Genomic DNA, 227,999 nt, shown 5'->3' on the forward strand with positions numbered 1-227,999 from the left:
CCGCAACATCGCCTCACGCGGTGTGGCGGACTGGGCAGTGAGTCACGCTGCCTGACGCGGACCTCGCCGCCGAAGCCAGCGACGGTGAGGAGCTGCAAGCTCGGTCGTTTACGGCCGAGAAGCTGACTGATCTCCTGTTGGTCGTTGGCACGTTCTACGCTCGAGAAGCGGCTGCCAGGTTCACCGCGCGTACTCCGCCGTGAGGCGGGATGAGGTCTCTGCGGGTTGCGCGGGGCCTGGGTCAACTGAGTTGGTTGCGCACCCCGTTGGCGGCCATCGCCCGCCGCCGGTCGACGGCATCCAGATGGAAGAAGGCGCCCAGTTGGGCGATGTCGGGGACAACGGCGCGCATCCAGCAGATGCGGGTTTCGGCCTCTCAGCGGAGAAAGGCGTATCCGGGTCAGGGAGTGCTGCCCCAGCCCACCCACGAAGAGGCTGGGGCTTGTGATCATCTCGGTGGACTGCGTGCGGGCGATCTGCTACCGGCAGGTCGTCGCCGGCGGTGAGCAGAAGGCGACCTCGGGGTAGCGCGGAGAGGGTTTGTCGAGCAGGGTCGCGATCACGCTCGCTCCACAGCGGCCGCCGTCCGTGACCGTAGCCGAACCTCGGCTCGTCATCGCCCATGATCCCCACCGTAGACGCCTCGCGACTGCCGTCCAGGCCATGAGACCTGGGCGGATCGGTGGCAGGTGCTGACCTGCGACTTCCGCTCCACCCCACAAGAACTTGCTACACAAGTCTTCCGAATCACAATGAAAGTGTGGCATTTTGAGGAGCGTGTACACGGAGAAGCGAGAAGCACCTCCTGAGAGTTCCGCACTCCCAGGGCTGGCAGGCGTGGTGGGCGGCGGCCGCATGGGCGCCGGCATCGCCCACGCCCTGCTGCTGGCCGGAAGCGCGGTCACCCTGGTCGAACGCGACGAGCAGGCCGCGGCCGGCGCCCGTGACCGGGTGGCCCGAGCGGTGGCCGACAGCGCACGGCGCGGCCTGGTCACGAACACCGACGAGATACTCACCCGGCTGGCCACCGTCACCAGTCCCGCCGAACTGCGGGACGTGGGGCTGGTCATCGAGGCGGTGCCCGAGGACCTCGAACTCAAGCTTGTGACGCTGCGAGCCGTCGAGGAGGCGATCGCTCCGGAAACGGTCATCGCCTCGAACACCAGCAGCATCTCCCTCGACACGCTGGCCGAGGCCCTGGCCAGGCCCGAACGCCTTCTCGGGCTGCACTTCTTCAACCCCGTTCCCGCGAGCAAACTTGTCGAGGTGGTCATCGCGACCGTCTCCGCACCGGACCTCCAGAAGCACGCCGTCGCCTGGGTCGAGGCGCTCGGCAAGACGGCCGTGGTCGTCAGGAACGCTCCCGGCTTCGCCAGCAGCAGGCTCGGTGTCCTGCTCGGTCTGGAGGCGATCCGCATGGTCGAGTCCGGGGTGGCCTCGCCCGCCGACATCGACGCCGCCATGACTCTCGGCTACGGCCACCCGACCGGCCCGCTGCGCCTGACCGACCTTGTCGGCCTGGACGTGCGACTGGGGATCGCCCGCTATCTCGAAAGCGAGCTCGGTCCTCGTTTCAGCCCACCGGACCTGCTGGTCCGGCTCGTTGAGCAGGGCCACCTGGGACGCAAGACCGGCAAGGGCTTCTACGACTGGAGCGAATGATGGACACGTTGCAGAGCTACCTGGAAGGGTCCTGGCGAGCCGGCCGCGACGAAGGCGTCCCCGTCGCCGACGCGGTGACCGGGCAGCTGGTGGCCCGGGTCAGCAGCGAAGGGCTCGACCTCGCCGCCGCCGTGGCCTACGCCCGCCACACCGGCTTGGCCGCGCTCGGCGAGCTGACCTTCCCGCAGCGGGCCGCCGCGCTCAAGGCAGTCGCCCAGACGTTGCAGGAACGCAGGCAGGAGCTGTACGACCTGTCGGCGCGGGCGGGCGCCACCAGGAGAGACGCCGCCGTGGACGTGGACGGCGGCATCGGCACCGCCCTCGTCTATGCGAGCCTGGCCCGCAAGAACCTGCCCGACCACACGCTCATCGTTGAGGACGACCCGATCCCGCTCGGCAAGGGCGGCACGTTCGCCGGCCGTCACCTCCTCACCACGCCCCGCGGGATCGCCCTGGAGATCAACGCGTTCAACTTCCCCGTCTGGGGCATGCTGGAGAAGCTCGCGCCCGCGCTCCTGGCCGGGGTGCCCACCATCGTCAAACCGGCCACCCCGACCGCGTACATCGCCGCGCACGCCGTGCGGATCATCGCCGATGCGCTCCCGCCGGGTGCGATCCAGCTCGTCGCGGGGCGCATCCCCGGCCTGTTCGACCTGCTCGGCGGGCAGGACCACATCGGGTTCACCGGCTCGGCCGCCACGGCCGCGCGGCTGCGCTCCGACCCGGCGGTCACGCGCCGCTCGGCGCGCTTCAACGCCGAGGCCGACTCGCTGAACTGTTCCGTGCTCGGGCCGGACGCCATCCCCGGGCAGCCGGAGTTCGACTTGTTCGCCGATGCCCTGGTCACCGAGATGACCGTCAAAGCCGGACAGAAGTGCACCGCCATCCGGCGCGCGTTCGTCCCGGTGCAGCTCATCGACGCGGTGTCAGAGGCGGTCGAGGCCAGGCTCGCCCGGGTCGTCGTGGGCGCGCCCGGCGTCCCAGGCGTGACGATGGGTGCGCTCGTCGGGCTCGCCCAGCGTGACGACGTGCGCGCCGCGGTCGCCCGGCTGGCCGCGGCCGGGTCGATCGTGTGGGGCGACCCGGCCAAGGTCGAGGTGGTCGGAGCCGACGCCGAGCGCGGCGCGTTCCTGTCGCCGCTGCTGCTGCGCGCCGACGACACCGGCCGCACGGAACCCCACGAAGTGGAGGCGTTCGGCCCGGTCAGCACGCTGCTGCCCTATCGCGACCTTGAACAGCTTCACGAGCTGATCGCACGCGGAGAGGGCTCCCTGGCGGGCTCGGTCGTCTCACACGACCGTGACTTCGTGCGGCAGGTGGTGCTGGGCGCGGCCGCCTACCACGGCCGCATCCTGGTGCTCGACCGCGACAGCGCGGGCGAGTCCACCGGCCACGGCACGCCCATGCCCCAGCTCGTTCACGGAGGGCCCGGCCGTGCGGGCGGCGGCGAGGAGGAGGCCGGACTGCGCGCCGTCTACGCCCACCTGCAACGCACCGCCATCCAGGGCCATCCGGCAACGCTCGACACCATTATCAGCAAGGAGTAGCCATGACCACCGACTCCCGTACCGGCGCCGCTCCCGCGCCCTCCGGCCCGCTCAACCGCGTGGACTACAGCGAGCGCATCCCCAACAATGTCGACCTGGCGAGCGACCGCCGCCTGCAGCGTGCGCTGGAGAGCTGGCAGCCCAAGTTCCTGGACTGGTGGAAGCAGCTCGGTCCTGCCCTGCCGACCAAGGACGTCTACCTGCGCACCGCGGTCGCCGTGGGCCGCGACGGGTGGGCGCACTTCGAGCACGTCCCCATGGAGGAGTACCGCTGGGGGATCTTCCTGGCCGAGCGCGACCCCGACCGTACGGTCAACTTCGGCAAGCACAAGGGCGAGCTCGCCTGGCAGGAGGTGCCCGGCGAGCACCGCGCCGACCTGATGCGGCTCATCGTCGTGCAGGGTGACACCGAGCCGGCCTCGGTCGAGCAGCAGCGTGTCCTCGGCAACACCGCGCCCAGCATCTACGACCTGCGCAATCTCTTCCAGGTCAACGTGGAGGAGGGCCGTCATCTGTGGGCCATGGTCTACCTGCTGCACGCCTACTTCGGCAGGGAGGGCCGTGAGGAGGCCGAGCAGCTGCTCAAGCGCAACTCCGGCGACCTCGACGCGCCGCGCATCCTGGGCGCGTTCAACGAGGCGACCACCGACTGGCTGCAGTTCTTCATGTTCACCTACTTCACCGACCGCGACGGCAAGTACCAGCTCGGCACGCTCAAGGAGTCGGCGTTCGACCCGCTGGCGCGTACGTGTGAGTTCATGCTCAAGGAGGAGGCCCACCACATGTTCGTGGGCACCACCGGCGTGCAGCGGATCCTGGAGCGTACCGCCGAGCTCATGAAGGAGCACGGCACGGCCGAGATCCTCCCGCACGGCGGTATCCCGTTGGATGTCATCCAGAAGTACCTGAACTTCCAGTTCTCGGTCTCGATGGATCTGTTCGGCTCCGAGCAGTCGACCAACGCCGGCAACTACTTCACCTCCGGGCTCAAGGGCCGTTGGATGGAGACCCGGCGCAAGGACGACCACGTGCTCCTCGACGCGACCCGCGAGGTGCGCTACATCGAGGACGGCCGGATCGCGACCAAGACCGTGCCGATGCTCAGCGCGCTCAACCTCGACCTGCGCGACGAGTACGTCGCCGACTGTTCCAACGGCGTGCGCCGCTGGAACCAGGCGCTGGAGGACGCCGGGCTGGAGGAGCGGCTGTACCTGCCGCACGAGGGCTTCAACCGCAAGGTCGGCGTGTACGCGGGGCACCACGTCACACCGCAGGGCGACGTCGTCGACGAGGCCGCCTGGCAGGCCCGCGCCGCCGAGTGGCTGCCCACGCCCGAGGACCGCGAGCAGGTCGCGGCGCTCATGGTGCCCGAGTACGAGTACGGCAAGTTCGCCGGCTGGATCGCCCCGCCGAAGACCGGCATCAACGACCAGCCGGTCGAGTTCGACTATGTGCACCTCGCCGACGAAGGACTCGTCTAATGCCGCGTGGCGGCGCCGGAGTCCATGAGGTCCCACTCGGCCTGGGCGCGCCTGCGCCACCGGTCGCGCAGGTCGTGGAAGACGGTCGCCGCCCGGGGCCCCGGCCAGTCGTGGTCGAGCAGCTCGGCGGGCAGGTCGGGGTCGAGGAACGGGAAGCGCCGCCATTCCTGGATGAGCAGCACCTGATGGACGAACGCCTCCCGGTCGGTGGAGACCACGCGGCCCTCGAAGCGTTCGATGAAGCCCAGGTAGCGCTTCTCCACGTCGTCGAGGTCCCACGCGGCGTTGATGAGCTTGGTGATGTCGCCGATGTCGCTCGCCGGGCCGATCCAGGCGTGGGCCCGGTCGCCGAGGTCCAGCTCGCGGACGACGTCACGGACCGCGGCCTCCTTGGAGGCGTCGGGAATGACCCAGAGCGTGGGGGAGGGCGACCCAAGGCCGAGCCAGGTGAGCTTGGTGCGCAGCCGGTGACGGAGCCGGCGCTGGGTCTCCGGCACGCCGGCGGTGAGCACGAGCCAACGGCCGTCCCACGCGTGCGGCCTGCGCATGAAGCCGTAGATCCGCTCGGTGCCCTCGCGCAGCAGCCGCTCGCCGGCCTCGGTGAGGTTCCAGCGCACCTTGCGGCCGTGCCGCACCGAGGCCAGCAAGCCTTCGGCGCAGGTGCGCGACAGGGCCTGGCGCGCGGACTTCTCCTCGATGCCGAAGGCGCCGAGCGCGTCGATCAACGTGCCCGTCCAGACCTCGCCCCGGCGCGGCAGGACGAACTCACCGAGAACCGTCAGCAGCAGCGAGCGGGCGCTGGCCGAGGTCTTCTCGGGCTCGTGCCCGGCGGGCTCCGCCGCCTGACCGATGTCCGTGCGCGGTTCGCGCGGGGTCACGTGGCTCTCCCGTCATTCGACGCGTCGATGACGCGCATTCTGCCAGGTCGGGCATGCCTACGCGGGAACGCCCGCGCGCCGGGCCCGTGGGAACCCCGGACAACCCAGCAAAAACTACAAACTCTTGACGACACGTTTTAAAAACGTGGAGTATTGAGGGTATCCTCTCGTTCAACGGAGCACACATTGACCGTCACCGCTGAAACCGCGCATCCGGCTCCGCCGGTGGTCCGCTTCGCCACCTCCCCGGATCGCTACCGCCACTGGAAGCTCGAGGTGGACGGGGCGGTGGCCACCGTCACGCTGTGCGTCGACGAGCACGGGGGCCTCGTCCCGGGCTACGAGCTGAAGATGAACTCCTACGACCTCGGTGTCGACATCGAGTTGTACGACCTCGTCCAGCGGCTCCGCTTCGAGCACCCGGAGGTCAAGGCTGTCGTCATGACCGGCGGCCTGGACCGGATGTTCTGCGCCGGGGCCAACATCCGCATGCTCGCCCAGTCCACGCACGCCTGGAAGGTGAACTTCTGCAAGTTCACCAACGAGACCCGCAACGGCATCGAGGACGCCACCGAGCACTCCGGCCAGACCTGGATCGCCGCGCTCAACGGCACCGCCGCCGGCGGTGGCTACGAGCTCGCGCTCGCCTGCGACCAGATCGTCCTCATCGACGACGGGTCCTCGGCCGTCTCCCTGCCCGAGGTGCCGCTGCTCGGCGTGCTCCCCGGCACCGGTGGCCTGACCCGCGTCGTGGACAAGCGGCACGTGCGCAAGGACCGCGCAGACCTGTTCGCCACCAAGTCCGAGGGCTACCGCGGCCGCACCGCGGTCGAGTGGGGCCTGGTCGACGCCGCCGTGCCGCGCAACGCCCTGAACGGTGAGGTGGCCAGACGCGCTCAGGAGGCCGCGGCGACGTCCAAGCGGCCGTCGGACGCCACGGGCGTGAGCCTGACGCCGCTCGAGCGCAAGGATGACGGCGACGCCATCACCTATCCCTACGTGTCCGCGAGGATCGACCGGGCGAACCACCGCGTCGAGATCACCGTCTCCGGCCCTCACGACGCACCACCCGCCGAGCCCGCCGCCCAGGGCTGCGACTACTGGCCGCTCGCCGTGACCCGCGCGCTGGACGACCTCATCCTGCACCTGCGCACCAACGAGCTGGATCTCGGCATCTGGGTGCTGCGCGCCGCGGGGGACCCCGAGCGTGTCCTGGCCTACGACGCGCAGCTCCGTACGGTGGACGACTGGTTCGTCAACGAGGTCCGCCACTACTACAAGCGCACGCTCAAGCGCCTCGACGTCACCAGCCGCAGCCTCATCGCCGTCATGGAGCCGGGCACCGCCTTCGCCGGGTTGCTGGCCGAGCTGGCGCTGGCCGCCGACCGGCAGTACATGCTGGCGGGCGTCTACGAGGACCGCGACGACGACGCGGAGCCGGCCACCGTCGTCCTCACCCCGTCCAACGACGGCGACTACCCGATGGGCAACGGCCTGTCCCGGCTGGAGTCCCGCTTCTGGGGCCACGACGAGGACCTCACCGCCGTCCGCGCCAGGCTCGGCGAACCCCTGGACGCCGCCGCCGCGCAGGAGCTCGGCCTGGTCACGATGGCCCTGGACGACATCGACTTCGAGGAAGAGCTGCGCATCGTCCTGGAGGAGCGCGCCTCGCTGTCACCCGACGCGCTGACCGGCATGGAGGCCAACCACCGCTTCGTCGGCCCGGAGACCCTGGAAACCAAGATCTTCGGACGGCTCACCGCCTGGCAGAACTGGATCTTCATCCGCCCGAACGCCTCCGGCCCCGACGGCGCCCTGCGCCGCTACGGCACCGGCCGCAAGGGCGACTACGACCTCGGACGGGTGTGAGCATGACCATGTTCAACGCCGGTACGTGGCTCGTCCACCGCCACGTGCGGGAGGGCCGCGGGGAGCGGGTGGCGGTGCGACGTGGCGGGGCCACGCTCACCTACACCGAACTGTCGGACCTGGTCGGAGCCGTCACCGCGGCCCTGCGCGGACTCGGGCTGCGCCGCGACGACCGGGTCGTGTTCGTCGCCAACGACGACGTGCCCATGTTCGCCGGCATTCTCGCGGCCTTCTGCGGCGGGTTCGTCGCCGTTCCGGTCTCCACCATGCTGAGCGCCAAGGAACTCGGCACGATCATCACCGACTCCGGCGCGAGCGTGGTGGTGGCGAGCGCCGAGTACGGACCCCAGGTCAGTGACGCCCTCACCATGGCGCCCGAGGTGCGCCATCTGGTGTGTGACGGCGACGCGGCGCTGCCGGCCCCCGCCGGAATCACTTCACTGACCTGGGCAGAGCTGCTCAAGGCAGGCACCGGTGAGTCGCGTGACCCAGCCACCACCGTGGAGGACTCCTGGGCGCTGTGGCTCTACACCTCCGGCACCACCGGCGCCCCCAAGGGCGCGATGCACCGCCACGCCAACATCCGGCACGTCTGCGAGACCTACGGCGACCAGGTGCTCGGCATCGAACCGGACGACGTCTGCTTCTCCGTCGCCAAGCTCTTCTTCGCCTACGGCATCGGCAACTCCATGTTCTTCCCCCTCTCCGCCGGGGCTGCGACGGTGCTGGAGCCCCGCCGTCCCGCCCCCGCTGTGGTCGCCGAGCGCATGGCCGCCGACCGGCCGACGTTGTTCTTCGGCGTCCCGACCTTCTACGCCACGCTGCTCGCCGCCGACCTGCCGGAGGACACCTTCACGTCGGTACGGCGGGGCGCTTCGGCGGGGGAGGCCCTGCCCGCTCCGCTCCAGGAGAGATTCACCGGCCGCTTCGGCGTGGAGATCATCGACGGCATCGGCTCCACCGAGGCGCTGCACATCTTCCTGTCCAACCGGCCCGGCGACATCCGCCCCGGCACCACGGGCCGCCCGGTACCCGGCTACGACATCGAGATTCGCGACGTGGACGGGTCGCCGATGCCCGACGGGCAGCCCGGTTCCCTGCACGTGAAGGGCGAGTCCATCGCCCTGGGCTACTGGCGGCGGACCGGGGCCAGCCGCGCCGTGTTCGCGGGGGAGTGGCTCAACACCGGCGATACCTACGTACGCTCGCCGGACGGCTACTACACGTGCCTGGGCCGCAGCAACGACCAGCTCAAGGCGGGCGGCATCTGGGTCTCGCCCGTGGAGGTCGAGAGCCGCCTGCTGGAGCACCCTCGGGTGGAGGAGGCCGCCGTGGTCGGTCTGGCCGACGAGCACGGGCTGGACAAACCGGTCGCCTGCGTCGTCGCCCAGGGTGAGGTCACCGCCGAGGAGCTCATCCAGTGGTGCCGCGATGGTCTGGCCGCGTTCAAACGCCCCAGGCAGGTGGTCTTCCTCGACCGGCTGCCCAAGACCGCGACCGGCAAGATCCAGCGCTTCAAGATCCGCGAGCTCCTCGCCGAGGGGGCAGCCCATGAGTGATCTCGACGTCGACATGCTGGTCGTCGGAGCGGGGCCCGTCGGCCTCTTCGGCGCCTACTACGCCGGGGCGCGCGGCCTGCGCACCGCGGTCGTCGACTCGCTGAGCCAGGTCGGCGGACAGGTCACCGCCATGTATCCGGAGAAACAGATCTACGACATCGCCGGGTTCCCCTCCGTCTCCGGCCGGCAACTCATCGCCAACCTGGTCGAGCAGGCGGCGCCGTACGAGCCGACATACCTGCTCGGCCAGGAGGCGCAACGGCTCGAACGCTCCCCCCAAGGCCGGCTCCAGGTGAAGACCAGCACCGGAACCGACATCAGCGCCGGGGCCGTCATCGTGACCGGGGGCATCGGCACCTTCACGCCCCGGCCGCTCCCGGCCGGGGAGGAGTTCCTCGGCAGGGGCCTGGCCTATTTCGTCCCCGACAGTGCGGAGTACGCGGGCCGGGACGTGGTCGTCGTCGGCGGTGGCGACAGCGCCGTGGACTGGGCCCTGATGCTCCACCCCATCGCGCGCAGCGTCACGCTCGTCCACCGCCGCGCCGCGTTCCGCGCTCATCACGCCTCGGTGGAGCAGCTCAAGGCCTCGTCCGTGGAGATCGTCGTCAACGCCCAGGTCATCGCCGCCCTCGGTGGTGACCTTCTGGAACACGTCGAGCTCAGCACGGGACGCACACTCCCGTGCCAGCGGCTGGTGGCGGCCCTCGGTTTCACCGCCAACCTCGGCCCGCTCCGCGAATGGGGCCTGGACCTGCACGACAACCGCCACCTCGTCGTCGACTCGGCGATGCGCACCAACGTGCCCGGTATCTTCGCCGCCGGCGACATCGCCGACTACGACGGAAAGGTCCGCCTGGTCGCGACCGGCTTCGGCGAGGTGGCCACGGCCGTCAACAACGCCGCCGTGTACCTCGATCCCGGCGCCCAGCTCTTCCCAGGGCACTCCACCGACCAACCCGTCCCGGCCTGACCAGGAGTCTTTCAGCATGCCGTACGTCATCGCCGCACCCTGCATCGACGTCATGGACAAGTCGTGCGTCGAGGAGTGTCCGGTCGACTGCATCTATGAGGGGGACCGCAAGCTCTACATCAACCCCAAGGAGTGCATCGACTGCGGCGCCTGCGAGCCCGTCTGTCCCGTCGAGGCGATCAGCCAGGACCGGCGCGTCCCCGACGAGCACGCCGAGTTCGTCGAGGACAACCGCCGCTTCTTCGCCGAAATCCTACCGGGACGCGACGCGCCGCTCGGCGCGCCCGGGGGCTCGCACAAGACGGGTCGCATCGGCACGGACACCTCCATGGTCACGGACCAGCCGTGATCGACGGAATCCCGCTCATCGACGCGCACGTCCACGTGCCGCTGCTCGGCACCCTCAAACCGGCCTGGCGGCGGTGGGCCGACGACTTCGGCGCGGACGGCGTCATGGAGGACGCCTGGGACAGTGAGGGCAGGCCGCGTCCGGCCCGCCTGGACGAGATCTTCGCGGCCCAGGGCGTGGACGTCGCGCTGCTGTTCTGCGAGTACAGCCCCAAAGCCACCGGCACGCAGGCGTTCGAGGACCTGCTGCCCATCGTCGAGCACAACCCCGACAGGTTCCGCCCCGTCGCCAACGTCAACCCGCACCTGCACTTCCCGATCGCCGCCGAGGTGCGGCGGCAACTCGACCTCGGAGCCGCCGCGCTCAAGCTGCATCCCGTGCACGGCGGGTTCCGCTGCGACGACGCGGCCCTGTACCCGGCGTACCACGTGCTGGAAGAACGCGGCGTCCCGCTCGTCGTCCACTGCGGCACCAGTTCCTTCCCCGGTGCCGCCAACGAGAACGCCGACCCACGCTTCCTCATCCCGGTCGTCCGGGATTTCCCCAGGCTCAACGTCGTGCTCGCGCACGGCGGACGCGGCTGGTGGTACGACGCCGCCGCCTTCCTCGCCCTGTCCCACGACACCGTGTGGCTGGAACTGTCCGGCCTGCCACCCAAACGGCTGCCCGAGTACTACGCCAGATTCGACCTTGTCCGCCTCGCCCGAAAATGGATCTTCGGCACCGACTGGCCGGGCGTGCCCGGCATCGCCGCCAACGCGCGCGCCGTCGCCGGACTGGTGACGGACGAGGTGGCCGCGGCCATCCTCGCGGGGAACGCCAGGAACGTGTACGCCGGCCTGCCTCCGATCCAGAAGCAGGAGTGACCCATGCCCATCTACGCTCTCGGCGACCAAGAGCCCCGGATCCACCCGGACGCCTACATCCATCCCGACGCCGTCGTCATCGGCAGCGTCGTCATCGGCGCCGAATCGTCAGTCTGGCCGGCCGCCGTCCTGCGGGCCGACTTCGGCCGCATCGAGATCGGCGACCGCACCTCCATCCAGGACGGCACCATCGTGCACACCACCGAGCAGTGGCCGACCATGATCGGCAGCGACTGCGTGGTCGGGCACAACGCCCACCTCGAAGGCTGCACCATCGAGGACCGCTGCCTCATCGGCTCGGGCTCGGTCGTTCTGAACCGCGCGGTCGTCCGCATCGGGTCGGTGGTCGGCGCCCAGGCGCTCGTACCCGAAGGCCTGGAGATCCCGGTGGGCCACCTGGCCCTTGGTGTGCCGGCTCGGCCCCGACCGATGCGGGACGACGTACAGAGCGCATGGATCGACTACGGCGTGAACGAGTACCTCGCCAACTCCAAGCGCTACCGGCACGAACTACGCAGGCTCGACGGTTGAGGAAAGAGGCCATAGCGGACCTGGCAGGGATCGGGCGGCGCCGGAGGGGACCGTACGGTGACGGCCGATGCCTGGCGCGAGACGGTGCTCGGCATCATCGAGCAGCTCACCATGATGCTGGAGCAGCCCGACCCGCGCCATGATGGCCCCCGGGACACAGCCGACCCGGTGCGGGCATTCCTGCGGCGCATCGCCGACGGCGGCGGCCGCCTGCACAAGCTCGAGGCCCACCAGGCCGCTCGCGAGGTCGGGCTGGACCGCACATCGGTGGCCGACCTCTACAAGGCCCATCCGCCTCTGATCAGCACCGAAGGACACGACAGGGTGCTGACGGAGGCCGGTCGCGCCCACCTCACCGCGGACCTCGCCTGACCGCAGGCAGAGCGGGCATCAGCGGCGCCACTCCAGAAAGGCCGTCATACGCTCCTTTCCTCTCCTTATGTTCTACATATTTCACACGATTCGACTATATATTGTCGACTAAATCTGACCTGGGTGTCTTGTGCGGCAGTCGTCACTGCCCGGCCCGATTCCACGGCCAGGAGATCACCGTCCAGCACAACAGCAGCAAGGCCATCGGACGCCGGAGGACGGTCAACAGGCAGGTCGCACTGCGGATGCCCCTGGACGTGATCAAAGCCAAAGCCGCATCGTCGCGACCTACGGAGACGTCTTCCGGCTTCATCAGCGTCATGGAGATCTCGATTCAAGACCCTGGCAGGCAAGCAACGTGCGTAAGCGTGTGATTTAACCTCTGATCTTCGCATTTGCCCTGGTTGGTGCCGATGGTGATCTATCGCGCATAGCGGGCTGTGGCGGCGAGGCCACGTCGATTCGGGAGACGAGAGGCGGCCACCGACTCTGACCGGTGACACCCCACGATCTGGCGACAGTGGCAGCACTGGCGCGCTGGCTGTCCTGGCAGATTTCCGCGCCGAGTGGTTCGCCTGCCTGACGGGTCGCGGCGAGGAGTTGTTCGAGCTGACCGACGCGGTGCTGTGCGCGGATGGGCCACATCATCGACCGGCCCCTACGGCATCGCTGAACAGCCCGCAGTGCCAATCGCGCCTCATCCAGCTCCATGGAGCTATTCATGGAGCTATGTAGAGGCGAAATATGGAGCCATACTGCTACGGTGGCGGCATGTCGAGCGAGTCCGGACCGCGGCGGCGGGCACGCGGTGAGGTCGAGACCCTCCCGAGTGGATCGCTACGGGTAAGGGTGTACGCCGGAGTCGATCCGGTTTCGAAGAAGCGCGAATACCTCGTGCGGACGGTGCCCGCCGGCCCGCAGGCGGGCCAGGAGGCCGAGGAGGTTCGTGCCCGCCTGCTGCAGGAGGTGGCGGAACGCCGGGCGGGCGCTCAACGAGTTGACGGACGACGCCCGGTTCCCGATATCGATGCCGACACTGGCGTCGCGGGCGGTAAGGGCCACCGGCGCCCGGGCGGCGCGTTGACGGTCGCGGCGGTCGCGCGGTTGGCAGGGGTGTCGCCGCCTACCGTGTCGAAGGTTCTCAACGGGCGTTCGGGGGTGGCGCCGCGGACCCGCCGGCGGGTGGAGGAACTGCTTCGCGAGCAGGGCTACCGGCGCCCTGAGAAGGTCGCGCGGGCCGCCTGCGTCGAGGTGGCCTTCTATGGCATGCAGAGCTACATGACTGTAGAGATCATGCGTGGCGTGAAGCAGGTCGCCGTCCAGCACGGCCTGGCTGTCGGCTTCACGGACGTGTTGCGGGAGGCATCGACGGGGCGCAGCTGGGTCCAGGATCTCCTGGCGCGGCGCCCCACGGGGATGATCGCCGTACACGCGGGCGCCATGCCCGAACACGGCCTGCTCGATGCCGTCGCGATCCCGGTCGTTGCGGTGGACCCCGCCACCGAGCCGCTGCACCCTGTTCCTTCAGTGGCGGCGGACAACCGGCGCGGCGCCTTCGCCGCGGCCCAACACCTGCTCGATCTCGGCCATCGACGGATCGCGGTGATAACCGGGCCGCTCGAACGCGTGTGTGCCCGGGCCCGCCTGGACGGCGTGCGAGCGGCGCTGCAGGCGGCCGGCGTGCCGCTGGACGAGCGCCTGCTACGCGCGGGCCTGTGGTTCTCGTTCGACGACGGCTTCAGTCACGCCCGGGAGCTGCTGCGCCTGCCCGACCCGCCGACGGCGGTGTTGTGTGGCAACGACCTGCAGGCGTTCGGCGTCTACGAGGCGGCCCGGCAGTACGGCGTCTGCATCCCGCGTGACCTCAGCGTCGTCGGCTTCGACGACATCTCCTACGCCCGCTGGTGCGGGCCACCCATGACCACCGTGCGGCAGCCGTTCGCCGAAATGGGCGCCACCGCGGCCGAGCTGGTCCTGACCCTGGCCGCCGGTGAAAGTTTCACGCAATCCCACATCGAGCTGGCGACCGCTCTGATCGTGCGTGACAGCACCGCACCACCGCCCGGACACTGAGCCTGAGGCCCCCGTCGGCGAAACGATCCTTGCCTCTACCGATCGTTTCTGTCATCCTCCCTCACGGCAGCCGAGCAGGCCGGCCGAAGGGAGTGGCCATGCCACGCAGATACCGCCGGATCACGCGGGCATTGGTAGCGCTGGCGGCGCTGCTGGGCGTCGGCGCAGTGATCGACTCGCGCCTCCCGACCGCGTATGCCGCCTCGGCGGCGACCATCAACGGCTCGAGTGTGCAGCAGCCGATCGACGGGTTCGGCATCTCGGAGTTCTTCGGCCGGTCCGCCATCATGCGCGGGTCGCAAGGACTGTCCGCGCAGCGCCAACGAGAGATCCTCGACCTGCTCTTCGACCGCACCAGCGGAGCCGGGCTGAGCATGCTGCGACTAGGCATCAGCTCCACGTCCAGCTCGATCCAACCGGCCGATCCAGGCGGTCCGGACGCCACCCCGCGCTACGTCTGGAACGGTGATGACGACGGCCAGGTGTGGCTGGCCAAGGAGGCCAAGGCGTATGGAGTGAACCGCTTCTACGCCGACGCCTGGAGCGCGCCCGGCTATATGAAGACCAACGGAGACGAGGCCAATGGAGGAAGCCTGTGCGGCCTGTCCGGCGCTTCGTGCGCCGGCGGCGACTGGCGCCGTGCGTACGCCGGCTATCTCGTGCAGTACGCCAGGTTCTACGCCCAGGAGGGCATCACCATCAACGACCTCGGGTTCACCAACGAACCCAACTGGACCACGGCCTACTCGTCGATGCGGTTCACCCCGGCGCAGGCAGTGGAGTTCGCGAAGATCCTGGGCCCGATCGCCGGCGCCGCCGGGCTGAACATGACCTGCTGCGACGTGGTGGGCTGGAGCGGCCAGCGCGACTACACCACCGCGATCGCGGCAGACCCCGAAGCGCATCGGTGGGTCACCACCCACACCGGGCACTCCTACGGCAGCGCCCCGACCACGCCGCTGCCGGTCAGCGGCCGGCACACCTGGATGTCGGAGTGGAGCCCGGACGGCACCACCTGGAACGAGAACTGGGACGACGGCAGCGGCTACGACGGCTTCACCGTCGCCCAGGCCATCCACACCGCGCTGACCGGCGGCAACGTCAACGGCTACATCTACTGGTACGGCGCGTCCACCGGCGCCACCCGCGCCGCGGATTCATCCAGATGAACGGCGACGCCTACCGCGTCTCCAAGCGGTTGTGGGCGATGGCCGCCTATAGCCGGTTCATCCGGCCGGGCGCGAACCGGATCGCGGCGACCACCTCCGACGGCAACCTGCGGTTGTCCGCCTACCGCAACGGCGACGGCTCAATCGTGGTCGTGGCGCTCAACGCGGCCGGCAGCGCCACCGAGGTGTCCTACGCCCTGCAGAACACCGGGATCACCACCGGCACGGCGACGCCGTACCTGACCAACGGATCCAACAGCATGACCGCGCAGCCCGCGATCGCGGTGGGAGGCGGCGCGTTCACCGCCACCGTGCCGGCCCGCTCGCTGACGACCTACGTGCTCCGCCCCGGCGGCACCGTCACCACGCCACCAGCTACACCGCAGCCCGGCGCGGGCTGCCAGGTGACCTACACCACCAACGCGTGGAACACCGGCCTGACGGCCAGCGTCACCATCGCCAACACGAGCAGCAACCCGATCAACGGCTGGTCGCTGACGTTCACCCTGCCCGCGGGGCAGAGCATCACGTCCGGCTGGAACGCCGCCTACAGCCCGACGAGCGGTCAGATCACCGCCCGCAACGTCAGCTACAACGCGGCGATCCCGGCCAACGGCCCGGTGAACATCGGCTTCCAGGCCACCCACACCGGCAACACCGGCAAACCACCCCAGTTCAGCCTCAACGGCACTACCTGCGCCGAGACATAGCACGACCGCCCCATCAACGATGGAGACGCACCATGCGCATGAAACCCCTCATCGCATCCGCAAGCCTGCTGACCGGCCTCCTCGTCGCGCTGCCGGACACCGCCGCCTACGCCGCACCGGCACGCTACGAGGCGGAGACCTCTCCCGCGGTCTGCACCGGCACCATCGACTCCAACTGGACCGGCTACTCCGGCAGCGGATTCTGCAACGGCAACGGCGCGGTCGGCGCCTACGGCCAGTTCACCGTCAACGTCTCCGCCGCCGGCACGGCGACCCTGGGAATCCGGTTCGCCAACGGCACCACCACGGCCCGGCCGGCCAACCTGATCGTCAACGGCTCCACCGTGCAGACTCCGTCCTTCGAAGGAACGGGTGCGTGGTCCACCTGGATCACCAAGACCGTGACCGTCACGCTCAACGCCGGCGCCAACACCATCCGCCTGGACCCCACGACCTCCGGCGGTTTGCCCAACATCGACTACCTCGACGTCGAAGCCACCGACCCGCCTACGGGCAACCTGCCCAGCAGCTTCCGGTGGAGCTCCAGCGGTGCGCTGATCGCGCCGAAGTCCGACGCCACCCACGACATCCGCGCCGTCAAGGACCCGTCGGTGGTGTACCACGACGGCCGATGGCATGTGTTCGCCAGCACCACGAACGCCAACGGCTCCTACAGCATGGTGTACCTGAACTTCACCGACTGGGCGCAGGCGGGGGCCGCGCAGCACCACTACCTGGACCAGACGGCGATCGGCACCGGTTACAAGGCGGCACCGCAGGTGTTCTACTTCGCGCCCCAGCAACGCTGGTACCTCGTGTATCAGGTCGGGGACAACGCGGCGTACTCCACCACCACCGATATCAGCAACCCTGGCTCCTGGAGCGCCCCGCAGCGCTTCTACGCAGGCGGCATGCCGCAGATCATCCGGGACAACATCGGCAACGGCTACTGGGTGGACTTCTGGGTGATCTGTGACAGCGCCACGTGCTACCTGTTCTCCTCCGACGACAACGGCCACCTGTACCGGTCGGAGACGACCGTGGCGAACTTCCCGAACGGCTTCACCAACACCGTCATCGCCATGCAGGACGCCGCCAGGTACCCGCTCTGGGAAGCGGCCAACGTGTACAAGGTCTCCGGCAGCACCAGCTACCTGCTGGTGATCGAGGCGATCGGCTCGGGCGGCACCCGCTACTTCCGTTCCTGGACCGCACCGGCGATCACCGGCCCCTGGCAGGCACTCGCGAACACCGAGGCCACCCCCTTCGCCGGCGCCGGCAACGTCACCTTCAGCGGCACGGCCTGGACCCGGGACATCAGCCACGGCGAGATGATCCGCAGCGGCATCGACCAGACGCTGACCATCAGCCCGTGCAACATCCGCTACCTCTACCAGGGCAAGGATCCAGCCGCCACCGACCCCTACAACCTCCTGCCCTGGCGGCTCGGCCTGCTCACCCAGACCAACTCCACCTGCTAGCGCCTGCTCCCAGGGCGGCGCGGAGCCCCGGACCGCAGCGCCGCCCTCACGCCCTCGGAGGACCCCGTGTCATTCACACGCGCTCGAGTCTGGCTCACGACCGCGGTGGTCGCCGCCGTCGGCATCATCGCCGCCGTGCCGGCACAGGCCACCGCCGGCGCCATCCCGGCCACCTCGTCTCTGTCCGCCGCCTCCACCACGACGGCGTGGCAGGCAGGCCGGTTCGTCGTGGACACGCCCAACGTCGTACGCCGGTCGAACCTCGTGCTCAACCGGCCGAACACCAACGCCACCGAGTTCGTACCGCTCGGCAACGGCACCCTCGGCGCGGCGGCGTGGTCCGCCAACGGCTTCACCGCCCAACTGAACCGCAACGACACCTTCCCCGCCCGCAAATCTCCTGGCCAGATCGTCATCCCCGGCCTGAACCGGCTCACCGCGGCCGCCGACTACCGCGCCGACCTCGACCTGTACGACGGCACGCTGCGCGCCTCCGGCGGCGGCATGACCATGACCGCGTACGTACGAGCCGAGGCCGCCCAGCTCGTGGTGGACGTGACCGGCGCCGACCCCAGCAGCAGCCAGACCGCGCAGGTGCGGCTGTGGGACGGCCGCAACCCCAGCGCCCAGGCGTCCGGATCGGTGGCCACGCTGTCGGAGACCTGGACCGACACCGGCACCTTAGGCGGCTCCGGCCAGACCTTCGGCACCATGACCGGCATCAGCGCGAGCGGGCGCAACGTCCGCGCCTCCACTGCCGACTCCCGGACCGGCCAGGTCAGCTTCCAGCCCAACACCGACGGCTCGTTCCGGGTCATAGCGGTGTCTCCCCGCTGGACCGGCGGCAACGCCCTCACCACTGCGGCGGGCCTGCTCGGCAGCGACCTCACCCGCCCCGCCGCCGACCTGGCCGCAGGCCACCAAGCCTGGTGGCACACCTACTGGGGCTCGGTCGACCTCATCAAGATCAGCTCCGCGGACGGGTCCGGCGAGTACTTCGAGAACCTGCGCACGCTGTATCTGTACAACTTCGCGGCCAGCAACCGCGACACCATCCCCGGCACCCAGGCCGGCCTGGCCAACCTGTTCAGCTTCGCCCAGGACACCCAGCCCTGGTACCCGGCCGGCTACTGGTTCTGGAACCTGCGCATGTTCGTCCAGGCCAACCTGTCGGCCGGCGCCTTCGCGCTCAACACACCCGTGTTCAACCTGTATCGCACCAACCACAGCACCATCGCCGCCTGGACCACGACCCACTACCCGGGCCACGAGGGCATCTGCGTACCGGAGACCATGCGGTTCAACGGAAACGGGTACTACGCACCCGGCTGGGAGCAGGGCAACGCCTCCTGCGACTCGCGCATCACCCCGTCGTACAACTCCCAGGTCGTCACCACCGGCCCCGAGATCGGCCTGTGGATCTGGCAGACCTACCTGATGATCGACGACCGATCGTTCCTGTCCGCGCACTACCCGCTGATGCGGGACTCGGCGCGGTTCCTGTTGTCGCACGCCACGACCGGCTCGGACGGGCTGTTGCACACCAGAGGAAACGCGCACGAGACTCAGTGGGCCGTCGACGACCCGACCACCGATGTGACGGCCATGCAGGCGTTGTTCCCGGTGGTGGTATCGGCGGCGCAGACCCTCGGCGTCGACGCCGACCTGGTCAGCCGGCTCAACGCCGCGATCCCGAAGATCCGGCCACTGCCCAGGACGGACGCCGCAACCCAGACCCAGGTGCTCGGCCCGTCCTCCGACGCCGCCGGCAACAACGTGATCGCCGTTTCCGGCCAGCCGACCGCCGCCAAGCACAACGTCGAGAACATCGGGCTCGAGTCGGTCTGGCCGTACAACCTCATCGGCGACACCGGCACCCAGTCCGACCTGGCCAAGCGCACCTACAACCGCCGCCCCTACGTCACCGCGAACGACTGGAGCAACGACGCGCTGCAAGCCGCCCGGCTCGGCCTACGCGACGAAGTACGCAACGCGATGACCGCCAACATCAACAAGTACCAGATCTACCCCAGCGGCCTGGCCGCCCTCAACGGCACCGGACAGTCGCCGTACCTCGAGCAGCAGGGCGTCAACGCAGCCGCGGTCAGCGAAGCCCTCGTGCAGCACTACGACGGCACGCTGCGGATCGCCCCCGGCTGGCCCAGTTCCTGGAGCGTCGACGGCACCGTGCACATCCGGCACAAGGGCAAGGCCCACATCCAGATCCGCGACGGGAACCTGGTCACCGTGGCCGTCGAGGCCGGAGCCACCGGCAACATCACCGTCCGCAACCCGTGGGCAGGCCAGAACGTGACAGTCATCGATGGCGCCGGCAACGCCGTGCTCACCGGCCAGACCGCCGCCACGTTCACGATCCCCGCGCAGGCCGGCACGTCGTGCCTGATCCAACGAGCCTCCGCACCCACCACCTCCCTGCCCTTCGAGGCCATCAGCGGCAGCCCCGCCACCGCCCCGAAACGCCTCGGCAGTCGCACGGTCGGCTTGTTCCGCTAACCCAGGGACGAGCGGTTCGTCGGCGCGGTCCGAGGCCGTTCGCCCCCACTTGGCGCGCGTTGCGCACTGCACGCCAGCCAGCCGCGGATCCGGCATACATCGGATTACTGGGGCCATCGCGAAGCGAGCGCATCCCGAGATGAAGTCGTAGTGCTTCCCAACGGTCCCGGCAGATCACACTCCCGCCGCCCTTGCTGCGTCCTGGTTTCGGTGCTATCTCCTTATACGATCGCTCATTGATCGGAGGAATCCGTGCTCCAGCCCCAACGCAGGCATCCCGGCATCGGCCTGCTCGCCGCGTTCTCGCTCACCTTAGGGCTCGGCGCATTGCCGGTACAGGTGCACGCCGAGCTCGACGCCTCGACGAACGCCGGGCGAGCCCCCGATGACCTAACGCTGTGGTACGACAAACCGGCCACGGACTGGGAAACCCAAGCCTTGCCCATCGGCAATGGCCCCCTCGGCGCCATGGTGTTCGGTGGCGTGGCCACGGAGCAGATCCAATTCAACGACAAGACCCTGTGGACCGGCGGCCCCGGTCACAGCGGTTACGACTTCGGCAACTGGACGACTCCACGGCCGAACGCGATGGCGGAGGTCCAGCAGCAGATCGACCGCGACGGCAAGATGTCGACCAATGCCGTGGCGGCCAAGCTCGGCCAGCCCAAGACCGGTTTCGGCGCCTACCAGACCTTCGGCGACCTGTACCTGGACATTCCCGGCGCACCCCAGAACCCCACCGGCTATCGCCGCGAACTGAGCCTGCGCGAGGCCGTGGCCCGCGTCGGTTACACCGCCGACGGTGTCACCTACTCGCGCGAGTACTTCGCCAGCAACCCGGGCAACGTGATCGTCGGCCGCCTCTCGGCCGACCAGGGCGGCAAGGTCTCGTTCACGCTCCGCCACGCCTCCCCCCGCGACGACAAGACCGTCACCGCTGCCGGCGGCCGGCTCACCATCCGCGGCGCGCTGTCCAGCAACAAGATGACGTTCGAAGCCCAGGTGCAGGTGATCACCCAGGGCGGCACCCGTACTGACGCGGGCGACAAGATCACTGTCACCGGCGCCGACAGCGCGTTGTTCGTACTGTCGGCCGGCACCGACTATGGCGACGCTTACCCGGCCTATCGCGGCAACGACCCACACGCCAGGGTCACCAAGGCGGTGGACGAGGCCGCGGCGAAGGGCTACGACGAGCTCAAGGCCGCGCACATCGCCGACTACCGCAAGCTGTTCGACCGGGTGAGGCTGGACCTCGGCCAGTCCACGCCCAAGATCCCCACCGACGAGCTGCGCAGGAACTATACAGGCGGGATCTCGGCCGACGATCGGGCACTGGAGGCGCTGTTCTTCGCCTATGGCCGCTATCTGCTGATCTCCTCCTCTCGCGAGAACGACATCCTGCCGGCGAACTTGCAGGGCGTGTGGAACAACTCCACCAGCCCGCCTTGGTCGGCCGACTACCACGTCAACATCAACCTGCAGATGAACTACTGGCTGGCCGAGCAGACCAACCTGCACGAGAGCACCAAGCCCTATGACCGTTACATCGCCTCCCTGATCGCCCCGGGCCGCAAGACGGCGCAGGAGATCTACGGCGCCCGCGGCTGGGTGGTGAACAACGAGACCAATCCGTTCGGCTTCACCGGCCTGCACAACTACGGCAGCTCGTTCTGGTTCCCCGAGGCTGCGGCCTGGACCACCCAGCACCTCTATGACACCTACCGCTTCACGGGCGATGAGGACTATCTGCGCGCGACCGCGTACCCGGCGATCAAGGGAGCGGCGGAGTTCTGGCTGGACTTCCTGCACACCGACCCGCGTGACGGCAAGCTCGTCGTATCCCCCAGCTATTCCCCCGAGCACGGCGACTTCTCCGCAGGCGCGTCGATGTCTCAGCAGATCGTGCGCGAGGTCTTCACCAACGGGCTGGCCGCGGCGCAGAAGCTCGGCGTGGACGAGGCGTTCCAGGCCGAGGTGAGCGCGGCGCTGGCCAAGCTCGACCCGGGTCTGCGCATCGGCTCCTGGGGCCAGCTCCAGGAATGGAAACAGGACTGGGACTCCAAGACCGACGACCATCGGCACGCCTCCCACCTGTACGCCCTGCACCCAGGCAACCAGATCACGCCTGGCACTCCCGAGGCGGAGGCGGCGAAGGTCTCGCTGACCGCGCGCGGCGACGGCGGCACCGGCTGGTCGAAGGCATGGAAGATCAACTTCTGGGCGCGGTTGCTGGACGGGGACCACGCCCACAAGATGCTCGGCGAGCAGCTCAAGGCCTCCACGCTGGACAACCTGTGGGACACCCACCCGCCGTTCCAGATCGACGGCAACTTCGGCGCCACCGCCGGCATCGCCGAGATGCTGGTGCAGAGCCAGCACGACGTGGTCCACGTGCTGCCCGCCCTGCCCAGCACGTGGAAGAACGGCTCGGTGTCCGGACTGCGCGCCCGCGGCAACGTCACCGTCGACGCCACCTGGAAGAACGGCGCCCCCGACACGATCACCGTACGTCCCGGCAAGACCGGGGCGATCAAGGTCAGGTCCTCCTTCATCGCCGGCCGCTACCGGGTCTACGACGAGCAGGGCCACGAGGTCGGCCCGCACCGCGACGGCGACGTCCTCAGCTGGAACGCGCGCGCGGGCAAGACGTACACGATCCACAACGAGGCCGCCGTGGCCCTGAAGGTTCCCTCCGCCGTCCTGCCGAGCACGCCGTTCACGGCCGAGGTCACCGTGACGGCCACGCGCAAGCGCGCGGTGCCCGCCTCCGAGGTCACGCTCACTCTCCCCAAGGGGTGGGCAGCCGATCCGAAGTCGGTCCTGCTGCCCGCCTCGTCTCCCGGTGGGTCCCGGACCGCGACGTTCACCGTCACCCCAGCGGCGGCGGACGGATCGCGGTACGCCCAGATCGTCGCGACGGCCGTCGGGAATTCCTGGAAAGGCTCAGCCACGGCCGCGCTCACCCTGACCCCATGCGCCTCTCCCGAGCCAGGCTCGGTCCTGGTCGCCTGGAACCCCGAGCAGGGCGGCACGGTCACCGACTCCTCGGGCAACGGACTCGACGCCACCGTCACCGGCGGGAGCGCCACCTACGACTCCACCGCGCCCACCGGCAGCGGGCTGGTACTCGACGGAAAGACTTACCTGGTCACCGGGAACACCGCTCTCGGTTTCCTGCCCGAGGCCACCTTCGCCGCCGAGGTAAAGATCGCTGGAAGCGGCTACCGCCGGCTGTTCGACTCACAGCCATCCGGCAATCCTGGCACCGACGGCGTGCTCGTCGACGTGACCCCGTCGAACACCTTGCGCTTCATCGGTGCCGGCGCGAACGTCGGCCTGAACACCACCCTGCCCACCGGGCGCTGGATCGACCTGGTGGTCACCCTGGACCGCAGCGGGGCCATCACCGTCTACGTGGACGGCGAGCAGAAGGCCAGCGGCCAGGCGACCCCCGACGGTATCACCGGCTGCGCCTCAAGGTCTCTGCGCTTCGCCGCCGATCAGGGCGGCGGCCAGCGGCTGACCGGCGCGGTGGACCGCGCGGCGATCTTCGCCAAGAAGCTGGCAGCCGACGAGGTCAAGAACTGGAGGCAGTTGGCCTTCGCCTGAGGCCCATGGCGCGTGGGCGGCCTGGGCGGGCGTTGGCCGCCGGCGAACTGAGGTCTATCCCGACGGTCTGCTGATGCGTTCCCACTCGCGCATCGCTTCCGGCTCCCACCTCGCATGTTGCCGATGGAAGAGCTTCGCGGCGCGAGCGCCGGTCCACCCGGACGGCAGCAGTTCGGCAGGCAGCGCGGGATCGATCAGCGCAAGACGGCGCCAGGAGTGCACGAGTTGTGTGTGCCTGACCAACAGATCGCTGGAAGGCGGCCGCCTGAACTCAGCGAGGAACACCTCATACTGCCGCGCAACATCGTCAAGGTCCCAAGCTTGGCGGACGAGGGTCGACACTTCACCGCCGGCGAGGTATTCGGACAGGAAGACCTGCGCTTCTGCGCGAACCCCGGCTTCGTCCAGTACGAACTCGGCCTCGCCGACCCGGTCGGTGTGCGTGCTGACCCACACTCCCGGCGCCGGGTTACCGAAGCCCGCCCACCGCAGTCGCGTGCGCAGCAGGTGGCGTCCGGCCCGATTCGTTTCCGCGGCTCGTGCCAGCACCACCAGCCACCGGCCGTCCCACTCCGGCTGAGCCGCGGTGAAGCCGAAGATCCGTTCAGCACCAAGGTTGAGGAACTGCGCGAACGCCGGGCTGAGGTGCCACCACGTGTATCGCCCTTCACGTTCGGGAGTGAGCCAGCCGTCCGCGGAGGCGCGCGCCAGGGCCTGCCTGCAGGCTTCCTCCTTGACGCCAAAGCGGCCCAGCGCGTCGACGAAGGCCGAGGTAGGCGCCGGTCGCCCCGCCGGACGCACATAGTCACCGAGAACCGTGATCAACAGTCCCCGAACACCGCCCGTGCCCGCGGCGTACCGGCGGGACAGGACGAACTTTTCCTCGGAGGCGTTGTCGAACGGACCTGTCGGCGTCGTTTCGTCTCGAGGCTCAGACATGCCGTTGGCGGCGACCGGCTGTGCAACTGCGGGCGAGGTCAGAGCGCATGTGCGGATTGTATTGCGGTGGCGGGCCACTCGATCACCAAGTGGCCCGCCACCGGGAAGACGCGTGTGATGCCGTTCGAACTGTTCGCCGTGGATGGCGCGCCACGCCGGCGTTCAGATGAGACGGCCGGCCGCAGACGTGGGCGAAACAGTGGAACTTTCATGACCACAGTTCCGCGATAGGGCCACCACCAGCCAAAACTTCCGCACATTTGACAGAGACATTGACCACCGTCGCGCAAATGTCTTACGGTCCTCTGCGGACGACAGTCGTCGATGGAGGCAGCGATGGCTTCGATGAAGGGCAGGCTCGCCGTTGCCCCCAGCACCGCGACCCGTCGAGCGACAGTGCCCGTTCGACCATGTAGCCGAAAGGCCCGCGCTCGCGCTGGGCCACGGCCCGGCGAATCCGTACTCCAGACATCCGGAAGGGGACTTCGTCGCCCAGACGTATCTGAATGCTCCGGCGCCGTCGCTGTGGAAGTCGACCTGTGATCGCAAGCCCACCACGGAAGAACGCAGTTGAGGGAGAAGCAATGCGCCTATCTCGGTTACGTCTCTTCGTCGCAAGCGTCGTTCTGGTAGCGGCGACCGCTGCGGTCAGCGGGGTTCTGACGACCGCGCATGCCGCGATCGGTTGCCGGGTCACCTACTCGGTGGCCTCCGAGTGGACGGGGGGTTTCACCGCAGGCGTGAGCCTGACGAACCTGGGCGATCCAGTCACCGGATGGACGCTGACCTGGTCGTTCGGTGCCGGGCAGCAGGTGACTCAGGCATGGGGTGCCACGGTTTCCCAGAGCGGTCCGCAGGTGACCGCTCGCAATGCCGCGTGGAACGGCAACCTCGCGACCGACGGCAATACGAGCTTGGGGTTCAACGGCTCGTGGAACAACAGCAGTAACCCGGTACCGTCCACCTTCGCGCTCAACGGCGTCACGTGCGCCGGCGGTACGGGCGAGCCAACGCCGACGGTCACCCCGACCGACCCTCAGCAACCGAACTCAATGGGCTTCATCGGCTGCTCGATGGCGGAGAACGTCGCCCAGGGGTATGTGGCGGTCGGCGGCAGACGCATGTGGGGTCCGTACGGAACGGGCGGCTTGGTCGTCCAGGCGTGGACCGATCCCCAGTCCAGCGCGTGGCAGAAGTTCGACCAGCAGGTGAGCAGGTTCGGCAGGCCGACGGCCGTGTGGGTGCAGATCTGCGTGTTCACCAACGGGGCGACCTATGACGAGGTGAAGCGGCTCATCGCCAACGCGCGCCTGCACGCGGCCTCCGGCGTCAAGATTTTCGTTACCGGTCAGCCGCTCTACGATCCCGGCCAGACGTGTTTCCTGGCGGGCCCCAACGGTCCGCAGCTGACCGACAGTCTTGCCAGGCAGGCGGCTGCCGACACCACGCAGAACGTGACCTACCCTGGGTCGTTCCGTCTCAGGAGCAACGAGGTCGCCGACGGCTGCCACGCCAATACGGCAGGCCAGCAGTCGCTCGGCAGGCAGGCCCAGGCATTCTGGGGCTAGCCGACGAGCCAGGCCGGCCAAGGTGGAGACTTCGGCACAGACGTCAGGGCGAGGCGCAGGTTCAGCTCGACGAGGAGCACGGCCCTTCCTCCGGACACCGGGGAGAGCAGCAGCCGGGGTCCGGAGGAGGGCTCTGCCAATGGCGAACATCTGCCGTTCGCCGCCGGGCAGTTGCGCGGCCAGGTGATCCCGGCGCTCGGCGAGCCGCGGCATCGTCTCGTAGACGCGTTCCCGCGTCCATTCGCCCCGGCCACGGTGCCCTGTCCCTCATACAGCCTGCGGCTTTGGCGAGCCGGCGGCAACCCGCGACGCCACGTCGAGCAGCAGCGGGTGGGGGAGAAGGTGTGGTGCTACAGTGCCCAGTCCTATTGGCCGTTCGGCACCGCCGCCGAATACTGCGTCGTCCCGGACGCGCTCGCCGTGCCGCTGCGCGAAACCGCCAGCAGAGCGCAGGTCGCCTACCGTTCAGCCCTGCGCGGATCCGCCTTGGCTGGCCCGGATGGTGATGGTGACGGGGGTGCGAGGCGGAAGATGGAGGACCTGCCTCCGGTCGGCGGCCGCCTGGGCGCTGCGGCACACGAGAGTGATGGACTGCTCCTGTACGGAGGTGAGAACAGCGCGGACCGTCCCGTCCCGCAGGTCCCACCTGAGCTCGTCGAGGGCCACGCCGGCGCGCGTGGCGACGCCTCGCAGGCTGCCCCTGTTCCACTCCGGAGGCAGAGCGGGGAGCAGTTCCACGATTCCCGGCCGGGAGTCCACCAGCATCTCGACGATGACGGCGGGCAGGCAGTGCGCCGCGTCCGCGTTGTAGACCTCCAGATCCGGGTTGTGCGAGGTCATCAGCGAGCGGAAGACCATGTTGCGTCCAAGGATCTTCAGCAGGTTCGCCTTGGCCGTCTCACCGTCTTTCAGCCGTGCCGCGCACAAGGCCCGGTGCAGGCTGCCGTGCGCGGAGAAGTTCTCGTCGCCGCGGCGCAGCAGGGCGCGGTGGGCCGCCGCTGCCAGGTCGGGGGTGTCGTCTGGGGTGATGTCGTGCAAGGGCCACACCGGGTAGAGGTGGCTGACGTGCCGATGGTCGCCGGAGGTCTCCAGCCCCGGCCACGCCCATTCGGCGAGCGCTCCGCCGTCGTCGACGCGGTAAGGCGGCAGCCGTTCGGCCAGTGCCCGCCAGCGGCGGGTGGCGGCGTGCTCGATGTCCAGGCGCGAGCAGGCGTCGGCGGAGGTGATCAGCGCGTGCCGGGCCGCGGCGATGTCCATGGTGGCGTTCACCCCGGCTACGCCCCGCCCGTCCCGCGGGCCTACTTCGGGGGAGTAGGACGGGACGATGACGACGTGCCCGTCGCCGTCCTCGCGGGTGAGAACGTCCTCGAAGAAGGTGGCGACCTCGATGAGCCACGGGGCGAGCGTCCCGGCGAGGAAGTCGTCGTTCCCGGTCATCTGCCAGTACTCGTACAGCGGGAACAGCAGCCAGTCGGCGCCTGCCAGCCACATCGGCCAAGGCCACTCGTCGTCGAGGTGGAACAGCAGCCCGTGTTCCCCATCGGTCCGGCTGGGCGCGAGCACCCCGCGCGCGCCGTAGATGGCGCGGGCATTGGCGCGCCAGTCGTCGATCTGACCGCCGATCAAGGCGGTGTAGCCGGCCATGAGCTCTGGCATGCCCGTGCTCACCGTCCCCGCCATCTGCAGGTTGAGGTTCGCGTCGGTGGTGTAGTCGCCGGACCAGGCGGCGCCCCACGCCCCCAGCCACAGCCCCGTCAGCCGTGGAGGGAGCACACCGCAGGAGCTGAGCAACAGGTACCGGCCGGAGTGGAACATCGCCTCGACCACTGCGATGTCCAGCTCGCCGGTAGCGGCTCGGGCGATCAGCTCGCCCGCGGAAAGGTGTCGGTCGTTCTCCGGCACGCACAGGTCGAGCTCGGCCCGGGCGTAGAGCTCGCTGTGAACGGCGGCGTGGCGCGCGAGCAGCAGGTCATAGTCGGCGGGCAGTTCGGCCAGAGCCGTCTGAAGTGCGTCGGCCCGGGGAACGATAGCCGAACGGTCCATTCTGGTCAGCAGCACCATGCGGGTCGCTCCACGGACGCAGGCCACGTCATCGTTCGCGGCCACCTGACCACCGGTGACGACGACCCTGGTCACGCCGATGAACCCCGCCGCCCCCTGGCCCAACGGATAGACGCCGACTGCGGCGAGCGATGCCTCGCCCCCCTCTATGGCCTCTGCGGACGTCGTGACGGTGACCTCCGGGGGCCGACCGGGAAGATCCCCGGAGAGCCGCACGTCCACATCCAGGCGCGGCGCGGTGATCTCGATGACCGTGACAGCGTCGGTGCGCGAGACGAAGGCACGCCGCACCCACTGCTGATCGCCGTCGGACCAGGTGACTCTCACCTCACCGTTGGTGAAGTCCGTGACGCGCCGGTAGTGCTCCACCCGGCCGGCGGTCGTCGTGTCCAGGTGCAGCACGTGCCCGGGGTGGAACGACTGGGTCCAGGCCATCGGCCTGCCGTCGGAGAACTGGCGTTGCGCCTGCTCCCGCTCTCCGGCGAGGATCAGATCGCGGACGTGCTCCAGCCGATCGGCGACGGCCGGCGGCCGCATCCCGCCGGAGGAGTTGGGGAGCACGTAGCGGTGGTGGTTGTGAACGATCCGCTCCCGGTGGGGGTGGCCGAACACCATGATCCCGTACTCGCCGTTGCCGGAGAGGAAGGCGTCCTCCCAGCGGCTGGCCGGTTGGTCGTCATGGATCCTGTGCACTGCCACTACGGGCCTCCCTTGTCGCACGCCGGACGAACTCGACGCCGACGATGGCGATCAGCTCGGGCCGGCCTCGTGGAGGCTACAGGAGTACGTCGCCGTGGCTCCGAAAGACTTTCGGCAGCGGAGACCGAGCGCGTTGCCGCAGGTGGCTCTCTCGATTACCCTGATCGGCGTACCCCAGGCGTATGCCGTGCTTGGTATGCGGGTAGGCCGGGCACTGTTTTTACGAAAGGTATCGGACCTTCACCGGCGCACTAAGGCGGTCGGGCTGGACCAGAAGCGCTCGAGCCGGAAAGCGGTCGCCGACAGGGAGGTCGACACTGAAGTGACGGGCCGCGGCAAATCGCGCCGGGATGCACAGTACGGACTTCTCACGGCTGTAGCCAATGAAGCCGACGTGTCACTGGGCACCGTCTCGAAGGTCGTTCACCGCCGCCGCGACGTGTCCGAGGCGACGCGGGCCCGGATCGAGGAGTTGCTGACCCGGCACGGTTACGTGCGAGCCTGGGAGGCCGAGGCGCGACGGCCACGGCAGATCTTGGCCGTGTTCCGCGACCTGTCCAGTCCGTACACCCTGGAAGTGACGCGCGGCATCGTCGAGTCGGCGGCCGACATGGGGGTCAACACGATCGTCGGTACGACCAGCGGGCGCTCGATCGCCCAGTGGCTGGAGGAGTGCCTGGAGCTGGGCGCACTCGGCCTCGTCATCGTCATCTCCATGCTGACCGAGCAGGATCAGCGTCGCATCCTGGGCCAGCATGTGCCCGTGGTGCTCATCGATCCTCTGCACACGCCGTCCACCAACATCCCCAGCATCGGAGCGACGAACTGGCACGGCGCCACGACGGCGGTCCAGCATCTGATCGGCCTGGGACACCGCCGGATCGGCATGCTCGCCGGCCGTTCGAGTTCCGTTGCCGGGGCGGCGCGCCTGCACGGCTACCGTGCCGCACTCGAAGAGGCCGGAATCTCCTACGATCCGGCGATCGTGCGATCAACGGACTTCGACTACGACGAGGCCTTGGTCGCCGCACGTAAGATCCTCAGTCCGCGCGACAGGCCGACGGCCCTGTTCGCCGCCAGCGACACGCAGGCCCTCGGCGTCCTGGAAGCCGCCCGGCAGCTCGGCATGACCGTGCCACAGGATCTTTCCGTCATGTCATTCGATGACACCCTGGTGGCCGCGATGGCCTCACCGCCGCTGAGCGCCGTGCGGCAACCGTTCCAGGAACTCGGTCACGAAGCCACGCGAATACTGCTGCAACTCGCCGAGGGCAAGCCCCCCGCGACCATGCGCATGGAACTCGCGACGGAACTGGTCCTGCGGATGTCCACGGCTCCACCCCGCTGATACGGCGAGCATGATCGGCGGCGCCGCCCACGTTGCGGTTCGATGCGCGCCCTTCCGAAAGTCTTTCGTAAACGGCAGCCTCTCGTTTATTGCCGGGCTCTCACCACGCGGCTTAACGTGGCGAAAGCCGGCTCACCGCAAGGGGCACGTTTCGCAAACATTGCGTAAGAAGCACCTAGCGGTCGCGGCTCTTGATCCGTATCCCTCAGCGTGATGGGGCTGCGATGGCCTGTCGGGTGAAGCACACCCCGGCGGGCACCTTGCCGAACCGAAAGGTGTCCGATGAAGAACGTAGCGTCGCGAAAGCTGACATTCGCCACACTCGTGGCGACCGCCACGCTGCTGGCCACCGTGGCCGGCTGCGGGTCGGCCGCAACCAGCAGTGGTTCCGGCGGTTCGGCAGCCGCCGCCACGGGGGACGTCCAGTTCTGGACGCTGCAGGATCCGACCAACACGGTTCAGCAGACCGCGGTGGACTCCTTCAACTCCACCGGCCAGGGCAAAATCACCATGTCGGTGATCGCAACGGACGGCTACAAGGACAAGCTCCGGACGGCGATGGGCTCGTCGAAGATGCCCGGGATGTTCTTCAGCTGGGGCGGAGGCAGTCTCAACGACTACGTCCGGGCGGGCAAGCTGGTGCAACTCGACGCGGAGCTGGAGTCGCACTTCCTCCCCTCCGCGCTTGAAGCCGGAAAGGTCGACGGCAAGCTGGTCGGGATCCCGTGCCGGGGCACGCAGCCGGTGTTCCTCTTCTACAACAAGAAGGTCTTCGCCGACGCCGGCGTGCAGCCGCCGAAGACCTGGAGCGACCTGACGAGTCTGGTGGGGGTGTTCAAGGGCAAGGGCATCACGCCCTTCGCGCTCGCGGGCGCCGGCACCGACTCCTGGACCGAGCTGATGTGGATCGAGTACCTCGTCGACCGCCTCGCCGGCCCCGAGCTGTTCAAGAAGATCGACGCCGGCGACTGGTCGCAGTGGAACGATCCCGCGGTGCTCAAGACCGCGCAGATGGTCAAGGAACTCGTGGACGGCGGGGCGTTCGGTAAGAACTTCGGCTCCGTCGGCTACGGCGCCGGCGGCACCTCGACCCTGCTGTCCAAGGGCAAGGCGGCGATGGTCCTGATGGGGTCGTGGGAGTATGCCGTCCAGCAGGGCGCGGACCCGGACTTCGCGAAGAACAATCTGGGGTACGTCCCGTTCCCCACCGTCGAGGGCGGCAAGGGCGACCCCGGCAACGTCGTCGGGAACCCCACCAACTACATCTCGGTGACCACCGCCGCACCCGCCCAGACGGCGAAGGAGTTCCTGAAGACCACCTACAGCGACAGCTACGTCCAGGGGCTGGTCGAGAAGGGCGAGGTGCCGGTCACGGTGAACGCCGGCAAGATGCTCGCCAAGGCAGCGGACCCGGCCTACGCCACGTTCCAGTACGACCTCGTGCAGAAGGCCCCCTCTTTCACCCAGTCCTGGGACCAGGCGCTCGGCCTCACGCTCGGCACGCCGCTGGTCACGGAGATCCAGAAACTGTTCAACGGGCAGAGCACGCCAGAGCAGTTCGTCACCGCGGTCTCGGCGCTGAAGAAGTAGGAAGACGATCCAAGTGGTCCCCGTAACGAGTTCGCGGCTCGTCCGGAACCGCAGGACACACGCCAGGCCCGCTCCCACCCTGGAGCGGCCCGGCGTGGTCTGGGCGGTCCCCGGACTGGTGTTCTTCCTCATCTTCGCCATCGCGCCGATGGCGGGCATCGTCTACCTGTCCTTCACCAGCTGGGACGGCCTGAACGCACCGCAGTTCACAGCGCTGGACAACTGGTCACGATTCGCCGGGGACAGCCAGATCGTGCAATCCACGATCGTCACGGCGGCCCTGCTGGTCGGCAACATCGCGGTGCAGGCGCCGATCAGCATCCTGCTGGGTGTCTGGTCGGCCGGCCGCCAGCGCAACCGCGCCGTCCTGTCGGCGATCTTCTTCCTGCCGTTGCTGCTCTCCACAGCGGCCACAGCCATCATGTGGCGGCAACTGCTGGACCCGAACTTCGGCGTCCCATCGAAGCTCGCAGTCCTCCTCGGCAGCGACACCGACCCCCTCGGCACCCAGAACGGCGCGATCGCCTGCCTGATCATCGTCACCAGCTGGCAGTTCATCCCCTTCCACACCCTGCTCTACCAGGGCGCCGCCCGCGCCATCCCGCCCACTCTGTACCAGGCGGCCTCGATCGACGGCGCCGGCCGGGTCCGGCAGTTCTTCCACATCACCCTTCCGCAACTGCGCAACACCATCATCACCTCGACCACCTTCATGGTCGTCGGCGGCCTCACGGCGTTCGACATCGTCCTGCTGCTGACCAACGGCGGGCCGGGTACGGACACCGCGATCCTTCCCTTCGCGATGTACCAGACCGCGTTCCGGACGTACGACTACGGCTACGCCAGTGCCATCGCGACCTTCCTGCTCCTGCTCGCCACCGGCACCTCGCTCGTTCTGGTGAAGGTCAGCGGATACGACAAGATGACCAGCACGCTGGAGGGGTTGTGAGGATCCGCCCGAACTACGTCGCGGGCCTCGCGGCGGTCGTCTGGCTCCTGATCATCGGCGTTCCGCTGTACGCGCTGCTGAACACCGCGCTCCAGCCGCAGTCGACCTATACCGACGGCGGGCCCGTGTCGCTTCCCTCCACGGTGACGTTCGAGAATTTCGTCACCGTCGTGCAGAGCGGCTTCCCGCTCTACCTGTGGAACACCTTCCTCGTCGCGGTGCTCACAGTCGCCATCGTGCTGATACTCGGCATACCGATCAGCTATGCGGTCGTCCGTGGGCGGGGCTGGCTGACCAGAGGGGTGTTCCGGCTGTTCCTGCTGGGGCTGGCGATCCCCTCGCAGGCGGTTATCATTCCGCTCTTCCTCGTCGTCAACGGTCTCGGCCTCTACGACAGCCTTTGGGGGATCGTGCTGCCGACCGCAGCGTTCGCGCTGCCGGTGAGCGTGCTGGTCCTCAGCGGCGGAATGCGGGATATCTCGGTCTCGCTGTATGAGGCCATGGCGCTGGACGGCGCTCACCCCGCCCGGATACTCCGGGAGCTGGTCATCCCCCTGTCGCGCTCGAGCATCGCGACCACCTGCGTCTTCACCGCTCTGCAGGCATGGAACGGGTTCTTGTTCCCGCTGATCATGACCCAGTCGGACGAGACCAAGGTCGTGACCCTGGGCCTGTACAACTTCGTCTCCGAGTACGAAGCCAACGTGCCGGCTCTGATGGCCGCGGTGCTGATGTCCGCCATCCCAATCCTCGTCGTCTACCTCTTCGCCCGTCGATCCCTCGTCATGGGGCTGATGGGAGCAGGCGGCAAATGACTCCCTGTGGCTCTGGCCACGGCGGGTTCGACGACGCCCTACCCGGCGCCCAGAAAGAAACGGATGAGACATTGACGATCAGCGACGAGCGCCCGACGACCGGGCTGTGGAACGACCCCGCCCTGCCGGCGTCCGTCCGCGCCAAGGCCCTGCTCGACGTCATGACCGAGGCCGAGAAGGTCGCGCAGCTCGGCAGCTCCTGGCCGGGCCACGACACCTCAGGGGACGTGGCCCCGATGCAGGACACCTTCCGCGACGCCCAGACCTTCCACGAGGCCATCGTCAACGGTCTTGGGCACCTGACCCGGGTGTTCGGCACGGCGCCGATCGCCGCCGAGGCCGGCCGCGATCGCCTGGCGGCCCTGCAAGCCGAGGTGGCGGCGGCGAACCGGTTCGGCATCCCCGCCATCGCGCACGAGGAGTGCCTGACCGGGTTCACCACCTGGCAGGCGACGGTTTACCCGACCCCGCTCGCCTGGGCGGCCACCTGGGACCCCGAGCTGGTCCTGTGCATGGCGACGGCCATCGGCTCGGACATGGCGGCCGTCGGAGTCCACCAAGGCCTGGCGCCCGTCCTGGATGTGGTGCGCGACTACCGGTGGGGCCGGGTGGAGGAGACTCTGGGTGAGGACCCCTACCTCGTCTCCGAACTCGGGCTGGCCTACGTGCGAGGCCTGCAGTCGGCCGGCGTCGTCGCGACGGTCAAGCACTTCGCCGGCTACTCCACTTCCCGAGCGGCACGCAACCACGCTCCGGCAGCCGTCGGTCCACGCGAACTCGCCGATGTGATCCTTCCGCCCTTCGAGAAAGCCGTGGTCGCGGGCCGTGCCGGCGCGGTGATGAACGCCTACAACGACATCGACGGCGTCCCCTGCGGCGCGGACGAGACCCTGCTCACGGGACTGCTGCGCGACACCTGGGAGTTCGAGGGCACGGTGGTGTCCGACTACTGGTCGATCGCGTTCCTCACCTCGCTGCACCAGGTGGCCGCCGACATCGTGGGCGCGGCCCAGGCCGCCCTGCATGCCGGGATCGACATCGAACTGCCCCACACCTCGGGCTACGGTGAGCCATTGACGGCGATGCTGCGGGACGGTCGCATCAGCTCCGACCTGCTCGACCGGGCGGTCCTGCGCGTTCTGACGCAGAAGATCGAATTGGGCTTGCTCGATCCCGGATGGCGCCCTGGGCGGCACACCGCCCCTGTGGACTTCGACTCGCCGGGCAACCGTGACGTCGCCCGCCGCATCGCCGAGGAATCCGTCGTGCTGCTCAGCAACGGCTCGGGCATCCTGCCGCTCACCGGCCCGCAGTCCATCGCCGTGATCGGCCCCGCCGCCGATGAGGCCCGCTGCCTGTTCGGCTGCTACTCCTTTCCCAACCACGTCCTGCCCCACCACCCCGAAATCTCCCTGGGAATCGAGGCTCCCACGGTGCTCGACGCCATCCGGAAAGAGTTCCCAAGCTCGGCCGTACGCCACGAGACCGGCTGTCCGATCAGCGTGGACGACCGCAGCGGGATCGAAGCCGCCGTCGCCATCGCCGCGGCGGCCGACCTGACGATCCTCGTCGTCGGCGACCGCTCGGGCATGTTCGGGCACGGGACCTCCGGCGAAGGCTGCGACGTCGCCGCCTTGGAGCTGCCGGGAGCGCAGGACGATCTGGTGGAGGCCATCCTCGGCGCGGCGAAGCGGGCCGTCCTCGTCGTCGTGTCGGGCCGCCCCTACGCGATCGGACGGCACACGCGGCAAGCGGACGCCACGCTGCAGGCGTTCTTCCCCGGGCAGGAAGGGGCGGCGGCGATCGCCGGTGTCCTGTCCGGGCGGATCAACCCGTCAGGACGTCTGCCGGTCCAGATCCCGGGCGACGCGGCCGGTCAGCCGGGCACCTACCTGGCAGCGCCCCTCGCGCTCAAGACCGACGGCGTGAGCAACATCGATCCCACCCCGGCGTTCCCGTTCGGGCACGGCCTGTCGTACACCACTTTCAGCCTCGATGAAGTGAACGTCGACGAGGCCGTCGTCGACGTCGATGGATCGGTCACCGTGCAGGCGAGGGTGACCAACACCGGCTCTCGGGCCGGCACCGCCGTACCCCAGCTCTACCTCACCGATCCGGTCGCCTCCGTCACCCGGCCCGTCCGGCAGCTGATCGGCTTCACCCGCGTCGACCTCGCCGCAGGGGAGACCCGCACCGTGCGATTCGAGGTACATGCGGACATGACTGCTTTCACCGGGCGGGACCTGCGCAGACGCGTCGAACCCGGTCAGATCACGCTCACCATTGCGCAGTCGGCAGGCGACCTCGGCTCCTCCGTCCAGGTGACGCTGGAAGGGGACACCCGCATCGTCGACCACACCCGGACCATGAGCACACCCGCCGCGCCCGCCGACACCGCGGCGAGGAACATGCGATAGGACATAACCGCCGCGTCGGCCACCGCAGGGATGAAGCTGCGGACGAACGGTATCAACCGTCCGACTGACACCGCCCATGCGCCGTGTTCTCGGAGCAGGTTCGTGGCCTTGTCCCAGCGTTCCGCGCCGTGTTTGCGAATGAGTCTGGTCTCGCGCAACCGTGGATCCTGGCGGCGGCCGATCTCGTTACCCATGATGGCGCTGATCGTGGCCACGGCCCACAGGGCCAGGAAGTCTGGCACCGAATCGACGGTGGCCGAGGCGATCAGAAGGGCTGCTTCGCCCGGGATGACGAGTCCGAGGCCGAGCAGGCCGGTGGCGACGAAGAAGTGCCAGTGTTCGGTGTGGAAGAGCAGCAGGAACGCGAAGGTGGCGGCCGCGACGACGGTGCCGATACACATGGGCCACTTCGGACCGAGGCGGCGGATGAGCAGTGACACCGCCGTGGACGCGATGAGGGTGCCGGAGGTCAGGGGCAGCAGGGTCAGGCCCGCGCCGAGCGCGTCGGCGTTGAAGCCGAACCGGCTCGGGGTCTGCACGAACTGGATGACCAGGATGAACGCCCCGTACATGCCGGCGCCGACGAGGAATGCGGTCAGGTTGGCGCCGAGCACGACCGGCCTGCGCATCATCGTCATGTCCAGCAGCGGTTTGCGGACGCGTCGCTCGACGAAGAAGCACGCCACCAGGAGCGCGAGCCCGCCCGCGAACAGGCTGAGCACCGTCATCGAGCTCCAGCCCCACCTCGGGCCGCGGTTGATGGCGAGCACGTGGCACGCGAGCCCGCCGCCGAGGGTCAGCATGCCCCAGACGTCGACGTGGAACTCCGCGTTGCGCCCGGCGTCGGCCCGCAAGTGCCGTCCGGCATCGGTAACCACCACGACAGGGTAACAATCGGCAGGTTACTGCCACTTATGCTACCGTCGTTTCAGGAGTAATTGTCATTCAACTGTCACTTGTGGAGGAGGTCTGATGAAGGTGAGCGTTGCCGCCGCGAAGTGCGTTGCCGCTGGTCAGTGCGTGTTGCTCGCGCCGGAGGTGTTCGACCAGCGTGATGAGGACGGCGTCGTGGTGTTGCTGGACGAGACACCCGGGCCGGAGCTGCACGACGCGGTCCGCGAGTCGGCGATGGTGTGTCCAGCCGCGGCCATCCACCTGGCCGAATCATGAGCCGAGTCGTCAACCAGATCACGATCGTCGGCGCGTCGGCCGGTGGGCTGGCCACTGCGGAGGCGTTGCGCCGGGTGGGGTACGGGGGCGCGATCACGCTTGTCGGTGATGAGCCGCAGCTCCCCTACGACCGGCCGCCACTCTCCAAGCAGTTGCTGGCCGGGCAGTGGACGCCGGGCCAGCTCGCCCTGCGCCCGGAGGCTGACATCGACGCCTTGCGACTGGAGCTGCGGCTTGGTGTTCCGGCGACCGGGCTGGACACCGCGCTACAGGTCGTGAAGCTGGCCGACGACACCTGCGTGCCCTACGACGCCCTGATCGTCGCGACCGGTGTCCGCGCCCGCTGCGTCCCTGACGCCGACGGCGTAGCCGGGGTGCACACGCTGCGCACCTTGCCGGACGCGCTGGGACTGAAGGAACGGCTGCGGCCGGGACGGCACCTGGTGATCGTCGGTGCGGGGTTCGTCGGCGCCGAGGTCGCCGCCACCGCCCGCGCCCTCGGGGTGGAGGTGACGTTGCTGGAGTCGGGTCCGGTGCCTCTGGCGCCGGCCGTCGGGGAGGAGGCCGGGCGCTTCCTGACCGGTCTCCACCATGAGCACGGCGTCCACATCCACACAGGCGCTGCGGTCACCGAGATCGTCCGCATCGGTGGCGGGGTGGCCGGGGTGCGGTTGGCCGACGGGACCGTGGTGCCGGCTGACGACGTGCTGGTGGCCATCGGCTCGGTGCCCAACACGGAATGGCTGGCCAGGAGCGGCCTTACGGTCGCAGGTGGACTGGTGTGTGACGCGTACTGCATGGCCGCGCCCGGCGTGTACGGAGTCGGGGACGTGGCCTGCTGGCACAACCCGCTGTTCGGCACCGCGATGCGCGTCGAACACCGCACCAACGCCGCCGAACAGGGTCTTGCCGTCGCCCGCAACCTGCTCGACCCGGACCACCGGCGCCCGTTCGCCCCGGTGCCGTATTTCTGGTCCGACCAGTACGACATCAAGGTGCAGGCATACGGCCATCTCCGCGACCACGATGAGGCACTCGTCCTCGACGCCGACCTGAAGGGCCGGCAGCTCCTGGTCGCCTACCGCAAGAACGACCGCCTGGTGGGCGTGCTCGCCGCCGGCCAGACGCCCAAGACCCTGCGCGCCTGGCGCGCTCTCATCGCGGTCCGCACCCCATGGGCCGCCGCCCTCACCAACACCACAGCCGCCTGACTGGAGACTTCATGAGCACCACGACCAACACCAAGGACACGACTCTTCCGATCTTCCCCGGCGAGCGTTCCGCTCGCTGCCCGTTCAACCCGCCGGCCGAGTATCAGCGGTGGCGCGAGGAGAACGGCCTGCGACAGGCGAACTGGAACGGCCACACGGTATGGGTGGTCAGCCGGTACGAGGACATCAAGACCGCCATGACCGACCCACGGATCAGCGCGGAAGCCCTGGCGCTGCAGAGCAACGGCGCGCACGACGGCCCCAACGCGCCGGACATCTTCCCGCGCATGGACGACCCTGAGCATGCCCGGCTGCGTCGCATGCTCACCAAGGACTTCACCGTCAAGCGGATCAACGCGATGCGGCCCCAGATCGAGGAGATGGCGAACGACTTCATCGACAAGATGATCGCCAAGGGGCAGCCGGCCGACCTTGTTCCCGATTACGCGCTGCCGATCCCGTCGCTGGTGATCTCCCTGCTGCTCGGCGTCCCCTACACCGACCACGACTTCTTCCAGACGATCACCGGCACCATAATGAACATGAACACCTCCCGGGAGGAGAAAGCCGCAGCCTCCAGGCAGTTCTTCGGCTACATGATGGAGTTGGTGGCCCGCAAGGAACGCGAGCCGGGCGATGACCTGATCAGCCGCATCATCCAAGAGCACGTCCAGACCGGGGAACTGCGCCGGGAGACGGCGGCGATGAACGGAATCATCCTGCTCAACGCCGGCCACGAGACCACCGCCAACATGATCGCGCTGGGCACGGTGGCCCTGCTGGAGAACCCGGACAAGGCAGCCGTGGTCCGTGACACCGACGACCCGGCCGTCGTCGCGAACGCGGTCGAGGAACTGTTGCGCTACCTGACGATCGTGCACAGTCTCGTCGCCCGCGTGGCCAAGGAGGACGTCGAGATCGGCGGGCAGCTCATCCAAGCCGGGGAGGGTCTGGTCATGAACCTGCCCGCCGGAAACTGGGACCCGGCCTTCACCGGCGAGCCCGACACACTCGACCTCGACCGCGCCGCCCGCGGTCACCTCGCCTTCGGCTACGGCGTCCACCAGTGCCTCGGCCAGACCCTCGCCCGCGCCGAACTCCAGATCGCGCTGCCCACCCTGCTGCGACGGCTCCCCGGACTCCGGCTCGCCGCGCCCCTCGAGGACATCCGGTTCCGCAACGACATGAGCATCTACGGCGTCCACGAGCTGCCCGTCACCTGGTGAACCGGCAAACACAAGGGGAAACGGCCATGACCACCGCACACCCCAGGACCTTTCCGTTCGCATCCCGGAAGCTGGGCCTCGACCCGCGCTCGCAGCCTCCCACGCCCGGCGCCGCTCGGATGGAACTGCAGGTCTCGCTGCGCACACTGCTCGACCCACTGCCGGGACTGCGGTTCGCCGAACCCGAAGAGGACGTCGTGGGGAAGACCAGGGCGTCCAGCCGCGCCCCCGAACGGATGCCGATCACCTGGGAGCAGCCATGACCGACCTCAGGTTCGACGGCAGGGTCGCGATCGTCACCGGCGCCGGCGGCGGGCTCGGCAAGCACCATGCGTTGTTGCTGTCCTCCCGCGGCGCGAAGGTGGTCGTCAACGACATCGGCGGCTCGGTGACCGGCGACGGACTGGACGCCGCCCCGGCGGTGGCCGTCGCCGAGGAGATCCGCGCACTGGGCGGCGAAGCGGTCGCCGACACCCACAGCGTCGCCACGCCCGAGGGTGGCGAGGCCATCGTCCGGACCGCACTCGCCACCTACGGACAGGTCGACATCCTCGTCAACAACGCCGGCATCCTGCGTGACACGCCATTCCACGATCTGACCGCGGAACTGCTCGATCCGGTCATCGACGTGCACCTGCGCGGCGCGTTCCACGTCACCGGACCGGCGTGGCGAGCCATGCGGCGACAGGGGTATGGCCGCGTAGTCAACACCACCTCGGCAGCCGGAATACTGGGCACCGCACGGAAGAGCAACTACGGTGCGGCGAAGACCGGCCTGATCGGCCTCACCCGGGTCCTCGCCCAGGAAGGCGCCCAGCACGGCATCAAGGTCAACGCCATCGCCCCGATCGCCGCCACCCGCATGCTCACCCACTCCATGGGAGACGACACCGGCCGGAAACTCGATCCCGCGGCTCAAGCGATGATGAACGCCGTCACCGGCAAGCTCGATCCCGCGCTCGTGTCCCCGGTGGTCGCGTTCCTCGCCCACGAGGACTGCCCCGTCACCGGTGAGATCTACACCGCGGGCGCCGGGCAGGTCGCCAGATTCTTCACCGGCCGAACTCGCGGCTTCCACCACCCCGCACTGTCCGTTGAGGACGTGCGTGACCACCTGGCTGAAATCCGCGACGAGACCGGCTACACCACGCCCGCGGATCCCGGCGAGGAAATCGCCCAGCTGTTACAGGCCATCGTGGCCAGTCCGACACGCGCGGGCGAGTAAGCCTCACCCGTCCCGGCGAGCTGGAGCCCACGCCGAAATGCCGGGAAAGTCATGCGATTCACGCCGCCGGTTCGACGTTGAGCCGGCGGCCGGCGCCTCATGTCCGGCGCACTCCGTCATGTCTCACTGTCTTCCGGGCCTGGGTGCCGTGGCATCACCGGACCCAGACCACAAAGGTGACGTTTAATGTTTGATGTCGTGGCCATTCTCCATTGGCTCGGACCATTCGTACTGTTCGGCATATTCCTCATTATCTTCGCCGAATGCGGCCTGCTGATCGGCCTCGTCCTGCCCGGCGACCCGACACTGTTCACCGCCGGCCTGCTCGCGGCCACCGGCGCCATCAGGCCCGACCTCGCACTCGTGTGCGTGGTGGTCACCGCGGCCGCCGTCCTCGGCAACATGTGCGGCTACTGGATAGGCGTGAGGGTAGGGCCACCGCTGTTCAACCGCCCCAACGCCAAGCTGCTGAGGAAGGGCCAGGTCGAGAAGGCCGAGCGGTTCTTCGAAAGGCACGGCCCCCGCGCGATCGTCCTGGCCCGATTCATTCCACTGGCCCGCACGCTCATCACTCTCATCGCCGGCATCGGCCGGATGGACCCGAGGAAATACTTCGTCTACTCGGCCATCGGCGGCGTGCTGTGGGCCATGAGCATGACCCTGCTCGGCGGCCTCCTCGGTCAGATTCCATGGGTGCGCGACAACGTCAACACCATTCTGCTCAACATGCTGGCGGTAATCGCTGCAGTCTCGATCATCCCGATCGTGATCGAGGCCCTCAAGAAACGCCGGGAGACGAAACTCGCCGCCATGACGACCGAGCCTAGCAAGGCCGTCTGAGGTAGACCGCCTTGCGGGCTGACCACCAAGGATCATCTCACTTGGCGAGATATAATCGACAGTCGACTGCCGGTTGATACTCTTGTGTGGTGGTCACCCAAACCGAGCGGCACTTGCGAGCCGACGCCGCGCGCAACGTCGAACGGATCCTGCGCACTGCGCGCGCGGTGTTCGCTGACGCGGGCCCGGACGTGCCGCTCGAGGAGATCGCTCGGCGCGCGGGGGTGGGCATCCGAACGCTCTACCGCCACTTTCCGCACAAGGGGGACCTGGTCCGGGCCATCCTGGACCAGAGTGTCGCCGAGGACCTCGCTCCCGCGATTGAACGAGCGCTCGTTGACGACAACCCGCTGCACGGCCTCACCACGCTGATAGAAACCGCCGTGGCCATGGTGTCCCGCGAGATGAACACCCTGGCCGCCGCGAAGGACGCCGGCTCTCTCACCCCCGACCTGTCCACCGCGTTCTTCGAGGCGCTTTCCCTGCTCGCCCGGCGGGCCCAGCAGGCCGGTCTGCTGCGGGCCGACATCGTCCAGGACGACCTGCCCAGGATCATGGCCATGCTTGTCAGCACCCTGTGGAGCATGGATCTCAAGACCGAGGGCTGGCGCCGCTACCTGGCACTCATCCTCGACGCCCTGTCGCCCGCCGCGGCGAGCACACTGACCCCGGCGGCAGCACTGGTGAAGTCGCCACGAGCGGGCAACTGGCTCCTCTGACCCAGTGGACAGGACTATCGCTGTCCCGACATGGTGGTGTAGACGGACTCCTGGAGTCCCGGTGTGGTCAAAGTTTCACACCGTTGAGGGCGCGGTGAGCGCTACCAGCGTCGCACCAGCAGACTCACTGGTAGTACAGGTCGATGTGGTCGGTACCCAGGCGCCTGAGCGAGCCCTCGACCGCGGTGCGGATGTTGGCCGGGCTGCTGTCGAGGTTCCAGGGGCCGTCGCCGGCATGGGAGACCAGACCGAACTTGGTGGCGATCACCACCTGGTCGCGGCGGCCCTTGAGCGCCCTGCCGAGGAGCTCTTCGTTGGTGTACGGGCCGTAGATCTCGGCGGTGTCGAGGAGGGTGACGCCCAGCTCCAGCGCGCGGTGGATGGTGCGGATGGACTCGGCGTCGTCGCTGCCGGCGCCGGTGTAGCCGTGGGACATGCCCATACAGCCCAGCCCGATGCGGGAAACGTCCAGATCGCCCAGCGTGATGTTCTTCATGATGACCTCTCGGGAACGAGTTTGATCGTCGCGGCTCGCGACTCGGGGTTGACGACGCCGCCGATGATGTCGGCGCCGTAGCGGCGGTACTTGGTGCGGTAGACCTCGTCGATCCGGTCGTGGACGGCAGAGTCGGCGGGGTCGGCGTCGGCGAAGGTCACCTCGGCTGCCACGCCGCCGGCCGTGATGCGGCCCTGGTGGCGGGTCTGCGCGCCGCGGTACCAGGCGCCGGAGCGGCCGTTCATGCAGCGCACGTACAGGTCGTCGCCGACACGGACGACCCACATCGTCACCGGGCGGCGCAGGTTGCCGTTCGCGCGGCGGGAGGCGAGGTCGAGCTCCTCGGCCTCGCCGATCGCGGTAAGTTCGTCGCTGGTCCAGGCGGCCATCGAGAGATGCTCCTTCGGGTCAGAATCGGATGAGGACCTTCAGCGCGGTCCGGTCGTGAGCCTGGGCCAATGAGCGGCGGCTTCCACATGCACCGGCACGAGATCCGTGGGGTCAGCGGTGATCTTGGTCAAGCTCGTGGAGGTCGCCGGACGACAGGCGCTTGAGGGACGCCTCGGCGACCTGCTTGATGTGGTCCGGCCGGCTGTTGAGGCCGCCGCCGCGCCCCGCTGCCCGGGTCGAGGTCGGATCCGAACTTGGTCGCTGTCACGACCTGGTCGCGGACCGGGGCGAGAGCCGTGCCGACCAGTTCCTCGTTGGTGAAGGGGCCGTAGACCTCGGCGGTGTCGAAGAAGGTGACGCCCGGCTCGACCGCGGCGCGGATCAGGGCGGTGCCCGCCTGAACGTCAACAGGCTGCCCGTAGCTCCATGCACCCCAACCCGAGGGCGGAGACCTCCAGATCGCTGTTCCCGGGTGTGCGGGACGCCCTCGTGCGCATGCCTGTGATTCCTTTCTCCAGGTCAGGCTTCGGGGATGGCCCTCCCGAAGGCCTCCAAGGTGACGTCCTCGGGTTCAGGGCCGCCGCGCACCCCGGTGTCGAGGGCGTCCAAGGCCGCGCGTTCGGCGTCGGTGAGGTCGAAGTCGAACACCGCGAAGTTCTCCGCGATGCGTTCGGGGCGCACCGACTTGGGGATGGCCGCCCGCCCCTCCTGCAGGTGCCAGCGGATCATGACCTGGGCGGGCGTCTTGCCGTACGCGGCGGCGATCCGGTTGATGACCGGGTCGTCGAACGTGCTGGTGCCGGTGCCGCGGTAACTGGTGATCCCGCCGATCGGCGACCACGCCTGGGTGATGATCTGCCGCGCGGTGTCGGCGGCCTGCACCTGCGGCTGGGTGAAGTAGGGATGCACCTCGACCTGGTTGACCGCGGGCACCACCGACGCCTCCTTCATCAGCGCCTCCAGGTGGCCGGGCATGAAGTTGCTGACGCCGATGGCCCTCACCCGCCCGTCGGCCAGCAGCGTTTCCAGAGCGCGGTAGGCCTGCAGGGTCAACTCGAACCGAGACGGAAGCGCCTGGTGGAGGACGAACAGGTCGATGGTCTCGACGCCCAGCTTGCCCGCGCTCTTGTCGAAGGCGTGCAGCGTCTCGTCGTAGCCGAAGTCGCTGATCCACACCTTGGTCTCGACGAACACCTCGTCGCGGTCCAGGCTGGAACGGCGGATCGCCTCACCGACCTGGCGTTCGTTGCCGTAGGCCGCAGCGGTGTCGATCAGCCGGTACCCGATCTTAAGAGCCGACCGCACCGCCTCGACCGTCTCCTCGGGCGGCGTCTGGAACACCCCGAATCCCAAAGCGGGCATCGAGACGCCGTTGTTCAACGTCAGGTTCATGAGCTGTGCCTCCCAGCACCATCGGTAAGAGAGCGATCCGCCTCTCGGCGCGCTACGGGCGGATGAGGACCTTGAGCGCCTGGCGGCCGTTCATCGCGCGGTACCCGTCGGGTACCTGCTCCAGGCCGACGGTGCGGTCGAACACCCGGCCGGGCTGCAAGCTGCCGTCGAGGATTTCGGGCAGCAGTTCCTCGATGTAGGCGCGGGCCGGGGCGACGCCGCCGGTCAGGGTGAGGTTGCGCATGAACTCGCCGAACCCCATCGGCACCTTCTCGTACTGGGGCGCGCCGACCCGGCTGACCGTGCCGCCGTCGCGGGCCACCGCGAACGCTGTGACGATGGCCTGCTCGGTGCCGACGCACTCCAGCACGGCGTGGGTGCCGTCGCCGCCGGTCAGCTCCCGGACCCGCTCGACGCCCTCATCGCCCCGCTCCTCGACGACGTCGGTGGCGCCGAAAGCGCGGCCCAGGTCGGTGCGTTCCGTGTGCCGGCCCATCAGGATGATCTGCTCGGCGCCGAGCCGCTTGGCCGACAGCACCGCCATCAGCCCGACCGCGCCGTCGCCGATCACCGTCACCGTCGTGCCCCGGCCGACTCCGGCGGTGACCGCGCAATGGGTGGCCGGTCGGGAAGACGTCCGACAGTGTCAGCAGGGACGGCAGCAGCTCACTGTCCTCTCCGACGGGCAGCTTGACCAGGGTGCCGGCGGCCTGCGGGACGCGGACCGCCTCACCCTGGCCGCCGTCCACGCCGTCGGCGCCCCACTGGCCGCCGTGCCGGCACGAGGTCTGCAGGCCCTCGCGGCAGAAGTCGCAGGTGTTGTCCGCCCACACGAACGGCGCCACCACCACGTCGCCCCTGCGCAGGGTGCCGGCCTCGGAGCCGGCGTCCTCCACGACACCCAGGAACTCGTGCCCGATCCGGTCGCCCTGCCCGGTGGCCGGGCGCGACTTGTAGGGCCACAGATCGCTGCCGCACACGCACGAGCGCAGCACGCGTACCAGGGCGTCGGTCGGTTCCCGCAGCACCGGGTCGGGCACGTTCTCCACGCGCACGTCACCCGCGCCGTAGATCAGGGTTGCTCGCATGAGAGCCTTCCATCGTCAATAGTCGTCGTCGGACCTACCCCTGGCCGGTCAAGGCCGGATGACCGGCATGCCGGGGCGAGGTCCGTTGTTGGTAAACCCGGTTCACCCGCCCGGCGGGAAGTCCGTGGAGGCGGCCAGGTCGGCCTGCGTTTCGAAGTCGGCGACGCGCTTGCGCAGTACGGCCAGCGTGGACTTCAGAGCCTGGGAGCCGAGCATCAGGCGCAGCGGCGCGGGCTCGTCACGTCCAGCACCTCGGCGCGGAACGTGTCCGGATACTGCCCGGCCAGGTCGGCGACCTTGCCGGTGTCGCGGACGGTGCCCACGACGCGATCGCCCCGCTGGAGCAACTGCTCGGTGAGCTCGCGGCCGAAGCCGCTGCTGACGCCGGTGATGAGCCAGGTACGCGCGGTCATAGGGTCACCTCGTCCAGGACGCGCAGGCCGTTGAGCGTGCGCGGGTAGCCGATGAAAGCGATCAGCTGGGTGAGCACCGCGAGCAGGCGGGCGCGGTCGTTGCCGACGTTGAGGTTCGCCGCCACGTGCCCCTTGGCCTGCGGCTCGCAGCCGCCGAGCGCGACCAGCATGGCGAAGGTCAGCAGCTCACGCGTCGGCAGGTCCAGGCCGGCGCGGGTGAGGTGGTCGCCGAAGCAGTTCGAGGACAAAAAGCGCTGAATGTGCTGCTCGTCCTCCGGCGCGGAAGACCTTGGCCATGCCGACGTACGGCACCGCCTGGTAGACAATCTCCTTGACCTCAACAGGCGTGACGCCGGCGGTCAGCGCCGCCCCCAGCATGACCCGGTACTTGCCTACCGCCTGGCAGGCGATCAAGGCGGAAAGCTGGACCATGAGCCGCGTCCGCACGTCCAGGTCGCCGTGGCGCAGGGCCTCGTCGAAGGCGAAGTTGTCGAAGACCTCGACCAGTTCGGGGTCGGCGCGCGCGAGCGTCGGGACGTGGCCGGGGAACAGCTCCTCGTGGGCGCGCCGGGCTGCGTCGCTGATGGCCATGTGTGCTCCTTCGCTGCTGGATGTTCGGTGTTCGGTGCTGGGTGCGGTGCGTGGTCAGGGGCGGATGAGCACCTTCAGCGCGGTTCGCTCGTCCATCGCGCGGTAGCCGTCGGGCACCTGCTCCAGACCGAGCGCCTGGTCGAACACCCGGCCCGGCTCGACCGTGCCCTCCAGCACGCCCGGCAGCAGCTCGTCGATGTAGGCGCGCACCGGAGCCGGACCACCGGTCAGCGTGATGTTCGGGCCGAACAGGCTGCCGAACCCGATCGGCGCCTCCTCGTACTGCGGCACGCCGACCCGGCTGATCACCCCGCCGGCGCGGACGATGCCGACCGCCGTCTCGTAGGCGTCTCGGTAGCCGACCGCCTCCAGCACCGCGTGGATGCCCTGTCCGCCGGTCAGCTCGCGCACCTTCTCGATGCCCTCGGCGCCGCGCTCGGGTACGACGTCGGTGGCGCCGAAGTCGATGCCGAGCTTGGTGCGGTCGTCGTGGCGTCCCATCAGGATGACCCGCTCGGCGCCGAGCCGGCGGGCCGACAGTAGCGCCATCAGCCCGACCGCGCCGTCGCCGATGACCGCGACCGTGGTGCGCGCGTTGACGTGAGCCTGCTTGGCGGCGTGGTGGCCGGTGCCGTACACGTCGGCCAGGGTCAGTAGCGACGGCAGCAGCTCGCTGTCCTCGCCGACGGGCAGCTTGACCAAGGTGCCCTGCGCCTGCGGGACGCGGATCGCCTCGGCCTGGGCCCCGCCGACGTCGCCGGCGGCCCAGAAGCCGCCGTTGGGGCAGGAGGTGTGCAGGCCCTCGCGGCATAGGTCGCAGGTGTTGTCGGCGTAGGCGAACGGCGCCACCACCAGGTCGCCGCGCTTGAGCCCGGATACCTCCGTGCCGAGGTCTTCGATCACGCCGAGGAACTCATGGCCCATCGGGATGCCCTGCTGCGAGGCCGGCAGGTCGTGGTACGGGTGCAGGTCGCTGCCGCAGATGCACGAGCGCACGATGCGCACGATCGCGTGCACCGGACAAATTCCCGCGCTCCATGCGGACGTAGTAGTCGATGGAAACCCCGGCGAGCATCGCGACCTCTTCGCGCCGCAGTCCCTGGACGCGCCGGTTGCCGCCGTAGGCGGGCAGCCCCGCGTGCTCCGGAGTGATGCGCGCCCGCCGTGAGCTGAGAAACTCGCGGACCTCGGCGCGGTGGTTGATATGGCCCATAACCCCCAGGGTAAGCACGGTGACGGTCGTGAAGGAGGTAAGGCCAGTACCCCGAACGAGCGGTCCTCCCTCACCCGCCCGGATGGTCGTTGACTGGAAACATCCCATCCGCACACGAGGGGCAGCAGTATGCGATTCAACCCCGCCGCCGGCACCGCGCAACGGTCTGCGGCACGCCCGACCGCGATCCTTGCGATCATCCTGATCGGCTACTTCATGATCCTGCTCGACAACTCGGTCATCTTCACGGGGCTGCCGAGCATCCGCGCCGATCTGGATCTGAGCCCAGCCACCCTGTCATGGGTGCAGGACGCCTAGACCCTCGTCATCGGCGGTCTGCTGCTGCTCGGCGCCCGCGCCGGTGACCTCGTCGGCCGGAGACGGCTGTGCGTCGTCGGAATGAGCGGCGGATGGAAGCGTTGGAACCGTCGCCGACTGGGAGCGACATGTCAACGAGCAACGCCCTTCCCATCGGGCAGGGCGTTACTCGAGATGGTCTGTTTCAGGATGCCTTTTGGTCGGCGGGCTTCTCGATCTCGATGGTCACCCGTGCCCCTCGGAAGAGCACCGGGAGCCACAGGAGACATGCCAGCAGAGGGACCGCGGCGTAGGTGGCCATGCCCACACTGGAGCCCAGCCCGTCCATGAGCGCGCCGAGGACGAGATAGCCGATGCCGATGAGCGCCGACTCCACGAATGCGATCATCGACAGCAGGCTCGCCCGGTGGCGCGACGGCACGGCCTCGTTGAACACGTTGTCCACGATCACGGCGGTGATCTCGGGAATCCCGACCAGGGCCAGGAACGCGGCGATGGTGACCCAGACAAGACCGAGGCCGCTCAGGCCGAGTGCCGCGGCGAGCGTCAGGAGAGACACCGGGACTATGACCCAATACCCGATGCGCCGGTCCGCGCGGTCCGACAGCAGCGGAGTGAGCCCGCCAGCGAAGAATCCCGCCGATATGACCACGCTGACCAATGCGATGCCCGCTCCCTGATCGGAGAGGGTCTTCTGCGTAAAAATGATGTACGGCGTCAAAGTCGCATGCATCAATCCGGACACCACGACAAGCGTCACGAGCGCCGGCGTGGCGACCCGAAGCATTGCCCGCCATGCTGTGGCGTCGCCGTGCTGCTCCTCGGCTCCGTCCTGCTCGTCCACCGCGTCCGCGCCGCGGATCTCGGGCACCCGTGACATCAGCACCACCACGGCTAGGGCCTGTACGGAGTTCTGATCTCTAGATGGGTTGGAGGCTTCGGATCCACAGGATGGCTCCGCGGAGATGTGACCCGCGAACGCCTCGAGACCTGGATCGCGGCCTTGCACCCCCAGGTGCCCGACCCAACCACCCGCTCCCACCAGATCAGCTCGATCTCCACCCTGCTCAAGGACATCCACCGACACGAGTGGCTGCCCGAGCTGCCCGGCAGCGCCTTCCTCTACCACGACGACGGACCACGTCCGCGAGTGAGCAAGCCGCGCTTCATCCCCGAACCCTTGATGCGCCAGCTTGAAAGACCCGAAGCGCTCGCGAAGTTCCCCTCCGACGACGGCCGGCTGCTGCTCGAACTGCTCATCGCATGCGGGCTTCGTATCAAGGACGCGAGGTGGCTGCCCTTCGACTGCATCGTGCGTGACGCCTCGGGCAACCCCTACCTGGCCTGGCTGAACCGAAAGATCCACAACCGGCCCGCGTTCTTCCCGCTCAGCACAGCCCTCGCCGACAGAATCGCCGTCCAGCAAGGCGCCGTTCACCGCCGTTTCCCGAACGGGACGCCATGGCTGTTTCCCGCCACGAACGCCAACCTCGACGGCAGCAAGCCGGTCAGCGACCGTCGTCTCCGTGACCAGCTGAAGGCTTGGCTCGACACGCTCGACCTGCGTGACGAGCACGGTCGACCCGTCAAGATCACGTTTCACCAGTTTCGGCACACGCTGGCGACCCGACTGATCAACGCCAACGTTCCCCAACATGTGGTCCAGCAACTGCTCGACCACATGTCCCCGCAGATGACGGCCGTCTACGCCCGACTGCTGGACAAGACCGTCCGCCAGCACTGGGAACGGGCGACGAAGGTCAACGCCGACGGCCAGCCCGTCCAACTCGACCCCGAGCACCCACTCGCGGACGCCGCCTGGATGAAGCTCAGCATGGTCCGCGCCAAGGTCACCCTGCCCAACGGCTACTGCGGGGCACCGATCCAGACCGACTGCGAATACGCCAACCCGTGCCTGGACTGCCGCTTCTTCATCACCACCACCGACTTCCTGGCCCAGCACCGCCGCCAGCATGAGGAGACCGAGCGGCTCATCGCCGACGCCACCGCCTCCGGCCTGGCCCGGGTCGCCGAGAAGAACACCCGCACCCTGCGCAAGCTCGACCAGATCATCGACGCCCTGGAGCAGACCACAGACGGCCAGATCGTGGCAGGGGAAAGGTGACCGACCTCGATGCCGCCGGCTGACAACGCCCGCTTCCTCATCGAGGCGTCCAAGCAGCGCCACCAGCAGGCCCGCCATCGCGCCCAGGACGCCATCACGGCCGCCGAGCGCCGCGGCGACCGCCCCACCGTGGTCGGCATCGCCGAGGCCGCCGCGGTCTCCCGGTCCTGGCTATACACCCAGCCCGACCTGATCGAGGCGATCGGCCAGCTCCGGCAGCGCACGCCAAAGACTTCAAGGTCCCGTGCCCAGGGCGCCAGCGAGGCCTCGCTGCAGAGCAGGCTGGAGACCGCGCTGGAGCGCAACCGCCAACTGCGCGCCGAGGTCGCCGACCTCACCGCCCGGCTAGAAGCGGTCCATGGCGAACTGCGCAAGCTCCGGATCCAGTCCACCAAGGCCGCGAGCCCATTGATCGGACCGTGCTGAGAGGGCGTCTCTGATCCTCTGCTGATCTTTCCCGGCGCCCCAATTGGGTCCACCCCTCGGGCCCGGCGTGGCAGGCTGAAGGGGTGCGGTATGCAGACTGGGGCGAACGTTCCCCACGGTGGGCCGGAATCCGCAGCCAGGAGATCGACGTCTCCGGCACCAAGGTCCATTACCTGAGCGCGGGGAAGGGCCAGGGCAGGCTCACCCACCTGCTGATTCACCCCCTGGCCGGTAGCGCGTCGATGTGGATGGACACCATCGCCGAGCTGAGCGCCCACGGTCCGGTGATCGCGCCCGACCTGCCGGGCTCGGTCTTCGGCCACACCGACTCGCCGCACCCGCGCGCGTCCAAGGCCGAACTGGGCGCGCGTTTCCTGCGAGCGTTCACCGGCCGCATGGGGCTCAAGGTCACCGTCACCCACGGCTGGTCCATGGGCGGCCTGGTCGCGGTGCACTTCGCGACGTCCTCGCCGGACCGGGTCGATCGTCTCGTCCTGGCCTGCCCGGCGCTGCCCGGCCCGATCCCGCCGGACGAGGTTACCTTTTGGCGCGTTCTGGGCCGCCCGCTGCTCGTGGTCGGGCCCGGGCTGCTGCGGGGCGTGCTGCGAGTGGCGGGCCAGCGCATGATCGATTTCAAGCTGCGTGCCTACGCCGATCCCGGCGCCTGGTCGGGCGGCGTGGTCGGTGATGACCTCGAACGGCTCTCGCCCGAAATGCTGGCCCTGCTGCGCGACGAGCTCCGGGCCACCGACCCGCGCCGCCTCGGTGACGCCATCGCGGCCTTCGCCTCGGTGCTGTCCAGCCTCTACGTCAACCGGGATGCGGCCCACCGGATGATCGACCAGCTCGGCATGCCCACGCTGCTGCTGGCCGGGGCGCAGGACAAGCTGGTCACCACGACCACCATCGACGACGTGGCCGCTCGCCGCCCCGACTGGACGCACCGCACCTTTCCATCGGCCGGGCACCTCCTGCCCCTGACGGAGACGCGCGAGTACGTCGCGACGGTCGCTGACTGGCTGGATTGATCTAGCAAGCGACGATGGGGCGGCGGCCTTCTTCGCTTCCTTCGGGTCGCCCGCCACGGTCCTGAGCCGGGACCTCTCAGGCGGCACGTGGTGTTGAGCAATCGGCCGCGACATGGACATGTCCATCCCGCAAACACTCTGTTCAACGCGATGATCATACGTGAAGATCGACATAACGGTGGACCAGGGCCCGTACTCGGCGGGCAGGTCCCGCCACGGACTGCCGGTCCGAAAGCGCCACATCATCGCGTTGAACTGCTGCCGCAGGTCCGGGATCGGGCCTCGCTCACCCAACGGCAGGCGAGGCTCGATCAAGAACCATTCCTCATCGGTGAGGTCTCCACGCGCCATGGCGAAGGCGTACCAGGATCGCAGACCATAGCGCAGCGAATCCCTCTGATCTCAACTCCGTACAGGCCCTAGGGCGAGGCACGCCGCCGAACCGACGTAGACGACTCCCCAGGAAATCTGCTGCAGTTGGCCGCCGAGGACGATGGCGGCTCCCGAGGTGACCGTCCCGAGCATGGTGAACCGAGACTTGATCTTGACGTAGCTGGCCGTTGCACCACGACGCACGAGCAGGTCGTACAGCAGGGCGGTGTCCGAACCGGACACACATGCCATGCCCACGCCCTGCCCGATGAACAGCGCCAGGAACACCCAGTAGTTGGAGAACGCCACCTGACCGAGCAGACATCCAGCTATCAGCATCTGGCCGATCACGATGCTGGCACGCCTGCCGATTCGGTCGGCGATGACTCCCGTCGGCAACTCCGCAAGTCCGCTGACCAGGTAGAGCAGTGTCTGCAGTAGGGCCACTTGCTCGGCGGAGAAGCCTCGCTGCTGAAGGAAGAGGATGAATACGCCGCGCTGGAATAGCGTGTTGGTAAGCACGGCGTATACGTAGAACGGGCGCGTGACACTTCGTGCTGCATTGTCGACTGCGGCCGACCCGCCAAGGGCCTCCGTGGTGCCGGTCATGCTGCAGGCTCCCTGGTGACTCCGGTGATCATTAGTGTTGGGCCTCCGCCGCCGACCGGAACCTCCAGCTCGGTGTTTCACCGCGAGTTCCAGGGCTGGTGGCTGCCCGTCACCAGCTGGAAAAGGTGACCCGCGACCTGCAATGATCCGGCTTGCCGAAGGCTGGGATCGGATGCGGGTGGGGGCACCTTTCACGTGCAGCGTAGCGAGTGGAGCCGGGGTCTGGCGATGTCCGAGGCTGCGGCAAACGCCCAACGGCGCCGGCCGCAGCCGTCGGCCTACTCGTCGTCGGTGGCGTCCTTGTCGCACAGCGGCCGCAGCCCGCCGGGCAGCTCAGGAAGCTGGAACGAGTAGCGGCCCAGCATGTTGATGTGGTGCCGCACGAACGGGGAGAGGCGGGCCACATCCTCGTCGCGGACGTTGAAGCCGTTGGCGCGCAGCTGGTTGACCGCGGCGTCCATGTAGCGGGTGTTGAACAGCACGAGCGCGTTGAGGACCAGGCCCAGGGCGCCGAGCCGGTCTTCCATGCCGTCCTGGTAGCGGTGGTAGAGCTGCCCCTGCTTGCCGTGGAAGATCTTCCGGGCGAGCGCGTGGCGGCCTTCCTGGAGGTTGGCCTGCACTTTGATCCACCTGCGGTAGCCGGGCTCGTCGGCCAGGCGCAGGATGTGCAGGGTCTTGGAGATCCGCCCGTAGTGGGCAATCGCGTCGCCCAGCGGTCGGGCGCCCGTCGCGCGACAGCATCCGGATGACGTCGTACGCGCGCACGGCGCCGGTGTGGATGGAGCCGATGACGGCTCCTTCTGCAGGTGGCCGTCTCGGCGCGCCCCGGCCACGTGCTGGTGCGCCCGCGCGATGGCGGAGTTCACACTCACCGTCCAGCCGATCTTCCCGTCGGCATCCGCACACGCCTGCAACCCCGCCAGGATCCGCGCCCCCCCGCCCGCATCACCGCTTAGTACGACCCTGCGACTCGCCGACGCAATGGCTGACCAAGGCAGGGGGCCCAGCGCCGACTTCGACCGGCGTCGCGGGTTCGGGCGAAGCACCTGGACACGCGTGCGATGCAACGTGCCTTGGGCACTGGCCAACGTGCCTTACGTTCATGACAAGATCATCTCACTCTGACCTGCGAGAAGACGTCAATAACCCCAGATAACGATCGCACCTGCTCGCCGCGGCGAATCGCCTACCTGAACACGGTGATGATCCAGCTCGTGCTACGTGACCCGGCCTGGCAGAAGAAGCTCACCCCGGCCGACAGGCGGGGCCTGTCGGCCCTGTTCTGGACCCATCTGAACCTGTACGGGCGCTTCGAGCTCGACATGAACCGTCATCTGGAGCTGGAAGCTGTCCCTTCCGGTCAGCCTGAGTGAGAGCTGACCGGTTGCATCCGGTCGGCCACGTCGGCGCCAAGGGGCCCCATGCGACGCCGGGTCAGGAAGCGGTGCGTACGGTCTCGGCGGGGGCCTGATCGCCGCTCTGATGGTCGGCCTGGCCGCCGCGGTCGATGTGGTCGGCGTGGTAGAGGCCTTCGCCGAGCAGGCGGCGTACGTGGTCGTCGGCGGCGCTGTAGTAGACGAAGGTGCCCTCGCGGCGGCCCTTGACCAGCCCGGCCAGGCGCAGCTTGGCCAGGTGCTGACTGACCGTGGTGGGGGCGGCGTCGGCGAGTTCGGCCAGGCAGGCGACGTTGGACTCGCCCTGCAGCAGCGCCCACAGGATCTTGATGCGGGTGGGGTCGGACAGCAGCCGGAACGACTCGGCGGCCAAGTGCACCTGTTCCTCGTTCGGCATGTCGAAATCGGTCAGCGAGGTGTGCATGCCGTCAGCATATCCCCGAACCTCACTATTTGCATATCTGCGTGTATACGCATATACGATGCTTCGGTGATAACAGATCTGAGCCGTTCTCCCGCTGCCCCACCCCCGGCCGCGACGTCCCGGCCGGCCACGTGGTGGCGCTCCGGCGCCGGCTCGCTGCCAGAGGTGCGCTGGGCCATCGCCGCCACCGCGCTGTTCGCCGCCGGCGGCGCCACCCAGCTGGTCGGCGCGCCACCATGGCTGTGGTGGAGCCTGTACCTGGCCTGTTATGCCGCCGGCGGCTGGGAGCCGGGCTTGGCCGGGTTGAAGGCGCTGCGCGAGCGCACGCTGGACGTCGATCTGCTGATGGTCGCCGCGGCGATCGGCGCGGCGGCGATCGGGCAGGTCTTCGACGGCGCGCTGCTGATCGTCATCTTCGCCACCTCCGGCGCGCTGGAATCCCTGGCCACCAAACGCACTGAGGACTCCGTGCGCGGCCTGCTGGACTTGGCCCCCGACCAGGCCACCCGCATCGACGACAGCGGCACCGAAAAGGTCGTGGCGGCCGCCGACCTGCACATCGGCGATGTCATCGTGGTACGGCCGGGAGAGCGCATCGGCGCCGACGGCCAGGTGGTCGCCGGGGCCAGCGACGTCGACCAGGCCTCCATCACCGGTGAGAGCCTGCCGGTGGACAAGCAGACCGGCGATGAGGTGTTCGCCGGCACGGTGAACGGCACCGGCGTGCTGCGCGTGCACGTCACCCGGCCGGCGTCGCAGACGGTGATCGCCCGCATCGTGGCGATGGTCGAGCAGGCCAGCGCCACCAAGGCGCGCACCCAGCTGTTCATCGAGAAGGTCGAGCAGCGCTACTCCGTGGTGATGGTCGCCGCCACCCTGGCCCTGTTCGCGCTGCCCCTACTGTGGGGCACGCCGGTACAAGACAGCCTGCTGCGGGCGATGACCTTCATGATCGTGGCCTCGCCGTGCGCGGTAGTGCTGGCCACCATGCCGCCGCTGCTGGCCGCCATTGCCACCGCCGGACGCAACGGCGTGCTGGTCAAATCCGCCGTGGTGATGGAACAACTGGCCGACGTCACCCAGGTCGCCTTCGACAAGACCGGCACCCTGACCGAAGGCCGCCCGCACCTGGCCCACCTGCGCGCCCTGCCCCACCCGGCGGGCGACCGAAGCAGCGAGCCCGGGGCCCAGGCCGCAACGCAGATCGACCGGCTGCTCACGCTCGCGGCCGCCGCCGAACAGGGCTCTGAACATCCGCTGGGCCGCGCCATCGTCGCCGCCGCCCACCACCAGGCACTACCGCTGCCCGCCGCTACCGGCTTCGCCGCCCTGCCCGGGCGAGGGGTGCGCGCCCACGTCGACGGACACCTGGTCGAGATCGGCAGCCCCGCCCACCTGCTGGACCCGACCGCGTCCAGTGACGCCGGTGATGCGGCGCAGGCCCGCGCGGTGGTGGCCGAACTCGAAGACGACGGGCACAGCGCCGTGCTGATGCTCCTGGACGGCCGCCCCGCCGCGGTGCTCGGCCTGGCCGACCGCCTGCGCCCCGACGCTGCGCAGGCGGTCACGCAGCTGACCAGCTTGACCGGCTCCATTCCGGTTCTCTTGACCGGCGACAACCCCCGCGCGGCGGCCCGGATGGCCGGCCAGGCCGGCATCACCGACGTACGGGCCGGCCTGCTGCCCGAGGACAAGGTGCACGCGGTACGCGAACTGCAGCAGCAGGCACGGGTGGCGCTGGTCGGCGACGGTGTCAACGACGCCCCCGCCCTGGCCACCGCCCACGCCGGCATCGCCATGGGCCGCGCCGGCGCTGACCTCACCCTCGATACCGCCGACGCGGTCATCACCCGCGACGAACTGGCCACCGTCCCCGCCGTACTCGCCCTGGCCCGGCGCGCCCGCCGCCTGGTCATCGCCAACCTGATCATCGCCGCCACCTTCATCGCCGTGCTGGTGGCCTGGGACCTGCTCGGCGACCTGCCGCTGCCGCTCGGCGTGGCCGGACACGAGGGCTCCACCGTCATCGTCGGCCTCAACGGGCTGCGCCTGCTGCGAGGCGCCGCCTGGCGGCGCGCCGCCACCCCTCCCACGACAGCAAGGACATCCCGATGACCACCACGGGCAGCCCCGGCCCCGCCCTGCCGAGCATCGTCCGCTACCCCGGCAGGACCGCCCTGGCCATCGCCGACCAACTCTGTCAGGCTTACGCCGAGGTGTTCTCCCAGCCGCCCTGGAACGAAGACCACACCCGGGTCGAGGAGTTTCGCCACCGGCTGGACACCGACGCCCACCGGCCCGGCTTTCGCGCCGTGATCGCCACCGGAACCGGCCGCTGCATCGACGGGTTCGCCACCGGCTGGATCAGGCCGTCCGCCCACACGCCCGTCGCCGCGACCTTCTGCTCGCCCTGGCCAGCGGCGCACCCCAAGGCCGGGCCTGGCTCCTGACACACCGAGACGTCACCAGCACCATCGCCTTCTACCGCAACCTCGGCTGGCGGCTCATCTCGCCCCTACCCGGCACCGACAACGACATCGCCGTGTTCCTGTCGCCATGACCTTCTTGACCCACCTGAACCTGTACGAGCGTTCGAGCTCGACATGAAATGCCGCCGTTTGTCTGCGGTTTTGAAGGCGAGATTGGTACCACTCAGCTGACTATTCGGGGCGGGCGGGACTGCTGGCAATGCCGGTGAGTCGCAGAGTGCGGTGAAGCCGTCATCGCTTCCGGGCCAGTGCTGGTGGACGGCGCTCAGACCTGCGCGGCGGACTACGCCGCGCAGGACGAACGTGACGATGATCGCGTCGTCGGCGTAGCCGAGGATGGGAATGAAGTCAGGGATCAAGTCGATGGGCACTGCCAGATAGGCCAGGAGCAGGCCGAGCCGTACGCGGATGCCAGTCGGTAGTGTGTGGTCGGCGGCCAGGCGGCGAAGCAAGCGCAGCAGGTCGGGAAGGATGCGTAGCGCCTCAGTGAGCAACGAACCCTTCGGCCGGATCAAGACCAAGGCGACGATCAGCAGCATCCAGCTGGCCGCGACCGCGATCAGGATGCCGATGAGGATGTCCCATCCCATCTCGAACTCCTCTCTTCGGTGTCAGTGCGCGAGGGCTGGCCAACTCGCTGCCGGGGGGATGGCAGGACCGATGGCGGTGTCGGCGGCCAGGGCGATCTGCTCGAAAGTGGCCGCCATCCGCACGCAGGCCGAGCAGCGCGTGCCCCTGACCTGAAGCTGTTCACGCCGGCGCCGCGGCGCTCTCGCCGTCGACGAGCACCCGGTAGACGCTGGCCACCGAGGGGTGCCGGCCCTTGTTCTTGCCCGCTGGGATGACCAGCTTGCGGGCGATGTCGGGCACGGCCACCCCACGAGCGCGGAGCGTCCGGGCGTAGGCGATCATGTCATCGTCGAACACCTTCGGCCGCCCACCATGACGGCCGCGCTCGCGAGCCGTGGCCTGACCCTCCAGCGACTTCTCCCGCACGTACTCCCGCTCGGACTCGGCCATCCCGGCGAAGAAGGCGAACAACGCCGCGCCGTGCCCGGAGGGGTTGTAGATGCCCTGCAGCGGGCCGGTCAGCAACTCCAGCTCGATGTCGTGATAGCGCAGTTCCTCGGCGATCGCCAGGAGCTCCGCGGCGCCGCGGCCGAGCCGCTTCATCTCATGCACCGTGAAGATCACCCGCTGGTGCGGCACGGCGCTCTTGATGGTGCGCGCGTACTCCATCGCCTTGACGAACTCCGGCCGCGCCTTGATCCGCGTACTGATCTTCTCCGAGAAGATCGGTTCGTCCGCGGCAAGACCGTGACCGGCCGGAACATGGTCATTCACGGTGGTCAGGTGCTGTCCACGTACACCCATGTCTCCGATCAGTGGTCGACGTACGGCACGAAGATCATCGTGCCGACGGCGCGGGAGGCGCACTTCGTCCTGGACGGTTTCCTGGGCAACGCGACCGACCTGCCGATCGCCGAGCACGCGACAGATACTCACGGCGCGACGTTGATCAACTTTGCGTTGTTCGACCTGGTGGGCAAGGCGCTGACTCCGCGGTTGCGGGACCTGACCCGGGTCACCCTGGTGCGGGACGAGACCCCGACCGAGATAGCCAAGCGTTACCCGCACGCCGGGCCGCTGCTGGGCGCGCGCTGGAATGAGGACCTGGTGCCCGGCTGCTGGCAGGACCTGCTGCGGATGGCCGGGTCGCTGAAGTACGGGCAGGCCACCGCCTCGCTGATCGTCGGCAAATGGTCGGCCGCCTCGCGGCAGAACACCCTGGCCGCCGCGCTGAAGGAATGGGGCATGCTCAGAAGGACCGTCCACCTCGCGAAGTACCTGTCGGACCCGGTCTTCAGGAGGAAGATCTCGCGGCAGCTGAACAAGGGGGAGAGCCTGCACGCGCTGCGCCGCGACCTGCACTAAGCGCAGCTGGGCACGATCACCCGGCCGCATCTGGAGCAGCAGACCGAGCAGGCGTGGTGCCTGACCGTCTTGACCAACTCGGTGGTCGCCTGAACGACCGAATATTATTCTCGGGCGGTGCTGGAGCTGCGTTCGCAGGGCCGGGAGGTGAGCAACGAGATCCTGTCGCACATCTCGCCCGGCCACAGCGACAACATCAACTTCTTTGGCGTCATCAACGTGGACGTCGAGGCGGAACTGGCCAAGCTTGACACCGGTGGCTGGCGGCCGCTGCGGCCCGCACAACTGCGTGAGCTGGGTCTGGCGCCCTGACAGGCCCGCGCCGCGCTCATGCAGGAAGACGGCGTAGGCGGTTGCTGTGGAAGCGCCCCGGCGATCGTCGAGCTGGTAGACGGCGGCACACTACCTGCTGTGCGTTCCTCTTCGTTGATCTCCCTGACCGCTCTCCTGCCGGTGGCCTTGATTGCCCTCGTCGTGCTGGGCGCGTTGGTGGCCTGGCTCGGCCAGCTCGGACATGGACGAGCGGTCCTTACCGCCTGTCTACGGGCGGCCGCCCAACTCGGCGCGGTCTCCGTGCTGATCGCCTGGGTGATCGCCTCCTTCGCGGCCACGGCGGGATTCGGGGGTCTTCTCCCGAACGTGACCCCAGCCCCAAAGTAGCTCTGGGATAGATCACGGTTGCGGTTCGTGATCGTCACGAGTCGGGCATACCGTCCGATAGCAGTGCTGCGGCCTTCGACTGTGTTCCCGACCTCGGGGATCGTTCGACGAGTGGCGGTGTGCTGATGCGTCGGGAGTGGGAACCGGAAGAGCTGATCGCAGCGTGGACGTTGCTGGATGACGACTCGAACAAGTCGGGCGCGACACGGCTGGGCTTCGGCCTGATGCTGAAGTTCTTCGAGCTGGAGGCCCGCTTCCCTCGGCATGTCGGGGAGTTCCCCAAAGCCGCGGTGGACTACGTGGCTGGACAGGTGAAGGTCGAGCCGGGCCTGCTGGCCGACTACCAGTGGACGGGCAGCACGATCGAGTACCACCGTTCCCAGATCCGCAAGGCGTTGGGGTTTCACGAGTCGACCCGGGCCGATGAGGACGCGCTGATCGAGTGGCTGGCCAGTGACATCTGCCCGATGGTGCTGACGGATGAGGGGATTCGGGCGGCGATGCTGTTGCGTTGCCGGAACCTGAAGATTGAGCCGCCCGGCCGGACCGAACGCATCGTGCGCGGCTGCCGGGCCCGGTTCGAGCGGGCGTTCTGTGAGCGGGTGACCGGGTGCCTGTCGGCCGACTCGACCGCCGCGTTGCTGGAGCTGGCCACCGGTGCGGATGGGTTCTTGGCCGAGCTGAAGGCCGACCCGGGTCGGCTGGGGCTGGAGACGCTGTTGGAGGAGATCGTCAAACTACGGCGTAGCAAGGCGCTGGGGTTGCCGGCGGACTTGTTCGGCGGGTTCTCCGACAAGCTGGTGGCTTCCTGGCGGGCGCGGGCGATGGCTTCACACCCTTCTGATTTCGCTGCCAACCCCGAGCCGGTGCGCCTGACGCTGCTGGCCGCGTTGGCCTGGTGCCGTACCGCTGAGATCACCGACGCCCTGGTGGACCTGTTGATCGGCCTGGTCTCGAAGGTCAACACGAAGGCTGAGCGCCGGGTCGAGCAGGCGCTGTACGCCGAGGTCAAGAAGGTGCACGGCAAGACCGCCAAGCTGTACTCGATCGCCGAGGCCTTCCTGGCCGCCCCTGACAAGCCGGTGCGGCAGGTGGTCTTCCCCGCGGTCGGCGAGAGCACGCTGCGAGCGCTGGTAGCCGAAGCCAAGGCCGACGCCAAGACCTATCGGGCGCGGGTGCGCACCGTGCTGACCAGCTCTTACTCCAGCTACTACCGGCGGATGCTGCCCAAGCTGCTGACCGCGATCGAGTTCAAGTGCAACAACACCGCTTACCGGCCGGTGATGGATGCCCTGGACCTGCTGGGCCGCTACGCCGACGTGCCGAGCAAGGTCCGCCACTACGACGGCGTCGAGGCGGCACCGATCACCGGCGTGGTCCCGGACGGGTGGCGGGAGGCGGTGGTCGACGGCGACGGCGTGGTCGAGCGGGTCTCTTATGAGCTGTGCGTGCTGATCGCGGTGAAGGACGCGCTGCGCCGCCGGGAGATCTACGTCGACGGCGCCGCCCGCTGGCGCAACCCCGAAGAGGACCTGCCGGCCGATTTTGAGGACAACCGCGACGTGCACTACGAGAACCTGCGCCAGCCTCTGGACGCGGGCGAGTTCATCGCCACCTTGAAGGAGGCGATGCGCACCTCGATGGCCGACAGCGCGGCCGCGATCACCAAGAAACGCTCGGGCGGCACCAAGGTCAAGACCTACCGTGGTGAGCCGATGTGGCATGTGCCCGACCTGGGCAAGCTGAAGACGCCGGAGAACCTGCGGGCGCTGCACGCCGCGGTTGCGGCCCGCTGGGGCGTCATCGACCTTCTCGACTTTCCTCAAGGAGTCCGACTTCGTCACCCAGTTCACCGACGACTTCTCCACCATCGCCACCAGGGAGAACACCCCGCGGGAGGTGATCCGCAAACGTCTGCTGCTGGTGCTGTACGCCCTGGGCACCAACATCGGGATCAAGCGGGTGGCCGACGGCGGCAAGCACGGCGAGAGCGAGGCCGCGTTGCGCTCCACCCGCTATCTGTTCGTCAACCGCGACAACCTGCGCAACGCGATCGCGACGTTGGTGAATGCCACCCTGCGGGCGCGCGATGAGGCCTGGTGGGGCACCGGCACCGCCTGCGCGAGCGACGCCAAGAAGTTCGGGTCCTGGTCCTCCAACCTGATGACGGAGTACCACGTCCGCTATGGCGGCCCCGGCGTGATGATCTACTGGCACGTCGAACGCAAGTCGGTGTGCGTGTACTCCCAGCTCAAGTCCTGTTCGGCGTCGGAGGTCTCGGCGATGATCGAGGGCGTGCTGCGGCACTGCACCGATGCCACCATCGACCGGCAGTACACCGACACCCACGGCCAGAACCTGGTCGGCTTCGCCTTCTCTCACCTGTTGGGCTTCAGACTGCTGCCGCGGATGAAGAACGTCTCCCACCAAAAGCTCGTCCGCGTCGACGCCGAGCAGGCCGTACCCGCATGCCTGACCGGCATGGTGAGCGAGCGCACCATCGACTGGGAGCTGATCGCCCAGCAGTACGACCAGATGGTCAAGTACGCCACCGCGCTGAAGCTCCGCACCGGCGAGGCCGAACAGGTACTGCGCCGCTTCATCCGCGGCGGCCCCAAGCACCCCACCTACCGCGCCATCGAAGAGGTCGGCCGGGCGGTCAAGTCGATCTTCATCGCCGACTACATGGCCTCCGAAGGACTACGCCGGGAGATCCACGAGGGCCTGCAGGTGGTGGAGAACTGGAACTCCGCCAACGCCGATCTGTTCTACGGCAAGGCCGGCACCATCGGCGGCACCGACCGGGAGAACCAGGAAGTCTCCATGCTCGCCCTGCACCTGCTGCAATCGGCCCTGGTCTTCGTCAACACCATCCTGGTGCAGTCCGCTTCTGAAGGACCCGGCCTGGGCTGAGCGGCTCACCGACGCCGACCGGCGCGCGCTCAGCCCGCTCTTCTGGTCGCACGCCAACCTCTACGGCACCATCCAGATCGACATGGACATCCACCTGGACCTGGGCCTAGCCGCCTGACACGGTGATCACGCCTTAAGCGCCTACGGCCGTCGGCTGCGTCGGCCGGCTGTCCTTGAGGTGCTGGTTGGCCCATCGCGCCAATTCCTTCAGCGCGGGTTCGAGTGCGGCACCGGACTCCGTCAGCCGGTAGGAGACGCGCAGCGGCGGCCCCTCATTGACTTCGCGGACGACCAGCCCTGCCGCGCCGAGTTCGGTGAGCCGGTCGGAAAGCATGCGTTCACTCACGCCGGGGACGGACCTGCGCAGTTCGCCGAAGTACACCGGGCCCCGCAGCAGCGCGGCCACGATCATGCCCGTCCAGCGCTTTCCCAGCAGCTGGAAGACGGGCCCAATGCCATCCTCGACGCGCCCGCACCCTGCTTCATTGTGAGTCCCTTCATCGGCCATGAACCCATGGTACTACCCTCTTCTTCGCTAGTGAGAAAAAGTAAGCTAGTGTGAAAAGAATAGTTACGCACAAAGCCCGGACGATGCTCCGGGCCCCTGATCAAGGGAGATACTCATGCCCACCCTGCTGCACCTGGACGCGTCCCTCTTCCCTCTGTCGGCATCGGCCTCACGTGCGGTGACGCAGACCTTCCACAAGGCCTGGGAAGAGCAGCACCCGGAAAACGTCGTGATCTATCGCGACCTGGCCGCGAACCCTGTTCCGCACCTCGACGGCATCGCCGCGACCGCCGGTTTCGCGGCACCTGCCGACCACAGCCGGGAGCAGGCCGCCGCCTTCGCTGAGCGCATCACGCTGGTCGAGGAATTGGAGCAGGCTGACGCCGTGCTGATCGGCGCGCCGATGTACAACTTCTCGATTCCCTCGACCCTCAAGGCATGGCTGGACCATGTGATCCTGCCGGGGCGTACCGCGGGCGAGAACTCGACCGTCAAGGGCACACCGGTCATCGTCGTCGCCAGCCGCGGCGGCTCCTACGCTCCGGGCACCCCGCGTGAGCCCTTCGAGTACGTCCAGAACTACCTGCGGGACGTTTTGACCGTGTATCTCGGCGTCGAGGTCGACTTCATCGTCCCCGAGCTGACCCTTGCCGCCACCAACCCCGCGATGGCCCAGCTCATCCCGCTCGCGGAAGCCTCGCGCGCCAAGGCTCTCCAAGACGCGGTCACCAAGGCCAAGCACCTCGCCCTGCGCCTGCGCGCGAACGCCGCGTAACAACCCGCTCCACCGCGGGTGGAGAAGCCGCGACCTTCTCCACCCGCCCGCTCAACGATTGTCGGGATCAACAAACTGGAGTGATCATGTTCATTGCCTATGCAGTCATCGCGGTCCTGCTCGCGCTAGCCCTGCTGCCGTCCGCCTGGGCCAAGCTGACTCGCCAGGAGCGCGCCGTGCAGACCTTGACCGAACAGCTTGGCGTGCCTCTGTGGCTGTATCCGTTCTTGGCGGCGTGTGAGATCGCCGGCGCGGCGGGCCTGGTCATCGGCCTGTGGTACGGCCCGCTCGGTATCGCGGCGGCCGTGGGCCTGGTGCTCTACTTCATCGGCGCCATCGGCGCCCATCTGCGCAAGAGCGACGTCAAAGGCATCGTCACTCCAGTGGTGATCCTCATCCTCGCCGTGGCGGCCCTGCTTCTGCGGGCAGCTTCCCTGTGACCAGGACCGGCCGCCCAGGTTAAGTGATCCAAGCCCTACAGCTCCCGAGCATGGCGGTAGGTGATGGGGCCGGTGTCGCGGTGTCGGCGGTCGGTCACCTGGCGGAAGGTCTCGGCCTTCGAGGAGGCTGGCGTGCGTCGCGGGTAACCGTGGGGTGCGGAGCCCAGAGGAAAGCCCAAGAGTGCCCGTTCCGTCCGGGAGCCACAGGCGAGGGGAAGGCTGGAAGGGCGAACGACCGTGAATCCTTGCTGATGCCTCGTCATGTCCACGCCACGAGACGGGATGCTGACCGTGGTGAATAGGGGCCGTGCCGCTGGAAGGCGGCGAACGGCGGCCGGGGACCGAACCCGGACCGTGTAGACACCGTTGCCCCCGGGGTACCGAGGACGCCCGATCCCAGCCGCGTCTCATGCGTGCGGAACATGGAAACCTCGTCGAGGTCCGCTCCCAGGTGACCGGGAGCGGTAGGCCGACCGCGAGGAGAGCTGAACTCCCCGGCGGGAACAGGATGCCCAAGAAGCTAAGGCCGGCAGCCGAAAGGCGGCAGGAAACCGGGACGGCAAGGCCGCTTCCTCCAGCGGTGGTCTCGGATAACTGGCCGGATACCGGGCCTGGTGCCCGGGCCCGAAAGGGCGCTGACGTGGGCAGGTGAGCCTTTGACGACGAAGCACCGGTTCCGCTGGAACCTAGGGACAAGTTGGACACCTCATGGTGAACGGACCCGAGGACCTGCTCCGCCTCGACGCCGAGCGGTGGGAGACCATCGATTGGCGTGTTCAGGAGGAGCAGGTACGGCGGCTGCGGTGCAGGATCTTCAAGGCGGTTCAGGAGGAGGATTGGCCCAAGGCCAGAAACCTTCAGAAGCTGATGCTGCGGAGCCGGGCCAACACGCTGGTAAGCGTGCGGCAGGTAACGCAGCGCAATGCTGGCCGCAAGACCGCGGGCATCGACGGGGAGGTCGCTCTGACTTCCGAGGCCAGGGCCGAGACGGCGGTGCGCGTGCATGCCACGATCGGTTCCTGGAGAGCGCACGCGGTCAAGCGGGTGCACATTCCGAAAGCCAGCAACCCCGCCAAGCTCCGCCCCCTCGGGATACCAGTGATCATGGACCGGTGCCATCAGGCACGGGTCCGCAACGCGCTGGAACCCGAGTGGGAAGCCCGGTTCGAACCTCGTTCCTATGGGTTCCGGCCGAGTCGGAGCTGCCAGGACGCGATCCAGTCCATCTTCCAGGCCACCAGCCAGAAGCTGGCGAAACGGATGTGGGTACTGGACGCGGACCTGGCGGCGGCGTTCGACCGTATCGACCACGCCCGGCTGCTGGAGTCCATCGGGTCGTTCCCCGCCAGGGACATGATCCGGGACTGGTTGAAAGCCGGGGTGTTCGAGACGGGCATGGGTTTCTCACCGACCGACGAGGGCACCCCTCAAGGCGGCGTGATCTCCCCGTGCCTGATGAACGTGGCGTTGCACGGGCTGGAGGAAGCCGCCGGGGTCCGCTACCGCACTGACGGCGATCACGCCGGGGAGACGGTGGCGGGATGCCCGATCGTGGTCCGCTACGCCGACGACATGATCGCGCTCTGCCATTCCAAGCAGCAGGCCGAGCAGGTTAAGGCACGTCTTGCCGAGTGGCTGAAGCCTAGAGGTCTGATCTTCAACGAAGACAAGACCCGCATCGTTCACCTCACCGAGGGGTTCGAGTTTCTGGGCGCCCTCATCCGCCGCTATCCCAACGGCAAGACGCTGACCACACCGAGTCCCTCGGCGGTCAAGCGGCTGAAGCTGCGGCTCGCGGCCGAGGCGCGCAGCCTGCGCGGCTCGAACGCGCTGGCGGTCATCGCCCGGCTCGATCCCATCGTGCGGGGCTGGGCCGCCTACTACCGTGGCATGGTCTCGTCCAAGGTGTTCACCGCCCTGGACAACTACGTATGGAGGCTCACTTTCAAGTGGGCCAAGTGCGGCCATCCGAACAAGCCGAGGCGCTGGATCGTCGACCGGTACTTCGGCAAGTTCAACAAGTTCAGGAACGACTGGTGGGTGTTCGGAGACCGGGAAACCGGCGCCTACCTCACCAAGTTTGCCTGGACCCCCATCGTCCGGCACACGCTCGTCCTGGGCCGAGCATCCCCCGATGACCCTGCCCTGGTGGAGTACTGGGCCAAACGGCGCACTCGGGTCAAGCCTCCGCTCGATCGCTACAGCCTCCGCCTGCTCACCAAGCAGGAAGGCTGCTGTTATCTGGGGTGCCGAGAAGGCGTCAGGCATGTGAGGCAAGTGGCTTCCATGGAACGTGCCTGACAAATTATCTGGGGTTGTCAGGCACGTTGGTCACGGCAGCCGGAATACTGGTGAGGTCGCGTATTCAACTGTCGCGGGTTGTCGATGCAGAGGGGCGCGGCAGTAACTGACCGTGGTCTCCAGCGGCAAACCGGCTTCATGCGCCTAAATCAGTCAACACGGTGGAAGGCCGCGCGGTAGTCCCTCGGGCGTCGTCCAGTGTGCTTGGCGAAGAGGGCGGCGAACGTGCTGGGGTCCCTGTATCCGACCGCGGCGGAGATGCTGCCGACGGTTCGGTTCGTGGCCTCAAGGAGGTGGCGGGCGCGACGGACACGCGACGACTGCAGGTGCTCCAGCGGGCTCTGGCCGGTCTCGTCCGCGAAGCTCCGGCTATGTGCTGAGCGTGTCCGTCTCAGCTCAGGACAGAATCCTGCCTCAGCTCAGGACAGAATCCTGCGCAGCCACCGGGCGCGTGCCTCGCGGGCGTTCTGAGACAGCACCGCCTGCGGCACCAGCAGGTCGGACCCGTGGAAGCCGCCGGGCCACACGTGCAGTTCGGCGATCCCCCCCACCTGCCAGATTCGGCTGGCGTAGGTGACGTCCTCGTCGCGGAAGGTCTCGGCAGATCCCACGTCGATGAACGCTGGCGGCAGTCCGGACAGGTCCGCCTCCCGTGCCGGCGCCGCGTAGGGGGAGACGTCGTCGGTGCCCCGGGCGTCGCCGAGTAGGGCGGTCCATCCACCCTGGTTGGACGCCTGGTCGAAGGTACCCAGCCCGGCCAGCTGGCGCGCTGAGAGGGTGTCGTTGCGGTCGTCGATCATCGGGTACATCAGCATTTGCGCGAACAGGGCCGGGCCTCCGCGGTCACGGGCCATCAGGGCCAGGGCCGCAGCCAGGCCTCCGCCGGCGCTGCCGCCGGCGACGATGATCCGCTCGGGATCGAAGCCCAGTTCCTCGGCGTGTTCGACGGTCCACGCCAAACCGGCGTAGCAGTCCTCGACCGGACCGGGATGCGGGGTCTCCGGCGCGAGCCGGTATTCCACCGATACCACGGCCGCGCCCACCTCCTGGGCCAGGTCGAGCATCTCGGGGACCTGTGACCGGTTGTCGCCCATGACCATGCCACCGCCGTGGATGTGATAGATCACCGGAACAGGCACAGCCGCCGCCGTCGGTCGGCAGATCAGCAGGGAGACGTCCGGGGCGTCCTGAGGTCCTGGCACCGTCCGCTCTTCGATGGTGAAGGCGCCACCCTTGGTGAACGCCTCGTGCGGCGCGGGTTGCATGCCGGGAGGGCCCTGGCGCAGGGTCGCGATCTCGGTGAGGTCGCTGAATGCGTCGGGCGGCAGGGCCTCATTGATCATTCGCAGGGCTGGTGCGAGCTCCGGGTCGAAAGGTGGAGGCGGGCCGATGGGAGCGTGAGATGGGTCAGAGACGAAGCGGGTCATTGTCAACTCCAAGAGTGGTGTGATCAAAATCTTCATGTTGAGTGGCCTTCGAGGTGGATCACGTCGCGTCACCGGATCGAGCTGCGGAATCCTCGCGGCCGAAGCCCCGAGGATTCGGCCGTTCGATTGGTTGAGCGCTAGGGGAATCTCGTTCAGGACCGCTCGAGCCGAGCTTGACCGGCGCCGCCATTGTCGGCCCTCGCAATCGTTCCGCCATCCGGCCCCTGCGGGATCTCGCCGACGCTGGATCGCGCTGAAGCCAAGGCATCTGTGACGTCTGACGGTGTTCCGCCCTCGGACGGCTGCGGTGGGAGGGCCTTGGACGCCGACAGCACGGTGGCCGTGAGGAGGAAGGCGGCGATGAGGAGTCCGGCCGCGACCCCGAAGGCCAGCCGGTAGCCGTAGGTGGAGGCCGCGGTGGCGCTCTCGCCGTCGGAGAGCAGGCTCTGCGCGTGTGAGCTGGCGAGGGTGGCCAGGGCCGCGACGCCGAGCGCGCCGCCGATCTGCTGGGTGGTGTTGAGCAGTCCAGATGCCAGGCCCGAATCGCTGGGCGTGGCGCCCGACATGGCGAGCCCGATGACCGCCGGGAGCGCTAGGCCCGCGCCGACTCCGAGCAGGACCACGGCCGGAAGCACGTCCACGGCGTACGTGGCGTGCAGGGGAAGGCGGGCGAGCAGCAGGAGGGCGGCCACCGTGGAAACCAGGCCGGCCAGCAGCACGGTGCGTCCGCCGAAGCGGGTCATGATCCGGGCGGACAACCCGAGTGAGATCACCGCGATCACGATGGGACCGGGCAGGTAGGCCAGGCCGGTCTCGACGGCGCTGTATCCGTTGACCGACTGCAGGTACAGGGCCAGCAGGAACTGGAACCCGAACAGAGCGGCCACGAAGAGGATCTGGACGACGTTGGCCCCCCACAACTGGCGGGAGCGGAAGAGCCGCAGCGGTAGCAGCGGGCTGCTCGCCTTGGTCTGCCGCAGGACGAACCCTGCGAGCAGGGCGATCGACACGGTGCCGAAGCCGAGGGTGTGGGCCGAGCCCCAGCCGTGTTCCTCGGCCTTGTTGATGGTGTAGACGAGCAGCATCAGTCCTGAGGTGACCAGGAACGCGCCGAGCAGGTCGGCTCCCGCGCTGGACCCGAGCCCGCGGTGGGGCTGGAACAGGCGGGCGGCCAGGGCCACGATGGCGATCCCGATGGGGACGTTGATGTAGAAGATCGAGTTCCAGCCGGCCGCCTGGGTGAGGACTCCGCCGGCGATGACGCCGATCGAGCCTCCGGCCGCAGCCACGAAGCTGAAGACGCCGATCGCCTTGGCCTGTTCGCGGTGCTCGGTGAACATGGTCACGATCATGCCGAGGGTGACGGCGCTGGCCATGGCGCCGCCGACGCCCTGGAGGAACCGTCCGGTGATCAGCAGTTCCTGGCTTCCGGACAGCCCGCACAGCAGTGAGGCTGCGGTGAAGGTCGTGACGCCGGTCAGGAACATGCGTTTGCGACCGATGAGGTCGCCGAACCGCCCGGACAGCAGGAGCAGCCCGCCGAAGGCGATCATGTAGGCGTTGACGAGCCAGGAGAGACCGGTCTGGGAGAAGTGCAGGGCCGAGGCGATGGTGGGCAGCGCCACGGTGACGATGCTCCCGTCGAGGACGATCATCAGTGTTCCCGCGCAGAGCACGTACAGCGCTGCCCAGCGCATGCGGTCTGTCTCGCTCAAGGGTCACCTTTATTCCTGAGTAGACGACTTGTTACCGGGGCCATCATTTGTGACCATGGAGGCCCAGCGGAAGAAGGCACATTCATGGTTCAGCGGAACACCGATGTAACCGCGCAGGTCCACGGCTCGCACGACTCGGCGGCCTGCACGATGCTGGAGGTGCTCGACCGGGTCAGCGGCAAGTGGGCCATCGGGATCCTGCTCGCGACCGCGCACGGCCCGGTGCGGTTCATGGAGCTGGAGCGGACGGTCAAGGGCATCAGCCGGCGCATGTTGACGCTCACCCTGCGCAATCTGGAGCGTGACGGCCTGCTCGTCAGGACCGTCTATCCGACGGTGCCGCCCAAGGTCGAGTACACCGCGACCGACATCGCGCTGGAACTGTACGAATCCCTGACCTCGCTCACCTCGTGGGCAGGGCGGCACCGCGCCGCCATCGCCGCCGCGCGTGACGCCTACGACCGCAGCGCGGAGTAAGGGGCGTAGCTAACCAGTAACGTTCCCGCCGTCAGCGCGCCCCGATCAATCTGGAGTCAGGTGGGCCTTGCCGCCGGCGCGCTGGGCGCCCCCACCGGCGTCGCCTTCGCTAACCCCGCACTCGGACTTTCGCTTGGAGTTCTGGAGGCGGTTGTCATGATGACCATCGTGTTGGCGGCACTGCTGGGCAGCGAGACCATCAGCGAACGCGCGTTTCGTCTACTGCGCTGGCTGGCCAACCGTCCAGAACCTCCCGCCCCTGGCCATGGCGCTCCCACCGCACCAGCCAAACCCTTCATAGGCGAGCGCGCTCACGGAAGATCGCAAGCTCTGGTCAACACGCAGCACTTGACAGAGAACGGCAAGCTCTCGCCGATCCATCGGCGCGGCAGCCGCAGGCAGCCTACTTGCCTGACGTGCCTGACAGACCTCCAAGCGGCTGACCAGCCGGTTCGCTTGACAACCCAAGATAACGATCGCTCGCTCTGCGGGGACCATTTGATCACCGCCGACCAGCCACCCGAGTCGCTCGAACAATGGGCGCGATGGTGGCTACACGTCGTCCGGCGCGCGATAGCAGCCGACTACCTCACACACCACGGACGACCCGGCCCAACCGGCGATGGCCAGACCCGCCTTGTTCACACCTCCTGCCATCGCGGCTACCTCGCCCGACTACGCAGGAGCCCAGCACAGCACACCTGAACCGCCCATCGCGGCTTGCTTGAGCCGTGTGCCGCGACGAGTGGCACGCACGGTTCTGAGGGGGCCCCGGTGCAGCAATGCACCGGGGCTACCCGGCGAGAAGACCCCCGATTCATTCTGCTCATGTACGGTGTGGCCGCCTTCACCGCGGGCCGGAGCCTCACGCGTGGCCGGAAGGCCTGGTGGGCGGCGGTGCCGATCGCGGCGGGCACCGCGCCGGTGCTGGCGGTGCTGGCCGTGAGCGGGACGATTTCCCTGGAGCCGATCGTGGTGATCCCGATCGCGGGGATCCTGCTGGGTGGCTGGGGTCCCGGTAGCAATGGAGCGGAATCCAACGAACCCGCCTCTTACCTGGTGTTATTTGAGTTGAGGGAACGCCTGACGATCTCTGCCGCTACGGTTCGTACTGGTTTCGGCGCGTTTGTGGAGGTTGGTGGGCGTTGGCGGTTCAGTTCTTCTCCGACGAGCAGATGGAGCGGCTTCGGTCGTATCCGGACATCGGCAGGGAGGAGTTGATTAGGTTCTTCACGTTGACACGGAAGGATCTGGGGTTCGTCGACAACTTAAGCCGGGGCGGGGGCCGGGGTTCGGCGGCGCGCTTGGGGTTGGCGGTGCAGCTGTGCACCTTGCCGTGGCTGGGGTTCGTACCGGACGACATCCGGTCGGTGCCGCAGGCGGCGGTCCAGCGGCTGGCGAACCAGCTGGCGGTGTTTCGGGGAGCCCTGGAGCAGTACGGGCGGCGGGCGCAGACCCGTAGCGATCATTTGAAGCTGGTGCTGAAGTACCTGGGCTGGAAACCGGTTCCGACCAGGGGCGAGACGTTGAAGGAGCTGGAGCAGTTCCTGCTGGACCGGGCGATGGAACATGACACGCCGTCGCTGCTGTTCCACCAGGCGGCCGAGTATCTGATCAGCTCGAAGGTGGTCCGGCCCGGTGTGGTCGTGTTGATGAAGATGGTCGGGTCGGCGCGTAACGCGGCGGGGGCGTTGACGTCGGAGAAAGTCGATCATCTGTTGACCGGGCCGATGCGGGCGGATTTAGACCGGCTGCTGGTGCACGATCCGGAGATCGGAACGACCCGGCTGGCGTGGCTGACGACGCCCGCGGTGGAGGCGACGCCGACGTCGATCAAGTTAGCGATCGACAGGCTGATGTACCTGCGCGCGATGGACGCGCATCTGCTGGATCTGTCGATGCTGCCGCGGGAGCGGCGCCGGTTCCTGGCCACGTTGGGCCGGCGCTCGACGGTGCAGGGGCTGGAGCGGCGCGGGGAGCGCCGCTATCCGATCCTGCTGGCGCTGGTCGCCCAGTCCGCGGTCGACCAGCTGGACGAGGTCATCGCGTTGTTCGACCAGGCGGTGTCGGCGCGCGAGTCCCACGCCAAGGCCAAGACTGACGCCGCCCTGGCGGAACGGGCCAAGAAGGGCGAGGCCCGGCAGTTGCTGATGGATGTGATCCTGCCGGTACTCATCGATCCCGCCATCGCCGACGAGCAGGTCGGCGGGATGCTGCGGGAGCGGATCGGGATGAACAAGCTCCGGGAGGTCGCAGCGGTGAGCTGGAAGCCGCTGCCCCGGGACCACGGCCGTCTGGCGGCGCTGGAGGCATCCCACACCTACCTGCGGAAGTTCACCCCCAGGGTGCTGGAGGCGATCGACTTCCAGGGCGGGCCCGGCACCGCGGACCTGATGGACGCGGTCGCCATCCTCAAAGACTTGAATCGGACCGGCGGCCGGAAGGTTCCCGCCGAGGCGCCGACGTCGTTCGTCCCGGCTCGGTACACCGACTACCTGGCCAAGGCCCGCAAGAGCAGAGACGACACCGCGTTCCGGCACTACTGGGAGATCTGCACCATCCTGGCGTTGCGCGACGGCCTGCGGTCGGGGGATGTGTTCGTGCCAGGCTCGCGCCGCTACGCCGACCCCGGCACCTACCTGTTCACCCCCGAGCAGTGGGAGGCCAAACGGGCAGAGTTCTGCCACCTGGTCCGCAAACCCGCCGACGCGGCCGAGGCGATCGAGCAGGTCAAGGACGAACTCCACCAAGCCCTGGAGGATCTGGAGGAGACCCTCGCAAGCAGCGCGCCAGGTGACGTCGGCGCGGTCCGCTTGGACGAGGCGGGACGGCTGGTGATCCCGCCGCTGTCGGCCGAGGACATCCCGGCCGAGGCCAAGGAGCTGCGGGACGAGCTGTCGAGCATGCTGCCGTTCGTGCCGATCGCCTCGCTGCTGATCGAGCTGGATGCCCGCACCCACTTCCTGGACTGCTTCACCCACGCTGGTGGCCGCAAGTCGAAGCTGTCAGTGGAGCAGAAGCGCAACATTCTGGCCGTCCTGATCGCCGGGGCCACCAACCTGGGGCTGACCCGCATGTCGGAGGCATGCGGGGTGTCCTACGACACGCTCGCCTGGACGCAGGAGTGGTATGTGCGGGAGGAGACACTTCGCGAGGCGAACACCATTCTGGTCAACCACCACTACTCACTGGAGCTGGCCAAGAAGTTCGGTGGCGGCACCATGTCGTCCTCGGACGGGCAGCGGTTCCCCGTCCGAGGCAAGTCGCTGACCGCCCGGGACATGACCATCCACGGTGGCCGGGTCCTGTCGACCTACACCCACGTGTCCGACCAGTGGTCGACGTACGGGACGAAGCAGATCGTGCCGACCACCCGCGAAGGCCACTACACCCTGGACGAGCTGCTGGGCAATGAGACCGATCTGCCGATCCACGAGCACGCGACCGATACTCATGGCGCCACGCTGGTCAACTTCGGGTTGTTCGACCTGGTCGGTAAGATCCTCACCCCCCGGATGCGCGATCTGGGCAGGATCACCATGCTCCGAGTCGACACTCCGGCAGCGACGAACGCGCTTTACCCGCACGCCGGGCCGCTGCTGGCCGACCGGTGGAACGAGGACCTGATCCACGAGTGTTACTCCGACCTGCTGCGAATGGGCGGATCATTGAAGTTCGGGGAGGCGACCGCCTCCCTCATCGTCGGGAAGTGGTCGGCCGCCTCCCGGCAGAACACCTTGGCAGCTGCGTTGAAGGAATGGGGGCGGATGCAGCGCACCGTCCACGCCGCCCGCTACCTGTCCGACCCCGTCTACCGGCGCAAGATCTCCCGGCAACTCAACAAAGGCGAGTCCCTGCATGCCCTGCGCCGCGATCTGCACTACGCCCAGCAGGGCACGATCGTCCGCGCCCAGCTGCAGGACCAGACCGAGCAAGCATGGTGCCTCACAATCTTGACGAACGCGGTAATCACGTGGACGACCGAGTATTACGGCATGGCGATCAAGGAACTGCGTGGCCAGGGCCGCGAAGTTCCCGACGAACTGCTGTCGTTCATCGCCCCCGGCCACCGTGAGAACATCAACTTCTTCGGGTTCATCACCGTCGACATCGAAGCCGAGCTCGCCAAGCTCATCGAAGGGTGGCGGCCCCTGCGCCCGACCAGAGTCCACGACGCGGGCCTGCCCTTTCTGCTCAACCCGTGACCCCGCTGCTTAGCGAACGATCCGATCAGGCTGTCACCCCGCCCGAACCACGTCCCCGCTGGCCGACCTCGATGGCGTGCTGAGGCCATGGCCACAGTGGCCAGTTCTCACGCGACCTCGGCGCCGTAGGACGCTGAAATCCCCATCCGCGCTCCCGCGCGGGTGGGAATGGTCAGGCCTGCAGGTAGTGCAGGACGGCGAGTACCCGGCGGTGGTCGTTGTCCGACGGAGACAGGCCGAGCTTGGTGAAGATCTGCGTCACGTGCTTCTCCACCGAGCCGTACGACAGGAACAGCGCGGCGGCGATGGAGTTGTTGGAACGCCCCTCCGCCATCATGGCCAGCACCTCGCGTTCCCTCGGGGTGAGCGTGCCCAGGGTCTCCGCGCGCCGGCTGGCGCCCATGATCTGGGTGACGACCTCGGGGTCGAGGACGGTCTGCCCGGCTGCGATCTGGTCGAGTGCGGCCAGGAAGTCCTTGACGTCGGCGACGCGCTCCTTCAGGAGGTAGCCCACGCCTTGCGCGCCGCTGGCGAGCAACTGGGTCGCGTATCGGGTCTCGATGTACTGGGAGAACACCAGCACGCCCACCTCTGGGTGATCACGGCGGATCTGGATCGCGGCTCGCAGGCCCTCGTCGGTGTGGGAAGGCGGCATGCGTACGTCGACCACGGCGATGTCGGGACGGTGTTTCGCCACGGCGGCCAGGAGCGCGTCGCCATCTCCCACGGCGGCCACCACCTCGTGGTCGCGGGAGGTGAGCAGCATGCTCAGGCCCTCCCGGAGCATCACGGCGTCCTCGGCGATCACGATGCGCATGCACTGCTCCGTTCAGATGTGCAGGGGGAGTTCGACTGTGATCACCGTAGGTCCTCCGGCCGGGCTGTGAATGTCGATCATGCCGTCCAACGTTTGGATCCGGGCGGCCAGGCCGCGTAATCCGGATCCGGTGCCGATCGCCGCGCCGCCGGTGCCGTCGTCGCGCACCCGCAGAATCAGCCGTTCATCACGTACCCGTACCTCGATGGCGGTGTGCCTGGCGCCGCTGTGCTTGACCACGTTGGCGAGCAGTTCCGTCGTGCAGAAGTAGGCGATGGCCTCGATGGCCGGAGCCGGTCGCTCGGGCAGGTCGGCTTCGAACTGGGCGGGGATCGGGCTGCGTGCGGTGAGCGTGGCCAGGGCGACCTCCAGCCCTTGGTCGAGTGCCGGCGGGTGGATGCCGCGGATCAGGTCACGCAGCTCGGCCACCGTCTCCTTGGCGCTGCGGTGCGCGCTGTCGACGAGGACGCGGGCGCGCTGGAGCCGTTCGGGCTGGTCGGCCTGCTCGAGCTCTTCCTGGGCCATGCCCAGGCTCATGGCCAGCGTCACCAGCCGTGCCGCCGTCCCGTCGTGCAGGTCCCGCTCGATCTGGCGGAGCCTGGCGATCGCGTCCTCTGCGGCCAGCGCCCGTGCCTGCTCCAGCCGGCGGATCCGGGTGTCGCCCGGCGCGGGCCCGAGCAGCGTACGGGCGAGCATGCGCTCGGGGGCCAGGGCGAGGTGGACGCCCCACGGGGCGAGGAGTAGCAGCGCCAGTCCGGCGGCGCTCACCAGCGCCGCAACCGGCCAGCCGGGGGGAGACAGGTGCGCCAGGGCGGAGAACTGCCTCCACAGGGGGCAGCCGAGGAGGAGCAGGCCGCCTCCCCACAACAGGGCGGTGGCCGCGCAGGCGACCACGGCCGCCGGCAGACGGAGCAGGCTATGGATGACGGCGCGCCATCCCGTCACGTCACCGAGCACCGCGCCGAGCCGGTTCAGCAGGCCCGGCCCAGCACGGAACGGGGCGGGATCGGGCACCCGCACCCCGGCCCACGCTCGTGCCAGCCGTCGATTGGCCGTGCCGAGCCCTCTGGCCGCCATCACGCTCAGGGCCAGCATCGGCACTCCGACGAGATTCGCCGTCAGGATGACGCTCAGCAGCACGAGAACGAGATGGACCAGGCCGGCTCCCACCATGAACGGCAACATCAGCGCGTAAGCGAGCTCACGCTGCGACCGCTCCCGCACCGGAGTAGTGATCAGCACACGCCACCTCTCTGCTTGCCTGTCCACGCTCCTCCTCGCCAGACGCCGCACGCCGTCCAGCCTGACGGACACGCTCGCGCAAGAACAGCCGGACAGCCCGTGGGGGATATCCCGAAACCAACACGGAGGACGTCCCGGTGGTGGCCATCCGGTCGGTGTCACCAGAGTGATCACCATGACGACAACCAAGCAGCGGCGCAGGCGCGGCAGGACCAGAGGGCTGGTCATCGGTGTAACGGTGGCGGCGCTGGCGGGAATGACCCCGGAGGCCTCCGCCGCTCGAGATGCGCAGCCGACCTGGCGGGACTGCGCCGGCCAGGGCATACCGGCGGGCATGCAGTGTGCTGCGATCGAGGTGCCCGTGGACTGGGCCAAGCCGGACGGGCCGAAGGTCAAACTGGACCTGGCCCGGCTGCCCGCCACCGAGCCTGCGCGCCGGATCGGCAGCGCGCTGGGGGTTCCCGGCGGTCCCGGGGCCAACGGGATCGACGACCTGAAGGGCGCCGCGAGCGACCTCACCGAACTGCGGCGCAGGTTCGACCTCGTCGCCTACAAGCCGCGCACCACCGTGTGGCGCGATCAGATGCCCCCATCCTGCATGCAGCCCGGGACGTCACTGTTCGAGCCACAGGGCCAGAAGCAGTACAAGGCATTGGCCGCGGCGATGACCAAGGCCCTCAAAGCCTGCCAGAACGCGGACAAGACCGGCCTGTTCGCCCACATGGACTCCCTGTCGGTGGCCAGAGACATGGACGCGATTCGCGAGGCTCTGAGCGAGGAACGGCTGAGCTTCATGGCCAACTCCTACGGAGGGGTGCCCGCCGCCGCCTACGCCCGGCTGTTCCCGCAGCGCATCCGGGCCATGTACCTCGACGGGACGATCAACCAGGTCGACGGCTGGCCCGACCAGACGCTGCGGACCTTGCCCGTCCTGGAACGGGTTTTCACCAGATTCACCACCTGGTGTGCGGACACTCCCGCCTGCGCGTTGCACGGACAGGACGCCGGGGCGGTCTGGCGAAAGCTCATTCGAGACGCCGATCGCAGGCCGATCCCGGTCACGTCGTCCAAGTTCGGCAAGGGCAAGCTGACCGGATGGCATCTGAGGAGCTTCGGTTTCATCGGCGACCCCGGACCGAACAACGCGCGGTGGCTGGCCTTCGCCGAGGCGGTCGACAAGGCCCGACGCGGGGACGGATCCGGTTTCGCCGACTTCGCCCTCGGCAACGCGCAGATCTGGGCCGCGCCCGGAGCGCTGGCGATGACCTGCGCGGATGACCGTGGCTACAGCAGCTACGCGCAGCTGCAGAAGTTCCGCCGTCAGGCGCAGAAGATCTCGCCGAACTTTGGAGGAGCCTCATTCGACGCGCTCGGATGCACCGGTTGGCCGCTGCAGGTCGCCAACCCGTCCCGACCACTTAAGACTCGCGGCCTGCCGCCGTTCCTGGGTGCCGGCAGCACGTGGGGCGACTACGCGTGGACCGAGAGCTTCACCGGGATGATCCCGGGATCGGTGACCGTCGCCTATGACGGGCCCGGCCACGTCTTGTACCTGTCGGGCAAGAAGTGCCCGATCCGATACGCGACCACGTACCTGACCGATCTGAGGCTGCCCAAGCCGGGTACCACCTGCCCTGCCGAATGACAGCCATATCGATTGGAATCGGCTGCCCGATCAGCACCACCGCGAGACCATGAGGAGCGCAGGTTGATCGGGTGACGCAAACAGCTCTCACAAACGAGCGATTCTGATAGAAGATCATCAATGCGTCTCAGGGGATGGCCGGAGGCCTCGAATCCTTCTCACAACTGGTTCTCACTCAAGTTCCCGAGCGAGACGGTTCTGAGAAATGTTTGTGAGAGGATTCGGGGCATGGTCGACGCCCCCCAGCCCCGAATGAGCGCCGTATCCGCCGCCGATTCCGGTATCGTCGACGACGTCACCTGCGACGCCGATGAGGTCGAACATCACCCCTGTCCGCGATGTGACGTCCAGCCCGGATCGCCCTGCCGGTCACGGTCCGGCGCCGTCGCCGGCACCTACCACACCGGCCGCTTCACCAAGGTTCCCCGGCTGGCCAAACGGCTGCGCGTCCAAACTCCCGCCGACCGCAGACCAGGCCAGCCCTGGCGGCCCGGCACCCCGCCGCCCGCCCCCATCGACCCCGACCGGCCCTCGGCCGACATCCGCATCGGCTACGCGCGCTGCTCCTCCCTCACCCAGGAACTCCAGTCACAGCTGGACGCCCTGACCGCACACGGCATCAGCCGCGACAAGATCTTCAGCGAGAAGATCTCCACCCGCCTCAAGGTCCGCCCCGCGTTCGAGAAGGCCCTGGCCACCGCCCGGCAGATCAAGGCCCATGCTCCGCACTGCCGCGTCATCCTCACCGTGTACGAGATGAAGCGGCTCGGCCGCGACGCCGGCGAGCTCACCGCCCTGGCCGACCACCTCACCGCGCACGGCCTGGTCCTGGAAATGCTCGCCGGCCCCCTCGCCGGAATCTATGACCCGGCCGGGCCCGGCCGCATGCTATTCGCGTTCTTCGCCGCCATGGCCGAGACCGAGAGAGAAGCGATCCGCGAGGCGACGCTGGAAGGACTGGACGCCGCAGCCCGCAAGGGCAACCACGGCGGCCGTCCCGCCGTCATCACCGACGACATGATCCACACCGTCCTACGGCGCCGCGCGGCCGGCGAACCCGTCGAAAAGATCCGCAAGGACCTGATCATCCCCACCGGCAAGCGCAAAGGTCACAGCCCCTCCGTCGCCAGCATCTACCGCGCCCTCGCAGAACACGAGAAGGCCCAGCGCCACCCCGACGCTGCCGAACAGGCCCGCGCCGAGTACGCCGCCTTCCACAAAGGGCTCTAACCTCGCTGACCCGCGGATCAGCCGTCAGCACCAACAACCACGACGAAGTCCTTCTACCTCGGCGCGGAACACCACGTCACTGCAGGTAAGAGGCGGGTTCGTTGGATTCCGCTCCATTGCTACCGGGACCCCTGGCTGCCTGACCGCTACCTCCCTGGCCGGACGGCGGGCCGTGGAGGAGTTGGTCCAGCGAAGGGGAGAGGTGGAGGCGGCCTTGGCGTTGGGCTTCCTGCCCAGGGAGGCGGCGCTGGAGATCTGCCGCCCAGGCGCTGGTGCCCGCGCTGGATCAGACCCGGACGGTAGGGCTGGTCACCCTTCCTAGCGCCTTCGTCGGGATGCTGCTCGGTGGGGCGAGCCTGGTCGAGGCCGGAGTGGTGCAGCTCGTTGTCCTGGTGGCTCTGCTGGCCGCCGAGGCGGTCGCGATCCTGGTGACGACCGAGATGGTCGCGCGTGGTTGCTTCACGTGAGCCGCTTGGCCTGGCGCCGAAGAATTTGCCGCGCCCGTTTGCCGAGGCCGCTCAGCAGGCCGGTCTGCCTGGGGTGTCACCGTCCTGCGCGAGCAGCTCCGCCAGGAGTCCGCCGAGGCATCCGTACCCGAAGGTCCGCAGTGCCGGTAGCCTGCCGCGACGACCGCGGGCGCAGCGCCGAACGCTCAGAACTGAGCGGGGCACCCCAGTGTCCCGGGGTGCCCGGCGCCTGGCTCAGCCGTCCTCGGGCTCGGAGGCGTCGCCCTTGCCCTCCTGCTCGTGCTGGTCACCCGCCTGGCCCTGCTTGCCCTCCTGGGCCTCGGAGCCGGCCGCCTGTCCCTTGTCGTCCTGGCCGTCTTCGGCCTCGGCCTTCTGGCCCTGCTCGTCTTCCTTGGTGCCCTCGTTGGGCTCCGCGCCTTCCTCGGGCGTAGCGGCCTCGGTCTTGGGGGCCTGCTCGGTGGGGGCGGCGGAGGACTGGGGGGAGGTGGGGGCGGGGCTCTGGACGGTGGAGGAGGCGAACGCGGCGACTCCGCCGCCCGCCACGAAGACGGCCACGGTGGCGAGTCCGGGGATGATCATAGACTTACGCATGCACATATCTCCGATGCATTGACGCCGTACTGAACGCCCTCAGTCTGCGGAAACGCGAGATAGCGGCAGGTTCGGCCAGCCATAACGCGAGGTTAATCCTTAAGCGAACCCTCGCCCCACGCGGCGCAAAGGTTAGGGCCGCGCTAACCGAGTGCTGAGCGGGCGCTGTCACGTCTCTCCATACCGTGCGTTCATGAGATCAGGCAGCGGAACGACGGTCTCGATGCCGGTCTCCGCGGCGTTCCTGGGCCTGGGGGTGGTTGTCGGCTTCGCCGCGCGCACGCCCGCGTGGACCGCGGCGGACACGAGCCTGAGCCGGGCGGTGCAGTCGCTACGCGGCCCGTGGCTGACCGTCGTGGCGCAGGTCCTGAATGTGGGCTTCGGCACCATCGTGGGCACGGTCCTGGCCGCCCTCCTCGTCGTGGGCGTCGCCGTCTCGGGACGGACACGCGCCGCCGGAGGTGTGTTGCTGGTGATCGCCGCGGGGTGGGGAGTGGGCGCGCTGGTCAAGGTCATCGTCGCCCGCCCCCGGCCCCCGGCGGTCCACGCCCTGGTGCGGGAGCTCGGCCCCGACAGCTTTCCCAGCGGTCACGTGTGCCTGACTCTGTCGATCGTGATCGCGGTGGCGCTGCTGGCCAGGAGGACCCGGATCTTCTGGCCCGTCGTGGTGGCGGGCGGCGTGCTCGTGGCCGGTCAGATGGCCGCGAGGATCTATCTCGGGGCGCACTATCCCAGCGACACCCTGGGCTCGATCATCCTGACCCCGGCCGCCGTCCATCTGGCCGTCAACACGCGAAGACTGGGAGTGTTCCTGCTGCGCGCGGACAACCGTCGCAGGGCGCGCCGGGTCGGCCCTCCCGACACCCGGCGGGTGAAGATTCTCCTGTTGCACGCGCACGGCATGGGCGGCACCATCAGGACCGCCTTCAACCTCGCCGGCACGCTGGCGGCCGATCACGACGTGGAGATCGTCAGCGTCACCAAGGCCAAGGACAAGCCTTTCTTCGAGGTGCCGCCCGGGGTTCGCGTCACGTTCCTGGACGACCGTACGGGCCACCGGGCTCGCGGCGCCCTGCTCGCGCGCCTGTTCCGCAGCAGGCTCATTCCACGGGAGGAGGCCGCGTACGGCAGGTTCGACCTGCGTACCGACCTTGCCCTGGTGCGCTTCCTGCGTGGGCTGCGCACCGGGGTGCTGATCAGCACGCGTCCCGGTCTCAATCTGGCCACCGCCCTGCTGGCCCCGCCCGGCGTGATCACGATCGGGCAGGAGCACGTCGGCTTCGGCGCACACAAGCCGCTCGTACGGGAGATGATCGTCCGCAGGTACGGCAGGCTCGACGCGCTCGTCACCCTGACCGAGGCCGACCTGGGTGCTTGCCAGGCGGCTCTGGGCCCGCGCGCGCCGCGGCACCTGCTGCGCATCCCCAACGCCACGCCGCGCCTCAGCGGTGGGCCCTCTCCCCTGAGCTCCAGGACCGTTGTCGCGATCGGCCGCCTGGCCAAGGTCAAGGGCTTCGATCTGCTGCTGTGCGCCTGGCAACGGTTCAGCCTCGTACACCCCGGGTGGAGGCTGCGCATTGTCGGCTCAGGGCCCGAGCGCGCCCGCCTTCTCAAGCTGGTCGGCGAGCTCGAGCTGGCCTGCTCTGTCGAGCTTCCCGGCCCCTCTCGCGACGTCGGCGCCGAGCTCGACGACGCCTCGATCTTCGTGCTCAGCTCCCGCCGGGAGGGATTCCCGATGACGATCCTGGAGGCGCTGAGCAAGGGTGTGCCCGTGGTCGCCTTCGACTGCCCGCACGGGCCCGGCGAGATCATCACTCACGGCCACGACGGGCTCCTTGTCTCTCCGGGGGATGTCGCCGCCCTGGCCTCGGCGATCGGTCTGCTCATCGACGACGAGCTCGAGCGCCGCGTGATGGGGGCGGCCGCGCTGACCACCTCCAAGCGGTACGATCCGCAGGCCATCGGAAAACGCTGGACCGCGCTACTGTCCGAGCTGGCGGCGAGCCGCTGACCGGTCACAGGTCACGCAGCACCGTCAATGGCGGGCGACGGGCGGCCCGTACCGTCGCCGCCCCGGCCGCCAGCAGCGCCGCGACGCCGAGGACCGCCAGGTACACCCACGGCACGGCCAGCGCGTCGGGAGGCGGGTCGAACACCCCGCTGAGCACGGCGACCAGCATCCGCGACAGCGCCCACCCGCACAGCACCCCCAGCACGGCCGCGGCCACTCCGACCAGCCCCACCTCTGCCCACACGAACGAGCCCAGCTGCCGCGGGGTCGCCCCCAGCACCCGGGCCAGCGCGTACGTGCGGCGCCGCTCGGCGAAGCCGAGCACGAGCAGCAGACCGGTGGCCAGGGCCGCCAGCGCCAGCGCGTAGCCGAGTTCGATGGCGGTCAGGCCGGCCAGGTCCACAGCAGTGAGGCTGCTGCCGACGACCTGGCGGGTGGTCTCCACGTCGGTGACCTTCGCCGTCGGCCCGAGCCTGCCGAGCAGCTTGGCGGCGACCTGGCTCGGCCGGGTCCCGTCGGTGGCGATCAGGTACGTGGTGTCGGCGGGCATGGTGCGGGCCAGGTAGGAGGCGTTGGCCACGAGGAAGCTGTCGCGGGGCGCGGTCGGGAACTCGGTGATGACGCCGGCGTAGTGGAAGGCGACGGTCCTGCCGTCCTCGGTGCGCAGCCGCACCTGGTCACCGAGGTGGAGCTGGAAGTCGTTGACGGTCTCCTGGCTGACCAGCAGCGCGTCCGGCTGGTGGGTGAGCCGGTCGAGGATCTCGCGGGCGGTGCCGCCGGAGACGTAGGTGTCGTGCAGGCGGGTGGTGGCGGGGCGGATGCCGTAGGTCCTGCAGGTCGGAGCCGACGTAGGCGAAGCGGTGCTGCAATGGCTCCACCCGCGCCACGCCGGGCACGGCCGCGAGCTGCTGCGCCGTCGCGCTGGTCTGGGAGACCGTGACGTCGGCGCCGTTGGTCAGCTCGGCGTCCACCTGGGCCTGCTGGCGGTAGGTGGTGTCGAAAACGGACGTCGAGACGGCGAACGCGACGGCCAGCGCCGCCAAAGTGGCCGTGCGGGCCAGCGGCGCACGTTGGCGCGTCAACATCGCCGACACTGTGCCCGCCAGGCCCCCGGCCAGCGGCCGCACCGCCCAGGTGACCGGCAACGTCATGGTCAGGCGCCAGATGAGCAGACCCGCGCCCGTCCACAACAGCGCCGGCCCGGCGAAGGCCCAGTAGTCGACCGATAGCTGGGGCAGGCCCTCGGGGACCAGGACGAGCTGGTAACCGTTCCGGCTGGTGATCCAGAAGACCACGGCGGATCCGGCCAGCAGCCACAGGTCCAGCCCGTATCGCAGCCAGGCGGGCGAGCGGCGCGGCCCGCCGATCGAGCGGCGGGCGGCAACGACGGTGGTGGTCTGGAGCGCGGGCAGCAGCACGGTGACGGACGCGACCAGCAGCCCCAGCAGGGCCGCCCACCATGACACGTTCGACGACCCGAACAGCGCCCGCCCGGCCACGGCGGCCAGCCCCAGGCCGGCCAGCACTCCGGTCACACCCACCAGCGCGGTCTCGGCCCATGCGAGCCGCACCAGCGTGCCCCTGGACGCACCCCTGGTACGCAGCAGCGCCTGCTCGGCCGTCCGCCGCGGCGCGCCCGCCCGCGTCACGAGAGCGGCGAGCAAGGCCGCGAGCACGACCGCCGGCGCGCCCAGGAACAGGAACAGCACCTGGGAGTACAGGGCGTCCTCGCGGGCGGCGTCGAGGGCCGCGCCGAGGTTGTCGCCGACCAGGGCGGTGCCGGCCATGCGCTCCTCCAGGTTGCGCGCCTGCCCGGTGACGGCGCTGTAGGCCGCGGCCGGGTCGGGCGGCAGCCGGTGGTCGATCCGGACGTGGAACTGGGTGCGCACCCGGTCGCGCGCGACGCCGTCGAACAGCCGGTGCCAGTCGGCCTCCGGCAGGAGCAGCACGTTGTCGGGGGGCGCCTGCGGCTGCGCGCCCGGCGGTGCGCCGACGCGTTGGAACAGCGAGTCGGCGGCGGGCAGCTCCACTACCCCCGTGACCGCCACCGCAGCGTCCGGCAGCCCCGGGCGGCGCACGGTGATATTGGCGCCGGGTTGGGCGTGCAGGTTGGCGGCGGTCTGCTGGGCCAGCAGCGGCCCGTTCGTGTTCCCCGCGAGCAGGCGCAGCTCGCCGGGGAAGGTCGCGGCGTAGCCGGCGGGCAGCCCGAGCACCTGGCCCGCGCCCGTGGTCAGCGTCTGCCCGGCCTGGCGGGACTCCAACCCGTCGATCCTGGCGAAGCTCACTTGCCTGGACGTGCCGGGCATCGGGACGGACACGCTCTGGCCGGGCTGCTGTTCCACTTGCCAGTCGACCGCCACCCGCTGGACCGAGCGGGCCGTCATGGTGGCCTTGGCGGAGGCGAGGAACGCGCCCAGCGCGGCGGGAAGCGCCACGGCGAGCGCGATGCCCGCCGCGGCCGCGGCCAGTCTGCCCGCCCGGCGGGCCAGCAGACCGCGCAGCCAGAGGAGGATCAGCATGTGAGAGCTCCGTCGCTCATGGTCCAGGTCACGGGCAGGCGCGCCGCGACCAGCGGATCGTGGGTGGCGACCACGAGGGCCGCCTCCAGCCGTGAGGCGACCCCGGTGAGCAGGTCCACCACCCTGCGAGCCAGGTCCGAGTCGAGCTGTGCCGTGGGCTCGTCTGCGATGATCAGGCGAGGCTCGGCGGCCAGCACGCGGGCGACCGCGACGCGTTGCGCCTGCCCGCCCGACAGCTCTTCCGGCAGTGACCCGGCCAGGTCGGCCAGGCCGATCGTGGTCAGCGCGATCAGCGCCCGCTCCTTGGCCTCGGCGTCTTCGACACCCGCGATGATCAGCGGCAGCGCGACGTTCTCCGCGACGTTGAGCGGAGGCAGCAGGCTCGGCCCCTGGAAGACCACGCCGACACGGCCGCGCGGGTGGTCGTCGAGGGCGGGCCAGGCGATCCGCCCCGCCGTGGGCCGGTCGAGCCCGGCCAGCAGGTGCAGCAGCGTCGTCTTGCCCGACCCCGACGGGCCGGTGATCGCGATCTGCTGCCCCGGCCGCAGCTCGCAGGTGACGCTGTGCACGGCGACCAGGGCGTTCGCTCCCTTGCCGTACGAGCGGGCCAGACCCTGGCAGGTGACCAGCGCGGTCATGCCGGCCGCCCGGTCCGTCACCTCCACGGTCATGTCGCTCGGCCGTCCTTCAACTTCAGGACGCGGTCGGCCAGCCGACGTACGGCCGGGCTGTGCGAGGCGATCACCACGGCGGTGCGCTCGCCGGCCTGTTCGCGGATCAGTCGCAGCACGGGCCCCTCCGTGTGCTGGTCGAGCTCACCGGTGGGCTCGTCGGCCAGCAGCAGCGCCGGGCGGTTGGCCAGCGCCACAGCCAGCCCCGCGCGGGCCGCCTCGCCACCGGACAGCCGGCTCGGCCACGCTCCCGCCTTGGCCGCCAGCCCCAGACCGACCAGTAGTTCGTCGCGCAGACGCCGATCGCGCCGCCCCGCCAGCCGCTGGGCCAGATCGATGTTGGCCGCGACCGTCAGGTGCTCGATCAGGTTGCCGCTCTGGAACAGCACGCCCACCAGTCGGGCGCGCAGCGCGGCCCGCTCGGCCTCCGGCCGGTGGCTGACGCGGTGGCCGTCCACCCTGACGGTGCCGCCGTCCGGGTCGTCCAGCCCGCCCAGGCAGGCCAGCAGCGTGGACTTGCCCGACCCCGACGGGCCGCTGACCAGCACGACCTCGCCCGCGGCGGCATCCAGGCTGACCCCGCGCAATGCCCTGGTCTCCTCATCGCCCGACCGGTAGAACCGGTAGAGCTCCTCGGCCTGAAGGATCACGACGCCGTCCAGTGGAAGGAGTCGGAGACCGTGCGCCACGGGTCCACGTTGTCGGCGCCGACGGGCCCGGACAGGGTCAGGATCGCCTCGCGGCCGGCGCGGTAGAAGGCATAGCGCTCGACCTCGTCCTTGACGACCTTGCCGGTGACAGGATCGGGGCTGCCGTCGGCGCGGTACACCACCCGCACCGCCTTGCCGCCCTTCCTGGTCACCGTGTCGACCTTGCGGATGTCGCCGCTGCGCACCTCGCTTTTGACCGACGCCTCGGCCGGCGGGGAGGCGGCGGACGCGGTCTCGACGCGGATGCTGTTCAGCTTGTCGGTGAAGCTCGCCCCAGTGGGCAGGTCCGTGCGCGCCCACCCCTCGGGCACCTTCACCTCATACGGTTGCCCTGGATGCCGGTAGGTCACGAACACCGTGTCGTCCGGGATGTCGCCCGGCGGATTCGACTCCGTGGGCTGCGGAGCCGGGGTGTCGTTGCCGGCTGGTGCCTGTGCCTGTGCCTGAGACTGGGTCTGGGCGGGCGCCGCTACCGCGCAGCCTGCCGCCAGCCCGGCCATGGCCAGGGCGATGACGCTCTGCCGTACCTTCATGTTTGTCACGCTACGAGCGCGCCGGAAAGCGCCCGCTGAGCAACGGGTTAGCGGGGCGTTTACCTTGGTTCTGCCAACCTGGAGGGGTGACAGCACAGGGCGTGCCGCTGCGGCGGCGGGTGCTGGTGGTGATCGTCAGCGTGACCGCCCTGGCCGTCGCGCTCTTCCTGGTGCCCCTGGCGATCGCGGTGAACATCCTCTACCACGACCAGACGGTGGCCGCTCTCCAGCGCGATGCCGCCTGGGTCGCCGCCGCCGTCCCCGACGAACCACGGGGACCGTTGAAACTGCCGACGGGCCTGCCTGGCGACCTGGCCATCGGCGGCTACACCCTGGCCGGCGCCCGCCTCTTCGGCGACGGCCCCGCCCACTCCCGCCTGGCCGTCTCCAGCAAGGACGGCCGGGTCCACGACACGGTGGAGGGCGGCTTCCTGGCCGTGTCCGCCCCCGTCCCCTCCGACGAGAGCCCCGCGCTGATCATCCGTGTGGCGACGCCGAACTCGCAGGTCGAACAGCGTATCCATCAGGCGTGGCTACTCATGGGCGGGCTTGGGCTGATCGTGATCGCGCTGGCCGCGGGCGCGGCCGTGCGCCAGTCGGCCCGGCTCGCCGCACCTCTGGAGCGGCTGACCGCCGCAGCGCAGACGCTCGGCGGCGGCGACTTCAGCGTCCGCGCCGCACCCTCCGGGCTACGGGAGGCCGACCAGGCCGCACAGGCCCTGGAGGCGACGGCGCGCCGCCTCGGCGAGGTGCTCGCCCGCGAGCGGGCCTTCAGCGCCGACGTCTCCCACCAGCTGCGCACCGGATTGACCGGCCTGCTGCTCGGCCTGGAATCGGCGCTGTCCCGGCCCGGTGCGGACCTGGCCCCGGCGGTCCAGGCCGCGCTGACCAGGGGCGAACGGCTGCAGGAGGTCCTCGACGATCTCGTACGGCTCAGCCGCGACAGCCGCGCGCCCGCCGAGCGACTCGACGTGGACGCGCTGATGGAGGAGATCCGGCAAGAATGGCACGGCCCGCTGGCCCGGCAGGGCCGCCGCCTGACCATCACCGTGGAACCCGCGCTGCCGCCGGTTACCGCCCAGCCCGCCGCCGTCCGGCAGATCCTGCGCGTCCTGCTCGACAACGCCCTGCGCCACGGCCAGGGAGAGGTCGCCGTCACCGTCTCCGACGTGGGACCCGGCATGGCCGTCGAGGTGAGCGATCACGGGCCCGGCGTGGCCCCGGACAGCGACCCGTTCATCAGATCCAGCGGCCACAGCCACGGCATCGGTCTCGCCCTGGCCCGGTCATTGGCCGAAGCGGAAGGAGGCCGGCTGGTGCTCAGCCGCGCCAGGCCCCCGCTGTTCAGCCTGCTGCTACCCGGCCACGACACCTAAACAGCCTGCCGGCGGCGGGTCATGGCTCGTAGCGGTAGCCGCGCCCCCGCACCGTAACGATCCGCTCCATCGGCTCGCCGTGCTCGGCCAGCTTGCGGCGCAGCGCGAACACGTGCACATCCAGCGTCTTGGTGGGGCCGAACCAGTTCTCGTCCCACACCTCATCCATCAACTGCTCGCGCGTCACCACCTCGCCCGCCCGGCTGACCAGCGCCGCCAGCAGGTCGAACTCCTTGGGCCGCAACACCACCTCCTCCTGCCCGACATAGGCGCGCCGCGCGGGCAGGTCGAGGCGCAGCCGCCCGGCGGTCAGTATGCGCTCTCCCGGTGCCGGGCCGCGCCGGCGCAGGTGCGCGCGGAGCCTGGCCATCAGCTCGGTCAGCCGGAACGGCTTGGTCAGATAGTCATCAGCCCCCGCGTCCAGCGCCACCACGACCTCGAACTCCTGCGTACGAGCCGTCAGCACGACGATCACCGTGTCCGGCACCCTCAAGCGCAACCGCCGGCACAGAGCCACCCCATCCACATCGGGCAGCCCCAGATCCAGCAGCACAAGATCCGGCTGGTGCCGCTCGGCCGCCTGCACCGCCTCGGCCCCGTCCGCGGCCGGCTCCGCCTCATAGCCCTGCGCGGCCAGCGCCTCGACCAGCTCGGACCGGATGACCAGATCGTCCTCCACGACCAGCACACATGCCATGCGGCCGATGGTATGAGGTGCGCTGCCAAGGTGAGGAAAACCGTCAGTGATCAGCCCGGTCGTCGCCGAGCTGATCAACCACACGCCACGCCCAGGCCGCCGGAAGTCCCCGGAACCGTTACGCGTGCGGCAACCACACGATGTGATCGCAGATCTTCCCGCACCAGGCATACAGACCACTCGATCAACGGTCTGTGCCGGTATGGACCTCCGGCGCGACGATGCCGTCTGTGCGCAGCAAGCCGAGTCCCAGCAGAATCCAGGCGGCGGAGAAGATCAAGGGAATCGGCCCTACCTCCAGGACATGTGGTCGGTGGGGCCGGGGACTGGCGTGGAGCGCAGTCCACGGCGGTCAGAGCGTCACGCCCGGCGCGGCCCTGCGGGAGGGGGCGCTGTTGGTGCTGGTGGCCGTGGTCTCCTGCAGGCCGTGGTCGATGAAGTCGATCATCCAGGTGAAGCTGTCGTCGATGTCGGTGGCGAACTGGAACCCGCCGGCTACTTCCAGGGATGCGTATCCGTGCAGGACGGTGCGCAGCATCCGCAGCGCGTGGATCTGCTGGTCGGGGTCGATCCGGTAGCCGTGCAGCATGGCCGCCCAGGAGTCGACCACCCGGTTGAGGGCGTCGATGAGGGGGTCGTCGGGTCCGGTCGGGCGGGCGGCGTTGGCTGCGGCGTATCGGCCGTGGTGGTCCTTGACGAACGTCCGCATCGCCTGTGCGCCGCGGGCCAGGGCTTCGGTGCCGGCCCGGCCCTGGATGGCGTCGCGGATGGCGTCGGCGCACTGGTTCATGGCCAGGATGGCGATCCGGTGGGCGAGGTCGGTCTGGCCGGTGACGTGCTTGTACAGCGAGGGGGTCCTGACCCCGAGTCGTTCGGCGACCAGGCCCATGCCGAGCTGGTCGAACCCGACCTCGTCGACCAGGGCGGCGGCGGCTTCGGTGACCGTCGCGGCGGTGAGTCCGGCCCTAGGCACCGGCAGCCGCCTTGGCCAGGAACGGCAGGGCCAGCGCGAGGACCTGGTCGGGGGTCTGGGCGTGCGGGTAGTGGCCGGCGCCGTCGATCACGGCCAGCTCGCCGAGGCCGGCGGGCAGGTCGGCGATGATCTTCTCCCCTTCGGCGCGGGGGTCGGCCCAGTCGGGGTCCAGGCTGCCTTCGACGATCAGGACCGGGCAGGTGACGTGGGCGAGCTGGGTGCCGGCGTCGGTGGGCTTGGACTTGCACATGTCCTGCAGGGCCTTCATCCGGCCGGGCTCACTCAGCGTGGCCTCGATGCGGGCCAGTTCGCTGTTCCAGTCGGCGGGCTTGGCCGGGTAGGCCACGTCAAGGTACTTCTTCCAGTCCGCCAGGCGTCCCCGGACGATGACCTGCGCCATCCGCGTGTACCCGATCCGGAAGCGCTTGACCCGGATCAGCCCGCCCAGGTCGACCGGCTGCGCACGAGTGAACGGAGCCAGCTCGATCACTCCGCTGATCATGTCGGGCGCAGTGGCGGCCGCGATGGTCGCGGCGCCGCCGCTGATCGACTGCCCGATGATCACGGCCGGGCCGCCGAGGTGACGCACGACGGCGACCAGATCGCCGGCGATGTCGGTGCGGCTGTAACCGTCCCAGCCGAGGCTGGACTCACCGCACCCACGGATGTCGACGTTCGCGACCCGGTAACCGGCGGCCACCAGGCCGGGAACGAGGAAGCGGTAGGAGTGCCGGCTGTCGCCGATACCGTGCGCCAGCACGACCAGGGGACCCTCCCCGGTCACGTCGAAGGCGATGGTGTTCTTGCCGATTCTCAGGTGCTCGGTCATGCCGTCCTCCACCAAATGGCTAATCTGATTAGCTATAGACTATTTACGTTAGCTACGAAGGTCAACACCACACCCAGCCGCGCTCGATCGGGGGCCGGGCATCGGGAACGAAGAGTCCCCGCCGAACGCCTTCGGGCCTGGCTCCCCTCCCCAGCCGACGTGGTGGTCGGGCCGACAGCCCTGGCTCTGCCCTCCTCGCTATGTGACACAGAACTCACATTATGTGTCACATGGGCTGCCATCGGGCTGTGTCCGCCCAGCTCGGCGTTCGCCGCCACGATGGCGACTCAGCTACATTATGTGTCACATCGCCTGCCTGGAGAACGTCCGTGTCCGTCGTGTCCTTCCCCGGCCCGCCGGCCCCGGCCGCCGGTCCCTCGCCCGCCTCGTCGATGACGGCCGCGGTCGAGCGCTTCCTGGAGTCGGTGCGGGCGGCCACCACCCGCGCCGGCTACGCCGAGACCCTCGCCCGCCTGACCGTCGTGGCCGGGCCGGAGTATCCGGTCGCCGCGCTGACGCCCGAGCAGTACGCCGCGGTGATGGACCGCTGGACGGCCGCGGCCGCCGCCACCTGGAACCGGCACCTGTCCGCGCTGGTCTCCTTCACCACCTGGGCCCAGCGCCAGGACCTGCTGGCCACCAACCCCGCCCGACGGCTGGAGCGGCGCAAGCCCGCCCGGCGCGGTGACCGCGCCATCCCGGCCGCCCGGCTGGACAAGCTGTTCAGCGACCCCGCCAACGCCCTGCGGGAACGGGTGCTGTGGAGGCTCCTGTACGACACGGCTGCCAGGGCAGAGGAAATCCTCAGCCTCAACGTCGAGGACCTCGACTTGGAGTTCCGCCGCGCCCGGGTCGTCTCCAAGGGCGGCGCCATCGAGTACGTGCACTGGGCCACCGCCACCGCCCGGCTGCTGCCTCGCCTGCTGGCCGGCCGCGCTGCCGGGCCGGTGTTCCTGGCCGACCGGCGCGCCCCCACTTCCGGATCCCGCGCGCCCGCGCGCGGTGACATCTGCCCGATCACCGGACGCGGGCGGCTGTCCTACCCACGCGCCGAGTACCTGTTCAAGACCGCCTCCGCAGAGCTGGACCCGCACCGCCAGGGATGGACGTTGCACCAGCTCCGGCACAGTGCGTTGCAGCATCTCGCACAGGCCGGACGGACCGCCCCGGAGTTGCAGGCCAAGAGCCGCCACCAGCACCTGGCCAGCCTCGGCCGGTACGTCCGCCTGGGCGAGGAGACCTCCGCGCGCATCACGGCCGAAGCCGACCCCGCCCGGCGCCGCCGTCCCCACTGACCTCCACCCCCAGGCGCTGGAGCGAACGCGGTCAGGAGGACTCCCGCACCAGCAGCACCTGATCATCGTCAGCGTCGGGCTCGACGCGGTACTCGGCCTTGCGCAGGTCGTCGGAGTACCGGGAGAGCTCCTCCTGCGCGGACGCCTCGGCGTCGTCGGCGCACGCGACCTGGAACGGCCTTCCGTCGCCGCCGCCCTCTACGACGAACCCGCCGTGGCGCTCGCTGAACTCCCGACGCCCCGCCTTGCGCAGCACCGTCCGGATGACCTCAGCGTCTCGGTCCCGCGCCGTCCACAACGGGCGACCGCCGCGCCGTACCCGAACTCCGGCTTGTCGTCGCTCATGGTCAACACCGTAAGCGAATCGAGACCTTAGCCATAGGTTTCCGTATCAATCCAGGTTAGAGGCTACTTCGTTGGAAATTTCTTCATCGCTACCGGGACCCCTTCACCGGCGCGTTCGCCGGGTTCTGGGTGCAGGACCTGGCGGGCGAGGGCTGCACGGCGCGCTTCGAGCAGGTCCGGTATGAAGCCACACGTTGAGACCCGGGGCCACGACGGACCTCCGCTGCTCCTGGTGCACGGCTGGGGCGGAGACCACCGGACGTGGCGCGCCCTGGACTTCGGCGAGCGCCGGGTGATCGCCCCCGACCTGCGCGGCCACGGCAGATCCCCGGCTCCCGCCTGCGGATACCGGCCCGTCGACCTGGCCAGCGACCTGGTGCCGCTGCTGGACGGTCCGGTGGTGGCCATCGGGCACTCCATGGGCGCCCAGGTGGTCACCGCGCTGGCAGTCGAGCATCCGGAGTTGGTCAGCGCGCTCGTGGTCATCGCTCCCGCCTACGGCGCGGACGAGGCGGAGGAACGGCTCATCCCGAAGCGGCTGGCGGCATCGCCGACCAGAACGCTTATGTGAGCGTGGTGCGCGGTGGCGTCGATCCGGACATCTACCGAGCGACGTTCGCCATGGGCGGGGTCTGGGGGCCGTGGACCAATTTCGAGACCGCGAAATTCCCCTTCCCACCCGGTGTCGAGGTGGACTTCGAGCCAGGCCAGTTCCCCCGTGTGAGCATCAGCAAGGCCACCGAGGGGCTGCACGTGGTCGGCACCGCGTCGGGGCAGATCTTCCATCAGCTGCGTAATCCAGGATCCGTCGCGATCTTCCGAGATGTGGAGCTCGTCGGCGTCGGCCAGGACGTGGGCTACTTCGTCTCGGTTGCCTGCGGGTGAGCGCCGATCACCGGGGCACACCGCCGAGTGCCACATCCCGATTGTCAGCGCATCCTGCTGGCCCAGGCCCCGGTCATCCAGCGCAAGCACCTCACGCGGCCCCTTCCCGCGATCGCGTTGATCATGTGACAGGTGTGGGTGCCGGGTGGGGCGGTGCAGATCGTTCGTCCTCCTGGTGAGGTGGTGGCCTCGAGGTCGACCGCGACGACCCCTTCTCGTCCCCGCGGTCCATCTCACACGCTGAGACCCGCTGAGCGCATGGCGTGGCAACGTTCCGGTAACAAGCCGTTGACGTGGTCGTTGAGTTGCCGCAAGACTGATGACTACGTAGTCAATGAGGCTCTCCCCGGAGCGTGAACCATGCGCGAAACAGGTCGCGGTCCCCGCCGCCCGGTCGGCAGCATGGACGTCGCGCGCCTGGCCGGAGTGTCGCAGAAGACCGTCTCGCGGGTGATCAACGGCGAGCCCAACGTCCGCGACCACCTGCGCGAGCGCGTGCTGCGGGCCGCGAGCGAGCTCGGCTACCGCCCCAACACCGCCGCGCGGGCGCTCATCAAGGGCCGCTTCCACCGCATCGGGGTCGTCTCGCTCGGCAGCGCCCTGTACGGACCGGCCGCGACGCTGGTCGCGCTGGAGCGGGCGGCCCGCAAGACCGGTTACTCGCTCAGCATCGTGTGCACGCTCGAAGGCGAGCCGGGCGGCATCAGCGCCGCCATCGACACGCTGATCAGCCAGGGCGTGGACGGCATCGTGCTGTCGGAGCCCATTGACGACGGACAAGACGTGGCCTTCGACCCGGACGTGCCGGTCATGAGCTTCAACCAGCTGCCCCAGCCGTACGCCGAGAAGGGCGTGTTCATCGGCGGTGACGGCGCCTCCGCCGGGCGCGTGGCCACCGAGCACCTGCTGTCACTGGGCCATGCCACCGTCTGGCATGTCGCCGGGCCGCAGCGCTGGTGGGCCGCGCGTGACCGGCTGGTCGGCTGGCGGGCGGCCCTGGCCGCGGCAGGGGTGCCCGAGCCGCCGGTCCTGCATGGCGACTGGCATCCGGCGTCGGGGTACGCGGCAGGCGTCCAGCTGGCCACGGCCGCCGGCGTGACCGCCGTGTTCGTCGCCAACGACGACATGGCGATAGGCGTCATGCGGGCGCTCGCCGAGGCTGGCCTGCGCGTGCCGGAGGACGTCAGCGTCGTCGGCTTCGACGACACGCCCTCGGCCGCCTACCTGGTCCCGCCGCTGACCACCATCCACGGCGACTTCGAGGGGGCCGCGGTCCGCGGCCTCAAGCTGCTGGTGGAACGGATAGAGGGCGTCACGGGCACGCCCGTGCCGGAGGAACCACCGGTTGAACTCATCGTGCGCGGCTCGACCGCGCGCCCCCCGGGAATCGAGGTGACCGGCTGACACCCTGACCCTCACAGCGTGCGCGCTCTGCGACGGCGCGCCGCTGACATGACCGAAGCCGGGGCGACCTTCTCGCCACGCCCGGCTTCGGCCTGCTCGGAGCCTGGACCTGCGACGTCCGGCTCCATGTGCTCAACACACGAGAAACGAGTCTATCAATGATCATCAGCAAGCGGTGGCTCCCCGTGCTGGCCGTGCTGAGCCTGGGCCTGAGCGCCTGCGCGGGAAGCCCCACGACCACCACCACCCCGGCCGCGCAGAACGCCGGCCAGGCCGACATCGACAAGGCCATGACGACACCCACGGAGCTGACCTTCTGGACCTGGGTGCCGCAGATCGAGAAGGAAGTCGCCCTATTCCAGAAGAAGTACCCGGCGATCAAGGTGAAAGTCGTCAACGCCGGCCAGGGAGAGCCGCAGTACACCAAGCTCCGCACCGCGCTCAAAGCGGGCAGCGGCGCCCCGGACGTCGTCCAGATCGAATTCCAGTACATCCCCACCTTCACGATCACGGGCAGCCTCCTCGACCTGCGCCCGTACGGCGCGGCGGCGCTGAAGGACAAGTTCGTCGACTGGACCTGGTCCCAGGTCACCGGTGACGGCGGCGAAGTCTGGGCGATCCCGCAGGACTCCGGCCCGATGGGCATGCTCTACCGCAAGGACATCTTCGACAAGCACGGCATAGCCGTACCGAAGACCTGGGACGAGTTCGCCGCGGCGGCCCGCAAGCTGCACGCCGCCGACCCCGGCGTCTACCTGACCAACCTCGCCTCGAACCAGAACGCCGTCTGGACGGGCCTGCTGTGGCAGGCGGGCGCCAAGCCGTTCGGCACGCCCGCCAGGGATCGCGTCACGATCAACCTCAACGACGAGCACTCCCAGAAGCTCGCCACCTACTGGGGCGGCCTGGTCAAGGAGGGCGTGGTCTCCACCGACGCGGACTTCACCGACCAGTGGTACCAGTCGCTCAACCGGGGCAAGTACGCGACCTGGCTGACGGCCGCCTGGGCGCCCACCTTCCTGACCACCAGCGCCAAGGCGACCAGCGGCAAGTGGCGGGCCGCGCCACTGCCGCAGTGGCAGGCGGGCCAGCAGGCCTCCGGTAACTGGGGCGGCTCCACCTCGGCGGTGACCAAGGGCACGAAGAATCCCATAGCTGCCGCGAAGTTCGCCGAGTTCCTCAACACCGATCCCGAGTCGACCAAGATGATGGCGACCCAGCAGTTCCTCTTCCCGCCGACGAAGGCGTTGCTGGCTGACCCGGAGTTCGTCGGGCAGAAGCCGGAGTTCTACGGTGGTCAGGCGGTCAACAAGGAGTTCGCCGCCATCAGCGGCACGGTGTCCACCGACTTCCAGTGGCCGCCTTTCCTCGACCAGGTCGTCAGCGACTGGGACGAGACCGTCGGCAAGGCGCTGGGCGACAAGGGTGACGTCACCGCCGCGCTCGGTCAGTGGCAGTCACGGACCACGACCTACGCCACGAACCAGGGGTTCAAGGTCGAGTCGAAGTGAGACGCGCCAGAACCTGGACCGGTTACCTGTTCGTCGCGCCGTTCCTGGTGGTGTTCGTCGCGATGCTGGTGGTGCCGCTGGCGTACGCCGCCTACCTCAGCCTCTTCAAGGACCAGCTCATCGGCGGCACGGTGTTCGGCGGGCTGGACAACTATGCGCGTGCGCTGACCGACTCGCGGCTGCTGGACGGCGTGTGGCGGATGGCCAGGTTCTTCCTCACGCAGGTGCCGATCATGCTGGGGCTGGCGCTGTTCTTCGCGCTGGCCCTGGACAGCGGTGTGCTGCGGCTGGTGCGGCTGTTCCGGCTGGGCATCTACATCCCCTACGCGGTGCCGAGCGTGGTGGCCGCCCTGATGTGGGGCTACATCTACGGCCCCTCCTTCGGGCCGCTCGCCCAGCTCGCCGACAAGCTGGGCATCTCCTCACCGAACCTGCTCAGCGGCGACTTCGCCCTCGGCTCGCTTGCCAACGTCGTCACCTGGGAGTTCACCGGCTACAACATGATCATCCTGTACGCCGCGCTGCGCGCGATCCCGCCGGAGCTGTACGAGGCCGCAGCCGTGGACGGCGCCGGTCCCTGGCGTACCGCCTGGAGCGTGAAGATCCCGGCGATCAGGTCCGCGCTGCTGCTGACCGTGATCTTCTCCCTCATCGGCAGCTTCCAGCTCTTCAACGAGCCGCAGCTGCTGCAGCGGCTCGCGCCCAACGTCATCGACAGCTCCTACACGCCCAACCTCTACGCCTACTCGCTGGCCTTCACCAGCCAGGAGGTCAACTACGCGGCGGCGGTGTCGTTCCTGATCGGACTGGTCATCGTCATCGCCTCTTACACCGTCCTGCTGGCCACGAACCGCCGGAGCAAGCCATGACCACCATCACGGCGAGGCGCCGGCGCGGGAACGTCCTGACCCTGGCCATGCTCGCCTTCCTCATCTACTTCCTGATGCCGCTGTTCTGGCTGTTCGTGGCGTCGACGAAGACGACGGGCGACCTGTTCTCCAGCTTCGGGCTGTGGTTCGCCGACGACTTCTCACTGCTGTCCAACGTGCGCGCCACGCTCACCTACGGCGACGGCGTCTACGTCCGATGGCTGCTCAACACCCTCCTGTATGCGGTGACCAGCGCCGGGGGCGCGGCGGCGCTCGCCGCCCTGGGCGGCTACGGCTTCGCCAAATACCGCTTCAGGGGTGACCGGGCCCTGTTCGGGCTGGTCCTCGGGTCGATCATGGTGCCGACCACGGCGCTGGCCATCCCGACCTACCTGCTCTTCAGTAAGGTCGGGCTGGTCAACACCCCGTGGGCGATCATCTTGCCGTCGCTGGTCAGCCCGTTCGGGCTGTATCTCATGCGCGTGTACGCCCAGGACGCCATCCCCGACAGCCTGCTGGAGGCGGCCAGGATCGACGGGGCCGGCGAGTTCGGCATCTTCTTCAAGGTGGTGCTGCGCCTGCTCATGCCCGGTGTGGTCACGGTGCTGCTGTTCACCCTCGTCGCCACCTGGAACAACTACTTCCTGCCGCTGATCATGCTGAACAACCCGTCGCTCTACCCGGTGACCGTGGGGCTCGCGTCCTGGTCATCGCAGTCGGCGGCCGGCGGCGGCGCGACCGGCGACCTGCTCGCGCTGGTGGTCACCGGCTCGCTGCTGTCCGTCGTGCCGCTCGTCGCGGCCTTCCTCCTGCTGCAGAAGTACTGGCAGTCCGGCCTCACCACCGGTGGGGTCAAGCAATGACCCGGAATGGAGAACGTGTGCTTCCCGACCAGGTGCTCTTCGGCGCCGCCTACTACCACGAGTACCAGCCGTACGAGCGGTTGAAGACCGACCTCGACCTGATGGCCGCGGCGGGCTTCTCGGTCATCCGCGTGGGCGAGTCCGTCTGGTCCACCTGGGAGCCGGAGAACGGCCGGTTCGACCTGGACTGGCTGCGGCCGGTGCTCGACGGCGCGCACGAGCGCGGCATCCACGTCGTCCTGGGTACGCCCACATACGCCGTGCCGCCGTGGCTGGCCCGCCAGTACCCCGAGATCGCCGGCGAGCGGGCGACCGGTGAGCGCATCCCGTGGGGGGCCAGGCAGGAGGTCGACTACACACACCCCGCGTTCCGGTTCCACGCCGAGCGGGTGATCCGCGAGGTCGTCGCCCGCTACGCCGATCACCCCGCGGTCATCGGCTTCCAGGTGGACAACGAGCCGGGCTTCGAGCTGTTCCACAACCACGGCGTCTTCCAGCGCTTCGTGGACCACCTGCGCCGCCTCTACGGCGACGTCGAGACACTGAACCGCGAGTGGGGCCTGGTCTACTGGTCGCACCGCCTGTCCACGTGGGCCGACCTGTGGACTCCGGACGGCAACCTCCAGGCCCAGTACGACCTGGCCTGGCGCCGCTTCCAGGCCGACCAGACCGCCGAGTTCATCGACTGGCAGGCCGGCATCGTGCGGGAGTACTCGCGGCCCGGCCAGTTCGTCACCACCTGCATCTCCTACAACCGGCCCGCCCTGGCCGACGACCAGCTGACCCGCCACCTGGACGTCACCGCCGGGAACCCGTACTACGCGATGCAGGACGGCCTGGCCCTCCCCGACGCCGGCGCGGGGGCGCAGGGCTGGACGACCAGCGGGACCTGGGCGCTCTACCACAGCGCCGACCGGATGTACTCCTCCCGCCAGGAGCCCTTCCTCGTCACCGAGACCAACGCGCAGTCGATCGGCTTCCCCTGGATGAACCGGCCCGCTTACGACGGGCAGTGGCGCCAGGCGGCCTATGCCCTGGTGTCGCGCGGGGCGAGCATGATCGAGTACTGGCATTGGCACACGCTGCACTTCGGCGCCGAGACGTACTGGGGCGGCGTCCTCCCGCACAGTGGCCGGCCCGGGCGCGTCTACCAGGAGATCGCGCGCATCGGAGCCGAGCTCAGGACCGCCGGCGAGCTGGTCGCCGGGCTCACGCCGGACGCCGACGTCACGATGCTCTACTCCGCGCCGAGCAAGTGGGCGCTGGAGTTCTACCCGCCGCTCGCCGACGGCGAGGGCGGGCCGGACCGGCGCTCGTACGAGGGCATCTTCGACCCGTTCTACCGCGGCGCCTTCGACGCGGGCCTGCAGGTGCGCATCATGCACGCCGGGCAGCTCACTGGAGAGGACGCGGCGGTCGCCGCCGCGCGGCATCCCGTCCTCGTCGTCCCCGCGCTCTACATCGCCGACGACGCCACACTCGACTGGCTCGCCGCCTACGCCGCCGCCGGAGGTCACCTGGTACTCGGGCCGCGCACCGGATACGGCGACCTGGAGGCGCGGGCCCGTACCGAGGTCATGCCGGCCCGTCTCGCCGAGCCCGCCGGCATCTGGTACGAGGAATTCGCCAACCTGGACACCGACCTCCCGGTACACGCGCCCGAAGGCTCGCCGCTGGTGCTCCCGCCCGGTGCGGCCGCCACACGCTGGGCGGACGGGGTGCGGGCGGAGACCGCGCAGGTGCTCGCCCGCTACGAGCACCCGCACTACGGCCGGTGGCCCGCCATCACCAGCCGGGCGCACGGAGCCGGGCGGATCACCTACGTGGGGACCGTCCCGGACACCGTGCTGGCCCGCGCCCTGTTCGACTGGGCCGTCCCGGCCGAGCCGTCAGGGTGGCGGTTCGGGGCAGCGAGCGTGACGTCGACGGGCGCCACTTCGCGCGACGGCCGCAAGGTGCGTTTCGTACATAACTGGTCGTGGGAGCCGGTCGCGGTCCGGCTGCCGGTCGCGGTGCGGGACGTCCTCGGTGAGAGCGACCACGACGCCGGCCAGGAACTGGCGCTCGGCCCTTGGGACGTGCGGGTCCTCGTGGAGCGCTGACGCCGCGAGGGGCGCCCGCCGAGTGGTGGCCGGCGGACGCCGCCGAGGGTAATGCTGATCAGGGGGCTACGCCGTGGGGGTGGGGCATACCGGCCCTCTCACGAACAACTACACACAGCAATGATAAACTACTGAATGTAGCCATTCCTGTGCGAGTGATCCCTACCGGCGCGGTGTCAAACACTATCCCCCGCCTCCGGCGAGCTGGGGCGGGGGAAACCTTCCCTGACGCCCTCTTGTTGATCTTCAACTTGTCCGGTTGGCGAAGTTTTGTGATCACCGGAGGGACAGGGTTATGTCAGGGTGGCAAAGTCTGTAGTCCGGCCTGGCGGGAAAACCGTCTCCCTCCTACGGATAGGCCCGCAACGGCCATAGCCTGAGACGGCCGGGCCTCCTACCTGGGGGACTTAGCGGGCTCACCCGGTAGGAGGCCCGGCCACCCACGTGTTAGTGGGTGGCGTCGTGATCGCTGCTGGTCCAGATGAGCCAACCCAGCCACAGCACGAGCTTGATCACGGTCAGGCCCGTTCTGAGTCGCTGATGCCGATCACGATTGGGACGGGGCGCCTCCTCCACGGGTGTTCTCACCTCCTCTCCGCCGAGACCATCCGGCAGATCCGACCGGATGCTCCTGACGGGCGAAGGGGGCGGTGAGTGCCCTATCCCAGGCTGAACCCTAGGGGATCGGAGTCGGCCCATCAGTGTGGGTCATCGCAGCCAGAGAGGTGATTTTCTCCCCATGGCGGATAGGGCTTCCAACCTCCCGCCGGGGCGACATCACACCGAGTGGTAGATCCACGATCACGCTGTATGGCTTTCTACCAGGGACGAACAGAGTCGACCAGCCGAGAAACCACACCGCATGGAAGCCAGCCACGCAAGGATGAGGTTTGTCTCCCGGCGGGGGGATCGCTCTCTGCGGGGGAGGATCAATCTGGACTTTTGGTGACACGGAGGCCCGGCGAGAATCACGTCAGAGCAGGAGACCTCCCGCGCGTTGCCGGACACCAGCGCCTTCCCTACCCGGGGGTCGGACCTGGCGACCTCGCGTAATCAGGTGTCGTCTATTCTGTCAATGGTCAAGTGCGTGTGGGTCTGGCCCACTTTTCGTGATCAGTAGCCGTGCAGGACACGAACGCGGAGCAGGTCGGGGTTGGCTCGTCCGTACATGATCCGTTTGATCATCTTGATGCGGTTCACGTTGCCTTCCACGGTCCCGGAGCTATAGGGCAAGGTGAGCCCGGATTTGACCGCCGCCCAGTCCCGGCGAAGGCCGGCGACGAAGTCGCGCAGTTCTCGTGCTGGACTGGCCTCTGCTCGCGCTGCCCAGCTTTCCAGGTCATGCTCGCCACGACGGTGAACGAGCATCTCGGCGAACTGGCGCGTCAGCTCGGTGATCGAGGCGAGTTCCGGGCAGCGGGCGGTGATCTGTTCCAGCTTGGCCAGATCTTCCGCGGCGACCTTGCTGGGTGGCTGGACGATCCAGCCGGTGACCTCCCGGATCTTGGGTGCGGGAGGTGTTGCGGGTTTGGCGGTTGTCATGCGGAGCTTGCCGGTGAGGCGTCGGAGCGTCCAGGCGCTGCCCAGATAGCCGCGTTCGCGCAGTTCAGCCAACAGTTGATCGGTGCTGCGGCAGCCTTGCTCCCAGCGTTGGTGCAGGTAGGGAAGATAGGCATCGAGGATCGTCCGGTACGGTGCGCGCTCGTCGCTGATGAGGTCGTCGGCGCTGGTGACGGCGGCGTAGCGGCGCACGGTCTTGCGATCTAGCCGTAGCTCGCGGCTGATCTGGGTGATATTCATCCCTTGGGCGAGGGCCTGGTGGATCTCAGCGTGCCGGATCCTGATGCGGGCGGCCGAGGATCCTTCCTCGCGGGTCGGCTCCGGGGCGGCAGGAGGCTCCGCAACCTCGGTCTTGGCCGGTTCACGCAGGTGCGCGCGGTGCCGGGACACGGCCCGCTGGACCGCGCCGGACAGGTTGTGGAGCAAATGCCAGCGATCAGCCACCTGCACCGCCAACGGGGCGCCGCGCTGAGCACCTTCGGCATAGCAGCCGGCCCGATCCCGGCAGATCACCTCCACTCCGGGATGAGCCTCCAGCCAGGCCGCAAACGAGTCCGCCGAGCGATCCGGCAGCAGGTCGACCACATGGCCGCCCTCCACGTCGACCAGCACTGTTCCGTAGGTGTGGCCCTTGCGCCAGGCGAACTCATCGACCCCCAGCACCCGGGGAGTCGCCACCTGCGGATCCGGCAAGCTCCGCAACAACCGCAGCAGCGTCGAACGACCCACCGCACAGGCCAGGCGAGCGGTATGACGTGCACCGGGCCGACCACCCAGAGCCAGCGCCACCACCCGCAACATCGAGACCAGCCCCGCTGCGCGCCGACCGTGCCTGCTGGTCAGACCGGCCACCTGCTCGGCGAAAGTCCGTTTGCCACAGGCGGAGTTGTCGCAGAAGAAGCGACGCACCCGCACCTGGAGCAGCACCTCCTGCCCGGCCACCGGCAGATCCGACAGGAACCGCTCATAGCGGCTATGAACCCCCACCGACTCCCATCCACAGGCCGGACAAGCGCTCTTCGGCTCCGTCGTCGCAGCCTTCACCCGCATGGTCGCACCCATCCGATGCACCCGCTCGATGCGAACGGCGGCAAGATGCGGAAACACGACCGCCAACAGCTCCATGATCGACATAGAGCAGCGTCCCGGCACCAGCACCGGCCCGCACCCGGCTCAACAAGATTGTGATCTTGCAAGTACGGCCGATCACTAAATGTGGGCCAGACCCGTGCGTGTCGCCGCTGGTGGCCGGTTTAAGGTCCCCGCTGCTTCGTAGTTGACTACTTCTTGGTGAGGCGTGCTGGTGTCCTGGTTCGTGCCTGTTTCATGCGGAAGGACTCGCCCTCGGTGACCACGACGATGCTGTGGTGCAGGAGTCGGTCCAGCAGGCTGACGGCGGTGGTGTGTTCGGGCAGGAAGCGTCCCCATTGGTCGAAGGGCCAGTGTGAGCCGATCCCGAGGGCGCGGCGTTCGTAGGCGGCGGCGACGAGGCGGAACAGCAGCTGAGCGCCGGTGTCATCCAGCGGGGCGAAGCCGACCTCGTCGATGATGACCAGATCGGCGCGCAGCAGGTTCTCGATCACGCGGCCGACGGAGTTGTGGGCCAGCCCGCGATAGAGGGTCTCGACCAGGTCGGCGGCGGTGAAGTAGCGGACCTTGGGCCCGGCCTGGACCGCGGCGACACCGAGGGCGATGAGGCTGTGGGATTTGCCGGTGCCGGCCGGGCCGACGGCGCAGTAGTTTTCCGCTGCCCGGACCCATTCCAGCGAGGCGAGGTGGTCGAACGTCGCCTTGGGGATGGAGGAGGCGGCGACGTCGAACTCCTCGATGGTCTTGAGCATCGGGAACGCGGCGGCCTTCATCCGGGCGCGGGTGTTGGAGGCATCGCGGGCGGCCAGTTCGGCATCCAGCAGGGTGCGCAGGAACTCTTCCGGATTCCAGCGTTGGGTGCGGGCCGTGATGAGCAGTTCGGGCGCCAGGCGGCGGATGGTGGATAGCTTCAGCCGGCGCAGCCCGTTGTCCAGGTCGGCGGCCAGCGGGGGGATCGCGGGCGCGGTCATGACGCCTCTCCCACCTGGTCGAGGGCGTAAGCGGTCAGCGGCCGGGTGGGAACGTGCGGCAGTTCCAGCACCAGAGCCTGGCCTGGGGGGCGGATTTGGGCGGTGCCGGCTCCGGCGGCCAGGATCGAGCGCACGTCCTCGGCCCGCCAGCGGCGAAAGCAGATCGCCCGCTCCAGCGCCGCCAGCAGCGCCTGCTCGCCGTGCGCGGCGCGCAACGCGGCCAGTTGGACCAGGTCGCCGGCCAGGCGGGCGTTGCCGGAAGCGGCCGAACCGGCCAGGAACGTTTCCGCGACCGGGCCGAGCTGCAGGAACGTCTTCTCCGTCTCGGTGCGGGCCCGGGCGGCGCGGCGGGGCGCTGGCCGGGGACCGCCGTAGTGCTCATCGGTCACCGAGGCCTGGCCGGGCGCGACCGGCGTGTGGGTGGCGACGATCTCGCCGGTGGCCGGATCAGTGATCAGCAGGTGCCTGTCGGCCTCGGTCACCGCGACCTGGGTGCCGATCAGGCGGGTGGGCACCGAGTAGCGGGCCGAGCCGAACCGCACGCAGGAGAGCCGATCGACCTTGCGGGTGGCCGGTGGCTTGCCGATGGCCGGGCGCAGCGACGGCAGCGCCGCCAGCAGCCCATGCTCGGCTGTCAGGCGTTCGGCGGGGATCGCGCAGATCTCCGCGTGCGGGACCGTGTTCACCTCGGCGCACCACTGGCGGGCGGCGACGTTGGCCGCGGTCAGGTCCGCGAACGGGGCCAGCAACCGCAGCCTGATCACTGGTGGAGGTGGACGGCACAGTCACCAACCACTCGATGACCAGCGTCGCTGCAACTGCTATGACCAAAGCGCTGCAGTCAGCTGACGAAGATGCTGGTCCGGGCGCTGTGAGTCACCCCGCTTGCAGCAAAAATTGGTCACAGCCCTGCAGCGGCCGAAGCCCAGAGGCAGGCGAGCAGGCCTCAAATCGACACCTCACTCCTCGCCAGCGGGCGCGAATGGCCAGATCTCAGCAAGCTGATGTCGACGACACGTGAATACTGGATCAGGCACAGATTTCGTGATCGGACCCTGGTCAGTCAGTCAGCAGGATGCGTTTGCGCAGGAGATCGGGGTTGGCGCGGCCGTACATCTGCCGCTTGAGCATCTTGGTCCGGTTGACGTGCCCTTCGACGGGCCCGGAGCTGTAGGGCAGGGTGAGCCCGGCGGTGACGGCGTCTTGGTCCCGGCGTAATCCGGTCACAAAGGAGTGCAGCTCAGGCAGGTCGTCGTTGAGAACGGCGGTCATCCACGTCTGATCGACGAGCATTCCTCGTCCGAGGCGTTGCGTTGACCACTTGAACCCGCACCGATGAGAGGGCGCAAGCGTCCTGCGAGCAACCGCGCGGTCCGGCCAGGGACTGAGAGTCCGGTGTTTATACCTTGCTCGCGACCACCATGTAGTTCTCGGCCTCAAGATCGAACGTGCTCAGTTCCGTTTGGAGTCCGACCCGGTGCAGCTCGACTTCGAGTTCCTCGTACCGGTAGGGCCAGCAGGACAGCAGTTCCGAGCGGACAAGAACCAACCCGGTCGCATCAACTTGCGCGATCGCAATCTCGATGTGGTGCTCCTCCTCCCAATGCGGCGCAATCTCCCAGCGGTAGACCACGACGGCATCGCGACCGTTCCGGCGGACGAGTCGGTCACTGATCTCCAGCCGGGAACCTCTGGCCCTCACGAGTTCCCAAGTGCGGGATGTGAGTACCAAGCGCCCGCCGGGGCGCAGAAGCCGTGACATCGACTCCAGAGCAGCACCCCTGCCTGTCGCGCCCGCGGCATGGTGAAGCGAGTTGCCAACGCAGAACACCATGTCGAACGTGTTGTCCTGGAAATGGTCGGGCAACTCTTCCCAGTTCGCCCGTACGGCCCGGACGGATGCCCCGAACTCCTCAGACAACTCTGCAGTCCGACGAACCATCGCCTCGCTGGCGTCAGTTGCGACAACCTGCATGCCACGACCGGCGAGGCCAACCGCCAACTGTCCGGTTCCGCACGAACAGTCGAGGACGTGAGCGTTCGACGGCAGGAGATTGAGGACGTCGTCGAACGACGCAGCGAACTCGGCTGGAGGCAACTTTGCATCCGAGATGAGCCATTCGTACACCTCGGCAAGCACGTCATAGCCTGTCACAACCACTACCTCCGTCACGCGGCAGACTCACGGTAGGACGTCAGTCCATCAGCGGAGCAAGCCGGGCACCAATGGTTTTCGCAAGGATGGCTCTGAGAGGTTGTCACTTCAAGTGTGTAAAGATCGTTCCTGATAGCTAGCGAGCGGTCTTTACTTGATTCGCCCTGGATAGGCGATGTCGAGTTCGATGAGTGCCTCGCGCCAGCCGATGGTGCGTTGTCCCTCGATCAGGCGGGCGGTGCTGGGCGAGTCCTTGATCTTGCCGGTCTTCTCCTTGTACACGGCGCGTTCGCGGGCGCGTTTGTCCTCGATGTTGATGATGGCCAGCCACAGCAGCTTGACCACGGCGTCGTCGCCGGGGAAGTGCCCGCGCGCCTTGGTGACCTTGCGCAGCTGGTAGTTCAGCGACTCGATGCCGTTGGTGGTGTAGAGCAGCTTGCGGACCGCCGGGGAGAAGGCGAAGAACGGCGTGAAGCGGTCCCAGGCGGTCTCGAATACGCGGGCCGCCTGCGGATACCTTTCGCCCCAGGTGGAGGCGGTGAAGTCGGCCAGGGCGTCGAAGGCCGCCTGCTCGCTGGGCGCGGTGTAGATCTTCTTCAGTTCGGCGGCCAGCGCGGCGCGGTCGCGGCGGGCGACCGGCCGCAGCGCGTTGCGGATCAGGTGAACGACGCAGGTCTGCACGGTGGTGTGCGGGAAGGCGTGGTGGATGGCGTCTTCGAAGCCGTTCAGGCCGTCGGTGCAGGCGATGAGGATGTCGCGCACGCCGCGGTTTTTCAGGTCGGTCATCACCGTGGTCCAGAACCGGGCCGACTCGCCGGCGGTGGCGTGATCGAGCGGGGTCTTGGCCAGCCAGATCCCGAGGACGTGCTTGTCGCCGTCGGCGTCGATGCCGACCGCGAGGTAGGCGGGTTTGGCCTGGACGCTGTGGTTGTCGCGGACTTTGACCACGATGGCGTCCAGGAACACCACCGGGTAGACGGCCTCCAAAGGCCGGCTCTGCCAGGCACGGACCTCTTCGAGCACGGCGTCGGTGATGTTGGAGATGGCTTCGTGCGACAGTTCGGTGTCGTAGATCTGGCGCAGATGGTGCTGGATGTCGCGCACGCTCATGCCGTGCGCGTACAAGCTGATGATCATGTCGTCCAGGCCGCCGGAGATGCGGCCGGCCCGCTTGGGTACCAGCACCGGCTCGAAGGTGCCGGCCCGATCCCGGGGCACGGTCAGCCGCACTGGCCCCACCCCGGTCTGCACGGTCTTGCCGATCCTGCCGTTGCGGGAGTTGCCGCTCCTGTGGCCGGCCGGATCGTGCTTGCCATAGCCCAGATGGGCGGACAACTCGCCCTCCAGGGCGCGTTCCAGCACCGCCTTGACCAGTTCGCCGAGCATCGAGCCCTGCCCGGTCAGCCGCAGCCCGCCCGCCCCGTCCTTCGAGCGCTCCAGCAGCAGGTCCAGCACATGATCGCCGAGCAGATCCCGCAGCGGCACCTCGCCGTCACGATGGGGGGATTTTCCCCCGCCATGATGAGCAGCCGCGTGCAGCAGCGCCGATGCGTCATCGTGCTGGTCCCGCTCCACCGCGGCCAGCGCGGATCTTCCCCGTGTCGTGGACATGATCGTGTTCTCCCCCGAGATGGTGAATGATCGTTCTAGACTTCCGTCTACGTTTGGTGATCATTTCCACACCTGGAGGGATACCCCCTAGGCGGCTGGGAGAGGCCGGAGAGGACGATGTCGATGGCCCGGGACAGGGTTTCGGGGTTGGGTGGCATGGTCGCGGACGCCTGGGCCAGGCCGCGGATGAGGAGATAGACCTCCTCGACGGTGGCGGAGGGGCGTACGGCTCCGCTGTTCTGTGCCTGGCGGAGTACCTCGCTGACGGCGGCCTTCAGGCGGTCCGAGGCGCCGATGGCGGCGGTGGAGGGCTTCGCGGGCAGCATCGTGCCGAGGGTGAGTTTGGTGGCTCCCGTTTCGATCATCGTGCGGAGCAGGGTGCGCCAGCCTGTCGCGGGGTCTGGGGTTGCGGCGATGGCGAGGGCCTGGTCGGTGAGGCGGTCGAAGTGCCGCAGGAGGGCCGCCTCGATCAGCTCCTCCTTGGTGGGGAAATGGCGGAAGACGGTGGCGTGGCCGACGCCGGCCCGTCGGGCGACCTCCTCGGTCGATCCGGCCGCGCCCTGGGTGCCGAAGACCTCCTCGGCGGCGGCCAGGATCCGCTCCCGGTTCTCTCGGGCGTCTTGGCGCATCCGGTCCCTTTCCTTCGGTTCTGGTAGGGACTTTAACCGGAGTGGCTACTTCGGTACAGTTACCGAAGTTTGGACTTCGCTTAAGTTCTGGAGGAATGCTGTGCCGTCTTCACCAGCCGATGTCGTCCGTGCCGTCGCCGAAGGGGTCAGCCGTGTGATGGCCGGTGGTCTGAGCAAGGAGGAGAAGGAGGCGGAGTTCGACCGTCTCGCGAGTCTGTACGCCGAAGAGACCGACGTCCGGCATCCGTTCGCGCCGCTGGGTGACACTCCGCTGCGCACTCGTGCCGAGCTGCGGCACCACTTCTCCGGCGGGCCGGTCTGGGAGGTTGAACGGTTCGAGCCGGTGGGCCGGATCCACGAGACCGCCGATCCCGAGGTGGTCATCTACGAGTTCAGCTACGTCGGCTCGGTGGACGGCAGGGACTTCGCGGTGCCGTGCATCTTCGTGGTCCGGGTGCGGGACGGAGTCATCGTCGAGTCGCGCGACTACATCGATCACGTGGGCATGGCTCGGGCCTTCGGGCGGCTCGACGAGCTGGCCACCGCGCTGTCCGCCTGAGCAGGTAGCGGTGGCCTGGTCCGGGGGCTCGGGGCCAGGCCACCGCCCCGAGGGCGCGAGGCTGCTCCCTTCAGCCTTCCGCCGAAACCGACAACCTCTGGCCCTGGTGACACCACCCCCGGACCTGCACTTTCACTGGCCGCCTACCGGCACCCCCTGACCGCCCACCAGCACACGCTCTGGCCACCCACCAGCACCCGCCCGGCCACCCACCAGCACAAACAACGGCCACCACACAGCACTTTCAAGACCACCTAACAGCCCTTCCAGATGGCCGCTGGCACAAACCAAGACGGGTACCATCTGCCCCGTCGGCGCATGCGGTAGAGGCGCTGGTACGACGAGTAGTCGAACCCGTGTGGGCGCCTTCGTCGGCAGGATGTCTGTGATGGTCCATGGCCGGATCCGGGTCGTCGGGCGGCCGGGCGGAATTTTGCTGACATAGCAGGGCTTGAGCTACCGTGGCTGCGGTTTCGGCCTGTTCGCGCTGCCCTCGTTCGGCGGCCACCGCGCCGGTCAGGTCGGCGACCTCGGCACGGATCCGCTCAATCTCCGCGCTGGCAGCGGCCGCGGCCTGGTCAGCCACGGCTGCGACGGTGATCGCCTGTTCGCGTCGCTGCTGCTCGGCGCTCAGCGCCTGGCGAAGCCGTTCGATCTCCTGGGCGTGCGCCGCGGCGGTACCGACGACCTGGTCGCGTTCGTGCTCGGCCGCGCATGCCCGCTCCTGTTGGGTCTGCAGTTGCTGGCGCACGTCGGCAAGGTCGCGCTGGCGGTGGGCGCTGTCCTGTTGCAGGGCGGTGATGCGGGCGTTCGCGGCGGCGTTAGCTGGGTGAGCTCGGTGGTCTGCTGCCGGGCGGCGTCGCGGTCGCTCTCGGCTTGGCGCTGTTGGGCGGTGGCGTCGGCGGTGGCCTGTTCGGCCTGGGTGCGGGCGCTGTGGTGCTCGCCGACCTGCCGCCAAGCGTCTTGTTCGCGTTCCTCGGCGCGGTCGCGGGCGGCCTCGGCCTGGGCACGGGCCTGCTCGGCGGCGGAGATCTGGGTGGCGGCGGCGTTGGCGGCCGTGGCAGCGCGTTGACCGGCGGCCGCGGCGGCGGCGCGGGCCTCTTCGGCGGCTTGTTCGGCGGCTTCGACCTGCGCCAGCGCGCCGACGCTCAGCTCGGTGAGCTGGGCGCGCAGTGCGTCCTGGGAGGCCTGCCACTGCTCGCTGGCGTTCAGCAGCGGGGCCAGGAGATCCCGGGCGCGCAGCAGCGCGTTGGCGACTGGGGCGGCGTGTGCGGTGGTGCGGGCCCGGTGCGCGGCGGCGCGGGAGGCACCCGCTCTGGAGGCGTTAGCGTTCAGCTCTCAAGATCAATGCGCTGCACGAAGCGCCACACCTGTTGGTGGCTCTGCCAAATGTTCACGAGCCAGGCGGGACGGTCGGAGGGGAAAGGACGAGGTTGACGCTCTCCCCACCAGAGAAGCACGAGGGCACGCCCTGCGGCGTATATCTGTAGCGCCTCCCGCCGTATGTACAAAAGGTGACCGCGCATCCGCGATGGGGGCCCGTAGGACATACTTGCTATCACTCCCGAGCGCTCAAACTGATGAAACCCCCGGGCGCCGGCCCGCAAGTCCAGGGCGCGGGAGATCTCCTTCGAAGGGACGATGGCCCCGTCGACATCGTTAAGGACTGAGTGGTAGCTCTCCCACGTGTAATGATGCGCGAGCACCTCAGCGGGAACGGTGACACCGTCGTCCAGTCGCAGGATCCCACGGTAGGGGTCGTATGGATCGTCCTCTTCGTGGATATGCGCGAATGTCGGATGCCACGGGATCTCCCCGGCGAATGTGTAATAGTCCCGGGGAGGCTCAGGTATGTACCTGCTCCAAGTAACGGTCGAAGACAGCGGCAAGCGAGCCGGGCATCGCTTCGATACCCACCACGTCGGCTCGGTCGGGATTGGTCACCTCGCAGAAGAGGCGAAGCCCCAGCGGATTGTCGAGGAGGGTCTCCGGGAGATCCGCATCGGTGCCGTCGATGCGATACCAGGCGAAGTACCGGTCGATCGCGTCGGCTCGATCATTGTCGAAGCCTTCGATCACGAGCTGACGTGTCCCCGCGGGCAGGCACTCCTCGGTGAAGGCTTTGCGGAGCGTACACACGAGCAGGACGTGGGGATAACGCGCCAGGAGTGTGGTCACCGAGCTGAGCAGGTTGCGCCACTGCCGCGGGTCTTCGGACTCGTTGAGCCCGTCGATCACTAGGGGAAGTCGTCGCTGAGCTCGCTCTCCGGCGGCATCGAGCGCGGCCAGCAACGACTCGGCGTTCGGGCAGGGCCGTCCGTTGATGGAGATGGTGCGAGCGAGGTCGTCCAAGGTGTGCCGTGCGGCGAGCTGACGCCCTTGCAGGAAGATCCCCGCTGGTTGGTCCGTCCCGGCACGGGTGATCTGAGCAGACAGGTGGCTTTTGCCATTTCCCGCGTCGGCGACGACCGCCACCATGCGGACGCTGAGCTGCTCGTTGAGCGTTTTCAGCAAGGTGAGGATGTTTCTGAGATCGTCCAAGGCGTTTGTTGCCGGCGGCGCCAGGGGGCTTCGCGCGTTACGCAGGCGACGGAGAAGCGCATGGTGCTCGGGGAGCAGCCGGGGGCTGCTGCTGAAAAGCTCCTCGAGCGTTTTCCAGTCGGCCTGTGCAAGAGAGGTCTTCACCGCCCGGACGTGCTCATGGACACTGCCGAGGAATGCCGCGAAGGCTTCGGTCGGCTCGTGCAGGTCGGGCGGGACGTCGGCCGGCAGTCGCCGCAGCAGCTCGGCACGTGCAAGCTCCAGTGCGGATCCTGCGACGTCGAGCTGGGCCTGGGCCCGGCTGCCGCCGAGCATCTGCTGAAGGACCCGCTCCGCATCGATCGGCTGGTGCGCCTCGGGCAGCCAGCGGAAACGAATGGGGGCCACTGACCGCTCGTGCAGTTCCCGGAGGTCCTCAGGCGTGAGGACCAAGTCGCCGAAGTAGGTTGCGCTGTACAGCTCACCCGGCCCGGCCAGGTGCTCCTCGACGTTGGCGCTGGTCCACAGGGTGAGCCGCATGCTGCCGGCGATGGATTGCAGCCCGTAGAACCATTTCTGGTCACCTGCCGTGAGCGGGTGGCGGGTCCACAGGATCCAGTCGGTCAACCCGGGAAGATCTCGCAGGCTGGTTTTGATGGCCTGCTCGATCTTGGCTCTTCTGGTGGCTGTGATGGCTCGTCCCGGAGGCAGCTCGTACCAGCGGCATTGCCAGCCGAACCAGCGGCCCGCCTGGCCGAGGGCGCATGGGCGGTCCAACTGGAGATGGAACTCGATGCCGGCCTGGTTTGCGGTCGCCTTGAAGTCTCCGTAAGCGGCGTAATGGCGGTGCATGAGGTGCCGGCACAGCATTTCGAAGTTGTAGGTGGCCGCGCCCGGCAGGCGGGTGAAGGCGTCCCAGTTGACGTTAACCACGGCGAGGAACCCCGCCCTCGGTCAGCTGCTCCTCTTCGCCGGGGTAGTCGTGTGCCGAGAAGACGTCGATACGCGCCCCCCTGCTGACAAAGATCTTCAGGAAAGCCTGCACGTCGGACTCATCGGTGCGGATGACCACGAAATCGCCGCTGGCAACAACCTTGGCGTCGTAGACAAGTTGCTCAAGATCAGAGGGAGACAGGTAGTGCACGTTGAGTGACTGCAGAAGGTCGAGCATGGCCGAGCTGAATCTCCGGGCAGGTTCGCCGACCTCGATGTGCCCCGCGTCGACATCCTCCTGGACGCCGGCCGCGAGCTTGTCGATCAGTTCCTTGGTGGCTTCGGCGTCCCCGTCCGAGGCGAACTTTCCGATCATGACGAGGTTCATGGAATGCTCTGAGCCATAGCCCCACCAGATCTTCACGCGGTGCCCTCGCTCATCTCGCGCAGGGCGGCCAGCGCCTGCATGATGGTGCCGTCCCCAATCGCGACACCGCTGTCGTCGTACGACGATCTCTTCAGCGTGCCGTTGGCATCGATATGGGCGTATGCCTCCAGGGGTTCCTCTCGCGGGAGTGGTGCGGTGACCGGTAGGCCGTCAGCGGCTGCGGCGCTGACGGTGAGCGCCAAAGACCCCTGGTAGGCGTTCACCCACGCATGCAGGGATGCCATGGTTTCGCTGTCGATGCCGCTTCGGGCCGACGTGGGTTGCTCAGGGAGAAGAAGGAATTCACGAGCGCCGGCATCGACAGCCACGGCCACGGCGGCATCCAGTTCGCCGATGGTGTCGTCGTTGACGACGTAGTTGATGCCGAACGGCGCCAGCGTTCTCACGTCCGCCAACCGGTCCAGGAGAGCGCTGAAGGATCGGCCTCGCAGGCGCTCGTAGGTCTCACCTACTCCGTCCATGCTGATCCTGACGAAGTGTACGGTGTCCTGCAGCCGTGAGCAGAGCGCGGCGTCGAGATGATGCCCATGGGTGGTGAAGGTGATCGCCAGTTGCGTCTCTGCAGCAAGGCGCTGACACAGATGTGGAAAATCTCGCAGCAGTGTGGGTTCCCCGCCACCGAACCCGACTCCTAAGCAACCTGCCTGGTCCAGGTCCGCAAGCCAGCCAACGACGTCATCGAGGCGCAGGCGTCCGGATGTCTTCGGCGCATAGCAGTAGGAACATCGCAGATCGCACGCGTTGCTCAGGGCCACCGAGATCTGCCGTGGCGCCAGCGAAGGCGCGCGCAAGCCGGTGCTCTTCGGCTCCAGGAGGATGTTGAGCCCGGTGCGCCGGTCGAACAGATGGACGCCGGATGAGGTCTGGCGGATCTTGAGCGGGATCACCGAAATATCCTGCCAGAACCCGACCTTGAGATGAACATGACGCATGGCTGACGTCCGCGTTAGGCGCGCTCCGACGACGATACGTCGCCCGGCATGGGGCCGGCGGCGGTGGGAGTTCGATCGGATGACGTTCGGGCCGATTCGGTCACATCGGTGGTACGGCCGGGATGACCTGTAGCGGGGCCGGCGTGACTGGTCAGGCGTGACGTCTCCTGCTCCCGCAGCAGAGCCTGTGCCACGGCGGCGGCTGTGATGGCCTCCTCGCGCTGGTGCTGCGCGGTCTTGAGCGCGCTCGCGGCGTCTGTGAGTTCGGCGCGCAGCCGGTCGGCCTCAGCGGCGGCGTCGGCCTGGGCCTGGGCGGCGGCCTCACGAGCCTGCTCGGCCACGGCCGCCGCGGTGACCGCCTGCTCGCGTCGCCCCTGTTCGCTGGCCAGTGCTTGGCGGAGCCGATCAAGCTCTTGGGCGTGCGCGGCGGCGGTGCCGCGGGCCTGGTCGCGTTCGCGTTCGGTCTCGCGTACCCGTTCCTCTCGGTTCTGGGCCTGCTGGCGAAGGGCGTCGAGCTCGCGTTCCCGGTCCGCCGCCAGCTGCTCGAGTTCGGTGATACGGACACTCGCCGCGGTGTGCAGCGCGGTGAGCTCGGCGGCTCGCTGCTGGGCAGTGTCGCGGTCGTTTTCGGCTCGGCGCTGACGGCCAGCGGCCTCGTCGGCGGCCTCCTCGGCCTGGACGCGGGAGGACTGATGCTCGCCGACCTGGCGCCAGGCGTCCTGCTCGCGCTCTTCGGCACGGTCACGGGCAGTCTCGGCCTGGGCACGGGCCTGTTCGGCGGCGGCGATCCGGGTGGCGGCGGTGTTGGCCGCAGTCGTGGCGCGTTGCTCGGCCGCCGCGGCGGCGGCGCGGGCTTCCTCGGCGGCTTGTTCGGCGGCCTCGACCTGGGCCAGCGCGCCACTGCTCAGCTCGGCCAGCTGGGTACGCAGCGCCTCCTGGGCGGCCTGCCACTGCTTGCCGGCCGCCAGCAACGGCGCGAGCAGATCCTGAGCGCGCAGCAGCGCGTTCGTTACGGGGGCGGCATGCGCCGTGGTGCGTGCCCGGTAGGCGGCCGCCCGGCAGGCGTCGCTGCAGTACTTGGCGCGGCTGCTGCGCCCGGGCAGGGCCTTGGCACAGCCAGGGCCGGTACACCGCAGCTGCTCAGTCGTCCCGATCGTCCAGCTATCGACCCTATTGTCACTTTCGGTGGGTACGTCCGCCGCCACAGTTTCCTGATCGTTCGCCACAAGCAGCAGAGTAGCGTTCGTATCGTTCGATCGCAGCAGTTCCGTGCGTTCGCAAACGCTAAGGCCGAGTGGGCTGACCCGTGATAACCTTCCTTATCGTGGGTCAGGAGCGGCCGCGTGGGACCTCGTCGAGAAAGGCGCAAACCGGACATGAGCGACGACGGGCCGCCGCAGGCGGCGCTGGTGACGGGGGAGCGGCCGCCGATTTTCCCGCTTCCAGAAAATGGCGGCGCGCACACCGCCGCCGACTACACGCTCAGCGAGCAGACCCGCAGCCGGATCGCCGACGGCGTGCCGGCCAACACCCGCCGCGCCTATGCCCGCCAGTGGGCCGCCTTCACCGCCTGGTGCGCCACCCACGGCCGCGTCGCGCTGCCCGCCACCGGGCACACGCTGGCCGAATACACCTCGGCCCTGTGCGAGGCCGGGCAGGCGCCGGCCAGCGTCGAGCAGGCCATCGCCGCCGTGCGCACCATGCACCGCCTCGCCGACCACCCGGGCCAGCCGGTCACCGAGGCCGCCCGGCTCGCGCTGCGCGCCTACAAGCGCGAGCGCGCCGAGGACGGCGGCCGCGGCCAGCGCGAGGCCCCGCCGATCACCATCGACGCGCTGCGCGCCATGGTCGCCGCCTGCGACCTGAGCACACCGATCGGCCGCCGCGACCGGCTGCTGCTGGTGCTCGGCCTGGCGCTGATGGGCCGGCGCAGCGAACTCGTCGCGCTGACCAGGGACGACGTGCGCGAGGTCGCCGACGGCCTGGAGGTCACCATCCGCACCTCCAAGACCGACAAGGACTCGCGCGGCGAGACCATCGCCATCCCGCGCGGCAGCCACCCGCTCACCGACCCGGTCGCCGCCTGGCGCGACTGGCTGCAGGTTCTCGACCAGGCCGGACACGCCACTGGTCGGCTGCTGCGGCGGGTCAACCGGCACGGCACCGTCGGCCCCTCGCTCGGCGCGGACGCGGTCAACGTCGTCGTCCGCGACCTGGCCGTGCGCGCTCGCGTGCCGTACGCGGACACCGTCACCGCGCACAGCCTGCGCGCCGGCGGCGCCACCGTCGCCTACGCCGCCGGCGTCCCGGTCGCCGTCATCGCCAAACACGGCCGCTGGGCACCCGCCTCACCCGTCGTCTTGCGGTACATCCGCGCCGTGGACCGCTGGCGGGACAACGCCATGCGCAACGTCGGACTTTAACGCACCCCAGGCCCGCCCGGTCCAGCAGCAAACGGCTCTTGGCACGGCAATCGGGAGAATGCGCTGACCAGGGAGATGGTGATAACGCAAAGGCCCCGCCCGTAGGCGAGGCCCGCACCTACCCACCGAAGCGGGCAGGGGAATCGAAATGCACGATACCAGTGAGGCGGCGAGGCCCGTCAAGCCACTTGCCGTTACCTGGTGATTGCTTTCCGCACAGCGTGGGGCGGCTGCGACCATGAAAGGTTCTGGGTGCATCCAGCACCGCGCACCCGGGCGGAGGTCAACCCATGATTGAGCGACGCAAAACAGTGGCAGTGGAGACGCGGAGCTATGGCAGTGGGCGACGCGGTTCTTTGACGGTGCAGCCCTTGGACACGCGCCTTGGCTCCAGACCGCGAGGGGGGTCAGATGATCTTGCCGCAATGCCTTCGAACCCAGAACTCGTCCTGCGCACCCCGGCGGGGCTACGGAATGGAACAGCAGGTCACAGGGGTCCTCGCGGTCAAGCTCAGCGAGGGACACTCATGGACGCCCACTTCGTTTCGCGAGCGCGATCAGACCAGTGGCCGGCCGGAACCCGCTGTTCTCGTTATGTCCAGACAAAGCGGATCGGCCAGAGGCTGACCTTTCCGCCTGCAGCTTCGCAGGAGCCCCGGGCTGGGTCGCAATAATGTTGCGGAAAACCTTTGGGGGCGACAGGAGTAACGCCGCCACTGTCATAGATCTGCGCCTCGGCATGACGCCACGCAACATTCAAACCGCGGGTCAACGACTATGTATACGGCTATCGCTGTCATAGCTCTGCGTCGTCCACTGTCATAGGTCTGCGTTTCCGCTGTCAACGAGCCTGCGCGTCACACGACAGGCAAGGACGAAACCGCAGGACAGTCTGATGACCAGTCACACCTGACGAAAGCCCAGTCCCAGCAACACCGGCAGCGGAGCTCAGAGGAACACTCCAGATCGCTAACTTGCGAGAATTCTCCCTTCTCGCAAGTTGGCGAGATCTCCCGCCACGCAACAGATCTTAATTATTGAATTTGAATTTCTAGAAAACAGAAAATGCTAGAATCTGAGCGTGACGGCTGAGATGGGCGCGGTGACGCCGTGTATGCACTGTGGGACCCCGATCGAGCAGCGGCGGGGGAGGGGGCGGCCCAAGGCGTACTGCCCGGAAGGCGACTGCCAGGCCGCCGCCAAGCGGGAGCGGGAGATGCGGCGCGCCACGCCTGGGCTGGAGGGGGCGCTGGCCAGGGCTGAGCAGCTGTACGACCGGATGGAAGGTGGGCTGGCGGCTGCGATCGAGCCGCTGGCCAGGGCGCTGGCGCAGGAGTTGAGTCCGGCCGGGGTCGAGGCGAAGCTGAGTGCCGTACAAGCCGAGGCCCATACCCGGGTCGCCATCGCGCGCACCGAGCGGGAGCAGGCGTTCGAGCAGGTACGGCTGGCGCGGGAGGCCGCCGAGCACGCGCGCCGGGAGGCCGGTGCGATGCGGTTGCGGGTGGAGGAGGCCGAGGCGGAGCGGGATACGGCGCAGGCTGATGGGGAGCGGGCTCGTGAGCAGGCGCTGGCCGCGTTGCGGGAGGCGGCGAGCACCGAACGGCAGGCGCTGCAGTCGGCCGAGGAGGCGGGGCGCCGGGCTGATCAGGCCGAGCGGCGGGCCGAGGAGGCCGCACGACAGGCGGAGCTGACCGAGCGGGCCAGGGACCAGGCGGTTCAGGAGCTGGCGGAGCGGGTCGAGGCGGCCGACGGGCGTGCCGCTGAGGCGGAAGCGCAGGCCGTACGGGCGGAAAGGGGGGCGGAAGCTCGGGCGGCACGGGCCGAGAAGGAGGCGGAGGCGCAGGTCGTACAGGCGCGGAAAGAAGCTGAAGCGCGGGCCGTACGGGCGGAAAAGGATGGGCAGGCGCGTGCCCAGCAGGCGCGGAAGGAGGTGGCGGAGGCTAAGGCGGAGTGTGAGCGGGCACGTGAGGAGGCGGCGGAGGCCAGGCGGGCCAGGCAGGGGGCCGAGCGGGACCTGGCGGTGGCGGAGGCCAGGGCGGAGGCGGCTGGACAGGAGCGCGAACGGGCCATCGCGCGGGCGGAGAGCGCCGAACGTGCCGCGGCGGAGGCGCAGGGAGATCGGGCCGTCGCCCTGAACGATGCGGCGAAGGCTCGGGAGCTGGCCGCCACGGAGATCGCGCAGGCGCGCGAGACGGCGGACGAGCGGGATCGGTTGCGGGGGGAGCTGCGGTTGGAGCGGGCTCGGCTGGAGGATGCGCGTGTTCAGCTGGAGGCGGCTCGTGCGGAGGCCACTCAACTGCGGGAGCGGGCGGTCGCGGCGGAGCTTCGCGCGGGCTGACAGCTGAAAAACCTCCTAGTAAGGTGGTTGCCTTACGGTGGGTTCGTCAGTTTCCCGAGTTGGAGGGCAGGATGACCTCCTTCCCAGCGGTCGCCATGGCGTCTCCCCGTTCGGTGCTTGCCAGGGACAAGCTGATGCGTACCGCGGAGAGGCTCTATGCCGAGCACGGGTTCGCGAGCGTGTCGGTCACGAAAATCGGGGAAGCGGCCGGTCAGCGCAACAAGTCGGCGGTGCAGTACCACTTCAACAACCGCGACGAGCTCATCACCGCGATCCTGGAACGGCACATGGCCGGGATCGAGAAGCACCGGATCGCGATGGTGGAGGCACTGGGCGCGCCGGGGGAGGTGCCGCTGGAGGAGCGGATCCGCTGCCACATCCTGCCGAACATCGAGCACCACATCGAACTGGGCACGCCGTCCTGGTACGGGCGGTTCCTGGCTCAAGTGATCGTGGAGCCCAATCTGCGGGAGTACGCGATCCAGGCGCATGGGAACCTGCCGTCTGTTCGACGGTTGGACGAGTTCGGCCGGGTGCAGTGGCGGAATGATGATTCCGGAGTGATCGTGCAGCATCACGCGATGATTCGCCAGCTCACTGTGCACATGTGCGCAGAGGTGGAATACGACTTGGCGCATGGGCGCATTGATCCGGCGGCCGCGGAAGAGTCCTGGCGCCGTTTGGGCGAAAACCTGATCCAAGCGATCTGCGGGCTCAGTGTCTCCTTGCTGGGAACCGCTAGCGGAGGTACGTACGTGCCTGACCTGGCCGCGGCTGTGCGCGGCGATCTGGGGTGTCGGTAAGGCTGCTGTCACCAGGTACACGCGATTGAGTTCATCCAGGTCAGCGAGGGCCCCTGCTTCGTCGACGATGTCGGCATGGGATCTTCAAGATCCTGGGCTACAACTTCAGCCCCCGTTTCAAGGACCTGGACGACCAGCGGTTCTGGCGGGCCACGATGCCCGGCGTGGAAACGGGGACGTACGGGGTGCTGGAGCCGCTCGCGCGGAACCGGGTCAACCTGAAGAAGATCGAGACGTGGTGGCCGGACATGCTCCGGGTCGCGGGCTCCCTGGTCACCAACCAGGTCCGCGCCTACGACCTGCTGCGGATGTTCGGCCGCGAGGGACACCCGACCCCGCTGGGGCAGGCGTTCGCCGAGTACGGGCGGATCGCCAAGACCGAGCACCTGATGCGGATGGTCGACCCGGTCGACGACACCTACCGCCGTCAGATGAACCGCCAGCTCACCGTGCAGGAATCCCGCCACAAGCTCGCCCGCGACGTGTGCCACGGCAAGCGCGGCACCATCCACCAGGCGTACCGCGACGGGATGGAGGACCAGCTCGGCGCGCTCGGCCGGGTCCTCAACGCCATCGTGCTCTGGACGACCCGCTACATCGACGCCGCCGTCGCCCAACTCCGCGCCGAGGGCCACGAAATCCGGGACGAGGACATCGCCCGGCTCTCCCCGCTCAAGCACAAGAACCTGAACCTGCTCGGCCGCTACAGTTTCACCGCCAGCGTCCCGGCCGCCGGCTCCCTGCGCCCGCTGCGCGACCCGGACGCGGCCGGACCCGATGACGACGAGGACGACGCGGAGAACTGACGGCGTCAGGTGCCGACCAGGCGCGCCGATCAGCTTGTGGGCCGCCGCCCTTGGTCAGCCGCTTCGCAGCCGTGGCGGTCTGCTCCCCCAGCGGCCCCGAGGCCACCACGGCGTGGCTGTAGCCGTTGACGGGAGGCATGCCTCGGGGCGTACGAGGGGGTGCATCGTCACGTCCTACTCATCCGGGTCCCAGGCGCTGAGCTGGTCGAAGAGACGTCGGTCGCCGTCGAGCTTCAGGGAGTTGATCGGGATACGGTCGTGCAGGATGAGGACCAGCTCGTCGGCCGTGCCCCAGGCGGAGGCGTTGGCCGCGTCCGGGTCCTGGTCGGCAGCGGTGGCCGATATGCTGCCGGGCCCGGGGAGACGGGCGGTCCGTGCGCCGTTGGCGGAGAGCGAGAGGCGCCAGGAGCGGCCCTCGGAGGCGTGGAAGTCGACGACAGCGGGCTTGTGTGGCCAGGCACTCGTCGTTGCGACGCAGGTGGACAGGAACTCGTCGACACCGTCGAGTGCCACCTCGGCCGGCAGCGGCTGCGGTGCACCCACGGTGATCTGGGCGTCGTACGTGTGCACCGCCATCTGCTGGAGCTGGTGCCGAGCTACGGCACCGGAGGTCTGCGGCGACTGCGACGTCTCCCACCACGTCCAGCAACCGCGATCCGGGCCGGCCTTCCGCAGTGCGTCCAGCAGTTGCTCCGTGGACTCCGCCAACCAGGCCAGCAGGGCCTCGCGCTCCCGAGGCGCAGCCGGGGCGCCCTCCGCTGCGGACTTGGCCGGAGCAGGCCCTGCGGCGACGGTGACGGCCCAGTCGCGGCGCCCCTCGCCGATGTGCTGCGCCAGATCGAACAGCGTCCACTCGGGGCAGGTCGGCACCTGTACGTCGAGGCTGGGCGCGGAGGCGACCGCGGCGCGGAAGGCGGTCGACCGTTCGTCGATCAGTCGCAGCAGAACGGGGAACTCGAGTGTCATTGTCACCCTGAATCTCTATCACCGCGTTCCGACAACCGGACAGCGATTTCCACAGCCGCCATCGCGGGCGGACCCTCACCACCGCGGAGAAATGATGGAGGACCTCTCCGCCGCCGACCGTGCGTCACACACGGTCATTCTCATAAATGTTCATCTGTGAGAGTTCTGCGAGAGGCCCCAGGGTGATCACGTTTCCGCAGGTGGCCGTTCGCAAAAGTCCTCTCGAAACCGACGTGTTGTGCGAGGCACTTCTGAGAGGCTGCCCGCATGGAGCTCACGCCCGATCGGGCCGCATCGGCGGTAGAACGTCACGACTGCCCGAACTGTGACGCGCCCGCCGGCAGCGCCTGCCGCACCCGGGGCGGGAAGACCGCCGCGAAGTACCACACCCCCCGCTTCGCCCTCGTTCCCGCGCTCCGCGAGGAACTCGAAGTCCTCGTCCCCGCCGACCGGCATCCGGGCCGCGCGTGGAAGCAGGGCCCGGCCCTCGCCGTGGTTCCCGCGCCCCACACCGAGCGCCCGGTCCGCATCGGCTACGCCAGGACGTCCACCGCCCGGCAGGAACTGGCGAGCCAGCTCGAAGCGCTCCACCGCGCGGAGTGCCACAAGGTCTTCAAGGAGCAGATCAGCACCCGCGTCAAGGTCCGGCCCGAACTGGAGAAGGCGCTCGCCCTGGCCCACCAGTTCAAGGAGGCCGCCCCCGAGACGCCCGTCATCCTCACGGTGCACGAGCTCAAGCGCCTCGCGCGCAACGCGGCCGAGCTGATGACGCTGTCCGCCAAGCTCCAGGCCGGCGGCATCCAGCTCGAACTCCTCACCGGCCCGCTCACCGGAATCTACGACCCCAACGGCATGGGCGCCATGTTCTTCGCCGTGCTCGCCGTCGCCGGGCAGATTGAGCGTAACTACATCCGGGAGAAGACCCTCGAAGGCCAGGTCATCGCCGCGTCCAAGGGCAACCACGGCGGACGGCCGAAGGTCATCGACGACGACATGCTCACCTTCGCCGTCGCGCTGAAGGACAAGGGCGTCCCCGTCCCCGACATCGCGAAGAAGCTCACCATCAAGGCCGGGAAGAACGCGGGCAAGTCGCCGTCGGTCGCCTCGCTCTACCGGGCACTCGCGGAAGCCGAGGCCGCCGCGGTGGACGAGGGCCTGCCCCTTCGGCCCAAGCCCGTACGCATCCGCCAGCCCGGGGAGTCGCTCAAGGCCGAGGAGATCGAGCTGCGCGAACGGCTCCAGGCCCAGCCGCACCCGAACACCGAGCTGCGGTAGCCCCCGCGACCTGCATCAAGCTCGTGATCACCGGCTTAGCGTTAACCGCTGTACCGCTGTGCCCCAAGGCCGTAAGTGATCTTGCTAGAAGGCGCGACGACTGCATTTCCCAGCCTGGTAGTGATCGAGATCCAGGCGCTTGTGGCCCTCCGCGCGTGGTTGATGCGATGAGCTCCCAAGCACTTCATGATCGCCGGTTGCCGATGCGCATTAAGATCTTCAGTGAATGGATGTTCGACGAAGGGATTCATAGTGGCGTTGAGTGTTCCGCGCGCAGCCCTATTCGCCGTTGTGCCGGCAGAATTACTGATCACGATGTCGATACTGTCCGGGTCATTGACGCCGACGCCGGCCGAAATGCTGGCCGCCGTGATCGTCGCGCCGTTCACCGTGTGGGAATCGCTGATTGGCTATCAGCTGTTCACGCAGGCTCGCTCGGCTGGGGCGGGGCGATGGACGGCCCTGCGGATGGCCGCGAGCAGCCTGGTGCCGCTTTTTCGCCGAAGACCCGAGCGCCGCCCTGAAACACCTGACGGCCTGAGTCATGCGGCTTGCGGCGACATCTTTGCCGCATGACCCCACTGCGTGTTCTTCCTGGTCGGACGCCTTGTCATGAGCGTGATCGCGGCGACGCGGTCAGGTGGGCCTCGCTGTGCGACGGTTTGCGTTCGAAGTCGACCACATTGCGACGAGCGTTCATCAGCCAGGACAGGGACCTCTCGACGATCCAACGTCTTGCGAGCACTTTGAACCCCGTCTGACCAGGCCGTTTAGTCAAGATCTTCAAGGTCAGGCGCAGAAAGCGGCGGGCCCACTCCACCAGCGTCCCGGCGTAGGCGCTGTCACCCCAGACCAGGGTGAGCTGCGGGTGCAGCATTCGCAGCCGGGCCAGCAGTTCCCGGGCAGCGTCGCGGTCGGGCTGCCCGGCCGGCGTGACCATCACCGTCATGAGCAGGCCGACCGTGTCCACGACCACGTGACGCTTCCTGCCCGACATCTTCTTCCCGGCGTCATAGGAGCGGGAACGCCCGGTGACGGTGGCCGCGGCGCGCACCGACCGGGAGCCGATGACGCCGGCGACCGGGTTAGGGCAACGTCCCGCACGCAGCCGGATGGCGCGGCGGAGCTCATCGTGGATCCGGTTGAAGCCCCCGGCCCTGGCCCAGCGGCTGAAGAAGCCGAAAACGGTCTTGAAAGGCGGAAAATCCGCAGGTAATGCCCTCCATTTCGCCGCATTGTCAGTGATGTACCTGATCGCATCGAACACGTCGCGGCGGTGATGTGTCTCCGGGCGGCCGCCCTTGGGGGTCTGACATGCGGGCGCCAACTCCAACCATCCCAACCACACCGTTCAGACCCGCGCCCTGCACGCCTACCTGCGCTGGCGCAATACGCACTCCCGCCATCCCGACGTGCTGGCCGCACAATGCCGTGAACGCGCCCGTGTCCGAAGCGAGAAGAGCCTCCGCTGGGGCGGACGCCCGCTCGCCAAGGCAACCTGAACAGCACGGCTGAGTTCAACTGACTTGGGGCAAGCCACGTGCGGTAGCGCATGCCGAAAGGTTCGGTGCCATCGCGCAGCGCGGCTGACAGCCACTCGGCGGTCCTCTCCGCGCGGCTGATGACGTGCGGCGGATAGCCGTAGCGTCCCTGATGACTGGCGAACTCATCCTCGTCGGCGACGTAGACGGATCCGTCTCCGCGTGTCCGGCAGACGTCCAGGTCCAGGTCGACGGTGGTCACTTCACCCGTGTGCGCCCACTCGGGCGGCGTGGTGACGTCGCAGTACACGTCCAGTCGTGCGGGTGCCGCCTGGAACAGAGCCGTCCACCAGACATCGCGCCGCGGCCGTCCAGCGGTCCATCACCGCGGCGTACTGCTCGGGCGTCAGCGCGGCGACCGGATACTGAGGCCCGGCCACGACGGTCAGGCGGGCGAGGGTCTCGGCGTAGCCGGTGCGAGTGGTGACCGCCTGCACCGACTCCAGGAAGCGTTCGACCCTATGTGACAGATAATGCAAGTTCTGTGTCACAGATGTGCGCTAGGTGGTTGTTCGCGACCGGGCCTTGGCGGCCCAGTGGGGTGCGTTCCACCGGTCGGCGATGGTGGCGGCCTGGGTGAAGTGGGCGGCGGCCTCGATGCGGCCTAGGAAGACGGCCAGTTCACCGAGGGTGTGGGCGACCGGGCGCAGCGCCACCGACAGGCTCTCGGCGCCCGCCGGGGGGCCGTTGCGGTGCGGAAGCAGCGTCGCGTAGATCTCCTCGGCGGCGTCGCGGTCGTTCAAGGCGACGCTGGCCATCGCGCGCAACGTGGTGAGGAAGGTGAAGAAGAAGTCGGGGCGGATCGGGCTGGGTGACGCGCGGACCTCGCGGGCTTCAGCGTCCAAGCCGTTGGCGTGGAGGGCGAGCGCGAGCAGGTCGGAGGTCATGGGGCCGAGCGCGGTGTGGAGGGCGCGAACGTCGTCCAGGTGCGCACCGAGCGTGCCGTCGTTCAGCCAGATCGTGGCCAGGGCGAGTTGGAGAAAGCCCGTGTGCACCGATCCGGCGCGCCGCATGCCCTCGTCGGCCTTGATGTAGAGGAGTTCGGCGTCGGCGAAGCGGCCTTCGATGAGCGCCAGGGCCGCCAGCGTGATCTCGGTGACGGCGATCGCCTCGCGCATTCGATAGGTGCGCGCGAGTTCCAGGGCCTCGGTGATCACCTGGTGCATGGTCACCGGGTCGTTGGCGGCGGCGGCGACGGCGGCATGGTTGAGCAGCCCGGTGACGCGGTAGACCGGCAGGTCGTGCTCGGTGCCGATCTCCACGAGCTCCCGGCAGAGCTTGGCGTCGCCGTGGACTTCGGCCAGGATCTCGAGTGCCGCGGCCCGCAACCGGGGTTCGGTGGCGAGGTCGAGTGCCTCCTGCGCTGCCTCCAGAACGGTCGGGTCGTCCTCGCCGACCAGTTCGCGCGCGTACGCCGTCAGGAGCCGGGACCGCACCGAAGGGGTCAGGTCGCGCTTCAGCAGGCGGCTCAGGCGGTCGATGATGGGCCGGTCCACCGTGCCGTACGTACGGGCCTGCCAGGGGGTCGGCTCTGTCCATGCGGTGAATGCGGCGATCATCAGGTCGTCGCGGCCCAGGGACTCTGCGTACTCCACGGCTTCACGGCGTGTCTCGCGGGCGGTTGCGACGGCCCCCGCCCGGATCTGCGCGCGCAGCAGCCTGCCGAGCAATTCGACGCGTTCGTCCGGTCCGGTCGTGTTGGTGACGGCGTCGGTGAGGAGGTCGGCCGCCACGTCGTGGGCGTAGCGGGCCTCGGCAAGCTCGGCGGCCTGGACGCAGTAGCCGACGGCCTTCGGTGAGCCGGCGCGCGCGTAGTGATGGGCCAGCGCCGCGATGTCGTCGGTGCCTTCAAGAGCGGCGGCGATTCGGGCGTGCATCCGGGTAGCACGCAATCTGCTGACGTCGGCGATGAGCGTGTCCCTGACGAGGGCGTGGACGAAGCGGATGAGGCCTGGGCCGGGCTCGTCGAGGAGCCCGGCGATGACGCCCGCGTCCAGGGCGTCCATCACCCCGTCCTCGTCGGTGTCGGCGGCCTTGACGAGGACGTCCACCGAGCTCTCCCGGCCTGCGACCGCGGCGAGCCGGAGGACGGACACGCCTCCCTCTGGCAGGCGCGCGAGCCGGCGGCGCAGGACGTCCCGTACGCCTTCGGGGACCTCGGAGAGGGCGACCAGCGCGCCTTCGCCGTTCAGCAGCCGGGCGCTTTCGCGCACGTAGAACGGGTTGCCGCCGGTGCGCTCGGCGATCCCTGCGATGGTCTCCTCGTCGGCCTCGCATTCGGTCCGGACGAGCTCCGCGACGGCCTCGTCGTTCAGCCCCGGCAGCGCTAGGCGCAGGGGCGTGGCGCGCGCGAGGGAGGCCAGCGTTTCGGTGAGGTGCCCGCTCTCGTCCGCGCGGTACGCGGCGACGACCAGGATCGGGGCCCGCATGCCGAGGCCGCCGCCGAGCAGTTCCAGCGTGGTGGCGTCCGCCCAGTGCAGGTCGTCCAGCACGACGGCGACCGGGCGTTCCGTGGCGACCGCCGCGAGCCACTTCCACACGGCTTGGCGCAGGCGGAACCGTCCAGCGGTGGCGTCGGCGTTCACCGGCTCGGTGTCGGTGAGCAGCGGCGCGAGGTCGTCCGCGAACTCGCCCGGGGACGTGGTCGCGGCGGCGGCTCTCAGCGCCTCAGTCCAGGCCCACGCGGGCGGCGCGCTGTCGACATCGGGGCAGCGGCCGACGGCGACCAGCCACCCGTCACGTTCGAGCCGCCTGCCGAGGTGTTCCAGCAGCGTCGACTTGCCGAGCCCGGCCTCGCCGGTGACAAGGGCGATGCGGGCGCCATCGGTGGCGGCCTCGGCGGCGGCCGTGACCAGTGCCGACAGCTGTGCCTGGCGTCCGACGAACGGCGCCTCGATGATCGGAGCCGGCCGCGGCAGCGGCGCGGTCGGCGGTCGCGGGGGCACGGTCTCGCGCATGACGTCCGTGCGCTGGGTGAGGATCGCCTCCTCCAACGCCGTCAGGTCTGGGCCAGGGTCGAGCCCGAGCTCCTCGGCGAGGATGCCGCGGGCGCGGCGGAGCGTCGCCAGCGCGTCGGCTTGGCGGCCGCTGCTCCACAGTGCCAGGGCGTGCAGCCGCCAGCCTTCCTCGCGGAGGGGCTCGTCGCGGGTGAGCCGCTCGGCCTCGGGAACCACCGCGGCGGGGTCGCCGATGCGCAGACCCGCCGCGACGTGCAGTTCGGTGGCGACCAGGCGCAGCTCGTTCAGCCGGGCCGTCTCGGCGGCGGCCCACGGCTCGTCGACGACCTCGGCGAACGCCGGTCCCTGCCACAGTCCGAGCGCCTCGGCGAGCCGAGCCTGGGCGACGCGCGGGTCGGTGTCCGTACGGGCTTGGTCGAGCAGGTCCTCGAATCGCCACGCGTCCACCGACTCCGGCGGCAGCCGCAGCGCATAACCGGGCGACGCGCTCACCAGCAGCCGGGCCGGCGTGCGCGGCGGACGTCCGGGCTCCAGCAACCGGCGCAGGTTGGACACGTACGCCTGCAAGGACATCAGCGCCCGCGCGGGCGGCTCCCCGCGCCACAGGTCCTCGATCATCCGGTCGACCGGTACGACCTGCCCACGCGCCGCCACCAACAACGCCAGCACGCCCCGCTGCCGCGGCCCGCCCAGGGGAACGGGCTCGCCGCCGACCTCGGCCCCGAAAGAGCCCAGCACCCGGATGAAGACCATGATCCGCACATTTTACGTGGACGTTCCAAGTCGGCTCCAAATCCCCTCCAAACACCCGGGAGCAGTCTGAACACGTCGCAACCGATGAAGGGGCGGGAACAGATGAGCGTCAACACCCAGGACATGGAGATCGTCCACCGCGTGCTCCGCCGTGAGTCACGGCTGCTGATGGAGCTCGTCGCGGCCGTCACCCCGGGGGACACCGCTCGCGCCAAGGTGATCGCCGACCACTTCCGCGTCTACCGCATGGGCCTGCACAACCATCACGAGGGCGAGGACGAGCTGCTGTGGCCGCCGCTGCTTTCCCGGGTGGACCTGGAGGCCGACATCGTCCTGCGCATGCAGGCCCAGCACGAACGCATCGCGGCCACTCTGACCAGGCTGGACGCCACGGTCCCCGCCTGGGAGGCCACCGCGGGCGCCGACGAACGCGACACCCTCGTGGCCGCCCTCACCGAGCACCGCGCGGTCCTGCTGGAACACCTCGACGACGAGGAGGCCACCCTCCTCCCGCTCGCGGCCAAGCACATCACCGAACAGGAGTGGGCCTCCCTGGGCGACCACCTGGTGAACAACACCCCCAAGCTCACCCTGCTCACGCTCTTCGGCGCCGTCCTGGAAGACGCGAACCCGGCCGAGCGCGCCATCGTCCTCAGCGGCCTGCCCGCCCCGGTCCGCGTCATCTGGCACGTCATCGGCCGCCCCCGCTACGCCCGCCACATCCGCCGCGTCCGCGGCTGAACCCTGCCCAGTCTGAACATCAAAGGAGAACGACCATGTCACTGAAGAAGCTCAACACCGTCCTGGCCATCGCCGTCGTCCTGTTCACCCTCTACCTCGGGTTGTCCTTCGTCCTGCCCCTCGGGACGTCCTTCCCGGGCCTGCCGAACTGGCCCTCTGGCGACAGCGGCTTCCCTGTCGTGAAGGGCAGCCGCGAACTCGCGATGGGCCTGGCCATGGGCATCCTGCTGGTGACGGGCCACCGCCGCGCCCTGGGCTGGGTCCTGCTGATGGTGGCCGTCGCCCCGTTCGGCGACATGGTCAACGTCCTGGCCCACCACGGCTCCACGGCCGCCGCGTTCGGCATCCACGGCCTGACCGCGGCGCTGATCGCGGTCACGGGGTTGCTGATCCTCCGCGAGACCAGCAAGGCGCGCAAGGCCCAAGAGACCGCCACCCCAGCGTCCGCCGCGCAGCACGGTATTCCTTCGCATTTCTGAGAACTCGAAAAGGGAGACGACGATGACGATCAACGATTTGCGCGGTGTCCTCAAGGGACGCGTGCTCCTGCCCGATGACAACGGCTTTGAACAGGCGGCCACCGCGTGGAATCTGACCGTCCGGCAGCCGGTGGCGGCCGTGGCGGAGGCCGCGGATGCCGATGACGTGGCGGCGCTGGTGCGTTTCGCGCGGCGGGCGGGTATGACGGTGGCCGCGCAGCCGAGCGGGCATGGCGCCTCGGGTGATGTGGACGGCCTGATCCTGTTGCGTACCGGTCTGCTGAACGAGGTGGAGGTACGCGCGCAGGAGCGCGTGGTCCGGGTGGGTGCGGGCGTGAAGTGGGGGCAGGTGCTGGCGGCGGCCGGTCCGCTGGGTCTGACCGGCCTGTCCGGCAGCGCGCCGGGGGTCAGCGTGACCGGCTACACCCTGGGCGGTGGGGTCGGCTGGTTCAGCCGCAAGTACGGCTTGGCCTCCGACAGCGTGCGGGCTATCGACATCGTGGACGCCGATGGCGAGCCGGGCCGGGTGAGCGCCGAGTCCGATCCCGAGCTGTTCTGGGCGCTGCGCGGCGGTGGCGGGGACTTCGCGGTGGTGACCGCCCTCGAACTCGAGCTGTATCCCGCGCCAGTCCTGTACGGCGGGCGCGTGATCTGGCCGGAGCACCGGACCAGGGAGGTGTACGACGCGTTCCTGGAGATCACCGCCGAGGCGCCGCGTGAACTCAGTGTCTGGATCAACCGGCTCCAGCCACCCGGCGCGCCGCCGATGGTCACGCTGGATCTGGCCTACCTGGGTGAGGCGGGTCAGGGGGAGGACCTGCTGGCGCGCATCGACAAGATCGAGGGCGCGATCTCCGACAGTCGCGGCGTCGTCCCGGTTGCCGACCTGGGCGCCATCGCCGCCGAGCCCACCGATCCGGCCCCATCCATCACTCGTGCGGAGTTGCTCACCGGCCTGGACGCGGACGCGGTGGAGCTCCTGCTGGCCAAGCCGATCGAACCGCTCATCAACGTGCAGATCAGGCACCTGGGCGGGGCGCTCGCCGAGCCGGGCGGCGGGGCTGGTGCGAGCGGCGCGGTGGCTGAGCCGTACCTGCTCGGCCTGCTGGGTCTCGGCCTGCCGCACGCGGCCGATGCGACGCGCGCCAAGCAGGCCGAGGTCGTGGCCGACCTGGAGGCCTACATCAGCGGCCGCAAGCCGTACACCCTGCTGTCCCCCGGTGACACGGCCGCGAAGTCCTTCTCCGCCAGCGCGCTCACGCGGCTGCGGGAGATCAAGCGGGCCCGTGACCCGCACAACGTGTTCCGCGCGAACTACCCGGTGCTCGGATAGATCGCTTCCCAGCAGGTCACGGCCCCTCCGCCCACCGGGGCGGCGGGGCCGCACCGAACCCGCGTGACAGATGTCGCCGCGAGCACTGTGAAGGACACACCCACACAGGAAGGACTCGCACAATGAGAGGTATCCGGTGCACCGTAGCGATCAGCAGATGCGACGGCGACTCGACCGCAGCCCGCGCCCGCCAGGACGCCAGCACCGAATCGGCGCAGAACCTATCAGGGCGTCAGTCCCAGCTCACGCAGTTGCACGGGCCGCAGCAGCCGCCAGCCGCTGGTGTCGAGCTTGGCCAGCTCCGCCTCCACATCCACGTTGATGACGCCGAAGAAGTTGATGTTGTCGCTGTGCCCGGGCGAGATGTGCGAAAGGATCTCTTCGCTCACTTCCCGGCCCTGGGAGCGCAGCTCCGGATGCGGCCGGGTGATGGTGCCCTGCTGGGCGTAGTGCAAGTCGCGGCGCAGCGCGTGCAGGCTCTCGCTCTTGTTCAATTGCCGCGAGATCTTCCTCCTGAAGGCCGGGTCTGACAGGTATTTGGCCAGGTGGACGGTCCTTCTGAGCATGCCCCACTCCTTCAGCGCGGCGGCCAGGGTGTTCTGCCGCGAGGCGACCGACCACTTGCCGACGATCAGCGAGGCGGTGGCCTGGCGTGCGGGTAGCGCTTGGAGATCTCGGTCGGGGTGTCGTCACGGACCACGGTGACCCGGGTCGGATCCCGCATCCTCGGCGTGCGGGCCTTGCCGACCAGGTCGAACAGCGCAAAGTTGATGAGCGTGGCGCCGTGCGTATCTGTTGCGTGCTCGGCGATCGGAAGGTCGGTGGCGTTGCCGAGGAAGTCGTCCAGGACATAGGGCGCCTCCCGCGCCGTCGGCACGATGATCTTCGTGCTCGGGGATAGATCCGTTAGACCAGCGCCATATTGCTAGGCCTAAACCCCTTGCGCAATGGTCAAGGATCGTTGACCATTGTCCGCATGCCTACCGATGATCTCCCCGAGACGTTTCACGTCACCACTGACGAGCAGCTACGCGCCGTCTCCAATCTCACGCGTCACCGGATCATGGCCGTGCTCCGCTTCGAGCCGGCGACGATCACGCAGATCGCCCAGCGGGTGGGCCTTGCGAAGGGGAGTTCCAGCTATCACGTGCGGCTACTGGAGCGGGCCGGCCTGGTGAAGGTGGTGCGGACGCGGAAAGTGAGAGGGGTCACCGAGCGGTACTACGCGATGGCCGCGCGGTCGATCGAGCTGCCGGATCCAGGGCCGGGGCAGCCGGACGTGCTGCTGCGGAACGCGGTGGCGGACCTGGAGGCGTCGCCGGTGGATGGTGAGCGGCACGTACGGATGGCACATCTGCGACTCACCGAGGAGCAGTTCACGGAGCTGGGGGCGCGGCTGCAGGCACTGGCGGATGAGTACCGGACGCTGTCTGATCCATCGCTTCCAGACGTGTCGCTGGTCTTCGCGCTGTTCCGGCCGGCTCCGCGCCAGCAGGTCGAGGGGGACGCCAAGTGACCCCGAATCTGACAAATGATGTGGCGAAGTTGCCCACCGGGTTCGGGCGACTGTGGACCGCGCAGACGGTGTCCTCGCTCGGTGACGGGGTGACGCATGCCGCGCTGCCGCTGCTGGCATTGACGTTGACGCGGGATCCGATGGCGCTGGCCGTCGTCGCGGCCGCCGGGACACTGCCCTGGCTGCTGTTCGGAGTGCTCGGCGGTGCGCTGGTGGACCGCTGGGACCGCCGCCGCACGATGTGGGTCACGGACGCCGCACGTGCGGTGCTGCTCGCCATACCCGCTGCGGCGGCGGCGCTCGATGTGCTGAGCATCCCGCTGCTGGCGGCCGTCGCGTTCCTGCTCGCCCTCGGCGGGCTGTTCTTCGACACGGCCGCCACGGCGTACCTGCCGGATCTGCTCGGCCGCGACCCCGCCCAGCTGGAACGCGCCAACGCTCGCCTGCGCGGCGCCCAGACCGCAGCGTCCGGCTTCGCCGGGCCACCTGCGGGCAGTGCGCTGCTCGCGCTCGGACGTTCGGTTCCGCTGCTCGCCGACGCGGTGTCGTTCGCGCTGTCCGCACTGCTCGTCCGGTCGCTGCCCGCCGTGCCGCGGCCGGCCGCAAGCGCCCGCGAGTCGCTGCTCCGGCAGGCGCGGGCCGGGGCCTCCTACGTCTTCCGGGACCGGCTGCTGCTCGGGCTCGCGCTCCGTCCGGCGGTCGGGAACGTCGCTTTCCTAGCCGTGGAGACCGTCCTGGCCCTGTTCGCCCGTGAACGTCTCGGCGTCGGCGCCTTCGGCTTCGGCCTGCTCCTCACCGCCGAGGCCACCGGCGGCCTGCTCGGCGCGGGCATCGCCTCCTTCCTCGGCCGGCGCCTGGGCACCGGCACCGCGCTGACCTGCACCGCCGCAATCGAGGGCCTCGCCATCCTGGGGCTCGCCTCTGCCCCGAACCCGTACGTGGCCGGGCTCGCGCTCGCCGTCTGCGGGGCGGGCATGGGCGCCACGATGGTGCTCGGCCCCTCCCTCCGGCAGGCCATCGTCCCCGCCCACCTGATGGGCCGGGTCGCCTCCACCTCCCGCATGCTCGCCATGTGCGCCGCCCCGTTCGGTGCCTTCCTCGGCGGCTGGCTGGCCACCACCTACGACCTGAGCACCCCGCTCTACGCCGCCGCCGGCCTCCTGCTCACCATGACCGCTGTCACCGCGACCATGACCAGCAACCGCCGCGTCGAGACCGCACTGCGCAGCGCGCGCCTGCAAGCCGACCCGGCCGACCAGCACCCCACCAAAGAGAGCGCTGTACACACCACATCCAGGTGACGGGCATCGCTTGCAGGCCACAACACCTCCACCCGCATCGGAACGGTCAGTGGCGACAAGCCGAGCCCCGCAAGCTGCTCTGACGCCACTGACCGCTCGGTTGCTGCAGCCCCCACACGCGATGGTGCCCCACCTGCGCTGCACCTCGGCCTTCAGCGCCGAGAGATTCCTCGGCTCGGGCAGCTTGTCGAGCTTGCACACCGACACCCACGGCTTGCCGTTCCGGGTGACGATCTTCACGCCGCCGGTGGTGCCCTCGGCCATCGCGGGGTTGAGCCTGTCCAGGGAGCCGGTCAGGCGCTGCTTGAGGCTGTCGACGAACTGCTCGGCGCCCATCGGCTTGGACAGGGCGAAGTGGTGGACGTCCCGGTTGGCCTCGAAGTCGCCCGGCAGATCCTCATCCGGGCGGCGCCCTGGACGTAGATCTCCCGGCGGCGTATGGCGTCCCGCAGCGCGATCAGCACGCACAGCTCATCCGCCATCCACTGCACCCACCGCTCCTCGTCCTCCTCGGTCGGCGGCCGCGTCCCGAACGCTGTGTGGATCGTCTAGAGATCCATTTCCTGATTGATGAACGCCCGCCGCAACGTGATCGATTTCGAACGCAAGCCCTCGCACAGCGAAGCACACCTGACCGTTGCCTCGATCACGCTCATGACCAGGCGGCTTACCAGGAAAAAGCCGCCGGCATGGGCCCGCCTGATCCTGCTCGACGGTTGCCCGGGATCGACAACACCCTCTGAACATTGCGGCCGGCTGGTTCTGCTGTCCGCTGCCACTGACAGAATGTGCGGCTATGCCGGACATTCTGTCGTCGAGTTACGAACTGCTGGTGATCCGCACGGACTTCTCCGCCCCGCAGGCGTGGGAGGCCGTCCGCGCGACGATCGGATCGATGGTGGACAACGAATGGATTCTGGAGGACGACGAGGGCGAGTTCGTCGCGCCGGTGCAATACCTTGATGATCCGGCCTACGAAGGCGCCACAGCGGAGGAGATCCTCGCGCTGCTGCCGGAGGAATACGATCCCGCGTTCTTTGTCGTGGTGGACGAAGTCGCTGTCCGTTTGCCGGAGATGCCGCTGCTTCTCGTCGACCTGAGGGTGGAGAGGGGGCGGCAGATGCGGGTCATCGCGACTGAGCTGTATTCGATCGAGGCCAACCTCTCGATCGGCAACATGGACTTCGCCGAATTCGCCGACGCCATGGACGAAGAGGGTATCTTCCGCGGGTTCTGACGAAGGCCGCCAGAACGGCACATGAATATCCGAACTCAGCCGGGCGGGTGGGTGCGGAGTGCCGACGATGTTCCCGCATCCACTCCCACCACCACGATCTGCGGCACGGCCACGGCCTGGTTCTGCTTCGGCGGCGGCACCCGAGACTCCCGCGTCACCGAGATCGCGGACGCCTCCCTCGCGGCCTTCTACGGAATCCTGAAGATCCTGGAGATCGGCGAGGTCCGCGTCCGCTGGCTCCCGCGCCCGGCCGCCAAGAAGACCATCCAGGCCAACGAGGCCCTGCACGCCCTGATCAAGGAGGAGATCGCCGACGAGGCGGCCGGGCCCCTCTCGATCGGCCAGGCCGTCGGCGCGCGCGCCCTCCCGCTCGCCGACGGCTTCCTGCGCGAGGTGCTGCGCCTCCATCCACCCCAGTGGATGCTCAGCCGTACGGCGTTGCGACCCACTCGGCTGGGGCCGTACCCCCTGGACACCGGCCAGCAGGTGATGGTCTGCACCTACCTCATCCACCGCGATCCCCGCTGGTGGGACGACCCGGAGGCGTTCTCACCCCAACGCTGGCACCAGGCGCCCAAACGCGGCCTCTACCTCCCGTTCGGCGCGGGCCCGCGCGGCTGTCCTGGCTCCCCGCTGGCCAAGATCCAGCTCATGGCGCTGACGTTGCTGCTGGCGCGCGACTACCGTCTCCAGGTACGGCACGGCGACCCGGAGTTCGGCGGGCTGCTCAAGCCAGCGGGCGCGCTGACCCTCATGGAACCGGCTGAAGATCGGTCGTTTGGCTGAGTCGCCATGGACACGTGGCCGATCCCCACACCCCCGCTGGCCGGCCGCCGATCGAGCTGCCGACGCCAGCTGGGACGAGATCGCCGCCGTGCTCGACGTCAGCGCCGACCGCCGAAGGGCTACGCCCCTTCCACGACGGCACGATCGACACCGTGCCCGCGCCGACGGCCTAGGAAGGGCGCCGCGTCGGGATCGCGGTCCCCTTCACATGCGTGTACGTGGCGGGTCAGCGGTCGATGGCGGCCATGTTGGTTTCGTCGTGGCGTTCGCCGGCGGCGGGGGTGAGGTTGTTGAGCCGGTCGACCTGGTCGGCGGTGAGTTCGACGGTGTCGGCGGCGGTGTTCTCCTCGACGCGGGCGACCCGGCGGGTGCCGGGGATCGGGGCGATGTCGTCGCCTCGGGTGAGCAGCCAGGCCAGCGCGATCTGTGCCGGGGTCGCGTCGGCTTCGGCGGCGATGGCCTGGACCTCGTCGACGACGCGCAGGTTGCGCTGGAAGTTCTCGCCGGTGAAGCGGGGGTTGGTCTTGCGCCAGTCGTCATCGGGGATGTCGTCGGGGGTGCGGATCTGGCCGGTGAGGAAGCCGTGGCCGAGCGGCGAGTAGGGCACGAACCCGACCCCCAGTTCCCGCAGCAACGGCAGCAGTTCGTCCTCGGGGTCGCGCGTCCATAGCGAGTACTCGGTCTGGAGCGCGGCGAGCGGGTGGACGGCGTGGGCGCGGCGGATCGTGGCGGGAGCGGCCTCGGACAGGCCGATGTGCAGGACCTTGCCCTCGGCGACCAGGCCGGCCAGTGCGCCGACGGTCTCCTCGATCGGGGTGTCCGGGTCGACGCGGTGCTGGTAGTACAGGTCGATGTGGTCGGTGCCCAGCCGCTGCAAGGAGCCCTCGACGGCGGCGCGAACGTTGGCGGCGCTGCTGTCGGTCACGCCGGGTCCGCCGCCGGAGTGGGAGACGAGGCCGAACTTGGTGGCGACCACAACCTGGTCACGGCGGCCCTTGATCGCTCGGCCGACTATTTCCTCGCTGTGGAAGGGGCCGTAGATCTCGGCGGTGTCGATGTGGGTGACGCCCAGGTCGAGTGCACGGTGGATGGTACGGATCGACTCGGCGTCGTCCAGGCCCCCGCCGCCGGTGTAGATACCGGCCATCGTCATGGCTCCCAGCCCGATCCGGGAGACGTCCAGCCCACCCAGGGACACATGCTTCATCAGCTGACTCCTTGTTGTTTCTCACCTTGCGGCCGGACACGGCTAGAACCGTGCCCCGCCGATGTCAGGCGCTCGCCATGGCCTCACCAAGCGCGAGGAAAACGGCCCTGCGGCCTTGGTGCCGGCCCGGGGCGGGCGGCCCCGGGCTTCCAGCCGGAGGCCCGTCGCGCGAGATCGGCCATCGGCGCTTGAAGACCATGCAACCCGGTGCCCGGCCTGGGGAGAAGTCACTGCTGGAAGGTGTGCCAGCAGCCCACCCCTCGGCCTTCGATCCTCACCTAACCTGGGAAAAGTGGACAACCGCCAAGAGGTCAAGACCTTCCTCACCTCCCGCCGCGCCAAGATCAGCCCTGGGCAGGCTGGGCTGATCGACTCTGGCCGACGCCGGGTGCCGGGACTGCGTCGCAGCGAGGTCGCCGACCTGGCCGGGCTCAGCGTGGAGTACTACGCCCAGCTGGAGCGCGGCAACCTGGCCGGAGTCTCCGGCAGCGTCTTGGACGCCCTAGCCCGCGCACTGCGGCTGGATGACGCCGAGCGGGCCCACCTGGCCGACCTCGCCCGCGCCGCCGGCCCCGCGGGCCGCCCGCGCCGTCGACGGCCCGCCCAGCACATCCGGCCGAGTCTCGCCCGTGTCCTGGAGGGAATGACCGAGGTCCCGGCCATGGTCAACAACGGGCGCCTCGACGCCCTGGCCGCCAACCACCTCGGCATGGCCTTGTTCGCGCCCGTGTTCGCCGACCCGACCCGCCCCGCCGGCCAGATCGCCAACCACGCCCGCTTCACTTTCCTCAACCCCAGCGCCCACACCTTCTGGCCCGACTGGGAACGCGCCGCCGACGACAGCGTCGCCACCCTGCGCACCGAAGCCGGCCGCGACCCCTACGACAAGGCCCTCACCGACCTCGTAGGCGAACTGTCCACCCACAGCGACGCCTTCCGCACCCGCTGGGCCGCGCACGACGTCCGCCTGCACCGCACCGGCACCAAACACCTCCACCACCCCGTCGTCGGCGACCTCCACCTGTCCTATGAAGTCCTGGGCCTGGCCGCCGACCCTGGCCTGTCCCTCATCGCCTTCACCGCCCCACCCGGCACACCCGACGACGACGCCCTCAAACTCCTCGCCAGCTGGGCCGCCACCCACACACCCGCCGACGCCCTGACACCACCCGATCGCCATTAGCCACAGCGGGGGAGAAGTACGCCGATTGATCAACGGCGCAAGATCAAAAGTTCAGCAACGCCCTCTAACGTGACTTACCGTCCTTCAAGCGGCTGACCAGCTAGTTCGCTTGACAACCCAAGGGTGGGCGTGTTCCCCGGTCGCTCTGGCCTCGAGCGTCACGAGCTGCTTCGCCGGGCTCGAGATGGTTTGGGGCTGTGCGGGAGCACTCTTTCAAGCTGGCTCAGCGCCATGTCGGTCTTGTGATCCGGCTGCCCGTTGGTCCGCAGCGAGATCAGCCGCATCGCGCCGTAACGGCGCTCCAGCCCGGGGCGGCGGACGATCGACGTCACGGCGCCGTACGGTGCGTTGTACTCGATCACGATCGCGGACCGGTCGCTGATCGCACTGGCCAGAGCGCGGCAGTCGCCGGCGGACATCAAGCCGTCCCCCGAGGCGATCGCCGAGCTCACGAGCCTGCTCGCGCCCGGCGGCAGCAACTGCTGAGCCGCGTTCCTTGATCCTTCTCGGTGGCAACGGCGGAGGCGGAGAGGAGCGTCGCACCGGCGAGGCTGCCCCAGAGGGCGGCGGAACCGTGGGCGGCGAGAGCGGTGATGACCGCCGGGGAGACGGCGAGACCGAAGCCCGTGGAGAGCTGGAAGCGGGCGAGGGCGCGTCCCAGGACATGGGCCGGGGCGAGGGCGGTGACGAGCGCGGTGGCGCTGCCGGCATAGATGATCTCGCCGATGGTGCAGACCACGGACACCGCGGCGACGGCCGGGGCACCCCAGCCGTGTCCCAGTGAGGTGGCCGCGAGGAAACCGAGGTAGGACGCGGCGAGCACGACGCCGGAGAGAGCCAGCACGGTCCGCCGGGAGAAGCGGGACAGCAGGACCGTGACCGGAACCTGCAGGGTGACCACCAGCACCGTGTTGGCCACGAAGATGGCTGCCGACCACACCGGGGTTGCGTGCATCTGCGTCACCAGGACCAGAGGGAGCGCGATTTCGAAGAGGTTGAGGCAGAAGACGTAGACCACGTTGGCGGCCAGCAGCGCGCGCATCCGAGGTGCGGGCCCGCCGGCCCTGTCCTTGGCCGGAGTAGCGGCTGGATGCGTGTGCAGGTGGACCGACCATGCCAAGGCCGCCGCGGCGAGATAGGCGAGCCCGGTGACGGCTGCCAGCGCCTGCAATGCGGTGGTGCCGCCCGCCAGGCATGCGGTGGCGAGGAGGGCGCCCGCGCCCAGGCCGGCGTTGCGCAGGGCGCGGCTTGCCGCCAGAGCGGCGTCGCGTTCGCGGCCGTGGGCGACCGTGGCCACGAGGGCTGCATGGGCGGCCGGCCATGCCTGGTTGCCGATGCCGAGGAAGAGTGCCGCCGTCGCGAACAGCCACACGTGCCCCGCCGGAGTGGCCAGCAGCAGCGCCACGCCCAGCACCCGCACCAGCATCGACGCTGCCACGACCGTGCTGCGTGCGCCCCGGTCCAGCCATCGGCCGACCGCGGGCATGCACACCAGACCCATGACGGCGCCGACCGTCATGGCGATGCCGGTGGCCGACGCGGACAGCCTCAGCACCGTCACCCCGTAGAGCAACAGAAAGGGCCGCAGCAGGCCGGTGCCGAGCGCGTCCACGGCCAGGGCGACGGCATAGCGGGGGCCTCCGGAGGCACGGACGAGGGCGCGCGGCTGGATCTTGGTGATGGTTGCCATGGCGTCAACGATGCGTTCGCCCGCCGGGCCGACTGTGTCGGTTGACGGACACCGTCAATCGACGCGGTCGTCGGCCATCCGACCAGCGATGATGAGGGGATGACGTTGAGGATCGACATCGGCGGCCTGCCGTCCGAGCGACTGCGGTTCACTGCCTCCCCGCTGGCCGAGCTGACCGCGATGCTGCACGTGCTGGCCGAACCCGGACATCACCCGCAGCTCGCCGGCTGGGCCGGGGACGTCTGGGCCGGGCTGCGGCCGGAGCTGGCCGAGCGGTTGCGGGAGGCGGAGTTCCTCTGGCGTTCCTCACGAGCCGACTTTCTGGTCCCCGCTCGTCCTCGGCCGACCCTCGCCGAGGAGCTGGACGATGTAGACCGGATCGACGATGAAACCTATGTGACCGCCGCGCTCACTACCACGTGCGGCAGCAACCGGGTCCACTTCGCCGCACCGTCGCCGCTCACCGACGCCACTGCGCGCGAGCGGGCCCTGGACCTGGCCCAGGCCCGCGGCGCGCTTCAGGAGGCCTTCGCGGAACGGCTGCTCGCGGACCCGGCCGCCGTGCGGGCGCGGGTGCGTCACACCCTCGAACAGTGCGCTGAGGCCTTCTTCGACGCCGCCTGGACAGGCGTCGCCGTGCAACTCGCCACCGACCTGCGCCTGAAGAACGACCTGCTGAAGCGCCAGGGCATCGGGGCGGCACTCGCGTCGGTCTCCGGCGCCGTCACCCTGGCGCCGGACGGCAACTGCATCATCGTGGACAAGCTGCAGGACAAGGCGACTGCCGCCCACGACACCGGGGTCACCTTCCTCCCCAGCGTCTTTGGCCGCCCGCACCTGGTGGTGATCCACGCGCCCGGGTGGCAGCCAGTAGTGCAGTACCCCGTGGCCGAGGCAAGTCCATCGGAGCCGGTATCGCTGGAAACGGTAACGCTACGGCTGGAGGCACTCGCGCATCCGGTACGACTGCGGCTGCTGCGCACCCTCGCCCGCGGCCCGCACACCACCGGTGAGCTGGCCCACGCCTGGGAACTTTCACCCCCGGAGGTTTCTCGCCACCTCGCTGTCCTGCGCCGCGCGGGCCTGCTCACGGCCCGGCGGCACGGTCGTTACGTCCATTACACCCTCAAGCTCCCCGACCTGACGGCACTGGGTGCCGACCTGCTGACGGCCGTGCTGCGCTGAGTAGCTTCGGTCTGCCAGAACGCGGGCGACCGCCGCCTTCGCAGCATCGTCCGACTCGGCAGGCCGCCGAGCAGTACCGGCGCGACCGCCTGCTGCCCTCGGGCAGCCGGTCCGTCCCTGGGTGAGGCGTACCCAGGCGCGGCGGGCGCGCTCGAGCTCCTCCAGACCTGACAGATCTCCGTAGGCGCACTCCTGTCACGGCGGGTTCGACGTTGGGGTTGGCCTCGAAGTTAAAGTTGGTCAGCCACTTCTCGTGGGGAAAGCCAGCGGCCTTGATTCGTCGTTCGGCGCGGCGGCGTTGGCGGTCTTCGCATTCGGCCATGAGCAGTTCGGCGAGGAAGCTCGGACTCCTTACGGGTGATCAGGTCGTCGAGGTGGACCCGCACTTCGATGACGGCTCGCCGGCGCTCCTGGGGCGAGGGTCGCCACGGCGGTACGGCTCTGGAAGAAGTTGTGGTCGGCGTAGGGCACTCCGAGAAGTTCGCAGATCACCAGGGAGGGCACTGGCAGGGCCGCATCGGGGCCGAGGAACGGAAACCGTCCTTGCGCCGGTCGGATGAGAAGCGGAAGAAGGCGACCGTGGATGTGGTCGCGCCGAGTCGGCCGGGCTGCGGCCCATGCCACGGGGCCGAAGGTGATCACGGTGTAGTGCTCGGCGAGGGTTTCTGCCAACGCGGTGAAAGGGCCGGCCGTCATCGGGAAGCCGACCAGGACCAGGATGGGCCGCTGCCCCGCACGTCGTAGGTAATCCGCGCATCTGGATGAGCGGCAGCGGCGGTTGCTGATGGGCGCCGAAGCCCGCGCGCCTTGGACGTCAGGCTGCAGCTGGTGGCCTGCAAGGGCGTGGCGCCCATCGCCCTGGAGTTTGGCGGACACCGTGCCGCCATTCGACGCCATCCTGATCGCCCTCGGCGGCGGGCCCTGGTCACCGGTCGGTCAGGAAACCAAGGCCCTGGTGCCCGGGGTCAAAGTGATCTGCGTCCAACCGCTGGACGCACCGGTGATGACCCGCCCCTGACACCGGCGGCGCGTCGTCACCACCGGCTCGACCGACACCACCACCGACGACATCGCCGGCTGGTATTCCATCCCGGCCGTCTTGGACGACCTCCTCATCGCCGACGAAGTCGTCCTGGGCACGTCGGCCCCGTCCCGCGCGCGGGCGTCGGGTCAGACGGCGCTGGTTTGCGCCGCAGCGACCGCCATCGTGGTGTAGGTCATCGTGAACTTGCCCCCGATCGCGTCAATGGCAGTCCCGACGCCTGCCAGCACCTCGGCCAGCTTGTCCGCCGGGAGCCGGGTCAGGCCACCGGTCGTAGGCAGCAGATCCAGCCATTCATCACGGGTGTAGGACTGCTCCCAATCGAATCGCCACTGCTCCGGGTCGCTGAACCCGCTGTCCGCCTCTCGGATCCCATCGGCGAACTTGCTGAACATCGCCTGGTAGATGTCCTTGGCCTGCCTCGGCGCCTGGCCGTTGAACGGCGAGTCGGGCGCCACTCGCCGGTAGACCGTGGCGAAGGCTTCCGCAACCGCGGGGGGAGGGGCGAAGGCATGCGCGAACACCGCCAGCAGGCCACCGGGCCGCAGCACCTGCGCCGCCTTGACCACGCCCGCGACCGGGTCCACCCAGTGCCAGGCCTGGCCCGCGATGACCGCGTCGAACGATCGGCCGGCCGGATCCCATGCCTCGAACGTCGCCACCTCGGCTTCGACCCCGCTGCGCCGCGCGAACTCGGCCATCCGCGCGTCTGGATCGACGCCCAGCACCGTGCAGCCGGCCGCCTGGAACTGCCTGGCCTCGATGCCGGTGCCGCAGCCGACGTCGAGGACGTCGGGACCAGGGCTGGCGGCGACGATCCGCTCTACCAGGGCGTCGGGATAGCGGGGCCGGGCCCGGTCGTAGCGTTCGACGTCCACCCCGAACGACTCCGCCATCTGCCGGGCCTTATGAGGCTCATTCTTGGATGGGTGTGATTGCTCCTGCGATGTAATGGGCATGCGCCCACCATAATGGGCGCGTGCCCACCCAGCAATCGGGTAGCCATTCGCGGTAAGCGTAAGAAGGGACGTGTGGTGCCGGCCTGCCTTCCTCGCCGAACTCGTGCAAGGCCGCATCGCCCGGATCGATGATCAGGCCGCCGCCCTACGCCTGCGCCGAGCCAGGCCGACCCATGGCATCCCGGTCTTGACGGAAGCTGCGGCCATGATCGCCTCCTATCTGAACGACGAGTGCGAGATGGGCCGTATCGCAGCTGACGCCGACGTCGACGCGGTCGTGACCACGATCATCGCCGACGTCATGCAAAGACGGCTGCTATAAAGCGCCCAGCAGCAAACCGCTCACTGCAAGGTTGTGGCAGAACCAGGCGGGCGCAGCCTCAGGTCGCCGCGGTAGGCGCGCCGGGTGTGCGGGGAGGCCCCGAAGTTGGCCAGGTCGGTGAGGAAGTCGTCGAGATGCCGGGCGAGCGGGTGGGCGCGGCCGAGTTGCTCGGCGATGACCGGATCCACCGTGCCGAACCTCCACCATCCGCCGAGTTGCGGAAGGTCATCTAAGAACCGGGGCTCGACCCAGAGGTCTGCCTGCATCGGACCGCTAGGTGGCGGTAACCCCGCCCACCCTGGCTCGCTAACGCCACTGGCCGTTCAGTTGCTGGTCACCGCCCTGTGGCGGCCGGTGGATCTGCCGGAAGGAACCGCGGCGGTGCCGTGCTGTTCCGTGAAACCGTGGCGAGCTGCTGGTGCTCTCGCGCTCGGCGGTCAGGATGGCTGAACTTCGTCGAAGAGGGCGATGGCTTGAGTGGGGTCCGAGCTCACGAGGCGTTCCAGACCGGCCATCGTGATCTTCGCCCATCTGCCGGCCCGTGCCCACATCTGTTCCTCGAAGGCGCGGACGGCCTTGTCCAGATCGCCAGGGTCGGGGGCGGCGGCGACGGTCTCGGCGAGTTCGGCGCCTTCCAGCATCGCGAGGTTCGCGCCCACTCCCAACGGGGACATCAGGTGGGCGGCGTCGCCCAGTAGCGTCACCCCGGGGACATGGGCCCACGTGTGAGGCACGGGCAGCACGTAGAGGGGGCGGTGGACGAAAGCGGTGCCGTGGCGGAGGAGGTCGAGGACGGGAGCAGCCCAGCCGTCGAACAGAGCCAGCAGGCTTGATCGCACGGCCTCGACGTCGGCCAGGTCCAGGCCCGCGTCCAAGCCCGCGTCCATGCCTGCGCGCCGGTTCAGGCCCAAATGCCGGTCCAGGTTCGTGTGCCAGTCCAGCGGCGCGCGGAACCGGGCGTGCACCTTGACGTGGCCGCCGCTGTTGCGCTGGGCGACGAGGTTGCGGTTCACGCCGTACACAGCCATGGAACCGTCGCCGATCAGCCGGGCGATGTCGGGGTGGCGGGTGTCGACGTCGTCCAGGGAGGTCTCGACCATGGTGATGCCGGTGTAGTGCGGCGTCACGGACGAGACTGCCGGGCGGACCCGGGACCAGGCGCCGTCCGCGCCGACCACGAGGTCGAACGTCTCCTGTCGCCCGTCCGCGAAATGGACCAGCACGCCGTCCCGGGTTCTCGGCACTACCTCCGTCACGCCCCGCCCCCACTGAACGTCGAGGGGGCCGAGCAGCAGGTCACGGAGTTGCCCCCGGTCGATCTCGGGATTGGCCTGTTCGCCCGGACGGGGTTTCCAGTCGCGAAGGACGGTCCCGTCCGCGTCCAGGATGCGCATGGCCTGCCCCTCGGGACGGGACAGCGCCTGGAACTCCGCCAGCAGCCCCGCCTTCTCCAGCGCGATCTGGCCCATCCCTTCGTGCAGGTCCAGCGTGCCGCCCGGGGGACGGGCGTCGGGGGCGGAATCGCGTTCGAGGATGGTGACGGAGTGACCATGGCGGTGCAGGACGCGGGCGAAGGTGAGGCCGGCCGGGCCGCCTCCGATCACAGCAATACGCTGTATCATACGGTGTATCATAGCGACGCACTGTACTTGACGATTGCGACATATCGCAACAGTACGATGGAGCTCATGACTGTATGGGACCGGCCGGAGCCGCAGTTTCGCGCCGCGCCGCTCGGCCGGGAGCGGATCATCGCCGCCGCCATCGCTCTGGCCGACGAGGGCGGGCTGGAGGCCGTGTCGTTGCGCAAGGTCGCCGCCCAACTGGACGCCCGTCCGATGCGACTGTACGGATACATCTCCACCAAGGAGGAGCTGTTCGACCTCATGGTGGACGAGGTCCAGGCCGAGATCCTCCCCGAGGAGCAGCCCGGGGACTGGCGGGAGGTGCTGCACGTCCTCGCCCACCGCACCAGGCAGGCCGCCCTCCGTCACGAATGGCTGGCCGACCTGCTCGGCGGCCGTCCGACCCTGGGCCCGAACGGCCTCGCCGTGACCGAGGCCACGCTGGCCGCCTTCGACAGCCTCGACGACCTCGAGACCGTCAGGCGCGCCGTGGAGACCGTCAGCGCCTACTTCACTGGCGCGATCAGGCGCGAGATCGCGAACCTGCGGGCCGAGCGCGCCACGGGCCTGTCCAAGCGCGACTGGCAGCGCGCCTACGGCCCGCATGTGATGAGGATGCTGGCCACGGGCCGCTTCCCGGCGCTGGCCAAGGCCGTGCGCGACGGCACGGAGGTGGACGCCGAGGCGTCCTTCGCGACCGGCCTGGACTGGGTCCTCGACGCCGTGGCCGCCAAACTCGCCCGCCCGCCGGCGTGACGCTCAGGAACGCCGCCGGACCGCGTACCCACCTGCTCGACTGGTTCGGGGGCCGGCTAAGTCGTGACAGTACGTACCGACTGAAGAACGCGCTGGTCAAGGGTACGGCGACGGAGTGCCAGAACCTCGGTGACCACCGACCACGGCGCCGGGAGCCCCCTGGCCGCGCGACTCACTCACAGAGAATCACGACCATCCCTTGATGATCTCGTCCGCTGGATCCAGCGCGCCGACCCGGCCAGCGGCCCCTCACACGAAGCCGGGCCGTCTTCCCGGCGGCCTTGCCCCGCCACTGCGCGCAGTGCGGCGGTGATCCTCACGGCCGGGGCCCGAATCCGCTGCTGAGGGCGTCGAACAGGCGCTCCAGGCGGGCGCGGTGGTCGTCTGCGATGGTGTCGGCCGGTTCTCCGGCGATCAGGAGCCGGGCGGTCTCCACCAGTACGGCGGTGTAGCCGGCGATGAAGAAGGCGGCGAGCAGCGGGGCGTCGCCGTCGAAGGCGGGGTCGTGTTCGAGCTCGCCGGCGAGGGTCTGTTGGAGGTCGGAGGCGATCTCCCTGGCGCGGGCGACCAGCGCGGACGAGGCGGCGACGGTCCGGAAGAAGGGGACGGACCCGTCCTTGAGGCCGGACAGTGCGTGCCGCTCCTCGAGGAGACGGAACGCCGCATCGCGCAGGGACTGGAGCACTCCGGCATCCGGGGCGCGGTCTTGTACCGCTGAGCGCAGGAGCTCGACGGCGTCGACCTCGCGGTCCAGGAGGAGGTCCTCCTTGCGCGGGAAGTGCTTGAAGACCGTCACGGCCGAGACCCCGGCCTCCCGCGCGACCTCGGCGACCGTGACCGTGTCGAACCCGCGTTCGAGGAACAGCCGGGTCGCGACCTCCGAGATCTTCGCGCGCGTCCGCGGTCCACCTCGCGCTCCGGTCCTGGGCATCCCGGCCTCACTTTCTTGTGTCACTTAACTTAGTCACATAATCTAGTGGCATGTCCTTCGAACAGACAACCATCATTGCCGCCGGAGCGGCCCCCAGCGGGCCGAGCGCCACCGCGACCGCGTCCCGTACGGAGGCGGAGGTGACCGGCCCGCGCGGGCGGCCGGATCGCCCCGTGCCGGGCCGCGCCGACGCCCGTGCCGATCAGGGTCCCCTCCGGGGCCACGACGTGAAGGCAGCCCTCCATGAATGAGATGGCCGCGGGTCGGCCAGGTCGTACTCCCCGGTCGCTGCGGGAGGCGTGGGTCGCGTTGGCGGGGCTGTCGGCGGTGTTCCTCTTCGAGATGCTGGACAACTCGATCCTGAACGTCGCGCTGCCCACGATCGGCCGCGAACTGCACGCCTCCACGACCGCGTTGCAGTGGGTGACGGGCGCCTATGCGGTCGTGTTCGGCGGGTTGATGCTGGCGTTCGGCGCGATCGCCGATCGGTTCGGCCGGCGGCGGATCATGCTGATCGGGCTGGTCCTGCTCGGCGTGGCGAGCCTGGCGACCGCCGTGGTCACCACCGCCGAGCAACTGATCGCCGTCCGGGCGACGATGGGGGTCGCCGCGGCGATGACGACCCCGGGATCGATGGCGCTGGCGTTCCGGCTGTTCGACGAGGACGGCCTGCGCGTGCGCGCGCTGACCTTCATCTCGACCGTCGGCCTGGTCGGGCTCGCGATCGGCCCGACGGCGGGCGGCCTGGTGCTGGCGGTCGCGCCCTGGCAGGTCCTGTTGCTGGTGAACGTGCCGATCGCCGTGCTCGCGTTTCTCGGCGTGCGGTCCGGCATCGCTGCCGACGACCCGTCCGGCCTCCACCGTGACCCCCTCGACGTCCCCGGGATGCTGCTGGGCACGGCGACGATCGTGCTCGCGCTCCTCACCCCGACGCTGTTCGTGGACGAGGGCGCCGGCTCCTGGGCGCCCTGGGCGGCCACCGCCGCTGCCGTCGTGACGGCGATCTGCTTCGGCCTGCGCGAGCGCCTGGCCCACCATCCGCTGCTCGACCTGAAGCTCCTCGCCCTCCCCTTGGTCTCCAGCGGCCTGTCCTACAAAGCCGCCGCCGGGCTGGCGACCGCCGGACTCGGTTACATGGTGACACTGCAGCTACAGCTCGACTGGGGCTGGACGCCCGCACAGGCCGCCATCGGGATGCTGCCGCAGGTCGTCGTCCTCATCGCCGGCAGCGCGTTCGTCAACCCGTTCGTGCAGCGCGTCGGCCTGGACCGGGCCGCGTGGATCAGTACCGCGGCGGTCGTGTCCGGCCTCGCCGTCTACGGCCTGCTCGGCCGGTTCGGCTACCTGTGGGTCGCGATCGCGCTCGTCCTCGTGGCGGCCGGGATGCGCGTGGTCGGCGTCGTCGCCGGGCTCAACGTGGTCCGCGGCCTGCCCGAGAACCGGACCACCATCGGCACCGCGCTCGTCGACACCGCCACCGAGGTCACCTCCGGCACCGGCATCGCCGTCACCGGCACCATCCTGGCCGCCCTGTTCACCGGCGACATCGCCACCTCCCACTGGAGCCCGCAGCAGACCGGGGAGTTCCACCAGGCCGTCACCATCGCGGGCCTCACCCTCACCACCGTCGCGGCAGCCCTCGTCGGCTGGGGGATCGCCCGCACCCGGTACGCCGGCGGCGACCAGGCGGCCACCCCCATCGGCGACACCGTCCCCCAGGACGCCTGACACCCCCCGGTGAATCTTCCTTTCCCCGAACCGATATCAAGGAGCACACATGACGGTCACTCTCCGACCGGGCAGCACCGTGGTGTTCACCGGCGATTCGATCACCGACTGCCAACGGCTGCAGAGCGAAGACGGCCTCGGGTTCGGCTACCCGCTGCGCATCGCGGGCGAGTGGGGCCTCCGGCATCCGGACCGCCCCGTGACCTGGCTGAACACCGGGATCGGCGGCAACTTGGCTTCACTTTCTGGCTACTCAACATGAGTCGGCCGTCGGCGTGGCTGTGGTCGTCGCCCTCACGGCCAAGCCCACGCTCACGGGATTCGACCACGCTTGGTGGGTCCAGGCCGGCGCCAGGCATCGTGCCCTCCGCCCCCGCCGCACGGCCTGACAGCAGTGCCTCCCAACCGCGCGGGGCCACCACCAGCCGGCGCCCACTGCACGCGGCCGACGCGGTGCAAAGAGGGCCTGGTGCAGGCCGGAGGACCGGGGCCGCCCGACCTGGGGGACCGCCGGGATACCGGAGAAACCTGCCAAGTGCTCGGGTAGTGCCTGGTCAGGGGCGGTGTCGGCGAGGGCGCGGTAGAGCGAGGCGACTGAGGGATGGTCGCCGGCGTTCTTGCCGGTTTTGATGGTCAGCTTCTTGAAGATGTCGGGCATCGGGGTGCCCTTGTCGCGCAGCGCGCGGGCGAAGAGCATGGAGCCCATGCCGTGCGGATCGTAGATCCCGGTCAAGGGTCCGCTCAGCAACTCCAGCTGAATCCCCGTGGCCTGCGATGTCGCCGAGAGCGTCATCAGCTCGGCGACATTGCGCGCCAAGCGTTTCATCTCGTGCACGGTCAGGATCACCGGCTGATCCGGCGCCGCGGTCTTGATCTCGCGAGCCAGGGCGAGCGCGGCCTCGAACTCCGGGCGCCCCCGGATCCTGGTGCTGATCTTCTCGGAGAACACCCGCGTGCACTTCGCCGCCGCGAGCGCGTCGAGCTGGCTTTGCAGCTCCTGGGTGGCCGTGGAGCAGCGTGCGTAGCCGATCCGGATCGGCACCCCGTTCGTCTCCGGCGCCGCCGGAGCGACCTCCGGCCCTTGCGTCCATTTCTTGCCCGGTCCGCGGTCGGCCGGGACGGGCACGGTGAGTTCGTCGCGAGTGACGGCACGAGGATGAACCGCGCGGTGTGGTACTTCGCGGCGGTCTTCCCGGCGCGGGTGCGGCAGGCACTGCCGGCGGGGACATCGCATTGCGGGCAGGGGTGGCGCTCGACCGCAGCCGCGTGGCCCGGATCAAGTGGTTCGCAGAACTGTCACAACTGGTCGTTTCTGACACTACTTCCGCGTCCGCAGGACGTCGGCCCGCCCGAGCGCCAGGAGACGGGGAACTTAAGGAATTGACTGTTAAGGCCTTAATGATTACGGTCGTGGTATGGATCAGTCGGAAGACCTCCCCGCCAGTCCCCTCGAAAGCCTCAGGGTCGTCAATTGGGCCCAGGTGCAGGCGGGGCAGGAGTGGATCCGCGCGCGAGGACTCAGCTTGCAGCAGGCGTTTGTCCTGAGCCATCTCGCCGCCAATCCCGGCGCCATCCAGCGCGACATCGCGCGGGCGACCCGTACGACCGCGGCGAATGTCTCCGGCGTCCTGCGCGGGCTGGAAGCGCGAAAACTCGTTGAACGCCGCTTCGAGGGCGGCGACGAACGCAGCAAGCGCGTCTTCGCGACCGACGCCGGGATCGCGCTCGTAGCCGGGCGCGACGAGGCGATGGCCGCGGCGGACGAATCGATCCTCGCGCCGCTGACCGAGTCGGAGCGGGCCACCCTCCAGGTGCTGCTCGACAAGATCACCGCCGGTCTGCCGAACCCGGGTGATTCGTAACGCGCCCGACCCGGGCCGTCGGACCGCATTCCTCATTCCTCGCCGTGGCGGCATCCGCCGCCGCGCGCTCGAACCTGCCCGGACGCACGTGTCCGGCACCGAAGGGGCACTCACCATGACGCAGGAAAATCCGCTGTTGACAATGATCCGTGAGGTATGTGCGCTCGGGCGCGCTGAGTTCGAGCGGCCGTCCACCGCCGAGGGCGACCCCGACGCCGGGCGTGTGCTCGTCCAGGGGTTGCAGGCGATCGATCCGAGCGGCGAGCCCAGCGACATCTCCTTGTCCCTCGCACTCCTGGCGCCCCGCGCTCCGTGCTTCGACCAGCTCGTGCTGGACGCCATCGCGGCGGGGGTCCCCCAGGTCGTCAATCTCGGCGCCGGCTACGACGACCGCGCCCTGCGGTTCCGGCACTCCGGCGTGACGTTTCTCGACCTCGATCTGCCCGACATCGTCGGGGACAAGGCCCGCCGCCTCCAAGCGATAGGCACCGACACCGCGCCCCTCGCCCTGGCCGCGGTGGACTTCCACACCGACGATGTCGCCGAGGTCCTGGCGCGCGCCGGGCACGACGCCCACCGACCGACCCTCTTCCTCGCCGAACACCTCGCTCTGTTCCTCGAACCCGGCGAAGTCGCATCACTCCTGGCGGGGCTCTCCGGCCGCGCGGCGGCAGGGAGCACCCTGGCCATCACCGCCGAAGTTCATCCTGCCGACCTCGACTCCGACCTCGTCGTCTCCACCGTGGACGACGTCATGTTCGGCGGCGCCGGACCGCTGCACACGATCCAGTCCCGCGACGCCTGGCTGGCACTCTTCGAGAGGACCGGTTGGCGGATCGACAACGCGGACGAGGTGACGGCGGTCAATCACTTCGAAGTGACCGTGGCCGATCGCCCCACCCAGATCCAGACGCAATTCCTCACCGCGACGGCGTGAGGAATCGGCCCTACCCACCCGGCGCGGACCTGCGTTCACGGGATCGAGCGCTGGGACATCATGCCGAACGTCGCGCAACACCACGCCCGGCTCGGCTCCTGAAAGGGGCTGGTCGGGGGCGATCATCGCGAGATGGGCGCCGGCTGAGCTGCCTCCTGATGTCAGGCGCGGTGAATCGAGTCCGCGCAGGGCAGCCCCAGTCGCGAGAAGTGTTCAACCGCATGCCGGACGTCCGCGATGCGGTCGTCGATGCCCACGGCGCCTTGACCCAGCAGCCGGTACCCGGCTGAAACTGCGAAGATGCCGCGCTGCGCCGGCCTTCGGCAGTGCGGCGCAAGGCCATCGGCCGATCCTTTTGCGCAGGGCGCCGCCGTAGAACATGACGATGCCCGCCGCAGGCCGCGTGCCCTCGGTCGGCTCGCCGCCGTCAGCGGCTTCACAGGTTGCCGGGGACTCGTGGCTGGCCGTCATGAGCACGCATTCGACCATCAGGGGCCCATGCCGGCAACTGAATGAACGCCGCCTTCGATCACACGCGCATCATCCTGAGCGCATTCGGCGATCGGCGCGGATGCGCTGCTCAGCGGACGGCGCCTCGACCACTGTAAGTGAGGGTGTCTCCCAACCAGGCCGCTTCCGGCCTGCTCCGCCGGTCACGCTCTGGCTAGGGTCGACCGTCAAGTGCCTTACGCGCGCCTGACCTGCGCGTTCGCGGGTCGCAGACTGATGTCAGGCTCTGCGGCCGGCGTTCAGGGCCTAGAGCTCCGCGGACCGGGTCGGCTCTGACGCCCGCCGGGCCACCCAGACTGGGCGCCACTACGATAAACAACGTCCCCTTACAGGGGGGCTGGAGTCTGCTACTTGAGTCCCGTCGATACCCGGGGCAATTCAACAGGATGGAACAGCGTGGACATCGGTACCCGGGAAGAAGTCAGTCCGAAGCCGGTGTCCGGCAGCGTCCAGTCTAAGAAGCTGCTCCTGCGCGCGCTCGCGGGAGAGCGGACCGAGCGGCCGCCGATATGGCTGATGCGGCAGGCGGGACGGTACCTGCCCGAGTATCACCGGGTCCGTGAGGCTGCCGGGGGCATGGTGGGGCTCTGCAATTCGCCCGAGCACGCTGTCGAGGTCACCCTGCAGCCGATCCGCCGCTTCCCGCTCGACGCCGCCATCGTCTTCGCGGACCTTCCGCAGGTCGCCGCCGCACTGGGCCAGACCCTGGACTACCGGGTCGGCGACGGGCCGGTTCTGACGCCCCCTGTCCGCTCGGCAGCGGACATAGCCGACTTCCTGAGCGTCTCCCGCCTCCACGAGGAACTGGCCCCGGTCTATGAGACGGTCAGGCAGCTGACCCGCGTCCTGCCAGCCGAGACGGCCCTGATCGGCTATGCCGGCGCACCGTGGACCATCGCCACCTACATGGTCGAAGGACGCGGCGGCGGCACGACGGAGCACTCCATCGTCAAGCAGTGGGCGCTGAGCGACCCCGATGGATTCCAGCCCCTGATCGACGTGCTCACGACCGCTATCATCCAGTTCCTCGGCCGCCAGATCGAGGCGGGCGCGGAAGCAGTCCAGTTGTTCGACACCTGGGCCGGGATACTTCCGGACGCCTTCTTCGAACGCTGGTGCGTCAATCCGGTCGCCACCATCATCGCGGCGCTGAAGACGCAGCACCCAGACGTTCCCGTCATCTCCTTCCCCCGGGGCGCCGGGCTCGCCTACGACGGCTTCGCCGAGGCAACCGGCGCGGACTGTGTCGGCCTGGATGCCACGGTTCCCCTCGAATGGGCCGCGCAGAAACTACAGCGCGGCCTGGGCCGCTGTGTGCAGGGCAACCTCGATCCCCAGCTCCTAGTCGCTGGCGGCCCTGCGCTCTACGCCGAGACAGAGCGCATCCTGCGCGCCCTGAGCGGGGGGCCGTTCGTGTTCAACCTGGGACACGGCATCGTCAAGACCACGCCCCCGGAGCATGTCACTGCCCTGGTCGAGCAGGTGCGCGCATGGAGCACACCCGCGCCACCGAACCGGCTGGAATAGTCACTGTTGGACGACGCTCGGCATGGGGACGTGGGGTGGGTCCGCGTCATTGCCGGGGAGCGCGTTCCGGTCGGCCCGGTAGCTCTCATGTGCGGCGACAGGGTGGGCGGCTGGCCGCCCTCGGCCACGACCTGCGCCGGGAACGACCGCGGCCGCCCGCAGCGTTTCCGGTCACCCAACCCGGGCAGCCCGTCGGTGACGAATCGCTCACATCGACATCCAGATCCAGCCGCGCGGCGATCGCCGCGTTCGTGATCTCCTGCGCCGCCAGCAACACGATCTTCGCCCGTACCACCTCAGCGAACGACGCGGTGTACGTACGGGCGCGTTGTTCAAGTACCGCCCGGTCGGCAGCAGACAACACCACAACGAACGGAGAACAGCGAGACACGACAAGCCTCCGCAGGCACGACACGATCACGGAGGCTCAGCGCTTCCCCACGCCGAGACACGACCCCACCCACCCCTGTAATTCCAAGCGGGACCACTAGTCAGGCCCTCGCCGAAGACGACCGCGCCAAGATCTGCGAGGCACTTGAGACCGGGCTTCCCGACGGACGCCTCACGACCCCCGGCCCGTTTCCGTGCTACCTGACCATCGCCGGCCTGGACGGTACGAGCGACCCGCGCAAACTCATCCGGCTACGTGGCCGCCGAAGGACGCCACGCCACCGACTCAGCCGTCGCGGACGGCGAAGTCGCGGTCGTGGGCGTCGGTTAGTCGTGGCGCGGGTGTGGTCAGCTGGGGTCTCGGGATTGATCGAGGAGTTTTTCGGCCAGGTGGCGGACGCTGGCGCGTAGTTCGTCTGGGGATGTGATGGTGAAGGGGTAGCCCAGGCCGACGAGCATGGTGGCGGCGCCGTCGAGGGATTCGGCGCGCATGCTCAGCAGTGTCCCGTCCGGTGCGGCGGTGAGCTCCGCGATGGAGGGCGGGATGCGCCGAGCGGCTTCGGCGAGCGGGACGTGCAGGATGACCTTGACGGTATGGGTGTAGGGCACGCGGGCCAGCGATGAGATGACATGCCCGACCGGGTCGGAGTCCTCGGGGATGTCGTAGGTCGCCGCGCCTGGGGTGACTGAAGCGATCCGGTCGACGCGGAACGTACGGGTCTCGCCAGACCGGTGGTCGTGTCCGGTGACGTACCAGCGTCCGGAGTGGAAGACCAGGCCATGGCCGTCCAGATCGCGTTGGGTCTCCTCGCCCTTCCACGAGCGGTAGCGGAGGGTGACGCGGCGGCGGTCGCGGATCGCAGCGGCCAGCGTCAGCACGGCCCGGCTCGCCGGTGCTGCGCCGGCACGCTCGGTGAGGGTGAAGTCGAGCGTCTCCTCCAGCGCTCCGACCTCATCCCGCAGTCGAACCGGCAGGACCCGGAGGATCTTGGCCAAGGCGGCGTCGGCGGCCCCGGCCACCAGGCCCAGGCGACGCGCGGCGCGCAATCCGAGGACGGCGGCCGTCGCCTCGTCGTCGGTGAGCATCAAGGGCGGGAGCCGGTAGCCGGGCAGCAGCCGGTAACCGCCGTACCTGCCGCGCTCGGCAGTGATCGGGATCCCGAGATCGGCGAGCCGGACCGCGTACCGCCGGACGGTCCGCTCGTCCACGCCGAGCCGGTCGGCGAGGTCGCGACCGCCGAGCCGGTGATGGGCCTGGAGCAATTCGAGCATCGCCAGAATACGGGTCGTCGGCTGTGACACAGGTCTCTCTCTTTATCCGGACGGGTTCTGTCCGGTATCGAGCTTAGTGTGTGGCCATCGCTCGAACGGAAGGACGATGATTATGGCGAACTACGTGCTGATCCCCGGTTTCTGGCTCGGAGCCTGGGCGTGGGACGAGGTGGCACAGGAACTGCGCGAGGCCGGGCACGAGGTGCGGCCCGTGACGCTGACCGGGCTGGCCGAGCGGGCCGGCGAGCTGTCAGCCGAGGTCGGCATCGAAACCCACATCGCCGACATCCTCGCGGCGATGGACGGCCTGGATGACGTCGTCCTCGTCGGGCACAGCGGAGCCAACGTCCCCGTGACCGCGGTCGCCGACCGGCATCCCGAACGGCTCCGCCGCATCGTCTACATCGACACCGCACCCCTGCCGTCCGGCATGGCCGTGATCGACTTCAACGACCCGGACACCCAGAAGGCTTGGCGCACCCAGGTCGGCGACGGGTACGCCCTCGACGTGCCGCACTTCGAGCAAGGCGATGGACAGTTCGCGGGCCTGACCGATGAGCACCTGGCGCTGATCCGGGCGAAGGCCACACCGGAACCCTGGGGCGCGGCAATCCAGTCCATCCCGCGGCCGGAACAGATCCCCACGACCCCCAAGACCATGATCACTTCCACGATGCCTCTCGCGGTCATCCGCCAGCTGATCGACTCTGGCAACCCGCTGTTCGCCCCGATCGCGTCCCCCGAATGGACATTCACCGAACTCCCCACCGGCCACTGGCCGATGCTCTCCCGCCCAGCAGACCTCGCCGCCCTGCTCTGACCCTTCAAACCGGGTCACGGACCGGCACAACATCCCCAGCTCCTGTTCCTCGCGCCGGATTCGGTCTCCCTCTGGAGATCGTGATCTCGGAGATAGCGGGCAAGGAAGATCGCTCTATGGGCGCGTCCGACCTCCAGCAGGGCCTCGGCGGAGGCGGTCCCGAGCCGGATCGCGGTGGCGGTCGCCGGTTACACCCTGACTGTCCTCCGGCTCTCGTGCGGCCATACGCGCGGCGATGTCATGGCCGCGCCGGGCGGCGGCAGACTGCCTCCCATCCGCGATCTGCGACAAGGTAGGCGCAGAGCTGTGCCCATCTGATCCGGGTCGCCGGTTTGGTGAATTCGAGCAGCGGCGCCTGGCATGCCTGCGCCGATCAGGGCGGAAAGTGGTCTTCATGTCACTCATGGTTTACATCGCGGGGTCGCCGCAGCTGTCCTGTCGACCTGCGTGTCCGCCGTAATAGCCGCAGATCAGTGATGCGTGGAGTGCTGGGTCGGTTTGCGTGTCGGCTCCGGGGTAGGGTCGTCGGCCCGTACGATTTCGTGGTCCCCCCGGCCGTCGTCTGTGAGGGGGACCCCTTGTCTGGGATCGATGTCCAGGCTTGTCCGCAGTGGAAGAGGCCGTCAGGCGTGTCGCGGATCATGGCGGGGGTGGCTGCCGTGATCGTCATGGTCAGCGGTTGTGGCGGCAGCATGCCGCGCCAGCCGGCGGCCGCCATGCTCAGTCCGACCGGAACCGCAACCACCCAGGCTCTGCTCCGCGAGCCGCGCCAGTTGGTCAGCCGAGGCAAGACGCTGCACGTCGGCCTGGTCGTGGAGATGCGCACCGTAGAGCTCGGGGGTCAGCGGGTGCGTGCGTTGACCTACAACGGCGACTACATGCCCCCGACGATCCGGCTGCGACCAGGCGACCGGCTCGACCTGACCCTGGTCAACAAGCTGCCGGAGTACACCAACCTGCACACGCACGGCTGGCACGTCTCACCGAGCGGAAACTCCGACAACATCTACCTGCACATCATGCCGGGCCAGACCTTCCACTACAGTTACCAACTGCCGACTGACCTGGCGCCAGGCACCTACTGGTACCACTCGCACGGCCACCCGCTGTCCGAGGGACAGGTGTTCGCGGGGCTCTCCGGCGCGATCGTGATCGACGGGCTGGACCGGTACATGCCGCCCAGCCTGCGGAACATCACCGAACGCCTCGTCGCGTTGAAGGACTTCCAGGTGAAGGCCGGAGCCATCCCGACGACGAACATCGACAGCAACGCCCCGACCACCCGGACCGTGAACGGGCAGATCAATCCGATCATGAACATCCGCCCCGGTGAGACGCAGCTGTGGCGGCTGGCCAACATCGGCGCCGACATCGCCTACAACGTTCAGCTCCAGGGCTCACGCTTGACCGTCGTGGCACAGGACGCCAACCCCGTCACCAGAGTCTGGGGCGACGAGACGCTGTTCATGCCGCCGGGAAGCCGGTTCGACGTGCTCGTGCAGGGGCCGCCGGAGGGCAGCACCCGCCTGATCACGACGGCCTACAGCACCGGCCCGGAGGGTGACTCCTATCCGGAGACGACGCTGGCCACTGTGGTGTCCTCCGGACAGCCCATGACGCCCGCCGCTCTGCCCGCGACCTTCGCCTCGTTCGACGACCTGAGCAAGGACCCCATCGCCCAGCGGCGCACCATCACGTTCTCACAGAACGATCAGACCAACGAGTTCTACATCAACGGCAAGCAGTTCGACGTGAACCGGATCGACGTGCGGGCCAAGTTGAACACCACCGAGGAGTGGACGGTACGCAACGTCGCCGACGAGCAGCACACCTTCCACATCCACGTCAACGACTTCCAGCTGATGAGCGTGAACGGCAAGCCGTACCCCTTCCGCGGCTGGCAGGACACGGTGCAACTGCCCACCCGCGGCGAGGTTGTCATCAGGATGAGGTTCCTCAACTACCTCGGCAAGTACCCGCTCCACTGTCACATCCTCAACCACGAGGACCGCGGCATGATGGCCAACGTCGAGGTCGTCCGCTAGAGAGCTATACGGTCACACGCAGCTTCCTGGAGGTCGGCCGGAATGCCGGGGCCGTTGTCCCTGCCGAGGACCTCGGCGGGCAGCCGGCGGGACCGCCACGGCCACGGTCGTGCCGTCGGGCGTGTGGACGCGGGCGTTGCTCAGCAGGTTGGCGATCACCTGGTGCAGCCGCAGCGGGTCGCCGGCGACAGTGACGGGGTCCTCTGGCAGCTCGAGCCGCCAGTGGTGGCCGGGGGGGCTTCACCGGTGGCCTCAATGGCCCGGCGGATCAGGCCGACCTCCTCCCTTGGGATGCTCCGTGGCCAATCACAAGCGGGCTGCTCAGCCGCGGGATGTCTCGACCAGTGGGGTGTCGACCAGGCAGCCGTTCGGCGGGTGCGGGATCACGGTGATCTCGGCCACGTGGCGCGGGTCGCCGACCGCGACGCCGCCGAGGGTCTGTACTCGCTCGGCAATCGCGTCCACCAGTTCGAGCTGCTCTCCGGCATGCTTGTCCAGCAGTAGATGGAGCTGGTAGAAGGTCGGGCCGCGCATCAGCCAGTGGTGCTTCTTGTACAGGTTGTAGAGGATTTGCGTGTCGGCCAGGATCTGGTTCAGCCGCTGATCGCCACGCGCGCCTCCTTGGATGAGCCAACAGAGAGGGGTCACCCCGAAGCCTCCCCTTGTTTCGCCAAGAACCACCACAGCCATCCTCAGAGGGTGGTATGCCCCCGACGTGCGGTGAGCCCGGTTCTCCTGCACGGCACGCGATCGCCTGGATCGGCACGACGGTCGGACCGGCTACGTCGTCCAGTACGTGATCGGGCGCTGGTGGGAGCGAGCATTCGCCTTGTCGCGCTGACCAGTGAGGTGTCAGGTGATGTCCTGCCTCAGCACTTCAGCGACGGCGGCGATGTCCTCGCGGTCGTGGCCCGCTTCGACCGCTCGGTGCAGGGTGCCCTGCAGGAGGCCGGACAGCGGGGAGTGTTGGCCGCGCTCGTCGGCGAGAAGGCCGAGGTCCTTGAGGGCGAGCGCGAGCGGGAATCCGGCCGGGTAGCTGTGCGCGCGCATTTCCTCGGCCTTCTGCATCGCGTACGGCATGCGGAGCGGACCTTCGTCGAGCACCTGTAGCACCAGGGAGGGATCCACGCCCAGTTGCTCGCAGGCGAGCAGGGTGTCGGCCATGGCCACCACCGAAGCCGTCATCCAGCTGTTGACGATCAGCTTCACCCGGGAGGCCTGCGCTCCGGTGCCCACGTGGACGATGTGCGAGCCGAGGACCTCAAGGACGGGCCGGGCACGACCGAGCGCGTCCTTGTCGCCGGAGACGATCAGCGTCAGGGTGCCGTGCGCGGCCGGTTCGCTGCTGCCGGACACGGGACTGTCGAGCATGTGCCGCCCGGCGTCGGCGGCCTGCCGGAGCAGCCGCTCGGTCCACGTGCCGCCCACTGTGCTCATCTGCAGCCAGACGGCCTCGGCGGGCATGGCGGGCAGGAAGCGTTCGGCCAGCGAGGCGGCCACGTCGCCGGTCGGCACCGTGGTGATGACGGCGTCCGCGTCGCGTACGGCCTCCTCCACGCTCGCCGCCGCGCTCACGCCCCAGGACGCGAGCGCCTGTGGCTTGTCGGGGGAGCGGTTCCAGGCGTGCACGTCCAGGTTCTGCCCGGCCATGCGCCGCGCCATCGCCGACCCCATCACTCCGGTGCCGATCACCGCGACAGTGGTCATCACATTCCTTCCGGTGCGGGCCCTTGCACGGGTACGGCTCCGACGACGGCGACCTGGCCGGCCGGGTTGGCCAGCATCCCTGCCACCGCGAGTGCTCCGCCGCGTACGGCAGCAGTCGGCCTCTCATCCGGTCCCGGCCGAACTGCCAGGTGCCGTAGCAGATCGGGCTGACCTGCAGCTCCGTGCGGCGCAGGCGTACCTTCTCCATGATGGCCTCCCTATCAGGGACTTCCCCTCTGGGGGCCTGTGCGCGCCGTCATGGAGGCAAAAACCGATCGTTCAAACGGGCAACAGAGGCCACCGACGCCCGGCAGAGCGCCAAATCGCGCGGTGATGTGTTGCGATTGTCTCACTACAAAGAGTGTCGATCGGGGGCGCCCGCGGGGTCCGCCGTTGCGGAGGAGGAGAATCGTGAAGGTTGGTCTTGGACTGCCCATCTGCGACCCCTCGTCGCTGATGACGTGGGCAAGGCGTGCGGAGGCGGGGCCGTTCACGACCCTGGCGTTGCTCGATCGCATCGTGTACGACAACCCCGAGCCGCTGATCGCCTTGGCCACCATCGCCGGTGCCACCACAAGGATCCGCCTGCAGACCGAGGTGCTGCTCGCGCCGCTACGCGAGCCGGCGCTGCTGGCCAAGCAGTGCGCGACCCTGGATTGGATCTCCGGTGGACGCCTCACCCTGGGGATTGGTGTGGGCTCACGCCCCGAAGACTTCCTGGCTGTCGGTGCGGACTATGCCGAACGGGGACACCGGGTCGATGAGATGATGCCGGTCCTGAAGCGGATCTGGTCGGGCCGACCCTACGGTGATCAGGCGGCCGCCATAGGTCCTGCCCCCGCCCGCGCGAACGGGCCCGAGGTGCTGTTCGGCGGCTTCGTTCCGGCAGCCTTCAGACGCGCCGCGCACTGGGGCGACGGCTACCTCAGCGCCACGCGCGTCGAGAACACCGGCCCGCTGTTCCGCGCGGTCGAAAAGGAGTGGGCCGCCGCGGGACGCGCAGGCAGCCCACGCCTGGTCGGCCAGGTTAATGTGACCCTGGGGCCGGAGGACGTGGTGGCGGATGCCAGGCGGGCGATCCGCTCCTACTACGCCTCCCTGGCCGACTCCTATGACGTCCACATGGTGACGACCGCGGACCAGATCCGCAGCACGATCAGCGGGTTCGCCGACCTCGGTGCCGACGAGGTCACGCTCTACTGCTGGGCCCGGGACCCCGATCAGGTCAATCGCCTGGCCGACTTCGTGGATTGACCGCAACGGGCGGCGATCATCGTCGCCTCGCGTGCGGTCGTCGTGCCGAGTCTCCATACGCCCGCTCCCACGGGCGCGAGGCCTTCACAGAGGGTGGAAGGGCGGGCCATATGCGCAGCCGGGAGGGGTGTTGTTGCCGCTGATGTCGACATCAGCGCAGGTGAGGAACAGGTGATTGAATTTGCCGAGCAGGAAGGCCAGGACTCCGACGGCGATCGTGGGGCAGATCGCCGGTGGCGGTCTTGCGGACGCCGGCGTTCTCGGCGGTGGTGGCGACCAGGTCGACCGGGGTGCAGGAGAGGATGTCGCAGAGCGCGGACATCACCTGCAGGGACAACCGCTCCGGGGTGCCGGAGACCAGGCGGTGGACTTGGGAGGCCGACAGGTCGATGCCGCGCTCGCGCAGGAGTGGCATCAGTTCGGTGGCCGTGTAGATGCGCCGATCGGCCATGATCTCGCGTAGTTTCCAGGTGTAGCCGACCTTGCGTTTCATGATTTGTTCCCCGTCTGGGCCTGGAGCGCGGCAGTGATGGTGGCGTCCAGGTGCTGGCGCAGCGTGCGGGTGCGGAAGTCGGAGCTGACGCAGGTGTAGATCGAGGTGGTGCTCGCGTGTTCGTGCCCGACCTGTTCCTGGACGAAGCGCGGGTCCCAGCCGTCATCGATCAGGTGGGTGACGTAGGAGTGTCTTCTGCCCGTACTCGCTGTGTGCGGATGTGTTCGTGTGGTGATCGAGCAGGTGGCTTTCCATCGGGGTGTTCGCGCTGGGGGTCGTCGATCGTGTTGCGTTTCCGGGCAGGTCATGTGACGCAGATCACTAGCTTGGGTGCTCGTTGAGCAGGTTGTCGGTGGTGCCTGCGATCGTGTCCTGCGTGGGTGAGCTGGTCGAGCGGGTGGATGAACGGGACCGCGTGCTAGGGGTCGTGGACCGGGCAGAGGCGGAGCGTCGGCGATGGATGCATCGGATCGCGACGACGATCTGTCGCGATCCGATGCGGCGGATCCTCGTGCTGCGCCGAGCGGAGCAGCTCACTCGCTTTCCCGGCCACTATGACGTGATGGTCGGCGGTGCCGTGGACGTGGGCGAGTCGTATGAGGACGCGGCAGCCCGCGAGCTGTCCGAGGAGCTGGGTGCCGACGTCCCGATGCGTTTCATGTTCAAGTTCCTGTGCCGGGATGGGGTCAGCCCTGTCTGGTTCGGGGTGCACGAGGCCGTGATCATCGAGCCATTGGTTCCAGATCCGTCCGAGATCGCTTGGCATGCCTGGCTCACAGAGCTCGAACTGCGGGAGGCCGTTGATCGATGGCCTTTCGTTCCCGGTGGGCGAGAGGCGGTGCGCCGATATTTGATATCCGGGAACGAGGGCCGGCCATCGGCTGGCTGATCGGCGGCATCATGTCGAGTGGGTGGCTCAGCTGCATGGCCCGATTCCCGTAGTCCGGGCTGGCAGCCGACGTACTCGGGTGTCGCGGTCGTGCTGGCGGCGGAGTTGGAGGATCTCTTCGTGTTGGGCAGCGAGGCAAGCCTGGCTGCTCCCGGTATCGACCCGTCCGTCCCCACGCACCCACCACCCTCCGCTACTCGCATCAAATGCGAGAAAGTCGCATCGTGTGCGAGTTGCTCGGACATCCGCAGGTCATTCGTAGAGAAGACCTGAATCAACTGACAGCCAGGCGCCGTCAGTCGCTATCGTCATCCCTGCCGCTGCGCTCTATCGCTGCTGGTCGACGCGGTCAGTCGCCCACACGTCGGTGACGATTCGCAAATAGTCGCGAATTCGCATCAGATGCAATTGGCGGCATTTGTCATACCCGGCCGGAAATTCCCGCTGAGCAAGAAGGTTCGGGTCAGCGAGGTTCGTAGCGGACGGTCCACCTGTGCTTGGTGATGAGCTTGGCCAGCGCGTTGCGGAGCTGGTTGATGCGTTCTTGGGCGTCGGGGCCCTGGATGCCGATGGTGAGGGAGCACAGGAACGGGCCGTCGGGGAGTCCGGCTTCAAGCGCCTCGCGGATCTTGGCGCGATCGGTGGTGCGCATCGGACGGCGGCCGAGCCAGTTGGGCCAGCCGTCCGGACGCTGCGGGACGGCATAGTGCGGCGTGGACGACTCGGCAGGAGGTTCGGACGGCTCGATGGGAATGTGTTCTTCGGTGTCCATGGTCGGCTTACGTCGGGAGAACAGCGGGCCGCAGGGGCAGACGCAGTCCTTGCCGATCAGCGGTCGACGGTGAGGTGGCGCAGCGCGTGCTGCTTGTCCTTGGCGGCAAAGCCGGGCTCGACGGTGAGCGGCGCACCGCGGTGGGGGTTGAGGCGTGGGCGATCTACCCAACGCGGGCGACCGGGCGGCGCTCAGGCAGACTGACGCTCCTCCCGCTGCCGGATCAGTTCCTCGACCGCGCTTGGCAGAGTCGTCTCGAAGTCGATCAGCTTCGACCAGGTCGGGGTCACGACGATCCGGACCATGCCGTCGTAGAGCGAACGCACCTCCGCCTCCCACTCGACTCGTTGCTCGGGCGTCATCTCGTAGGTGCCGTTCATCTGGAGATATTCGTCCGGGATGCCATCGACGACGTCCAGCTCGGCCCGGCCGCGGATGAGCAAGATCTTCGGCGGGTGCACCTCGGTGTCGATCGTCAGGGCAACCGTCGGGTTGTTGCGCAGGGCCGGGAGCTTCGGGGCGTTCTTCGTCGTGCACATGACGATCTCCGAGCCGTTCCAGGTGAACGCGATCGGGACATTGCGGGGTGTGCCGTCCTTGGCGACGTAGGCCAAGCGGGTCAGGTCGCGGGCCAGCAGTTCCTGGCTGATCGGCCGGTTCAGAACCTCGGTGATTTCGTTCGGTCGCACGGTCATCCCTTTCATTGTCGTTTTCTTGGTCCGTCCAGCGGATCGTTCTGGTTGGTCGCAGGTCGGCCGCGACGGGCTGTCAGCTGAGCTGCTCGGCCAGCGCGACGATGATCCCCTCGGGGCCGCGGACGTAGCAGAGCCGGTAGCTGTCGTCGTACTGGGCCAGCTCGCCGACGAGTTCGGCGCCGTGAGTGCGCAGGCGGGCAACGACGTCCTCGATGTCGTCGACCGCGAACATGACGCGATGCATGCCCAGCGTGTTGTGCGGCGGGTTGTGCGGTCTGGCGCCGATCGCCGCGGGGGTGCGGTATTTCGCCAGTTCCAGCCGGCCGTGGCCGTCTGGGGTCCGCATCATCGCGATGTCGCAGCGGACGCCGTCGAGTCCGACGGTACGGTCCGCCCAGAGGCCCTCGATCTGCGCTTTGCCCTCCAGCTCCATGCCGAGTTCTACGAAGAACGCAATGGCAGCCTCGAGGTCGTCGACGACAATGCCGACGTTGTCCATCCGCTGGAGCGTCATGGTGGTTCTCCTTCTTCGTCGCGCGGCCCGTTGTTGGCCACTGGTATACCTGGGACGGAGCCAGCAGCACGTTCTCGACACTGGGGAGCGTGCTAAGTTCTGGCTCCTGCTTCCGGACCCGGACGGCACCGATTTCACCTGCTACGCGCGTAATCTGAGGTAGGCCTGCGCGATTCAACCGGCGTGGGGCCGTCAGCCGGGCTGGTCCGGCAGAGCGACTGAACCCGATCCGACAGCCGCAGCCCTGGGTTGAGACCAGCGGTGACGGCGAGCGCCGCCACGGCCATCACGGCCATCGCCACGCCCGCGGGTACGTATTGCGCGACGCGGCGACGAAAGCCGGCGCCGCACCGATGGCCAGCGTCATGCGCGGCGACACCACTGCCAGCAGGACGCCACCGACCGCGAACCCGGCGATCTGCATCGCGCCGACGGAGACGTTGAGCACAGAGCGGCCGAGCACGTACCCGTCCGGCGGCACGATATCGCTGAGCAGCCCGTACCGAACGCCACTGCCGACCGAGTTGACCAGGCCCAACGCGAGGATGACCACGAACATCGCCCACAGCGGCAGGCCCGGCACGGCCAGCGCCGCACTGCCCGCTCCGCCGCCCCCTCGGCCTGGGCCGCCTGCAGCAGGCTCTCCAGCGCGGTGGCCACCAGCATCGCCGGGTGGGCGATCAGCGGCGCCTCGGCCCGCCCGGCGTGGGAGTCGGCCACCAGCACCATCAGATGACTGGCCAGCCGCTGGGCCTGCACCCGCAGGAGCATCACCTGGGCCGCTTCCTCGCCCTCGTCGACAAGCTCGACGTTGGCGTGATCTTGGCGGGATCGGCACCGGCGCGGCGTCCAGGAAGAAGAACTTCGCAAGCTCTTCCGGCGTCGTCCGCCATGAACCGGCCATACCGGTCAACCTGTGCGGGGAGCCCTTTTCCGAGGCACCAACCCTGCGTTCAAGGCAAGCGTGATGGGGTTCATCGACGCGGTCGACACGCTGATTCTCGGCGCGAATACCTACGCCCAGGCCAAGGGCTACTGGCCGTACGCCGACGAGCGGGGCGAGTACGGCGAGAAGCCCAACAACCTCACCAAGCTCGTCTCCTCGTCGAAGCTGGATGACGCCCCCTGGGGCGACTTTCCCGCCGCGACCGTGACGCGCGACCCGGCCGCCACCATCCGGGAGCTCAAGGATCAGAGCGGCAAGGACATCTGGCTGTGGGGGAGCTTGAAACTCATGCACTCCCTGCTGGACGCCGGCGCGGTGGCCGAGCCACTCGACCGCCTGCATGGGGCTGAGACCAGAGGCATCCGCCTGCGCTTCGGTCTCGGTAGCGGGGATCCGGCAGATAGTCGTGTCCAAGGTCCGGCCCGCTGGGCTCCTGCTGAAACTGCCGTGTCGGATTCCATCATGGTCAGTCATTCGATGTTGAAAAGCATCGATCGGCCGCCGCCGGCTGGAACCCGTTGCCGCCGTGGCAGCAGCCTGTCATCCATGGCTACTCACGACATCGACAGAATTGACCACTCCGTCCTCTACACCACCGACATGGACGCCACCGCGGCGACCTACGAGGCGCTCGGGTTCACTCTCAGCCCGCTGTCCATGCACATGGGCGCCGACCGTCCCGGCGGTGAGCGCCGGCCCATGGGCGCGGGCAACCGGTGCGCCCTGTTCGGCCGTACCTACCTGGAACTGCTCGGCCTGTACGGGGACGGCTCGGTCGACCCCTGGAACATCCGCCCGCTGATCGCGCAGTACGAGGGCCTGCACGGCTACTCCTTCGGCTGCACCGACGTCGAGGCCACCGAGAAGCGGCTGCGCTCGGCCGGCCTGTCCTCCTCCGGTGTGTTGCCGCTGCAGCGGGACGTGGAGACCCCCGGCGGGATGGCGACCGCCCGCTTCCAGGCGGTTCATCTGGACCGCGCCCTCACGCCCGAAGGCCTGATCCACGCCGCGCACCATCTGACGCCCGAACTGATCCACCAGCCCCGCTACCTCGAGCACGCCAACGGAGCCACCCACCTGCACAGTGTGCTGCTCGTGGTGGACGACGTCGATCTGGCGGCCGCCGTCGCCCGCTACGCCCTCATCCTGGACGTCGAGCCGGCGGCCGAGGGGCCGGTGCGTGTACTGCCGCTCCCGCTGGGGAGGGTGGAGATCGTCGCGGTCTCCGCCTTCCGCGAGATGCTGCCCGAAGAGCCGGTGCCCGCGCTGCCGTACATGGCCGGTCAGACCGTGGCGGTCAGAGATGTGAAGGCGGCCCGTGCTCTGGTGGAGGGCAACGGGTTCACCACCCGCGAGCTCCCTGACGGGTTTTTCGTCGGAGCCGCCCAGGCGCGCGGCGCGGCGCTGGCCTTCATCGAGGTATGAACCAGTGAGCACCCTTGTCCACACCCCCGCGGGGCTGCTGCGCGGCGCCTCGACGGGGGCCGTCACCACTTTTCTCGGCATCCCGTACGGCAGTGCCGAGCGGTTCGCCGCGCCGCGACCGGTCACAAGGTGGAACGGCGTGCGGGAGGCACTCCGCCCGGGCCCGGCCTCTCCACAGCCGGCCCCCCGGCTGGCACGCGTCGTGGGCCCCGCCAGCGATCTCCGCCAGGGGGAGGACTGCCTGTCGCTCAACGTCTGGACCCCGGGCGGCAGCGGGCTACCGGTCCTGGTGTGGCTGCACGGCGGCGGTTTCACCAGCGGGTCCGGAGCGGATGCCTGGTACGACGGCGCGCTGCTGGCCGAACGCGGCCGGATGGTGGTCGTCACCGTCAACTACCGGCTGGGCGCCCTGGGCTACCTGTATCTGGCGCCGGAGTTCGCCCCGGCCAACCTCGGCCTGCTCGACCAGATCGCCGCCCTGGACTGGGTGGGGGAGAACATCGCCGCGTTCGGCGGCGACCCCGATCGCGTCACGCTGGCCGGGCAGTCCGCCGGCGCGCTGTCCGCGGTCGCGCTGCTCCACCATCCCGCGGGCCGTGGCCTGTTCCGGCAGGTCATCCTGCAGAGCACCCCGGCCGGGGTACGGCCGTACAGCACCGGGGAAGCGGCCGGCATCGGCGAGATCTTCCTGGACACCCTCGGTCTGCGCCCCGACGACGCCGAACCGCTGCGTACCCTGCCGCTGCCCGATCTGCTCGCCGCCCAGGCCGAGACCGCCCGGCGTACAGCACGACCCCAGGCGGTGACCCCGCCCTTCCAACTGGTCGCGTCAGGCGGCGTACCGGCCGATCTGACCGCCGGTGTCCCGCAGGACGTGCCGATGTTGATCGGCACAACCCGGGACGAAGGCTGGGCGTTCTTCCCCGGGACCTCGGGGGAGTTGACCGAGCGCCTCTTCCGCGATGGCAGCCTGCATATCGCCGAACAGGCCCGTCAGGCCCACGTCTACCAGTTCGACTGGTGCCCGCCAGACAGCCCCTTCGGGGCCTGCCACTGCATCGAGCTGCCGTTCGTCTTCGGCGGGTTGAACGCCTGGCGGGCCTCGCCGATGCTGGCCGGCGCCGAGCCCGCGGATCTGCGGCGGCTCGTAGCGCAGGTACAGCCGGCCTGGGCGAGCTTCGTCCATACCGGCTCGCCGGGCTGGGCTCCGTTCCCCTGCCTCGAGCACATCACGCTAATCTGACCACGGTGGCCGCCCCAGTCCTGGACGAGCTCGATCGTGCCATCATCCACGCGCTGCACGTGGATGGACGCGCGCCCTTCAGCCGCATCGCATCGGTGCTGCGTGTGTCCGACCAGACGGTCGCGCGCCGCTACCGCCGGCTCCGCTCCGACGGACTGCTCAACGTGGTCGGCCAGTTGGAGGCGCGACGGCTGGGTTGGGTGCAGTGGTTCGTGCGGATCCAGGTCACGCCCGACTCGGCCATCCCCATCGCCGATGCCCTGGCCCGCCGGCCGGACACCTCCTGGGTCAGCCTCACCTCAGGCGGAACGCAGATCGTCAGTGTCGTCCAGGCACGCAGCCCTCACGAGCGTGATGCGCTGCTTCTCGGAAAATTGCCCCGAACGCCGAGAGTTGTCGGGTTAACGGCTCACTGCCTGCTGCGGGTCTTCGCCGGCGGTCCCACCGGCTGGCACGGCCGAGCCAACTCTCTCGGGGCGGAACAGATCGCTGAGCTCAGCCCGCGGCACCCGCCACAGGCACAGCACGGGCGGGTGCTCCTGGAAGAAGGTGACGAACGCCTGCTGGCGGCTCTGGCCCGGGACGGCCGCGCCGGATATCCGGAGCTGGCCCGGGCCACCGGCTGGTCGGAGATGACGGCCAAGCGCAGGCTGGAACACCTGCGCGGCTGCGGCGCGCTGTTCTTCGACGTGGACGTCGATCCTCTTCTCCTGGGCTTCGAGATGGTCGCAATGCTCTGGCTGACGGTCGAGCCGTCCGCGCTCCGCTGCGCCGCCGAGGCGATCGCCGCGCATCCCGAGGTCGCCTTCGCCGCCGCCACCACCGGTCCGACCAACCTGCTGGTGTTCGTCGCGTGCCACGACGCCGAAGCGCTCTACGACTACCTCGAGGGCGGTATTGGAAGCCTGCCGGGAGTCCGGCAGATCGAAAGCGCTCCCGTCATCCGAAACAGCAAGCGGGCCGGCGCACCACCGGTCTGAGGCTCTACGCTGGCCGGCCCGATTCGCGCAGCACCTAGCCGACCGGATTGTCCGCGCGACGACCAGAAGAAGATTCTGGAAATCGGCGCGCTTCCGGGTGTCGAGAATGCGGATCGGGCGCCGTCCCAGGGACAAACGACAAGGGAAAGAGATAACCGTGCAACCGGACGAGATCACCGAGGTTCTGAACCGGCCGATCAGCGCGAGAACCCGATGGTTGCCCTGACGATCGACACCGAGGCGCACCCGCCCAAGCTCTTGCTCATCCGCGGCCAGGCCGAGCTGGACGTCGTCGATGGCCTCCCGAACGAGTATCTCCAGATGAACGGCACCTACCAGATGACGCCCGAGCAACGGGTCGACTGGGAGGCGCAGGTGCGTTCGCTCTACGACGGCATGGTCCGGATCGTCGTGACCCCGACCTGGGCGAAGCGCAAGTGAACACGGCCACAATGGGCCATACGCATTAAGGAGAACATGATGGCCAAATACCTGCTGCTCAAGCACTACCGAGGCGCGCCGGCAGCGGTCAACGACGTGCCGATGGACCAGTGGACGCCGGAGGAGGTTTCGGCCCACGTGCAGTACATGCGGGACTTCGCCGCTCGGCTCGAGGGCACCGGCGAGTTCGTCGACGCTCAGGCACTCTCCGCGGAGGGCACGTTCGTCCGCTCCGACGGCGAGGGGCGACCGCCGGTCACCGACGGCCCGTTCGCGGAGACCAAGGACCTGATCGCCGGTTGGATGGTGATCGACGTCGAGACCTACGAGCGGGCGCTCGAGCTGGCCGGCGAGTTGTCCGCGGCCCCGGGCGCGGGTGGGAAGCCGATCCACGAGTGGCTCGAGGTGCGCCCCTTCCTGGCCGAGGCGCCCACGGTGACCGAGTGAACGAATCGCTGCTGCGGGAGTTGGTGCCCGCGGTGATCGGTGTTCTCGTCCGTCGCGGAGCCGACTTCGCGGCGGCCGAGGACGCCGTGCAGGACGCCCTGGTCGAGGCCGTGCGTGTGTGGCCGGACGACCCGCCGCGGGACCCCAAGGGCTGGCTGGTCACCGTGGCCTGGCGTAAGTTCCTCGACGTCACCCGCGCCGATACCTCCCGACGGCACCGCGAGGTACGCGTCGAGACCGAGCCGCTGCCCGGCCCGGGCGAGGCGGTGGACGACGCGCTCCAGCTGTACTTCCTGTGCGCGCACCCGTCCCTGACACCGGCTTCGGCCGTCGCGCTCACGCTGCGCGCGGTCGGCGGCCTGACCACGCGTCAGATCGCGCAGGCCTACCTCGTGCCGGAGGCGACCATGGCCCAGCGGATCAGCAGGGCCAAGCGGACCGTCTCGGACGTCCGGTTCAACCAGCCCGGCGACGTCGCCACGGTGCTGCGCGTGCTGTACCTGGTCTTCAACGAGGGCTACTCCGGCGACGTCGACCTGGTCGGCGAGGCGATCCGGCTCACTCGCCAGCTAGCGGTCAAGACCAAGCATGAGGAGGTCGCGGGCCTGCTCGCGCTCATGCTGCTCCACCACGCCCGGCGCCCGGCACGGACCGGCCCCGACGGCAGGCTCGTGCCTCTTGCCGAGCAGGACCGCAGCCTGTGGAACACCCGCCTGATCGCCGAGGGCGTCGACGTGCTCCAGACAGCTCTCGCCCGCGACCGCCTGGGCGAGTTCCAGGCCCAAGCCGCCATCGCCGCGCTGCACGCCGACGCCCAAACGGCCGAGGAGACCGACTGGGTGCAGATCGTCGAGTGGTACGACGAACTGGTGCGCATCACCGACAGCCCGGTGGCCCGCCTCAACCGGGCCGTCGCGGTCGGCGAGGCCGACGGCCCACGGGCCGGCTTGGCCGCCTTGGCGGAGCTCGACCCCGCCCTGCCCCGCCACACCGCCGTCGCGGCGTACCTCCACGAGCGTGACGGTGACCCGGTGACCGCGGCACGGCTCTACGCCGAAGCCGCCCGAGCGGCGCTCAGCCTCCCCGAACGCGACCACCTCACGCGACAGGCCGCACGGCTCAACGCGCGGCTACGCAGTTGAACGGCGGCAGCGCAATGGCGAGCGGCTCCCGTAGCGAGGCCCCTAGCCCGCGCGGTTGCGGCGGTACTGGGACGGCGAGAGGCCGTACTGGGCCACGAACGCCTGCCGCAGGCTCTCCGCCGAGCCGAACCCGCACCGTGCCGCCACCTCCGCCGCGGACAACGACGACGACGTGAGCAACTGCGCGGCGGCCTCGGTGCGGGCCTGTCTGACGTATCGGCCGGGAGTCAGGTCGAGGTGTTCCAGGCAGAGGCGGGTCAGGTGCCGCTCGCTGATGTTCAGCCGGGCGGCCAGCGCCGCCGCGCTCAGGTCGCCGTCGAGATGGCCGGTGACATAGTCGACGATCTTTCGCATCAGGGGGTGCTCGGGCGGGGGCGCCACCACGAACATGCTCATCTGCGCCTGGTCGCCCGGCCGCTGCAGGTATGTCACCACACCGCGGGCCACGGTACGCGCCAGCGTCGAGCCGTGATCCTCCTCGACGAAGGCCAGCGTCAGGTCGAGTGCGCTGGTGACGCCCGCCGCGGTGGACACCTTCCCCTCCCTGATAAAAATGGGGCAGGGGTCCACGGTCACCCCGGGATGCCGGGCCGCCAGCGTGCCCGCGTACCTCCAGTGGGTGGTGGCGCGCCGCCCCTCCAGCAGGCCCGCGGCGGCCAGCACGCTCGCGCCCGTACACACGGAGGCGACCCGTCTGCTCACCTCGGCCAGGCGGCGGACGTGCCCGACCAGCCGCCGGTCGCCGGCCGCCTCCTCGTGCCCGACGCCGCCGGAGACCACCAGGGTGTCGAGCGGGCCGGTGATGCGCTCGATGGTGTCCTGGCTGCGCAGCATGAGACCCGAGTCGCAGACCAGGTCGTTGCCGCCGGGAGTGGCGAGGGCGACGTGGTAGCGGGGGGTGGCGCCGAGAAGGTTGGCCATGTAGAGCGCCGTGGTCACGCAGGCGATGTCGAGTAACTCCGAGTGCGGGTATCCGACGACAACGGTCAGCCGCTCATCCATCGGGTGAACCATCCCTCTTCGAGGACAGACACGAAACTCGAGTTTATCGACCCGATCGCCCTCGCCGCCGCTCCATTGCACCCATGGTCGCGCCCACTCTGCGGATCCTTTTCGCTGGATGGTCAGGTGGAGCCCAGTGATATCGCGGCCGGCCCGCTCGAGCGAGCCGGCCGAAGGCGTCGGGTCGCAATGGCCGCCCACGCCACCGCGAAGGTCGCGGGGACGATCCCGGCCACGAACGCGGCGTCGAGCCAGCGAAGGCCGCCCATGAGCGGCAGATGGTCGGCGATTACGGCGGCGGTGTCGGTGAACGGATCCCCGCCCTCGACCGGGCTGAGCAGGTAATTCACGGCCTGGGCGAGCATGGACAGCGGTGCGAGCACCGCGAGCAGGAGCCGCCAGAAGCAGCTGTTCCCGGACGGACGGCCGCTGTCGCCCAGGTGGCGGCCACTGGTCGCGGTGACCGTCGCGCTGCTCGTCGTTTCGCCCGCGCTGATCCTGGAGCCGGGCGCGATCGCACGGGAGCCGATCGCCGACCGCAGTCCGCTGCTGCCGACATCCGCCGTCTCGTCTACGACCTGCGCCCACCTGACCTTGATGAGCTCGGCCTCGTCGGCGGACTGCGCCAGCACGCCGAGCAGTCCTGGCGGCGCGAGGGCGCGGACTTCATCGTCACCGTCGACGCCCCCGACCCGTTGCCGCCGCTGCCGGCCGCGGTCGAGGTGGCCGCCTACCGCATCGCCACCGAAGCCGTCACCATCACCCTGCGCCATGGGCGGGCCGGTACTTGCCGGATCTCGCTGCGCCTGGACGGTGCTCTGCATCTGGAGGTACGCGACGACGGCAATCCAGACGACGCGCCGTGGCGCCACGGCGTCGGCATCCGGTCCATGCATGAGCGCGCGGGGGAGCTCGGTGGCAGGCTCACCGCAGGTCCCACCGACCAGGGCGGCCGGGTTCACGCGATACTCCCTTTGGAGCGGACATGAGCGATACAGACCGCATCCGGGTGGTCATCGTCGACGACCATCCCCTGATGCGCGATGGGCTGCGGGCGCTGGTCGCGTCTTTGGACGATGTCGAGGTGGTGGGTGAAGCCGGGGACGGCGAGAGCGCTCGCCGGGAGGCGCTGCTGACCGGCCCTGATGTTGTGGTCATGGACCTGCACATGCCGGCACCAACGGCGTGGACGCGACCCGCGCCATCCTGCGCGACGCTCCCGGCACCCGGGTGCTGGTGCTCACTATGTTCGAGGACGACGCGTCGGTGTTCGCCGCCATGCGCGCGGGCGTCTCCGGCTACTTGATCAAAGGCGCTCAGCAGGACGAGATCGTCCGGGCGATCCGATCCGTCGCCACCTGGCCGGGCCATCTTCGGCCCCAGCGTCGCCCGCAAGATCATCGACTTCTTCGCCGGCGGCCACCAGCCCGCTCCCGCCGAGGAGCCCTTTCCCGAACTCACCGCCCGGGAAAGGGAAATGCTGGACCTCATCGCCGGCGGCCTCGCCAACCCCGCCAGGCCGGCCTCGGCACGGTCGCAGACCGCGCCGAGGCCATCGTCCGCGCCCGTCAGGCCGGCCTCGGCACCAAGACGCGGCAGGGGGACACGCGCCGAACTGAGGATCCGCGACCCGCGCTTCTACAGGAGCGGAAGGCGGCGCACCCCGGTCATGGTCGGCGTGGGCATGAACTGCACGGGGTCCTCCGGATCGGTGCGCAGGGGATCGAACCGGTCGAGCAGGATGTTCAGCGCGACCCGCCCCTCCAGCCGGGCCAGGGGGGCGCCGAGGCAGAAGTGGATGCCGCGGCCGAACGCGAGATGCGGGTTGGGGTCGCGATCGGGATCGAACACCTCGGGGTCCGGGAACTGCCGGGGGTCCCGGTTGGCCATGGCGAGCCAGCACATGACGATCTGATCGGCCGGTATCGTCACCCCGCCGAGCTCGACCTCGCGCATGGTGGCGCGGCCGAGGGCGGCGAACGGGGTGAGGAGCCGGAGTGACTCCTCGATGACGGCCGGGATCGATGCGCGGTCGGCGCGTACCTTGTCCTGCTGGGCAGGGAAGGCGTCCAGGCACAGCACCGTGTTGCCGAGCAGCATCGTCGTGGTGATGTGCCCGGCCAGCAGGAGCACGATCGCGAAGTTGACCACCTGGTCGTCGGGCAGGCGCTCGCCGTCCACTTCGGCCTCGACCAGCCTGGTGAGCAGGTCGGCGCGCGGCTGCCGGCGGCGTTCGGCGGCGTGGCCGGCGAGGTAGTCGCTCATCTCCCGCCACGGCTTCATCGTGGCTTCGAGGGTCGCGTTCCGCTCTTCGGCGGACTGGTTGATCGAGACCTTGGCGTCACGTTGGAACAGCGCATCCGCCCACCGCTTGAACAGAGCGCGATCACCGCTGGGCACCCCCAGCAGCTCGGCGATGACGATGACCGGCAGCGGATAGGCCAGATCGCTCACCAGCTCGAACCGCTCGCGCTCCCGCGCCGCGTCGAGCAGTTCGTGGGTGATCGCGGCGATCCGCGGTTCGAGATCCGCGACGACCTTGCGGGTGAACGCGTTGCTGACCAGCTTGCGCAGCTTGCCGTGCTCCGGCGGGTCGATCTGGGTGATGAAGCCTTCGAGCGAAAAGCCCTCCTCCGGCATCATGCCCTTGGGGATCACGCGCATCGTGTCGGAGGAGAAGGTCGCGGGGTCGCCGATGACCTCCTGCAGCTCCGGGTAACCGTAGACGTTCCACATCCCGGCTTGGGCGTCGAATTCGACGGGCGGGCCCGATCGGGGCCCGTGCAGCCAGAAGTGTTGCTTCGGGATGTCGTACCGCTCGACGATGTCGGCCATCGCCTCTCCTTGGTTGAGGATCTCTCTGTCGAGATGTACGTCAGGACGACTCTTTGCGGTATTCCTCCCAGCGCTGAAGCATCTCCTCGGAGTCCCGCAGGATGAAGGCGAAGAACTCGCGGGTGTCCTCCACCCGGGCGCGCCGCTCGGGCAGGCCCTCGGCGAGGATGGACAGCCCGAAGTCCAGCGTGTCCAGGCTCATCCGCACGCCGGCGAGCTGGACCTGCATGACCTGCGCCCATCCGCCGCCGGTCATCCGGTAGCGGTGCTCGCGGCTTGAGGTGGGCACGCGCTCGATCATCCCGCCCACCTCAAGCTGCCTGGCGACCGTGCTGACCGCGGTCTTGCTCACGTCGAGCTCCGCCGCCAGGTCGGTGAGCGACCGGTCGGGCGGGTCGCAGATCATCAGCCACGCGTACAGGCGGCCCATCGTGCGCGTCCCGCCCAGACGCTCCATGACCAGCCCCATCCGATCGACGAACTCACTCTCCGGAGGCTCCACTGGCGTCAACTCCGCAATTATCGTCAAGTACGTACTTTACGAAGCGTACATTGCGGGCCGGGAGGCGTGAAGAGCCGTGCGGCGACTAGGCCGTTGATGGGAGGGCCGCGGCGATGCAGTCGAGGACGCGCTGGAGCCCGTAGCGGAACTGGTCGTCGCGGCTCAGGTGCGGCTGGCGCGCCTCCATCACGATCTTGGTGAAGATCGGGTATTCCCCGCTCTTCACCAGCCGCTCGACATACGAGTGGCTCCGCGCCATCCACTCCGACTCGCTGAGCCCGCTGCGGCGGATTTCCTTGGCCGAGCTGATCTCCTCGCGGACGGTGCCCTCGACGTAGCCGGCCAGCAAGGCCATGAGGCCGAGGTTCTCGTCGATGGCGACGTGAGCGTCGAGCACTCCCATCAGCCGTTCGATCAAGAGCAACTGGTTGGGGCCGAAGCTGGGGAGTGACCGCTGCACGGTGGCGATCCATGGGTGCCTCAGCCACATGGCCCGCAGCCCGTCGGCGTAGCGGGTCAGGTCGGCGCGCCAGTCGCCCGAGGGCATGCCCGTGACGTCGATCTCGCCCATCAGCCGGTCGGCCATGAGCTCGACCAGGTTGTCGCGGCTCGGGACGTACCGGTAGAGGGACATCGCACCGGCGCCGATCTCGGCCGCGATCCGCCGCATGGTGGCGACCTCCAGCCCCTCGGCGTCGGCGATCCGGATCGCCGCCTCGGTGATCTGCGCGCGGCTGTAGGCCGGCTTCGGCCCGCGGGCCGGGCGCTCGGGTCGCATCCAGATGTTCACGTACTCGGCGTCGGTCACCGTTCCACCCCCCTAGTTGCGTACATGGTACCCAGTAACTTAGTCTGACCGTCATTACCGCGTACAACGTACCCAGTGGAGGGATTCATGGCGGATCCGATCGTGATCGCCGAGGGGCTGCACAAGTCCTTCGGCGACACACAAGCGCTGCGAGGTCTGGACCTGAGCGTGCCGAAAGGAACGGTCTGCGGCGTGCTCGGGCCGAACGGCGCGGGGAAGACGACCGTGGTGCGCATCCTGGCGACCCTGTCCGATCCCGATGCCGGGTACGCCCGCATCGCCGGATATGACGTCGTCCGCGAGGCCGGCCAGGTGCGGGCCAGGATCGGGCTCGCGGGCCAGTACGCCGCCGTGGACGAGAAGCTCACCGGCCGTGGCAACCTGCGCATGTTCGGGCGCCTCTATCACCTGTCCCGGCGCGAGGCGCACCGGCGGGCCGACGAGCTGCTCGACCGCTTCGGCCTGATGGAGGCCGCCGATCGTCAGGTCGCCGGCTACTCCGGCGGCATGCGGCGCCGCCTCGACCTGATCACCAGCCTCATCCTGCGCCCCGAGGTGCTCTTCCTGGACGAGCCGACCACCGGCCTGGACCCGCGCAGCCGCGGCGAGATCTGGGACAGCCTCCGCGAACTGGTGGCGGACGGCACCACGGTGCTGCTCACCACGCAGTATCTGGACGAGGCCGACCAGTTGGCCGACGACATCGCCGTCATCGACCACGGGCAGGTGATCGCCACGGGCACGCCCGACGAGCTGAAGGCCACGATCGGGGACCGCCTCGACGTCGTTCTCGAAGACCCCGCCGCGCTGGGTCCGGCGGCCACCACGCTGAACGCCCTGGCCGGGACCGATCCCACGAAGACGGGCGCCGACCAGCTCAGCGTCGCCCTGCCCGGCGGCGGTTTCCGGCTCGCCGACATCGTGCGCGAGCTCGACCGCGCCGGGGTCGCCGCGGCCGACGTGAGGCTGCGCCGCCCCACCCTTGACGAGGTGTTCCTGCGCCTCACCGACCGGAAGGAGACTGTCCGATGACTGCCCTCACCCCGCCGCTGGGCCACCGCCTGCGCTGGACGTTCGCCGACGGTCTGACCCTGGTCGGCCGCGAGCTGGGACGGCTGCGGCAGAATCCCGGGGAACTCGTCGCCGCGCTGATCTTCCCGGTCATCATGGTGGTGCTGTTCGGGTACGTATTCGGCAGCGCGATCCAGGTGCCGGGCGGCGGCGACTACCGCGAGTACCTGATGCCCGGGCTGTTCTCGATGGTGACCTTCTCCGCGGTGATGGCGGTCATGACGCGGATGGCCACCGACGCCTCCCGCGGTGTGATGGACCGGTTCCGCTCCATGCCGATGGCGCGCTTGGCGGTGCCGTTCGGGCAGACCGGTGCCGACTCCCTGGTCGGCCTGCTGATGCTGGCCATCATGGTGGGCGCGGGCCTGCTGGTGGGCTGGCAGCCGCACCACGGCCTGATCCCCACCGCCCAGGCGTTCCTGCTGATGATCGTGCTGCGGTACGCGCTGAGCTGGGTGGGCGTCTATGTGGGCCTGGCGGTGAAGAACGAGCAGGTCGCCGACGCGATGGTGCCGCTGTTCCTGCCGTTCACGATGCTGTCCAACGCCTTCGTCCCGACCGGCGGCATGCCGGGCTGGCTGCGTTTCCTGGCCGACTGGAACCCGGTGAGCGCGCTCACCGCCGCCACCCGGGAGCTGTTCGGCAATCCGGGCGTGACGTCCGGAGACGTGGCCTGGCCGCTCGCGCACCCGGTGACCGTCGTCCTGCTCTGGTCGGCCGCGCTGCTGCTGGTGTTCGTCCCGCTGTCACTCCGCGCCTACAAGCGGAGGGGACGGTGACGGTCCGGGCCGGTGGGTCGGACCACCGGCCGCCACCGGTCAGCGAAGACGACCGGGCTTCCCTCCCGCCGGAGAACGCGGGCACCACGTCCACGATCGCCGCCGTCAGCGGACGGATCCAGCGGCGCGGCGCATGGCGGGTACCTCGGGTCCTCAAGGTCGAGTCCGCACTCGCAAGGGTGCGTCTGGACCTGTCCCGGGCGGTGATCGAGTATCCGGTGGTCGACATCGAGTTGCGACTCGGCACCGGCGGGGCCGAGATCACGGTGCCTCGCGACGCGATCGTCGACCTCGAGGATCTGCGTACCGGGTGGAAGGATCCGCTCTACAAGGCCCGGCGGCCCTCCCGCCCCGGCGGGCCGAGGATCCGGATCTCGGGGACCATGGGGTTGGGGCGGTTGAAGATCCGCCACGCGTGGCGGTAAGGACCCGTCGCCGGATCGCTACGGCCGTTCGCCGGCCGACCTCATCACCTACGATGTCCGGATGCTTTCAGCTCACCGCGCTGCCGCCGATGCGGCTTCGCCGCATACCCGGCGGCGTCTGGCCTGGTTAGACGCGCTGCGCGGGCTGGCCGCGTTGGTGGTGGTCTTCGAGCATGCGCTCAAACCGCTGTGGCCGGAGGTGCGGCTGCCGATCAAGGCCGTCTTCGATCCCGGCTGGTACGGCGTGCTGGTGTTCTTCTTGGTCAGTGGCTACATCGTGCCGGCATCGCTGGAGCGCCGGGGCAGCGTGCGGGCCTTTTGGATCTCGCGGTTCTTCCGGCTGTGGCCGCTGTTCTCCGTGTGTGTGGCCGGCATGGCGCTGCTGGCGGCGGTCGGCTGGGACAGCCTGCACACCTGGTGGGGCAGTCGGCCGGTGGCGCTGGCCCTGGCGCACGCCAGCATGCTGCAGAACCTGCTGTACGTGCCGAACCTGGCCAACGTGCTGTGGACGCTGTCTTACGAGATGGCCTTCTACCTCCTGCTGACGGCGATGTTCACCCTTGGCCTACACCGGCGCAGCACCGCGGCCGCGCTCACGTTCACGGCGGCCGCCGTGCTGGGCGCCGGGCTGCTGCCGGTGACGCTCCTGTCGGCCGGCGGGGCGGGCCGCATGCTCACGGTCGTGGTCGTGGTGACCGCCGTACTGGCCTCGGGGCTGGCCGCGGTGCTGCGCGGCGGCAGGAGGGTACAGCAGGTGGGCGCGGTGGCCATCGCGGGCACGGTCCTGCTGCTGCTGGCCGTCAACCAGAGTTACCCCGGACCGTGGCAGGGGCTGTTCATCTTGGCCACCATGTTCGCCGGCACCGCGCTCTATCGTGTCGAAGCTGGCCAACTCGGTCACCGGCACATCGCCTGGGTGGCGCTGATACCGCTGGCCGGGTTGTGGCTGGCGCGCGCCGAGTTCGGGTCGCAGGTGGCGATCGCCGCGGCCTGGCTGACGTTCGCCGCCGGGATGGCACTGCGCCACCGCGCGATGCCGTCGTGGCTGGCCTGGCTGGGTCTGGTGTCCTACTCGATCTACCTGCTGCACCCGCTGCTGCTGGAGAGCGTGGAGTTCTTCCTGCCGGACCCGCCGGCCGTGCCGGTGGCGGTGCGCCTGACGCTGCTGGTGGCGGTGTACGCGGTGCTGCTCGACCTGTGCGCGCTGACCTGGCGGTGGGTGGAGATGCCGGCGCAGCGGCTGGGCAAGCGACTGATCAGCCGGGCCGATTCCCGTCGGGCAGAGGTCAGCTCTCGGTGATCTACCTGGCGGATGACCAGCGGTCAGGGTTCCGAGTGCCGGTTGAGGCCGAGTGTGGCGATGAGGTCTTCGTGGAGCTCGAACCAGACACGATGGCAGGAGTCGACGTCGGTGCGGTCGACCCAGGTGCCCTCCCCGGCTTGGGCGCGCGCCAGGGCCGTGGTGAAGCGGGTGTCGTATCCGCGGAACCGTGCCAGGACGCTCCCGAGCCGGCCCGCGAGTGGCGCGAGCGCGCGATCGATGCCGGCGAGTTCGAGGAGGACTCCGGCGTCCCAGGTGGGATCGGAGTGGTCGTTGACGGCGAGCCGATCGCCGGCGGTGGGCCGGAGTTGCCAGTCGGTGCAGGCTCGTAGCAGGAGGGCGTTCAGTGGGAGGAACCGGCGGTAGACGTCACGGACCTCGTCGGCACCGCCGACGAGTGCGAGCTCGGCCGCGAGCCGGCGCTCGTTCTCGGCTCGGCCCCGTTCGGTCAACGACCAGCCTCCGGCTCCGGCGAAGGCGCTGTGCTCCACCCACCCATATGCCTCGGCGTCGTACAGCAGCTCTTTCGTCTCGGCCGCGTCGAGCCCGTACCGATGCGCGATCACCGGGGTGTCCGCGAACCCGGTGATGCGCACGGCGTGCAGGACCAGCAGGCCAGGCGCGGACTCCCGCGTCACGAGTCGGCGTCCTGTCGCGCCGTCAGGCGGGTGAAGTGCTGCTGGCACGCCTGCGGGGAGTTGAACCCCATCACGTGCGCCATCTGCGCCCAGGTCAGTCCGGCGCTCCGGGCTATGAACAGCAGGCCCGATTCGAGTCCTTCGACCTCGGCGCGTGCGGCGGGCAGGAGGGCGAGCGCGTTCAGGATGTCCTCCGGGTCCAGGTCGTCGCAGCGCCAGACGGCGAACTGCAGGAGATCGACCGCCGTCGGCGGGGCGGGCGAGGGCCGCCACGGGCGGGCGTCGAGCGCGTCCGCGCCCAGGCTCAGCAGGCGTTCGGACGCGCCCTGCTCACGGTGGGCCTGGACGCGTTCAGCGTGCGCGGTGTGATCGATGTCCTGCTTGCGTGGCATGCAACCCATGGTGCACACTCAACAAATTGTTGTCAATGTTCTGTTGAAAGGCAGGGGTGGATGATCGTACCCCTCATGGAGGCTGCCGCCGACACCTGCGGGGGCAAGGCCGGCACACTCGGCGTGTTGCTGCGCGCGGGTCTGCCGGTTCCTGACGGCTTCGTCGTCTCGTTCGCCGCTTACCTCGCCGTCGTACGGGACCTGGACCTGGACGATCTTGACGCGGTGCGGCAGGTGATCGAGGTCAGCCCGGTCCGCGCCGACGTGCTCGATGCGCTGGGACGCGCACTCGACGCGCTCGGCGATCCGCCCGTGGCGGTCAGATCATCGGCGGCGGACGAAGACACCGGTCAGGCATCGGCGGCCGGTCAGTACGAGAGCTTTCTCGCGGTGCGCGGAGTCGGCGAGGTCGCCGATGCCGTACGTGCCTGCTGGGCGTCGCTGTTCTCTCCACGTGCCGTCGACTACCGGGGCCGGCCTTCCGACGAGCCTGTGATGGCCGTCATCGTCCAACGCCATCTGGATGCCGAGGTATCCGGGGTCATGTTCACTCCTGCGGACCCGGACGACGCGACCGAGATCGAGGCGTCCTGGGGCCTCGGCCCCAGCATCGTCGGGGGTACGGTCACCCCTGACGCCTACCGTGTCCACGCGGACGGGACGGTCACCCGCACCGTCGCGGACAAACGGACCCGCCTCGACCGGCGCGGCACGCGGCTCGTCGTTCGCGACGTGCCCACCCGTGCCCGGGACCAACCGACGATCGACGACGCGACCGCCACACGGCTCGCCAAGCTGGGCGAGGAGATCGCCACCGTACTCGGTGGGCCGCAGGACATCGAGTGGGCGATCGTCGACGGCCGCACCTGGGTTCTGCAGGCACGGCCGGTCACCGCCGCACCCCCACCAGCGCCTTCCAGAATCTCGGACACCCCAGCCGCCACACTCACCGGAACACCAGGCAGCCGCGGGACCGTGACCGGCACCGCGAGGATCGTCCGCGGTCCCGGTGATTTCGCGCGCGTGCGCCCGGGCGACATCCTCGTCTGCCCCTTCACCGACCCCGCGTGGACGCCGCTGCTGCGCATCGTCGGTGGCGTCGTCACCGAAACCGGGGGAGTGCTCTCCCACGCCGCGATCGTCGCCCGCGAGCACGCCATCCCCGCCGTCCTCGGCGTCCCGAACGCGACCAGCAGGCTCCACGACGACACCACCATCACCATCGACGGCACCGCCGGCACCGTCACGGCCTCCTAAATGCACACCTACGGATTGAAAGGAGAGGGGAAGCGGGCCCGCACGGACCCCGTGCCCCTGACCACCTATGACAACGCGACACCTCTACCTTGCACGCCACGGCGCCGCCGACGCGTTCGGGGAGCTCACCGGCATCGGGCGCCGGCAGGCGGGCCTGCTGGGCGAACGGCTCGCCGGCGTACCGGTCGACGCCGTGTGGCACTCTCCGCTGCCACGCGCCGCAGCGAGCGCGTACGAACTCGCCCGGCAGCTACCGAACGTGCCCGTGACCGAGGCCGCCGAACTCGTCGACCACGTGCCCTACGTTCCCCGCGCGGCCGAAACACCGCCGTCCTGGGCCGGCTTCTTCGACGGCTACGACGACACCGAGGCAGCCTCGGGCCAAAGGCTGGCCGAGGCGCTGGTCGCCCGGTTCGCGAAGGTCCCCGACACAGAGCCGGACACACACGAGGTCCTGGTGACGCATGCCTATCCGATCGCGTGGCTGGTGCGGCACGCACTGGACGCACCGCCTTCCCGGTGGCTCGGACTGAACAGCGCCAACACCGCACTGACCGTCATCGAGTACCGAAACGGCCTGCCGCCCACGATCGTGATGTTCAACGACATGAGCCACCTCCCGGCCGACCTGCGCTGGACCGGGTTCCCCGATGCCATCAGGCCGTGAGACCTAGTTCCCGCATGACGAACGCCAGCCAGAAGCTCTGCTGCTGAACGATCGTGCTCCAGTTCGTCCCACCGTGTCCCGCGTCGGACCAGACGCGCAGCAGGATCGGATGGGAGGCGGTGGTGGCGGCCTGCGTTCTGGCGGCGAACTTGCGGGAGTGCCAGGCGGGGCAGCGGGGGTCGTTGGCGCCCGCGTCCAGCAGGATCGCCGGGTAGGCGGTGCCCGATTTCACGTTGTGGTACGGGGAGTAGGCCATGAGCACGGGCGCGTCGGCCGGGTCGTTGGGATTGCCGTACTCGGAGAGGGTGGCGGCGGTGCCCACCGGGTCTCGGGCGACGCGCATCAGGTCCAGTTTGGGGGCGCCGCAGACCACTGTCCGCCACAGTTCCGGCCGTTGGGTCACGGCCGCGGCGGTGAGCAGGCCGCCGTTCGAGGCGCCCTGGATCGCCAGCCGGTCGGGCGTGGTGACCCCGTCGGCGATCAGCCGCTCGGCGATCGCGTACAGGTCGTCGAAGGTGTTCTGCTTGGCGTGCAGCCGCCCGCCCTCCCACCATTGAAGGCCGAACTCCCCGCCGCCGCGTACGTGGGCGTGCGCGTAGATCCCGCCCGCCTCCACGAACGCCGCCAAAGGGCCGAGGTAGGACGCCAGCACGGCGATGTTGAAGCCGCCGTACCCCTGGATCAGGGTCGGCTGCGGACGTGAACGGTCCAGGTCGGCGCGGTGGACCAGGGTGCAGGGCACGCGGGTGCCGTCGGCCGAGGTGGCCCACACGCGGGTGGTGACCAGGCCGGTCAGGGTGTGGCCCGACCCCTGCAGGGCGGTCAGCGTCCCCGATTCCAGCTCATAGTGGTAGACCGTGGGGGACTGGGTGTAGGAGGTGTAGCCGAAGGTGATCGCGTCCTCGCAGCCCACCACCTGGTCCATCACGCCCAGAGCCACGACTCCCTGGGCGATGGAGCTGACCGAGCCCTGGCCGGGCAGCGGGACCTCCCCGAGGTCGGCGCCGTCCAGGCTGAGGATCCGGATGCGGGAGACGGTGTCCACCAGTTCGCCGAGCACCAGCCGGTCGCCGACCAGGGTCACGCCGGTGAGTACGGCGTCGCCGCCGGGCACCAGCTCGGTCCAGGTGGCGGGGTCGCCGGGGCTGTCCAGCGGGATGCGGACCAGGCGGCCGCGCGGGGCGCCCGCCGTGGTGACGGCCACGTAGGAGCCGTCGACGAGGACGCCCTTGTACAGGTGCTCGGCGTCGGTGATGAACTCGCGCCACTCCCAGGGTTCGTCCAGGCGGGCGATGAAGTGCGGCCGGGGCCGCAGATGGTCGACCTGGAGCATCGCCCAGCGCCCGTCCCGGGAGATCTTGGGGATGGCGAACATGTGCGGGATGTCCAACGGCTCGGGCTCAGTGGGCGCCGGCTGCCCCAGCCGGTGGAAGAACAGCCGCCACCGTAACGCCGCCGCCCCTGACTCGTTGGCCATGTAGAAGAAGCCGCTGCCGTCCGGGAGCCAGGCCACCAGGCCCGGCCGCTGCTGCGGTACGCCGTCCAGCAGCACCTTCCCGGTGTCGATCTCGATCACCTTGAGCGCCGGCAACTCCTGGCCCCCCGCGTCCAGGGAGTACGCCAGCAGGCGGCCGTCGGGGGAGGGGTGCGGGCTCATCCGCAGCGGCGTACCGGCGGACATCTCATTGAGGTCGATCACCATGCGCCACGGACCGGTGGGAGCGTCGGCCGTCTCGAAGACCATCAACTCCCGGCCGTCGGGGATGCGGCCACGGAACCACCGCGGCCCGTATCGCACCGGGACCACCAGGTTGCGGGCGTCCATCTGCTCGACCAGGTCCCCGACGCGGGCCGCGAGCGCCTCATGATGCGGCCAGCCGTGCACGTAGGACCGGGCCAGCTCGTCCTGGGCCTTCTGCCAGGCCGCCACGCCCTCCCCGTCGTCCTCCTCCAGCCATTGGTAGGGGTCGTCGAAGACCAGCCCACCGACCTCGTTGTGCTCCGGCCGTACCGGCGCCTCGGGATAACGCATCCTCGCGTCACTCTCCTGATGGGTGATCGTCGCGCGCCGTTCGGACGCGCTCGAAATAGCTCATGATGGCGGGCAGGTCGCCCGCGTCCAGCCAGTCGACCTGGCGGCTGATCTCCTCGCTGATCTTGGCGCTGTTGTCGCGCCAGAACGCCATCCCGGCGGATTGGGCCCGCGCGTCGACCTGCTGGTCGCCGCTCTGGAGCGCGCCCGCCAACGCCTCCCAGCGGGCGGCCACTTCCCGCACCCGCGGGTCGTAGACGGGGGTGTCCGCCAGCATGTGCTCCCGGGCTTCCCGGAGCAGGACGAGCCACTCGGCCCGGAAGCCCTCCATCGCGTCCTCACCGAGGTGCATCCGGCGCTTGGCCAGGTCGTCGCGTACCTCCTGGCCGAAGTAGCTCTCGTACACCGAGATCACTTCGAGGGTGGTCATGAACTGCTCGGGATCGGGCATGACCGACTGGTCGATTACCCCCAGCAGCCCGCCGAGCCGCTCCTTCAACTGCCCCATCCGGGCGGTTTGCAGGTCCAGTTCGGCGAGCTGGGCGGCGAGCAGGCCGCGCATGGCCGTCAGGTCGTCCACCGGCCGCGCGAGGACGTTCGCGATCTCCTCCAGCGACAGTCCCAGCCCGCGCAGGGCGCGTACGCGATAAAGCTGCCGCAGGTCGGCCCCGGTGTAGCGGCGGTGGCCCGACGCGGTCCGCTCGCCGGCCTGGACCAGGCCGATCTCGTCATAGTGGTAGAGCGTGCGGATGGTGACCCCGGTGGCCTTGGCCAGCTCCCCGATGGTCCATCGACGCTCGTCTCCGTCGTTTTCGGTCACGGACACGACGGTAAGACCTCCCGCCACGGGAGGTTCAACCCCGTTCCGGGAGGATGTCCCTCAGCGCCCGGCTGGGGTGATGGCGGAGATCTGCGTGGCGAGTTCGGCCAGGTGGGCGAGTGAGGAGTCGGCGGCGGCATCGGGGACGGCGACAATGACGTGGTCGATGCCCAGAGCGGCGAGGTCGCCGCAGCGCTGGACGCTCTCCTCGATGCTCTGTCCGTCAGGCACCCGCAGGTGGAGGGTCTTTTCGATCTCCTCGTAGGGCCGGCCCAGCCGTTCGCAGTGAGCGCGCAGCACGCCGAGCTTGTGCCGTACGTCGGCGCCATCCAGGAAGTTGCAGGCGTCGGCGTACTCGGCGACCAGGCGGAGCGTCTTCTTCTCCCCGCTGCCGCCGATCAGGATCGGCGGACGCGCCTGCGGGGCGTTGAGCGTACGTTCCAGCCGGTAATGCCGGCCCTCGTAAGGCTTGTCCTCGTCGCTCCACATCTGCCGGGCGATCTGGAGCGTCTCCTCCAGCCGCTCGAACCGCTCGGCCAGCGAAGGGAAGCGCAGGCCGAGCCCGCGGGCCTCCGGCTCGTACCAGCCGGCGCCGATGCCGAGGACGGCGCGGCCGCCGGAGAGGGCGTCCAGGGTGCTGACCTGCTTCACCAACAGTCCCGGTTCGCGGTAGACGGCGCCGGTGACGAGGGTGCCCAGCGTGACCCGGCTGGTGAGGGCAGCGGCGTAGGACAGCGCGCCGTACGCCTCCAGCATCGGATCCTCCACGGCGCCGAAGTTGGGGATCTGGAAGAAATGGTCCATCACCCACAGACTGTGCAGTCCCGCTTCGTCGGCGCCGCGGGCGACGGCCGCGAACCGCCCGGAGATGGCGGCATCGCCGCCGGGCCAGGTGAAACGTGGGCAGGTCAGACCGAGCTTCATCGAATACTCCTTGATCGGATGGCATGCCGCCGCAGGGGGACGCGTCACTGCGGGCATGAAAAAACCCTCTCGTCTGGGTCGCTGGACCCGAGGCCGAGAGGGCGTCGTAGGAGTAATTATCTCACGCCCCACAGGCTGCGTGGCGCACCCGCGCTGGGAGTACGGCTGGCCGCCGAGAAGTGAACCTCCACCAGAGTGGACAAACTATGCAGACCGGTCTATTTTCTAGCTGTGGCAATCAAAGGTGATGAGACGCGGGCCCGGCTGATCGAGGCGGCTCGGACGCTCGTGGAGGCGAAGGGCTACCACGGCACCGGGCTCAACGAAGTGCTCGCGGTGGCCGGCGCTCCTCGGGGTTCGCTTTATCACCACTTCCCCGGCGGCAAGGACCAGCTGGTCGGCGAGGCCCTCGCCGCCGCGGGCCGGGAGGTCGACGACATGGTCGGAGAGCTGGCCGCGACGGCGTCCACCTCTCGCGATCTCGTCCTGGCCCTGCTGGACGGGCTGGCCGACCGGATGGTGGCGGCCGGATACGCCAAGGGCTGCCCGGTGGCGACCGTCGCCCTGGAGGTCGCCGCGACCAACGACGACCTCCAGCCGATCTGCGGCGGCATCTACGCGGGCTGGCAGCGGGCGCTGGCCGACGCCCTCCGGGCCGACGGGCACGACGCGGAGGAGTCGGATGAGCTCGCGGCGACGGTGCTCGCCCTGATCGAAGGAGCGCTGGTGCTGGCTCGCGCCGGCCGCAGCCGGGTCCCCATCGAGCGGACCGGCCGCCGCATCGCCAAGCTGCTCGGCACCGGCTGACCGGTGCCGGGCGTTTTTTTGGCCACAGATTATGTAGATCGGTCTAGAGAGGAATGTGAATGGAAGAGTCTTCGCCGGACGCCGTGGTCTTCGGCGCGAACGGCTTCATCGGCAGGTGGACGGTACTGCACCTGCTGGAGCAGGGCCGGACGATCGCGGCCGTTCTCCGCGAACCTGCTCAGAGCCGCGCGGGCGAGCTGCGCGCCTGGCTACAAGACCATGGCGTGGGAGCCGAGCGGCTCGCGGTCGTGGCCGGTGATCTCACGGCCGGTGCGGGCCTGGGGCTGAGCGCGGCGGACGACGAGCGGCTCGCCGGCGTACGGGATGTCTTCAACACCGCCGCCGTCTACCGGTTCGGGCTGCGGCGCGAAGAGGCCAGGACGGTCAACGTCGAAGGCGCCCTGAACGTGCTGCGCTGGGCCGCGACCCGGGCCGGCCTGCGCAGGCTGATCCACGTGTCGGGCTACCGGGTCGGGCTGGACCCGGAAGCGCGGTATCCGCTCCCGGAGGCCGAGCTGGTGAAGCTCTACCGAGGCAAGGGGGCCTATGAGGGCTCCAAGACCGAGGGGGACGCGGCCGTCCGGGTCGTCGCGGCGCAGTTAGGGGTCCCGCTGACCGTGGTGAACCCGAGCACCGTGATCGGCCACTCCACCACGGGCGAGGCCGGTCAGTACATCGGCCTGGCCGAACTGGTCCGCGACCTGTGGACGGGCCGGCTTCCGGCGTTGCCGGGCACCGCCCGTACGTTCGTGCCCGTGGTGACCGTGGATCATTTCGCGAAGTTCATGGCCGCCATTCCCGAACACGACCCCGAGCCCGGCGGCCTGCACTGGGTGCTCGACGAGAACACCCCCGACCTGCCCGACCTGGTGCGCCTGCTCGGGGGCCACCTGGGCGTACCCGCGCCGAAGGCCCTCGTACCGGTGGCCCTGGTCCGCCGCCTCCCCGCCGCGCTGACCGGAGCCAACCCTGAGACCCTGGCCTTCCTGACCGAGGACCGTTACGACACTGTCTCAGCCGAGAAGGTCGCCGAGGCCGCGGGGCTCCGGCAGCCGCCCGTCGAGACCGCGCTGCGCCGCTGGGCCGATCGGCTGGTGGCGGACAGGTTCGGGACGACTCCGGCCGTACTTCCCGGCGGCTTCCATGACGTCGGCGGATCCCGGACCTATGTCGCCGGGGACAAGACCTCGCCCGGCTTCGTACTCCTGCACGGACTTCCCCTCGACGGCGAGTCCTGGCAGGGAGTGCTCGGCGAACTGGACGAAGCACCCGCCCTCGTCGCCGACCTGCCGGGACTCGGCCGTTCCGCGCCCACGGCGGCCACCCCGCTGGACTGGCTCACCGATCTGCTGGCGCCCGTACAGACCCGGCCCGTCATCGTCGCCCACTCGGCGGCCACCGCACCGGCGCTCCGCTACGCCGCCGCACATCCCGACCGCATCTCGGCCCTGCTCCTCGTCTCGCCCTATTTCCTCCAGGCGCAGGCCCCGCGGCTGCTCCGCACGCCGACGCTCGCCGCGCCGCTCCTCAAGAGGATCTCCGCCGACCGGCTCGCGACCTCACTCCTCGGCGCGAGCGGCGGCGTTTCCTCAGACGACGCCCGTCGGGCCATCGCGAGCGCCGCCGCCCAGTTGCACCGGCCCGGCGTCGCCCGCCGTACGGCCCAGTGGCTGCGGGCCGCGAACCACCCCACCGAACGCGCCGCCCTCCAAGCCCTGCTGGGCGGAGCCGTCTCGGTCCCGGTCCACATCGTTGCCGGAGAGTTGGATCCGCTGGTCGGCGAACCTGGCCCGGCCACCGTCACGACCGTCCCCGCCGCCGGGCACCATCCGCACCTCACTCACCCCTCCACCATCGCCGCGATCATGCGACGCATGGCTGACATTAGGTGAACCGGTTACGCCGCGTCAGTGCTCCTCGGCCGCCGGCTCCAGAACGAAGACCGGGATCTCACGGTCCGTCTTCTTCTGGTAGTCGGCGTAGTCCGGGTACGCCTCGACGGCTCGAGCCCACCACACGGCCTTCTCATCCCCGGTCACCTCGCGTGCCAGCATGTCCTGGCGCACCGGGCCGTCCTGAAGCTCCACCCGAGGGTCGGCCACCACGTTGTAGTACCAGACCGGGTGCTTGGGGGCTCCTCCCAAGGAGGCGACCACGACGTAGGTGCCGTCGTGCTCCACCCGCATGAGCGGTGACTTGCGGATCTTGCCGCTCTTCGCGCCCAGGGTGGTCAGGATGACGACAGGCATGTCCCGCCGCCTCGTGTCATCCGGACCGACCAGGCTCCCTAGGGTCGTTCCTTCCGTACCGCCGGAGCTTTCGTACAGCTCCACCTGGTCACGTACCAACTGCACCGTGCTCGGCTCGTACTCGCCTTTGAGCGGCATGTTGCCCATCTCCACGCTGTCGACGAATCCTCGCTCCGCGCAACGCACAAGGCGGACGCGATCATTCCCGGTGTGTCCAGCCCGATCTTGCCCTCGGCCACCGGTTGCGACTGGACATCCTGTCAAGCGGCGTCGAGGGCCTCGGTGATCTTGCGGGCCATCTCCGTCATGGTGGGGCTGGGCTCGCCCTGGTGGGTGCGGGCGGCGGCTTCGATGGCGACGGTGACGGTGTTGTGGAAGTTGTCGGCCTCGGCCGGGTCCTGCTGCTTGAGCAGGCTGATGGCCGCGGTCAGGGCGGGCAGTACCTGGTCGGCGAGTTCGGCTACGGACTTGCCGTACTTCACGCCCTTGGGCGCCTTGGTGAGCACGTGCCCGACCAGGCCGGTCGCGGAGGTCAGGGCGATGGAGCCGTGAGTGGCGACCTTGTGCGCCGAGCCGGCGGCACCAGCGGCGGACATCAGTGAGACTGCGCCCCACGCGGCGATCCGCAGGGTGAGCTTGTCCTGGTCGGTAAGGGTGACGGACATGGTGGTGTACTCCTTCGGAGTGTGTTGGCGCTGTTCTCGGCAGCATCGCCCGCAGGCGAGGGACCACGGCTGCGGGCGGGCGCGTCATTGGCCGGCGGTCACACGTCCCAGGTGACCGGGAGGCTCTTGACCCCGTAGATGTCGGCGGTCTCCGGGCGCAGGGCGACTTCTTCGGCGGGTACGGCCAGGCGCAGGGTGGGGAAGCGGTTGATCAGTGCGGTGAAGGCGACGCGCATCTCGACGCGGGCCAGTTGCTGGCCCAGGCACTGGTGGATGCCGTGGCTGAAGGCCAGGTGTCCGCCGTCTTGCCGGCGCAGGTCGAGCGCGTGGGGGTTGGTGAAGCGTTCGGGGTCGCGGTTGGCGGTGTTGAGAGACAGGATGACCGTCGTGCCGGCTTTGATGGTGTGGCCGCCCAGTTCGATGTCCTCCAGCGCCGTCCTCATGAACGTCTTGGCGATGCTCAGGTACCGCATCAGTTCCTCGACGGCGTTGTCGGTGAGCGCGGGGTCGGCGCGCAACGCGGCCAGCTGCTCCGGGTTCTGCAGCAGGGCGAAGGTGCCCAGCGCCAGCATGTTCGCGGTGGTGTCGAACCCGGCCGACAGCAGGATCAGGGCGATCCCCTTCAGCTCCTCATCGGTCAGGTCGCTGTCGAGCAGGTCGCTGAGCACGTCGTCGGTGGGGTTGGCGCGCTTGGCGGCCACCAGCTCGGCGAGGTAGGTCTGGGTCGCGATGTAGGCCGCGATCAGCTCCTCGTCGCTGACCTCCCCGCCGAGGAACTTGTCGATGTTCTCCTGGAAGGAGCCCCGCTCCTCGTACGGCACGCCCAGCAGCTCACAGATGATGACGGCGGGGATGGGCTTGGCGAACGCGGTCACCAGGTCCGCCGACGGCCCGGCCTTCTCCATCGCGTCCAGGTGCTCGGCGGTGACCTGCTCGACGCGCTCGGTGAGCAGCCGCATCCGCCGTACGGTGAACTTGCCCACCAGCGGTTTGCGGTAGCGGCCGTGCTGCGGCTCGTCCATGAGGAGGAACTCACCGGGCGGCGCCGGAGGCACCTCGATGTCGCCGTAGTCGATGCTCGGGTGGTGGCGCATGAGCTCCTTGCGCGAGCTGAACCGCGAGTCGGCCAGGACCGACCGGACCAGGTCATAGCCGGTGACCAGCCAGCCCTGGTGTCCGTCGGGGAAGGGGAAGCGGCTGATCGGGCTGTGCTCACGGGCGTCGATCAGCTCTGCCGGCGGGTCGAAGGGGCAGCCGGGCTTACGCGCCGTCGGCATCGTCGTGACGGTGTGTTCCATGATCATTCCTCTCATCGGCCTATATTCAACTCGCGCAGCCACCATCGCCGACCGCGCTGATACCGGGCCGTTGCCGTGCTGACACGGCCGCTGATACGACACCGCATCCCGCTGGTCACGCGGACGTGTTGGGCCCGGGCATGAAGTACGAAGTGCGGCATATGCGCTCACAAGGCAGGCAACCGGTTCGGGACGTCGCCACAGTTCGGCACAATGACTGATGTGCGAGTTGAATTGCTTGGTCCGTTCGAGGTCCGGAACCACGATGGGGCCGTCGTGGAGGTTCCGGGGATTCGGCTGCGCGCGCTGCTGGCCGCACTCGCCCTCGAACCTGGCCGGATCGTCACGCGCGCGCGGCTGGTGGACTGGATTTGGGGACAACAGCCGCCCGCGGACGAAGTGAATGCCTTGCAGGCGTTGGTGTCCAGGCTGCGCAGGGTGTTGCCGGACGGTGTGATCGAAGCGGATTCGGGCGGGTACCGGCTGGCCGTGGCTCCTGATGCCGTGGACGTGTGCCGGTTCGAGGCCCAGGTCGGTCAGGCCCGTACCGCCGAGCTTGCGGCGCGGGCGGATCTGCTGCGCTCGGCCCTGGCACTGTGGCGCGGTACGGCCATGGCGGACATCGCGCTGCAAGGCAGCGATCTGTTCGACGCCGCGGTCGCGCGTCTGGACGAGCTCTACGTGGCCGCGCTCGGGGATCGGGTGGATGCCGACATCCGCCTCGGCCGTGGCTCGGAGTTGGTCTCCGAGCTGACCGGGCTGGTTGCCACGTATCCGCTGCGGGAGGGGTTTGTGGCGGCCTTGATGCGCGCGCTCGCCGAGGCGGGGCGGGGGAATGAGGCGTTGACCGCGTACCAGCGGACGCGCGAGCGGCTCGCTGAGGAGTTGGGCGCCGATCCATCGGCTGAGCTCTCCGCGCTGCACACCGCGTTGCTGCGGGGCGAGCTGGGCGAGCGGGCGGACAACCGCAGGACGAACCTGCGCGCCGAGCTGACGAGTTTCGTCGGCAAGGACGATGACATCGCCGCGGTCGCCGTTGTGGCCATCGGACACCGACTGGTCACCATGACGGGCGCGGGTGGCTCCGGCAAGACAAGGCTGGCCACGGAGACCGCGCGGACGATGCTCGCCGAGCTGCCGGATGGGGCGTGGCTGGTCGAACTGGCCTCGGTACGGGCGGGCGGTGACCTGGCGCAGGCCGCCCTGACCGCGCTCGGCCTGCGTGACCAGGCATTGCTCGGTGATGCGCGGGCTGGGGAACCGATGGATCGGCTCATCGCCGCGCTCCGGGAGCGCTCGGCCCTGCTGATCCTGGACAACTGCGAGCACGTGATCGAGGCGGCCGCGGCTTTCGCGGATCGGCTTCTGGGAGAGTGCCGGAGGCTGCGGATTCTGGCCACGAGCAGGGAACCGCTCGGCATCACCGGAGAGGTGCTGTGGCAGGTCGAGCCACTCGCGCTGCCCGCGAAGGGAGCCGAGCCCTCCGAGGTCGAATCCTCGCCCGCGGTGCGGCTACTGCGGGACCGCGCGGGTCTGGTGCGCAAGGACATCGGCTCCGACGTGCACACCTTGTCGTCCATGGCGCGGATCTGCCGGGCGCTCGACGGGGTGCCGCTGGCGATCGAGCTGGCCGCGGCACGGCTGCGCACCATGTCCGTCGATCAGCTGGCGCATCGGCTCGATGACCGATTCCAGCTGTTGACCAGCGGCAGCCGTACGGCGCTTTCCCGGCACAAGACGCTGCGCGCGGTGGTGGACTGGAGCTGGGATCTTTTGTCCGAGGCCGAACGTGGCGTGCTGCGGCGGCTGTCGGTGTTCTCCGGCGGGGTGAGCCTGGAGGCGGCCGAACGGGTGTGCGGGGACGAGGCATTCGCCGGGGAGCAGGTGCTCGACCTGCTGACCGCGTTGATCGAGAAGTCGCTGCTGCTCGCCGACGGCGAGGGCACGCCGCGCTACCGGATGCTCAACACCATCAGGGAATACGCGGCGCACCGGCTCGCCGAAGCCGGGGAATCCGAGCCGGCGCGCCGGGCGCACCTCGCCTACTTCACCGAACTGGCCGAGACGGCCGAGCCGCACCTGCGCCGGGCCGAGCAGTTGGAATGGCTGTCCACGCTCGAGGCCGAGCACGACAACATCAGTACGGCCCTGCGCGGAGCGATCGACGAGGGATGGGCTCAGGAGGCGATGCGGCTGGTCGGAGCCGCAGGCTGGTACTGGTATCTCAGTGGGCACCGGGCCGAGGGCACCGAGTTGAGCATCGCGGCGGCCTCGCTGCCCGGTGAGGTGTCCGATGAGGTGCGGGCGATCGCGTACACCATCGTGACGGTGTTCCTGACCTCCGGGCCCGGCCGCGATCAGTATCAGGCGCAGGAATGGATCCACGAGGCGCACCGGGTCACCCAGCACGGCGGGTATCGCCACCCTATGCTCGGGTTCGTCGAGCTGTGGAAGCGGATGCTGCAGGAGCCGACGGATTTCCTGCCCGCGCTCGAGCCGCTCATCGCCGACGACGATCCATGGGTGCGCGCGCAGGCCAGGCTCACTCGCGGCCGATTCCGGCTCACGCTCGGCGGCGACGAGACTGACGTGGACATCGACGCTGAGATCGCCCTTGCCGAGTTCCGCACGCTGGGTGACCGGATGGGGATCTCGTTGGCGCTGACCTTCCTGGCCGATCGGCTCGCCATGCGCGGCGAGTTCGCACGCGCGTGTGAGCACTACGAAGAGGCGGCCACGGCGCTGACGGAGGTGGGCGCGACCGAGGACGTGGTCGGTGTGCGAGCGCGGCAGGCTCAGCTGTACTGGCTGCTCGGCGATGAGCGATCCAGCACGTCCGCCATGGCCGAGGCGCAGCGGTACGCGGACGGGATCGCCTGGCCGGACACTCTGGCCGAGATGGTGCTTGCGAAGGCGCAGTTGGCGCGCTGGCGTGGCGAGCCGGACACGGCACACCAGCACCTGGCCACGGTGCGGGCGATGCTGGACAACGAGGAACTGAGCGTCTTGTCCCTCGCCAAGGCCATGGACCTGTACGGCTACCTCACCGAGGATCTCGAGAAGGTCCGCGCGCATCGGAGCGAGGCGTTCCGCACGGTTGTGGAGACGGCCTATCCGCCGCTGATCGCCGAGGTGTTGGTCGGGATCGCGGATCTCGCACTGCGCCAGGGACAGTACGAGCAGGCCGCGCGATTGCTCGCGGCAAGCGACGGCGTGCGCGGTACACCGGATCGTTCGCAGCCGGACGCTTCCAGGATCGCCGCGGACACGCGGGATCGCCTCGGTGAAACGGTGTTCACCGAGGCGATTCGGGCCGGCCGGGAGCGGGATTGGCGCGAGCTGGCCGAGATCACCCTCGCTTCGTGAACGTCGAGCGCGCCCACAGGTAGCCGATCAACGCGATCCCCACACACCAGGCGATCGCCGTCATGGCCGAGCCCGCCGACGGCGCACCGGTCAGCAGCCCGCGCAGGGTTTCGATGATCGAGGTGAACGGTTGGTACTCGGCGAACTGCCGCGCACCCGCCCCCATCTTGTCGGCCGGCACGAACGCGCTGCTCAGGAAGGGAAGGATCATCAGCGGGACACCGATGAGGCCCGCGCTTTCCACCGACTTCGCCGCGAGGCCGAACGCGATGGTCAGCCAGCCGATCGCCAGTACCGCCAACGCGACGATGCCGATCACGCCGAGCCACTCCGTGAAACTCGCCGACGGCCGGAATCCCATCAGAAACGAGACCCCGATGATGAGCGCGATGGCCACCAGGCTCCGTAGCGTGGACGCGATCACGTGCGCGTTCAGCACCGCGCCCCGCGACACTTGCATGACGCGAAGCCGGTTGATGAATCCGGTCGTCATGTCGGAATTCACCGCGATCGCAGTGGGGCTGATCCCGTAACAGATGGTAGTAATGATCAACCCTGGCGTCGCGTAATCGGCATAGTTGACGCCGACGTTGAACGCGTCGCCGAATATGTAGACCATCAGGAACATCAGAACGAGCGGCATGATGATGCCGTTGAACAGTGCCAGCGGATTGCGCATCGTGTGCCGGAAGTTGCGCCGCAACATGGTCGCGGAATCCGCCAGGGAAGCTGAGATGCCATTCATTGTGCGTTGATCTCCTTGCGCGCGTGCCCGGTAAGGGCGAGGAAGACGTCATCCAGGTCCGGTGTATGCACCGACAGTTCCTCGGCTTCGATGGAATGCGCATCGAGCCGATCGAGCAGCGCGCGTAGCGACCGCACCCCGCCGTCGCCGGGTACCCGCAAGGTCAGCTCTTCGGCGTCCTTTGTGGACTCGTGCAGGACCCGTGCCGCGGCGTCGAGTGCGTACTGATCGGTGAACCGTAGCCGGACATGGCTGCCGGGAACCCGGCGCTTGAGCTCATCGGCGGTGCCCTCGGCGACCAGCCGGCCCTGATCGAGTACGGCGATACGGTCGGCGAGTTGGTCGGCCTCCTCGAGATACTGGGTGGTGAGGAAGATGGTCGTACCGTCGGCGACCAGTTCCCGGATGATCTCCCACATGATGCGGCGGCTGCGCGGATCGAGTCCCGTCGTGGGCTCGTCCAGGAAAATGATCTGCGGCTTACCGACCAGCGTCATGGCAAGGTCCAGCTTGCGGCGCATGCCGCCGGAGTAGGACGACGCCAGCCTGCCGGCCGCTTCGACGAGATCGAACCGGTCGAGCAACCGGTCGGCGATTCGTTTGCCCTCTGCCTTGGGCAGGTGCAGGAGATCCGCCATCAGCAGCAGGTTTTCCGCGCCGGTGAGCAGGTCGTCCACCGAAGCGAACTGCCCGGTGACCCCGATCGCCGTGCGCACCGCCTTGGTTTCCGTGGCCACGTCGTGCCCGGCGACGACCGCCTTCCCGGCGTCGGGGGTGAGCAGCGTGGTCAACACGTTCACCGTCGTGGTCTTCCCGGCGCCGTTGGGCCCGAGCAGGGCGAAGATCGTACCGGTCCGGACGTTCAGGTCTATGCCGTCGAGCACGATCTTGTCTTTGTATGCCTTTCGCAGCCCCGAGGCCGCAATGGCTGAACCGTTCATGGCAGCCACCATCGCCGACCACCCTGATGCCGGGCCGTTGCCGTGCTGACACGTCCGCTGACACGACACCGGAGCAGACCTGATCGCCGCCGGGACCTCAGCCGGCTTGGCGCGGCAGGGCCGGGCGGTGAAGAGACGGCCATAGGAGGCTGGCTCCCAGGGGCAGCCGGGATGTTCCGCAGGACGTCCTGGGGGGACAGACGAAGTAAGCCGGAAAAGGCTAATAGAGCTGGTCAGAGCTACGAGCGGCACAGCTGGACGGCTGTCTCGGCCCCCCGACCACCTCCGATAGAGGAGCGACTAGACCGACTGTCTAACCAGACTCACCAGTATGCTCTCATGAACAACCGCGTATGCTTGCAATGTGAGCCAAAGGGGTCGCGACGCGCGGCCGACATGGCCAAGGTCACGCGTGTACAGCTCTGGCAAATCCGCACATGACAACGACTAGGACGCCCATTTGATGAAGACCTATGTGATCACCGGTGGCACCGACGGCATCGGTGCGGCACTGGCCCGCATGTTGTTCTCCCGGGGCGACAGGGCCGTGATAGTCGGGACCAACCCGAAGAAGGGCGAACAACTAGTAGCCGAGGCCGCCTCAGCGCCGGGAAGCGCGGCGTTCATCAAGGCCGACCTCAGCCTGGTCTCGAACACCCGCCACACCGTAGACAAGCTCATCGAGGAGCACCCGGCCATCGATGGCGTGGTGCTGTGCGCGCGGTTCATGCGGTCCCACCGGTCGGTGACCGCCGAGGGATTTGAGAGCAACTTCGCACTGTTCTATCTCAGCCGCCTGCTGTTGAGTTACGGGCTGCTCGGTCCGCTGAAGAAGGCGGACCGGCCGGTGATTGTGAACGTGGCCGGCCCCGGCCACGACACACCGGTGGCCTGGGACGATCTGCAGAGCATCCGGCAGTACGACCTGGTGCACGCGATGTTCATGACCGGACGCCTGAACGATCTGCTCGGTGTGACCTTCGCCGAGCGGCACGGCGAAGGTCCGGTACGGTACGTGCTCTTCCACCCCGGCACCACGGCGACCAGCTACGCAGGCGAGTTCGATCCGCAGACCGCGACCTACCTCCAGCAGCAGCGGATGATGGCCAAACCCGCAACCGACGTGGTCCCGCCGCTCCTGCGGCTACTCGACGATCCGCCGACGCCACCGTTGACCGCGTTCAACCTGTTCACCGAGCTGAATGTGCACACCGAACTGTTCTCCGCGAAGGACGCGGAACGACTGTCTCGCCTCACCGACGCGCTGCTCGCCAGGGTCGCCGGGTAACGGGGGCGGGCGCCGACGCCGGCCAGCCGTCGATCCCGACAGTCTGATCGAGGAGTCCGATGCGTACAGGACTAGCCTGACCATCTGGTCGGACCGATGAGTCTGGTTCGACGGGCCGTCGCGTATGCTGAGGGCATGAGTAGAGCCGTTGCGGCACGTGGCCGGATCGACAAGCGGCAGGCGATCCTCAACGCCGCGTTCACTGTTTTCGCCCGAGCGGGATACGCCCAGGCTGGGGTGGACATGATCGCGGCTGAAGCGGGAGTGGCCAAGGCCACCGTGTACAGCCACTTCGGCGACAAGGAGAACCTGCTCCGCGAGGCCATCGCCGCCTCCGCCGACCAGGCGCTGGCCGACAACCTGGCCGCGGTCGACCGGCTCACCGACCGCGGCACCGACCTACGCGCCACACTGGAAGGCGTCGGCCTGCGCCTGCTCCAGTGCTACTGCGACGACCGATCCTGGGCACTACGCCGGCTGCTCTCCGCCGAGATCAACCAGTTCCCCGACCTGCTCGACATCATCCACACCCGCGCGGCCGACCGCATCACCGAAACCCTGGCCGACCGGCTCGCGCGCCTCACCGTAGCTGGACACCTGCACACCCCGGACCCACTCCTGGCCGCGGAACAGTTCTTCGCCCTGCTTACCGGCCCGATGGACAAACGAGCCCGCCTCGGCACCCGGCACGTCCCCAACGCCGAACTGCGCGCCCTCTCGCGCGCCGCGGTCCGCACCTTCCTACAGGCATTCGCTCCGAAACCAACCGAAACCGCCTAGCGCTGCGTCCCTCAGGCGCCGTCGCCAGGCGTCCTGGTGCTGGGGGAAGGGACGCCACGGCATCGGCGTCCACGGTTGGGGTTCGGGCCATGGTCCTAGCCCGCCAGACCGGCCGTCGTCGCCGACCAACTGCGGCACCTGGCCGCCGCTAAGGCGGTCGAGCGGGGTCTTTTCGCTTCCGCACGTGTTCATCCTGAATGGCACGATCAACGGCCCCGATGACAAGCCGCTCCTCGAAGGAAGACCGTCCGCAGTCTCAACCGCCTGACGCCCGACCTCTTGCCGGACTTCGCCGAGAACGTATCCGCTATCGAGGCGGCAGTGCAGTAGATCTTCCCTTCACCCGGCCGTCGCTCGACATGCAGCGGCGGCCCGTCCTGCCGGAGCTGGTGGAGCTGGGGGGGCCTGGGAGTTCGTCGAAGTCGAGCTGTCGGCAGCCCTTCCGCCTGCTCACCCCGGCGGCGCGCATCAATCGGGCCACTCGCTCGCGGCCCACCCGGACCCCGTCGAGCTCGCGCCGGTCGGCGTGGATGCGCGGCGCCCCGTAGATCTCGTCGGAGGCCTGGTGATGCCGTCGGATCTGCTCGGTCAACTCGGCGTCGCGGCGGGCTCGGGCTGCCGGGCTGCGTCGCTGCGGGGCCGGCTCATCCTTCTCCGCGCTGGTCAGGCCGTCTTGGCGGCGGCCGTCATCCAGGTCGGCCGCACCCAGACACGGATCGACTGCGCGGAGGGCTGGAACTCCCTTGGCCACTCCTTCTTCCGGGAACCAGGGTTCCCCAGAGATCAGGTGTCCACCAAACCGGGCCAACTCCACGTCAGGCCGCACCCGGCAACGGAAGAGAGACTTCAGCGAGGAAACGAATCGTCTTTCGCGAGCTGCTCCCGCTCGTCATGGTGGTGAGCATTCCGTGATGGCAAGATATCTGTCCTTAAAAAGGTCCTTCGTACGCTATCGCGAATTGGGAAGAACAGCGGGAGAATCTGTGCGTACGCAGAGTGAGGTCCCCATGAAGTCGCTGGAGCGCAGATGGCTGACTTTAGTTTTGTGGACCCTGTCACGGGAGTGTCATGCTTTTCACCGTCCTCGGCCCTGTGTCGCTGACAGTAGCCGATCAGACCTACGTGTTGCGCCGTGCCCAGGCACGCGGGCTGCTAGGTTTCCTACTCCTCCACGCCAATCGGGTTGTCTCGGCGGAATCCCTGATAGAAGCAATGTGGGGTGGCGCCGAACCGTCCACTGCCCGAAGCCAGATTCAGGCAGGGATATCTGCGATAAGAAAACAGTTACGCGATCATGGCGCAGAGGACATCTTGTCCAGCGAGCCCGCGGGTTACCGCCTGCGGCTTCAAGATGATCAGCTGGACCGCACCGTTTTTGAGCAGCGGCGTCTCCGCGCCCGTCAGATGATCGACAATCGGAAACCGGCCGACGCGGCCGCGGCGTTGCGAAGTGCGCTTGACATGTGGCGTGGGCCGACCCTGGGTGGCGCATCAGGCGCGTATGTCGAAGGATCGCGTGCGCGACTGCTGGACCAATTCCTCACCGCGTCGGAGGAGCTTGTCGAGCTGGAGTTGGAGTTGGGTCGACACAATGAGGTCATCGCCGAGTTCATGCCCTCGCTCGACGAGCATCCGTCAAGGGAACCACTGCGAGGTCAGCTCATGCTCGGCCTCTATCGCGCGGGACGCCAGGTTGACGCGCTCGAGCTGTACCGCTTCTACCGGACAGATCTCGCGGAACAACATGGATTGGATCCCAATCCGGCTCTGAGCTCGCTCCAACAAGCGATCTTGGTGAATGACCCCGCGCTCGACAAAGCACGGACGCTGACCGGCGAGAGCTCCGCTCATGCGGCCAATGGGATGCGAACCTGGACAGCGGTAGCGCAACTGCCCCCGTCGCCGCCGGACTTCATCGGCCGGACAGCCGAGCTGAAGCGACTCGACGATCTACTCCCTACCGCGATCACGTTGATCGCAGGGCCCGCCGGTGTGGGGAAAACCGCGCTCGCCGTGCATTGGGCGCGCCTCATCGCGGATAGGTTCCCCGACGGCCAGATCTATGCGAATCTCCGTGGATACGATCCTGGGTTGCCTGCAAGTCCGCTTGAGGTTCTTGCCTATGTTCTTCGCGTACTAGGGGTGGAGCCCGAACAGATACCAGCCGACGAGCGGCTGGCTGAGAGTATGTATCGGACCTTGTTGTCGAACAAGCGAGTTCTCGTGCTGCTGGATAATGCGAGATCGGCTGAACAGGTCCGTCCCTTACTTCTGGGTGGCTCCAACTGTCTCGTCGTTGTGACCAGCCGGGACCGGCTGTCCGGTCTGGTCGCCCGAGACGGCGCTCGTCGGCTCACCCTGGACGTACTGGATCCTAGCGAAGCCCACGAGCTACTGATTCGCCTACTGGGTGAGGACCTGACCCGTGCCGAGGAAGGGGCAATAGCGGCACTCGCCGCAACCTGCGGCTACCTGCCGCTGGCGGTGCGGATTGCCGCCGCCCAGCTGCTGGACAACCCCTACAGTGACATCACCGAATATACGGCAGAGCTGCGGCGGGGCAGTCGAATGGCCAGGCTTCGCATCGACGGCGACGAACAAACAGCCGTACGCGTAGCCTTCGACCAGTCCTATGCGACCCTGACTTCGGATGCGCAGAAGGTCTTTCGCCGAATGGGCCTTATACCCGGCGTCGACTTCACCGCGTTCTTGGCTGCCGCTATTGCCGATCTCAGCCCCGGCGAGGCGGAACGCCTGCTCGAGCGGCTCGCGCGTGCTCACCTCGTCGAGATGGCCGCACCGGGCAGATACGCGTTCCACGATCTCCTGCGCGACTACGCCCAGGCGCAAACCATCGAGCAGGAAAGTGAATCAGATGTCAAAGGCGCCACCAAACGCCTCTTTGACTATTATGTGGAGAATTCCAATGCAGCTGCTCGCATATTGTATCCGTCCCTGCTTCGGCTTCCAGCGAGCGCCTCGCCCGGAAAGATCGAGTTCGGCGATGCCACCGGAGCACTAGCCTGGCTGGATGCCGAACGCCCTAATCTCGTCGCTGTTGTTCTCGAGGCAGCCGATATCCCGGACGAGACGGCATGGCAGCTCACGGATGCCATGCGGGGGTACTTCCAGCTGCGAGGCGACGTAGTCGACTGGGTCACCAGCACTCGAGCGGCCCTGGACGCTGCAAGATCTCTCGGCGATCTGCGGGCACAAGCTGCCTGCCATCTTAGTCTCGGTATGGCCCAATTCTTTATGAGCAGATACTCGGAGTCTATCGAGTACAATACTCAGGCGGCCACGCTGAGCAAAGCAGCTGATTGGCCGAGTGGTCAGGCTGTCGCCCTTGGCAACCTCAGCATGGCTTACGTCAGCTGCGGAGAGCTCTTAAAGGCGTCGAATAGCTACCAACAGGCCCTGGTCGTGAATCGAGATATCAACTGGCGAGCAGGACAAGCTAACAACCTAGGCAATCTAGGCCTTCTCTATATTCACATGGGTGATCTGCGCCTAGCCTTCGATTGCGCCTGCCAGACCGTGGAGCTCTACCGCGCTAGCGGCGATCAACGATACCAGGCCATGGTCTTCGGTAATCTTGCGGAGATTTGTCTGCTCCAGGGGCGGTTGAGCGACGCGCTGGACCATCTCACGAAGGCCCTTGGGATCTGTCAAGGCATTGATGGGCTGGAGGCCGAGTCGATTCTCATGCAAAGCGTCCTCGCGCGGGTTCACCTTGATGCCGGTCGCTATGACCAGGCTTTGCGGACTGCGCGGTCCGCTACGGAATTGGCCTCCCATATCGGCGACCAGGCCGGTAAGTGGCTGGCCAGCGAGGCTGCCGCGCTCAATGCTCTCGCCAAGGTCGAGGTACGCCTCGGACACCTTCGGGAGGCCGTCGCCCACTCGACCGGCTCCCTCCAGCTGGCGAGGCAAAAGGACAACCCCTACGAGCAGATCGAGGCGTTGATTGAGCTTGCCGTCGCCTATATGGAGCTCGGTCGCCACGATGAGGCGCACGGTCACCTATACGAAGCCCTCTCTATCGCCCGGTCTCGCTACCGCCTTCTCGAAGGTGTAGCCCTCACCACGATGGCCGAAATCCGCTTTCGCACCGGGCAAACCGCTGATGCCATCGTCGCTGCCCAGGAGGCGCTCATGATCCACCATGAAACGGGCTATCGCCTTGGCCAGGCCCGAACCCTGATCATCCTTAGCAGGCTTGTTGATCGAAAAAGCGCTCGTCCGCTGCTCCACCAGGCGCTCGATATTTCCGCAGAAATCGGCGCCCCCGAGGAAGAACAGGTGCTGTCGCTCCTGAGCGAAGAAGAGGAGTGACTGTAAACAGATACGGCGATCGCGAGATGTACCAGGTGGACGTCGAGATCGCCCCTGGATCCGAGGGACTGCCCGCGCCTTCCTGCCGCTGCGGGCATAAAACGATCAGCTGAATCTGGCCATGCCGCCGAGTCGGTACAACTCGGTGCGGAGGACCAGGATCCTTACGCCTTCTGACGGCGGTTCGCCGCGTTGAGCACGTTCCGGCGAGTGCAACGAGTGCGCGGCGTATATGAGCGGCAGCGGCTGAATAGTCGATGTATTGCAGATGTGAAGCACGTGTCGGCAAGCTCATTGCATAGCGGTAAGGGCTTGGCAGGATTGCACTCTTGGTCGTAGCCGCTGAACCAACAGTTGCGATGTGCCAATCAACACATCGACGGCAAGGAGGATCTTAGGTGCGAGGAAGACGGCTCAAAAGCACGCTCTATACGGCAGCGACCGGTGGGTTGCTGGTCGCCAGCTTCGTGTTCGGAACCACCACGGCCGCTCACGCTGCGTCCTGTGGCTGGTTTTGGAATTTCAGTTCAGAAGGAATCACTGCGTACTGCAGCGATAAGCCCTCGGGAATATACTTCAGAGGACAAGTCACCTGCGCGGCCCCCGGGGGAGACTCGACCGTGACGAGGCTGGGCCCCCGCTATCCCGCATGGGTCGGCGGCTATCAGTCAATTGCGATCTGCCCGGGCGGGTATGACGCGATCAGCGGCGCGGTTCTCGTCCCCGTGTAGCGATCTTCGGTTGCGGGCTTCTACAGTCTGTGTCGAGTTTCGCGACGTCCGAGAAAGTCCCGCTTGGTGGGCATAGTCGACGTGCTGGATGATGGTCTTGAGCGCCGCTCGTAGTTTGGGTGGCGCTTGAGGCTGGAGGTACAAGATCTTTTTCGATATGCCAGTGGCTGCCCTGCTAACAGAAGTAGCGATGCACTGCATCGCTACTCCGACACCGGCCACCTGGTCTGCAGCCGTGCCTCCCTTTCTTCCCCCCACGGTCGTGCTGGTTGATGCGCCCGACGGAGGCGGACTGCGCCGTGAGCTAGTGTCATCCGCCTGAAATTCGTCGGCAATATTTAGCGAGGGATTCGAGGATTTCCTCGGCGGTCTTGGTCCATACGAAGGGCTTGGGATCGGCGTTCCACTGCTGCATCCAGGCGCGGATGTCACTCTCCAGCGCCTGAACGCTCTTGTGGACGCCGCGGCGGATGAGTTGGTCGGTCAGGTAGCCGGACCAGCTCGACCTGGTTGATCCATGAGGAGCCGGTCGGGGTGAAGTGCATGCGGAAGCGGGGATGGGCGGCCAGCCACGCCTTGATCGCCGGCGTCTTATGGGTGCCGTAGTTGTCGCAGATCAGGTGGATGTCCAACTCGGCCGGCACGGTCTTGTCGATCGTGAGGAGGAACGTCTTGAATTCGGCGGCGCGGTGCAGTTCGCCGATGACGCTCGCCGTCGGCGATGTTGAAGGCGGCGAACAGGCTGGTGATGCCGTTGCGGACGTAGTCGTGGGTGCGCAGCTCGGGCATGCCCGCCATCATCGGCAACACCGGCTGCGACCGGTCCAGTGCCTGGATCTGGGACTTCTCATCCACGCACAGCACCACCGCGCGTTCCGGCGGATCGTGATACAGCCCCACCACGTCGATGACCTTCTCCACGAACAGCGGATCCGTCGACAACTTCAACGTCTGCGTGCGGTGCGGCTTGAGGTCGAAAGCCCGCCAGATCCGGCTCATCGATCAGCCCGTCCAACCGCGGGCGCAGGAACCGATGACGCCATTGAGACACCGTGTCCGGGTACACCCGCAACTGCGCGGCGATCTGCTTGTTGTCCTTGCCGTCCGCGCATCGCCGGGAAGCCGGGCTCAGTTGCCCACGCCGAGGTTGGACATGAACGCGGACGGGTATCGGTCGCCGCGGGCCGCGCCCGGCGGCACTGCCTTGTCGATCTCGGCGAGGTCGTCCGCGGTGAAGTTCAGGTCCATCGCGGGCAGCGCCTCGGCCAGCCGCTCGCGGGTGCGAGCGCCGATCAGCGGCACGATGTCCTCGCCCTGTGCGGTCACCCAGGCGATGGCCAGTTGGGCGACGGTGCACACCTTCGCCTCGGCGATCGGGCGCAGGGACTCCACGAGGGCGAGGTTGTGTTCCACGTTCCCGCCGGAGAACCGCGGGCTGAAGCCGCGCATGTCGCCGGGGCCGGCGCTGTGGCCGGCGGTCCAGTGCCCGGAGATGAGGCCGCGGCCGAGGACACCATAGGCGGTCATACCGATGCCGAGCTCCCGCAGTGTGGGCAGAACGTCCGCCTCCACCGCGCGGGAGATCAGTGAGTACTCGATCTGCAGGTCGGCGATCGGGTGCACAGCGTGCGCCCGGCGGATCGTCGCCGCATCGACCTCAGACAGGCCGATGTGCCGCACGTATCCGGCGTCGATCATCTCCTTGATCGCGCCCACCGTCTCCTCGATCGGTACCGCCGGGTCCAGCCGGGCGGGACGGTAGATGTCGATGTGGTCGGTGCCCAGCCGGGTCAGCGAGTAGGCCAGGAAGTTCTTCACCGCCTCGGGACGGCTGTCCTGCCCGCCGAAATCGGGGCCCGGCCCCCGCAGCATGCCGAACTTGACGCTCAGCTTGTAGCTGTCGCGATCCCGGCCGCGCAGCGCCTCGGCGAGCAGCAACTCGTTGTGGCCCATGGCGTAGAAGTCGCCGGTGTCGATCAGCGTCACGCCGCTCTCCAGCGCGGCGTGCACGGTGGCGATGCTCTCCGCGCGGTCGGTCGCGCCGTAAGCGCCCGACATGGCCATCGCGCCCAGGCCCAGCGCGGAAACGGCCGGTCCGGTGTGGCCCAGGGTTCGCCTCTGCATCATGTTCTCCCTCGTTGTCGATGTCGTCCCCCAACCTTGGGCCCGGATGGGGACGTGCGGGAGCGGAGCGTTCATCATGGGAGAGCCGCTCCCTGGATCGGCTGGCGGGCCGCGAGGCAGGATGAAGCCATGCAACGTGACCAGCTCGCCGACTTTCTGCGCCGCCGCCGCGAGGCGATCCGTCCGGCTGAGGTGGGCATCGCCGACGGCCCTCGCCGCCGCACCGCTGGTCTGCGCCGGGAAGAGGTGGCGATGCTCGCCGGCATGTCGGTGGACTATGTCGTACGCCTCGAGCAGGGCCGCAGCAGTCAGCCCTCGACCCAACTGCTCGGCGCGCTGGCCCGGGCGTTGCGCCTGTCCGACGACGAGCGGGACCATCTGTTCCACCTGGCCGGCCATCGGCCCCCGCCCGCCGACGGGGTGGCCCGCCTGGCCCGCGCCGGCTTGATGCGCATGCTCGACCTGCTCGGCGACACCCCGGCCATGGTGCTGTCCGACCTGGGGGAGGTCCTCGCCCAGAACCGGGCGGCCGTCCTGTTGGCGGGCGACCACACCGGCTTCTCCGGCCACCGGCGCTACGTCGCATACCGCTGGTTCACCGACCCCGCCGCCCGCGCCGTCTGCCCGCCCGAGGAGCAGGAGCGTCAGGCCCGTCAGCTCGTGGCCGACCTGCGTGCGGCTGTCGGCCGCCGGTCCGGCGATCCCACGGTCGGCGGACTCGTCGACCGGTTGCAGGCCGCGAGCGCCGATTTCCGCCGGCTCTGGGCCGAGCACGAGGTGGCGGTCCGGCGCGCCGACCGCAAGACCATGCTGCACTCGCGGGTGGGCCGGCTGACAATGGACTGCGAGACCCTGGTCACTCCCGATCAGGGTCAGCAACTGCTGGTGCTCACTCCGGCGGACGCCGAGACGCGCGAGCGGCTGGAACTGCTGCGGGTGCTCGGCATCGAGGAGTTCCCCACGGGGGCAACGGGCACGCACGTACGGTGAAGCGGCCGATCAACGGCACCTGCTCGGTATCCGGCGGTCCGGTGGGCCACGTCGACCAACCACACTCCCCGCGTGTACGTCAGCAGTTGCCTTGACGCTGGTGGCAACGTTCTAACGTGGCCGCGACAAGTGGGTGTCGCATGCCGCTCGCGCATGGGCCAATTGGAGGAATGACGATGAAGTTCGGGATCAGCTATAACTCGGCCTACTACGGCGTTGACCCCGAAAGGATCACGGCCTATGCCCGGCATGCCGAGGACTGCGGCTTCGAGTCGCTGTACCTGCCGGAGCACATCGCGCTCTATCCCGGTGCCGCGGTCGGGCCCTTCGAGCTCCCGCCGTCACTGCCTTACGGCGATCCGCTCGATTGCCTGAGCTTCGTCGCCGCGGCCACGGAGCGGATCCTGCTCGGAACGGGGGTGCTGCTGCTGCCGTACCACCATCCGGTGGTTCTCGCCAAGCGCCTGGCGACCATCGATGTGCTGTCCAAGGGGCGGATGCGGCTGCTGACCGTGGGGCTCGGCTCCCTGCCGGGGGAGGCTCAGGCGGTGGGGGTCGACTTCAGCACCCGCGGCCGTCGTACGGATGAGGCGATCGACGTCATGCGACTGCTCTGGGAGGGTGGCGAGGAGGGTGTCAGCTTCGCCGGGGAGTTCTTCGCCTTCGACGACCTGTGCCAGTTCCCCAAGCCTTATGGGGTCACCTACCTGCCGATCCACGTCGGCGGATCGAGCCGGGCGGCCGCCCGCCGCGCCGGACGCCGCGGCGACGGCTACTTCCCCGGCGGCGCGCTCGATCTGAACGAGCGCGCCATCCAGTTGGACCTCGCCCGCTCGACCGCCGTCGAGGCCGGCCGTAGCCCGGAAGCGCTGGAGTACACGCGATGGGGGTCGATCGACATGCCCGTCGAACAGGTCGAGGCACTCGCCGCACAAGGCGTGACCCGCATCGTCGTGAACCCCAGCGCCCCCGAACTGGACCAGCAACGCGATGAGATGTCCGCGTTCGCCGAGCGGTTCGCCCTCCGCCTCGGCAGTCCGGCCTGAACCCGCTGAGTCTTCGCGGGGGGGTCGCGGCGCCGCCGATAAAGTGCCGATCCGCTTTGATCAGACGGAACGCCCGGGCGGTCCGAGGCAGGGGGCGTCACCGGCCCGCGTGACCTCGGCTTCGTCGGCGGGCTGATCGCGGCTTCCCTGCTCCAGATCGAGGCTTCCGTGCCGCCGACCGAGGTGCCGCCGACCGAGGTGCCGCCGACCGAGGTGCCGGTGGCCGAGAGCGCGGCCGGCGATCAGGACGCCGAGGAAGGTCACACCGGCGGCCAAGTAGTACGCCATGGTCAGGCCTTGGGTGAGTTCGCGCCGCAGCGCGTCGCCGTCCAGGCCGCCGATTCCGGCGTTGGCGATGGCCACCATCAGGGCGGTGCCGATCGCCAGCCCGGTCTGGTGGGTCACGGACGCCATCCCGGAGGCGACGCCCTGCTCGCTCGCCGCGACACCGTTGCCCGCCGCGATCCACATCGAGGTCCAGACGATGCCCATCCCCAGACCGGCCACCATGATGCCGGGCAGCACGGCGATGAAGGGGGAGTGGGGAGAGACGGCCAGGGCCAGCAGGATCATGCCGGCCGTACCGATCAGCAGGCCGGTGGTCAGTGCGACGCGCATGCCCGCCCGGGTGACCAGCCGCTCGGCCACCTTGGTGCCGACGATGTTGAGCAACGTCAGCGGCAGGTACGCCAGGCCCGCCCGCAGCGGGTCGTACCCGAGGATGTCCTGGAGGTAGACGGTGAGCAGGTAGTAGTGGGCGCCCAAGCCCGCCCCGAACACCGCCGTGATCGCCATGGCCGCGACCAGGCTGGGATTGGCGAACATGCGCAGAGGCACGAGCGGATCACGGCTACGGGATTCGATCACGGCGAACACCACCAGCAGCGCGACGCCGAGACCGAAGGCGGCGAGGATGGACGGGGAGGTCCAGCCCCACTCGGGGCCCTGCGCCAGGACGAAGACCAACAGCGTGATCCCGGCGGTCGCGGTCAGCGCACCAGGCAGATCGAAGCGACGTTCCCGTACGGCGGCGCCGTCGCGACCGAGCCGGACCCGGCCCGGCCCGGCGCCGGCTCGGGCCGGGTCGGCGGGAAGGAGCCAAACGGCCGCCAGGAGCGCCACGCAGGCCAGCAGGACGAAGATGTAGAAGGTCGACTCCCACCCGAACACGTCGGTCAGCACCCCGCCGAGCAGCGCGCCCGCGGCAAGACCGCCACCGCCCATGGCGGCCCAGACGGCGAGCGCGCGGTTGCGCTCGGGGCCTTCGGCGAAGGTGGTGCTGACCAGGGACAAAGTGGCGGGGAACAGCAGCGCCGCGGCCAGCCCCTGCACGGCGCGGACCGCGATCAGCGTTCCCGGGCTCCCGGCGAGCCCGCCGACCAGCGATGAGACGGCGTAGAGAACGAGGGCGATGATGAACACGCGCCGCCGCCCCAGCAGGTCCGCGGCCCGTCCGCCCAGCAACATGAAGCCGCCGAGCGTGACCGCGTACGCGCTGACCACCCATTGCAGGCTCTGACCGGAGAAGCTCAGCTCCCGCCCGATCTCGGGCAGCGCGACGTAGACGATGTTGTAGTCGATAGCGATGATGAACTGGGCGAACGCCAGCAGCGCCAGGGTCCACCCCAAGCGGCGGGGCGATGGGGAGACATCTGTCATGCCGATACGGTAGAAGTTCACATCAATGTCAGATTCAACCCGAGGCGGACAATGCGGATCGGTGTCCTGGCTCAGCGCACCGGCGTGAGCGAGCGCTCGCTGCGCTACTACGAGCAGCAGGGGCTGCTGAGCGCCGAGCGCACTCCCGGCGGCCATCGCGACTTTCCCGACAGCGCGGTCGACCGGGTCATCCGCATCCAGGAGCTCTTCGCCGCAGGCCTGCACAGCGAGAAGATCGCGCAGTTGCTGCCCTGCATGCGAGACGCGGACGGCCGCCCGTCCGAGATCGCCACTCCGCGGCTGGTCACCGACCTCGCCGCCGAACGGGACCGGATCAATCGTATGATCACCAACTTGATCCGCTCCCGGGACGTCCTGGACGAAGTGATCGACACCGCATCGGACCGGCGGCCCGCCCCTCACTGAAGCGCGTGGCGGAAAAACGCGGTGCGCCGCCGACCAGGGCTACGACTGATGGCGACAGGTCATCGGAACACGCCGGTGTGGCCGAGGGAGTAGCGTCCGGGCTGGGGGTAGAAGCACAGGCCGTGCGGCCCCTGGCCGACTTTGATCTTGTGGAGTAGTCTGCCGGTTTCGGTGGAGAAGACATAGACGACCCCGTGATACCTCCCGGAGAGCCAGAGCTGCTTGCCGTCCGCCGACACCCCGCCCATGTCGGGTGAGCCGCCGCCCGGGATCCGCCACCGATCGACCACCTCGCGGCGGGCGAACGAGACGACGGAGACCGTCCCCTCGCCCCTGTTGGAGACGTAGAGCAGTCGCGCGTTCCTGCTGACGTACAGGCCGTGCGCGCCCTTGCCGGTACGCAGGAAGCCCACTCGCCGGAAGGTGTCGGCGTCGATGATCCACACGCCGCCCGCCATCATGTCGGCCACGTAGAAGCGCCGGCCGTCGGGCGAGAGCTTGACGTCCTGCGGCATGTTCCCCGCCCCCACACTGATCGCCTTCTTCACGCGGTGGCGCCGCCAGTCGATCGCCACGAGCTGGCCGGAGAACTCGCAGCTGGCCAGGAAGACGGAGCCGTCGGCGGTGAAGTCGCCGTGGTTGACGCCCCTGCACGGCAGGTCGAGGGAGCGGATCAGGCGCATCGTGTGCGGGTCGCGGAAGTCGAGGCGGTTGTTGCGTTCGGCCATGACCAGCGCGTACGAGCCGTCGGGCGTGAAGTACAGGTTGTACGGATCGTCCACCGGCACCGGTTTGCCGGGGCGGCCCGTCACCGGGTTGATGGGGGTGAGCCGGTTGCCCTTGTTCTCGTTGACCCACAGCGTCTTCAGGTCCCAGGAGGGCACGACGTGCTGGGGCAGGGCGCCGACCCGGTAGCGGTGCACGACGCGGAAGGTCCGCGGGTCGATGACGTCCACCGTGTTCGACTCGCTGTTGGGGACGTACACACGAGGGGTCAGGTTCTTGACCCGCGGGCTGAGCATTCCTGGCCGGTCATGGGCGTACACGTTGGTTTTGCGGGTGAGTGGCTGCGCGTGCCTTCGCGGTGGCGACTTCAGCGGCGGCGCGGACTCGACGGTCGCCACCATGGGCGCGGGCGGCGGACCGCAGGAAACCACGGCGATGGCGGTCGCAACCAGCATGCTCGTCATCCGCGGCAGTCGCATGCGGCACAGCCTAGGAAGGGGTGCGGCAACGGTTGCTTCAACAAGGGTCAAGGTCACGTTCGCACAGGGCCAAGGGATGGCATCGCGGAATGCTTGACCTAGCGCTCGTTCAAGCATATATATCGAAAGGCAAACATATGTAGCCGTCCCGATATCTGATCGGAGCCCCAGGTGGCGCGTACCCAGGATCAGCGACGAGCCGAGACCCGGGCCCGGCTGATCGACGCGGCGGCGGACCTGTTCGCCCGCAAGGGGTTCCACGCGGTGTCCGCCGAGGCGGTGGCCGATGCGGCCGATCGCACCACCGGCGCGCTGTACAACCACTTCGGCGGCAAGGAAGGGCTGCTGCTCGCGCTGCTGGAGGTGTGGAAGGACCAGACCGCGGCCGAGTTGCTCGCCGGGTTCGAGGAGATCACCGAACTCGACGACCGGCTGGCCGCCCTGTTCGAAGCGCTGACCCGTACGGACGAGGATCGCGGTGCGTCATGGCTCCTGCTCGAACTGGAGCTGTGGCTGCACGGCGCGCGTGATCCCGTCATCGCCGAGCCGCTCGCGCGGCGCTACGCCGACATTCGGGCGCGGCTCGCCGGAGGGCTGTCCGACTGGGCCGAGACGGCGGGGGTGCCGCTTCGCCGATCACCGGAACGGACGGCGACAGCCGTGCTCGGGGTGCTGATCGGCTGCGCGGTGCAGCACCGGCTCGATCCCTCGGCGGTCGAGGAGCGGGCCGTCGTCGAAAGCCTGCGCGACCTGCTCGGCCTGCCCGACCCCTGAATCCCTCGGGTGGCCCGGACCACCCCGAGCCGCTCGGACTGCTCGACTCCTAGATCATCGCGCCGAAAGGGAGCCCATGCGGATCAACCTGCTCGAAGAGACGTGGGAACGCGAAGTCCCGCACGACCAGTTCGCCTACCTGCGCCAGAACGCGCCCGTCCACTGGCACGACGTCCCCGACGACACCGGCTTCTGGGCTGTCACGAAATATCATGATGTGAGGGCTATCAGCAGAGATGCGCATACCTGGTCGACCGAGATCGGGACCGCGTTCATCCGTACCCAGACGCCGGAGTTCATCGAGATCGCCAGCATGACGCTCCTGAACATGGACCCGCCCAAGCAGACCCGCTACCGCCGGCTGGTGAGCGCGGGTTTCACGCCCAGGACGATCGGCCGGCTGCGCGGGACCGTACAGCGGCGCGCGGAGAAGATCGCGAACGACGTGCGGGACCGGGACGGCGAGGTCGAGTTCGTCACCGACGTGGCCGAATACCTGCCGCTGCAGATGATCTGCGACCTCATCGGCGTCCCCGAGGAGGACCATCACCTGATCTTCGAGTGGTCGAACCGCATGGTCGGCTTCCAGGATCCCGACTTCCGCACCACGCCCGAGGATGGCGAGAACGCCGCGGCCGAGATCTTCGCCTACTGCGACGGCCTGGTCGACGACCGCCGCCGCAACCCGCGTGACGACATCCTCACCGCCCTCGTACAGGCGGAGGTCGACGGCGACCGGCTGACCAGGGACGAGATCGACTCCTTCTTCGTGATCCTCTGCGTCGCCGGGAACGAGACCACCCGCAACCTCATCGCCCACGCCATGAACGCCCTCATCACCCACCCGGACAGCTATCGCGACCTGGCCACCGGCCTCGACGACGAGGATCTGTGGCGCAGCGCCACCGAGGAGTTCCTGCGCTGGGGCTCCTCGATCCACAACTTCCGGCGTACGGCCACGCGCGACACCGAACTCCGCGGCCAGAAGATCGCCGAAGGGGAGAAGGTGGTCACGTTCTACATGTCCGCCAACCACGACGAGGACATCTTCGCCGACCCGTACACCTTCGACATCCGCCGCAACCCCAACGACCACATGACGTTCGGCGGCGGCGGCCCGCACTTCTGCCTGGGCGCCAACCTGGCGCGGCTGCAGATCACCTGCATGATCAGGGAGCTGCTGCGCCGCTTCCCCGAGGCGGAGCACGCGGGGCCGGTCAGGCGGATGCGGTCCGATTTCATCAACGGCATCAAGCACATGCCGGTGCGCTTCTCCATGCCGAGCTGACAGCCGACGGTCCTCTGACGCGCGCCGACCGTCCAAATAGGCCCGTCGTTAACGAAGCTGCGATTAGGTACACGCTGTCCGTGTAAGCCCAGGTCAGCGGTCCAGACACGGACGGGCTTGGGGCGGTCACGAGGCGGTCGTGCTGTCTGGGTTCCGGCTCGAACACGGTGGGATCCCAAGGCCGGGTTCGCCGAGGCGCGGGCCCCGGCTGCCTCAGCCGTGCCGACGCGCGAAGTGGGCGCGCGGCCCGTGACGGTGGCGGTGGCGGCCCTCCACGTCCACCTTCACGGTCACGGTGGACGTGGAGGTGCGCCGGCCTCTCTAGGGAGCAGGAGCAGGACCCCGTCCAGACCGAGTTCGATGCGGATAAGTTCGCCGAGCTCGGAGGGTGGCGTGTCAGCGTGCCCGACAAAGGGGTGCCGCTCCAGTTCGGGCCGCTCCGCTTTGAGTGGCAATGGGCGGAAGGCAGGAGTGATTTCGAAACTTTCCACCTTCCGCGTTAATCTCGCCCAGACCCCTTGGGCGCGGCTCTCGAAGTGACCACACAGGTGCACGTCGACCAGCCATTGACTGTGCCAGTCTCATTTCAGTTGGCTTCTCCGCCTCAGACCGCATTCCGGCTGATTAAGCCACACCATTGGACGGACAATAATTCTTGGACAATGAAGCCGGGGCAGACGCTCGCCACTATTAACGGCACGCACCAAGAGGCGGAAATCAAGTTCAATCAAGGGGTTTTCGCGACACTGATCATCGGGAGAGCGTTCGTTGTTGGCCCCCTCCCTTTCCCTGGATGTTTTTGGGCAGCGGTGGAAAAGATGAATCTTCGAGGCGCTCGACGCGGCCACCCACCGCGACTGTCCCGCTCCACGGACCGGAAGGGCCGGAGGTTGTCCGCAGCGAGCGGCGGGCCCGGGAGGGCCCGCCGCCGCGTGCCGGATCAGCGAATGAAGAATTCGTTGCTGCGTGCGGTGGATACGCTGCCGTCGCCCATGCGTAGCACGGCGACGAATTCGTACAGACCGTTGGCCTGGAAGTCGGCGGCGTCGATCGCGTAGGTCGACTGCTTGACGTAGCCGTTGTTGCCCGCCTGCGGGCCCACCGAACTCCAGCCGTCGCCTGGGACGCCGGCCTGCTCGTTGAGGACTCTGGCAGCGAAGGTGGTGGTGTTGCCAGAGGTGGAACAAGCGCTGATGATGAGCCTGTAGTTGAACTTGTTGTCGCCTGCCGAGTCGCTCGCGTCAGCCTGCAGCATCAGGTGGAACCGGGGACGGGGGTTCCCGCCGACCTCGTTGGGGGTGTCGTCCATCGTGCCGTTGGCGATGCTGGAGACATAGAGTCGTACGATCTTCATATCCGTGGCCATAGTCGGCCTCCTCGGGCTGGAGCGTCAAGCCTCGTTTCTCACCTGCCGGCAGGGCGCTCAGAATAACCATTGGTCGAGGCGACCGTCCTTGGTCAGAGGCCGCATGGCGATTCCATCAAAGAGCCGAACCAGTTAAATGAATCGGCAGATCATCGGGATCCGCCTGACTCTGGGACCTATCGCACCCGTGAGGCCGATGGGTTCCAGAGGCCGAGTTCGAACGCGTGCCTTACCGCCCGTAATTTGTAAGACTCGCTCTATGCATACACCCTTGGCAGCAGATATGCCAACTCCCGACCCAATCCCTATGTCCCAGGTGTCACCACCGCGTGCACCAAGCCCCTGCCAGACCGCGACGACAGCCATAACACCAGGTCAAGCCCGCAAGGCACAATTATTTGCCAAGGTGACCGAAATTCTCACGCCGTGTTTCGCGAGGAGAACGGATTCGACATGACAGCCTCCAGGAAATCCGGATCATATCGGGACGCCCACTGATCGCGAACGTAGCCTCCGCAGGATATTCAGGTACAAAATTGAATGGCTTGAGTTTCGTGACTCCGGCGCGAATCGAGTCAGCCGCCGGCACGGATGAGGCCGTGTCCGTAGGCGTACACGACGGCTTGAACGCGGTCGCGGAGGCCAAGTTTGGCGAGCATCCTGGGGACGTGGGTCTTGACGGTGGCTTCGCTGACGTACAGCCGGGCCGCGACCTCGGCATTGGACAGGCCTGGTGCGACCAGGTGCGGAACCTCGAGTTCGCGTGCGGTCAACGTGGCGAGCTGCGGAGTCGCGGGAAGTGGCGCGGGCATGCGGGCGAACTCCTCGATCACCCGCCGGGTGACGGCCAGGTCGAGCAGCCCCGCGCCGGAGGCGACGATGCGGATGGCGTCGACGAGGTCTTCGGGAGGCGCGTTCTTGAGCAGGTCCACCCCCGCCGCTCTTGTCCGCCTTCGCGGCACCGCACTACCTTGCCGATGTGGATCTTTTCGCACGCGCTTGGACGGCGTTGCGCACAGCGGTCGCCGAACTCCCGGACGAGGACTTCGCCCGGCCGTCCGGCTGTGCCGGCTGGCTCGTGCGGGACCTGGTGTGCCATCTGGTCATCGACGCTCAGGACGTCCTGATCACCCTTGTAACCCCCGCCGAAACGGAGCCGACCCGCGACGCGGTGACCTACTGGGACGTCGCCGCAACGCCGCCGACCGGCGACGACCCGCTCGACGCGCTGACCGTCCGGCTGGCCGCCGCGTACGAGGAGCCTCGGCTGCTCAGGTTCCACCTCGACGACGTCGGCTCCGCCGCCGGCCGCGCCGCCGAACTCGCCGACCCGGGCCTCCGGGTCGGCACCCGCGACGAGGTCCTCACCGCGGGCGACTACCTCTCCGCGTACGTCCTGGAGTGGACGCTGCACCACCTCGACCTGATCGCGCACCTCCCGGACGCGGCGGAACCGCCCGCCGAGGGGCTCGCCCGATCCCGCGAGATGCTGGAGAAGATCGCCGAGACCGCGTTCCCGGCGTCGTTCTCCGACAGGGACGCGCTGCTGGTCGGCACCGGACGGCGTGCCCCGACCGAGGCGGAGAAGGCCGAACTGGGCGAGCTGGCCGCGAAACTCCCGCTCATCCTCGGATGATAGGCAAATTTTCGAAGTTACTTCGAAAAACTAGTTACTATTGATTCAGTGTAGAGTGGCGACGTGACACGCGTAGGACTGCGGGAACGGAAGAAGGCCCAGACACGCAAGCGGCTGGCCGACACGGCCTTCGCGATGTTCCGCGAGCGCGGCTTCGACGCGGTGACCGTCGCGGAGATCGCCGACGCGTGCGACATCGCGGTCAGCACGCTGTTCACCTACTTCCCCAGCAAGGAATCGCTGGTCTTCGACCAGGAGGCCGCGCACGAACAGCGCCTTGGCTCCGTGGTGCGCGACCGCCCGGCAGGAGCGACGATCCTGGACGCGCTGGAGACCTATCTCGCCGCGCCCGAACCGCGCCAGTCCGGCGAACCCTCCCGCGAGGAGTTCCTGCACCTGGTCCACGCCACCCCCGCGCTGCGCGACCACTTCATGCGCATGCAACGCAACTGGGAGACCACTCTCGCCCAAGCCATCGCCGAGGAAGCCGGGCTGTCCGACGACGACCTCCAGGCTCGCGCGCTGGCCCGCTTCGCCCTGGACGTCGGCGCCCTGGCCGAGGAGAGCCCCGATCCCGCACGCACGCTGCGCATCCTGTTCGCCCGGCTGCGCAACGGCTGGGCCGATGTGGACCGCACCCCTACCGCCGGCCCTGACGCCAGCAGCCGATAGCAAGACCTGGTCCGTCCGGCTGGGCCGAGCCGGCGTGCCAGGAGATCAGCGCGCCAGTGTATGTGACGCCGTCTCACTGCTCATCCTGCCGACCAGCCCGGGCTGGGCTCGGCGCATGCGGTCGTTGAGGTCGCGCCGCACGCTGTCGACGTCACCGGTGAAGTTCTCCGACAGGTTGTCCATCAGCTCCGCGCAGGCTTGAGCGGCGGCCGCCGACCGGGGCAGCATGACCTCTTCGTAGGCGGCGGTGGCCCGGTCGAGGTCGGAATGGGTGGCGATGGCCGTGGCCAGGTCACTGCCGTCGATCAGGGCAAGGTTGGCGCCGATGCCGAAGGGCGGCATGAGGTGGGCCGCGTCGCCGAGCAGGGTGATGCCGGGGACGTGGTCCCAGGTGTGCCCAACGGGCAGCACGTACAGGGGCCGGTTGACGAACCCACTGTCGTTGTCGCGGAACAGGTCGAGGAACCGGGGGTCCCAGCCGGTGAACACGCCGCGCAGGTGATCGCACACCGCCGTGGTGTCGGCGAGGTCGAGGCCGGCGGTGACGTACCAGTCCGCAGGAGCGTCGAAGGCGGCGTACAGGCGGATGTGGGCGCCGCTGTTGCGCTGGGCCGAGATCATTTTCCCGTCGGCTCGCGCCGCCAGCGTGCCCGGGCCCACCCAGTGAGCGAGATCGGGGTGGCGAATGTCGACATCGTCGAGAAACGCCTCGACGATCGTGCCGCCCGTGTAACGGGGGATGGCGTCCGAGACGGCAGGGCGGACCCGGGACCAAGCGCCGTCGGCACCGATGACGAGGTCGAAGTCGGCGGTCGTGCCATCAGCGAAGCGCAGGCGAACGCCGCCCTCCAGCGGGTCGACCCCGTCCACCCCGTGCCCCCAGCGGACGGTGCCTGGGGTGAGGGAGTCCAGCAGCAGGCCGCGCAACTGACCCCGATCGATCTCCGGAGCGTAACCCTCGTCACCGCTGTCGGTGGGCTGCTCGTGGTGGACCAGCACGGCCGTGAACGGGTCCAGCCCCCGCAACTCCTGGCCCTGCGCACGAGCCAGGGCGGTGAACTGCTCGAACAGGCCAACCGCCCGCAGCGCGGCCTGACCGGTCGGCACGTGCAGGTCCAGCATGCCGCCCTGCCAACGGGCGTCGCGGGAGGGCTCCCGTTCGAACACGGCTGCCGGGATGCCGTGTGTCTGCAGGCCGCGGGCACAGGCAAGACCGCCGACGCCGGCGCCCACAATCGCGATGCGGAGGTCACGGGGAGAGGTCATGACAGGTTCCTTCTGTTGTCGCTGGATGCCGGGAGAGTCCGGCTCGCGACTCAGAAAATCATAGTTACTCCGGTTATGCAATCACTCTTATTTCACACTGGCTTCGATTTTTTTTGGAGGACGTGGCGCTACTTCGCGATCGCCTCGCGTACGGCCGGAGCGATCTCCTGGGCCCAGCGGGCCAGGATGGTGAGGTCCTGGGCGCCTTGGTCGGCGGAGAAGAGCGTGAAGCCCGACGCGCCGTGCTCCAGCACGGCGCCGGTCAGTTCCTCGACCCACTGGCCGACGGAGCCGCCGAGCCAGCGGCCGTCGTCGTCGCGGGTGGCGGGCAGCGGCTGGTCGGTGATGCGGCCGGGGAAGTTGAAGATCGTGCGGATCTCGCTCGGATCGCGGCCGACGGACGCTGCCGCCTCGTCGACGATGGGCCGCGAGGCCCGATAGCGCTCGCTGAGCCAGTCGGCCGCGTGGCCGGGGATCCAGCCGTCGGCCACCCGGCCGGTGGCGGCCAGGGATTTCGGGCCGACCGACCCGGTCCACACGGGCGGCGCGGCCACGGGAGCGGGCTCGATCCGGTTCACCTGGTAGTGGCGACCTTGGTAGGTGACCGGAGGGCCGCCACCCGACAGCAGCTTGACCAGGACGATCGCCTCCTCGAAGGCGTCCACGGCGTCGCCGGGCGTCAGCCGCGGAACCCCCATGTCGGCGATGCGATCCCACAGCCCGCCCGCGCCCATGCCGAGCACGATCCGGCCGCCCGACAGTGCCGACAACGAGGTCACCGTCCTGGCCAGCATGGGAGCGGGCCTGGTCGGCAGGTTGGTGACGTTGGCGAAACCGGCGATGTGCTGCGTACGCCCGAGGATGAAGCCGAGCGCGGCGTACGCGTCTAGACGCTGGCCGATGTAGGGATGGTCGGACAAGGTGAAGATGTCGAGCCCGTCCTGGTCGGCCTGCTCGGCCATGCGCAGCAGGTCGGATATGTCGTCAATGCTGGAATGCGCGCCAAAACCGAAGACGACGTTATGTGCGGACAATGTTCTGCCTTTCCGGGCGAAGGGAGGTGTCTACCAGGCGTACGCTTCCGGCGCGGGCTTGGCGCCGTCCGGCCTGGGCGGCGGCCGGGACAGTGGGAGGCCGCTGCGGCCGAGCTGGGTGTGGTCCAGGTCAGGCGGCACCGAACTGCTCGGTGAAGCGGCCGGTGAACAGGTCGGCCCCCTTGTACGCCGAGACGGTCTCAACCGGGACGACAGCCGGACCATCGGGAGTGGGCAACTGGCCGACACCCCCGCGCGGGCCGAGGGGCAGCAGGATCATGGGGTGGGGCAGCGGCTCGTACGTGGCCGTCGGCTGCTCGCCGCGCAGCTGGGCGATGATGTTCTGGGCCACTACCTCCGCGTGCTGCATCGCGTACCCCGCCATCTTGGTCTCGGCGACGTCGGTGATGTCGCCGATGGCGTAGACGTGGTCGTATCCGTGCACGTTGAGAGTCTCGGTGACGGGCACCTGCCCCTGCGGCGTACGAGTCGTCAGCCGATCGTCGGCGAGGTAGTCGCTGTTGACGCGCACGCCGTGCGCACGGAACCAGATGTCGGCGGTGATCTCCTCCCCTCCTGTCGTGGTGGCGGTGAACGTCGCCGCCTGGCCGGCGCCGAGGATCAGCACCCGCTCGGCACCCGCCAGTTCCTTGTGGGTCCGGCGCAGGTCGTCGAGGACCTTATCCGTGGCGTCAGAGGTGGGCTTGGCGGGGTAGGCGTAGCTGGAGCCGGTGGCCAGGACCAGGTAGTCGGCATCGACCCGCCGGCCTGAGGCCAGGGTGACGCCGCCGGGGTCCACCGAGACCGCGCGGTCGCGCACCACCGTGCCGCGCCTGAGCCACTGGCCGTAGGGGAAGAACATGTTGTGCGCCCAGTCGGGCTGGGTCAGCGCCCGCAGGGAGCCGGCCGAATTGATGAACGCGTCACGGGGGTCGATGAGGACGACGTCGGCCTCCGAATCCAGCGCCTTGGCGAGCGCGGAACCACCGTAACCTCCGCCGATGACCACGACTGTACGACTCATCATTCACGCTCCACTGCAAAAGGGATTGAGTTCGCATCACGAACAATATTAGTTCGTAGGGCGAACTGCAACTTCAGCGCAGGGAATCTGGTTCCACGAAGACGATGGGCACCTTGTTGTCCGTCACGACCCGGCCCAGCAGGACGGCGAGCGTGTCGCGCTCCGCCGGGGCGAACCCTGCGGTCAGTTCCTCGACGCGGCGGCAGGTCTCGGCGTAGAACTCGTCGGCGAGCTTGGCGCCCTGCCTGGTGAGCGCCACCCTTACCGCGCGGGAGTCCTGGGGATCGGGTTTGCGCTGGACCAGGCCGTTGCGCTCGGTGCGATCAACCAGGCCGGTCAGGCTCGACTTGGCCAGGCCGAGCACCGCGCCCAGCTCGCTCATGCCATACGGCTGCGGCATCAGGACGCACAGCATCTGGCCCTGCTGCTGGGTGAGCCCGTATTCGCGGGCGGACTCTGCGTACACGGCATTCACCAGGAACGTGGACCGCACCAGCGCCGCCACCGTCCCGATCTGGCCGTCAACATTTTTACTCACTGGGCCAGAGTAACAAATTCGTGGGACGAACTAACATCTCATGTGACCGAGAAACCGCGTCCCGCCCCCATACCAGCGCGTCCGGATCGTTCAACGCGGAGCCGACCGCGACCCCCGGCACCCGGCGTCGATCCCGCCGGTCGCGACGGAACGGACGACGGGGAACGGCGCGAACTGCGCGGCGATCCAGCCGGGGCCGAGCCGCTCGGCGGAAACGCCTCGAGCCAGGTGGAGCCATGCGGCCGAAAGACCACCAGAGGCGCATAGTGGCCAGGCTTTGGGTGCGATGACGTGCCAAAACTCCAAAAGGTGGGCATAGTGGACAGGAGTTATTGGTGGTGCCGGTGAGGTAGGAGAGGGTGTCAGGCGAAGTGGCGGGCGAGAGCACTGAGAGCTGAGTGTCATGTGGCTTGACGGGCTTCCGGTTCCCGCGTGGCTGCGGCCGTGGGTCGGCTGGGTCGTGGGGACGGATTGGCCGCAGGGAGACGAGCGGAGCTTGTTCCGGTTGGCCGATGCGCTCGTGGCGGCCGCGCGGAAGGTGGTGGCCGGGGTTGACGGCTTGGCGGAGTGGCTGGCCGGCCGGACGCAGGGGGAGTGGGATGGGGACGCGCTCAAGGCATTCGTGAAGCGGGTCGACAAGACCGTTGGAGGGCGGAAAGCCCGGTTGGTGAAGCGGCTCGTGTCGTTCGCGATCGAGCTGAACGAGCTTGGGGTGCAGGTCCAGTACACCAAGCGGATGATCAAGCTGGCCGTGATGCTGTTCGTGGTCCAGATGCTCTGGCTGACGTGGGCGCTGTTGCATCCGGCCGGGCGGTTGACGGCGCAGGGGCTGTTCAAGGTGCGGGCTGAGGCCGCGCGGTGGACGGTCAGGCAGTTCAGGCAGCGGCTGATGGTGAACGTCGCACTGTTCGGGGCGTTGATGGGCGGGATGGACCTGTACGTACAGGCCACCCAGACGCGGCGCGACCACATCGACCTCAAGCAGTTGGCGACCTCCGCGGGGATGGGAATGATGACGGGCGGGCTGCTGACGGGATTGGCGTGGGCGTTGCCTACGCGGTCTCTGTGGATGCTGATGGGGCATTCGGGGGTGGCGTCGGCGGGGGCGACGATGGCGAGTTCGCTGATGAGCGGGCAGCCACTTGACTGGACGCTGATGGCCAAGGCGTTCACCTCGGGGATGGTGGGCGGAGTGGACGCCCACTGGGCCAGTTGGGCGCCGGGCCGGGCCACGGGGCATGGCGGCGACGCGGCGCCGCTCCATTCGGAGGCCGGGCCCGTGCCCGAAGGGACTGAGGGGGGTTCGGCGCGAGGAGCGTCCGACGATGGCGGCGGGCCCACGCCGTCGCCGAGAGGGCAGGAGCGTGAGGCGTCCTCCCGGGCTGAAGCGGATGGGTCGGTACGGGGCGTACAGGATGGGGATGAGTCGGGCGCGGCGGCCGCTGGGAGGCGTACGGACCTGAGCGGCGTACGGGAAGAGCTTGCCGCGGATCACACGCCCCGCGCGGCGCATACCGGACGCATCGACCAGCTGATCAACCGGGACCCGCACGCGGACGTTGACCCCCCAACCGTGCGGTTGCGGCAGGAGGATGTGCAGACGTCCGGGGTGCGGCAGAACGATGGGGGACGTCCGGTTGATTCGTCCGGACCGCGCGCCCGTGAGGCCGTTTCGGGGCGGATCGAGGATGCGCCGACGGTGCGCCTGAGGGAGGGCGGAGCAGGGCGGGGCGAGAACGGTCCTGGTGGGCGTTCTCCTGGGCGGATCGAGGACACGCCGACGATCAGGCTGCGGCAGGGCGACGGGGGGCAGCCCGCTGATTCGGTCGGGCCGCGACCGGGCGAGGCGGTGACGGGCCGCATTGAGGACGCGCCGACCGTACGGATGCGGGAGGGCGCGCCCGAGCCGGGCAGGACGGTCGACGCGAACGGGACGCGGGACGCGGGGCAGGCCGCGGACGCGGGCAGAGCATCGGACCGGAGCAGGACGACAGAGGCGGGCCACGTGGCGGACGCCTCGGAGACGCCTGTGGCACAGGTCAGGCAGCCGTGGTACGCGCAGGAGGGTTTCCGCGAGCCGTCGCGCATCGGTCACTGGACCTTCCCCGGCGAACTGGTGCGCGGGCTGCTGTCAGGGATCAAGGACCGCATCCAGCTCAGCGGCGGGATGGTCAACGCAGGACATGTCGCAAGGCTGGTCTTCCACGACGGCAGTAGCGCGGTCGAGAAGGTGCTACAGAGGCCCGGGGTCGTTGACATCGAGGCGAAACATCCGAGACGTCGCGCCGATTCCGAGGAACTGGGGTCGCTCGTCTACGAGGCGGTCGGGGCGCGGGTTCCGCGGGTTTACCGGATGGGGCCGGATCGGCTGCTGATCGAGTTTCTGCATGGGTTCGGGCTGCCGAGGGCGCTGGGCAGACCCGGAGACGTCCTGGTGATCGGGCTCGGTGATGTGCTGACGCTCAACGCGGACAGGTGGCGGACCAACTTCATGGTCGCCGAGGACGGCCGGACGGCGGGCATCGATCACGAGTTCTGTTTCATCGATCCCGCTGATCTGTCCATGATGCGGGGGCTGTCGCAGTGGGCCAGGCCGTTCTTCGACCGGTTCGAGGTCGTGGAGGGGCCTGAGGGGGCTCAGTTCGCGTTCAAGTGGAGGGACAACGAGCTCAGTGCCTCTGATGTGGCGCGGATCGAGGCGCGGCTGCGCGAATTGGAGCCGCACTTCGCGGCCAGGGGCAGGCAGGATTGGTACGCGGGGCTGATGCAACGGTGGGAGGGGATCGCCCGGCATGCGGCCAACGGGCCGGGGTCGATCATCGATCCTCCGCCGCTGTCACCAAGTAGGGAGTGAGGTGTTCGGCGTCCCGTACGGCAGAGAACGATCTAGAGGGTGAATCCACGTGTCTCGACCCCGACGGAACGGTTGGAGTCCCACTGGTACTTACAGTTGATCTTGTAAGTGTCGCCGTTGGTGCCATGGACGGTCTTGGCGGGAAGACGGAAGCTCCGGCCGTTGACGGACGTCCTTCGTGCGTCGCCTTCGTGGTTGTGCCAGTAGAGGGTATGTCTGTGGACCGGCCAGCAGCGCAGCACGCCGAAGCGGTTGGCGCCGCAGGAGCCGGTGGCGTAGAAGGTGAAGGTGTTCGCCGCGCTCCTCCAGGAGCCGTGTGCGGTGATCGTGCATCCGTAGGCGCTCGCGCTGTGGGACGTAACGCCATCGGCATAAGCCGGGGTGGCCGGCAAAGAGACAACGGCCAGCGAGGTGGCCGTCACCAGGGACAAGCTCAACAACGTGGAGCGGCTCATGAAACTAGCTCCTTCGCGCCGTGGCTACCTGGGCACTTGGCTTCATTAACCGCGACGACCACCTTTCGGTCAAGGGCGTAGCCGCGCCCCCGCATGGGCGGTCCGCGCCCGCACCGGGCACCCCGGTTTGGGCGCGAAACGGGACCTATGCCTGCTGCGCGCCCGTCAGCCCGGCGACCGCCCCGGACGGGCGCGGCAGGCGCCGCGAGAGCAGGACGGCGGCGATGGTGAGCAGCTGGCAGGCCACCGCGAAGACGACGACCAGCCACGGCGAGCCACCGGCCGCCTCCACCAGGGCGGTGGCGATGAACGGCGTGGTGCCGCCGAGGAGCATGACGTTGATCTCGCGCGAGGCCGCGATCGCGGTGAAGCGGTAGCGCGTCTCGAAGAGCTCGGACAGGAACGCCGACTGCGCCCCGAGCATGGCGCTCTGGCCGATCCCGTACGCGATGGCCATCGCGAGGATGATCAGCACGGGCTGGCGGGTGCCAAGCAGGAGGAAGTACGGCGCGATGTAGAGGGCCATGAAGACGGCGCCGCCCATCAGCACCGGCCCGCGCCCGATGCGGTCCGCCAGCTTGCCGAACAGCGGGACGGCGAAGACGCTCGAACCCGTCGCGGCCACCACACCGAGGGTGGCGACGGTCGCCGACACGCCGAGCGTGGTCTTGATGTAGCTCAGCGAGAACGTGTTGACCATGTAGCCCGCCACGTTCAGGCCCGAACCGCAGAGCAGACCCACGACCAGGCCGCGCGGCGCCTCGCGGAACGCCTGCATCAGCGGGATCTTCTGCGGCTCCTTGGCGGCCTTGCCGACCTCCTTCTTGGCCTCGACGAACTCCGGGGTCTCCTCGATCCGCTTGCGGATGAACAGGGCCACCCCGAAGATGACCAGGCTCGCGATGAACGGGACGCGCCAGGCCCAGCCCAGCAGGACCTCACGCGGGATGGCCGCCAGGATGGCGAAGAAGCCGGTGGACAGGACGAAGGCCAGCCCCACGGACGCCTGGGCGAAGGAGGTGTAGAAGGCCCGCCGGTTCGGGGGCGCGTACTCCGCCACCGTGGTCACCGCGCCCGCGAACTCCGCGCCCGCGCCGACGCCCTGCAGCATGCGCGTGACGACGAGGAGGATCGGCGCCCACACGCCGATCGACTCGTACGTGGGCAGCAGCCCGACCGCGACCGTTGCGATGCCCATGAGCGTGATCGTGAAGATCAATACGGGTTTACGGCCGACCCTATCCCCGATGTGCGCGGCCAGGAGCCCGCCGATCGGCCGGACGAAGAAGGCGACGGCGAAGACGGCGAAGGAGGCGAGGGTCCCGCCGACCTCGCTCTGCTCCGGGAAGAACAGCGGGCCGAAGACCAGTGCGGATGCCGCTCCGTAGAGGGCGAAGTCGTACCACTCGATGACGGTGCCGATGGAGCTGGCGATGACCACGCGCTTGGCGGCCCTGCTGTCGAAGGCGGGCGCGGTGGATGGATGTGACACAGGTGGCTCTTTTCTCTACTCGCCGTACGGGGCTAACGGACGAGCACGGTTGCATATGTTGCAACGCATGTGCGATAATTGCAACTGTATTTGGCCGGAAATATGCCTGTCAAGAATGGGTAACTCACCGTTATCGAGGAACCGCCTCCCGCAGCCGTACCAGCGCGTCCGGATCGTTCAACGCGGATCCGACCGCGACTCCCCGGCACCCGGCGGCGAGGAAGGCGGCCGCGTTGGCGGCGTCGATGCCGCCGGTCGCGACGAAACGGACGGCGGGGAACGGCGCGAGCTGCGCGGTGATCCAGCCGGGGCCGAGCTGCTCGGCGGGGAACGCCTTGAGCCAGGTGAAGCCATGTGACAGAGCCGTGGCGATCTCCGTGGAGGTGGCCACGCCGGGCAGGTGGGGGAGCCCGAGCCGCCGCGACTCCGCGACGACTTCGGGGTGAAGGCCGGGCGCGACCGTGAACGCCGCGCCCAGACGGCTGACCTCCGCGAGCTGTTCGGCGGTGGTCACCGTCCCCGCGCCGACGCTCTTGCCGTGCCGCCGCGCCGCGTCGAGCGCCGCACGCAGGGACGGCAGGGCGTCGGGCGTCTGTACGGGCACCTCGATGAGCTCGACGCCGAACGCCCAGGCGCGCTCGCATCTCTCCACGGTCGCCTCGGGATCGAGGTTGCGGAAGATGCCGAGAATCGGGTTACGGTCGAGGTGCCGGCCGAAGAACTCAGCGGCGTCCATATGCGTCTCCTCCCCAGCCCAGGTTCTTCGAGATCTGGTGGGCCGCTTCGCGGAAGTCGTCCACGTGCGCGCGCAGCTCCGCCAACGGTGCGACCGCTCGCAGAGCGGTGATGGAGATGCCGTGGGTGACCCGGCCGCGGGCGTCGAACACCGGCAGCGCCAGGCAGTTGATGTAGTCCTCGTGCTCGCCGTCGTCCTCGGCCCATCCCCGTTCCCGGGTGAGCGCGAGGTCCGCCTCGAGCGCGTCGGCGTCGGTGATGGTCGTGGGCGTGAAGCGGGTGAGGGCGGCGCCCTCCAAGATCCGCGCCCGGGTCTTCTCGTCCTGGTAGGCGAGGATGACCTTCGCGACGGCCGCGGTGTGCGCCTGGGCGGGCAGCCCGATGCGGGAGCCCATGGCCACGGTGCCCCGGCCGTCGATCTTGTCGACGTAGACGACCTGGTCTCCGGCCAGCTCACCGAGGTGGACCGTGTGCCCGTACTTCTCGCTCAGCTCGTGCAGGATCGGGTGCGCGAGGGAGCGGGCCTCGACCTGGTCGAGAGCCAACTGGCCGAGCGCGATGAGCTGGAAGCCCATGCCGTACGCGCCGCCGGGCACCCGCCGGACGAACCCGCCCTCCTCCAGCGTCTGCAGCAGACGCAGCGCGGTCGACTTGTGCACGCCCAGGTGCTCGGCGATCTGACCGAGCGTGCGGTGTCGTACGGAGACGAAACTGATGATGTCAATGGCACGGGCGACGGTCTGCGACATGGGTGTGCGCTCCTTTGGTGAGCAGCGTGACGATCTCGTCAGCGGAGGGAAGATCGGCCAGGTCGGCCGGAGACATCAGAACACGGGAAGCCGCGTAGTGCCCCAGCCGCAGCCGGGTCGCCTCGTCGCGGCCGTCCAGGAACCCGCTCAGCCAACCGGCGGCGAAAGCGTCGCCCGCGCCGACCGCGTCCAGGACCTCGACCGGCATCGACGGCTCGCGGTGCACGCCCGTGGGGGTGAAGCTGACCGCCTCGATAGCGGCGTCCTTCACGATCAGGTACGCCGGGCCATCGAGCAGCTCGCGCACGCTCTCCGCGTCCGACGTCCCCCACAGCGCCGCCGCCTCGTCCCGCCCGACGAAGACCACGTCGGCGCGCCGCGCGAGCTCCAGGAGCACCTCGGGCCCGTCGCCCGACCACAGGCCGGGACGGTGGTTGACGTCGAAGCTGACCACGGACAGCCCCAACGGGCGGTCGAACACGATGTGCCGGGTCAGGTCCAGGCACGGCTCGGAGAGCGCCGCGGTGATGCCGGAGATGTGCGTCACCCGGGACGGCAGCGCCGCCCAGCCGGCGACCTCGGCGGCGGTCATGGCCGAGGCCGCCGAACCCTGCCGGTAGTAATAGACCGCGGTGCCCGACGAGGTCGGATCCTTGAAGTACACGGCGGTGGGCCGCTCGGCGTCGCGGCGTACGAGATCGACGTTCACCCCGTGCGCGCGCAGCGCGTCGACGATGATGTCGCCCAGCGGGTCGCCGCCCACCGCACTGGCCCACGCCGTGCTGTGGCCGAGCTGGGCGAGCAGCGCCGCCACGTTCGACTCCGCGCCGCCCGGCCGCAGGATGTACGTGCTGTCCGCGTCGAGCCGCCCGCCGACGGGGGTGACCATCACCATGGTCTCCCCGATCGCGAGCACGTCTACTGGTCTCACTCATCCTCCGTAGGCGCTGGAGTCGATGTACATGCGGTTCCAGACGGGTGTGACGACGAGCTCGTTCACACAGACCTCCGGCGGCAGCGCGACGACCGAGCCGATGACGTCGGCGACGTGCTCCGGGCTCAGCATGCGCTCGAGCTCCGCTGCGGGAACGGGCACCGGCCTGGTCCGCAGGATCGGCGTGTCCACCTCGCCGGGGCACAGGTGGGTGGCCCTGATGCCGTGGCGGCCCTCCTGGTCGTTGAGCGACTGCACGAGCGCGCCGAGCGCGGTCTTGCTGGCGCTGTAGGCGGCGCCCGCCGCCGACATGAACTGCCAGCCCGCCCACGAGGAGACCACGATCACCTGGCCGGAGCCCGCCGCGCGGAAGCCGGGCAGGACGCTCAGCACGCAGCGGGTGACCGCGTTGAGGTTCGTGTCCACGACGCGGGCGAAGTCGGCGCTGGTCAGATCCGACCACCACCTGTTCTGCACGTTGGTGCCGGCCGAGCAGACGAGCAGGTCGAGCGCACCGGCGCGCTGCCGGGCCGCGGTCACGGAGTCGTCGTCGGTCACGTCCACCGGCACCGCCTCGGCCCGGCCTCCCGCGGCGACGATCTTCTCGACGGTCTCGTGCAGCGAGGTCTCGCGGCGGCCGGAGACCGTGACGTGGTAGCCGTCACGGGCCAGTCTGAGCGCCGCGGCCCGGCCGATGCCGCTGCCGCCGCCGACCACCCAAGCGCTGGTCATCGGTCGTCTCCGTTCTGGGAAGGGTCGATGAGGACCTTGACGCTGCCCTCGCCCCGGCCCGCCGCGGCGAACGCGTCGGCGGCCTCGGCGACGGGGAAGGTCCTGGTGGGCAGGCCGGACAGGGCCAGGTCGTCGTTCTCGAGCAGGGTGACGGCGGTGGCGAAGTCGTCGCGCGAGTAGACGCGGGTGCCGACGAGCCGGTGCTCGGCGAAGTTGACCGTACGGAGGTCCACTTCGGGCGGTGACTTGTAGACCCCGACGATCACGATCGTGCCCTGGATCCGCGCCGCCTCGGTCAGCTGCCTGGCCACGGCGGGATGACCGGCCGAGTCGAAGACGATGTCCGCGCCGTCGCCGGACGTCCGCTCGCGGATCGCGGCGGGCGTGTCCACGCCGGAGTCGAGCACCGGGAACCCGAAGCTCTCCGCGACACCGCGGCGCCAGGCGTTCGGCTCGACGATCACCACGTCCGCGGCCCCTCGATGCCTGGCCACGAGCGCGGTGAACAGGCCGATCGGGCCGCCGCCGTAAACGGCGACGGACTCGCCGCCGGTCAGGCCCGAGCGGGACACGGCGTGCACCGCGACCGCCA

General features: G+C 68.8%; 212 protein-coding genes and 14 pseudogenes (1 of these 226 running past the window's edge). 117 read left to right on the forward strand and 109 right to left on the reverse strand.

The window, feature by feature from the left end:
• The first annotated feature begins 777 nt into the window (after window positions 1–777).
• From KLK06_RS04020 to boxB, 3 genes are read left to right on the forward strand one after another with little or no spacing between them, the layout of a single operon-like run.
• Entirely contained in the window at window positions 778–1,662 is an 885-nt protein-coding gene (locus KLK06_RS04020; protein WP_308168091.1) for a 3-hydroxyacyl-CoA dehydrogenase family protein, read from the forward strand.
• Window positions 1,659–3,209, forward strand: coding sequence for a phenylacetic acid degradation bifunctional protein PaaZ (gene paaZ / locus KLK06_RS04025; RefSeq protein ID WP_214633953.1), 1,551 nt, complete (start codon window positions 1,659–1,661; stop codon window positions 3,207–3,209). Before KLK06_RS04020 ends, paaZ begins: the two co-directional genes overlap by 4 nt.
• Before the next feature lie 2 nt (window positions 3,210–3,211).
• Window positions 3,212–4,690, forward strand: a complete 1,479-nt coding sequence (gene boxB, locus KLK06_RS04030; RefSeq protein ID WP_214633954.1) for a benzoyl-CoA 2,3-epoxidase subunit BoxB — start codon at window positions 3,212–3,214, stop codon at window positions 4,688–4,690.
• Here boxB and KLK06_RS04035 read toward each other — a convergent pair.
• The gene (locus KLK06_RS04035) at window positions 4,687–5,568 is read right to left on the reverse strand and encodes a PaaX family transcriptional regulator C-terminal domain-containing protein (protein ID WP_214633955.1); all 882 of its coding nucleotides are present in this window, start codon (window positions 5,566–5,568) and stop codon (window positions 4,687–4,689) included. The two genes, boxB and KLK06_RS04035, sit on opposite strands and share 4 nt — an antisense overlap.
• Before the next feature lie 186 nt (window positions 5,569–5,754).
• Between KLK06_RS04035 and boxC the strand changes: the two genes are divergently transcribed.
• From boxC to KLK06_RS04070, 7 genes are read left to right on the forward strand one after another with little or no spacing between them, the layout of a single operon-like run.
• Entirely contained in the window at window positions 5,755–7,437 is a 1,683-nt protein-coding gene (boxC, locus tag KLK06_RS04040) for a 2,3-epoxybenzoyl-CoA dihydrolase (RefSeq protein WP_214633956.1), read from the forward strand.
• A gap of 2 nt (window positions 7,438–7,439) precedes the next feature.
• Window positions 7,440–8,996: a benzoate-CoA ligase family protein gene (locus KLK06_RS04045; protein ID WP_214633957.1), complete on the forward strand. Its 1,557-nt coding sequence runs from the start codon at window positions 7,440–7,442 to the stop codon at window positions 8,994–8,996.
• Window positions 8,989–9,966: an NAD(P)/FAD-dependent oxidoreductase gene (locus KLK06_RS04050; RefSeq protein ID WP_214633958.1), complete on the forward strand. Its 978-nt coding sequence runs from the start codon at window positions 8,989–8,991 to the stop codon at window positions 9,964–9,966. Before KLK06_RS04045 ends, KLK06_RS04050 begins: the two co-directional genes overlap by 8 nt.
• 16 nt (window positions 9,967–9,982) lie before the next feature.
• A complete protein-coding gene (gene fdxA / locus KLK06_RS04055; protein WP_214633959.1) occupies window positions 9,983–10,315 on the forward strand; it encodes a ferredoxin in 333 nt (110 codons plus the stop codon).
• On the forward strand, window positions 10,312–11,181 hold the full coding sequence (locus KLK06_RS04060; protein ID WP_214633960.1) for an amidohydrolase family protein: 870 nt from the start codon (window positions 10,312–10,314) through the stop codon (window positions 11,179–11,181). Before fdxA ends, KLK06_RS04060 begins: the two co-directional genes overlap by 4 nt.
• A 3-nt stretch (window positions 11,182–11,184) precedes the next feature.
• Window positions 11,185–11,712: a gamma carbonic anhydrase family protein gene (locus tag KLK06_RS04065; protein ID WP_214633961.1), complete on the forward strand. Its 528-nt coding sequence runs from the start codon at window positions 11,185–11,187 to the stop codon at window positions 11,710–11,712.
• 57 nt (window positions 11,713–11,769) lie between these two features.
• On the forward strand, window positions 11,770–12,084 hold the full coding sequence (locus tag KLK06_RS04070) for a hypothetical protein (protein ID WP_214633962.1): 315 nt from the start codon (window positions 11,770–11,772) through the stop codon (window positions 12,082–12,084).
• A 142-nt stretch (window positions 12,085–12,226) separates the two neighbouring features.
• On the opposite strand, the gene KLK06_RS04075 is transcribed toward KLK06_RS04070, so the two are convergent.
• Window positions 12,227–12,406, reverse strand: coding sequence for a hypothetical protein (locus tag KLK06_RS04075; RefSeq protein WP_214633963.1), 180 nt, complete (start codon window positions 12,404–12,406; stop codon window positions 12,227–12,229).
• A 449-nt stretch (window positions 12,407–12,855) separates the two neighbouring features.
• Here KLK06_RS04075 and KLK06_RS04080 point away from each other — a divergent pair, with 449 nt between their 5' ends.
• The 6 genes from KLK06_RS04080 (at window position 12,856) to KLK06_RS04105 (ending at window position 23,643) form a co-directional block, all read left to right on the forward strand.
• The gene (locus KLK06_RS04080) at window positions 12,856–14,157 is read left to right on the forward strand and encodes a LacI family DNA-binding transcriptional regulator (RefSeq protein WP_214633964.1); all 1,302 of its coding nucleotides are present in this window, start codon (window positions 12,856–12,858) and stop codon (window positions 14,155–14,157) included.
• Window positions 14,158–14,255: 98 nt separating this feature from the next.
• The gene (locus KLK06_RS04085) at window positions 14,256–15,326 is read left to right on the forward strand and encodes a glycoside hydrolase (protein WP_214633965.1); all 1,071 of its coding nucleotides are present in this window, start codon (window positions 14,256–14,258) and stop codon (window positions 15,324–15,326) included.
• The gene (locus tag KLK06_RS59530) at window positions 15,323–16,036 is read left to right on the forward strand and encodes a cellulose binding domain-containing protein (protein WP_250904911.1); all 714 of its coding nucleotides are present in this window, start codon (window positions 15,323–15,325) and stop codon (window positions 16,034–16,036) included. The genes KLK06_RS04085 and KLK06_RS59530 overlap by 4 nt, the downstream gene beginning before the upstream one ends.
• Before the next feature lie 32 nt (window positions 16,037–16,068).
• Window positions 16,069–17,517, forward strand: a complete 1,449-nt coding sequence (locus KLK06_RS04095) for a non-reducing end alpha-L-arabinofuranosidase family hydrolase (protein ID WP_214633966.1) — start codon at window positions 16,069–16,071, stop codon at window positions 17,515–17,517.
• A gap of 66 nt (window positions 17,518–17,583) precedes the next feature.
• Window positions 17,584–20,031, forward strand: coding sequence for a hypothetical protein (locus KLK06_RS04100; RefSeq protein WP_214633967.1), 2,448 nt, complete (start codon window positions 17,584–17,586; stop codon window positions 20,029–20,031).
• Between the two features lie 252 nt (window positions 20,032–20,283).
• Window positions 20,284–23,643, forward strand: a complete 3,360-nt coding sequence (locus KLK06_RS04105; RefSeq protein ID WP_308168092.1) for a glycoside hydrolase N-terminal domain-containing protein — start codon at window positions 20,284–20,286, stop codon at window positions 23,641–23,643.
• Between the two features lie 54 nt (window positions 23,644–23,697).
• On the opposite strand, the gene KLK06_RS04110 is transcribed toward KLK06_RS04105, so the two are convergent.
• Window positions 23,698–24,660: a PaaX family transcriptional regulator C-terminal domain-containing protein gene (locus KLK06_RS04110; protein WP_214633968.1), complete on the reverse strand. Its 963-nt coding sequence runs from the start codon at window positions 24,658–24,660 to the stop codon at window positions 23,698–23,700.
• Between the two features lie 506 nt (window positions 24,661–25,166).
• Between KLK06_RS04110 and KLK06_RS04115 the strand changes: the two genes are divergently transcribed.
• Window positions 25,167–26,150 carry a cellulose-binding domain-containing protein gene (locus KLK06_RS04115; protein WP_214633969.1) on the forward strand — a complete coding sequence of 328 codons (984 nt, stop codon included), beginning with the start codon at window positions 25,167–25,169 and terminating at the stop codon, window positions 26,148–26,150.
• 465 nt (window positions 26,151–26,615) lie between these two features.
• Here the strand turns inward: KLK06_RS04115 and KLK06_RS04120 are convergent, their stop codons facing one another.
• Window positions 26,616–28,910 carry a glycoside hydrolase N-terminal domain-containing protein gene (locus KLK06_RS04120; protein WP_214633970.1) on the reverse strand — a complete coding sequence of 765 codons (2,295 nt, stop codon included), beginning with the start codon at window positions 28,908–28,910 and terminating at the stop codon, window positions 26,616–26,618.
• 94 nt (window positions 28,911–29,004) lie between these two features.
• Here KLK06_RS04120 and KLK06_RS04125 point away from each other — a divergent pair, with 94 nt between their 5' ends.
• The 5 genes from KLK06_RS04125 (at window position 29,005) to KLK06_RS04145 (ending at window position 36,029) form a co-directional block, all read left to right on the forward strand.
• The gene (locus tag KLK06_RS04125; RefSeq protein WP_214633971.1) at window positions 29,005–30,258 is read left to right on the forward strand and encodes a LacI family DNA-binding transcriptional regulator; all 1,254 of its coding nucleotides are present in this window, start codon (window positions 29,005–29,007) and stop codon (window positions 30,256–30,258) included.
• A 282-nt stretch (window positions 30,259–30,540) separates the two neighbouring features.
• The gene (locus KLK06_RS04130) at window positions 30,541–31,848 is read left to right on the forward strand and encodes an ABC transporter substrate-binding protein (protein WP_214633972.1); all 1,308 of its coding nucleotides are present in this window, start codon (window positions 30,541–30,543) and stop codon (window positions 31,846–31,848) included.
• Between the two features lie 13 nt (window positions 31,849–31,861).
• Window positions 31,862–32,797: a sugar ABC transporter permease gene (locus tag KLK06_RS04135; RefSeq protein ID WP_308168093.1), complete on the forward strand. Its 936-nt coding sequence runs from the start codon at window positions 31,862–31,864 to the stop codon at window positions 32,795–32,797.
• On the forward strand, window positions 32,794–33,612 hold the full coding sequence (locus tag KLK06_RS04140; RefSeq protein ID WP_308168094.1) for a carbohydrate ABC transporter permease: 819 nt from the start codon (window positions 32,794–32,796) through the stop codon (window positions 33,610–33,612). Before KLK06_RS04135 ends, KLK06_RS04140 begins: the two co-directional genes overlap by 4 nt.
• 71 nt (window positions 33,613–33,683) lie before the next feature.
• Entirely contained in the window at window positions 33,684–36,029 is a 2,346-nt protein-coding gene (locus tag KLK06_RS04145; RefSeq protein WP_250904912.1) for a glycoside hydrolase family 3 N-terminal domain-containing protein, read from the forward strand.
• A gap of 8 nt (window positions 36,030–36,037) precedes the next feature.
• Here the strand turns inward: KLK06_RS04145 and KLK06_RS62185 are convergent.
• A pseudogene (locus KLK06_RS62185) lies at window positions 36,038–36,832 on the reverse strand (VTT domain-containing protein); the annotation flags it as partial.
• Between the two features lie 169 nt (window positions 36,833–37,001).
• Here KLK06_RS62185 and KLK06_RS04150 point away from each other — a divergent pair.
• The 7 genes from KLK06_RS04150 (at window position 37,002) to KLK06_RS04180 (ending at window position 42,420) form a co-directional block, all read left to right on the forward strand.
• Window positions 37,002–37,199 carry a ferredoxin gene (locus tag KLK06_RS04150; protein ID WP_214633974.1) on the forward strand — a complete coding sequence of 66 codons (198 nt, stop codon included), beginning with the start codon at window positions 37,002–37,004 and terminating at the stop codon, window positions 37,197–37,199.
• Window positions 37,196–38,410, forward strand: a complete 1,215-nt coding sequence (locus KLK06_RS04155; RefSeq protein ID WP_214633975.1) for an NAD(P)/FAD-dependent oxidoreductase — start codon at window positions 37,196–37,198, stop codon at window positions 38,408–38,410. Before KLK06_RS04150 ends, KLK06_RS04155 begins: the two co-directional genes overlap by 4 nt.
• Before the next feature lie 11 nt (window positions 38,411–38,421).
• Entirely contained in the window at window positions 38,422–39,636 is a 1,215-nt protein-coding gene (locus KLK06_RS04160) for a cytochrome P450 (RefSeq protein ID WP_214633976.1), read from the forward strand.
• Between the two features lie 26 nt (window positions 39,637–39,662).
• Window positions 39,663–39,899, forward strand: a complete 237-nt coding sequence (locus KLK06_RS04165; protein WP_214633977.1) for a hypothetical protein — start codon at window positions 39,663–39,665, stop codon at window positions 39,897–39,899.
• Window positions 39,896–40,861, forward strand: a complete 966-nt coding sequence (locus tag KLK06_RS04170) for an SDR family NAD(P)-dependent oxidoreductase (protein WP_214633978.1) — start codon at window positions 39,896–39,898, stop codon at window positions 40,859–40,861. Before KLK06_RS04165 ends, KLK06_RS04170 begins: the two co-directional genes overlap by 4 nt.
• Window positions 40,862–41,047: 186 nt before the next feature.
• The gene (locus KLK06_RS04175; protein WP_214633979.1) at window positions 41,048–41,701 is read left to right on the forward strand and encodes a DedA family protein; all 654 of its coding nucleotides are present in this window, start codon (window positions 41,048–41,050) and stop codon (window positions 41,699–41,701) included.
• Between the two features lie 89 nt (window positions 41,702–41,790).
• Entirely contained in the window at window positions 41,791–42,420 is a 630-nt protein-coding gene (locus KLK06_RS04180; protein ID WP_308168095.1) for a helix-turn-helix domain-containing protein, read from the forward strand.
• Window positions 42,421–42,544: 124 nt separating this feature from the next.
• Here the strand turns inward: KLK06_RS04180 and KLK06_RS04185 are convergent, their stop codons facing one another.
• The 11 genes and pseudogenes from KLK06_RS04185 to KLK06_RS04230 form a co-directional block, all read right to left on the reverse strand.
• The gene (locus tag KLK06_RS04185) at window positions 42,545–42,916 is read right to left on the reverse strand and encodes an aldo/keto reductase (protein ID WP_250904913.1); all 372 of its coding nucleotides are present in this window, start codon (window positions 42,914–42,916) and stop codon (window positions 42,545–42,547) included.
• Window positions 42,913–43,305, reverse strand: coding sequence for a DUF2255 family protein (locus KLK06_RS04190; RefSeq protein ID WP_214633981.1), 393 nt, complete (start codon window positions 43,303–43,305; stop codon window positions 42,913–42,915). The genes KLK06_RS04185 and KLK06_RS04190 overlap by 4 nt, the downstream gene beginning before the upstream one ends.
• Before the next feature lie 128 nt (window positions 43,306–43,433).
• Window positions 43,434–43,829, reverse strand: coding sequence for an aldo/keto reductase (locus tag KLK06_RS04195; protein ID WP_308168146.1), 396 nt, complete (start codon window positions 43,827–43,829; stop codon window positions 43,434–43,436).
• Window positions 43,826–44,698 carry an aldo/keto reductase gene (locus tag KLK06_RS04200; RefSeq protein WP_214633982.1) on the reverse strand — a complete coding sequence of 291 codons (873 nt, stop codon included), beginning with the start codon at window positions 44,696–44,698 and terminating at the stop codon, window positions 43,826–43,828. Before KLK06_RS04200 ends, KLK06_RS04195 begins: the two co-directional genes overlap by 4 nt.
• Window positions 44,699–44,750: 52 nt before the next feature.
• Window positions 44,751–45,194, reverse strand: a complete 444-nt coding sequence (locus KLK06_RS62190; protein ID WP_308168096.1) for a zinc-binding dehydrogenase — start codon at window positions 45,192–45,194, stop codon at window positions 44,751–44,753.
• The gene (locus tag KLK06_RS62195; protein ID WP_308168097.1) at window positions 45,118–45,786 is read right to left on the reverse strand and encodes an alcohol dehydrogenase catalytic domain-containing protein; all 669 of its coding nucleotides are present in this window, start codon (window positions 45,784–45,786) and stop codon (window positions 45,118–45,120) included. The genes KLK06_RS62190 and KLK06_RS62195 overlap by 77 nt, the downstream gene beginning before the upstream one ends.
• 215 nt (window positions 45,787–46,001) lie before the next feature.
• Window positions 46,002–46,199 carry a hypothetical protein gene (locus tag KLK06_RS04210; protein WP_214633983.1) on the reverse strand — a complete coding sequence of 66 codons (198 nt, stop codon included), beginning with the start codon at window positions 46,197–46,199 and terminating at the stop codon, window positions 46,002–46,004.
• Window positions 46,196–46,447, reverse strand: coding sequence for a carboxymuconolactone decarboxylase family protein (locus KLK06_RS04215; protein WP_214633984.1), 252 nt, complete (start codon window positions 46,445–46,447; stop codon window positions 46,196–46,198). The genes KLK06_RS04210 and KLK06_RS04215 overlap by 4 nt, the downstream gene beginning before the upstream one ends.
• Window positions 46,386–46,790, reverse strand: a complete 405-nt coding sequence (locus KLK06_RS04220) for a carboxymuconolactone decarboxylase family protein (RefSeq protein WP_214633985.1) — start codon at window positions 46,788–46,790, stop codon at window positions 46,386–46,388. The genes KLK06_RS04215 and KLK06_RS04220 overlap by 62 nt, the downstream gene beginning before the upstream one ends.
• A 54-nt stretch (window positions 46,791–46,844) precedes the next feature.
• Entirely contained in the window at window positions 46,845–47,816 is a 972-nt protein-coding gene (locus KLK06_RS04225) for a zinc-binding dehydrogenase (RefSeq protein ID WP_214634676.1), read from the reverse strand.
• Window positions 47,805–48,003 (reverse strand): annotated as a pseudogene (locus tag KLK06_RS04230) (transcriptional regulator); the annotation flags it as partial. The pseudogene KLK06_RS04230 and the gene KLK06_RS04225, both read right to left, overlap by 12 nt.
• A 129-nt stretch (window positions 48,004–48,132) precedes the next feature.
• Here KLK06_RS04230 and KLK06_RS04235 point away from each other — a divergent pair.
• Entirely contained in the window at window positions 48,133–48,321 is a 189-nt protein-coding gene (locus tag KLK06_RS04235) for a hypothetical protein (RefSeq protein ID WP_214633986.1), read from the forward strand.
• Between the two features lie 184 nt (window positions 48,322–48,505).
• Here the strand turns inward: KLK06_RS04235 and KLK06_RS04240 are convergent, their stop codons facing one another.
• Window positions 48,506–49,213: a hypothetical protein gene (locus KLK06_RS04240; RefSeq protein WP_214633987.1), complete on the reverse strand. Its 708-nt coding sequence runs from the start codon at window positions 49,211–49,213 to the stop codon at window positions 48,506–48,508.
• A gap of 75 nt (window positions 49,214–49,288) precedes the next feature.
• Here KLK06_RS04240 and KLK06_RS04245 point away from each other — a divergent pair, with 75 nt between their 5' ends.
• From KLK06_RS04245 to KLK06_RS04255, 3 genes are all read left to right on the forward strand, one after another.
• A complete protein-coding gene (locus KLK06_RS04245; RefSeq protein ID WP_214633988.1) occupies window positions 49,289–50,446 on the forward strand; it encodes a tyrosine-type recombinase/integrase in 1,158 nt (385 codons plus the stop codon).
• Between the two features lie 9 nt (window positions 50,447–50,455).
• Window positions 50,456–50,872 (forward strand): DUF6262 family protein, encoded by a 417-nt coding sequence (locus KLK06_RS04250; protein WP_214633989.1) that lies wholly within the window; start codon window positions 50,456–50,458, stop codon window positions 50,870–50,872.
• Between the two features lie 83 nt (window positions 50,873–50,955).
• Window positions 50,956–51,900 carry an alpha/beta fold hydrolase gene (locus tag KLK06_RS04255; protein WP_214633990.1) on the forward strand — a complete coding sequence of 315 codons (945 nt, stop codon included), beginning with the start codon at window positions 50,956–50,958 and terminating at the stop codon, window positions 51,898–51,900.
• Window positions 51,901–52,074: 174 nt separating this feature from the next.
• Here the strand turns inward: KLK06_RS04255 and KLK06_RS62945 are convergent.
• The 3 genes and pseudogenes from KLK06_RS62945 to KLK06_RS04270 all read right to left on the reverse strand — a co-directional run.
• A pseudogene (locus tag KLK06_RS62945) lies at window positions 52,075–52,251 on the reverse strand (transposase); the annotation flags it as partial.
• Between the two features lie 51 nt (window positions 52,252–52,302).
• Window positions 52,303–52,881 carry an MFS transporter gene (locus KLK06_RS04265; RefSeq protein ID WP_214633991.1) on the reverse strand — a complete coding sequence of 193 codons (579 nt, stop codon included), beginning with the start codon at window positions 52,879–52,881 and terminating at the stop codon, window positions 52,303–52,305.
• Window positions 52,882–53,159: 278 nt separating this feature from the next.
• Window positions 53,160–53,673: pseudogene (locus KLK06_RS04270) on the reverse strand (Tn3 family transposase); the annotation flags it as partial.
• A 398-nt stretch (window positions 53,674–54,071) separates the two neighbouring features.
• Here KLK06_RS04270 and KLK06_RS04275 point away from each other — a divergent pair.
• Entirely contained in the window at window positions 54,072–54,254 is a 183-nt protein-coding gene (locus KLK06_RS04275) for a Tn3 family transposase (RefSeq protein WP_284734904.1), read from the forward strand.
• A 61-nt stretch (window positions 54,255–54,315) separates the two neighbouring features.
• Here the strand turns inward: KLK06_RS04275 and KLK06_RS04280 are convergent, their stop codons facing one another.
• The gene (locus KLK06_RS04280; protein WP_214633994.1) at window positions 54,316–54,699 is read right to left on the reverse strand and encodes a metalloregulator ArsR/SmtB family transcription factor; all 384 of its coding nucleotides are present in this window, start codon (window positions 54,697–54,699) and stop codon (window positions 54,316–54,318) included.
• 66 nt (window positions 54,700–54,765) lie between these two features.
• Here KLK06_RS04280 and KLK06_RS04285 point away from each other — a divergent pair, with 66 nt between their 5' ends.
• Entirely contained in the window at window positions 54,766–56,814 is a 2,049-nt protein-coding gene (locus KLK06_RS04285) for a heavy metal translocating P-type ATPase (RefSeq protein WP_374197097.1), read from the forward strand.
• Window positions 56,811–57,149 carry a hypothetical protein gene (locus KLK06_RS04290; protein ID WP_214633995.1) on the forward strand — a complete coding sequence of 113 codons (339 nt, stop codon included), beginning with the start codon at window positions 56,811–56,813 and terminating at the stop codon, window positions 57,147–57,149. The genes KLK06_RS04285 and KLK06_RS04290 overlap by 4 nt, the downstream gene beginning before the upstream one ends.
• A 65-nt stretch (window positions 57,150–57,214) precedes the next feature.
• On the opposite strand, the gene KLK06_RS04295 is transcribed toward KLK06_RS04290, so the two are convergent.
• A complete protein-coding gene (locus KLK06_RS04295; RefSeq protein ID WP_214633996.1) occupies window positions 57,215–57,778 on the reverse strand; it encodes a YkvA family protein in 564 nt (187 codons plus the stop codon).
• 160 nt (window positions 57,779–57,938) lie between these two features.
• Complete coding sequence (locus KLK06_RS04300) at window positions 57,939–58,532, reverse strand: recombinase family protein (protein WP_214633997.1); 594 nt, start codon at window positions 58,530–58,532, stop codon at window positions 57,939–57,941.
• Between KLK06_RS04300 and KLK06_RS04305 the strand changes: the two are divergent.
• From KLK06_RS04305 to KLK06_RS59545, 4 genes and pseudogenes are all read left to right on the forward strand, one after another.
• Window positions 58,521–59,435: pseudogene (locus KLK06_RS04305) on the forward strand (Tn3 family transposase). The gene KLK06_RS04300 and the pseudogene KLK06_RS04305 sit on opposite strands and share 12 nt — an antisense overlap.
• A 99-nt stretch (window positions 59,436–59,534) precedes the next feature.
• Window positions 59,535–59,783: a hypothetical protein gene (locus KLK06_RS04315; RefSeq protein WP_214634000.1), complete on the forward strand. Its 249-nt coding sequence runs from the start codon at window positions 59,535–59,537 to the stop codon at window positions 59,781–59,783.
• A 125-nt stretch (window positions 59,784–59,908) separates the two neighbouring features.
• A pseudogene (locus KLK06_RS59540) lies at window positions 59,909–60,271 on the forward strand (DUF4158 domain-containing protein); the annotation flags it as partial.
• A 1,294-nt stretch (window positions 60,272–61,565) separates the two neighbouring features.
• Window positions 61,566–62,696, forward strand: a complete 1,131-nt coding sequence (locus KLK06_RS59545; protein WP_250904915.1) for a transposase — start codon at window positions 61,566–61,568, stop codon at window positions 62,694–62,696.
• 133 nt (window positions 62,697–62,829) lie between these two features.
• Here KLK06_RS59545 and KLK06_RS04325 read toward each other — a convergent pair whose 3' ends face one another.
• Entirely contained in the window at window positions 62,830–63,204 is a 375-nt protein-coding gene (locus KLK06_RS04325; RefSeq protein WP_214634001.1) for a helix-turn-helix domain-containing protein, read from the reverse strand.
• 115 nt (window positions 63,205–63,319) lie between these two features.
• Here KLK06_RS04325 and KLK06_RS04330 point away from each other — a divergent pair, with 115 nt between their 5' ends.
• The 3 genes from KLK06_RS04330 (at window position 63,320) to ltrA (ending at window position 66,720) form a co-directional block, all read left to right on the forward strand.
• Complete coding sequence (locus KLK06_RS04330; RefSeq protein ID WP_214634002.1) at window positions 63,320–63,979, forward strand: FMN-dependent NADH-azoreductase; 660 nt, start codon at window positions 63,320–63,322, stop codon at window positions 63,977–63,979.
• A gap of 86 nt (window positions 63,980–64,065) precedes the next feature.
• Window positions 64,066–64,419 carry a DoxX family protein gene (locus KLK06_RS04335; protein WP_214634678.1) on the forward strand — a complete coding sequence of 118 codons (354 nt, stop codon included), beginning with the start codon at window positions 64,066–64,068 and terminating at the stop codon, window positions 64,417–64,419.
• Between the two features lie 708 nt (window positions 64,420–65,127).
• On the forward strand, window positions 65,128–66,720 hold the full coding sequence (gene ltrA, locus KLK06_RS04340) for a group II intron reverse transcriptase/maturase (RefSeq protein ID WP_214634003.1): 1,593 nt from the start codon (window positions 65,128–65,130) through the stop codon (window positions 66,718–66,720).
• Window positions 66,721–66,869: 149 nt separating this feature from the next.
• On the opposite strand, the gene KLK06_RS04345 is transcribed toward ltrA, so the two are convergent.
• The 3 genes from KLK06_RS04345 to KLK06_RS04355 all read right to left on the reverse strand — a co-directional run bounded on the left by KLK06_RS04345 (window position 66,870) and on the right by KLK06_RS04355 (window position 69,862).
• A complete protein-coding gene (locus KLK06_RS04345) occupies window positions 66,870–67,115 on the reverse strand; it encodes a helix-turn-helix domain-containing protein (protein WP_214634679.1) in 246 nt (81 codons plus the stop codon).
• A gap of 24 nt (window positions 67,116–67,139) precedes the next feature.
• The gene (locus KLK06_RS04350) at window positions 67,140–68,063 is read right to left on the reverse strand and encodes an alpha/beta hydrolase (RefSeq protein ID WP_250904916.1); all 924 of its coding nucleotides are present in this window, start codon (window positions 68,061–68,063) and stop codon (window positions 67,140–67,142) included.
• A 236-nt stretch (window positions 68,064–68,299) separates the two neighbouring features.
• The gene (locus tag KLK06_RS04355) at window positions 68,300–69,862 is read right to left on the reverse strand and encodes an MFS transporter (RefSeq protein WP_214634005.1); all 1,563 of its coding nucleotides are present in this window, start codon (window positions 69,860–69,862) and stop codon (window positions 68,300–68,302) included.
• Window positions 69,863–69,946: 84 nt separating this feature from the next.
• On the opposite strand from KLK06_RS04355, the gene KLK06_RS61295 reads away from it, so the two are divergent.
• The 3 genes from KLK06_RS61295 (at window position 69,947) to KLK06_RS04370 (ending at window position 74,544) form a co-directional block, all read left to right on the forward strand.
• The gene (locus KLK06_RS61295; protein WP_284734892.1) at window positions 69,947–70,339 is read left to right on the forward strand and encodes a helix-turn-helix domain-containing protein; all 393 of its coding nucleotides are present in this window, start codon (window positions 69,947–69,949) and stop codon (window positions 70,337–70,339) included.
• 774 nt (window positions 70,340–71,113) lie between these two features.
• Window positions 71,114–71,560, forward strand: coding sequence for an ABC transporter permease (locus tag KLK06_RS04365; protein WP_214634006.1), 447 nt, complete (start codon window positions 71,114–71,116; stop codon window positions 71,558–71,560).
• Complete coding sequence (locus KLK06_RS04370) at window positions 71,515–74,544, forward strand: Tn3 family transposase (RefSeq protein ID WP_250904995.1); 3,030 nt, start codon at window positions 71,515–71,517, stop codon at window positions 74,542–74,544. The genes KLK06_RS04365 and KLK06_RS04370 overlap by 46 nt, the downstream gene beginning before the upstream one ends.
• 172 nt (window positions 74,545–74,716) lie before the next feature.
• Here the strand turns inward: KLK06_RS04370 and KLK06_RS04375 are convergent, their stop codons facing one another.
• Together KLK06_RS04375 and KLK06_RS04380 are read right to left on the reverse strand one after the other, a co-directional pair.
• Complete coding sequence (locus KLK06_RS04375) at window positions 74,717–75,361, reverse strand: response regulator transcription factor (protein WP_214634008.1); 645 nt, start codon at window positions 75,359–75,361, stop codon at window positions 74,717–74,719.
• A 12-nt stretch (window positions 75,362–75,373) separates the two neighbouring features.
• Entirely contained in the window at window positions 75,374–76,603 is a 1,230-nt protein-coding gene (locus KLK06_RS04380) for a sensor domain-containing protein (protein WP_214634009.1), read from the reverse strand.
• 175 nt (window positions 76,604–76,778) lie between these two features.
• Here KLK06_RS04380 and KLK06_RS04385 point away from each other — a divergent pair, with 175 nt between their 5' ends.
• The 3 genes from KLK06_RS04385 to KLK06_RS59550 all read left to right on the forward strand — a co-directional run bounded on the left by KLK06_RS04385 (window position 76,779) and on the right by KLK06_RS59550 (window position 79,945).
• Window positions 76,779–78,248 (forward strand): alpha/beta fold hydrolase, encoded by a 1,470-nt coding sequence (locus tag KLK06_RS04385; RefSeq protein ID WP_214634010.1) that lies wholly within the window; start codon window positions 76,779–76,781, stop codon window positions 78,246–78,248.
• A gap of 228 nt (window positions 78,249–78,476) precedes the next feature.
• Window positions 78,477–79,478 (forward strand): recombinase family protein, encoded by a 1,002-nt coding sequence (locus KLK06_RS04390; RefSeq protein ID WP_250904917.1) that lies wholly within the window; start codon window positions 78,477–78,479, stop codon window positions 79,476–79,478.
• 272 nt (window positions 79,479–79,750) lie between these two features.
• Complete coding sequence (locus KLK06_RS59550; protein WP_308168099.1) at window positions 79,751–79,945, forward strand: ABC transporter permease; 195 nt, start codon at window positions 79,751–79,753, stop codon at window positions 79,943–79,945.
• Between the two features lie 234 nt (window positions 79,946–80,179).
• On the opposite strand, the gene KLK06_RS04400 is transcribed toward KLK06_RS59550, so the two are convergent.
• Window positions 80,180–80,536, reverse strand: coding sequence for a hypothetical protein (locus KLK06_RS04400; protein WP_214634011.1), 357 nt, complete (start codon window positions 80,534–80,536; stop codon window positions 80,180–80,182).
• A 193-nt stretch (window positions 80,537–80,729) separates the two neighbouring features.
• Between KLK06_RS04400 and KLK06_RS04405 the strand changes: the two genes are divergently transcribed.
• The gene (locus tag KLK06_RS04405) at window positions 80,730–82,547 is read left to right on the forward strand and encodes a glycosyltransferase (RefSeq protein ID WP_250904918.1); all 1,818 of its coding nucleotides are present in this window, start codon (window positions 80,730–80,732) and stop codon (window positions 82,545–82,547) included.
• Between the two features lie 4 nt (window positions 82,548–82,551).
• Here KLK06_RS04405 and KLK06_RS04410 read toward each other — a convergent pair whose 3' ends face one another.
• The 5 genes from KLK06_RS04410 to KLK06_RS04430 are packed head-to-tail and all read right to left on the reverse strand — an operon-like array spanning window position 82,552 to window position 86,980.
• Window positions 82,552–83,220, reverse strand: coding sequence for an FtsX-like permease family protein (locus KLK06_RS04410; protein WP_214634012.1), 669 nt, complete (start codon window positions 83,218–83,220; stop codon window positions 82,552–82,554).
• A gap of 4 nt (window positions 83,221–83,224) precedes the next feature.
• Window positions 83,225–85,066, reverse strand: a complete 1,842-nt coding sequence (locus KLK06_RS04415; protein ID WP_214634013.1) for an FtsX-like permease family protein — start codon at window positions 85,064–85,066, stop codon at window positions 83,225–83,227.
• Window positions 85,060–85,737: an ABC transporter ATP-binding protein gene (locus KLK06_RS04420; protein WP_250904919.1), complete on the reverse strand. Its 678-nt coding sequence runs from the start codon at window positions 85,735–85,737 to the stop codon at window positions 85,060–85,062. Before KLK06_RS04420 ends, KLK06_RS04415 begins: the two co-directional genes overlap by 7 nt.
• On the reverse strand, window positions 85,734–86,387 hold the full coding sequence (locus tag KLK06_RS04425) for an ABC transporter ATP-binding protein (RefSeq protein WP_214634014.1): 654 nt from the start codon (window positions 86,385–86,387) through the stop codon (window positions 85,734–85,736). Before KLK06_RS04425 ends, KLK06_RS04420 begins: the two co-directional genes overlap by 4 nt.
• Entirely contained in the window at window positions 86,384–86,980 is a 597-nt protein-coding gene (locus tag KLK06_RS04430) for a hypothetical protein (RefSeq protein ID WP_214634015.1), read from the reverse strand. Before KLK06_RS04430 ends, KLK06_RS04425 begins: the two co-directional genes overlap by 4 nt.
• An 86-nt stretch (window positions 86,981–87,066) precedes the next feature.
• Here KLK06_RS04430 and KLK06_RS04435 point away from each other — a divergent pair, with 86 nt between their 5' ends.
• Entirely contained in the window at window positions 87,067–88,356 is a 1,290-nt protein-coding gene (locus KLK06_RS04435) for a HAMP domain-containing sensor histidine kinase (RefSeq protein WP_214634016.1), read from the forward strand.
• Between the two features lie 19 nt (window positions 88,357–88,375).
• Here KLK06_RS04435 and KLK06_RS04440 read toward each other — a convergent pair whose 3' ends face one another.
• From KLK06_RS04440 to KLK06_RS04450, 3 genes are all read right to left on the reverse strand, one after another.
• Window positions 88,376–89,053: a response regulator transcription factor gene (locus KLK06_RS04440; protein ID WP_214634017.1), complete on the reverse strand. Its 678-nt coding sequence runs from the start codon at window positions 89,051–89,053 to the stop codon at window positions 88,376–88,378.
• A 352-nt stretch (window positions 89,054–89,405) separates the two neighbouring features.
• A complete protein-coding gene (locus KLK06_RS04445; RefSeq protein ID WP_214634018.1) occupies window positions 89,406–90,026 on the reverse strand; it encodes a TetR-like C-terminal domain-containing protein in 621 nt (206 codons plus the stop codon).
• Entirely contained in the window at window positions 90,019–90,855 is an 837-nt protein-coding gene (locus tag KLK06_RS04450) for an alpha/beta fold hydrolase (RefSeq protein ID WP_214634019.1), read from the reverse strand. Before KLK06_RS04450 ends, KLK06_RS04445 begins: the two co-directional genes overlap by 8 nt.
• A gap of 329 nt (window positions 90,856–91,184) precedes the next feature.
• Between KLK06_RS04450 and KLK06_RS04455 the strand changes: the two genes are divergently transcribed.
• Entirely contained in the window at window positions 91,185–92,150 is a 966-nt protein-coding gene (locus KLK06_RS04455) for a tyrosine-type recombinase/integrase (protein WP_308168100.1), read from the forward strand.
• A 31-nt stretch (window positions 92,151–92,181) separates the two neighbouring features.
• Here KLK06_RS04455 and KLK06_RS04460 read toward each other — a convergent pair whose 3' ends face one another.
• The gene (locus KLK06_RS04460) at window positions 92,182–92,406 is read right to left on the reverse strand and encodes a hypothetical protein (RefSeq protein ID WP_214634020.1); all 225 of its coding nucleotides are present in this window, start codon (window positions 92,404–92,406) and stop codon (window positions 92,182–92,184) included.
• A gap of 270 nt (window positions 92,407–92,676) precedes the next feature.
• Between KLK06_RS04460 and KLK06_RS04465 the strand changes: the two genes are divergently transcribed.
• The 7 genes from KLK06_RS04465 (at window position 92,677) to KLK06_RS04495 (ending at window position 100,129) form a co-directional block, all read left to right on the forward strand.
• Window positions 92,677–93,066: an alpha/beta fold hydrolase gene (locus tag KLK06_RS04465; protein WP_214634021.1), complete on the forward strand. Its 390-nt coding sequence runs from the start codon at window positions 92,677–92,679 to the stop codon at window positions 93,064–93,066.
• The gene (locus KLK06_RS04470; RefSeq protein WP_214634022.1) at window positions 93,063–93,380 is read left to right on the forward strand and encodes a hypothetical protein; all 318 of its coding nucleotides are present in this window, start codon (window positions 93,063–93,065) and stop codon (window positions 93,378–93,380) included. The genes KLK06_RS04465 and KLK06_RS04470 overlap by 4 nt, the downstream gene beginning before the upstream one ends.
• Window positions 93,381–93,740: 360 nt before the next feature.
• Entirely contained in the window at window positions 93,741–94,784 is a 1,044-nt protein-coding gene (locus KLK06_RS04475; RefSeq protein WP_214634023.1) for a LacI family DNA-binding transcriptional regulator, read from the forward strand.
• A gap of 158 nt (window positions 94,785–94,942) precedes the next feature.
• Complete coding sequence (locus tag KLK06_RS04480; RefSeq protein WP_214634024.1) at window positions 94,943–96,295, forward strand: ABC transporter substrate-binding protein; 1,353 nt, start codon at window positions 94,943–94,945, stop codon at window positions 96,293–96,295.
• Entirely contained in the window at window positions 96,292–97,164 is an 873-nt protein-coding gene (locus tag KLK06_RS04485) for a sugar ABC transporter permease (protein ID WP_308168101.1), read from the forward strand. Before KLK06_RS04480 ends, KLK06_RS04485 begins: the two co-directional genes overlap by 4 nt.
• A complete protein-coding gene (locus KLK06_RS04490; RefSeq protein WP_214634025.1) occupies window positions 97,161–98,027 on the forward strand; it encodes a carbohydrate ABC transporter permease in 867 nt (288 codons plus the stop codon). Before KLK06_RS04485 ends, KLK06_RS04490 begins: the two co-directional genes overlap by 4 nt.
• A gap of 17 nt (window positions 98,028–98,044) precedes the next feature.
• Complete coding sequence (locus KLK06_RS04495; RefSeq protein ID WP_214634026.1) at window positions 98,045–100,129, forward strand: beta-galactosidase; 2,085 nt, start codon at window positions 98,045–98,047, stop codon at window positions 100,127–100,129.
• A 447-nt stretch (window positions 100,130–100,576) separates the two neighbouring features.
• Here KLK06_RS04495 and KLK06_RS04500 read toward each other — a convergent pair whose 3' ends face one another.
• The 8 genes and pseudogenes from KLK06_RS04500 to KLK06_RS04535 all read right to left on the reverse strand — a co-directional run bounded on the left by KLK06_RS04500 (window position 100,577) and on the right by KLK06_RS04535 (window position 108,144).
• On the reverse strand, window positions 100,577–100,717 hold the full coding sequence (locus KLK06_RS04500; RefSeq protein ID WP_214634027.1) for a hypothetical protein: 141 nt from the start codon (window positions 100,715–100,717) through the stop codon (window positions 100,577–100,579).
• A gap of 525 nt (window positions 100,718–101,242) precedes the next feature.
• Window positions 101,243–102,823, reverse strand: a complete 1,581-nt coding sequence (locus KLK06_RS04505; protein WP_214634028.1) for an ISL3 family transposase — start codon at window positions 102,821–102,823, stop codon at window positions 101,243–101,245.
• A 146-nt stretch (window positions 102,824–102,969) separates the two neighbouring features.
• Window positions 102,970–103,749, reverse strand: a complete 780-nt coding sequence (istB, locus tag KLK06_RS04510) for an IS21-like element helper ATPase IstB (protein WP_214634029.1) — start codon at window positions 103,747–103,749, stop codon at window positions 102,970–102,972.
• Window positions 103,746–104,513, reverse strand: coding sequence for a hypothetical protein (locus tag KLK06_RS04515; protein ID WP_214634030.1), 768 nt, complete (start codon window positions 104,511–104,513; stop codon window positions 103,746–103,748). The genes istB and KLK06_RS04515 overlap by 4 nt, the downstream gene beginning before the upstream one ends.
• Window positions 104,514–104,808: 295 nt before the next feature.
• Window positions 104,809–105,048, reverse strand: a pseudogene (locus tag KLK06_RS04520) (transposase); the annotation flags it as partial.
• Between the two features lie 100 nt (window positions 105,049–105,148).
• The gene (locus KLK06_RS04525; protein WP_206062001.1) at window positions 105,149–105,922 is read right to left on the reverse strand and encodes a class I SAM-dependent methyltransferase; all 774 of its coding nucleotides are present in this window, start codon (window positions 105,920–105,922) and stop codon (window positions 105,149–105,151) included.
• A 132-nt stretch (window positions 105,923–106,054) separates the two neighbouring features.
• Entirely contained in the window at window positions 106,055–107,383 is a 1,329-nt protein-coding gene (locus tag KLK06_RS04530; RefSeq protein ID WP_374197098.1) for an IS256 family transposase, read from the reverse strand.
• A gap of 179 nt (window positions 107,384–107,562) precedes the next feature.
• Entirely contained in the window at window positions 107,563–108,144 is a 582-nt protein-coding gene (locus KLK06_RS04535) for a TetR/AcrR family transcriptional regulator (protein WP_214634032.1), read from the reverse strand.
• A 100-nt stretch (window positions 108,145–108,244) separates the two neighbouring features.
• Between KLK06_RS04535 and KLK06_RS04540 the strand changes: the two genes are divergently transcribed.
• Complete coding sequence (locus KLK06_RS04540) at window positions 108,245–108,703, forward strand: nuclear transport factor 2 family protein (RefSeq protein WP_214634033.1); 459 nt, start codon at window positions 108,245–108,247, stop codon at window positions 108,701–108,703.
• Window positions 108,704–108,947: 244 nt separating this feature from the next.
• On the opposite strand, the gene KLK06_RS04545 is transcribed toward KLK06_RS04540, so the two are convergent.
• Entirely contained in the window at window positions 108,948–109,454 is a 507-nt protein-coding gene (locus KLK06_RS04545) for a hypothetical protein (RefSeq protein ID WP_214634034.1), read from the reverse strand.
• Between the two features lie 125 nt (window positions 109,455–109,579).
• On the opposite strand from KLK06_RS04545, the gene KLK06_RS04550 reads away from it, so the two are divergent.
• On the forward strand, window positions 109,580–110,140 hold the full coding sequence (locus KLK06_RS04550; protein ID WP_214634035.1) for a hypothetical protein: 561 nt from the start codon (window positions 109,580–109,582) through the stop codon (window positions 110,138–110,140).
• Between the two features lie 408 nt (window positions 110,141–110,548).
• Here KLK06_RS04550 and KLK06_RS04555 read toward each other — a convergent pair whose 3' ends face one another.
• From KLK06_RS04555 to KLK06_RS04570, 4 genes are read right to left on the reverse strand one after another with little or no spacing between them, the layout of a single operon-like run.
• Window positions 110,549–112,156 (reverse strand): hypothetical protein, encoded by a 1,608-nt coding sequence (locus KLK06_RS04555; RefSeq protein ID WP_214634036.1) that lies wholly within the window; start codon window positions 112,154–112,156, stop codon window positions 110,549–110,551.
• Complete coding sequence (locus KLK06_RS04560; RefSeq protein WP_214634037.1) at window positions 112,149–112,580, reverse strand: DUF6375 family protein; 432 nt, start codon at window positions 112,578–112,580, stop codon at window positions 112,149–112,151. The genes KLK06_RS04555 and KLK06_RS04560 overlap by 8 nt, the downstream gene beginning before the upstream one ends.
• The gene (locus tag KLK06_RS04565) at window positions 112,577–113,536 is read right to left on the reverse strand and encodes a radical SAM protein (RefSeq protein ID WP_214634038.1); all 960 of its coding nucleotides are present in this window, start codon (window positions 113,534–113,536) and stop codon (window positions 112,577–112,579) included. Before KLK06_RS04565 ends, KLK06_RS04560 begins: the two co-directional genes overlap by 4 nt.
• 14 nt (window positions 113,537–113,550) lie before the next feature.
• Window positions 113,551–114,762 (reverse strand): hypothetical protein, encoded by a 1,212-nt coding sequence (locus tag KLK06_RS04570; protein ID WP_214634039.1) that lies wholly within the window; start codon window positions 114,760–114,762, stop codon window positions 113,551–113,553.
• Window positions 114,763–114,912: 150 nt separating this feature from the next.
• Here KLK06_RS04570 and KLK06_RS04575 point away from each other — a divergent pair, with 150 nt between their 5' ends.
• The 4 genes and pseudogenes from KLK06_RS04575 to KLK06_RS04590 all read left to right on the forward strand — a co-directional run.
• A complete protein-coding gene (locus KLK06_RS04575; protein ID WP_214634040.1) occupies window positions 114,913–115,959 on the forward strand; it encodes a tyrosine-type recombinase/integrase in 1,047 nt (348 codons plus the stop codon).
• Between the two features lie 1,081 nt (window positions 115,960–117,040).
• Complete coding sequence (locus KLK06_RS04580) at window positions 117,041–118,297, forward strand: hypothetical protein (RefSeq protein WP_250904920.1); 1,257 nt, start codon at window positions 117,041–117,043, stop codon at window positions 118,295–118,297.
• A gap of 71 nt (window positions 118,298–118,368) precedes the next feature.
• On the forward strand, window positions 118,369–119,100 hold the full coding sequence (locus KLK06_RS04585; protein ID WP_214634041.1) for a TetR/AcrR family transcriptional regulator: 732 nt from the start codon (window positions 118,369–118,371) through the stop codon (window positions 119,098–119,100).
• A gap of 77 nt (window positions 119,101–119,177) precedes the next feature.
• Window positions 119,178–119,906, forward strand: a pseudogene (locus KLK06_RS04590) (Tn3 family transposase); the annotation flags it as partial.
• A 174-nt stretch (window positions 119,907–120,080) separates the two neighbouring features.
• Here the strand turns inward: KLK06_RS04590 and KLK06_RS04595 are convergent.
• Window positions 120,081–120,872: a maleylpyruvate isomerase N-terminal domain-containing protein gene (locus tag KLK06_RS04595; protein WP_250905008.1), complete on the reverse strand. Its 792-nt coding sequence runs from the start codon at window positions 120,870–120,872 to the stop codon at window positions 120,081–120,083.
• Between the two features lie 267 nt (window positions 120,873–121,139).
• Here KLK06_RS04595 and KLK06_RS04600 point away from each other — a divergent pair, with 267 nt between their 5' ends.
• Window positions 121,140–122,147: a recombinase family protein gene (locus KLK06_RS04600; protein WP_214634043.1), complete on the forward strand. Its 1,008-nt coding sequence runs from the start codon at window positions 121,140–121,142 to the stop codon at window positions 122,145–122,147.
• Between the two features lie 252 nt (window positions 122,148–122,399).
• The gene (locus KLK06_RS04605) at window positions 122,400–122,723 is read left to right on the forward strand and encodes a hypothetical protein (RefSeq protein ID WP_214634044.1); all 324 of its coding nucleotides are present in this window, start codon (window positions 122,400–122,402) and stop codon (window positions 122,721–122,723) included.
• A gap of 34 nt (window positions 122,724–122,757) precedes the next feature.
• On the opposite strand, the gene KLK06_RS04610 is transcribed toward KLK06_RS04605, so the two are convergent.
• A complete protein-coding gene (locus tag KLK06_RS04610; RefSeq protein ID WP_308168102.1) occupies window positions 122,758–123,495 on the reverse strand; it encodes an IS5 family transposase in 738 nt (245 codons plus the stop codon).
• Here KLK06_RS04610 and KLK06_RS62200 point away from each other — a divergent pair.
• Window positions 123,470–123,649, forward strand: a pseudogene (locus KLK06_RS62200) (IS630 family transposase); the annotation flags it as partial. The gene KLK06_RS04610 and the pseudogene KLK06_RS62200 sit on opposite strands and share 26 nt — an antisense overlap.
• A gap of 220 nt (window positions 123,650–123,869) precedes the next feature.
• Here KLK06_RS62200 and KLK06_RS62950 read toward each other — a convergent pair.
• Window positions 123,870–123,938 (reverse strand): annotated as a pseudogene (locus KLK06_RS62950) (DUF402 domain-containing protein); the annotation flags it as partial.
• A gap of 250 nt (window positions 123,939–124,188) precedes the next feature.
• Entirely contained in the window at window positions 124,189–127,398 is a 3,210-nt protein-coding gene (locus tag KLK06_RS04625; RefSeq protein WP_250904921.1) for a BTAD domain-containing putative transcriptional regulator, read from the reverse strand.
• 102 nt (window positions 127,399–127,500) lie between these two features.
• On the opposite strand from KLK06_RS04625, the gene KLK06_RS04630 reads away from it, so the two are divergent.
• The 3 genes from KLK06_RS04630 to KLK06_RS04640 are packed head-to-tail and all read left to right on the forward strand — an operon-like array spanning window position 127,501 to window position 129,951.
• A complete protein-coding gene (locus KLK06_RS04630; RefSeq protein WP_214634047.1) occupies window positions 127,501–128,139 on the forward strand; it encodes a hemerythrin domain-containing protein in 639 nt (212 codons plus the stop codon).
• Between the two features lie 35 nt (window positions 128,140–128,174).
• The gene (locus KLK06_RS04635) at window positions 128,175–128,618 is read left to right on the forward strand and encodes a DUF4267 domain-containing protein (protein ID WP_214634048.1); all 444 of its coding nucleotides are present in this window, start codon (window positions 128,175–128,177) and stop codon (window positions 128,616–128,618) included.
• Window positions 128,619–128,640: 22 nt separating this feature from the next.
• On the forward strand, window positions 128,641–129,951 hold the full coding sequence (locus tag KLK06_RS04640; RefSeq protein ID WP_214634049.1) for an FAD-binding oxidoreductase: 1,311 nt from the start codon (window positions 128,641–128,643) through the stop codon (window positions 129,949–129,951).
• A 224-nt stretch (window positions 129,952–130,175) separates the two neighbouring features.
• Here KLK06_RS04640 and KLK06_RS62955 read toward each other — a convergent pair.
• Window positions 130,176–130,828, reverse strand: a pseudogene (locus tag KLK06_RS62955) (Tn3 family transposase).
• A 99-nt stretch (window positions 130,829–130,927) separates the two neighbouring features.
• On the opposite strand from KLK06_RS62955, the gene KLK06_RS04655 reads away from it, so the two are divergent.
• The gene (locus KLK06_RS04655) at window positions 130,928–131,467 is read left to right on the forward strand and encodes a transcriptional regulator (RefSeq protein ID WP_214634051.1); all 540 of its coding nucleotides are present in this window, start codon (window positions 130,928–130,930) and stop codon (window positions 131,465–131,467) included.
• Between the two features lie 20 nt (window positions 131,468–131,487).
• On the forward strand, window positions 131,488–132,768 hold the full coding sequence (locus KLK06_RS04660) for an MFS transporter (RefSeq protein WP_214634052.1): 1,281 nt from the start codon (window positions 131,488–131,490) through the stop codon (window positions 132,766–132,768).
• Window positions 132,769–133,316: 548 nt separating this feature from the next.
• Here the strand turns inward: KLK06_RS04660 and KLK06_RS04665 are convergent.
• The gene (locus KLK06_RS04665) at window positions 133,317–133,547 is read right to left on the reverse strand and encodes a hypothetical protein (RefSeq protein WP_214634053.1); all 231 of its coding nucleotides are present in this window, start codon (window positions 133,545–133,547) and stop codon (window positions 133,317–133,319) included.
• Window positions 133,548–133,564: 17 nt separating this feature from the next.
• Here KLK06_RS04665 and KLK06_RS04670 point away from each other — a divergent pair, with 17 nt between their 5' ends.
• Window positions 133,565–134,005: a hypothetical protein gene (locus KLK06_RS04670; RefSeq protein ID WP_214634054.1), complete on the forward strand. Its 441-nt coding sequence runs from the start codon at window positions 133,565–133,567 to the stop codon at window positions 134,003–134,005.
• A 21-nt stretch (window positions 134,006–134,026) separates the two neighbouring features.
• A complete protein-coding gene (locus KLK06_RS04675; protein WP_214634055.1) occupies window positions 134,027–134,791 on the forward strand; it encodes a cytochrome P450 in 765 nt (254 codons plus the stop codon).
• 226 nt (window positions 134,792–135,017) lie between these two features.
• On the opposite strand, the gene KLK06_RS04680 is transcribed toward KLK06_RS04675, so the two are convergent.
• Complete coding sequence (locus KLK06_RS04680) at window positions 135,018–135,998, reverse strand: aldo/keto reductase (RefSeq protein ID WP_214634056.1); 981 nt, start codon at window positions 135,996–135,998, stop codon at window positions 135,018–135,020.
• Window positions 135,999–136,290: 292 nt separating this feature from the next.
• Here KLK06_RS04680 and KLK06_RS04685 point away from each other — a divergent pair, with 292 nt between their 5' ends.
• Window positions 136,291–137,181, forward strand: a complete 891-nt coding sequence (locus KLK06_RS04685; RefSeq protein WP_214634057.1) for a helix-turn-helix transcriptional regulator — start codon at window positions 136,291–136,293, stop codon at window positions 137,179–137,181.
• A gap of 158 nt (window positions 137,182–137,339) precedes the next feature.
• Here the strand turns inward: KLK06_RS04685 and KLK06_RS04690 are convergent, their stop codons facing one another.
• Together KLK06_RS04690 and KLK06_RS04695 are read right to left on the reverse strand one after the other, a co-directional pair.
• Window positions 137,340–137,633: a hypothetical protein gene (locus KLK06_RS04690; RefSeq protein WP_214634058.1), complete on the reverse strand. Its 294-nt coding sequence runs from the start codon at window positions 137,631–137,633 to the stop codon at window positions 137,340–137,342.
• Window positions 137,630–138,871, reverse strand: coding sequence for an MFS transporter (locus KLK06_RS04695; protein WP_250904922.1), 1,242 nt, complete (start codon window positions 138,869–138,871; stop codon window positions 137,630–137,632). Before KLK06_RS04695 ends, KLK06_RS04690 begins: the two co-directional genes overlap by 4 nt.
• 99 nt (window positions 138,872–138,970) lie before the next feature.
• Here KLK06_RS04695 and KLK06_RS04700 point away from each other — a divergent pair, with 99 nt between their 5' ends.
• Both KLK06_RS04700 and KLK06_RS04705 read left to right on the forward strand, forming a co-directional pair.
• Window positions 138,971–140,056, forward strand: a complete 1,086-nt coding sequence (locus KLK06_RS04700) for a DUF5937 family protein (RefSeq protein WP_250904923.1) — start codon at window positions 138,971–138,973, stop codon at window positions 140,054–140,056.
• Between the two features lie 865 nt (window positions 140,057–140,921).
• A complete protein-coding gene (locus tag KLK06_RS04705; protein WP_214634059.1) occupies window positions 140,922–141,074 on the forward strand; it encodes a hypothetical protein in 153 nt (50 codons plus the stop codon).
• Between the two features lie 152 nt (window positions 141,075–141,226).
• Here the strand turns inward: KLK06_RS04705 and KLK06_RS04710 are convergent, their stop codons facing one another.
• The gene (locus KLK06_RS04710; RefSeq protein ID WP_214634060.1) at window positions 141,227–141,994 is read right to left on the reverse strand and encodes a class I SAM-dependent methyltransferase; all 768 of its coding nucleotides are present in this window, start codon (window positions 141,992–141,994) and stop codon (window positions 141,227–141,229) included.
• Window positions 141,995–142,160: 166 nt separating this feature from the next.
• On the opposite strand from KLK06_RS04710, the gene KLK06_RS04715 reads away from it, so the two are divergent.
• Window positions 142,161–142,379: a hypothetical protein gene (locus tag KLK06_RS04715; protein WP_214634061.1), complete on the forward strand. Its 219-nt coding sequence runs from the start codon at window positions 142,161–142,163 to the stop codon at window positions 142,377–142,379.
• Between the two features lie 20 nt (window positions 142,380–142,399).
• Here the strand turns inward: KLK06_RS04715 and KLK06_RS04720 are convergent, their stop codons facing one another.
• Window positions 142,400–142,567 (reverse strand): hypothetical protein, encoded by a 168-nt coding sequence (locus tag KLK06_RS04720; protein WP_214634062.1) that lies wholly within the window; start codon window positions 142,565–142,567, stop codon window positions 142,400–142,402.
• Window positions 142,568–142,816: 249 nt separating this feature from the next.
• On the reverse strand, window positions 142,817–144,001 hold the full coding sequence (locus KLK06_RS04725; RefSeq protein ID WP_214634063.1) for an NAD(P)/FAD-dependent oxidoreductase: 1,185 nt from the start codon (window positions 143,999–144,001) through the stop codon (window positions 142,817–142,819).
• Between the two features lie 66 nt (window positions 144,002–144,067).
• Here KLK06_RS04725 and KLK06_RS04730 point away from each other — a divergent pair, with 66 nt between their 5' ends.
• Complete coding sequence (locus KLK06_RS04730) at window positions 144,068–144,760, forward strand: TetR/AcrR family transcriptional regulator C-terminal domain-containing protein (protein ID WP_214634064.1); 693 nt, start codon at window positions 144,068–144,070, stop codon at window positions 144,758–144,760.
• Window positions 144,761–145,076: 316 nt separating this feature from the next.
• Here the strand turns inward: KLK06_RS04730 and KLK06_RS04735 are convergent, their stop codons facing one another.
• Window positions 145,077–145,691, reverse strand: a complete 615-nt coding sequence (locus KLK06_RS04735) for a TetR/AcrR family transcriptional regulator (RefSeq protein WP_214634065.1) — start codon at window positions 145,689–145,691, stop codon at window positions 145,077–145,079.
• A gap of 50 nt (window positions 145,692–145,741) precedes the next feature.
• Here KLK06_RS04735 and KLK06_RS04740 point away from each other — a divergent pair, with 50 nt between their 5' ends.
• The 3 genes from KLK06_RS04740 to KLK06_RS04750 are packed head-to-tail and all read left to right on the forward strand — an operon-like array spanning window position 145,742 to window position 147,681.
• Window positions 145,742–145,942 carry a hypothetical protein gene (locus KLK06_RS04740; protein ID WP_214634066.1) on the forward strand — a complete coding sequence of 67 codons (201 nt, stop codon included), beginning with the start codon at window positions 145,742–145,744 and terminating at the stop codon, window positions 145,940–145,942.
• Window positions 145,935–147,419, forward strand: a complete 1,485-nt coding sequence (locus KLK06_RS04745; RefSeq protein WP_250904924.1) for an MFS transporter — start codon at window positions 145,935–145,937, stop codon at window positions 147,417–147,419. Before KLK06_RS04740 ends, KLK06_RS04745 begins: the two co-directional genes overlap by 8 nt.
• Window positions 147,420–147,468: 49 nt before the next feature.
• The gene (locus KLK06_RS04750) at window positions 147,469–147,681 is read left to right on the forward strand and encodes a hypothetical protein (protein ID WP_214634067.1); all 213 of its coding nucleotides are present in this window, start codon (window positions 147,469–147,471) and stop codon (window positions 147,679–147,681) included.
• On the opposite strand, the gene KLK06_RS04755 is transcribed toward KLK06_RS04750, so the two are convergent.
• Window positions 147,673–148,545 carry a recombinase family protein gene (locus KLK06_RS04755; protein ID WP_308168103.1) on the reverse strand — a complete coding sequence of 291 codons (873 nt, stop codon included), beginning with the start codon at window positions 148,543–148,545 and terminating at the stop codon, window positions 147,673–147,675. The two genes, KLK06_RS04750 and KLK06_RS04755, sit on opposite strands and share 9 nt — an antisense overlap.
• A gap of 289 nt (window positions 148,546–148,834) precedes the next feature.
• Here KLK06_RS04755 and KLK06_RS04760 point away from each other — a divergent pair, with 289 nt between their 5' ends.
• From KLK06_RS04760 to hemE, 3 genes are all read left to right on the forward strand, one after another.
• Complete coding sequence (locus KLK06_RS04760) at window positions 148,835–149,281, forward strand: MarR family winged helix-turn-helix transcriptional regulator (protein WP_214634069.1); 447 nt, start codon at window positions 148,835–148,837, stop codon at window positions 149,279–149,281.
• A 142-nt stretch (window positions 149,282–149,423) separates the two neighbouring features.
• On the forward strand, window positions 149,424–150,218 hold the full coding sequence (locus KLK06_RS04765) for an SAM-dependent methyltransferase (RefSeq protein ID WP_214634070.1): 795 nt from the start codon (window positions 149,424–149,426) through the stop codon (window positions 150,216–150,218).
• A gap of 906 nt (window positions 150,219–151,124) precedes the next feature.
• Entirely contained in the window at window positions 151,125–152,255 is a 1,131-nt protein-coding gene (gene hemE / locus KLK06_RS04770; protein ID WP_214634071.1) for a uroporphyrinogen decarboxylase, read from the forward strand.
• A 738-nt stretch (window positions 152,256–152,993) separates the two neighbouring features.
• Here hemE and KLK06_RS04775 read toward each other — a convergent pair.
• Window positions 152,994–153,917, reverse strand: coding sequence for a YafY family protein (locus KLK06_RS04775; protein WP_214634072.1), 924 nt, complete (start codon window positions 153,915–153,917; stop codon window positions 152,994–152,996).
• A 112-nt stretch (window positions 153,918–154,029) separates the two neighbouring features.
• On the opposite strand from KLK06_RS04775, the gene KLK06_RS04780 reads away from it, so the two are divergent.
• Window positions 154,030–154,737 (forward strand): alpha/beta fold hydrolase, encoded by a 708-nt coding sequence (locus tag KLK06_RS04780; protein ID WP_214634073.1) that lies wholly within the window; start codon window positions 154,030–154,032, stop codon window positions 154,735–154,737.
• A 14-nt stretch (window positions 154,738–154,751) separates the two neighbouring features.
• Here KLK06_RS04780 and KLK06_RS04785 read toward each other — a convergent pair whose 3' ends face one another.
• On the reverse strand, window positions 154,752–154,907 hold the full coding sequence (locus tag KLK06_RS04785) for a Tn3 family transposase (protein WP_214634691.1): 156 nt from the start codon (window positions 154,905–154,907) through the stop codon (window positions 154,752–154,754).
• Window positions 154,908–155,387: 480 nt separating this feature from the next.
• Here KLK06_RS04785 and KLK06_RS04790 point away from each other — a divergent pair, with 480 nt between their 5' ends.
• On the forward strand, window positions 155,388–156,782 hold the full coding sequence (locus KLK06_RS04790) for a multicopper oxidase family protein (protein WP_214634074.1): 1,395 nt from the start codon (window positions 155,388–155,390) through the stop codon (window positions 156,780–156,782).
• A 363-nt stretch (window positions 156,783–157,145) separates the two neighbouring features.
• On the opposite strand, the pseudogene KLK06_RS04795 reads toward KLK06_RS04790, so the two are convergent.
• Window positions 157,146–157,385, reverse strand: a pseudogene (locus tag KLK06_RS04795) (Dps family protein); the annotation flags it as partial.
• Window positions 157,386–157,634: 249 nt separating this feature from the next.
• Window positions 157,635–158,489: an NAD(P)-dependent oxidoreductase gene (locus KLK06_RS04800; protein WP_214634075.1), complete on the reverse strand. Its 855-nt coding sequence runs from the start codon at window positions 158,487–158,489 to the stop codon at window positions 157,635–157,637.
• Window positions 158,490–158,900: 411 nt separating this feature from the next.
• Here KLK06_RS04800 and KLK06_RS04805 point away from each other — a divergent pair, with 411 nt between their 5' ends.
• Complete coding sequence (locus KLK06_RS04805) at window positions 158,901–159,743, forward strand: LLM class flavin-dependent oxidoreductase (RefSeq protein WP_214634076.1); 843 nt, start codon at window positions 158,901–158,903, stop codon at window positions 159,741–159,743.
• A 151-nt stretch (window positions 159,744–159,894) separates the two neighbouring features.
• Here the strand turns inward: KLK06_RS04805 and KLK06_RS04810 are convergent, their stop codons facing one another.
• Window positions 159,895–160,236, reverse strand: coding sequence for a helix-turn-helix transcriptional regulator (locus KLK06_RS04810; RefSeq protein WP_214634077.1), 342 nt, complete (start codon window positions 160,234–160,236; stop codon window positions 159,895–159,897).
• Window positions 160,233–160,544: a tyrosine-type recombinase/integrase gene (locus tag KLK06_RS04815; RefSeq protein ID WP_214634078.1), complete on the reverse strand. Its 312-nt coding sequence runs from the start codon at window positions 160,542–160,544 to the stop codon at window positions 160,233–160,235. The genes KLK06_RS04810 and KLK06_RS04815 overlap by 4 nt, the downstream gene beginning before the upstream one ends.
• Window positions 160,545–160,612: 68 nt before the next feature.
• Between KLK06_RS04815 and KLK06_RS04820 the strand changes: the two genes are divergently transcribed.
• The gene (locus tag KLK06_RS04820) at window positions 160,613–161,125 is read left to right on the forward strand and encodes an NUDIX hydrolase (RefSeq protein ID WP_214634079.1); all 513 of its coding nucleotides are present in this window, start codon (window positions 160,613–160,615) and stop codon (window positions 161,123–161,125) included.
• 463 nt (window positions 161,126–161,588) lie between these two features.
• On the opposite strand, the gene KLK06_RS04825 is transcribed toward KLK06_RS04820, so the two are convergent.
• From KLK06_RS04825 to KLK06_RS04840, 4 genes are all read right to left on the reverse strand, one after another.
• A complete protein-coding gene (locus KLK06_RS04825) occupies window positions 161,589–161,897 on the reverse strand; it encodes a hypothetical protein (protein ID WP_214634080.1) in 309 nt (102 codons plus the stop codon).
• A 191-nt stretch (window positions 161,898–162,088) separates the two neighbouring features.
• A complete protein-coding gene (locus KLK06_RS04830) occupies window positions 162,089–162,592 on the reverse strand; it encodes a pyridoxamine 5'-phosphate oxidase family protein (RefSeq protein ID WP_250904926.1) in 504 nt (167 codons plus the stop codon).
• 73 nt (window positions 162,593–162,665) lie between these two features.
• Window positions 162,666–163,091, reverse strand: a complete 426-nt coding sequence (locus tag KLK06_RS04835; protein WP_214634693.1) for a VOC family protein — start codon at window positions 163,089–163,091, stop codon at window positions 162,666–162,668.
• Between the two features lie 301 nt (window positions 163,092–163,392).
• Window positions 163,393–163,689 (reverse strand): hypothetical protein, encoded by a 297-nt coding sequence (locus tag KLK06_RS04840; protein WP_214634081.1) that lies wholly within the window; start codon window positions 163,687–163,689, stop codon window positions 163,393–163,395.
• Between the two features lie 384 nt (window positions 163,690–164,073).
• Between KLK06_RS04840 and KLK06_RS04845 the strand changes: the two genes are divergently transcribed.
• From KLK06_RS04845 to KLK06_RS04870, 6 genes are all read left to right on the forward strand, one after another.
• Window positions 164,074–165,477 (forward strand): VOC family protein, encoded by a 1,404-nt coding sequence (locus KLK06_RS04845; RefSeq protein WP_214634082.1) that lies wholly within the window; start codon window positions 164,074–164,076, stop codon window positions 165,475–165,477.
• A 4-nt stretch (window positions 165,478–165,481) separates the two neighbouring features.
• Window positions 165,482–166,720, forward strand: a complete 1,239-nt coding sequence (locus tag KLK06_RS04850) for a carboxylesterase/lipase family protein (RefSeq protein ID WP_214634083.1) — start codon at window positions 165,482–165,484, stop codon at window positions 166,718–166,720.
• 5 nt (window positions 166,721–166,725) lie between these two features.
• A complete protein-coding gene (locus tag KLK06_RS04855; RefSeq protein WP_214634084.1) occupies window positions 166,726–167,700 on the forward strand; it encodes an Lrp/AsnC family transcriptional regulator in 975 nt (324 codons plus the stop codon).
• Window positions 167,701–167,913: 213 nt separating this feature from the next.
• Window positions 167,914–168,141 carry a hypothetical protein gene (locus KLK06_RS04860; protein WP_250904927.1) on the forward strand — a complete coding sequence of 76 codons (228 nt, stop codon included), beginning with the start codon at window positions 167,914–167,916 and terminating at the stop codon, window positions 168,139–168,141.
• Between the two features lie 39 nt (window positions 168,142–168,180).
• The gene (locus KLK06_RS04865) at window positions 168,181–168,588 is read left to right on the forward strand and encodes a YciI family protein (protein WP_214634694.1); all 408 of its coding nucleotides are present in this window, start codon (window positions 168,181–168,183) and stop codon (window positions 168,586–168,588) included.
• Window positions 168,585–169,730 (forward strand): RNA polymerase sigma factor, encoded by a 1,146-nt coding sequence (locus KLK06_RS04870; protein WP_214634085.1) that lies wholly within the window; start codon window positions 168,585–168,587, stop codon window positions 169,728–169,730. Before KLK06_RS04865 ends, KLK06_RS04870 begins: the two co-directional genes overlap by 4 nt.
• Window positions 169,731–169,772: 42 nt before the next feature.
• Here the strand turns inward: KLK06_RS04870 and KLK06_RS04875 are convergent, their stop codons facing one another.
• Together KLK06_RS04875 and KLK06_RS04880 are read right to left on the reverse strand one after the other, a co-directional pair.
• Complete coding sequence (locus KLK06_RS04875) at window positions 169,773–170,732, reverse strand: GlxA family transcriptional regulator (RefSeq protein WP_214634086.1); 960 nt, start codon at window positions 170,730–170,732, stop codon at window positions 169,773–169,775.
• 122 nt (window positions 170,733–170,854) lie between these two features.
• Window positions 170,855–171,694, reverse strand: coding sequence for a hypothetical protein (locus KLK06_RS04880; RefSeq protein ID WP_214634087.1), 840 nt, complete (start codon window positions 171,692–171,694; stop codon window positions 170,855–170,857).
• A 23-nt stretch (window positions 171,695–171,717) separates the two neighbouring features.
• On the opposite strand from KLK06_RS04880, the pseudogene KLK06_RS59560 reads away from it, so the two are divergent.
• Window positions 171,718–172,067 (forward strand): annotated as a pseudogene (locus tag KLK06_RS59560) (response regulator transcription factor); the annotation flags it as partial.
• 303 nt (window positions 172,068–172,370) lie between these two features.
• Here the strand turns inward: KLK06_RS59560 and KLK06_RS04890 are convergent.
• The 3 genes from KLK06_RS04890 to KLK06_RS04900 form a co-directional block, all read right to left on the reverse strand.
• Window positions 172,371–173,567, reverse strand: a complete 1,197-nt coding sequence (locus tag KLK06_RS04890; protein ID WP_214634088.1) for a cytochrome P450 — start codon at window positions 173,565–173,567, stop codon at window positions 172,371–172,373.
• Between the two features lie 40 nt (window positions 173,568–173,607).
• On the reverse strand, window positions 173,608–174,078 hold the full coding sequence (locus tag KLK06_RS04895) for a GbsR/MarR family transcriptional regulator (protein WP_214634089.1): 471 nt from the start codon (window positions 174,076–174,078) through the stop codon (window positions 173,608–173,610).
• 76 nt (window positions 174,079–174,154) lie between these two features.
• The gene (locus KLK06_RS04900; protein WP_214634090.1) at window positions 174,155–174,877 is read right to left on the reverse strand and encodes a TetR/AcrR family transcriptional regulator; all 723 of its coding nucleotides are present in this window, start codon (window positions 174,875–174,877) and stop codon (window positions 174,155–174,157) included.
• Between the two features lie 87 nt (window positions 174,878–174,964).
• Between KLK06_RS04900 and KLK06_RS04905 the strand changes: the two genes are divergently transcribed.
• The 4 genes from KLK06_RS04905 (at window position 174,965) to KLK06_RS04920 (ending at window position 178,452) form a co-directional block, all read left to right on the forward strand.
• Entirely contained in the window at window positions 174,965–175,909 is a 945-nt protein-coding gene (locus KLK06_RS04905; protein WP_214634091.1) for an ATP-binding cassette domain-containing protein, read from the forward strand.
• Window positions 175,906–176,727 (forward strand): ABC transporter permease, encoded by an 822-nt coding sequence (locus tag KLK06_RS04910; protein WP_214634092.1) that lies wholly within the window; start codon window positions 175,906–175,908, stop codon window positions 176,725–176,727. The genes KLK06_RS04905 and KLK06_RS04910 overlap by 4 nt, the downstream gene beginning before the upstream one ends.
• Entirely contained in the window at window positions 176,724–177,152 is a 429-nt protein-coding gene (locus KLK06_RS04915) for a hypothetical protein (protein ID WP_214634093.1), read from the forward strand. The genes KLK06_RS04910 and KLK06_RS04915 overlap by 4 nt, the downstream gene beginning before the upstream one ends.
• A gap of 61 nt (window positions 177,153–177,213) precedes the next feature.
• Complete coding sequence (locus KLK06_RS04920) at window positions 177,214–178,452, forward strand: acyltransferase (RefSeq protein WP_214634094.1); 1,239 nt, start codon at window positions 177,214–177,216, stop codon at window positions 178,450–178,452.
• A gap of 23 nt (window positions 178,453–178,475) precedes the next feature.
• Here KLK06_RS04920 and KLK06_RS04925 read toward each other — a convergent pair whose 3' ends face one another.
• Together KLK06_RS04925 and KLK06_RS04930 are read right to left on the reverse strand one after the other, a co-directional pair.
• Window positions 178,476–179,111, reverse strand: a complete 636-nt coding sequence (locus tag KLK06_RS04925) for a transcriptional regulator (protein ID WP_214634095.1) — start codon at window positions 179,109–179,111, stop codon at window positions 178,476–178,478.
• Entirely contained in the window at window positions 179,108–179,503 is a 396-nt protein-coding gene (locus tag KLK06_RS04930) for a DNA-binding protein (protein WP_214634096.1), read from the reverse strand. The genes KLK06_RS04925 and KLK06_RS04930 overlap by 4 nt, the downstream gene beginning before the upstream one ends.
• Window positions 179,504–179,563: 60 nt before the next feature.
• Between KLK06_RS04930 and KLK06_RS04935 the strand changes: the two genes are divergently transcribed.
• Together KLK06_RS04935 and KLK06_RS04940 are read left to right on the forward strand one after the other, a co-directional pair.
• Complete coding sequence (locus KLK06_RS04935) at window positions 179,564–180,760, forward strand: PEP/pyruvate-binding domain-containing protein (RefSeq protein ID WP_214634097.1); 1,197 nt, start codon at window positions 179,564–179,566, stop codon at window positions 180,758–180,760.
• Window positions 180,761–180,827: 67 nt separating this feature from the next.
• Entirely contained in the window at window positions 180,828–181,427 is a 600-nt protein-coding gene (locus KLK06_RS04940) for a histidine phosphatase family protein (protein ID WP_214634098.1), read from the forward strand.
• Here KLK06_RS04940 and KLK06_RS04945 read toward each other — a convergent pair.
• From KLK06_RS04945 to KLK06_RS04955, 3 genes are read right to left on the reverse strand one after another with little or no spacing between them, the layout of a single operon-like run.
• On the reverse strand, window positions 181,417–183,459 hold the full coding sequence (locus KLK06_RS04945) for a prolyl oligopeptidase family serine peptidase (protein WP_214634099.1): 2,043 nt from the start codon (window positions 183,457–183,459) through the stop codon (window positions 181,417–181,419). The genes KLK06_RS04940 and KLK06_RS04945 overlap by 11 nt on opposite strands.
• Window positions 183,460–183,466: 7 nt before the next feature.
• Window positions 183,467–184,279, reverse strand: a complete 813-nt coding sequence (locus KLK06_RS04950; RefSeq protein ID WP_214634100.1) for a MerR family transcriptional regulator — start codon at window positions 184,277–184,279, stop codon at window positions 183,467–183,469.
• A 60-nt stretch (window positions 184,280–184,339) separates the two neighbouring features.
• A complete protein-coding gene (locus KLK06_RS04955) occupies window positions 184,340–185,203 on the reverse strand; it encodes an LLM class F420-dependent oxidoreductase (RefSeq protein WP_214634101.1) in 864 nt (287 codons plus the stop codon).
• Window positions 185,204–185,434: 231 nt separating this feature from the next.
• Here KLK06_RS04955 and KLK06_RS04960 point away from each other — a divergent pair, with 231 nt between their 5' ends.
• Window positions 185,435–186,010 carry a TetR/AcrR family transcriptional regulator gene (locus KLK06_RS04960; protein WP_214634102.1) on the forward strand — a complete coding sequence of 192 codons (576 nt, stop codon included), beginning with the start codon at window positions 185,435–185,437 and terminating at the stop codon, window positions 186,008–186,010.
• 59 nt (window positions 186,011–186,069) lie between these two features.
• Complete coding sequence (locus tag KLK06_RS04965) at window positions 186,070–187,902, forward strand: alpha/beta fold hydrolase (protein ID WP_214634103.1); 1,833 nt, start codon at window positions 186,070–186,072, stop codon at window positions 187,900–187,902.
• A gap of 15 nt (window positions 187,903–187,917) precedes the next feature.
• Here the strand turns inward: KLK06_RS04965 and KLK06_RS04970 are convergent, their stop codons facing one another.
• The 3 genes from KLK06_RS04970 to KLK06_RS04980 all read right to left on the reverse strand — a co-directional run bounded on the left by KLK06_RS04970 (window position 187,918) and on the right by KLK06_RS04980 (window position 190,222).
• The gene (locus tag KLK06_RS04970; protein WP_214634104.1) at window positions 187,918–188,397 is read right to left on the reverse strand and encodes a nitroreductase family deazaflavin-dependent oxidoreductase; all 480 of its coding nucleotides are present in this window, start codon (window positions 188,395–188,397) and stop codon (window positions 187,918–187,920) included.
• Between the two features lie 122 nt (window positions 188,398–188,519).
• Window positions 188,520–188,924, reverse strand: a complete 405-nt coding sequence (locus tag KLK06_RS04975) for a hypothetical protein (RefSeq protein WP_214634105.1) — start codon at window positions 188,922–188,924, stop codon at window positions 188,520–188,522.
• 98 nt (window positions 188,925–189,022) lie between these two features.
• Window positions 189,023–190,222, reverse strand: coding sequence for a cytochrome P450 (locus KLK06_RS04980; RefSeq protein ID WP_214634106.1), 1,200 nt, complete (start codon window positions 190,220–190,222; stop codon window positions 189,023–189,025).
• Between the two features lie 213 nt (window positions 190,223–190,435).
• Between KLK06_RS04980 and KLK06_RS04985 the strand changes: the two genes are divergently transcribed.
• A complete protein-coding gene (locus tag KLK06_RS04985) occupies window positions 190,436–193,588 on the forward strand; it encodes a BTAD domain-containing putative transcriptional regulator (RefSeq protein WP_214634107.1) in 3,153 nt (1,050 codons plus the stop codon).
• On the opposite strand, the gene KLK06_RS04990 is transcribed toward KLK06_RS04985, so the two are convergent.
• Both KLK06_RS04990 and KLK06_RS04995 read right to left on the reverse strand, forming a co-directional pair.
• On the reverse strand, window positions 193,572–194,333 hold the full coding sequence (locus KLK06_RS04990; RefSeq protein ID WP_214634108.1) for an ABC transporter permease: 762 nt from the start codon (window positions 194,331–194,333) through the stop codon (window positions 193,572–193,574). The genes KLK06_RS04985 and KLK06_RS04990 overlap by 17 nt on opposite strands.
• Complete coding sequence (locus tag KLK06_RS04995) at window positions 194,330–195,274, reverse strand: ATP-binding cassette domain-containing protein (protein WP_214634109.1); 945 nt, start codon at window positions 195,272–195,274, stop codon at window positions 194,330–194,332. Before KLK06_RS04995 ends, KLK06_RS04990 begins: the two co-directional genes overlap by 4 nt.
• A gap of 463 nt (window positions 195,275–195,737) precedes the next feature.
• Here KLK06_RS04995 and KLK06_RS05000 point away from each other — a divergent pair, with 463 nt between their 5' ends.
• Both KLK06_RS05000 and KLK06_RS05005 read left to right on the forward strand, forming a co-directional pair.
• Window positions 195,738–196,562, forward strand: a complete 825-nt coding sequence (locus tag KLK06_RS05000) for an SDR family NAD(P)-dependent oxidoreductase (protein WP_214634110.1) — start codon at window positions 195,738–195,740, stop codon at window positions 196,560–196,562.
• A gap of 135 nt (window positions 196,563–196,697) precedes the next feature.
• Entirely contained in the window at window positions 196,698–197,342 is a 645-nt protein-coding gene (locus KLK06_RS05005; protein ID WP_214634111.1) for a TetR/AcrR family transcriptional regulator, read from the forward strand.
• A 307-nt stretch (window positions 197,343–197,649) separates the two neighbouring features.
• Here KLK06_RS05005 and KLK06_RS62960 read toward each other — a convergent pair whose 3' ends face one another.
• On the reverse strand, window positions 197,650–198,093 hold the full coding sequence (locus tag KLK06_RS62960; protein ID WP_214634112.1) for an IS3 family transposase: 444 nt from the start codon (window positions 198,091–198,093) through the stop codon (window positions 197,650–197,652).
• Window positions 198,094–198,410: 317 nt separating this feature from the next.
• Here KLK06_RS62960 and KLK06_RS05015 point away from each other — a divergent pair, with 317 nt between their 5' ends.
• Window positions 198,411–201,677, forward strand: coding sequence for a BTAD domain-containing putative transcriptional regulator (locus tag KLK06_RS05015; protein WP_214634113.1), 3,267 nt, complete (start codon window positions 198,411–198,413; stop codon window positions 201,675–201,677).
• A gap of 1,041 nt (window positions 201,678–202,718) precedes the next feature.
• On the opposite strand, the pseudogene KLK06_RS05020 reads toward KLK06_RS05015, so the two are convergent.
• A pseudogene (locus KLK06_RS05020) lies at window positions 202,719–203,522 on the reverse strand (IS630 family transposase); the annotation flags it as partial.
• 14 nt (window positions 203,523–203,536) lie between these two features.
• A complete protein-coding gene (locus KLK06_RS05025; RefSeq protein WP_214634114.1) occupies window positions 203,537–204,535 on the reverse strand; it encodes an aldo/keto reductase in 999 nt (332 codons plus the stop codon).
• Window positions 204,536–204,661: 126 nt separating this feature from the next.
• Here KLK06_RS05025 and KLK06_RS05030 point away from each other — a divergent pair, with 126 nt between their 5' ends.
• Both KLK06_RS05030 and KLK06_RS05035 read left to right on the forward strand, forming a co-directional pair.
• Window positions 204,662–205,522, forward strand: a complete 861-nt coding sequence (locus tag KLK06_RS05030) for a helix-turn-helix transcriptional regulator (protein WP_214634115.1) — start codon at window positions 204,662–204,664, stop codon at window positions 205,520–205,522.
• A gap of 176 nt (window positions 205,523–205,698) precedes the next feature.
• Window positions 205,699–206,568 (forward strand): TIGR03619 family F420-dependent LLM class oxidoreductase, encoded by an 870-nt coding sequence (locus tag KLK06_RS05035; protein WP_214634116.1) that lies wholly within the window; start codon window positions 205,699–205,701, stop codon window positions 206,566–206,568.
• A 60-nt stretch (window positions 206,569–206,628) separates the two neighbouring features.
• Here KLK06_RS05035 and KLK06_RS05040 read toward each other — a convergent pair whose 3' ends face one another.
• Window positions 206,629–208,227: an MFS transporter gene (locus KLK06_RS05040; RefSeq protein ID WP_214634117.1), complete on the reverse strand. Its 1,599-nt coding sequence runs from the start codon at window positions 208,225–208,227 to the stop codon at window positions 206,629–206,631.
• A gap of 51 nt (window positions 208,228–208,278) precedes the next feature.
• Between KLK06_RS05040 and KLK06_RS05045 the strand changes: the two genes are divergently transcribed.
• Window positions 208,279–208,653, forward strand: a complete 375-nt coding sequence (locus tag KLK06_RS05045; protein WP_214634118.1) for a MerR family transcriptional regulator — start codon at window positions 208,279–208,281, stop codon at window positions 208,651–208,653.
• 59 nt (window positions 208,654–208,712) lie between these two features.
• Here KLK06_RS05045 and KLK06_RS05050 read toward each other — a convergent pair whose 3' ends face one another.
• On the reverse strand, window positions 208,713–209,858 hold the full coding sequence (locus KLK06_RS05050) for a YncE family protein (RefSeq protein ID WP_214634119.1): 1,146 nt from the start codon (window positions 209,856–209,858) through the stop codon (window positions 208,713–208,715).
• Between the two features lie 171 nt (window positions 209,859–210,029).
• On the opposite strand from KLK06_RS05050, the gene KLK06_RS05055 reads away from it, so the two are divergent.
• Both KLK06_RS05055 and KLK06_RS05060 read left to right on the forward strand, forming a co-directional pair.
• Window positions 210,030–210,632 (forward strand): TetR/AcrR family transcriptional regulator, encoded by a 603-nt coding sequence (locus tag KLK06_RS05055; protein ID WP_214634120.1) that lies wholly within the window; start codon window positions 210,030–210,032, stop codon window positions 210,630–210,632.
• A 76-nt stretch (window positions 210,633–210,708) separates the two neighbouring features.
• Window positions 210,709–211,920 (forward strand): cytochrome P450, encoded by a 1,212-nt coding sequence (locus tag KLK06_RS05060; protein ID WP_214634121.1) that lies wholly within the window; start codon window positions 210,709–210,711, stop codon window positions 211,918–211,920.
• Window positions 211,921–212,860: 940 nt separating this feature from the next.
• Here the strand turns inward: KLK06_RS05060 and KLK06_RS05065 are convergent.
• Together KLK06_RS05065 and KLK06_RS62205 are read right to left on the reverse strand one after the other, a co-directional pair.
• Window positions 212,861–213,286 carry a hypothetical protein gene (locus KLK06_RS05065; RefSeq protein WP_214634122.1) on the reverse strand — a complete coding sequence of 142 codons (426 nt, stop codon included), beginning with the start codon at window positions 213,284–213,286 and terminating at the stop codon, window positions 212,861–212,863.
• A gap of 575 nt (window positions 213,287–213,861) precedes the next feature.
• Window positions 213,862–214,248 carry a response regulator transcription factor gene (locus tag KLK06_RS62205; RefSeq protein ID WP_308168104.1) on the reverse strand — a complete coding sequence of 129 codons (387 nt, stop codon included), beginning with the start codon at window positions 214,246–214,248 and terminating at the stop codon, window positions 213,862–213,864.
• Between the two features lie 17 nt (window positions 214,249–214,265).
• On the opposite strand from KLK06_RS62205, the gene KLK06_RS05075 reads away from it, so the two are divergent.
• Both KLK06_RS05075 and KLK06_RS05080 read left to right on the forward strand, forming a co-directional pair.
• A complete protein-coding gene (locus tag KLK06_RS05075) occupies window positions 214,266–214,922 on the forward strand; it encodes a maleylpyruvate isomerase N-terminal domain-containing protein (RefSeq protein ID WP_214634123.1) in 657 nt (218 codons plus the stop codon).
• 63 nt (window positions 214,923–214,985) lie between these two features.
• A complete protein-coding gene (locus tag KLK06_RS05080; RefSeq protein WP_214634124.1) occupies window positions 214,986–215,594 on the forward strand; it encodes a TetR family transcriptional regulator in 609 nt (202 codons plus the stop codon).
• Between the two features lie 45 nt (window positions 215,595–215,639).
• Here the strand turns inward: KLK06_RS05080 and KLK06_RS05085 are convergent, their stop codons facing one another.
• The 4 genes from KLK06_RS05085 to KLK06_RS05100 form a co-directional block, all read right to left on the reverse strand.
• A complete protein-coding gene (locus KLK06_RS05085) occupies window positions 215,640–216,860 on the reverse strand; it encodes an NAD(P)/FAD-dependent oxidoreductase (RefSeq protein ID WP_214634125.1) in 1,221 nt (406 codons plus the stop codon).
• A 128-nt stretch (window positions 216,861–216,988) separates the two neighbouring features.
• Entirely contained in the window at window positions 216,989–217,894 is a 906-nt protein-coding gene (locus KLK06_RS05090) for an LLM class flavin-dependent oxidoreductase (RefSeq protein WP_214634126.1), read from the reverse strand.
• A 130-nt stretch (window positions 217,895–218,024) separates the two neighbouring features.
• Complete coding sequence (locus tag KLK06_RS05095) at window positions 218,025–218,921, reverse strand: FAD-dependent oxidoreductase (protein ID WP_250904928.1); 897 nt, start codon at window positions 218,919–218,921, stop codon at window positions 218,025–218,027.
• A 70-nt stretch (window positions 218,922–218,991) separates the two neighbouring features.
• A complete protein-coding gene (locus tag KLK06_RS05100; RefSeq protein ID WP_214634127.1) occupies window positions 218,992–219,456 on the reverse strand; it encodes a MarR family winged helix-turn-helix transcriptional regulator in 465 nt (154 codons plus the stop codon).
• Between the two features lie 505 nt (window positions 219,457–219,961).
• Between KLK06_RS05100 and KLK06_RS05105 the strand changes: the two genes are divergently transcribed.
• A complete protein-coding gene (locus tag KLK06_RS05105; RefSeq protein ID WP_214634128.1) occupies window positions 219,962–222,310 on the forward strand; it encodes a hypothetical protein in 2,349 nt (782 codons plus the stop codon).
• A 32-nt stretch (window positions 222,311–222,342) separates the two neighbouring features.
• Here KLK06_RS05105 and KLK06_RS05110 read toward each other — a convergent pair whose 3' ends face one another.
• From KLK06_RS05110 to KLK06_RS05140, 7 genes are all read right to left on the reverse strand, one after another.
• Complete coding sequence (locus tag KLK06_RS05110; protein ID WP_214634129.1) at window positions 222,343–222,765, reverse strand: hypothetical protein; 423 nt, start codon at window positions 222,763–222,765, stop codon at window positions 222,343–222,345.
• A gap of 145 nt (window positions 222,766–222,910) precedes the next feature.
• Window positions 222,911–224,257, reverse strand: a complete 1,347-nt coding sequence (locus KLK06_RS05115; protein WP_214634130.1) for an MFS transporter — start codon at window positions 224,255–224,257, stop codon at window positions 222,911–222,913.
• A 130-nt stretch (window positions 224,258–224,387) separates the two neighbouring features.
• Window positions 224,388–224,993 carry a bifunctional 4-hydroxy-2-oxoglutarate aldolase/2-dehydro-3-deoxy-phosphogluconate aldolase gene (locus tag KLK06_RS05120; protein ID WP_214634131.1) on the reverse strand — a complete coding sequence of 202 codons (606 nt, stop codon included), beginning with the start codon at window positions 224,991–224,993 and terminating at the stop codon, window positions 224,388–224,390.
• Window positions 224,980–225,741, reverse strand: coding sequence for an IclR family transcriptional regulator (locus KLK06_RS05125; protein WP_214634132.1), 762 nt, complete (start codon window positions 225,739–225,741; stop codon window positions 224,980–224,982). The genes KLK06_RS05120 and KLK06_RS05125 overlap by 14 nt, the downstream gene beginning before the upstream one ends.
• Window positions 225,713–226,672 carry a sugar kinase gene (locus KLK06_RS05130; RefSeq protein ID WP_308168105.1) on the reverse strand — a complete coding sequence of 320 codons (960 nt, stop codon included), beginning with the start codon at window positions 226,670–226,672 and terminating at the stop codon, window positions 225,713–225,715. The genes KLK06_RS05125 and KLK06_RS05130 overlap by 29 nt, the downstream gene beginning before the upstream one ends.
• Window positions 226,673–227,407, reverse strand: a complete 735-nt coding sequence (locus tag KLK06_RS05135; RefSeq protein ID WP_214634133.1) for an SDR family oxidoreductase — start codon at window positions 227,405–227,407, stop codon at window positions 226,673–226,675.
• A protein-coding gene (locus tag KLK06_RS05140) for a zinc-binding dehydrogenase (RefSeq protein WP_214634134.1) crosses the window boundary here: on the reverse strand, window positions 227,404–227,999 show its 3' portion. 451 nt of this gene lie beyond the right edge of the window; the window shows 596 of its 1,047 coding nt (coding positions 452–1,047); its start codon lies beyond the right edge, outside the window; its stop codon occupies window positions 227,404–227,406. Before KLK06_RS05140 ends, KLK06_RS05135 begins: the two co-directional genes overlap by 4 nt.

Source organism: Nonomuraea sp. NEAU-A123 (genome assembly GCF_018603905.1).
In the GTDB taxonomy this organism is placed as follows: Bacteria; Actinomycetota; Actinomycetes; order Streptosporangiales; family Streptosporangiaceae; genus Nonomuraea.

Excerpts from the sequence above, each read along its gene's own strand:
- KLK06_RS04390 (WP_250904917.1), top strand. The coding sequence starts at position 78,477 with ATGGTCGACGCCCCCCAGCCCCGAATGAGCGCCGTATCCGCCGCCGAT.
- paaZ (WP_214633953.1), top strand. The coding sequence starts at position 1,659 with ATGATGGACACGTTGCAGAGCTACCTGGAAGGGTCCTGGCGAGCCGGC.
- fdxA (WP_214633959.1), top strand. The coding sequence starts at position 9,983 with ATGCCGTACGTCATCGCCGCACCCTGCATCGACGTCATGGACAAGTCG.
- KLK06_RS04185 (WP_250904913.1), bottom strand. The coding sequence starts at position 42,916 with ATGAAGAACATCACGCTGGGCGATCTGGACGTTTCCCGCATCGGGCTG.
- KLK06_RS05065 (WP_214634122.1), bottom strand. The coding sequence starts at position 213,286 with ATGGCCACGGATATGAAGATCGTACGACTCTATGTCTCCAGCATCGCC.
- KLK06_RS04980 (WP_214634106.1), bottom strand. The coding sequence starts at position 190,222 with ATGGAACACACCGTCACGACGATGCCGACGGCGCGTAAGCCCGGCTGC.
- KLK06_RS04600 (WP_214634043.1), top strand. The coding sequence starts at position 121,140 with ATGGAGCTCACGCCCGATCGGGCCGCATCGGCGGTAGAACGTCACGAC.
- KLK06_RS04910 (WP_214634092.1), top strand. The coding sequence starts at position 175,906 with ATGACTGCCCTCACCCCGCCGCTGGGCCACCGCCTGCGCTGGACGTTC.
- KLK06_RS05015 (WP_214634113.1), top strand. The coding sequence starts at position 198,411 with ATGCTTTTCACCGTCCTCGGCCCTGTGTCGCTGACAGTAGCCGATCAG.
- KLK06_RS04085 (WP_214633965.1), top strand. The coding sequence starts at position 14,256 with ATGCCACGCAGATACCGCCGGATCACGCGGGCATTGGTAGCGCTGGCG.
- KLK06_RS04475 (WP_214634023.1), top strand. The coding sequence starts at position 93,741 with ATGCGCGAAACAGGTCGCGGTCCCCGCCGCCCGGTCGGCAGCATGGAC.
- KLK06_RS04220 (WP_214633985.1), bottom strand. The coding sequence starts at position 46,790 with ATGGCCATCAGCGACGCAGCCCGGCGCGCCCACGAGGAGCTGTTCCCC.
- KLK06_RS04635 (WP_214634048.1), top strand. The coding sequence starts at position 128,175 with ATGTCACTGAAGAAGCTCAACACCGTCCTGGCCATCGCCGTCGTCCTG.
- KLK06_RS04490 (WP_214634025.1), top strand. The coding sequence starts at position 97,161 with ATGACCACCATCACGGCGAGGCGCCGGCGCGGGAACGTCCTGACCCTG.
- KLK06_RS04080 (WP_214633964.1), top strand. The coding sequence starts at position 12,856 with ATGTCGAGCGAGTCCGGACCGCGGCGGCGGGCACGCGGTGAGGTCGAG.
- KLK06_RS04940 (WP_214634098.1), top strand. The coding sequence starts at position 180,828 with ATGACAACGCGACACCTCTACCTTGCACGCCACGGCGCCGCCGACGCG.
- KLK06_RS04075 (WP_214633963.1), bottom strand. The coding sequence starts at position 12,406 with ATGACGCTGATGAAGCCGGAAGACGTCTCCGTAGGTCGCGACGATGCG.
- KLK06_RS05005 (WP_214634111.1), top strand. The coding sequence starts at position 196,698 with ATGAGTAGAGCCGTTGCGGCACGTGGCCGGATCGACAAGCGGCAGGCG.
- KLK06_RS05050 (WP_214634119.1), bottom strand. The coding sequence starts at position 209,858 with ATGCGACTGCCGCGGATGACGAGCATGCTGGTTGCGACCGCCATCGCC.
- KLK06_RS04440 (WP_214634017.1), bottom strand. The coding sequence starts at position 89,053 with ATGGCATGTGTGCTGGTCGTGGAGGACGATCTGGTCATCCGGTCCGAG.
- KLK06_RS04765 (WP_214634070.1), top strand. The coding sequence starts at position 149,424 with ATGATCCGTGAGGTATGTGCGCTCGGGCGCGCTGAGTTCGAGCGGCCG.
- KLK06_RS04480 (WP_214634024.1), top strand. The coding sequence starts at position 94,943 with ATGATCATCAGCAAGCGGTGGCTCCCCGTGCTGGCCGTGCTGAGCCTG.
- KLK06_RS04290 (WP_214633995.1), top strand. The coding sequence starts at position 56,811 with ATGACCACCACGGGCAGCCCCGGCCCCGCCCTGCCGAGCATCGTCCGC.
- KLK06_RS05040 (WP_214634117.1), bottom strand. The coding sequence starts at position 208,227 with ATGACAGATGTCTCCCCATCGCCCCGCCGCTTGGGGTGGACCCTGGCG.
- KLK06_RS04585 (WP_214634041.1), top strand. The coding sequence starts at position 118,369 with ATGACCTCCTTCCCAGCGGTCGCCATGGCGTCTCCCCGTTCGGTGCTT.
- KLK06_RS59530 (WP_250904911.1), top strand. The coding sequence starts at position 15,323 with ATGAACGGCGACGCCTACCGCGTCTCCAAGCGGTTGTGGGCGATGGCC.
- KLK06_RS04335 (WP_214634678.1), top strand. The coding sequence starts at position 64,066 with ATGTTCATTGCCTATGCAGTCATCGCGGTCCTGCTCGCGCTAGCCCTG.
- KLK06_RS04280 (WP_214633994.1), bottom strand. The coding sequence starts at position 54,699 with ATGCACACCTCGCTGACCGATTTCGACATGCCGAACGAGGAACAGGTG.
- KLK06_RS04830 (WP_250904926.1), bottom strand. The coding sequence starts at position 162,592 with ATGACCGTGCGACCGAACGAAATCACCGAGGTTCTGAACCGGCCGATC.
- KLK06_RS04210 (WP_214633983.1), bottom strand. The coding sequence starts at position 46,199 with ATGACCGCGCGTACCTGGCTCATCACCGGCGTCAGCAGCGGCTTCGGC.
- KLK06_RS04835 (WP_214634693.1), bottom strand. The coding sequence starts at position 163,091 with ATGGACAACGTCGGCATTGTCGTCGACGACCTCGAGGCTGCCATTGCG.
- KLK06_RS04165 (WP_214633977.1), top strand. The coding sequence starts at position 39,663 with ATGACCACCGCACACCCCAGGACCTTTCCGTTCGCATCCCGGAAGCTG.
- KLK06_RS05025 (WP_214634114.1), bottom strand. The coding sequence starts at position 204,535 with ATGATGCAGAGGCGAACCCTGGGCCACACCGGACCGGCCGTTTCCGCG.
- KLK06_RS04200 (WP_214633982.1), bottom strand. The coding sequence starts at position 44,698 with ATGAACCTGACGTTGAACAACGGCGTCTCGATGCCCGCTTTGGGATTC.
- KLK06_RS04905 (WP_214634091.1), top strand. The coding sequence starts at position 174,965 with ATGGCGGATCCGATCGTGATCGCCGAGGGGCTGCACAAGTCCTTCGGC.
- KLK06_RS04465 (WP_214634021.1), top strand. The coding sequence starts at position 92,677 with ATGAAGCCACACGTTGAGACCCGGGGCCACGACGGACCTCCGCTGCTC.
- KLK06_RS04985 (WP_214634107.1), top strand. The coding sequence starts at position 190,436 with ATGACTGATGTGCGAGTTGAATTGCTTGGTCCGTTCGAGGTCCGGAAC.
- KLK06_RS04675 (WP_214634055.1), top strand. The coding sequence starts at position 134,027 with ATGAATATCCGAACTCAGCCGGGCGGGTGGGTGCGGAGTGCCGACGAT.
- KLK06_RS04975 (WP_214634105.1), bottom strand. The coding sequence starts at position 188,924 with ATGTCCGTCACCCTTACCGACCAGGACAAGCTCACCCTGCGGATCGCC.
- KLK06_RS05125 (WP_214634132.1), bottom strand. The coding sequence starts at position 225,741 with ATGTCGCAGACCGTCGCCCGTGCCATTGACATCATCAGTTTCGTCTCC.
- KLK06_RS04045 (WP_214633957.1), top strand. The coding sequence starts at position 7,440 with ATGACCATGTTCAACGCCGGTACGTGGCTCGTCCACCGCCACGTGCGG.
- KLK06_RS05035 (WP_214634116.1), top strand. The coding sequence starts at position 205,699 with ATGAAGTTCGGGATCAGCTATAACTCGGCCTACTACGGCGTTGACCCC.
- KLK06_RS04130 (WP_214633972.1), top strand. The coding sequence starts at position 30,541 with ATGAAGAACGTAGCGTCGCGAAAGCTGACATTCGCCACACTCGTGGCG.
- KLK06_RS04990 (WP_214634108.1), bottom strand. The coding sequence starts at position 194,333 with ATGAATGGCATCTCAGCTTCCCTGGCGGATTCCGCGACCATGTTGCGG.
- KLK06_RS04375 (WP_214634008.1), bottom strand. The coding sequence starts at position 75,361 with ATGCGCATCGTGATCGCCGAGGACGCCGTGATGCTCCGGGAGGGCCTG.
- KLK06_RS04745 (WP_250904924.1), top strand. The coding sequence starts at position 145,935 with ATGAATGAGATGGCCGCGGGTCGGCCAGGTCGTACTCCCCGGTCGCTG.
- KLK06_RS04695 (WP_250904922.1), bottom strand. The coding sequence starts at position 138,871 with ATGGCAACCATCACCAAGATCCAGCCGCGCGCCCTCGTCCGTGCCTCC.
- KLK06_RS04575 (WP_214634040.1), top strand. The coding sequence starts at position 114,913 with ATGAGCGACGACGGGCCGCCGCAGGCGGCGCTGGTGACGGGGGAGCGG.
- KLK06_RS04920 (WP_214634094.1), top strand. The coding sequence starts at position 177,214 with ATGCTTTCAGCTCACCGCGCTGCCGCCGATGCGGCTTCGCCGCATACC.
- KLK06_RS04150 (WP_214633974.1), top strand. The coding sequence starts at position 37,002 with ATGAAGGTGAGCGTTGCCGCCGCGAAGTGCGTTGCCGCTGGTCAGTGC.
- istB (WP_214634029.1), bottom strand. The coding sequence starts at position 103,749 with ATGACCGCGCCCGCGATCCCCCCGCTGGCCGCCGACCTGGACAACGGG.
- KLK06_RS04735 (WP_214634065.1), bottom strand. The coding sequence starts at position 145,691 with ATGCCCAGGACCGGAGCGCGAGGTGGACCGCGGACGCGCGCGAAGATC.
- KLK06_RS04680 (WP_214634056.1), bottom strand. The coding sequence starts at position 135,998 with ATGAAGCATGTGTCCCTGGGTGGGCTGGACGTCTCCCGGATCGGGCTG.
- KLK06_RS04640 (WP_214634049.1), top strand. The coding sequence starts at position 128,641 with ATGACGATCAACGATTTGCGCGGTGTCCTCAAGGGACGCGTGCTCCTG.
- KLK06_RS04810 (WP_214634077.1), bottom strand. The coding sequence starts at position 160,236 with ATGAAACGCAAGGTCGGCTACACCTGGAAACTACGCGAGATCATGGCC.
- KLK06_RS04875 (WP_214634086.1), bottom strand. The coding sequence starts at position 170,732 with ATGGATGAGCGGCTGACCGTTGTCGTCGGATACCCGCACTCGGAGTTA.
- KLK06_RS04865 (WP_214634694.1), top strand. The coding sequence starts at position 168,181 with ATGGCCAAATACCTGCTGCTCAAGCACTACCGAGGCGCGCCGGCAGCG.
- KLK06_RS04405 (WP_250904918.1), top strand. The coding sequence starts at position 80,730 with ATGAGATCAGGCAGCGGAACGACGGTCTCGATGCCGGTCTCCGCGGCG.
- KLK06_RS04535 (WP_214634032.1), bottom strand. The coding sequence starts at position 108,144 with ATGCGCCAAGACGCCCGAGAGAACCGGGAGCGGATCCTGGCCGCCGCC.
- KLK06_RS04450 (WP_214634019.1), bottom strand. The coding sequence starts at position 90,855 with ATGACCGAGCACCTGAGAATCGGCAAGAACACCATCGCCTTCGACGTG.
- KLK06_RS04725 (WP_214634063.1), bottom strand. The coding sequence starts at position 144,001 with ATGATACAGCGTATTGCTGTGATCGGAGGCGGCCCGGCCGGCCTCACC.
- KLK06_RS62195 (WP_308168097.1), bottom strand. The coding sequence starts at position 45,786 with ATGCGAGCAACCCTGATCTACGGCGCGGGTGACGTGCGCGTGGAGAAC.
- KLK06_RS04265 (WP_214633991.1), bottom strand. The coding sequence starts at position 52,881 with ATGACCGGCACCACGGAGGCCCTTGGCGGGTCGGCCGCAGTCGACAAT.
- KLK06_RS04625 (WP_250904921.1), bottom strand. The coding sequence starts at position 127,398 with ATGGTCTTCATCCGGGTGCTGGGCTCTTTCGGGGCCGAGGTCGGCGGC.
- KLK06_RS04295 (WP_214633996.1), bottom strand. The coding sequence starts at position 57,778 with ATGGGATGGGACATCCTCATCGGCATCCTGATCGCGGTCGCGGCCAGC.
- KLK06_RS04945 (WP_214634099.1), bottom strand. The coding sequence starts at position 183,459 with ATGCGTTATCCCGAGGCGCCGGTACGGCCGGAGCACAACGAGGTCGGT.
- KLK06_RS04595 (WP_250905008.1), bottom strand. The coding sequence starts at position 120,872 with ATGACACTCGAGTTCCCCGTTCTGCTGCGACTGATCGACGAACGGTCG.
- KLK06_RS04800 (WP_214634075.1), bottom strand. The coding sequence starts at position 158,489 with ATGACCACTGTCGCGGTGATCGGCACCGGAGTGATGGGGTCGGCGATG.
- KLK06_RS04630 (WP_214634047.1), top strand. The coding sequence starts at position 127,501 with ATGAGCGTCAACACCCAGGACATGGAGATCGTCCACCGCGTGCTCCGC.
- KLK06_RS04700 (WP_250904923.1), top strand. The coding sequence starts at position 138,971 with ATGACGTTGAGGATCGACATCGGCGGCCTGCCGTCCGAGCGACTGCGG.
- KLK06_RS04760 (WP_214634069.1), top strand. The coding sequence starts at position 148,835 with ATGGATCAGTCGGAAGACCTCCCCGCCAGTCCCCTCGAAAGCCTCAGG.
- KLK06_RS05110 (WP_214634129.1), bottom strand. The coding sequence starts at position 222,765 with ATGAGCCGCTCCACGTTGTTGAGCTTGTCCCTGGTGACGGCCACCTCG.
- ltrA (WP_214634003.1), top strand. The coding sequence starts at position 65,128 with ATGGTGAACGGACCCGAGGACCTGCTCCGCCTCGACGCCGAGCGGTGG.
- KLK06_RS04415 (WP_214634013.1), bottom strand. The coding sequence starts at position 85,066 with ATGCTGATCCTCCTCTGGCTGCGCGGTCTGCTGGCCCGCCGGGCGGGC.
- KLK06_RS04400 (WP_214634011.1), bottom strand. The coding sequence starts at position 80,536 with ATGCGTAAGTCTATGATCATCCCCGGACTCGCCACCGTGGCCGTCTTC.
- KLK06_RS04775 (WP_214634072.1), bottom strand. The coding sequence starts at position 153,917 with ATGCTCGAATTGCTCCAGGCCCATCACCGGCTCGGCGGTCGCGACCTC.
- KLK06_RS04860 (WP_250904927.1), top strand. The coding sequence starts at position 167,914 with ATGGTTGCCCTGACGATCGACACCGAGGCGCACCCGCCCAAGCTCTTG.
- KLK06_RS61295 (WP_284734892.1), top strand. The coding sequence starts at position 69,947 with ATGGTTCAGCGGAACACCGATGTAACCGCGCAGGTCCACGGCTCGCAC.
- KLK06_RS04505 (WP_214634028.1), bottom strand. The coding sequence starts at position 102,823 with ATGTCGATCATGGAGCTGTTGGCGGTCGTGTTTCCGCATCTTGCCGCC.
- KLK06_RS04655 (WP_214634051.1), top strand. The coding sequence starts at position 130,928 with ATGCCTACCGATGATCTCCCCGAGACGTTTCACGTCACCACTGACGAG.
- KLK06_RS04430 (WP_214634015.1), bottom strand. The coding sequence starts at position 86,980 with ATGAAGGTACGGCAGAGCGTCATCGCCCTGGCCATGGCCGGGCTGGCG.
- KLK06_RS04065 (WP_214633961.1), top strand. The coding sequence starts at position 11,185 with ATGCCCATCTACGCTCTCGGCGACCAAGAGCCCCGGATCCACCCGGAC.
- KLK06_RS04750 (WP_214634067.1), top strand. The coding sequence starts at position 147,469 with ATGACGGTCACTCTCCGACCGGGCAGCACCGTGGTGTTCACCGGCGAT.
- KLK06_RS04175 (WP_214633979.1), top strand. The coding sequence starts at position 41,048 with ATGTTTGATGTCGTGGCCATTCTCCATTGGCTCGGACCATTCGTACTG.
- KLK06_RS05000 (WP_214634110.1), top strand. The coding sequence starts at position 195,738 with ATGAAGACCTATGTGATCACCGGTGGCACCGACGGCATCGGTGCGGCA.
- KLK06_RS04155 (WP_214633975.1), top strand. The coding sequence starts at position 37,196 with ATGAGCCGAGTCGTCAACCAGATCACGATCGTCGGCGCGTCGGCCGGT.
- KLK06_RS04350 (WP_250904916.1), bottom strand. The coding sequence starts at position 68,063 with ATGATCAATGAGGCCCTGCCGCCCGACGCATTCAGCGACCTCACCGAG.
- KLK06_RS04565 (WP_214634038.1), bottom strand. The coding sequence starts at position 113,536 with ATGCGTCATGTTCATCTCAAGGTCGGGTTCTGGCAGGATATTTCGGTG.
- KLK06_RS04710 (WP_214634060.1), bottom strand. The coding sequence starts at position 141,994 with ATGGCGGAGTCGTTCGGGGTGGACGTCGAACGCTACGACCGGGCCCGG.
- KLK06_RS05045 (WP_214634118.1), top strand. The coding sequence starts at position 208,279 with ATGCGGATCGGTGTCCTGGCTCAGCGCACCGGCGTGAGCGAGCGCTCG.
- KLK06_RS04235 (WP_214633986.1), top strand. The coding sequence starts at position 48,133 with ATGCGATTCAACCCCGCCGCCGGCACCGCGCAACGGTCTGCGGCACGC.
- KLK06_RS05030 (WP_214634115.1), top strand. The coding sequence starts at position 204,662 with ATGCAACGTGACCAGCTCGCCGACTTTCTGCGCCGCCGCCGCGAGGCG.
- KLK06_RS04825 (WP_214634080.1), bottom strand. The coding sequence starts at position 161,897 with ATGGACACCGAAGAACACATTCCCATCGAGCCGTCCGAACCTCCTGCC.
- KLK06_RS04160 (WP_214633976.1), top strand. The coding sequence starts at position 38,422 with ATGAGCACCACGACCAACACCAAGGACACGACTCTTCCGATCTTCCCC.
- KLK06_RS04115 (WP_214633969.1), top strand. The coding sequence starts at position 25,167 with ATGCGCCTATCTCGGTTACGTCTCTTCGTCGCAAGCGTCGTTCTGGTA.
- KLK06_RS04190 (WP_214633981.1), bottom strand. The coding sequence starts at position 43,305 with ATGGCCGCCTGGACCAGCGACGAACTTACCGCGATCGGCGAGGCCGAG.
- KLK06_RS05085 (WP_214634125.1), bottom strand. The coding sequence starts at position 216,860 with ATGACCTCTCCCCGTGACCTCCGCATCGCGATTGTGGGCGCCGGCGTC.
- KLK06_RS04970 (WP_214634104.1), bottom strand. The coding sequence starts at position 188,397 with ATGCCGCTCAAAGGCGAGTACGAGCCGAGCACGGTGCAGTTGGTACGT.
- KLK06_RS04780 (WP_214634073.1), top strand. The coding sequence starts at position 154,030 with ATGGCGAACTACGTGCTGATCCCCGGTTTCTGGCTCGGAGCCTGGGCG.
- KLK06_RS04935 (WP_214634097.1), top strand. The coding sequence starts at position 179,564 with ATGATCGTACCCCTCATGGAGGCTGCCGCCGACACCTGCGGGGGCAAG.
- KLK06_RS04965 (WP_214634103.1), top strand. The coding sequence starts at position 186,070 with ATGGAAGAGTCTTCGCCGGACGCCGTGGTCTTCGGCGCGAACGGCTTC.
- KLK06_RS04095 (WP_214633966.1), top strand. The coding sequence starts at position 16,069 with ATGCGCATGAAACCCCTCATCGCATCCGCAAGCCTGCTGACCGGCCTC.
- KLK06_RS04730 (WP_214634064.1), top strand. The coding sequence starts at position 144,068 with ATGACTGTATGGGACCGGCCGGAGCCGCAGTTTCGCGCCGCGCCGCTC.
- KLK06_RS05120 (WP_214634131.1), bottom strand. The coding sequence starts at position 224,993 with ATGGACGCCGCTGAGTTCTTCGGCCGGCACCTCGACCGTAACCCGATT.
- KLK06_RS04330 (WP_214634002.1), top strand. The coding sequence starts at position 63,320 with ATGCCCACCCTGCTGCACCTGGACGCGTCCCTCTTCCCTCTGTCGGCA.
- KLK06_RS04385 (WP_214634010.1), top strand. The coding sequence starts at position 76,779 with ATGACGACAACCAAGCAGCGGCGCAGGCGCGGCAGGACCAGAGGGCTG.
- KLK06_RS04250 (WP_214633989.1), top strand. The coding sequence starts at position 50,456 with ATGCCGCCGGCTGACAACGCCCGCTTCCTCATCGAGGCGTCCAAGCAG.
- KLK06_RS05060 (WP_214634121.1), top strand. The coding sequence starts at position 210,709 with ATGCGGATCAACCTGCTCGAAGAGACGTGGGAACGCGAAGTCCCGCAC.
- KLK06_RS04845 (WP_214634082.1), top strand. The coding sequence starts at position 164,074 with ATGGGGTTCATCGACGCGGTCGACACGCTGATTCTCGGCGCGAATACC.
- KLK06_RS04995 (WP_214634109.1), bottom strand. The coding sequence starts at position 195,274 with ATGAACGGTTCAGCCATTGCGGCCTCGGGGCTGCGAAAGGCATACAAA.
- KLK06_RS04420 (WP_250904919.1), bottom strand. The coding sequence starts at position 85,737 with ATGACCGTGGAGGTGACGGACCGGGCGGCCGGCATGACCGCGCTGGTC.
- KLK06_RS04740 (WP_214634066.1), top strand. The coding sequence starts at position 145,742 with ATGTCCTTCGAACAGACAACCATCATTGCCGCCGGAGCGGCCCCCAGC.
- KLK06_RS04050 (WP_214633958.1), top strand. The coding sequence starts at position 8,989 with ATGAGTGATCTCGACGTCGACATGCTGGTCGTCGGAGCGGGGCCCGTC.
- KLK06_RS04890 (WP_214634088.1), bottom strand. The coding sequence starts at position 173,567 with ATGGCCGACATCGTCGAGCGGTACGACATCCCGAAGCAACACTTCTGG.
- KLK06_RS05095 (WP_250904928.1), bottom strand. The coding sequence starts at position 218,921 with ATGATGAGTCGTACAGTCGTGGTCATCGGCGGAGGTTACGGTGGTTCC.
- KLK06_RS04370 (WP_250904995.1), top strand. The coding sequence starts at position 71,515 with ATGGAGCGGCTTCGGTCGTATCCGGACATCGGCAGGGAGGAGTTGATT.
- KLK06_RS04955 (WP_214634101.1), bottom strand. The coding sequence starts at position 185,203 with ATGAAGCTCGGTCTGACCTGCCCACGTTTCACCTGGCCCGGCGGCGAT.
- KLK06_RS04930 (WP_214634096.1), bottom strand. The coding sequence starts at position 179,503 with ATGCCACGCAAGCAGGACATCGATCACACCGCGCACGCTGAACGCGTC.
- KLK06_RS04815 (WP_214634078.1), bottom strand. The coding sequence starts at position 160,544 with ATGACCTGCCCGGAAACGCAACACGATCGACGACCCCCAGCGCGAACA.
- KLK06_RS04670 (WP_214634054.1), top strand. The coding sequence starts at position 133,565 with ATGCCGGACATTCTGTCGTCGAGTTACGAACTGCTGGTGATCCGCACG.
- KLK06_RS62190 (WP_308168096.1), bottom strand. The coding sequence starts at position 45,194 with ATGGGCCGGCACACGGAACGCACCGACCTGGGCCGCGCTTTCGGCGCC.
- KLK06_RS04325 (WP_214634001.1), bottom strand. The coding sequence starts at position 63,204 with ATGGCCGATGAAGGGACTCACAATGAAGCAGGGTGCGGGCGCGTCGAG.
- KLK06_RS05135 (WP_214634133.1), bottom strand. The coding sequence starts at position 227,407 with ATGACCAGCGCTTGGGTGGTCGGCGGCGGCAGCGGCATCGGCCGGGCC.
- boxB (WP_214633954.1), top strand. The coding sequence starts at position 3,212 with ATGACCACCGACTCCCGTACCGGCGCCGCTCCCGCGCCCTCCGGCCCG.
- KLK06_RS04170 (WP_214633978.1), top strand. The coding sequence starts at position 39,896 with ATGACCGACCTCAGGTTCGACGGCAGGGTCGCGATCGTCACCGGCGCC.